Origin of the sequence: Paenibacillus sp. FSL R5-0713 (assembly GCF_037973325.1) — a bacterium.
GTDB lineage: Bacteria > Bacillota > Bacilli > Paenibacillales > Paenibacillaceae > Paenibacillus.
Genome location: NZ_CP150229.1, coordinates 5,478,791 through 5,709,476 on the forward strand (window position 1 = coordinate 5,478,791; position 230,686 = coordinate 5,709,476).

At 45.3% G+C, this 230,686-nt stretch carries 207 protein-coding genes, 15 tRNA genes, 2 rRNA genes, 1 riboswitch and 1 other annotated feature (2 of these 226 cut by a window edge); of the genes, 48 read left to right on the forward strand and 176 right to left on the reverse strand.

Annotated features, from left to right (window positions below):
- Positions 1-636 carry the 3' end of an RNA polymerase sigma factor gene (locus tag MKZ12_RS24355; RefSeq protein WP_339257213.1) on the forward strand. 1,011 nt of this gene lie to the left of the window's left edge, so only the last 636 of its 1,647 coding nucleotides appear in the window; its start codon lies beyond the left edge, outside the window; the stop codon is at positions 634-636.
- A 277-nt stretch (positions 637-913) separates the two neighbouring features.
- Here MKZ12_RS24355 and MKZ12_RS24360 read toward each other — a convergent pair whose 3' ends face one another.
- Together MKZ12_RS24360 and MKZ12_RS24365 are read right to left on the reverse strand one after the other, a co-directional pair.
- Positions 914-1,423 (reverse strand): helix-turn-helix domain-containing protein, encoded by a 510-nt coding sequence (locus MKZ12_RS24360; RefSeq protein WP_339257215.1) that lies wholly within the window; start codon positions 1,421-1,423, stop codon positions 914-916.
- Positions 1,424-1,818: 395 nt separating this feature from the next.
- Complete coding sequence (locus MKZ12_RS24365; protein ID WP_339257217.1) at positions 1,819-2,487, reverse strand: cyanophycinase; 669 nt, start codon at positions 2,485-2,487, stop codon at positions 1,819-1,821.
- A 561-nt stretch (positions 2,488-3,048) separates the two neighbouring features.
- Between MKZ12_RS24365 and MKZ12_RS24370 the strand changes: the two genes are divergently transcribed.
- From MKZ12_RS24370 to MKZ12_RS24380, 3 genes are all read left to right on the forward strand, one after another.
- Positions 3,049-3,855, forward strand: a complete 807-nt coding sequence (locus MKZ12_RS24370) for a hypothetical protein (protein ID WP_339257219.1) — start codon at positions 3,049-3,051, stop codon at positions 3,853-3,855.
- Positions 3,856-4,082: 227 nt separating this feature from the next.
- Positions 4,083-5,471: an N-acetylmuramoyl-L-alanine amidase family protein gene (locus MKZ12_RS24375; RefSeq protein WP_339257221.1), complete on the forward strand. Its 1,389-nt coding sequence runs from the start codon at positions 4,083-4,085 to the stop codon at positions 5,469-5,471.
- Between the two features lie 31 nt (positions 5,472-5,502).
- Entirely contained in the window at positions 5,503-6,048 is a 546-nt protein-coding gene (locus MKZ12_RS24380) for a GerMN domain-containing protein (RefSeq protein ID WP_339257223.1), read from the forward strand.
- A 120-nt stretch (positions 6,049-6,168) separates the two neighbouring features.
- Here the strand turns inward: MKZ12_RS24380 and MKZ12_RS24385 are convergent, their stop codons facing one another.
- Both MKZ12_RS24385 and MKZ12_RS24390 read right to left on the reverse strand, forming a co-directional pair.
- Complete coding sequence (locus MKZ12_RS24385; protein ID WP_253440624.1) at positions 6,169-7,704, reverse strand: helicase DnaB; 1,536 nt, start codon at positions 7,702-7,704, stop codon at positions 6,169-6,171.
- A gap of 385 nt (positions 7,705-8,089) precedes the next feature.
- Complete coding sequence (locus MKZ12_RS24390) at positions 8,090-8,383, reverse strand: YuiB family protein (RefSeq protein WP_339237474.1); 294 nt, start codon at positions 8,381-8,383, stop codon at positions 8,090-8,092.
- 268 nt (positions 8,384-8,651) lie between these two features.
- Between MKZ12_RS24390 and hemQ the strand changes: the two genes are divergently transcribed.
- Positions 8,652-9,398, forward strand: a complete 747-nt coding sequence (gene hemQ / locus MKZ12_RS24395) for a hydrogen peroxide-dependent heme synthase (protein WP_062837936.1) — start codon at positions 8,652-8,654, stop codon at positions 9,396-9,398.
- 292 nt (positions 9,399-9,690) lie between these two features.
- Here hemQ and MKZ12_RS24400 read toward each other — a convergent pair whose 3' ends face one another.
- Positions 9,691-9,945 (reverse strand): hypothetical protein, encoded by a 255-nt coding sequence (locus MKZ12_RS24400; RefSeq protein ID WP_339257225.1) that lies wholly within the window; start codon positions 9,943-9,945, stop codon positions 9,691-9,693.
- Positions 9,942-11,135 carry an NAD(P)/FAD-dependent oxidoreductase gene (locus MKZ12_RS24405; RefSeq protein ID WP_036605766.1) on the reverse strand — a complete coding sequence of 398 codons (1,194 nt, stop codon included), beginning with the start codon at positions 11,133-11,135 and terminating at the stop codon, positions 9,942-9,944. Before MKZ12_RS24405 ends, MKZ12_RS24400 begins: the two co-directional genes overlap by 4 nt.
- 539 nt (positions 11,136-11,674) lie before the next feature.
- Here MKZ12_RS24405 and MKZ12_RS24410 point away from each other — a divergent pair.
- Both MKZ12_RS24410 and MKZ12_RS24415 read left to right on the forward strand, forming a co-directional pair.
- Positions 11,675-12,676: an NAD(P)/FAD-dependent oxidoreductase gene (locus MKZ12_RS24410; protein WP_339237477.1), complete on the forward strand. Its 1,002-nt coding sequence runs from the start codon at positions 11,675-11,677 to the stop codon at positions 12,674-12,676.
- A 76-nt stretch (positions 12,677-12,752) separates the two neighbouring features.
- Positions 12,753-13,004 (forward strand): hypothetical protein, encoded by a 252-nt coding sequence (locus tag MKZ12_RS24415; RefSeq protein ID WP_339237478.1) that lies wholly within the window; start codon positions 12,753-12,755, stop codon positions 13,002-13,004.
- A 21-nt stretch (positions 13,005-13,025) separates the two neighbouring features.
- Here the strand turns inward: MKZ12_RS24415 and MKZ12_RS24420 are convergent, their stop codons facing one another.
- Together MKZ12_RS24420 and MKZ12_RS24425 are read right to left on the reverse strand one after the other, a co-directional pair.
- Positions 13,026-13,169, reverse strand: coding sequence for a sporulation histidine kinase inhibitor Sda (locus MKZ12_RS24420; protein WP_017692430.1), 144 nt, complete (start codon positions 13,167-13,169; stop codon positions 13,026-13,028).
- A 356-nt stretch (positions 13,170-13,525) separates the two neighbouring features.
- The gene (locus MKZ12_RS24425; protein ID WP_339257227.1) at positions 13,526-14,185 is read right to left on the reverse strand and encodes a YheC/YheD family protein; all 660 of its coding nucleotides are present in this window, start codon (positions 14,183-14,185) and stop codon (positions 13,526-13,528) included.
- A 237-nt stretch (positions 14,186-14,422) separates the two neighbouring features.
- Here MKZ12_RS24425 and MKZ12_RS24430 point away from each other — a divergent pair, with 237 nt between their 5' ends.
- Positions 14,423-14,677, forward strand: coding sequence for a hypothetical protein (locus MKZ12_RS24430; RefSeq protein WP_062837940.1), 255 nt, complete (start codon positions 14,423-14,425; stop codon positions 14,675-14,677).
- 26 nt (positions 14,678-14,703) lie between these two features.
- The gene (locus MKZ12_RS24435) at positions 14,704-16,233 is read left to right on the forward strand and encodes a Ppx/GppA phosphatase family protein (protein WP_339237483.1); all 1,530 of its coding nucleotides are present in this window, start codon (positions 14,704-14,706) and stop codon (positions 16,231-16,233) included.
- Here the strand turns inward: MKZ12_RS24435 and ppk1 are convergent.
- On the reverse strand, positions 16,193-18,274 hold the full coding sequence (gene ppk1 / locus MKZ12_RS24440) for a polyphosphate kinase 1 (protein WP_339237486.1): 2,082 nt from the start codon (positions 18,272-18,274) through the stop codon (positions 16,193-16,195). The two genes, MKZ12_RS24435 and ppk1, sit on opposite strands and share 41 nt — an antisense overlap.
- Positions 18,275-18,522: 248 nt before the next feature.
- Between ppk1 and MKZ12_RS24445 the strand changes: the two genes are divergently transcribed.
- The 3 genes from MKZ12_RS24445 (at position 18,523) to MKZ12_RS24455 (ending at position 21,242) form a co-directional block, all read left to right on the forward strand.
- Positions 18,523-18,750 carry a hypothetical protein gene (locus MKZ12_RS24445; RefSeq protein WP_017692425.1) on the forward strand — a complete coding sequence of 76 codons (228 nt, stop codon included), beginning with the start codon at positions 18,523-18,525 and terminating at the stop codon, positions 18,748-18,750.
- A 383-nt stretch (positions 18,751-19,133) separates the two neighbouring features.
- The gene (locus MKZ12_RS24450) at positions 19,134-20,147 is read left to right on the forward strand and encodes a glycosyl hydrolase 53 family protein (RefSeq protein ID WP_339261515.1); all 1,014 of its coding nucleotides are present in this window, start codon (positions 19,134-19,136) and stop codon (positions 20,145-20,147) included.
- Positions 20,148-20,786: 639 nt separating this feature from the next.
- Complete coding sequence (locus MKZ12_RS24455; RefSeq protein WP_339257229.1) at positions 20,787-21,242, forward strand: hypothetical protein; 456 nt, start codon at positions 20,787-20,789, stop codon at positions 21,240-21,242.
- A 330-nt stretch (positions 21,243-21,572) separates the two neighbouring features.
- Here MKZ12_RS24455 and MKZ12_RS24460 read toward each other — a convergent pair whose 3' ends face one another.
- From MKZ12_RS24460 to MKZ12_RS24505, 10 genes are all read right to left on the reverse strand, one after another.
- Positions 21,573-22,850 (reverse strand): MFS transporter, encoded by a 1,278-nt coding sequence (locus MKZ12_RS24460; protein ID WP_339237492.1) that lies wholly within the window; start codon positions 22,848-22,850, stop codon positions 21,573-21,575.
- Between the two features lie 76 nt (positions 22,851-22,926).
- Entirely contained in the window at positions 22,927-23,379 is a 453-nt protein-coding gene (locus tag MKZ12_RS24465; protein WP_339237494.1) for an NUDIX domain-containing protein, read from the reverse strand.
- 225 nt (positions 23,380-23,604) lie between these two features.
- Positions 23,605-24,483 (reverse strand): EamA family transporter RarD, encoded by an 879-nt coding sequence (rarD, locus tag MKZ12_RS24470; RefSeq protein ID WP_339257231.1) that lies wholly within the window; start codon positions 24,481-24,483, stop codon positions 23,605-23,607.
- Between the two features lie 149 nt (positions 24,484-24,632).
- Complete coding sequence (locus tag MKZ12_RS24475; RefSeq protein WP_339257233.1) at positions 24,633-25,211, reverse strand: hypothetical protein; 579 nt, start codon at positions 25,209-25,211, stop codon at positions 24,633-24,635.
- Positions 25,212-25,383: 172 nt separating this feature from the next.
- Positions 25,384-26,268, reverse strand: coding sequence for an effector binding domain-containing protein (locus tag MKZ12_RS24480; RefSeq protein WP_339257235.1), 885 nt, complete (start codon positions 26,266-26,268; stop codon positions 25,384-25,386).
- Between the two features lie 171 nt (positions 26,269-26,439).
- Complete coding sequence (locus MKZ12_RS24485) at positions 26,440-26,979, reverse strand: 2'-5' RNA ligase family protein (protein WP_339257237.1); 540 nt, start codon at positions 26,977-26,979, stop codon at positions 26,440-26,442.
- 137 nt (positions 26,980-27,116) lie between these two features.
- On the reverse strand, positions 27,117-27,518 hold the full coding sequence (locus tag MKZ12_RS24490) for a peptidase M56 BlaR1 (RefSeq protein ID WP_339237510.1): 402 nt from the start codon (positions 27,516-27,518) through the stop codon (positions 27,117-27,119).
- A 255-nt stretch (positions 27,519-27,773) separates the two neighbouring features.
- On the reverse strand, positions 27,774-28,415 hold the full coding sequence (locus tag MKZ12_RS24495; protein WP_339257238.1) for an NAD(P)-dependent oxidoreductase: 642 nt from the start codon (positions 28,413-28,415) through the stop codon (positions 27,774-27,776).
- 424 nt (positions 28,416-28,839) lie between these two features.
- Entirely contained in the window at positions 28,840-32,628 is a 3,789-nt protein-coding gene (locus tag MKZ12_RS24500; RefSeq protein WP_339257240.1) for a carbohydrate binding domain-containing protein, read from the reverse strand.
- A gap of 491 nt (positions 32,629-33,119) precedes the next feature.
- Complete coding sequence (locus MKZ12_RS24505) at positions 33,120-33,476, reverse strand: iron-sulfur cluster assembly accessory protein (RefSeq protein ID WP_062837974.1); 357 nt, start codon at positions 33,474-33,476, stop codon at positions 33,120-33,122.
- 445 nt (positions 33,477-33,921) lie between these two features.
- On the opposite strand from MKZ12_RS24505, the gene mqnE reads away from it, so the two are divergent.
- Entirely contained in the window at positions 33,922-35,028 is a 1,107-nt protein-coding gene (mqnE, locus tag MKZ12_RS24510; protein ID WP_091020813.1) for an aminofutalosine synthase MqnE, read from the forward strand.
- A 229-nt stretch (positions 35,029-35,257) separates the two neighbouring features.
- Positions 35,258-36,319 (forward strand): NAD(P)/FAD-dependent oxidoreductase, encoded by a 1,062-nt coding sequence (locus MKZ12_RS24515; protein WP_253440680.1) that lies wholly within the window; start codon positions 35,258-35,260, stop codon positions 36,317-36,319.
- Here the strand turns inward: MKZ12_RS24515 and MKZ12_RS24520 are convergent.
- Positions 36,316-36,570 (reverse strand): YuzB family protein, encoded by a 255-nt coding sequence (locus MKZ12_RS24520; RefSeq protein WP_036605750.1) that lies wholly within the window; start codon positions 36,568-36,570, stop codon positions 36,316-36,318. The two genes, MKZ12_RS24515 and MKZ12_RS24520, sit on opposite strands and share 4 nt — an antisense overlap.
- 80 nt (positions 36,571-36,650) lie before the next feature.
- On the opposite strand from MKZ12_RS24520, the gene MKZ12_RS24525 reads away from it, so the two are divergent.
- Complete coding sequence (locus MKZ12_RS24525) at positions 36,651-36,896, forward strand: NifU family protein (RefSeq protein WP_062837977.1); 246 nt, start codon at positions 36,651-36,653, stop codon at positions 36,894-36,896.
- 145 nt (positions 36,897-37,041) lie between these two features.
- Here the strand turns inward: MKZ12_RS24525 and MKZ12_RS24530 are convergent, their stop codons facing one another.
- Positions 37,042-37,821, reverse strand: a complete 780-nt coding sequence (locus MKZ12_RS24530; RefSeq protein ID WP_339237523.1) for an SDR family oxidoreductase — start codon at positions 37,819-37,821, stop codon at positions 37,042-37,044.
- A gap of 173 nt (positions 37,822-37,994) precedes the next feature.
- Between MKZ12_RS24530 and MKZ12_RS24535 the strand changes: the two genes are divergently transcribed.
- Positions 37,995-38,993: a DUF2167 domain-containing protein gene (locus tag MKZ12_RS24535; protein ID WP_339257242.1), complete on the forward strand. Its 999-nt coding sequence runs from the start codon at positions 37,995-37,997 to the stop codon at positions 38,991-38,993.
- A gap of 190 nt (positions 38,994-39,183) precedes the next feature.
- Here MKZ12_RS24535 and MKZ12_RS24540 read toward each other — a convergent pair whose 3' ends face one another.
- The 6 genes from MKZ12_RS24540 to MKZ12_RS24565 form a co-directional block, all read right to left on the reverse strand.
- Positions 39,184-40,023 (reverse strand): MetQ/NlpA family ABC transporter substrate-binding protein, encoded by an 840-nt coding sequence (locus tag MKZ12_RS24540; protein ID WP_339257244.1) that lies wholly within the window; start codon positions 40,021-40,023, stop codon positions 39,184-39,186.
- Positions 40,024-40,098: 75 nt separating this feature from the next.
- Entirely contained in the window at positions 40,099-40,758 is a 660-nt protein-coding gene (locus tag MKZ12_RS24545; RefSeq protein WP_339257245.1) for a methionine ABC transporter permease, read from the reverse strand.
- Positions 40,759-41,793, reverse strand: a complete 1,035-nt coding sequence (locus MKZ12_RS24550; protein ID WP_339257247.1) for a methionine ABC transporter ATP-binding protein — start codon at positions 41,791-41,793, stop codon at positions 40,759-40,761.
- A gap of 125 nt (positions 41,794-41,918) precedes the next feature.
- Positions 41,919-42,060, reverse strand: a riboswitch (SAM riboswitch).
- Positions 42,061-42,197: 137 nt separating this feature from the next.
- The gene (locus tag MKZ12_RS24555; protein ID WP_339237532.1) at positions 42,198-42,914 is read right to left on the reverse strand and encodes a Cthe_2314 family HEPN domain-containing protein; all 717 of its coding nucleotides are present in this window, start codon (positions 42,912-42,914) and stop codon (positions 42,198-42,200) included.
- A 189-nt stretch (positions 42,915-43,103) separates the two neighbouring features.
- Positions 43,104-44,042, reverse strand: coding sequence for a heme A synthase (locus MKZ12_RS24560; RefSeq protein ID WP_339237535.1), 939 nt, complete (start codon positions 44,040-44,042; stop codon positions 43,104-43,106).
- A gap of 396 nt (positions 44,043-44,438) precedes the next feature.
- A complete protein-coding gene (locus tag MKZ12_RS24565; RefSeq protein WP_017692403.1) occupies positions 44,439-44,783 on the reverse strand; it encodes a thioredoxin family protein in 345 nt (114 codons plus the stop codon).
- 142 nt (positions 44,784-44,925) lie between these two features.
- On the opposite strand from MKZ12_RS24565, the gene MKZ12_RS24570 reads away from it, so the two are divergent.
- Positions 44,926-46,212, forward strand: coding sequence for a DUF2515 family protein (locus MKZ12_RS24570; protein WP_339257248.1), 1,287 nt, complete (start codon positions 44,926-44,928; stop codon positions 46,210-46,212).
- Positions 46,213-46,434: 222 nt separating this feature from the next.
- Here the strand turns inward: MKZ12_RS24570 and MKZ12_RS24575 are convergent, their stop codons facing one another.
- The 11 genes from MKZ12_RS24575 to MKZ12_RS24625 all read right to left on the reverse strand — a co-directional run bounded on the left by MKZ12_RS24575 (position 46,435) and on the right by MKZ12_RS24625 (position 60,376).
- Positions 46,435-48,063 carry a polysaccharide biosynthesis protein gene (locus MKZ12_RS24575; protein ID WP_339257250.1) on the reverse strand — a complete coding sequence of 543 codons (1,629 nt, stop codon included), beginning with the start codon at positions 48,061-48,063 and terminating at the stop codon, positions 46,435-46,437.
- Between the two features lie 61 nt (positions 48,064-48,124).
- A complete protein-coding gene (locus MKZ12_RS24580; protein WP_047841365.1) occupies positions 48,125-48,565 on the reverse strand; it encodes a DUF456 domain-containing protein in 441 nt (146 codons plus the stop codon).
- Positions 48,566-48,619: 54 nt separating this feature from the next.
- Positions 48,620-49,369 carry a Cof-type HAD-IIB family hydrolase gene (locus tag MKZ12_RS24585; RefSeq protein WP_339257252.1) on the reverse strand — a complete coding sequence of 250 codons (750 nt, stop codon included), beginning with the start codon at positions 49,367-49,369 and terminating at the stop codon, positions 48,620-48,622.
- Between the two features lie 1,002 nt (positions 49,370-50,371).
- Entirely contained in the window at positions 50,372-51,244 is an 873-nt protein-coding gene (locus MKZ12_RS24590) for a metal ABC transporter permease (protein ID WP_339257253.1), read from the reverse strand.
- The gene (locus MKZ12_RS24595; protein ID WP_339237544.1) at positions 51,244-52,203 is read right to left on the reverse strand and encodes a metal ABC transporter permease; all 960 of its coding nucleotides are present in this window, start codon (positions 52,201-52,203) and stop codon (positions 51,244-51,246) included. The genes MKZ12_RS24590 and MKZ12_RS24595 overlap by 1 nt, the downstream gene beginning before the upstream one ends.
- 3 nt (positions 52,204-52,206) lie before the next feature.
- Positions 52,207-53,028 (reverse strand): metal ABC transporter ATP-binding protein, encoded by an 822-nt coding sequence (locus MKZ12_RS24600; RefSeq protein ID WP_253440698.1) that lies wholly within the window; start codon positions 53,026-53,028, stop codon positions 52,207-52,209.
- A 31-nt stretch (positions 53,029-53,059) separates the two neighbouring features.
- Complete coding sequence (locus MKZ12_RS24605; RefSeq protein ID WP_339261517.1) at positions 53,060-54,004, reverse strand: zinc ABC transporter substrate-binding protein; 945 nt, start codon at positions 54,002-54,004, stop codon at positions 53,060-53,062.
- A 237-nt stretch (positions 54,005-54,241) separates the two neighbouring features.
- Positions 54,242-56,191, reverse strand: coding sequence for a penicillin-binding protein 2 (locus MKZ12_RS24610; RefSeq protein WP_339257254.1), 1,950 nt, complete (start codon positions 56,189-56,191; stop codon positions 54,242-54,244).
- A gap of 396 nt (positions 56,192-56,587) precedes the next feature.
- Positions 56,588-58,624: a penicillin-binding transpeptidase domain-containing protein gene (locus MKZ12_RS24615; RefSeq protein WP_339257255.1), complete on the reverse strand. Its 2,037-nt coding sequence runs from the start codon at positions 58,622-58,624 to the stop codon at positions 56,588-56,590.
- A gap of 105 nt (positions 58,625-58,729) precedes the next feature.
- Positions 58,730-59,875: a transglutaminase domain-containing protein gene (locus MKZ12_RS24620; RefSeq protein ID WP_339257257.1), complete on the reverse strand. Its 1,146-nt coding sequence runs from the start codon at positions 59,873-59,875 to the stop codon at positions 58,730-58,732.
- Positions 59,876-59,893: 18 nt separating this feature from the next.
- Positions 59,894-60,376 carry an ATPase gene (locus MKZ12_RS24625; RefSeq protein WP_339237556.1) on the reverse strand — a complete coding sequence of 161 codons (483 nt, stop codon included), beginning with the start codon at positions 60,374-60,376 and terminating at the stop codon, positions 59,894-59,896.
- 188 nt (positions 60,377-60,564) lie between these two features.
- Between MKZ12_RS24625 and MKZ12_RS24630 the strand changes: the two genes are divergently transcribed.
- Together MKZ12_RS24630 and MKZ12_RS24635 are read left to right on the forward strand one after the other, a co-directional pair.
- The gene (locus MKZ12_RS24630; protein ID WP_339257259.1) at positions 60,565-61,740 is read left to right on the forward strand and encodes an MFS transporter; all 1,176 of its coding nucleotides are present in this window, start codon (positions 60,565-60,567) and stop codon (positions 61,738-61,740) included.
- Between the two features lie 521 nt (positions 61,741-62,261).
- Positions 62,262-62,609, forward strand: a complete 348-nt coding sequence (locus MKZ12_RS24635) for a toprim domain-containing protein (protein WP_192135859.1) — start codon at positions 62,262-62,264, stop codon at positions 62,607-62,609.
- A 68-nt stretch (positions 62,610-62,677) separates the two neighbouring features.
- On the opposite strand, the gene MKZ12_RS24640 is transcribed toward MKZ12_RS24635, so the two are convergent.
- Positions 62,678-63,289: an SCO family protein gene (locus tag MKZ12_RS24640; protein WP_339237563.1), complete on the reverse strand. Its 612-nt coding sequence runs from the start codon at positions 63,287-63,289 to the stop codon at positions 62,678-62,680.
- A gap of 423 nt (positions 63,290-63,712) precedes the next feature.
- On the opposite strand from MKZ12_RS24640, the gene MKZ12_RS24645 reads away from it, so the two are divergent.
- Positions 63,713-64,693: a metal-dependent hydrolase gene (locus MKZ12_RS24645; RefSeq protein ID WP_339237566.1), complete on the forward strand. Its 981-nt coding sequence runs from the start codon at positions 63,713-63,715 to the stop codon at positions 64,691-64,693.
- A gap of 114 nt (positions 64,694-64,807) precedes the next feature.
- Here MKZ12_RS24645 and MKZ12_RS24650 read toward each other — a convergent pair whose 3' ends face one another.
- Positions 64,808-65,026, reverse strand: coding sequence for an alpha/beta-type small acid-soluble spore protein (locus tag MKZ12_RS24650; RefSeq protein WP_024634589.1), 219 nt, complete (start codon positions 65,024-65,026; stop codon positions 64,808-64,810).
- 120 nt (positions 65,027-65,146) lie between these two features.
- On the opposite strand from MKZ12_RS24650, the gene MKZ12_RS24655 reads away from it, so the two are divergent.
- The gene (locus MKZ12_RS24655) at positions 65,147-65,347 is read left to right on the forward strand and encodes a hypothetical protein (protein WP_253440716.1); all 201 of its coding nucleotides are present in this window, start codon (positions 65,147-65,149) and stop codon (positions 65,345-65,347) included.
- A gap of 115 nt (positions 65,348-65,462) precedes the next feature.
- On the opposite strand, the gene trpS is transcribed toward MKZ12_RS24655, so the two are convergent.
- A complete protein-coding gene (trpS, locus tag MKZ12_RS24660; protein ID WP_339257261.1) occupies positions 65,463-66,455 on the reverse strand; it encodes a tryptophan--tRNA ligase in 993 nt (330 codons plus the stop codon).
- A 74-nt stretch (positions 66,456-66,529) separates the two neighbouring features.
- Positions 66,530-66,797 (reverse strand) — a binding site (T-box leader).
- Between the two features lie 244 nt (positions 66,798-67,041).
- Between trpS and MKZ12_RS24665 the strand changes: the two genes are divergently transcribed.
- Both MKZ12_RS24665 and MKZ12_RS24670 read left to right on the forward strand, forming a co-directional pair.
- Positions 67,042-68,016, forward strand: a complete 975-nt coding sequence (locus tag MKZ12_RS24665; protein WP_339237574.1) for an aldose 1-epimerase — start codon at positions 67,042-67,044, stop codon at positions 68,014-68,016.
- A 177-nt stretch (positions 68,017-68,193) separates the two neighbouring features.
- Positions 68,194-68,427 (forward strand): alpha/beta-type small acid-soluble spore protein, encoded by a 234-nt coding sequence (locus MKZ12_RS24670; RefSeq protein ID WP_105601328.1) that lies wholly within the window; start codon positions 68,194-68,196, stop codon positions 68,425-68,427.
- Between the two features lie 78 nt (positions 68,428-68,505).
- Here MKZ12_RS24670 and MKZ12_RS24675 read toward each other — a convergent pair whose 3' ends face one another.
- On the reverse strand, positions 68,506-68,919 hold the full coding sequence (locus MKZ12_RS24675) for an O-methyltransferase (protein ID WP_339243206.1): 414 nt from the start codon (positions 68,917-68,919) through the stop codon (positions 68,506-68,508).
- A 284-nt stretch (positions 68,920-69,203) separates the two neighbouring features.
- Positions 69,204-71,003: a M3 family oligoendopeptidase gene (locus MKZ12_RS24680; protein WP_339257263.1), complete on the reverse strand. Its 1,800-nt coding sequence runs from the start codon at positions 71,001-71,003 to the stop codon at positions 69,204-69,206.
- 118 nt (positions 71,004-71,121) lie between these two features.
- On the opposite strand from MKZ12_RS24680, the gene MKZ12_RS24685 reads away from it, so the two are divergent.
- Together MKZ12_RS24685 and MKZ12_RS24690 are read left to right on the forward strand one after the other, a co-directional pair.
- Complete coding sequence (locus MKZ12_RS24685; protein ID WP_017692379.1) at positions 71,122-71,292, forward strand: YycC family protein; 171 nt, start codon at positions 71,122-71,124, stop codon at positions 71,290-71,292.
- Entirely contained in the window at positions 71,289-71,522 is a 234-nt protein-coding gene (locus MKZ12_RS24690; RefSeq protein WP_110002373.1) for a hypothetical protein, read from the forward strand. Before MKZ12_RS24685 ends, MKZ12_RS24690 begins: the two co-directional genes overlap by 4 nt.
- Positions 71,523-71,534: 12 nt before the next feature.
- Here the strand turns inward: MKZ12_RS24690 and MKZ12_RS24695 are convergent, their stop codons facing one another.
- The 3 genes from MKZ12_RS24695 to MKZ12_RS24705 form a co-directional block, all read right to left on the reverse strand.
- Positions 71,535-72,266: a DUF2225 domain-containing protein gene (locus MKZ12_RS24695; RefSeq protein WP_339237587.1), complete on the reverse strand. Its 732-nt coding sequence runs from the start codon at positions 72,264-72,266 to the stop codon at positions 71,535-71,537.
- 43 nt (positions 72,267-72,309) lie between these two features.
- Positions 72,310-72,687 (reverse strand): globin, encoded by a 378-nt coding sequence (locus MKZ12_RS24700; protein WP_036605723.1) that lies wholly within the window; start codon positions 72,685-72,687, stop codon positions 72,310-72,312.
- 244 nt (positions 72,688-72,931) lie between these two features.
- A complete protein-coding gene (locus tag MKZ12_RS24705) occupies positions 72,932-73,096 on the reverse strand; it encodes a hypothetical protein (RefSeq protein ID WP_253440723.1) in 165 nt (54 codons plus the stop codon).
- Between the two features lie 152 nt (positions 73,097-73,248).
- Here MKZ12_RS24705 and ylbJ point away from each other — a divergent pair, with 152 nt between their 5' ends.
- Positions 73,249-74,502 (forward strand): sporulation integral membrane protein YlbJ, encoded by a 1,254-nt coding sequence (gene ylbJ / locus MKZ12_RS24710; protein ID WP_339237590.1) that lies wholly within the window; start codon positions 73,249-73,251, stop codon positions 74,500-74,502.
- Positions 74,503-74,606: 104 nt separating this feature from the next.
- On the forward strand, positions 74,607-75,410 hold the full coding sequence (locus tag MKZ12_RS24715; RefSeq protein WP_036673293.1) for an NAD kinase: 804 nt from the start codon (positions 74,607-74,609) through the stop codon (positions 75,408-75,410).
- 28 nt (positions 75,411-75,438) lie between these two features.
- Here the strand turns inward: MKZ12_RS24715 and MKZ12_RS24720 are convergent, their stop codons facing one another.
- The gene (locus MKZ12_RS24720) at positions 75,439-75,858 is read right to left on the reverse strand and encodes a YutD family protein (RefSeq protein ID WP_339257266.1); all 420 of its coding nucleotides are present in this window, start codon (positions 75,856-75,858) and stop codon (positions 75,439-75,441) included.
- A gap of 14 nt (positions 75,859-75,872) precedes the next feature.
- Positions 75,873-76,772: a lipoyl synthase gene (lipA, locus tag MKZ12_RS24725; RefSeq protein ID WP_253440726.1), complete on the reverse strand. Its 900-nt coding sequence runs from the start codon at positions 76,770-76,772 to the stop codon at positions 75,873-75,875.
- Between the two features lie 241 nt (positions 76,773-77,013).
- On the opposite strand from lipA, the gene MKZ12_RS24730 reads away from it, so the two are divergent.
- Positions 77,014-78,084: a M23 family metallopeptidase gene (locus MKZ12_RS24730; RefSeq protein ID WP_339237596.1), complete on the forward strand. Its 1,071-nt coding sequence runs from the start codon at positions 77,014-77,016 to the stop codon at positions 78,082-78,084.
- 126 nt (positions 78,085-78,210) lie between these two features.
- Here the strand turns inward: MKZ12_RS24730 and yunB are convergent, their stop codons facing one another.
- The 4 genes from yunB to zwf (MKZ12_RS24750) all read right to left on the reverse strand — a co-directional run bounded on the left by yunB (position 78,211) and on the right by zwf (MKZ12_RS24750) (position 82,969).
- Positions 78,211-79,092, reverse strand: coding sequence for a sporulation protein YunB (yunB, locus tag MKZ12_RS24735; RefSeq protein ID WP_339257267.1), 882 nt, complete (start codon positions 79,090-79,092; stop codon positions 78,211-78,213).
- Between the two features lie 269 nt (positions 79,093-79,361).
- Positions 79,362-80,006: a fructose-6-phosphate aldolase gene (fsa, locus tag MKZ12_RS24740; RefSeq protein WP_036605718.1), complete on the reverse strand. Its 645-nt coding sequence runs from the start codon at positions 80,004-80,006 to the stop codon at positions 79,362-79,364.
- 86 nt (positions 80,007-80,092) lie between these two features.
- Positions 80,093-80,986 (reverse strand): phosphogluconate dehydrogenase (NAD(+)-dependent, decarboxylating), encoded by an 894-nt coding sequence (gene gnd, locus MKZ12_RS24745; protein WP_339257269.1) that lies wholly within the window; start codon positions 80,984-80,986, stop codon positions 80,093-80,095.
- 528 nt (positions 80,987-81,514) lie between these two features.
- A complete protein-coding gene (gene zwf / locus MKZ12_RS24750; protein WP_339257271.1) occupies positions 81,515-82,969 on the reverse strand; it encodes a glucose-6-phosphate dehydrogenase in 1,455 nt (484 codons plus the stop codon).
- Positions 82,970-83,384: 415 nt separating this feature from the next.
- Between zwf (MKZ12_RS24750) and MKZ12_RS24755 the strand changes: the two genes are divergently transcribed.
- Entirely contained in the window at positions 83,385-83,705 is a 321-nt protein-coding gene (locus MKZ12_RS24755; protein ID WP_036605715.1) for a helix-turn-helix domain-containing protein, read from the forward strand.
- An 814-nt stretch (positions 83,706-84,519) separates the two neighbouring features.
- Here the strand turns inward: MKZ12_RS24755 and MKZ12_RS24760 are convergent.
- From MKZ12_RS24760 to MKZ12_RS24965, 42 genes are all read right to left on the reverse strand, one after another.
- Positions 84,520-84,795, reverse strand: coding sequence for a hypothetical protein (locus tag MKZ12_RS24760; RefSeq protein WP_076210997.1), 276 nt, complete (start codon positions 84,793-84,795; stop codon positions 84,520-84,522).
- Between the two features lie 31 nt (positions 84,796-84,826).
- Positions 84,827-86,128 (reverse strand): hypothetical protein, encoded by a 1,302-nt coding sequence (locus tag MKZ12_RS24765; RefSeq protein ID WP_339257273.1) that lies wholly within the window; start codon positions 86,126-86,128, stop codon positions 84,827-84,829.
- 83 nt (positions 86,129-86,211) lie between these two features.
- On the reverse strand, positions 86,212-86,493 hold the full coding sequence (locus MKZ12_RS24770) for a hypothetical protein (protein WP_339257275.1): 282 nt from the start codon (positions 86,491-86,493) through the stop codon (positions 86,212-86,214).
- 164 nt (positions 86,494-86,657) lie between these two features.
- On the reverse strand, positions 86,658-89,375 hold the full coding sequence (locus tag MKZ12_RS24775; RefSeq protein WP_339257277.1) for a DUF5704 domain-containing protein: 2,718 nt from the start codon (positions 89,373-89,375) through the stop codon (positions 86,658-86,660).
- A gap of 789 nt (positions 89,376-90,164) precedes the next feature.
- A complete protein-coding gene (locus tag MKZ12_RS24780; protein ID WP_339257278.1) occupies positions 90,165-91,469 on the reverse strand; it encodes an S-layer homology domain-containing protein in 1,305 nt (434 codons plus the stop codon).
- Between the two features lie 449 nt (positions 91,470-91,918).
- Positions 91,919-92,131: a hypothetical protein gene (locus MKZ12_RS24785; protein WP_339257279.1), complete on the reverse strand. Its 213-nt coding sequence runs from the start codon at positions 92,129-92,131 to the stop codon at positions 91,919-91,921.
- Between the two features lie 185 nt (positions 92,132-92,316).
- Positions 92,317-95,124, reverse strand: a complete 2,808-nt coding sequence (locus MKZ12_RS24790) for a DUF5704 domain-containing protein (RefSeq protein ID WP_339257281.1) — start codon at positions 95,122-95,124, stop codon at positions 92,317-92,319.
- Positions 95,125-95,829: 705 nt separating this feature from the next.
- Positions 95,830-97,128, reverse strand: a complete 1,299-nt coding sequence (locus MKZ12_RS24795; RefSeq protein ID WP_339257282.1) for an S-layer homology domain-containing protein — start codon at positions 97,126-97,128, stop codon at positions 95,830-95,832.
- Between the two features lie 647 nt (positions 97,129-97,775).
- Positions 97,776-99,026: an S-layer homology domain-containing protein gene (locus tag MKZ12_RS24800; protein WP_339257283.1), complete on the reverse strand. Its 1,251-nt coding sequence runs from the start codon at positions 99,024-99,026 to the stop codon at positions 97,776-97,778.
- Between the two features lie 396 nt (positions 99,027-99,422).
- Positions 99,423-100,658: an S-layer homology domain-containing protein gene (locus MKZ12_RS24805; protein ID WP_339257285.1), complete on the reverse strand. Its 1,236-nt coding sequence runs from the start codon at positions 100,656-100,658 to the stop codon at positions 99,423-99,425.
- A gap of 444 nt (positions 100,659-101,102) precedes the next feature.
- Positions 101,103-101,969, reverse strand: coding sequence for an SMI1/KNR4 family protein (locus MKZ12_RS24810; RefSeq protein WP_339257287.1), 867 nt, complete (start codon positions 101,967-101,969; stop codon positions 101,103-101,105).
- Positions 101,966-106,798, reverse strand: coding sequence for an RHS repeat-associated core domain-containing protein (locus MKZ12_RS24815; protein WP_339257289.1), 4,833 nt, complete (start codon positions 106,796-106,798; stop codon positions 101,966-101,968). The genes MKZ12_RS24810 and MKZ12_RS24815 overlap by 4 nt, the downstream gene beginning before the upstream one ends.
- A 188-nt stretch (positions 106,799-106,986) precedes the next feature.
- Entirely contained in the window at positions 106,987-110,481 is a 3,495-nt protein-coding gene (locus MKZ12_RS24820; RefSeq protein WP_339257291.1) for a DUF5704 domain-containing protein, read from the reverse strand.
- A 5-nt stretch (positions 110,482-110,486) separates the two neighbouring features.
- The gene (locus MKZ12_RS24825; protein WP_339257293.1) at positions 110,487-111,737 is read right to left on the reverse strand and encodes an S-layer homology domain-containing protein; all 1,251 of its coding nucleotides are present in this window, start codon (positions 111,735-111,737) and stop codon (positions 110,487-110,489) included.
- Between the two features lie 551 nt (positions 111,738-112,288).
- The gene (locus MKZ12_RS24830) at positions 112,289-112,426 is read right to left on the reverse strand and encodes a hypothetical protein (RefSeq protein WP_339257295.1); all 138 of its coding nucleotides are present in this window, start codon (positions 112,424-112,426) and stop codon (positions 112,289-112,291) included.
- A gap of 169 nt (positions 112,427-112,595) precedes the next feature.
- Entirely contained in the window at positions 112,596-112,904 is a 309-nt protein-coding gene (locus MKZ12_RS24835) for a DUF6809 family protein (RefSeq protein WP_339257297.1), read from the reverse strand.
- Between the two features lie 139 nt (positions 112,905-113,043).
- Positions 113,044-113,223: a CopG family transcriptional regulator gene (locus MKZ12_RS24840; protein ID WP_339257299.1), complete on the reverse strand. Its 180-nt coding sequence runs from the start codon at positions 113,221-113,223 to the stop codon at positions 113,044-113,046.
- A 520-nt stretch (positions 113,224-113,743) separates the two neighbouring features.
- A complete protein-coding gene (locus MKZ12_RS24845) occupies positions 113,744-114,262 on the reverse strand; it encodes a SecY-interacting protein Syd (RefSeq protein WP_339261519.1) in 519 nt (172 codons plus the stop codon).
- Between the two features lie 384 nt (positions 114,263-114,646).
- The gene (locus MKZ12_RS24850; protein WP_339257301.1) at positions 114,647-114,898 is read right to left on the reverse strand and encodes a hypothetical protein; all 252 of its coding nucleotides are present in this window, start codon (positions 114,896-114,898) and stop codon (positions 114,647-114,649) included.
- 332 nt (positions 114,899-115,230) lie between these two features.
- Positions 115,231-115,788 carry a hypothetical protein gene (locus MKZ12_RS24855; RefSeq protein ID WP_339257303.1) on the reverse strand — a complete coding sequence of 186 codons (558 nt, stop codon included), beginning with the start codon at positions 115,786-115,788 and terminating at the stop codon, positions 115,231-115,233.
- 2 nt (positions 115,789-115,790) lie between these two features.
- Complete coding sequence (locus MKZ12_RS24860; protein WP_339257305.1) at positions 115,791-120,593, reverse strand: RHS repeat-associated core domain-containing protein; 4,803 nt, start codon at positions 120,591-120,593, stop codon at positions 115,791-115,793.
- A gap of 12 nt (positions 120,594-120,605) precedes the next feature.
- Positions 120,606-120,965 (reverse strand): WXG100 family type VII secretion target, encoded by a 360-nt coding sequence (locus tag MKZ12_RS24865; protein ID WP_145153643.1) that lies wholly within the window; start codon positions 120,963-120,965, stop codon positions 120,606-120,608.
- A 12-nt stretch (positions 120,966-120,977) separates the two neighbouring features.
- On the reverse strand, positions 120,978-121,253 hold the full coding sequence (locus tag MKZ12_RS24870; protein ID WP_150364197.1) for a WXG100 family type VII secretion target: 276 nt from the start codon (positions 121,251-121,253) through the stop codon (positions 120,978-120,980).
- The gene (locus MKZ12_RS24875) at positions 121,254-122,063 is read right to left on the reverse strand and encodes a hypothetical protein (RefSeq protein WP_339257309.1); all 810 of its coding nucleotides are present in this window, start codon (positions 122,061-122,063) and stop codon (positions 121,254-121,256) included.
- Positions 122,064-122,084: 21 nt separating this feature from the next.
- The gene (locus MKZ12_RS24880) at positions 122,085-123,443 is read right to left on the reverse strand and encodes a hypothetical protein (protein ID WP_339257311.1); all 1,359 of its coding nucleotides are present in this window, start codon (positions 123,441-123,443) and stop codon (positions 122,085-122,087) included.
- Between the two features lie 38 nt (positions 123,444-123,481).
- The gene (locus tag MKZ12_RS24885; protein WP_076210973.1) at positions 123,482-123,763 is read right to left on the reverse strand and encodes an EsaB/YukD family protein; all 282 of its coding nucleotides are present in this window, start codon (positions 123,761-123,763) and stop codon (positions 123,482-123,484) included.
- Between the two features lie 18 nt (positions 123,764-123,781).
- Positions 123,782-124,531: a vWA domain-containing protein gene (locus MKZ12_RS24890; protein WP_145153652.1), complete on the reverse strand. Its 750-nt coding sequence runs from the start codon at positions 124,529-124,531 to the stop codon at positions 123,782-123,784.
- 74 nt (positions 124,532-124,605) lie between these two features.
- Positions 124,606-124,875: a WXG100 family type VII secretion target gene (locus MKZ12_RS24895; RefSeq protein ID WP_017692347.1), complete on the reverse strand. Its 270-nt coding sequence runs from the start codon at positions 124,873-124,875 to the stop codon at positions 124,606-124,608.
- Positions 124,876-125,003: 128 nt separating this feature from the next.
- Entirely contained in the window at positions 125,004-129,008 is a 4,005-nt protein-coding gene (gene essC, locus MKZ12_RS24900) for a type VII secretion protein EssC (RefSeq protein ID WP_339257314.1), read from the reverse strand.
- 31 nt (positions 129,009-129,039) lie between these two features.
- The gene (locus MKZ12_RS24905) at positions 129,040-130,023 is read right to left on the reverse strand and encodes a hypothetical protein (protein WP_339257316.1); all 984 of its coding nucleotides are present in this window, start codon (positions 130,021-130,023) and stop codon (positions 129,040-129,042) included.
- Complete coding sequence (locus MKZ12_RS24910) at positions 130,010-130,558, reverse strand: hypothetical protein (RefSeq protein ID WP_339257318.1); 549 nt, start codon at positions 130,556-130,558, stop codon at positions 130,010-130,012. Before MKZ12_RS24910 ends, MKZ12_RS24905 begins: the two co-directional genes overlap by 14 nt.
- Positions 130,559-130,571: 13 nt before the next feature.
- Positions 130,572-130,952: a hypothetical protein gene (locus MKZ12_RS24915; RefSeq protein WP_339257320.1), complete on the reverse strand. Its 381-nt coding sequence runs from the start codon at positions 130,950-130,952 to the stop codon at positions 130,572-130,574.
- A gap of 33 nt (positions 130,953-130,985) precedes the next feature.
- A complete protein-coding gene (locus MKZ12_RS24920; RefSeq protein ID WP_339257322.1) occupies positions 130,986-131,480 on the reverse strand; it encodes an ABC transporter permease in 495 nt (164 codons plus the stop codon).
- 38 nt (positions 131,481-131,518) lie between these two features.
- Positions 131,519-132,004 (reverse strand): ABC transporter permease, encoded by a 486-nt coding sequence (locus MKZ12_RS24925; protein WP_339257324.1) that lies wholly within the window; start codon positions 132,002-132,004, stop codon positions 131,519-131,521.
- A gap of 18 nt (positions 132,005-132,022) precedes the next feature.
- Complete coding sequence (locus MKZ12_RS24930; RefSeq protein WP_339257326.1) at positions 132,023-134,095, reverse strand: hypothetical protein; 2,073 nt, start codon at positions 134,093-134,095, stop codon at positions 132,023-132,025.
- Positions 134,092-135,999 carry an ATPase, T2SS/T4P/T4SS family gene (locus tag MKZ12_RS24935; RefSeq protein ID WP_339257328.1) on the reverse strand — a complete coding sequence of 636 codons (1,908 nt, stop codon included), beginning with the start codon at positions 135,997-135,999 and terminating at the stop codon, positions 134,092-134,094. Before MKZ12_RS24935 ends, MKZ12_RS24930 begins: the two co-directional genes overlap by 4 nt.
- A gap of 1 nt (position 136,000) precedes the next feature.
- Positions 136,001-136,840 (reverse strand): hypothetical protein, encoded by an 840-nt coding sequence (locus MKZ12_RS24940; RefSeq protein ID WP_339257330.1) that lies wholly within the window; start codon positions 136,838-136,840, stop codon positions 136,001-136,003.
- Between the two features lies 1 nt (position 136,841).
- The gene (locus MKZ12_RS24945) at positions 136,842-137,525 is read right to left on the reverse strand and encodes a hypothetical protein (RefSeq protein ID WP_339257332.1); all 684 of its coding nucleotides are present in this window, start codon (positions 137,523-137,525) and stop codon (positions 136,842-136,844) included.
- Positions 137,526-137,539: 14 nt separating this feature from the next.
- Positions 137,540-138,574 (reverse strand): SAF domain-containing protein, encoded by a 1,035-nt coding sequence (locus MKZ12_RS24950; protein WP_339257334.1) that lies wholly within the window; start codon positions 138,572-138,574, stop codon positions 137,540-137,542.
- A 32-nt stretch (positions 138,575-138,606) separates the two neighbouring features.
- Entirely contained in the window at positions 138,607-139,866 is a 1,260-nt protein-coding gene (locus MKZ12_RS24955; RefSeq protein ID WP_339257336.1) for a hypothetical protein, read from the reverse strand.
- A gap of 14 nt (positions 139,867-139,880) precedes the next feature.
- A complete protein-coding gene (locus tag MKZ12_RS24960; protein ID WP_339257338.1) occupies positions 139,881-140,945 on the reverse strand; it encodes a hypothetical protein in 1,065 nt (354 codons plus the stop codon).
- A 478-nt stretch (positions 140,946-141,423) separates the two neighbouring features.
- Positions 141,424-142,581: a Gfo/Idh/MocA family oxidoreductase gene (locus MKZ12_RS24965; RefSeq protein WP_339257340.1), complete on the reverse strand. Its 1,158-nt coding sequence runs from the start codon at positions 142,579-142,581 to the stop codon at positions 141,424-141,426.
- 107 nt (positions 142,582-142,688) lie between these two features.
- Here MKZ12_RS24965 and MKZ12_RS24970 point away from each other — a divergent pair, with 107 nt between their 5' ends.
- Entirely contained in the window at positions 142,689-143,567 is an 879-nt protein-coding gene (locus MKZ12_RS24970) for an AraC family transcriptional regulator (protein ID WP_339257342.1), read from the forward strand.
- 72 nt (positions 143,568-143,639) lie between these two features.
- On the opposite strand, the gene MKZ12_RS24975 is transcribed toward MKZ12_RS24970, so the two are convergent.
- Both MKZ12_RS24975 and MKZ12_RS24980 read right to left on the reverse strand, forming a co-directional pair.
- On the reverse strand, positions 143,640-144,389 hold the full coding sequence (locus MKZ12_RS24975) for a DUF3600 domain-containing protein (RefSeq protein ID WP_339257344.1): 750 nt from the start codon (positions 144,387-144,389) through the stop codon (positions 143,640-143,642).
- Positions 144,376-144,963 (reverse strand): sigma-70 family RNA polymerase sigma factor, encoded by a 588-nt coding sequence (locus MKZ12_RS24980; protein WP_339257346.1) that lies wholly within the window; start codon positions 144,961-144,963, stop codon positions 144,376-144,378. The genes MKZ12_RS24975 and MKZ12_RS24980 overlap by 14 nt, the downstream gene beginning before the upstream one ends.
- 699 nt (positions 144,964-145,662) lie before the next feature.
- Between MKZ12_RS24980 and MKZ12_RS24985 the strand changes: the two genes are divergently transcribed.
- From MKZ12_RS24985 to MKZ12_RS25005, 5 genes are all read left to right on the forward strand, one after another.
- On the forward strand, positions 145,663-146,166 hold the full coding sequence (locus tag MKZ12_RS24985) for a DedA family protein (RefSeq protein WP_339257348.1): 504 nt from the start codon (positions 145,663-145,665) through the stop codon (positions 146,164-146,166).
- 45 nt (positions 146,167-146,211) lie between these two features.
- Positions 146,212-146,778 (forward strand): methyltransferase domain-containing protein, encoded by a 567-nt coding sequence (locus MKZ12_RS24990; protein ID WP_339237617.1) that lies wholly within the window; start codon positions 146,212-146,214, stop codon positions 146,776-146,778.
- 89 nt (positions 146,779-146,867) lie between these two features.
- Positions 146,868-147,548, forward strand: coding sequence for a response regulator transcription factor (locus MKZ12_RS24995; RefSeq protein ID WP_339237618.1), 681 nt, complete (start codon positions 146,868-146,870; stop codon positions 147,546-147,548).
- Positions 147,541-148,647, forward strand: coding sequence for a HAMP domain-containing sensor histidine kinase (locus MKZ12_RS25000; protein WP_339257350.1), 1,107 nt, complete (start codon positions 147,541-147,543; stop codon positions 148,645-148,647). Before MKZ12_RS24995 ends, MKZ12_RS25000 begins: the two co-directional genes overlap by 8 nt.
- 35 nt (positions 148,648-148,682) lie before the next feature.
- The gene (locus tag MKZ12_RS25005; protein WP_339257352.1) at positions 148,683-149,282 is read left to right on the forward strand and encodes a methyltransferase domain-containing protein; all 600 of its coding nucleotides are present in this window, start codon (positions 148,683-148,685) and stop codon (positions 149,280-149,282) included.
- 56 nt (positions 149,283-149,338) lie between these two features.
- Here MKZ12_RS25005 and MKZ12_RS25010 read toward each other — a convergent pair whose 3' ends face one another.
- From MKZ12_RS25010 to MKZ12_RS25045, 8 genes are all read right to left on the reverse strand, one after another.
- A complete protein-coding gene (locus tag MKZ12_RS25010) occupies positions 149,339-149,731 on the reverse strand; it encodes a hypothetical protein (RefSeq protein ID WP_339257354.1) in 393 nt (130 codons plus the stop codon).
- A 24-nt stretch (positions 149,732-149,755) separates the two neighbouring features.
- On the reverse strand, positions 149,756-150,538 hold the full coding sequence (locus MKZ12_RS25015; protein ID WP_339257356.1) for an SDR family oxidoreductase: 783 nt from the start codon (positions 150,536-150,538) through the stop codon (positions 149,756-149,758).
- 92 nt (positions 150,539-150,630) lie between these two features.
- Positions 150,631-151,209: a TetR/AcrR family transcriptional regulator gene (locus MKZ12_RS25020; RefSeq protein ID WP_339257358.1), complete on the reverse strand. Its 579-nt coding sequence runs from the start codon at positions 151,207-151,209 to the stop codon at positions 150,631-150,633.
- A gap of 61 nt (positions 151,210-151,270) precedes the next feature.
- Positions 151,271-152,269, reverse strand: a complete 999-nt coding sequence (locus MKZ12_RS25025; protein WP_339257360.1) for an NADP-dependent oxidoreductase — start codon at positions 152,267-152,269, stop codon at positions 151,271-151,273.
- A gap of 79 nt (positions 152,270-152,348) precedes the next feature.
- Positions 152,349-153,434, reverse strand: coding sequence for an alkene reductase (locus tag MKZ12_RS25030; protein ID WP_339257362.1), 1,086 nt, complete (start codon positions 153,432-153,434; stop codon positions 152,349-152,351).
- 59 nt (positions 153,435-153,493) lie between these two features.
- Positions 153,494-154,252, reverse strand: a complete 759-nt coding sequence (locus MKZ12_RS25035; protein WP_339257363.1) for an SDR family NAD(P)-dependent oxidoreductase — start codon at positions 154,250-154,252, stop codon at positions 153,494-153,496.
- Positions 154,253-154,517: 265 nt separating this feature from the next.
- Positions 154,518-155,306 carry an RNA methyltransferase gene (locus MKZ12_RS25040; RefSeq protein ID WP_339257365.1) on the reverse strand — a complete coding sequence of 263 codons (789 nt, stop codon included), beginning with the start codon at positions 155,304-155,306 and terminating at the stop codon, positions 154,518-154,520.
- Between the two features lie 26 nt (positions 155,307-155,332).
- Complete coding sequence (locus MKZ12_RS25045; RefSeq protein WP_339243208.1) at positions 155,333-156,034, reverse strand: TrkA family potassium uptake protein; 702 nt, start codon at positions 156,032-156,034, stop codon at positions 155,333-155,335.
- 128 nt (positions 156,035-156,162) lie between these two features.
- On the opposite strand from MKZ12_RS25045, the gene sspI reads away from it, so the two are divergent.
- Entirely contained in the window at positions 156,163-156,396 is a 234-nt protein-coding gene (gene sspI, locus MKZ12_RS25050; RefSeq protein ID WP_036673259.1) for a small acid-soluble spore protein SspI, read from the forward strand.
- Between the two features lie 231 nt (positions 156,397-156,627).
- Here the strand turns inward: sspI and MKZ12_RS25055 are convergent, their stop codons facing one another.
- From MKZ12_RS25055 to MKZ12_RS25110, 12 genes are all read right to left on the reverse strand, one after another.
- A complete protein-coding gene (locus tag MKZ12_RS25055; protein ID WP_339257367.1) occupies positions 156,628-158,211 on the reverse strand; it encodes a peptide chain release factor 3 in 1,584 nt (527 codons plus the stop codon).
- 357 nt (positions 158,212-158,568) lie between these two features.
- Positions 158,569-158,967 carry a DoxX family protein gene (locus MKZ12_RS25060; protein ID WP_024634146.1) on the reverse strand — a complete coding sequence of 133 codons (399 nt, stop codon included), beginning with the start codon at positions 158,965-158,967 and terminating at the stop codon, positions 158,569-158,571.
- A gap of 354 nt (positions 158,968-159,321) precedes the next feature.
- Positions 159,322-160,872 carry a glucose-6-phosphate dehydrogenase gene (zwf, locus tag MKZ12_RS25065; protein WP_339237642.1) on the reverse strand — a complete coding sequence of 517 codons (1,551 nt, stop codon included), beginning with the start codon at positions 160,870-160,872 and terminating at the stop codon, positions 159,322-159,324.
- 215 nt (positions 160,873-161,087) lie between these two features.
- The gene (locus tag MKZ12_RS25070) at positions 161,088-161,837 is read right to left on the reverse strand and encodes a YwmB family TATA-box binding protein (RefSeq protein ID WP_339257369.1); all 750 of its coding nucleotides are present in this window, start codon (positions 161,835-161,837) and stop codon (positions 161,088-161,090) included.
- A gap of 405 nt (positions 161,838-162,242) precedes the next feature.
- Complete coding sequence (locus MKZ12_RS25075) at positions 162,243-162,911, reverse strand: response regulator transcription factor (protein WP_091020933.1); 669 nt, start codon at positions 162,909-162,911, stop codon at positions 162,243-162,245.
- On the reverse strand, positions 162,853-163,968 hold the full coding sequence (locus tag MKZ12_RS25080) for a sensor histidine kinase (RefSeq protein WP_339237647.1): 1,116 nt from the start codon (positions 163,966-163,968) through the stop codon (positions 162,853-162,855). Before MKZ12_RS25080 ends, MKZ12_RS25075 begins: the two co-directional genes overlap by 59 nt.
- Before the next feature lie 31 nt (positions 163,969-163,999).
- The gene (gene liaF / locus MKZ12_RS25085) at positions 164,000-164,647 is read right to left on the reverse strand and encodes a cell wall-active antibiotics response protein LiaF (protein ID WP_339237649.1); all 648 of its coding nucleotides are present in this window, start codon (positions 164,645-164,647) and stop codon (positions 164,000-164,002) included.
- 150 nt (positions 164,648-164,797) lie between these two features.
- Entirely contained in the window at positions 164,798-165,505 is a 708-nt protein-coding gene (locus tag MKZ12_RS25090) for a PspA/IM30 family protein (protein WP_339237651.1), read from the reverse strand.
- Position 165,506: 1 nt separating this feature from the next.
- On the reverse strand, positions 165,507-166,010 hold the full coding sequence (locus MKZ12_RS25095) for a PspC domain-containing protein (RefSeq protein ID WP_278298326.1): 504 nt from the start codon (positions 166,008-166,010) through the stop codon (positions 165,507-165,509).
- A gap of 17 nt (positions 166,011-166,027) precedes the next feature.
- Positions 166,028-166,261, reverse strand: coding sequence for a PspC domain-containing protein (locus tag MKZ12_RS25100; RefSeq protein WP_091020938.1), 234 nt, complete (start codon positions 166,259-166,261; stop codon positions 166,028-166,030).
- Between the two features lie 4 nt (positions 166,262-166,265).
- Positions 166,266-166,937: a PspA/IM30 family protein gene (locus MKZ12_RS25105; RefSeq protein WP_105601364.1), complete on the reverse strand. Its 672-nt coding sequence runs from the start codon at positions 166,935-166,937 to the stop codon at positions 166,266-166,268.
- Positions 166,938-166,972: 35 nt separating this feature from the next.
- On the reverse strand, positions 166,973-167,281 hold the full coding sequence (locus tag MKZ12_RS25110) for a hypothetical protein (protein WP_339237657.1): 309 nt from the start codon (positions 167,279-167,281) through the stop codon (positions 166,973-166,975).
- Positions 167,282-167,839: 558 nt separating this feature from the next.
- On the opposite strand from MKZ12_RS25110, the gene MKZ12_RS25115 reads away from it, so the two are divergent.
- Complete coding sequence (locus MKZ12_RS25115; protein ID WP_339257373.1) at positions 167,840-170,230, forward strand: helix-turn-helix domain-containing protein; 2,391 nt, start codon at positions 167,840-167,842, stop codon at positions 170,228-170,230.
- A gap of 359 nt (positions 170,231-170,589) precedes the next feature.
- On the opposite strand, the gene MKZ12_RS25120 is transcribed toward MKZ12_RS25115, so the two are convergent.
- The 19 genes from MKZ12_RS25120 to MKZ12_RS25210 form a co-directional block, all read right to left on the reverse strand.
- A complete protein-coding gene (locus tag MKZ12_RS25120) occupies positions 170,590-171,516 on the reverse strand; it encodes a methyltransferase domain-containing protein (protein ID WP_339257374.1) in 927 nt (308 codons plus the stop codon).
- Positions 171,517-171,680: 164 nt separating this feature from the next.
- A tRNA-Leu gene (locus tag MKZ12_RS25125) sits at positions 171,681-171,759 on the reverse strand.
- A gap of 6 nt (positions 171,760-171,765) precedes the next feature.
- Positions 171,766-171,839, reverse strand: a tRNA-Cys gene (locus tag MKZ12_RS25130).
- A 6-nt stretch (positions 171,840-171,845) separates the two neighbouring features.
- Positions 171,846-171,920, reverse strand: a tRNA-Gly gene (locus MKZ12_RS25135).
- Between the two features lie 4 nt (positions 171,921-171,924).
- A tRNA-Gln gene (locus MKZ12_RS25140) sits at positions 171,925-171,999 on the reverse strand.
- A 22-nt stretch (positions 172,000-172,021) separates the two neighbouring features.
- Positions 172,022-172,094 (reverse strand) — tRNA-His (locus MKZ12_RS25145).
- 30 nt (positions 172,095-172,124) lie between these two features.
- Positions 172,125-172,198, reverse strand: a tRNA-Trp gene (locus MKZ12_RS25150).
- Positions 172,199-172,204: 6 nt separating this feature from the next.
- Positions 172,205-172,290, reverse strand: a tRNA-Tyr gene (locus MKZ12_RS25155).
- A 9-nt stretch (positions 172,291-172,299) separates the two neighbouring features.
- Positions 172,300-172,375: transfer RNA gene (locus MKZ12_RS25160), tRNA-Thr, on the reverse strand.
- A 20-nt stretch (positions 172,376-172,395) separates the two neighbouring features.
- A tRNA-Phe gene (locus MKZ12_RS25165) sits at positions 172,396-172,471 on the reverse strand.
- A gap of 95 nt (positions 172,472-172,566) precedes the next feature.
- A tRNA-Asp gene (locus MKZ12_RS25170) sits at positions 172,567-172,644 on the reverse strand.
- Positions 172,645-172,669: 25 nt separating this feature from the next.
- Positions 172,670-172,743 (reverse strand) — tRNA-Met (locus MKZ12_RS25175).
- Positions 172,744-172,761: 18 nt separating this feature from the next.
- Positions 172,762-172,837 (reverse strand) — tRNA-Val (locus tag MKZ12_RS25180).
- A 67-nt stretch (positions 172,838-172,904) separates the two neighbouring features.
- Positions 172,905-172,976 (reverse strand) — tRNA-Glu (locus MKZ12_RS25185).
- Between the two features lie 9 nt (positions 172,977-172,985).
- Positions 172,986-173,077: transfer RNA gene (locus tag MKZ12_RS25190), tRNA-Ser, on the reverse strand.
- Positions 173,078-173,080: 3 nt separating this feature from the next.
- Positions 173,081-173,156 (reverse strand) — tRNA-Asn (locus tag MKZ12_RS25195).
- A gap of 66 nt (positions 173,157-173,222) precedes the next feature.
- Positions 173,223-176,148: ribosomal RNA gene (locus MKZ12_RS25200) — 23S ribosomal RNA — on the reverse strand.
- 312 nt (positions 176,149-176,460) lie between these two features.
- Positions 176,461-178,012, reverse strand: a 16S ribosomal RNA gene (locus MKZ12_RS25205).
- The 16S and 23S rRNA genes sit together here with 15 tRNA genes alongside, the layout of an rRNA operon.
- A 456-nt stretch (positions 178,013-178,468) precedes the next feature.
- On the reverse strand, positions 178,469-179,347 hold the full coding sequence (locus tag MKZ12_RS25210) for a nucleotidyltransferase-like protein (RefSeq protein WP_339257376.1): 879 nt from the start codon (positions 179,345-179,347) through the stop codon (positions 178,469-178,471).
- A gap of 122 nt (positions 179,348-179,469) precedes the next feature.
- Here MKZ12_RS25210 and MKZ12_RS25215 point away from each other — a divergent pair, with 122 nt between their 5' ends.
- The gene (locus MKZ12_RS25215) at positions 179,470-179,850 is read left to right on the forward strand and encodes a DUF2614 family zinc ribbon-containing protein (RefSeq protein ID WP_339257378.1); all 381 of its coding nucleotides are present in this window, start codon (positions 179,470-179,472) and stop codon (positions 179,848-179,850) included.
- 269 nt (positions 179,851-180,119) lie between these two features.
- Here MKZ12_RS25215 and MKZ12_RS25220 read toward each other — a convergent pair whose 3' ends face one another.
- The 17 genes from MKZ12_RS25220 to MKZ12_RS25300 all read right to left on the reverse strand — a co-directional run bounded on the left by MKZ12_RS25220 (position 180,120) and on the right by MKZ12_RS25300 (position 193,937).
- A complete protein-coding gene (locus MKZ12_RS25220; RefSeq protein ID WP_339257380.1) occupies positions 180,120-181,850 on the reverse strand; it encodes a glycosyl hydrolase family 18 protein in 1,731 nt (576 codons plus the stop codon).
- 141 nt (positions 181,851-181,991) lie between these two features.
- Complete coding sequence (gene perR, locus MKZ12_RS25225) at positions 181,992-182,414, reverse strand: peroxide-responsive transcriptional repressor PerR (RefSeq protein ID WP_026081471.1); 423 nt, start codon at positions 182,412-182,414, stop codon at positions 181,992-181,994.
- 167 nt (positions 182,415-182,581) lie between these two features.
- On the reverse strand, positions 182,582-183,991 hold the full coding sequence (locus tag MKZ12_RS25230) for a DUF4097 family beta strand repeat-containing protein (RefSeq protein WP_339257382.1): 1,410 nt from the start codon (positions 183,989-183,991) through the stop codon (positions 182,582-182,584).
- A gap of 26 nt (positions 183,992-184,017) precedes the next feature.
- Positions 184,018-184,611, reverse strand: coding sequence for a hypothetical protein (locus MKZ12_RS25235; protein ID WP_339237670.1), 594 nt, complete (start codon positions 184,609-184,611; stop codon positions 184,018-184,020).
- Between the two features lie 147 nt (positions 184,612-184,758).
- Positions 184,759-185,469 (reverse strand): MgtC/SapB family protein, encoded by a 711-nt coding sequence (locus MKZ12_RS25240; RefSeq protein ID WP_339237672.1) that lies wholly within the window; start codon positions 185,467-185,469, stop codon positions 184,759-184,761.
- A 32-nt stretch (positions 185,470-185,501) separates the two neighbouring features.
- Complete coding sequence (locus MKZ12_RS25245; RefSeq protein WP_339237674.1) at positions 185,502-185,966, reverse strand: GNAT family N-acetyltransferase; 465 nt, start codon at positions 185,964-185,966, stop codon at positions 185,502-185,504.
- 96 nt (positions 185,967-186,062) lie between these two features.
- Complete coding sequence (gatB, locus tag MKZ12_RS25250; protein ID WP_339257384.1) at positions 186,063-187,502, reverse strand: Asp-tRNA(Asn)/Glu-tRNA(Gln) amidotransferase subunit GatB; 1,440 nt, start codon at positions 187,500-187,502, stop codon at positions 186,063-186,065.
- Positions 187,503-187,528: 26 nt separating this feature from the next.
- On the reverse strand, positions 187,529-188,986 hold the full coding sequence (gatA, locus tag MKZ12_RS25255; RefSeq protein ID WP_339257386.1) for an Asp-tRNA(Asn)/Glu-tRNA(Gln) amidotransferase subunit GatA: 1,458 nt from the start codon (positions 188,984-188,986) through the stop codon (positions 187,529-187,531).
- A gap of 27 nt (positions 188,987-189,013) precedes the next feature.
- Entirely contained in the window at positions 189,014-189,301 is a 288-nt protein-coding gene (gatC, locus tag MKZ12_RS25260; protein WP_036607033.1) for an Asp-tRNA(Asn)/Glu-tRNA(Gln) amidotransferase subunit GatC, read from the reverse strand.
- A 206-nt stretch (positions 189,302-189,507) separates the two neighbouring features.
- The gene (locus MKZ12_RS25265) at positions 189,508-189,891 is read right to left on the reverse strand and encodes a hypothetical protein (protein WP_024631336.1); all 384 of its coding nucleotides are present in this window, start codon (positions 189,889-189,891) and stop codon (positions 189,508-189,510) included.
- A 218-nt stretch (positions 189,892-190,109) separates the two neighbouring features.
- On the reverse strand, positions 190,110-190,343 hold the full coding sequence (locus MKZ12_RS25270) for a sigmaY antisigma factor component (RefSeq protein WP_339237677.1): 234 nt from the start codon (positions 190,341-190,343) through the stop codon (positions 190,110-190,112).
- Entirely contained in the window at positions 190,336-190,671 is a 336-nt protein-coding gene (locus tag MKZ12_RS25275) for a YxlC family protein (protein ID WP_339237679.1), read from the reverse strand. Before MKZ12_RS25275 ends, MKZ12_RS25270 begins: the two co-directional genes overlap by 8 nt.
- Positions 190,672-190,673: 2 nt before the next feature.
- The gene (sigY, locus tag MKZ12_RS25280; protein WP_339257388.1) at positions 190,674-191,210 is read right to left on the reverse strand and encodes an RNA polymerase sigma factor SigY; all 537 of its coding nucleotides are present in this window, start codon (positions 191,208-191,210) and stop codon (positions 190,674-190,676) included.
- 98 nt (positions 191,211-191,308) lie between these two features.
- Positions 191,309-191,554: a hypothetical protein gene (locus tag MKZ12_RS25285; RefSeq protein WP_339257390.1), complete on the reverse strand. Its 246-nt coding sequence runs from the start codon at positions 191,552-191,554 to the stop codon at positions 191,309-191,311.
- Between the two features lie 557 nt (positions 191,555-192,111).
- The gene (locus MKZ12_RS25290) at positions 192,112-192,744 is read right to left on the reverse strand and encodes an MBL fold metallo-hydrolase (protein WP_036607016.1); all 633 of its coding nucleotides are present in this window, start codon (positions 192,742-192,744) and stop codon (positions 192,112-192,114) included.
- A 6-nt stretch (positions 192,745-192,750) separates the two neighbouring features.
- Complete coding sequence (locus MKZ12_RS25295) at positions 192,751-193,320, reverse strand: thioredoxin family protein (RefSeq protein ID WP_339237689.1); 570 nt, start codon at positions 193,318-193,320, stop codon at positions 192,751-192,753.
- A 2-nt stretch (positions 193,321-193,322) separates the two neighbouring features.
- Entirely contained in the window at positions 193,323-193,937 is a 615-nt protein-coding gene (locus MKZ12_RS25300) for a DedA family protein (protein ID WP_339257392.1), read from the reverse strand.
- Between the two features lie 160 nt (positions 193,938-194,097).
- Between MKZ12_RS25300 and MKZ12_RS25305 the strand changes: the two genes are divergently transcribed.
- The gene (locus MKZ12_RS25305; RefSeq protein ID WP_339257394.1) at positions 194,098-194,445 is read left to right on the forward strand and encodes a dehydrogenase; all 348 of its coding nucleotides are present in this window, start codon (positions 194,098-194,100) and stop codon (positions 194,443-194,445) included.
- Between the two features lie 656 nt (positions 194,446-195,101).
- Here the strand turns inward: MKZ12_RS25305 and MKZ12_RS25310 are convergent.
- The 5 genes from MKZ12_RS25310 to yyaC all read right to left on the reverse strand — a co-directional run bounded on the left by MKZ12_RS25310 (position 195,102) and on the right by yyaC (position 201,641).
- Positions 195,102-197,720, reverse strand: coding sequence for an O-antigen ligase family protein (locus tag MKZ12_RS25310; protein ID WP_339257396.1), 2,619 nt, complete (start codon positions 197,718-197,720; stop codon positions 195,102-195,104).
- Positions 197,721-197,911: 191 nt separating this feature from the next.
- A complete protein-coding gene (locus MKZ12_RS25315) occupies positions 197,912-199,159 on the reverse strand; it encodes an SAM-dependent methyltransferase (protein WP_339257398.1) in 1,248 nt (415 codons plus the stop codon).
- A gap of 97 nt (positions 199,160-199,256) precedes the next feature.
- Positions 199,257-199,961, reverse strand: coding sequence for a DUF6483 family protein (locus tag MKZ12_RS25320; RefSeq protein ID WP_339237701.1), 705 nt, complete (start codon positions 199,959-199,961; stop codon positions 199,257-199,259).
- Between the two features lie 270 nt (positions 199,962-200,231).
- Positions 200,232-201,023 carry an alpha/beta hydrolase gene (locus MKZ12_RS25325; RefSeq protein WP_339257400.1) on the reverse strand — a complete coding sequence of 264 codons (792 nt, stop codon included), beginning with the start codon at positions 201,021-201,023 and terminating at the stop codon, positions 200,232-200,234.
- Positions 201,024-201,083: 60 nt separating this feature from the next.
- Complete coding sequence (yyaC, locus tag MKZ12_RS25330; protein ID WP_339237705.1) at positions 201,084-201,641, reverse strand: spore protease YyaC; 558 nt, start codon at positions 201,639-201,641, stop codon at positions 201,084-201,086.
- Positions 201,642-201,799: 158 nt separating this feature from the next.
- On the opposite strand from yyaC, the gene MKZ12_RS25335 reads away from it, so the two are divergent.
- On the forward strand, positions 201,800-202,024 hold the full coding sequence (locus tag MKZ12_RS25335) for a DUF1128 domain-containing protein (protein ID WP_253440906.1): 225 nt from the start codon (positions 201,800-201,802) through the stop codon (positions 202,022-202,024).
- A 106-nt stretch (positions 202,025-202,130) separates the two neighbouring features.
- Here the strand turns inward: MKZ12_RS25335 and MKZ12_RS25340 are convergent, their stop codons facing one another.
- Positions 202,131-202,856, reverse strand: coding sequence for a pirin family protein (locus tag MKZ12_RS25340; protein ID WP_339237711.1), 726 nt, complete (start codon positions 202,854-202,856; stop codon positions 202,131-202,133).
- Positions 202,857-202,995: 139 nt separating this feature from the next.
- On the reverse strand, positions 202,996-204,015 hold the full coding sequence (locus tag MKZ12_RS25345) for an asparaginase (RefSeq protein WP_339237714.1): 1,020 nt from the start codon (positions 204,013-204,015) through the stop codon (positions 202,996-202,998).
- Between the two features lie 175 nt (positions 204,016-204,190).
- Here MKZ12_RS25345 and MKZ12_RS25350 point away from each other — a divergent pair, with 175 nt between their 5' ends.
- From MKZ12_RS25350 to MKZ12_RS25365, 4 genes are all read left to right on the forward strand, one after another.
- Entirely contained in the window at positions 204,191-204,892 is a 702-nt protein-coding gene (locus MKZ12_RS25350; protein ID WP_339257402.1) for a phosphatase PAP2 family protein, read from the forward strand.
- A 134-nt stretch (positions 204,893-205,026) separates the two neighbouring features.
- Positions 205,027-205,284: a GlsB/YeaQ/YmgE family stress response membrane protein gene (locus MKZ12_RS25355; RefSeq protein WP_017692278.1), complete on the forward strand. Its 258-nt coding sequence runs from the start codon at positions 205,027-205,029 to the stop codon at positions 205,282-205,284.
- 64 nt (positions 205,285-205,348) lie between these two features.
- Positions 205,349-205,756, forward strand: a complete 408-nt coding sequence (locus MKZ12_RS25360; RefSeq protein WP_074096444.1) for a YtxH domain-containing protein — start codon at positions 205,349-205,351, stop codon at positions 205,754-205,756.
- Positions 205,757-205,838: 82 nt separating this feature from the next.
- Positions 205,839-206,204: a DUF5665 domain-containing protein gene (locus MKZ12_RS25365; RefSeq protein ID WP_339257403.1), complete on the forward strand. Its 366-nt coding sequence runs from the start codon at positions 205,839-205,841 to the stop codon at positions 206,202-206,204.
- Positions 206,205-206,224: 20 nt separating this feature from the next.
- Here the strand turns inward: MKZ12_RS25365 and MKZ12_RS25370 are convergent, their stop codons facing one another.
- The 11 genes from MKZ12_RS25370 to MKZ12_RS25420 form a co-directional block, all read right to left on the reverse strand.
- Positions 206,225-207,256, reverse strand: coding sequence for a magnesium transporter CorA family protein (locus MKZ12_RS25370; protein ID WP_339237719.1), 1,032 nt, complete (start codon positions 207,254-207,256; stop codon positions 206,225-206,227).
- 133 nt (positions 207,257-207,389) lie between these two features.
- The gene (locus tag MKZ12_RS25375; protein WP_047841571.1) at positions 207,390-208,163 is read right to left on the reverse strand and encodes a sigma-70 family RNA polymerase sigma factor; all 774 of its coding nucleotides are present in this window, start codon (positions 208,161-208,163) and stop codon (positions 207,390-207,392) included.
- Positions 208,160-208,612, reverse strand: coding sequence for an anti-sigma B factor RsbW (gene rsbW / locus MKZ12_RS25380; RefSeq protein WP_339237721.1), 453 nt, complete (start codon positions 208,610-208,612; stop codon positions 208,160-208,162). Before rsbW ends, MKZ12_RS25375 begins: the two co-directional genes overlap by 4 nt.
- Before the next feature lie 18 nt (positions 208,613-208,630).
- Positions 208,631-208,969 (reverse strand): STAS domain-containing protein, encoded by a 339-nt coding sequence (locus MKZ12_RS25385; RefSeq protein ID WP_036606989.1) that lies wholly within the window; start codon positions 208,967-208,969, stop codon positions 208,631-208,633.
- Between the two features lie 86 nt (positions 208,970-209,055).
- Complete coding sequence (locus tag MKZ12_RS25390; protein ID WP_339257405.1) at positions 209,056-210,732, reverse strand: response regulator; 1,677 nt, start codon at positions 210,730-210,732, stop codon at positions 209,056-209,058.
- A 16-nt stretch (positions 210,733-210,748) separates the two neighbouring features.
- Positions 210,749-211,621, reverse strand: coding sequence for a protein-glutamate O-methyltransferase CheR (locus MKZ12_RS25395; protein WP_017692270.1), 873 nt, complete (start codon positions 211,619-211,621; stop codon positions 210,749-210,751).
- Between the two features lie 86 nt (positions 211,622-211,707).
- Entirely contained in the window at positions 211,708-215,433 is a 3,726-nt protein-coding gene (locus MKZ12_RS25400) for a response regulator (protein WP_339257407.1), read from the reverse strand.
- A complete protein-coding gene (locus MKZ12_RS25405; protein ID WP_339257408.1) occupies positions 215,430-216,599 on the reverse strand; it encodes a fused response regulator/phosphatase in 1,170 nt (389 codons plus the stop codon). Before MKZ12_RS25405 ends, MKZ12_RS25400 begins: the two co-directional genes overlap by 4 nt.
- A gap of 350 nt (positions 216,600-216,949) precedes the next feature.
- A complete protein-coding gene (locus tag MKZ12_RS25410; protein WP_124118114.1) occupies positions 216,950-217,294 on the reverse strand; it encodes a general stress protein in 345 nt (114 codons plus the stop codon).
- 94 nt (positions 217,295-217,388) lie between these two features.
- Entirely contained in the window at positions 217,389-217,922 is a 534-nt protein-coding gene (locus tag MKZ12_RS25415; protein ID WP_339237732.1) for a hypothetical protein, read from the reverse strand.
- 68 nt (positions 217,923-217,990) lie between these two features.
- Positions 217,991-218,500: a DUF948 domain-containing protein gene (locus MKZ12_RS25420; RefSeq protein ID WP_339257411.1), complete on the reverse strand. Its 510-nt coding sequence runs from the start codon at positions 218,498-218,500 to the stop codon at positions 217,991-217,993.
- 219 nt (positions 218,501-218,719) lie between these two features.
- On the opposite strand from MKZ12_RS25420, the gene MKZ12_RS25425 reads away from it, so the two are divergent.
- Both MKZ12_RS25425 and MKZ12_RS25430 read left to right on the forward strand, forming a co-directional pair.
- Positions 218,720-218,884 (forward strand): DUF1328 domain-containing protein, encoded by a 165-nt coding sequence (locus MKZ12_RS25425; protein WP_017692264.1) that lies wholly within the window; start codon positions 218,720-218,722, stop codon positions 218,882-218,884.
- Positions 218,885-219,257: 373 nt separating this feature from the next.
- Complete coding sequence (locus MKZ12_RS25430; protein WP_339237736.1) at positions 219,258-219,767, forward strand: hypothetical protein; 510 nt, start codon at positions 219,258-219,260, stop codon at positions 219,765-219,767.
- Positions 219,768-219,858: 91 nt separating this feature from the next.
- Here MKZ12_RS25430 and MKZ12_RS25435 read toward each other — a convergent pair whose 3' ends face one another.
- Complete coding sequence (locus tag MKZ12_RS25435; protein ID WP_339237738.1) at positions 219,859-220,746, reverse strand: cation diffusion facilitator family transporter; 888 nt, start codon at positions 220,744-220,746, stop codon at positions 219,859-219,861.
- Positions 220,747-221,035: 289 nt separating this feature from the next.
- Between MKZ12_RS25435 and MKZ12_RS25440 the strand changes: the two genes are divergently transcribed.
- Positions 221,036-221,224, forward strand: a complete 189-nt coding sequence (locus tag MKZ12_RS25440; protein ID WP_017692261.1) for a hypothetical protein — start codon at positions 221,036-221,038, stop codon at positions 221,222-221,224.
- Between the two features lie 115 nt (positions 221,225-221,339).
- On the opposite strand, the gene MKZ12_RS25445 is transcribed toward MKZ12_RS25440, so the two are convergent.
- The 5 genes from MKZ12_RS25445 to MKZ12_RS25465 form a co-directional block, all read right to left on the reverse strand.
- Entirely contained in the window at positions 221,340-222,965 is a 1,626-nt protein-coding gene (locus MKZ12_RS25445; protein WP_091038559.1) for an ATP-binding cassette domain-containing protein, read from the reverse strand.
- Between the two features lie 215 nt (positions 222,966-223,180).
- The gene (locus MKZ12_RS25450) at positions 223,181-224,230 is read right to left on the reverse strand and encodes an MBL fold metallo-hydrolase (protein ID WP_339257413.1); all 1,050 of its coding nucleotides are present in this window, start codon (positions 224,228-224,230) and stop codon (positions 223,181-223,183) included.
- Positions 224,231-224,507: 277 nt separating this feature from the next.
- Positions 224,508-225,542, reverse strand: a complete 1,035-nt coding sequence (locus MKZ12_RS25455) for a cytochrome d ubiquinol oxidase subunit II (protein WP_339257415.1) — start codon at positions 225,540-225,542, stop codon at positions 224,508-224,510.
- Positions 225,539-226,885, reverse strand: a complete 1,347-nt coding sequence (locus tag MKZ12_RS25460) for a cytochrome ubiquinol oxidase subunit I (protein ID WP_339237746.1) — start codon at positions 226,883-226,885, stop codon at positions 225,539-225,541. Before MKZ12_RS25460 ends, MKZ12_RS25455 begins: the two co-directional genes overlap by 4 nt.
- A gap of 384 nt (positions 226,886-227,269) precedes the next feature.
- Positions 227,270-230,116 (reverse strand): ATP-binding protein, encoded by a 2,847-nt coding sequence (locus tag MKZ12_RS25465; RefSeq protein ID WP_339257417.1) that lies wholly within the window; start codon positions 230,114-230,116, stop codon positions 227,270-227,272.
- A gap of 345 nt (positions 230,117-230,461) precedes the next feature.
- Here MKZ12_RS25465 and MKZ12_RS25470 point away from each other — a divergent pair, with 345 nt between their 5' ends.
- Positions 230,462-230,686, forward strand: partial view of a response regulator transcription factor gene (locus MKZ12_RS25470; protein ID WP_339237750.1) — the beginning only. It continues 474 nt past the right edge of the window; the window shows 225 of its 699 coding nt (coding positions 1-225); it begins with the start codon at positions 230,462-230,464; the stop codon falls past the right edge of the window.

Below are 230,686 nucleotides of genomic sequence, written 5' to 3' on the forward strand. Positions count from 1 at the left end.
TTCGATGCGGTCGCACCAATGCGAAAGGACGGAGGTCAATATATTGCCTATGCGGCGTTAAATCGGAGCCACTATGCCGATCCGGGTTTTGATATGAGTAGTTACGTCACCTTCGGTCCGTCGCTTCGCTACGTCGAAGACTCTCCTTTATACTTGTGGCAATTCAATACGTACTGGAGCGACCGCCAGATGGATTGGCGATTCCTGGAATATCGGAATGTCGAGATTTGTCATGCGTTCCAACAAGGGGAACTGCCCGACAACGAAGAGAACGCTGAGCAATATTCGTTCCTGCTGGAGAAGGGGTACATCCGCAAGACGAAGGGGGGATACAAGTTCAATGCGGTTTGGATGGACTCTCCGCAAACGTTGGATCGGTTGAACAAAGCAATGCCGGATTTGTCCGCTCTGTATGCGCCTGCTGTCGGCAAGCTCTACGACAAAATGCTCAACCTGTTCCTGCAAAATCAGCCGAAGCATTTGGAGCCGCAGCTTGCTTACATGGTGAGAGGCAACACCGGCGGAGGCCGGCTGGTCGCTTATATTTTGAAGCATTTGATCGATAATGGGAAGCTGAAACCGCCGTTGCCGCACCAGCAGAAGACGATTTCAACCTGGATGGGACCGGTCAAGTAAGTCGGTTCGGAGGTGTATACGAAGAATAGTCGTTCCCGGGCAGTGGCCATTTTTACACAAAACGCTGTCTGTCCAACGAAGTGATCAGGACATCTCTATTTCACTAGGCCCCCTCCTGAACGTATGGAAATGATTAAAAACTACCCATGGCGCATGTGCGTCATGGGTAGTTTTTAATCGCAATCGTATCAGCCAGAGTTCTCCTCTACCTTACGATTTTTTATCTTTCTTGTTGTCATTGAGCTAACGTTTCCCGTTGATTAAGAAGAGTCAAACTTTATGGTTCTGTATTTTCAGTACCTTCAGAAAAAAGAAAAGTTACCTCTAAATCATTATCGCCTCTAATTTCATCTATAGTTTTTGAAATCATATGGGAGTACCTCTGATATAACCAGTCTGTGGCAAACGGATCTTGACCTGAAATAATGAGAGTGTTGTCAATTTGAATTGCTGTAGTACTTGTAAACCACCTATCAAAGCTTGGCTGAGAGATTTGGTCTTTTATTTTTTCTAGAACTGATTTCCAAAGGTCATCCTTGTTATTAAGTATATTCGTTTTACTTGTATGAGCATCATTCTCTTCTGGAGTTAGGAAATAATCGACTGTATTATTAAATATCTTAGCTAATCGAACTAATATATCAATATCAGGTAAACTTACACCTCTCTCCCACTTTGAAACAGCCTGATGACTAACTTTTAAAACCTCACCAAGTTGTGTTTGCGTCATGGATAACTCTTTACGGTTTCTTGCTATAATCTCCCCGACCCGCTTAATATTTATCATTGGTTCACCTCCTAAAATGAATAGTAATTCAGGAACTTATTTATGTATATCAAATTGTGGTTGAAAAATACTCTTCAAATTGCAACTTATAGTTTCATTAAACTAGCCTGCCCGTTAGCTTAATGAGGAACTCATCATCCTAACATAATTTTCGTCTTCTCTACTTTCTGTAAAGGTATACCAATAAGGATCGTAGCACTTGTGCAACCATCCCTATTGTCAGTCCGTTAGTTGAAATAAGCAATTGATCCCTTTGATACCCTGCTGACTATAAGTCCTAGGGATATTAAGATTGCATCTTTTTACAAACAGTATTCCAATTATAGAAAGGAGACCTGTCTTGATTTTATACATCAAAAGGAATCACTTATGTAACTCACAGCCACTCTCCCTAATTAGAGCGTCTCAACCAACTTCTGAATCTTGGAGTGGGAAATTAAATATACAGGACCTATTATTTCTATTTTGCCGTCCTTTACACGTATAGCACTCTCCTGTAATCCCGCATAAACATCAATATCCTCGGACAAGGGGAGCAGGTAGCCTTGAACCAGCGCATCGTAGTCGAGTCTGGCATGAGATTCGTAGGCAAAATGTCCAAAGCCTATACCATCATAAATTGTATTTGTTTCAACCTTATGGCCAGCGTTTTTCGAGGATAACCATTTTGCAGCCATGTTTAACGCACCAGCGCTGGCACCAATGATAACGGCATGGCTGTTCTTAATCGCATTCGATAATTCATAATCCAACAAAAAATCGTTCTGCAATACAGGATCTCCACCGCATAAAAAAATGACAGAAGCGTTCTGAATGAATCGCTGAGCATCTTCTTTCTGCATGCGGTAATCAATGAAATGATATTCATCAAAAATAATGTTAGCCTGATTCAACCAAGTCCATTCAGTAATCTCATCCATGTTAATTGGCTCATCTTTATAACCTGACGGATCAGCACTAATCATAACAAGCGATTTTCTGTCTTGTATATCCTCCTGCAAACAATGGACCAGTTTCTCTGGGAAAAAATGATTAAACCAACTTAAATAGTAATGAGTTTTCAAACTTAATACCTCCATATGTATTTTTACATTCATCCATTCTTAACTCGCTCCCATCAACAGACCGGTCTTCATTCCTAATAACCCCTGCCATATCAAATCTCAATCTTTCAAACTTCCCAATCAACTCTTCTGTAATCCTCTTTTTATATGCAGTATACAAAATAATCCAATTTATTAATAGAGTACATTTACCATAGCTATAATCACGTTAAAAAAACCGGTCCTTCCCCCGGGCAACATACACTTTTGTATGAGTTACTTACTTATAAATTCCACCATCTTCTGATGCAATTCCTTCTCAGAACATTGAAAGGTACATTAAAGTCTTGAGGGTTACGTTACGGATCAATGTGTTTAAAAACGAAACTAAGAACCGTTCATCGTTACTAATCAGCCGTTTTAAAACCTCACTTCAAATCATCTCTAAAATTTCATAACTTTACAAATTAATGATGATAAGCAAAGATTGTAGTAGTCTACGAGCCATTTGTTTTCATCTGTCACAACGATCTGGAGGGAATCACATCAGGTAACCGCCTCCCCACTTAAGGAGTGATAATCATGAAATACACCCATGCTTTATTATCAAGCATCATTGTTTTAGGTAGCTTAGGCACGTTATCCACTGCACCAATTTCATTTCATGATTCTGATAAAGTAGCACACATTGCTGCTAAAACAACTTCTGTGAACGCTCCGACATACCAGAATATACCTAAGTTCAAAAAAACGATAGCCTCAAACAAAATGGTCTGGAAAGGTGACAACACCACTATAACTGCAAGTACTGTAGAGCAGGATGCTGCTGCCGACTTTGAGCACAACATGATTGACACGATCACAGTTGCTCATGGTAAAGAAAAACACATCCTACATACGGATGACTTTGGAGTGAAATTAATCGATATCACAAGTGTTGCTGAATCTCCATCTAAATGCTGGATTGCTATCCGAGCAGAGAAAAGTGCCGGCAGCAATCTTATTCTTGTGAACGTTAAAACAGGAAAGTACATTATCTTAAACGAACGTCTTGAAAACGCAGGTAAACAAGATGTCGAAACCATTACATCTTATAATTGGTCACCAAAAGAAGAAATCATTGCATTTGCTTATGGAAATACGGAGAAGAGCATTTTAGCCATATACGATACAAAGAAAGACCGTTTAGTTCATCTCCCTCGGGCTACCAACTATATTAGCACCGGTTTAATTTTATGGCATAAGGACGGAAAAAGTATGGATTACATTAGTGAGTATCCTTCAGATCAATGGATTCTTTTCAGATACGATACCACAAGCAAAAAAGTTAAACCTGTAAAAAAAATGACTCGGAAAGAATCTCAGCAGTGGTTTAAATTAGATAAATAACATCATTATTTAACTTTCCTTCCTTTACCCCCTACCTACTGACAACAGTTCTCTTGTCCATATTTTGTAGTAAACCGATTTTCTTTACGACTTTTATGTCGTTTTTAACGTTCATATTAGTGAACAGAATATTATAGTAAATTTGGGTTTTCATCAAAGAAACAGGAGGTGATTGGTTTTTCCCCGTTAGAAGTCTAGTACTACGCAAATTAAAACCGAGGTGTAAAATGAAGAAATCTATCATCCTGTTACTATTCAGTACGCTGCTACTCATGCTAATTCCCATGCACACCCATGCAGCTACGAATCAAACTAAAATTATTTTAGATGGCCAGGAGCTAGTTTTACCTCATGATATTGAAGTCGTTAATGTACGAAACAATATTATGATTCCGATTCGAGTAGTCGCTGAGAATTTAAAATTCAACGTGAAGTGGGACCAAAAGACACAAAATGTAAATATCGAACAAGCTTCCAATGCAATTTCCTTGACCGTTGGGAAGGATCAAGCTACAGTCCAGAACAACACCGTCCAACTTAATATCGCTCCACAAATGATCAAGAATACGGTTGTTGTTCCCCTACGTTTTGTTAGTGAAGAGATGGGTCTGAGAGTGGGCTGGAATAACAAAGACAAGATTGTTACGCTAACCAGCAATAATGTATCACAACCAGCTTCACCCTCTCATGAAAATGATGCAGGCACTAACCTGGTTCATGATATAACGTATGCCAATAATCAACTCGTCGTCTCATTGGACCGTGAAGTTGCTCCAGTCATATCTACACTTAAAAATCCCGAACGGATTATTTTGGATTTCCCATCCACCAATTTCGGAAATATGGGACAGGTCCCCTCTGGAGGATCCATGGGAAGACTGGATGTTAACGAATTCCCAAGTGTTACTGATATACGTTATTCTCTTTTCAAAAATGATCCTCCTCAGGTTCGAATCGTAATCGAATTAAACAATATAAATTCGGTGAATTACACACAACAGACAATCGCCGGCAAATTTATCCTTGATCTAAGTATGGCTAATGAACCTGCACCTGCAACTCCTGTGAACAGCGGCAAAAAAATCGTCGTTATTGATCCGGGACATGGAGGAAGTGATCCAGGTACAATAAGTTACACCAAGAAACCCGAGAAACATTTTGCCCTTGCTTTAGGGCTAAAAGTGCAGGCTCTTTTGGAAAAGGAACCTGACATAGAACTAATAATGACTCGGGAAACAGATATCTACCCTACACGACCGGAACGTGTCAAACTTGCCAACGATCTCAACGCAGATGTGTTTGTATCTATACACGGTAACAGCGTCCCTGCTGCTCCTCAGATATCGGGAACGGAAACGTATTATTACCAACGGGAGAGCAGTAAAGCACTAGCGACCCTCATTCATAAAAATCTGATCGATGCCTTGGGATTTAAAGATCGTGGTGTTAAGAACGGAAACTACCAGGTGATCCGAGAAACTACAATGTCTGCCGTTCTTCTAGAAATCGGATTCTTAAGCAACCAGATGGAAGAAGAGGCCATGATGTCAGAAAGCAATCAAAATAAAGCAGCACAGGCCATTGTGGATGGGATAAAAGAGTATTTGAAGCTATAGGGCAGTGAATAATTCAAGAGGATGTGCTTCTATGAAAAAAAGAATCTATGTGGCTATCGCAATATGTGCAATAAGCATACTAGCGATAGGGTGCGGTAGCAAACCTACTTCTACTGGTCCAGTGCAGGGTTCCGATCCTGTAAATACGACACCAGCGCCAACAGCTAACCCAAGCGAAGAAAATGGAGAATCTCAAGAAATTGAGGTTTTTTACGCAGATGATCAATTATTACAAGTAGAGCAACGTAAGAAGGAAATTACATTCAAAGATGACTCCGAAAAATACAGTAAGACTTATGCAGCACTTCAAAGTAGTGATCAAACCGAACTAATTCCATTGTGGAGAAATATTGAACTGCTTTCTGCTACTTTTGATCAAGGGAAATTAACGCTGGATGTGCATATTCCGGATGAAGCAAGATTAGGGTCTGGCGGAGAACTCTTAGCGATCGATGCTTTGAAAGGAACCTTTTTTCAGTTTGATGAAGTAACCCGTATTGATTTGCTTGTTGATGGAGATGCAACTGACAGTTTAATGGGTCATGCAGAATTAGAACATCCACTAACTCGTGAATAGATCCATCCGATGGAACATACAAAGCATGATTTAAAAATAAGAGCCATTCGCATCAATACATTGCGAATGGCTCTTATTCCTTCGGTGAACGTGGACTTGCACTTCTTCTTGGTCAGGGAGTTATGAAGTTCCTTTTTGTTTACTCGCCTGCATCTGCTGGGCAAATCTCATCATCTCTTCGAACTCTTCCTCAGATACGGCATCCCCATCGTTGCTTATGTCTTGTACAATCGGAATTTCGGGCTTAGCTTTGGTTCCTTTGCCGTATGTACGGGTACGGGTTCCAGCTGCACCAGCAGCCTGTTTGCCTTTGACCTTGGCCTGATCACGAATATATTGCACAGCTTTCTCATATGAGTTCACCTGTTTGAGCAACATGTTGGAGGCAATCGCCTCAACGAAGTTACGGTTAATCCGCTGCTCTCCACCAGATACAAGTAATGCCATCAGATAATGAATCAATACATTGATGACTTCACCAGGCAACTTGTAGCTCAGATCAATTTTCTCAAATATATCAATCAGATTGTCCGGTACTGCACCTGGGAAGAACGTCTGCAACAGGCGGGTATACGGCTCGTTACGCAACATCATATTGTATTGATGAATATCACACTTCGTCATGAATTGCGGGGGTACTTCGACGTAATATTCCATCTGTACCCCATGCTCAACAGGTGGTTCACCGGAGTCTTCTTTCCGCTCTGGCTCCTCCATATGCTGCCTCAGTGCCACAACCTTGGCTGCCTGTACAGTCTGTTGCTCATGGCGCTTCTTCGTCTGTCTGAACTGCATGCTCGCTTTATGCTGAAGATCATCCAGAATCAGCTGGCCCTGTGGAGTGAAGATATCATCTTCATCCAACAGACGGCATACATCCTGCACACTAAGATTGAACTTGTTCACTACGTAATTCACAATGCCCAGTTGTTCATGATCGAACCGCAACTGCTCTACATGACGGCGATTGACCGACTCGCGCGGGAAACGCAAAATAATGTCTGCATAGTTCAAACTGTTTTCTTCCGCTGCATCGTTCGTGCCTGTCCGCTGGGCCGTCGTTGATACTTCCGACAATGCTTGCTCCAACTCGTAATCAATCACATGGGTATTCAATTCAAATATATCGTAAAAGGGAACAGAAATATTCTCTTTGTTGGCTGCCGGATAAGGCGCGTCCCCATTTTCCACTGCCGAGAACCCGGAACGCAGAGAAAGGACGGCGAATTTGCCTATCTTGTCACGAAGCAGCAGTGTCAAATGCTGTGTCCGGAAAAACTCTGCCGGAGAGAGCGGCGGTTGCAGCTCATATTCGTAGATGTAATCATCATTCTCCGGTATATATAGCCGTGAAGTCTGAAGTAGTCCCACCGCTTCAAGCTTGGATGCCTGCTCTACCAGATATTTACGCCCTTTCTCGCTTGGCTCCAGGCCAAGCGTCATGAACAGCCTCCGTTGCTGCTCCAGCGGCGAATAACCGACCTGTTCACCGGGAAGATGCTGAAACAACAGCCGATACAAGCCAACCGCAAAAGCACCTACCATGGGCTGATATGCTCCTGTAAGCATACGGTCATCCAGGGCGCTAAGTCCAAACTCCCTGTATACGCAGTAGCGATGATGTTCAGTATAATGGTGCAGATTCTTCATGCGCATAGCCTGATCTCCTTCTCCCCAAATGTGTGTTTATCTATTCTATCATAAATGTCTGATCCTCAAATGTTCAAAAACAGGTAAAAAGAGGGCCTGTTCTCGCTCCGTTTCGTCCTAGGTCGACATCATTCACGTTTTCGCCGAATTCAGCAAATTTCTAAAATAAAAATGTCGAGTGCCGCTAGAATACTATAAAAGCTGTAGCCGCAGAATACAAGGGATTCTCTAAAGAGAATGTTCTCCAAATGTATATGAAGTACAAGTGTACAATAAACCTTCTGATATAAGTGAACAGCAAAAAAGCCTTCCCTTTGTACTCGTAAGCGTTTACGACAAAGACAAGACTTTTACGCGATTACAGTGGCATGTGTTACCTCGTTCCAACAATCTAAAACATTTTGTACCCACCCAAACGTAACTTCTGGATCGTCCAGCCACTGATTACCGCACCAGCCAGTCCAGCGATGCCCGTCATATAGTCCACAAGTTGGAAAGAACTCAGATGTGACATCAGAGACGACGAATGATCCCATAGAGAGTATACAACAACAGGCAGAATTACAATGATGAACAGATAGGAAGGAAACCAGGTGGTCTTCATCAGCATGTTCAGAATGAAACCGATACCAAACATCATAACGAAAAATAATACCATTAATACCAACACAGGTATAAATTGCATCGGGCGACATTCACCTCTTCTTTCACACTTTCGGGTTTCACTTCTGGATAGTAGTTAGTGTACCGCAAAAAATGTGGCGAAGCAACGAACTTTCTGGACAAATTTCCCTATATTTATGTACTGTTCATTTGCCCTTCTCCTTCATGTTGGGATACAATGTAAACGATAAAGCACTCACCCGTCCCTTATAGTGCGTGTTCAAAAAGTAAACTTTTGAACAACCTCTTATAGGGATTTGGAAATATACCTTGCAGGAGGAACACAACCAATGAACGAAGCAGCATCAACACTGGAGGGCTGGTATGCCCTGCATGATTTTCGCTCGATTAACTGGGCCGCCTGGAAAGCAGCAGATGATGAAGAACGTGCTGTAGCACTGGACGAGCTTCAGGAATTCTGGAAAGAATGGAAAGAAGTCGAGGACTCATCTAAAGGAAGTACCGTTGTATATACGGTTGTAGGTCAAAAAGCCGATCTCGTCATGATGCACCTGCGTGAAACGCTGGAAGATCTGAAGGCTGTTGAGAACGCGTTTAACAAAACGATGTTTGCCCAGTACACAACGAAGTCTTATTCTTACGTCAGTGTAGTGGAACTGAGCAACTACCTTGGCAAAGAAGGCGAAGACCCGATGCAGAATCCGGAGATTATCGCCCGTCTGAAACCTGTTCTGCCACAGCGGCAATACATCTGCTTCTATCCGATGAACAAAAAACGTGAGCTGAATGACAACTGGTACATGCTGTCCATGGACGAGCGTCGTACGATGATGCGCAGTCACGGCATGATTGGCCGCAGCTATGCGGGTAAAGTAAAACAGATTATTACCGGCTCTGTCGGTTTCGACGATTGGGAATGGGGCGTAACGCTGTTTGCAGATGATGCGCTTCAGTTCAAGAAACTCGTCTATGAGATGCGTTTCGATGAAGTTAGCGCCCGTTATGGCGAATTCGGTTCGTTCTATGTGGGAAGTCTGTTGAACGAAGGAACTTTAGAAGACATGCTTAAGCTGTAAAATAGTACACCGCACAAAAAGCACCGCGACATCTCCTGTAAAGGATATTGTCAGCGGTGCTTTATTATCTATGAATATTCTACTACCTCAAGCTTGATTTAGATCTATATTGTTTGAACTATTTATTTACACAAAAACGGAAAGGAAAGAAAAAACCTGAAAAAGCGAAGCGTTCGCCTAAAAGCTTTCTGAAAGAAAGCTGCATCGGAAGCATACGCTATCACCGGATTTTCCCTTTAACAAAAGGGAATCAAAAAAATCTGGGGATAACAGTGATTGAAAGGTTATGGCTCTAATCCTCGTCCTCTTCATCAACAGCTTTCAGTGATTCGAGGAATTCGGCAGTGGCCCGGTCACGGTCACGACCTTTCTCCTTAAGCCGCTCAATCGCGGGCATAATGAGAGTATCCACTTCTTTCTGCACGATGTAGGCCAGATCATATTGATCCTGTTCCTCCAGATAACCACCGACCTGCATCAGGGCGTTGTACCGATCCAGTTCGTCACGCGTCAATAACCCCCGGACCTGAACACTGCAATGTCTCATCCAAAAAACCGCCCTTTCTTCAGGACTAGCGGAATACCACCAATGATGAACAGATAACGCAGATCAACCAGCTTCTTCAACTGAGCCGCTTTCCAACCCTTGTACTTCTTGCCGCCTACAACAGCAATCGCTTCACCTTTACCCAATGAAGCAACCGTACCTTTGCTCGTAAATACAAAAGGCTGTGGCTGTTTCTTGCGAATGGATGCCACGACGTTCTTCGCGCAATTCACACCCTGCTGCATCGCAATCTGGGCTGTTGGCGGGTAAGGCCGTCCTTCCGCGTTGAACACAAGTGAATTATCACCAATCACATAAACATGCTCATGTCCCGGGGCACGCAGATAGTCATCCACTTTTACCCGGCCACGCATCACTTCAAGACCGGCCTGTTCCAGCAGTGAGTTACCACGAATACCACCGGTCCACACCACTGTGGCAGCATCGAGCTTTTCACCCTCACCCACAATAACCCCATCGGGGAGACACTGTTTGATTGGAACACCAATTTTGAAGGTAACGCCCTTCTTCTTCAGCACGTTCATCGCATGTTCTACCAGTTCCGGGTCAAATCCAGGCAAGGCCGAAGGCGCTGCCTCTACATTATAGATATGCACATGTTTAGGATTCACGTCGAACTCCTTGCACAGCTGTGGAATACGATCTGCAAGTTCAGCTACGAATTCAACGCCACTGAAACCTGCTCCACCTACAACAAAACGAATACGATTTCGTTTGTTATCGTTTTTGTACATCGCAAATTGATATTCGATGTGTTCTCGGATCAGTCTAACCGAGTTAATGCTGCGGATTGTCATGGCGTGATCGAGCATACCCGGAATACCGAAGGTCTCAGGCTCACCGCCTAGTCCAATAATCAGATAATCATAGGATAACGTGCCGTCCTCCAGAATAATCTTCCGATCCTGCAGTCGAATCTCCTTGACAGAAGATTTAACCAGATCAATCTTGAACTCATCAATCAGCTTCGAAATAGGGACTCTTGCATGCTCAATGGTATCCGTGCCGGCTGCCGGCATATGTAGATGTGTAGTAATATAATGATAATCATGCCGGTTCACCAATGTGACGTCGGCCTCGTTATAGTTCAATTCCTTCTGCAGCCGCTGGGCTGTCAGAATCCCGCCATAGCCCGCGCCGAGGATGACGATTTTGGGAATACTGCTCATGTCTATACCCCTTCCGGTTTCACTTGCATCAGCCCAATCTTGGTTGAGATGCAAAATGCACATACTTACAAATATTGATGAGGTCTTGCCCATTATGACGACAAATGTTAACTTCGCGAATTTATTTAAACGTTTGCATCAATTTCATAGCTCATTCCATTGATTCGTTTGCACGCAAGTTAGCGATTCAAGTTGTGAAATTAACCACAAGATTCTACAAAACACGGGATCTGTGCTCATATTACATATTGACTCTAAATTAGACAAAAAAACACATAGTACAGGTCAAGGATATCTGTATTTGTAGCAAAGATCAAGGTTTTTTTTGTTATTTTTCATAACCTTTCATTTCCAATTTCATCCTATTCTCATCTGATCTTCATCAATTATTCTCAGATTCGTGATACAGCTAACTTTGCAACCCTGAATACACCGTTTATAATAGGAAAGACAGTTCAGCACCCATGCCGGTTATGATCCGTAGCCTGCACATTTTTCCTGTTAACTACCTATTAAAATATGAAAGGTGTTGTTGATTCTTGACTGCACAGAATTCCAGTCATGATATGACTGATTTACTTATTATCGGTGGAGGCCCTGCGGGTCTGTTCGCCGCATTTTACGGTGGGATGCGTCAGGCATCCGTTACACTGGTTGAAAGTATGCCACAGCTTGGCGGACAACTTGCCGCTCTTTACCCGGAGAAATACATCTATGATGTCGCCGGATTCCCGAAAGTTACAGCTCAGGAACTGGTGAATAACCTGGTTGAGCAAATGAGTCATTTTAACCCGAACATCCGCCTTGAAGAAAAGGTTGTATCAGTGGAGAAAAAGGATGAGCAACATTTCATCGTGAAGACGGATGAGAATGAATATCATGCCAAAGCTGTCATTATTACAGCTGGTGTAGGTGCATTCGAACCACGTCGCCTGGAGCTTGAAGGTGCTGCCAAGTTCGAGAAGAGCAACCTGCACTACTTTATCAGTGATCTGAATGCCTTCGCGGGCAAAAAAGTACTGATCAGTGGCGGCGGTGACTCCGCGGTAGACTGGGCACTCATGCTCGAACCCATCGCTGAGCAAGTGACGCTGATCCACCGCCGGGACAAGTTCCGTGCGCATGAGCACAGTGTCGAAAATCTGATGAATTCCAAGGTGAATGTCGTTACACCGACCGAAATCACGGAACTTCATGGGGATGACACCATTACCAAGGTAACCCTTGCCCATGTAAAAACCAAAGAAACTCAGGAAATTGAAGTGGATGACGTAATTGTTAACTTCGGATTTGTCTCTTCTCTCGGACCCATTGCCGAGTGGGGCATCGAAATTGACAGCAACTCCATCGTTGTGGATTCCCGCATGGAAACATCCATTCCAGGGATCTTCGCTGCCGGGGATATCACCACATACCCGGGTAAATTGAAGCTGATCGCTGTCGGATTTGGCGAAGCTCCAACAGCCGTCAACAATGCGAAAGTATACTTCGATCCAGACGCCAAGTTGTCCCCAGGACACAGCAGTAACATGAAACGCTAGTTTCGCTGAATGAACATATATTGATACAAAAAAGGGTATCTTACTCCTGAATGAATCCAGATCAGGAGGGATACCCTTGTCTTATATATGCCCGCTGTGTAACGGTCTGGTTGTACCGGAGCAGGCTTGCCCCCACTGCCTTCAGGGACTGTTAGAATGCGGCAAATTGGACGACTACACCGGACCATACAGCCCCTACGTATTCCAATCTTCCTCTGACACGGCAGACGAAGTCGAAAACGTTTGCAATCATGTGTTGTACTGTCCACATTGTCAGACGAGCACGCCATGGCCTGTCTCACTATGGGACTTGTCCGGAAACCTGTAACATTGCCTGCAATGAGGATCTCTAGTGAAGAATGGCAGATACGTCGGTACCCAGTTTGCGCTTATGGATTTCTGCCAACAGCAGTGCGATGAAATCTCGTTCGAGATTCAACTCAATCGCTTTATGGTAGGAATCCAACAACATCTCATCGGATAACATAGCCATTTCCCGCCACAACCTTTCCTTTTTTTTCCTCAAAACTATCATATCAGAGTTTCATATAGAGAACAAGCGTTCTTGTTATCCACAACGTTATGTGGAAATCCTGTGCATAGTTTGTTGATAAATGGAAAAAATGTAGAGTAATCAACGTGTATAGTGTGGACAATATTTATGCACAGGCCTGTTGTACTACGGTAAGAACGTTTATCTGCGTATTTTTATTTGGAATAAATTCATAGTTTCAAGACTTGTTGCGAGTAAATTACCCGGTAATGTAAAATTTCAAACCTTTTTCATACTGTTTTCTTCTATATATTATCGGTTTTTCTTGGATTTTCTTGAGCTTTCCCATTCATTTTCTATTGGGGTCTGGTATTCACTTCCAGAATCCAGATCTTGCCTGAATAATCCAGTCCATAATCGAATCCAAGCTGACCAACACCAGGGAACTGACGTTCCATAATGTATGTGCATGTCAGTGTAAGTGAACGCATCTCCCTGCGTTTGTGTCGACCAGATATATGGGGCAGGGATAAACTGAGAGCTTGCCTTCCTGATAACATGGTGCCACCCTTGCTCAGATTCGTTACACAAAGTCCGGGACGAGCGAGTCGTCCAACCAAGGAACGGAATACCCAGCCTCGGTCTGTTTTAACAACTTTGACTCTGTAATCAACAGGTCTCCCTTGAATCGTTGCCAGATGAATGCCTTGCTGGATCAAGTACCTGCGTCTAGCCTTTACACGCACCAGAGAGCGATACATCTGGCTGAAACTGGCGAAAGAACGTGTCGTTTTCATATGGGTGTATCGATAAGCCCCACCGCTCGCCGATACCCGAATAACACCATAACCTCCGCCACCTACAATAGGTTTGACGTACACCATTCCATAACGACTGAGCATGTGCAGCAGATTCCCTGAGTTGAACGCCTTGGTCTGTGGAATATGGACAGCAGCTACAGGGTATTTCATCAGTGCCGCTGTCTTCCGCCACTTGCTTGCAAGCTGTCTCGACATGGGTTGATCTCCTTCCCTAGAACAATAGTCCTTCCTTATACATACTCAACAGTAGCCTTGCTTTCTTGGATGTCTGTCCACGGCAGGGGCCCCTTTTCCATGAAACTTGTCCCAGGGTGATGGCGGAAACGGGAACAAGCGCCCGGTTTGCTTTTCAAACAAGTCAATCTGTCGTATGCTACTAAGGAACGGCTTGGAAGGGCTTAAATACGAGGATCTAAGGAGCGTTTAGAACAAATGGAAGCATTTTTCAAATCACTTTATGGCGTAGCCTATTTTGCAATGTCGATCGTTCTGGTAGCCGTTACGGTACTTCTCTTTGTCACAGGTATTCGACTGTTTATTCAAAAGCGCAATCGCGGCTTTGCCGTGAGTTGTCTTATATTTGCCTGTTTCATCGTCTTTATCATTGTTGTTATGTTAACCACGCCCTTCTCTGCCACACCGCCGGGTTCACCGGAAGCCATGGCTGCCCTTCTTCACTTCGGGTAGTTGAACCTCTGTAGAAGGAGATGCTTATGACACGTACTAATGAAACCATAGGAATTATTGATATCGGCTCGAACTCCATTCGTCTGGTTATCTATGAACTGGATCAGGATGCAGCCTATCGCATCATTCATGAAGACAAATACGCTGCTCGTCTGAGCAGCGTTGTTGAGTCGGATGGCACCATCCTTCGCCATTCTCTGGATAAAGCCATCACCATCTTGCGTCAATTCAAAGCGACCTGTGAAGCGTATCAGACCAAACTAATCCGTGCAGCAGCTACGGCAGCCATTCGTAATGCAAGCAATGTCCTGCAGATTATCGAATGGCTGGAGACAGAGACGGGGCTTACCATCGAATGTGTATCCGGAGATCGGGAGGCCTATTACGGTTTCCTTGGTGTTACTCAGTCCATTGATCTGGCAGACGGGTTCGTCGTAGATATTGGAGGCGGCAGTACGGAGATCACAGTCTTTCGGGATCGGAAGAGGTTAAATAGCATTTCCCTCCCCATTGGTGCAGTGAATTCACATGCCCGTTATGGGGGGGAAGATCAGTGGACCGAGGAGAATGTGAATGCGCTGTGCAATGAAGTCATTCAAGCTCTCCGTGGACAGGATTGGATTCATGAGCATCCTGGTCTGCCACTCATCGGACTTGGCGGCACGATGCGTACACTCGCCAAAGTGGAGCAGAAGCGTACCCAGTACTCGCTGCCTGTCACCCATCATTATGAGATCAGCGAGCAAGCAATGGAGAACATCGCTCGCTCCCTGCCACATCTCACTTCGGCACAGCGCAAAAAGGTGCCAGGGCTCGCTAAAGATCGCGCAGACATCATCGTGCCCGGCGTATTGATCCTGCGAACCGTCTTCCAGTTAATACAGGGAGATCGTTATGTGGTTAGTGGTGCAGGTCTGCGAGACGGGTTGCTGCGTGATTACTTGGCTGGAGGTCAGCCGGTCGTTCCGGACGCGCTGAAGGACAGCATCCGTAATTTTATCCATTTTGGTCCGCCTATTCCAGAGAAACGTCTGCAACGGATTCATCAGGATGCGGTTACCCTGTATACTGCACTAGAAGGTACTGCTCCTGATGAGGCAGATGCCCGAATCCTGTATGCGTCCTCCATGCTGCACATGGCAGGCAAGCAGATTAACTATTTCCGTTATGCGCAGCACTCGGCTTATTGGATTATGAATGCAAGCATCTATGGACTTTCCCACCGAGAGACGATCCTTAGTGCCAGTGCGGCCGATTATCATCCCAAAAAAAGAACGCCCCAGCTGCTTAATAAGCACCGGGACATTCTGAAAAACTCGGATGAGCGACATGCTCATCGTATAGGCTCTTTGCTGCGTGTAGCCGAAGCGATTAATCGATCCGAGAGCATCGCTGCGATTCAAGCAACCAAAGAAAACGGCTCGCTGCAGGTGCAGTTCACCTGTACAGCAGAGCCGTTACTGGAACTTGATGGTCTCGAAGAGGCCGTCAAGGATCTGAAGGAAGCCTGGGGAATTACGTTATCGTACTCCATTCAGCAGGTTTCCAAGGGATAATTCCCATAGCCTCCGTCTGACTTCTCAGCGGGGGCTTTTCATTTTTTACAAATACATAATTGCCACCAGGCATAAGCTCTCTGGCTTTGACATTATCATTAAGGGACAGATTAAGAATATCGACCAGCATCTTCTTCAGCTCTGGATCGAAAACGGGACACATCAGTTCAATTCTTCGATTGAGGTTACGTGTCATCCAGTCTGCACTGGAGATGAATACATCCGGGTTGCCGCTATTTTCAAAATAAAACAACCGTGAATGCTCCAGAAAACGATCCACAATGCTAATGACCCGAATATTCTCACTGAGCCCCTCGACCCCTGGACGCAGACAACATACGCCACGTACGATCAGATCAATCTGCACACCGGCCTGAGAAGCCTCGTACAACTCATCAATCATATCCTGATGGGATAAGGAATTGATCTTGGCTATGATTCTGGAAGGTTTGCCTTTCAGCGCGTGTTCCGTTTCTCGACGAATCAGTGAGAACAGCTCATCCTTCATACCATCTGGAGCTACACGGAACGCTTGCAATGCCTTCGGACCGGAATATCCGGTAATCTCATTGAACAACTCGGAGGCATCTTCCCCAATAATCGGATTGGAGGTGAACAGACCTACGTCCGTATACACTTTGGCTGTACTCTCATTGTAATTACCGGTTCCTACATGAACATATCGTCTCAACCCCTGCTGTTCCCGGCGTACGACAAGAATGATTTTGGCATGTGTCTTGAGTCCAACCAGCCCATAAACCACGTGACAACCGGCTTTCTCCAGCTTACGCGCCCAAGCAATGTTACGCTCCTCATCAAACCGGGCTTTCAGTTCCACTACCACCGTAACCTGCTTACCACTCTCAGCCGCAAGTGCAAGTGCCGGAATAAGGCGTGAATCGCCATTGACCCGATATAATGTCATCTTGATGGCCAGCACTCTTGGATCTTCCGAAGCCTCCAATATAAAATCAGTGACCGGTTCAAACGATTCATACGGATGATGCACCAGTACATCGCGTTTGCGCAGCAGCTCAAAATGACTTTCTCTTGGCAGAAACTCCGGTGGATAGACTGGCTTTACCGGACTGTATTTCAGATGTGAGAAACTTTCCAGACTGTCCACGAATCCAGCCAGAAAACTCAGATCGAGTGGTCCATCAATCTCGTACACCGGGTCTTGGATTTCGAATTCCTCCTGCAATTCCAATAAAGCATCCGGACGAAAATCTTTGCAGACCTCCAGTCGAACAGGAGCACCTCTGCGTCTGCGCCGTAATTCTTTTTCAATCGCTTCAAGCAGATCTTCCGCTTCCTCTTCATTAATGAACAGATCCGCATTGCGGGTCACCCGGAATTCCTGTGCAGCAAGCGAGATATAACCGCTGAAGAGTGTATGAATATGATGTTTGATGAGGTCTTCAATCAGGATGAACGTTTTCTTTTTGCTATTCGCCCGAATGGGAGCCTGCACTACCCGCGGAAGATTGGAAGGTACCTGGACAATGGCCATAAACGGCTCGCCCTCTTGCTCCCCTTCCTTCTGCAGCATTACGGACAGATAGACCGACTTGTTGTGCACCAATGGGAACGGACGACTCTGGTCAATCGCCATCGGTGTGAGTACCGGGAAAATAATATCATGAAAGTACTGGTCCATTGCGCGCTGTTGTGTCACATTAAGATCTGTATATTCCTGAATGTTTACGCCTTTCTTGGCGAGTAGACGAATGAGTTCACGATACGTTTTATATTGTTCGGCGACCATGCCCCCGGTTCGTTTGATCAATCTGCGGTACAATCCCGAAGGCGTGTATCCTGTAAAATCCTTTTGCGTGAATCCGGCCTTGATCTTCTCTTTCGTCTCTGCCACCCTTACACTGACGAACTCGTCCAGATTACTAGCGACAATACCGAGAAATCTCATGCGTTCCAGCAGAGGCGTTGTTGGATCCTGGGCCTCCTGAAGTACGCGCCGATTAAATTCAACCCAACTCAAATCACGATTAACGTAGTTACCTGTTTTGACGTCTCTATGCATGTATGGCCTCCGAATGTGTTGCATATCTATTCTTCGTTAGAAGTTCTCCTATAATTGTACTATTCGTAATCAACATCAAGCGTCAGCGCAGTGTAAACGCTACGTAAAATTTATGTAAATGATACCTCATGGCCGCAACTTTTTCCATCCCTTTACAAAGGTCAATAGACAGAGTAAAGTGAAGTACAGTGTGATTTGGTCCGGTTGCTAGTTCTCATTCCAAATATATCTGATTAAAGGAGCATATAATGAAATCCAACAAACCTAGAACGTTACAAAAAAATATAGAGTTTTTCACGGCGGCACTATCGCAATGTATGGTAAGCGCATGGCAGGAAGACCCGGCTGGCGTCTATTGTGAGGTCGGTTGTGGCATTGTAGAGCGGATCAGTGAAGACAGTGTACGCATCCGAAACAATGACGGAACGAAGAGTCATTATGCACGAGATATCACGATGTTCCAGACTGAAAAATAATTTTGCATAAATACGTAAAAAAGACTAGCTTTCCGAAACAAGGTGTTGTATACTCTTGCCACAAGGAAAGGAGGTGCGTCAACATTTCTAATCACATGTTGAACGTGTCCCTTACCCGATCCACTAGCTCAAATTAAATGAGTCTGGTGGAGGCGCGGGATACGGATCAATGTTTCAAAAAGCGCCACGGGTAAAAAAGCCGTCTTCGGACGGCTTTTTGTTTTGTCTTTTTCTGTAGAGAGGTTGAGAAAACACCCAAAATATTGGAAATAGACCCTTTAGCAGTTTAAACCAGGATGGCTATAATGAAGATGCAACTCAACCCAAATCCGAGGAGGCATCTTGTAATGTTCAAAAATGTAAGGGGTTTCAAGACATCCATCATGTTGGCTTTTGTTTTGTTATTCACCTCCATCCTGTTACCCGCAGGTCAGCATGCCAGCGCAGCACCAAGTTTCGCCAAAGGAGCAGACATCAGTTGGGTTCCAGGCATGGAAGCCCAAGGCTACAAATGGAAAGATAAAAACGGGGTACAGCGCGACATCATTGATATTTTGAAAAACGACTATCAAATCAACTCCGTTCGCATTCGAGTATTCGTTAATCCGTCAAATGATTATGGGAACGGTTACATGAATAAGGATCGTGCAGCTGCACTCGCACAACGTGCCAAGAATGCTGGCATGAGCGTAATGCTCACTCTGCACTACAGTGACTCTTGGGCAGACCCTGGTCAACAAACCAAACCTGCCGCATGGAAAAATTACACATTCCAACAGCTCATGGATGCGGTATGGAACCACACTCGTGATGTCATGACGGCGATGCAAAGCAAAGGCGTTACCCCGGACTGGGTACAGATCGGGAATGAAACAAGCAACGGCATGTTATGGGAAGATGGCAAAGCATCCACCAACATGAAAAACTATGCGTGGCTGGTAAACACAGGCCATAACGCAGTGAAATCCCTGAGCAGTGGCACCAAAACCATTGTGCATCTGGCAGGTGGAGATGATAACGCCCTCTATGTATGGAATATTGGTGGTCTGATTAATAACGGAGCCAACTTTGACATGATCGCCATGTCCCTCTATCCTTCCGCTTCCGGCTGGAACACCGCTGTGACCAATACGGTAAACAATGCCAAAGATCTGATCAACCGTTATGGCAAAGAGATCATCATTTCTGAAATTGGCATGGACAATAACCAGGCTGCGGCTGGTAAAAGTTTTGTTGCTGCGATGAAAAACCAAATTCGCAATCTGCCGAATGGCAAAGGTAAAGGTGTATTCTACTGGGAGCCTCAGGCTACACCAGGATACAACGGCGGCTATGGCAAAGGCGCATGGCAGTCCAACATGATGCCAACGGCGGTCATGGAAGGATTCATTGACTAGAACACGGAGAGGTTAGAAGTTTGGATGCGAGCAGTGGTGGCGTTCCGGTGGCGGATCGTTCTTATGATCGCTGTTATCCCCAGATTTTATGAATTCCCTTATTAGGGGAAAATCCGGGGATAAAGGCGACCGCTTCGCTTCTTCAGAATCGATTCCGCCCCCTCCACTACGTTGCTGCTCCTTGAGAAACTTCTAAAACCGTGTGTAGTCAAGTTATTAAGTAGTAAGTTAAAACAAGGGCTGAAGGCGCTAATCCCGGTGGAAGTGGCGCCTTTTTTTGATGAAGGGCGTTAAGGGGGCAGCGTGGTGGGCGTTCCGGAGTCGGATCGTTCTTATGATCGCTGTTGTATCCTAATTTCTTAAACAACTCTTTATAAGTTGAAATTAGGATACAAAGGCGCAGTGTATGCTTACGATGTAGCTTTCTTGCAGAAAGCTTTTAGCTTCGCTTCTTCAGACTCGATTCCTCCCCCTCCACTACGTTGTGCTTCTATGAGGCACTTCTAGAGCGTGTTGCGGTCAATCGAGAGGTGCACTACTCGGGCTGGAGACTGATGTTCTTTTAGCTTACATATGAATATAATAAGTTTATTGAGACAACACATAGGATCAACTTCTTATTGGAGCGGGGGAAAATGGATGAGTTTTTTAAAAGGGATGGGGCAGTTGGCTGGGGAAGTTACCGGGAAAGTATTGGGCGGCAGTGTGCGGGTTGTGGGTGAACTTGCAGGAAGTCCTTTTATCAAAGAAATCGGGAACGGCGTAGAGAAAGCTACGATCAATACAGGAAAAACCGTTGGGCAACTGGCTAGCGGGACATATGATCTGGCCAGTGGTGCAATTCGAAAAGACGATACCGCCATAGACGCAGGGCTTGCCGATATTGGAGGTGCCGTAACCACTACTGCAAAAGGTGTAGCGATATCAGCCAAGTATGTATATAACAGTGGTAAAGATGTTGTTGTGGGCATGAAAGAGGAAGATAAGGACAGAGTCAAGCTTGGTGCCAAGAATCTTTTAGCTGCTGCTGCGGTAACAACACTCGCTGTCGGTGTCATTGATGCAGTTGATGGGCCTGAAGGTATAGATACGTAGGAATCCGGAGTCTGTGGTTTCCACGGATATCAGCTAAACCTTTCTTACTGGCCCCGAGATATAAGCGGCATACCAGCCGCTGTCTTAAATACGACCATGGCCCACCGTTTAGAAACAAAAAAGCATATTGTTTGGCTACATACTAAAAAGCTGATTCCAAATATCAATATCTTAGAATCAGCTTTTTACGACATTCCGTATTATTCTCGAAAATTCATACATGTCGAATCCGCTGGACCTGGATTCCATTTATCAAATAATCTCATAATTCATACTAGTTACTTATTTATAAAATTTCGTTTATAGAAAAGTTTTATCTAATCCCCTCAACTAATCCACCGTAGCTTCAGAAGTGGCCTTGTGCCGAAAAGCCTGGTAATTCAGCAACCCCACAACGATGGCTAATATAGTCAATCCGGACGCAAACAGGTAGAGGTTCACAATGCCTATATATTCGGCGAGCACAGCCATACCGAGCAAGGAAATGCAAAATATCAAATGCATAAGAGATGCCTGGGCAGACAATACCTTGGGCAGCAAATGTTTGGTCACTCCACTCTGAATCAAGGCACGGCGATTAATCATGGAAAGCTCTGCGAACGGCCCCATCAGCATAACGAATATGAGAGCAATGAAAGGCTCTGTATTCAGTGCATAAAATGCAGTCAGTACGCCATAACCGGCCATACCGATCATCATCACGGCGAAATAACGGTTGCCAATCCTTCGTGCCAAAGCAATCACCAGCAAGCCTCCAGCTATGGTTCCAGCAAAATAAGCAGCATTGATGAATCCCCACCATTGCTCCCCTTGTCCCAGTGCGACTTGAACAAAAGCCAAGGTAAAGGCACCTACCCAGATTGAACCGCCAAGCATATCGATCATATCCATAAACGTAAGCACTCGTAGACGAGGAACATTCCATATTATTTTCCAGCCTTCGGTTAAGGTATGCCACCTGCTTGTTTTAAGTATAGGCAAGACATCAGAAGATATGTGCAACTCCTTTGCTCCAGTTTGCTTCTCCGTTGGTTCATAGACCCCAAGCGTAAATGCCGCAGCCAAACCATAAATAACTGCTGTTAACAGTAGCGTCGGGCTAGCCCCAATCAAGGCGACCACAACACCGCTTAGACCCCAACCTGCAAACTGTACAACCTGATCACTGACACTCATAAGTCCGTTCGCCTTAAGAAGACCTTGCTCGTGTGTCACGAGACGTGGAATAAGGGCATTCCGAGCCGGCGTTGTCCAGCCGTCGAGAAAGGACATGACAAATACAAGTGAAAATACGAACACCAGGGATGCTGCCTCTCCGGTGAGCTTCAAATAAATAGCCAGCCAAGCGAACAGCAGAAATTGCCCTGTTTGTGACAGCAGAAGAAGCCTCGACAACTTGAAACGTTGAATCAGCAAAGGGGCAATCAGACTGCTGAGCATCTGTGCCCCGCTGCGCATCAGCGGCAAAAGTGCCGCTGATATAAGCGAATCGGTCCGGTTAAGCACCATTACCGTAAGTGCCATAATATATAGTACATCGGCTGCATTCGCAGCCGTTTGCGTGGTCCAGAGGAAATAGAAAGGACGCGTTAAATAGGATGATTTCATGAACAATCGCCCACCGTTTCATAGCAAGTAAAGAAACAAAATTACAGTCTATCGAAAACCATTTCTATAAGCCATGTTACAGCTGGTCGTGGAATAGATTTAAGGAATATTCTTTTTGGGAGACTACATGTTCCATAATTTGTCGCATGACTCCCGGATCTCGTAACTTTAGCAAGTTCGGATTCAACAAATCCTCAGGAGCTACCCACATCGAATCCATGATCTCCGTTGTATCTAATCGAAGAGAACTACCAACAATTGTACCCTTGAAGTGGAATAAAACAACTTGACGATTGGTACTGCTAATAAAATTGTAAACCCCTGTAGTAGCTGTAAGTCTAACATCAAAACCTGTTTCTTCCTTGACTTCTCTTCGTGCTGCTTCCAAAATATCTTCACCATGTTCGACTCTACCTGAAGGGAAATTCCATGTATGTCTAACCGATTCCTTGTTTTCCTTAATTATAAGTATCTTATCGTTATGTATTATAGAAACACTCACAACCATTACAATCCCGTTTTGTGTCATTAGTTCGGACCCCCATAGCTGAAAATAGTCACTGCATCAATTAGAACATACGTTCCTTTTTTTGTAAATAAATAATTCATATCTCATTACACTGAGCTGCACTAAACCAAAGCACAAAAGCAGCCGACCTCATTGATCGACCGCCTTCTTGTGTGTTCGAATTCCTTTCCATCCTTTGGAGTGAACGCCATTAGAACTTCATATGTTACAAGGATAGCTACGCCTTCAGCTTACCTTAGCAAGTCGCGTGGCACGCATCGATGCGGTTGCATATACGATAAGCGCAATCCAGATGAGAGCGAAACCAACGAGCAGAACTGGCGAGACCGTTTCCTTGAACACGAACACGCTCAGGATCAGCATGATGGTCGGCCCAATATACTGTACAAATCCGAGTGTGGACAACGACATCCGAGCTGCCGCCCGTGCAAAGAACAACAGCGGCAGCGCCGTCACCACGCCGGCTAGAAGTAATTCGATGAACATGGGTGCAGGCAGCGTCCATGCCGTTGCTTTTCCCACTATGGCCAAGTAGATCCAGTAACCGAGTGCGATGGGCAGAACTACAGCGGTCTCCGAAAATAAGCCCACAGAAGCGTCTTGCTTGATCTTCTTCTTCGCCAGACCGTACAAGCCGAACGACACAGCCAGCGAGATCGCAACCCATGGGAAACGCCCGTAGTCGATGGCAATGATAAGCACCGCGACACCAGCGATGGCAATCGCAAGCCATTGTCCACGGTTTGGCTTTTCATGAAGGAAGACAACCGCCAGAAGCACGTTCAGTAACGGGTTCAAATAATAGCCCAGACTTGTCTCAACCACATGACCGTTGTTAACTGCCCAGATGAAGATCAGCCAGTTAATAGCAATTAGCAGCCCACTCGCGGTAAGGGACAGTAGGGTCGAACGACTGGTCAGAATGCGCTTCATATCACCCCAACGACGTTGGACGGCAACGAAAATTCCCATAAAGACAAATGACCAGACGACCCTGTGCGATAAAATCTCACCTGCCGGTACATTTTCAAACAACTTCCAATACAGCGGGAGAACCCCCCACATGATATACGCAATGATTGCGTTGATTAATCCACTATTCATAACGTTTTCCCCTCTTATTACTCTGATGTCTCAACGGATTATACGCCTCAATCCTCGTTTTAGTAAAGGGGTAATAGGTCCTGCTGGAAGACACGCTCACGTTCAACAGATTATTTTTTAAGCAAAATTTTCACTTTAATACAGCGAGATTATACTTGGCCATTTTTCTTTCTTACAATTATAAAGAGAATAAAAATCGCCACTAATACGACTATACCTACGATATACATATCCATATCTCGCTCAAACATAAACCACATTTTGTGTTCCAAGTTTACTGGTTGTTTGGGTGGATATCCTTCCCCGAATAGTTCAGTTGCTTGATCAACATTGTTCATTTCGATGGTCGAACTGCACGGACTACTGCTTAACTCGCCATTCGCCTCACTAAAGTAGATTAAGTATTTGTTGCCTTCCTTGAAATCAACCCCCCAAGTATAGTTCGTCACGATCATTAATTGAGAGTCAACTTCAGTATTCCAACTCCTCTCAGCTTCCACTAAAATATATCTGAATTTCTCTTTTGTGCCCGTAAACCCTTCTTGCTTTAAGTCCACCTTTATTTGCTTTACTTCTCCATAAACAGCACCCGTATTTCTTTCTAACTCTTCTTGGGGACTTCCCGATTCGGCACATGACAAAGCGTTAATATCCTGTACATTAGAACCAAAAAACACGGTAGAGATTAAAAACATCAACGTGATTATACGTAGCTTCAGTTTTTCCACCTTCTTCTAATGACGTTTTTTGTGCATCTTTATTGACCTGTTTAACAGGAGAAATGTTGCATCTTCTTTTGCCGTTAGGTGGATCAACAAAGAAGCAACCAATCGGACAGAGTTGGTCGCTCCACTTTTCTTTATTAAGTTACCATTCAAGAATAATCTAAAAGAAATAAAACTAAGATATTTTTCTTACAGCAAACCATAGCTCAACAAAATTCAGTCCATCTTTAATTCCGGTAATTTCAAATTCCATTCCGTCGACCTGTTCATATCCAGTAGTAGGAAGCCATTCGGAAAAGAAGCGTCTATATAAAGTTTCAATGGTTTCATCGAATTTATCCCATGTAAAGGGATCAGATGAAAAGATCGCCCACGTGTGTGCTGGTATCGTTATATTTGTGTAACCATCGGCTTTACTTGTTTCACCTTTAAATGCACACAACATGTATGGGAAAGTATCCTCCCCAGTTTTTTTGTAGCTACATACGGCATGCACTTTATGATAATTCGAATCCAAAGAGTTCGGTAGATTACCGGCAGTTGCAGCAAGTCTTTCAACCTCACCGTTTTCGTGGCTTTGTTTCCATAGTTCTGCCGGTGTTTCTGCACCATTTAATTGAAACACTTTCTCGATTCCAAATATTTCGAAAGATTCTTTTGTTTCGATACGATAGTTCATCGGCTCTTCCCCTTTAATTGAAATAAGGAAGGAAAGCCGAGGATAGGCTTTGAGGGCAATGCCTTCTTCACGAGCCATCGCTGGATTAACACCATGCAACGATTGAAAAGCTCTTGCGAATGATACCGGTGATTCATATCCATACTTTAAGGCAATGTCGACAACTCTCCTGTCACTATTCTGCAATTCAATTGCAGCCAGAGTCAGCCGTCTTCTTCGTATATATTCCGCAAGTGAGACATTGGTAATGAACGAGAACATTCTCTGAAACTGATGTGAAGAACAATACGCACACTGAGCAATTTCCTTCAATTCGATCTCACCAACTAAGTTCATTTCAATATAATCCAATGCCCGATTCATCCTCATAAGCCAATCCATGTCATCCCTCCTCTCGATAAAAGTATAGTTTCATCAGGTTTTCGTATCGCAACTATTTGTGCGCAATTAAGTTTCCTATCCGTCGAAGTATATATGTTGTAAATATTCTTTCCTCCGTTAGCTTGGACTTTTAGGTACCATGCCGCTAATGTTCCTGTTAATTGAATCACTTTACTTTTCAGTTCCCAATTGGATGTCTTCAAATGGTACGTATTTATTTGGATCAACTTCTTTATATACGCGTACATATTTGACATCAAAGGTTGGAAAAGGAGCCAATTCTTTAATTGTTAGGAGCTTCATTTCTTCAATCTGCGTCTCGCTCAACCCCCAATAGATTTGCCCCAAGGTTAAATGAGGATGATATTTATCCATTTCAAAGTAACGGTCTATAAGTTCTTGTGATGGAGAAATCACTTTTACCAACTTTCGATGTAACTCAATGACCTTGCTCGTTTCAACACTAAGAAATGTGACAGCATTTCCGAATGATCCTGGTTCTGATAAGGATAATTGAAAACTTGGCATTAAAGAGCATGTCTGTCTCACGCTTTCTAACCAATGAAGATCAACGGTAAGACCACCCTGCGCTTTTACAGTGATATGAGGCTCGACTACATCATTAAGACGATTACTTGACCAACGATTACGAAATGCCACAATCTTTTCTTTATAATCATCTGGAGGGGTAATTCCAATGAAGTATTTCATATTACCGTCACATCCTTTAGGTAACTAAATAAATCTTAAAATCAAAAAGCAGTCGACCCTTTTGATCAACTGCCGAATGGTGTTCATTTCATTAACGTTTCAGGATAAAGCTACATTTGATCCTATTTTGGTTACGTTCACTCTCCTCCAACATGAAACACACCAATGACGGTTTCACCATCCTTGTCATACAGTGGGATATCATAACCATCTGGTGATCTGTTGTTTTGCATTTCGATAGCTTCTTCAGGTGTATTAGGTAGCTCGCCTTCCATGTCTTTTTTCAGCAGGTATCCTTCTGTACCATCCACACCAAAAGCCAAGATCAAATCAGGTTCAGTTTCAGGAGATGTCGCATATACGGCAGAACCATATGTCTGTCCGTTCTGATTTTTTGGATAAAAAGAAGTGATGTGCATTTGATTCAACGTATTTTTAACATTTGCATACTGGGGTAACCCTAACCCTGAACCACTTGATACACTCATCATAAAAACCGCAATCATCAATAGTATAATTCCTTTAGAATACATCTTCACAACTGTTCACTCCCTTATACTTTTAGGCTCGCAGAAATTCTGATTAAGAAAAAGTAGTCCTCCATATAATCGAATTTAAATACCATATTTAGAATAATATAACACAGATTCAAAGGAATAGTCGGAAGTTGAACGATAATCCTCTAACCTGTCTAACTTTATCAGAACATCCCTCTTCGATAACGTAAAAAAACGGACACCGATCTGTGTTAGATCAGTGTCCGTTTGTATGTTCCATAAGATAATTTAAAAGTGTTACTTCGCTTCGCCAACAACAGTAAAGCGCTCGTTTTTGTGTTGTGGATTCTCGATCTCATCCACCAAAGCAATCGCATAGTCAGCATAGCTGATGTAGCTGTTTCCTTCACTGTTCACGAGAATAACGTCGTTACCTGCTTGATATTTGCCTGTGCGTACACCTTCTGGATTAAAGAATCCGGCCGGGCTCAGGAATGTCCATTGGATACCTGAGGATGCTTGCAGATCCAGCAAGTTTTGGCCTTGGTTCGTTGCAGTTGCTTTGTAAGCATCAGGGAATCCAGGGGATTCAAAAACACGCAATGTTTTGGACTCGTCTGTGAACAGGCTTCCAGCTCCACCCACGACGATCAAACGAGTGTTTGGGGCATCCTTCAGGATGTTGATCAACGCTTGTCCTACTTCCACATGCAGGTTCTCTTTCCCTGCTGGAGCACCAAATGCATTTACAACCACATCAAACGCTTTAAGATCTTCAGCTGTAAGATCGAATACATCTTTCTCCAGCGTATTCAGGCTTTTATCTTCCAGTTTGGATGCATTACGAACGATTGCCGTCACTTTATGCCCTCTGTCTGCTGCTTCTTTCAAAATCACACTTCCTGCTTTGCCTGTTGCACCAATGATTGCAATGTTCATCGTAATCTCTCCTTTAAATTATCAATATTGTTTATGTTTGAACTTCATATTGTAACTATAGTTGTTACAACTAAACTTGTCAACCCGTATTCTTTTCTCTCTTTCAAACCTCGTAAAATGAAAAGATTTGTAGTTGGATTTCTATCTTTTATCGTCCTTCAATCCGAATTAGAAAGGCCCTGTCCATCCATAGATGTACAAGGCCTCCTAACTATAAAATGTATCAGCAATAGGCTATCGATGTAGCATGACTAGGTGGTTCGTTACACATCATATTGCTTAGATTTTATGCATCCATGAATATTTTTACGTCATACGATTAGTTGTTCCCTTTGTAAAGACAGTCCATTCGCTCCAATAGATAGGAAAGCTGATGGGTTCTCAATAAGATTCGTACTCGTTGCATTTCCAGGTATTCCTGGAGTTATAACACACCTGCATTGTATGTGCTTACCCCGAGAGGAAAGAGATAGTTCCTTCCCGCATTGTTATCCCATATACCGCTACCGTTGTTAAATACCGCTTCTAGTCCCGTAGCAGTTCCTACATCAATGGTAATTTTGTTATATCCGGTGAGCTCGGATGCCGGAATGGCAACGCCTGGCGGTGTCGTCCAATTCCCTCCTGCAGGGCGGTAATGAATATTGGGTTGGGCAAACCCCTGCTTGTAGTAGATGGTTACACTGTTACTTTTCGGAGCATCATCGGTCGTTACGCTTAGCTCAGCACTTGCATCCGATTTGTTCTGTGCTGCATCAAAGGCCCTAACTGTATAAACATAACTCGTTGATGCCTTCAGGCTATTATCCGTATATGCAGTTGTCGTACTCGTGCCGATCTTCACACCATCACGCAACACTTCATACCCGGTTACGCCTACATGATCGGTTGACGGATTCCAAGCCAATGTTACACGATCAGCCGCTTGTGCAGTCACGGTCAAACCGGTTGGTACGCTTGGAGGTGTTATATCCACGTGAGGCGCTCCTTGTGTAATGACTCCGGAATTATAGGTGCTAACCCCTAATGGAAACTGATAATTTTTTCCTCCATTATTATCCCATGTGCCACTACCATTGTTAAACACAGCCTCCAGCCCCGTCGCTGTACCCACATTGACTGTCATCTTGGTGTATCCGGGCATCTCGGCTGCCATCATTTTCACACCCGGAGCAGTCGTCCATGTCCCCCCTGTTGGACGATAGTGAATATACGGGTTCGGATAGCCCAGTTTATAATATATCGTTACCGCATTACCTTCTTTGGTACGTACCGAAAGAGCCACACTAGCAGGTGAAACGTTGCCTGCTGCATCTATCGCTTTAACCGTATATACGTATTCTGTTGCCGGTGCAAGGGACTCATCCGTATAGTTTAGTTTGGTTGATTCCCCTACTTTTGAACCGTCTCGATAGATTTCATATTTTGCTACTCCGTAATTATCCTCGCTGGCTGACCAGTCAATTGTCACAGCGGATGAGGTAGCATTCTGTACAGCTACATTTGCAGGCGCTGTTGGCGGCTCTGTATCTGCTGCCAACGTTTGGATCTGTACAGTTGAACTGGCGGAAGAGACATTATTCGCCTTGTCTCTCGCCTTTATACTGTATGCATATGATTTCTTAGGCTCAAGACCGATATCCGTATATTCTGTTGTCAGCGAACTTCCAACTTTGACCCCATCCCGATAAATATCATAGCCCTCAACACCCACATTATCAGTGGATGCTTCCCATTGCAGTGTAATGCTGCGATCTGTCACACGTTTTGCATTGACTTCTGTTGGCACTGAAGGCGGTGTCCGATCGACCACCAGGAACGGATGTGTGCCCTGGATTGTTCCATTCGCATCTTCCACAATTTTGCCCGATGTGTCTTTTTTATATTTTCCCATACCCACATATACCGTCTGTATCTCACTGCGCGTAACATTGCCTTTCGCATCGACAGCTTCAATATAATAATCGACCAGTTGATCCTGGAAATCGTTGAAATACGTGTAATACATATCCCCGATCTCCTGAGCAGGTACACGCTTAAACATATCTGTGCTGCTTGGCTGCCAGGCCACACCGTTCATATCCGATTTAAGATCACGTTTCGTCATCGGATATTCTTGCCAGCTACTCACTTTCGTCGGATCGATGTTGGATACCCCTTTGGCCTTGAGCCCAGCAGGATCGTACACACGGAAGGTGTTGTCCTTGGCATCTGCCAGCTTATCCCGATGTGTCCGTACCTTCACCTTAATATCATTCACACCGTTAACATCATAAGCATAGGTATAAATACCGAACGTATTGTCAAAATAATGAAGTGTCCACCCTTCTGCCTTGCTGACATTGGCGCTTCCAGGATTATATGGATAACGCTGCGGCCACCATATCGATGGTCCGGTACGGTCCTTCGCGAGTTGACTACTTACATAAGGCTTGGAAAAGAAGAGCGACTGATTGAAAGATAACGTCGGCTTTACCCCATCATCCACATTTTCATCATAATAACCAAACCCGGAATCCAGTGCAGGCAGGAGGAAATACCAGCTTAACTCTGCCGGGTTCGCACCTCCCTTATAATTATTAGCAGGATCTCCTTTTACCGGGTAAGCCATCATCCAAGGATTAAGCTGATTGCCCTCATAAGTGATCTCACGGTCTAGTGCCGTCGTTGGCTTCCAATGGTTCGGATTGCTGTCCAGCCAAATCTGTTCAGCTGTCTTGGCATAATTCAGTGCAGCTTGCTCAAGCGCAAAATTACGCTCCAGATAATGGTATCCATATTCAAACGATACGGTCATCCCTTCCTGTACACCATCCAAATTTTTCTTCGGCTCCAGATTAAGGCCTGTAGCCTTGTTGAACGCTTCAAACTGCCCTTTCCAGATTCCAAATGGAAGACGCCAATGATACCATGTCGGATCTGATGAGGAGTCCCGCGTATCGATCCACGAACCGTCTTGAACATGCACTACATCGTCGGCTTTTGGTGTGTTAGTCCGCAAGTATTCATTGATACTCTCTCCCTTCACACCCGGCTGAGCATAAGTCACATTTCCCGCATTGCGCCAAGTATCCTCTGATCCTGCACGTCCTGAAGAATTATCCCCATCATGAGCAATCACGAAGAACTGCTTCTGATCAACCATTCCTTCAAAAGGCTTCAGCGCATCTGCCTTGACTGAACCCTGATACCCTTCTTCCCACGACTCTGCCTGGGCCACAGGGATACCAACAATCTTTTTCTCAGCACCAGTTTCAGGATTCACATGACGCACCCAATGAGGCGTAGAAGCAAATGGATATTTGTTATGAACCACCTGTTTCTCATTGAACATGGGAGAAGATACCCACGAACCCACATTGCTCGTATTCTGCAAATCCGCTCGGTTTGGCGGTGACACCATCGTATCTTTGCCCGGATCGTTCAGTAGCGGATAGTCCTGGAGAGTTCGCGAAAAATGATTATTTCCAATTACGGACCACTCAATGCCGAGTTGATCCAAGACCGGGATAATCCGTTCCGAGAAACCCAGCTCGGTGGGGAAAAAACCTTTGGACGATTTAAAGCTGTCTCCCAGAAAAAAAGGTTGTGCCAGCACAGCATTCTGGTAGATCAAATCCTTTAGCAAATATTCATTGCCAGCCAATGGCCCCATGGAATGGTGTCCGGAGAAGTGAATGAGATCCATCGTCCGTTCTCCATTCGTTGTTTTGAGGTTATTGTAAGCATTCTTCCATGGCGCACCCCAATCTTTATTTTTGTAACCGTTTACATTATTGGTATACATAAAACTGTTCACATTGTTCAATACCGAACCTGACATGGTTACCTGCATCCCTGCAGCAGGGTGATTGTTCCTCAGGTCACCAGCAACTTGCCACGGCCAGTTCAGATAAGCACCTGTCTTTGCATGGTGACTATAATACGCCACGAGATCATCATGTGGCATAGGCGCTCCCCCGGGTAAAAAGTATGGATATCCTGCCGGTGGGTTATTTTTCAGATCGATGACTTGCCCATCATATGTGTAGCGGATTGGGGATCCCACAGGTGCAGAAGCATACTTGGATGTGTCGTAGTAGGCCCAGAAATTGGGCATATGGTTATGATACACATGAGAAGCCGAAATTTCGGCATAAGCCGCTGTATTTTGGGTAGAAATAATAATCGATAATACCAACAGGAATGCGCCGAGCTTGCGCTTAAGATCCATGTTCTTCCTCCCTTATTTGCTCCCCTATGGGAAACAAGAATTCTCGTTATTTGCCTAAGCTCTCTAACCCATTTAACGTTTTAGCATGTTCTGGAATCAAGACACTTTTTAATTCGTATCTCTACAACTCCTCCTCCTTCCCTCTACCCTGTTGTTTCGTGTTCTTCTGTGCTGTTTAAATTTGGTGACTTTTTGTGCAAACGTTTGTACAAAAGGGGATATCCTAGAGATTTTCTTAGAAGACCCGAACTGTAAAACCGCTTTTTTAGCATGAATACTGTGCCCTTATTATTGCAAACGTTTGCACAAATAATATACTTGCTATTGGAACATAATGTCAATACTGAAGAAACGTGATTTTATACCCTCTATATCTTGGAATCGGTAAGTTAGAGAACTCAGCTCCCCCTGCCATAATGTCAAAAAAAAACACAATCCCAAGCGAATGTCCTTCGCTGGAACTGTGCCTTATCATTGCAATCAATTTTATATTAACAATCCTTATCCGGCACACCCGCATCTTCCTTCGTACGGAAAGAAGATCCACAGCCACAAGTGGCTACCGCGTTCGGATTATGAATGGTGAACCCGCCCGTCATACCGGATTCTTCAAAATCAATTTCAAGTCCATTCAGATATTTCAGGTTTTCCTTCTCGACTACAACCTTCATGTTCTGAATATCCATATACAGGTCCTCATCGGACTCTTTATCATCAAAGCCCATGGCGTACGAAAATCCGGTGCAACCGCCCGGTGCTACGCCAAGACGCAGGAACATACCAGGTGTCTCTTGCTGTGCAAGCATCTCTTTCAATCTGTCAGCAGCCGTTTCGCTGATGTTAATCATGCCAGGTCACTCTCCTTTTCATTAACTCTTCTTTAAATTATACTCCACCCCGTCAAGGGTCTCAAGTCATGTTTGCCTCTTTCCGCGTTCCCCCTGTACTCCTTTTTCTTCCCAGTGTATTGAACCCCCGGGACACGAGGTTTATAATGAATAGGTGGTCGCACTGAAATGTCGTTATTTTGTCATGACTTATTCAGACGATGGTCATAATTGGAGTTGTAATTTTTTTCACATTTCGAGACTGCAACGCAGTCCCCAATGCATATATGAGTCAACAGACTCCATTTTTTGAAAAAATTTAGCTTTCATATGCAGCACACGCTGCACCGGGTAAATATGAGTTAGTCCAACTAAGAAGGCGGCAGTTGACCGCATCTTTTCTATGTAGTTCTGTATGCAGATCCTACACACGACTCAAATCCGGTTAAGAACAGGAGGAAACAATATGTCTACATTGGTAACACCGTTCACAGACAAAAGAATGGCTGAAATCGTCGAGAAAGTGCAGAACGGCGTAAGGCTGAGCGTAGAAGACGGCGTATATCTGTATGAAACAGATGATCTGCTGACTTTGGGCCAGCTGGCCAATGAGGCCAACCTGCGGAAGAATGGCAAGAAAGTATATTTCATCGAGAACATGAGTCTTTACTTTACGAACGTATGCGAAGCCCACTGCGCTTTTTGTAATTTCCGCAAAGACCAGGGTGAAGAAGGCTCTTATACATTATCCGGTCAGGAAATGATCGATTATGTGGAACAGCATATTCATCCGGGCGTACGTGAGTTCCATATCGTAGGCGGACATAACAACCATGTTCCTTTTCAATATTATGTCGATTCCCTGCGCGCTTTAAACGAGAAATATCCGGATGTTACACTGAAAGCTTACACGGCAGCCGAGATTGATTTCTTCACCCGGATTAGCGGACTCAGCATCAGAGAAGTTCTGCAAGAGCTGCAAAAAGCAGGTCTGAAAACATTGACTGGTGGCGGCGCTGAGATTCTGTCCGATGAATATCGCAAAAAAATGCGTGTGGACAAAGCCAACGTGGACCGTTATCTTGAGGTGCACCGCACAGCTCATGAGCTCGGCATGCGTACACATACGACGATGTTGTATGGATCGATCGAATCCTATGAGGATCGCGTTAACCATATGGTGCAGATTCGTGAATTGCAAGACGAGACCAACGGATTTATGGTCTTTATCCCTCTTTCCATGCAGCCAAAAAGTAAAAACGCGAGCATTATGCGTCGTAACTCGGCTTATGAGGATCTCAAAACAATTGCGATTAGCCGTCTGATGCTAGATAACATCGATCATATCAAAGCATACTTCATTAACATCGGCCCACAGCTGACTCAAGTCGCTCTTGGTTTCGGTGCTTCGGATGCACACGGTACGATCGTTCGGGAACGGATTAGTCATGCGGCAGGTGCACTCACACCTGAAGGCCTTACACGTAAAGAGCTTATATGGCTCATTAAGGGTGCAGGACGTATTCCGGTAGAACGTGATACGTTCTACAATGAAATTCAAGTGTACGAATAAGATATAAATACAATCAATATTGCACCCGCACCACTCCAGAACGCAGCTTTCATGATAGGGAGACGTTTGAATTCGAGTGGTGCAAACTGCTGAATAATATCTTTAATTTTCAATGCCTACTTTTCAACTAATCAAATCCTAACAAAAGGAGCAGCTATGTTTTTTGCATAGCTGCTCCACAGTTTACAGCCCCATTTCAGTGGGACTGATGCAGAAAGGAAGCCGAGTCATGAAAAATTTTGTCATTCTTGGAGGCGGTTATGGCGGCCTCACCATCATCAAGGAACTTCTGGAAGGTAAGATTCCATCCGATACACAGATTATTTTGGTGGACCGCAGCCCCTTTCAGGGATTAAAGACCGAATATTACGCACTCGCAGCAGGAACCGTATCCGATTATGACCTGCGTATCCAATTTCCAGTGAACGATAAAGTCACTTACCGTTATGGAGAAGTTACTTCAATTGACCTGGAACAGCGTCAGATTGAATTTGAAGGCCAAGACCCGCTTGAATACGATAAACTTGTTATTGGACTGGGTTGTACAGACCGGTTCCACAACACACCAGGCGCTGAAGACTACAGCTGTACCATTCAGAGCTTTAGCAAAACACGCGAGACTTACCTGCGTCTTAATGAAGTCAAAGCCTATGGCAATGTGCATATTGTAGGCGGCGGATTAAGTGGTGTCGAGATGGCAGCCGAACTTCGTGAGAGCAGACCGGATCTGAACATCAGCATTCTGGATCGTGGTGAACGTGTATTATCCGCTTTCCCGCAACGTCTGTCCGTGTATGTACATGAATGGTTTAACGAACATCAGGTAGAGACACGTGGACATATCGCCATTTCGCGTGTTGAGCCCAATGCCATCTATAACCGGGATGAACAGATTCTAACGGATGCTGTCGTCTGGACGGCAGGCATTCAGCCTGTAAAAGTGGTACAGGATCTGGACGTGACCAAAGACCCTCAAGGTCGTGTCGTCCTGAATGAATACTACCAAATCCCGGAATATACCGATGTATATGTGGTTGGTGACTGTGCCAGTGTACCTTATGCACCTAGCGGTCAAGCTGCGGAAGTACAGGGTGAGCAGATCGCCCATATTCAGCATGCCCTCTGGAAAGGCGAAAAGCCCAATCCACATCCACTCAAGCTTCGTGGCACACTGGGTGCACTCGGCAAGAAGTCCGGGTTTGGGCTAATGGGCAAAACGTCCATGATGGGACGTGTACCTCGTATTTTGAAAAGTGGTGTGCTCTGGATGTCCAAGCGCCATCTCGGTTAGTCGAGATCGAGCTCATCCCAGACATCGGCTTCGGCAATTTTGGCCAGAATGGCGTTATATAGATCTTCCACTTTGTCCGTGATGACTACTTCACCATTCACCAGTGCAAATGGAGTCATAGAACATTGGCCACAGTTGGTAAGGCAGCCGTATTCAATCACGTCATAGTCTGGATTTTCTTCCAGTTGATCCATGACTTCATCTGTGCCAAAATGCATATTGTTGGCACAAAATTCAATAATCGGTCTCATGTAGGTTCACCTGCTTTGTTTGACCATTTTAATTTATGGCCATTTGTAATATAATATAATAAGGAAAGGAGTTGAAAAATATGAGCGAAAACGCACAAGACACCATGTATGATGAGGTATCTGATGTTCTTGACAAGCTTCGTCCGTTCCTGCAACGCGATGGCGGTGACGTGGAACTGGTTGACGTGGAAGACGGCATCATTAAGCTGAAACTGGTCGGTGCCTGCGGCAGTTGCCCAAGCTCCACCATTACCTTAAAAGCCGGGATTGAACGTGCCCTTCTCGAAGAAGTTGAAGGTGTACAAGAAGTCGTACAAGTATTCTAATCAATCCTTCACGAAATAAACCTCAAGAGCCTTTCGCTTCGCATGAAGCGGAGGGCTCTTTTTTTGTGCGCATATTCAGCCTGTCCATTTCAACTGTCCCCTAGACCAGCACCAACGTCTTCAACGTCCAGTCCTATAACTCACCTTAAGTATCCTCACGCTGTATGGTCGGACGAATCGGATCAAGCCCTCCAGATACATCCATAATGTTACCTGTTATAAAATCGGAATGATCAAGGCATAGATACGTAATCACTCGCGCGATATCTTCACCGCTGCCAGGACGTCCTCTTGGCGTTTCCTCGTCGGTGATACCCGCCATTTCATCAATCGTTTTCTCTTTGTTGGCACCGCGAATATCTCCCGGGCATACCATGTTGACCGTAATTCCATAAGGAGCTTCCTCAACGGCGAGTGTCTTTGTAAAAGAGACCAGACCTACCTTGGCAGCCGCATATACGGCGCGATGTGGCCAAGATCTCGCTTCTCCAGCATGACTGAAGCCAAAATGGATAATACGTCCCCATTGCTTGCGTCTCATCTCTGGCAATACACGCTGATCCAGCAACATCGGTCCCAGCAGATTTCCCTGCACGAGCATCTGGACCTCGGCTTCAGAATAATCCGCAAATAATCGTCGTTCACGGACAAATGGACCCGCGTTATTCACCAAAATATCAATGCTGCCCAGGTTGTCTTCCACCTGTTCAACCAATGAAGAGATATCTTCTACCTTCGATATATCTGCCTGGATAGCAATGCACCGCACACCCTTGGCTGTAATCTGAGCCCTTAAAGCCTCAGCTTCTGCTCTGCTGTGTACATAGTTGAGGGCAATATGACACCCCTGATCTGCCAGACTGAGGGCCGTCATTTTACCAAGACCTTTGGCACTTCCCGTTATGAGGGCAATCTTTCCCTTCACGTTCATCCCCCTCTTCAAAGAGCAGTCACTATCCAGTATAAAAGATTTATCGTCCTCCTACAACTCGCTTATCCACAAGGGATTATCCACCTTTAATTCCAAATATATCTTGATCGGAATCGAATACCTATGGTACTGTCGAGGATATAACCCGAAAGGACCTCTACTTGAATATGAAGAACAAACGATGGATATCATTTCTTACACTTTTAATGGTGAGTGTATTCACAGTCTCTAGTGCTTCACAGATATCAGCAGAAAGTGAGACGTATCAATCACCCGATGAGTATGATTGGATTATTGGCCCTGCATCTGTAACGCTCGATGGCAAAGCCACACTGAAAGTCCCTGAAAGTCATTCCTTTCTGGATAAGGCCAATACCCAACGCTCAATACTTAACAGCGGTGGAAAGCCTAACGGGAATGAAATCGGAAGCCTAACCAGCAATAGTGAATACGGCTCGTGGTATGTTGTATTTGAATACGTGAAGACAGGTCATATTCATGATGATGATCAAAATTTGAATGGCGAAGAACTGTTAAGCAGTTATATCCGAGGCACAGAAGAAGAGAACAGAGAGCTCGATCCCGAATACAGAACGTACATAACAGGTTGGGAAATTGAACCGGCATACGATAAGACCAAACATCAGTTGGTCTACTCCCTAGGTTTCAAGAATGCTGATCAGCAAGCCATGGTGAATTACAATGTAAAACTCCTGACACGCGAAGGGTACATCACAGCCATTCTGGTTATCGATACGGCCAACTTTCAACAGAGCCGCCAGGCATTCGAGGAAACCGTCCTTAATCAACTTCACATCAATGCAGGACATACCTACGAGGAATATAATGCATCGACTGACAAAACTTCGACCATAGGGCTCAACAGCCTTCTGATGGGGGGAATCGGGTATACGGCTTCCCAAAAATTTAGCGCTCTTCTTTTGCTCAAAAAAGGATGGGCCTTAATCTTGGTTGTCGTTCTTGGACTAATCGGCTGGATCAGATACAAAATCAAAAGTTCACACGGAGATGAAGAAAAACTCTCTCCCTCCGAGCGGACGTACCTGCAAGAAGCAGATGAACAGCAGCATGCTGATCAGAATGAATTATCCTACTACCGCCAATCTGGACATCACTCCAATGCTGATACATCAGAGAAACTTTGACCTATGTTGTGACTTATGTTGATCCATGCTTCAGCACAGACTTGGGGAGTGGCTGTTCAAAAATTGCACCTCGCTACAAGCGCTAATAAGCAAAAAGAGGATGTCCTTCCGTCATATTCATGACTTATGGGACATCCTCTTCTTATCAGCTCACGTCAACTCATACATTCAACTCATACATATCGTTAAATTATTCAGTTGCAGGTTCAACTGCACCTTTATAACGCTCTTTGATAAATGTTTTCACTTCTTCGGAGTGCAGGGCAGCAGCCAGTTTCTGAATTGCATCTGAATCCTTGTTGTCCTCACGAGAAACGAGAATGTTCGCGTACGGGTTACCTTGCAGATCTTCGATCAGCAAGGCATCATTTGCCGGATTCAGGTTGGCTTCAAGCGCATAGTTGGCGTTGATGAATACCAGATCCGCTTCATCCAATTGACGAGGCATCATGGCTGCATCCAGCTCGATGATATCCAGGTTCTTCGGATTGGCTGTGATATCCTGAATCGTAGATGTGATATCTGTATTATCTTTCAGCGTAATAATGCCTTCCTTAGCGAGCAACAACAGTGCACGTCCACCATTGGATGGGTCATTTGGAATGGCTACTTTTGCGCCGTCAGCCAATTCATCCAAAGACTTAATCTTTTTGGAGTATCCGCCAAAAGGTTCAACATGAACAGGAGTTACAGCAACGAGGTTGAATCCACGTTCTTTATTCTCTGTGTCCAGGTAAGGCTGATGCTGGAAGAAGTTTGCATCCAATTTTTTATCAGCAAGTTGCTGGTTGGGTTGTACATAATCATTGAACGTAACGACTTGCAAACGAATGCCTTGTGCTTCCAGTTCAGGCTTGATGCTCTCCAGAATCTCAGCGTGTGGTGTAGGTGAAGCTCCAACTTTCAATTCAACCGTGCGTGGTGCACCTGCTGAATTGTCTGCACCGCTATCGGCATCCTTGTTGTTCCCGCAAGCTGCGAGAACTGCAATCAACATAAGACTAAGTAGAGCGAATGACCATTTTTTCATGTGTAAAACCCCTTCTCTAATCATTTTTTTCATGTGGCGTTCGAATAAATGCCTAGCCATCATGTTATCTATGTGTTATTTCCTGGTGAAAAATGTAACCAAGCGATCTCCAGCCATCTGGAGAATTTGCACGAGAATAATCATCGACACCACGGATATGATCATGATTTCATTTTGATAACGGAAATATCCGTAGTTGATTGCCAGCGTTCCCAGTCCACCACCACCAACCATGCCCGCCATCGCCGTATAGGAGACAAGCGTAACGATGGTAATGGTTATCCCAGCAACCAGACCAGGTAACGCCTCAGGCAGTAATACCCGTCTAACAATCTGTCCGGTCGATGCCCCCATTGACTGCGCCGCTTCAATTACACCACGGTCAACTTCTCGCAACGTTGTCTCCACCAATCGAGCAAAGTAAGGCGCTGCTGAAATAACCAAAGGAGGTATGACGCCAAGAACCCCCGTAGCTGTACCGACGAGTATACGAGTGAATGGAATAAGAGCAACAATCAATATGATAAATGGGACCGAGCGCAAAATATTAACAACCAGGGATAGTAAAGTGTACACCGTCCGTGACTTGATCGAAGCAGATCGGGCTGTCATAAACAGCAGAACTCCGAGTGGTAAACCAAAGATAACGGTGAATAGGCCTGATACACCCAAAATTTGCAGTGTCTCTATGGAAGCTTTACCAACCTCTTCCCAACGTACGGTTGAAAAATCCATCTAACGTAGCACCTCCACATCAAGTCCCTCAGCGGTTAATTCGGATATCGTCCGATCAATCGCATTAGAATCACCTTCGAACCGAACGGTCAGCTGACCATAAGGAACCTGTTTAATCGTAGCAATTGTCCCTTGCAGGATGGCAAAATCCACACCCGTCTTGCGAACCGTCCTGGACAAAATCGCTTCATACGTTTTGTTCCCCAGAAAGGATATCTTCACAAGTTTCGAAGCAACACCTGCCTGCAATTCAATGCCTGCCTTTGCCAGAGCGGTCTCTTCCAGAGCCAGTCCAGCTTCATGGTCACGCATCATGAAGTCTCGCGTAATCGCATGCTGCGGCTTCAGGAACACTTCGGTTACAGGTCCCTGTTCCACAATGCCACCTTGATGAATGACAGCCACCTTATCACAGATGTTCTGAATGACATGCATCTCATGTGTAATCAGCACAATGGTAAGGTTGTACTTTTCGTTAATGTCGAGCAATAACTTCAGAATTGAATTTGTCGTCTGCGGATCAAGCGCTGAAGTAGCCTCATCACAAAGAAGTACATTCGGATCACTCGCAAGTGCTCTCGCAATCCCCACACGTTGTTTCTGTCCACCTGATAATTGAGCTGGATATTTGTTGCTATGGTTCTCCAGACCAACGAGATTGAGCATTTCCTTCACTTTGCGATCAATGGCATCCTTGGGTGTATTCACAAGCTTTAGTGGAAAAGCCACATTATCATATACCGTTGCAGAGGATAACAGATTGAAGTGTTGGAAAATCATCCCGATCTTGCGTCTCTGTTGCTGCAATTCGGTTTTGCTCAGTTCAGTCAGATTGATCCCGTCAACCCATACTTCACCCTCCGTAGGCCGCTCCAGCAAATTAATACAGCGAATCAGTGTACTTTTACCCGCTCCGGAATGGCCAATAACGCCGTAGATTTCACCCTTTTGGATGTTCAAATTCAGCTCGGATAACGCTGTTGTCGACTTTTTTCCTTTGCCGTACGTTTTGGTTAATCCTTTTAATTCAATCAATCGCACTTGCCCCTTTCCAACCACCTACATGTATCTTTACCCGATCTAAAGGAAAACTCCCCTTAAAGTACAAAAAAGAGCCCTTTGCAGAAACAAAGAGGGCTCTTCACGTGAAAGAATATACCTTCTCATCTGCCAAAATCGTGCCTTGCACCATTTTGTAGGAATTAGCACCTAACATCTATAACGAATGATACATGTATCATGTCATTACAAATCGGTTGCCGGGCTTCATCGGGCCTGTCCCTCCGCCGCTCTCGATAAGAAATATGTTATTGTAGGATTTTATAAGTTCATGTAGTTCATGCTTTATAATGTGAATGTAAATTTTGAGATGATCTGTTCATTCTTTGTCATTGCAACACTCTAATTGAAACTCAGTATATTCCAAGTATTCCGATTTGTCAAAGGGAATTATTTCTTTGCCATATTTTATTGATATAACGATAAGAGGCTGTTAACGTTTCACAGACCATATCCACGCCCTGACGCATTTCCTGCACATGCTGATTCAGATCCTCCAGCTTCACCTTACCTTGCAAGGTCTGGTGTAACTGCCACAGGTCATCGTGCATTTCCGAGTTCATGTAATGAATTTCCATATTACGTCGTTTGCGCAGCTTGCTCATCGGCTCCCGATATGAGTCCTTGATCTGAATTAATTTCAATGCAAGATCATGATGCTCCCTCGCAAAATCGAACTGCCTTAACACCGTAAAATAAGAAAAATGCGCTTTTGTATTTGAAGTATTCAGCTGGAATATTTCATTCAATACGGTCCCGACTTTATCCAAAATGGCAAAGCAGCGGATGAAGCCATCTTTGTAGAAATACACATATCGGGCATACTCAGCTTTTTCAGTCGGCGTCATGTCGTCCGTTGAGCCTGCAACGACCTTTTTGCGAAAATGAGCTGCAGCGAAGCTGCTTTGCTCCAGTTCATCCAGTGAGGAGATGAGTCCCTGAGTCCACACATACAGTTTCCGATAGTCATGCGTGGGATCATGATCCACATGCATTTGCCGCTGAAAGAGCTCAAGTGTATGCGCCATGGAGTCCATCGCTTCCTTCAATTTACCTTCGTTTATACGCGGTTTTTCCCCCAACAACGTTCGCAGCATATTTAACCTCCTCTTTTCCGAATCAACATTTCATCACCGTAACACTTCATCCATTCCGTAATTGCTGCTTGCCATAGGTTGCCCTGATCCCCCTGACATCAAACAAAGTCCACCTGTCCAAAGATGTACATCACTGGATGGTGGACTTTCATATTAGGCCGAGTACCTTCAAGAGAACTGTATCTGTATCTAGAACCGATTAACCGGTCGATGCAGCTTGTACACCAGGAAACTCATATACGTTAAAACTCCGAACAATATGGCGATATCCAGCATATGAGCGAGAGCTACGAACATATATACTTCCGGGCGGTTCATTGTCACCATCATGAAAATACCAATCACGACTTGCATCAGGATGAGAACAACGGATACCACGCCAAGGGTACGCATTTCCTTGTTGTCCGGATGATTACGGTAAGCGAAATGACCCAGAATTGCAATAACAATGACGAGCGACGCTGCTGCTGCACGGTGAGCAAAAGCAACCGCTACCCCTCCTGAGAGCTCAGGGATGATCTGCCCGTTACAGAGCGGAAATCCGGAACATCCGCCAGCAGAATTCGTGTGGCTCACAAATGCACCCGTGTATACCACGAGATATGTGTAAATGGTGGAGAACCAGACCAGATTCCTGAATTTTTTGCTCACCCGAGGGTATTTATTCAGGCGCTCCAATCCGCCATCTTTTGCCTCCTGCCTTATGCCCAGCGCCATCATCAGGGAACTAGCAAAAGCAATCAGTGCAAAGCCGAAATGCAGTGCCATAACTGCTGAAGATTGGGAGAAGACGACGGCAAAAGCCCCCATGATCCCCTGCACGATAACAAATACCAGGGTTAAGAAAGAGAACAATTGCAGGTCACGACGTGACTTGCCAAACAGCAGAAAAGCAACAAACGAGGCAATGGACAACAATCCAGCCAGTGCGCTTACAGCGCGATGGGAATATTCAATAAGTGAAGCCACAGTATGTGCCGGAACGAGTTTCCCGTTACATAAAGGCCATTCCGTTCCGCAGCCAAGGCCCGATTCCGTTTTGGTTACGATGCCTCCACCAAAAGTGGCCAGAAACATGACAAGACAGGTTAATACGGTTAACCATTTAAATAAAGTTAAGTGTTTCAATTTTTTCTCACCCGCTGTTGGTTTAAGATGGCGAAGAATATCCTTCGCTTGTTTCGATACTTTGACACTTATTTCACAACTAAATTCATTATACCGGATAAAATGTTCATTGACGTCCGCGCTTTGTGACAAAATGTTAACGTCTGATGAAATAATGACCCATAGGTCACTGGGGATATGTACATCAAATTTCTAACATAGAAACATGTCGAACACACAAACGCCATTTCCCTATTTCAAGAGAAATGGCGTTTCATCTAGTATACCCTTTTACAACATGAACCTGTCATACTTTTATATAAGTTCAATGAAACATTTACACAATAACAGCGATCAAAAGGTTATTCTGTCATCGGAGTGTTTGTCTAAATATTCATCATTTGAACGTATATAACATTATTTATGGATCGTGTTGTACACTTCAACTGCGCGATCCAGGAACTGCTCAATCTCTTCTCTCGACTTGCGCAGCTTGTTCACGTACCGTACGAGTTCGCGCCCATCTGTATACGCCACAAAGCTCGGAATGCCAAGAATATTCTGCTCTTCACTAACCGTTCCAACCTGATCCACGTCGACCTCAATCAAAGTCAGTTCACGTGCATATTTCTCTTCAACCTCAGGCATAAACGGATCGATGTATTTGCAGTCACCACACCAGTCTGCCTTGAATACGGCAATCGTCAAACGTGGGGATTGGATGGCTACATCAAAAGCCGGTTTGGAAGTAATCTGTTCCATTCGGTTCATCTCCCTTTCTGTACCTTGTCTTATCCTAAGTGAAGCAAATTGGCGAGTGGAAGTCAAATAATCAGCGCATACTTAGAATAAACCACATGGTCTGTGAATTTAAACCCAGAACATCATGAAAGGATGTCACATCATGACTTCCACCAGAACCGATTCTTCCAGCGAACAGCATCACGGATCCCTCTTGCAGATGGTCCGTTCCATTCCGGGTGCTGCCCGGGAAATCTGGCGTGGCAAACAGGCTGCATGGCAAGCCTCAGCACAGCTTCGTCACCCATTGCGTAACATCGAGTGGGATACCGATACGGCAGCTGCCCTACAGTCTGAGGTAGAGCGTCTGTTACCTGCCAGCAGCAAGTCTTTTGCACGCGCGGACCAGGTTCAAAGCGCACTCGTCTGTGAAGAAGATTGCATCATTCTGGAAGAGATCAAGACACTGACCCAGGAGCATAACCGGAGTAATATCACCCGCACGTCAGCCTATCTGGAATGTTATGAGCAATACCCTGAACTGCATTGGGCTCTGCTGGCCCATATGGTCTCTCGCAACGGCGGATATCACATGACAGATCTTCAGAGTGACTTAATGCATAATCTGCAGAATCAGAGCGATCGCGAGCATATGTATCGGCTGCTGGAGCGATGCAATGCACTCATTTTCCAGGATGCATATCCCCAGCTACAGCTGTATATGAACAGTCGCCGGATTGGACGAAGCTGTTTCCATCTCTTGTCACACTTTCACGTATCTGCGTTTATGACGCCGTTTTGGGAACGCTTTTGGCTGGAACGGTGCAGTTCACTGCTTAGTGTGGCATTAATTATTAATGAGCAGAATTATATCGAGAGCCGGGTCGTGCAGCATCCTTATTTTCAAAAAGAAGTACTCTCCAAACCTGCATTCCATCTGCATAATTTGGCGGGGCTTAATCATATCGTCTTTCCTCTTGGTCGGGGAGCAGGCCTCGCGGGACGCGTCATTGAACATTTTGGCAAGTTGGATGAGCGGATCATGTTTGGCAAAGGCCTATATGCTCTGTTGTTTGGGGTGGAGCAAGTCCACACACAAGTGTTGGCGTTCGCACGTTCGGTTCCCCATCGTGGCTCACGGGCCGAATATTGGCCTGGCCTGTTTACCCATCGTGAAGAAGAGGCAGGTGATCATACATTATACGCGCAAGCGCTACTTGATGAAGAATGGCTTCCAGAAGGGCAACGATTATATAGTCCGGAACTGCTATCCGTATGGGGCGACACGCCTTATGAACCGATTACCAGACAAGACTGGCTTCAGACTCGGGATTGTCTCGGTTATCTAACAGCACCGCGCCGGCCATGGCTGTTTGAGATGAGTCACGAACATCGGTATGGCATGTTGAAAACAGCACTGGCTCATGATGCGAAAGCCATCACACACTAATGCTAAAGATCATATGGAACAGGTAAAGCCGGATGATGTGAATTTCCCAATGTACCGCTAATTCTCGCTTGCTGGGCTAATATTCAACGCAGTCACGCAGCTCGCCTTTGCGATACAAAAAGCCCTGTCCGCTGAACAGCAGACAGAGCTTTTATCCATGAACTTTTATCATTTATCCGATGTTCACAACATATTGGAGCTTGAATGATGCTCCTTGTATTGTTAACCTCTTTGCCCGGCTCCACGTTGAAGACGCATAAGTGGACGGAGAATTTTTTGCAGAATACGGGGGTAACTGCCCAGCTCGTCCTTGCGCAATACACGCAGCACAACCATGAGAACCAGATACACCACCACAACAAGCACACCAACCACAAGGCAGGTAAGCAAGAAGGATACACGCGCTGGCAGGAACAGTCCAAAGATCATATTTCCTATCCAGTTCGTTGCAAATCCTACACCTGCTGCAAGCAACACTGTAATGATAAAACCTTTCCAACGATCTCCCATGATGGAGAAATCAACGATTTTGCGAAGGACCCGCAGATTCAGGTACGTGATGACCAGGAAACAAAGGGCCGTTGCAATAATGATGCCGTAAATGCCAAAGATCGGCGCCAGAATCAGACTTGCGATCAGTTTGACTACAACACCTGCTGCCACACTAATCATCGTAATCCGCGGTTTCCCTACACCAAGCAAAATGGAATTGGTGGTCATCATCGTAATCTGGAAAATGGTACCGAATGTCAGCAAGGCAATAATCGGCGTTCCATCCAGATTGGTAAACAGCAATCCGTTGACCGAATACGCTGCCGCACAAAGTGCAATGACAATCGGCATACCTGTTAGAATCGAAATACGCATCGCAAGTGTAACCTGACTCTTCAGATGCGCTTCATCCTTGCGGGCAAATGCTGCCGAGATAACAGGCACCAACGATTGACTTAAAGCGATCGCCAGAATCGGAGGGATACCCGCAATACTTTGGGCCTTAGCTCCCAAGATCGCAAGAACGCCTGTCGCTTCTTCGAGTCCAATCTGGCCACTGAGCAGCGGAACCACAAGGGATGAATCGATGAAGTTAATGGCTGGAACTGCAAGTGAGGACAGCACAATGGGAATAGACAGCTTGAAGATATCGCTGTAGATACCTCGCATCGGTAGCTGCTTTGCAGGCTCGTAATTCAATTGGGCCGCACGGTCGCTACGACGCAGCTTCAAGGTGAAGTACAGCATGACACCAAAGGCACCCACACTTCCTAATACCCCACCAAATGAGGCACCCGCAGCAATCGTTTGATCATCATAATTCCATTGCAGCATGACATAAGCCACGATAATGGCTGTACCTACACGGGCGAACTGTTCCACAATCTGCGAAATGCCACCCGCTGTCATGTTCCCTCTTCCCTGGAAATATCCACGCATCATTGCAATGGCCGGGAACAGCAGCAAGGCTGGAGCCAAGGCGCGAATGGCGCTGACCGATGCCGGTACTTTGGAGACATACGTGGCATAATAAGGTGCAGCGAACCACAATAAAGCAGACATGACTACCCCGGCGACAGCCGCAAAGATCAGGGCTGCACGGTAGATCTGTTGGGCTTCACCCGCGCGTCCGAGTGCATAGCGTTCCGATACCATTTTGCTAAGTGTACTCGGTATGCCCGCCGTTGCTACAGTTAACAGCATTAAATATACCGTATTGGAGATGGTAAACGATGCGTTACCGACATCTCCGAGGATATGCTCCAGTGGCACCCGTTGAACCAACCCGAGTACTCTCGCGATTAGCGCAGCGGCTGCCAGAATGAGCGTACCCCTAATGAATGTTTCTTTCTTAGACAAACGAATTCCCCTTCTTTCCTCCACACCGGACGTGCATCCCGTTGAAGCTAATCCTGAACGTTTAGGCGAATCTTACCACCCAGATAATAAAGAGAACAATCATGACGATTTGCAAAATAATTTTCATCACAGTACTCGTAAATAGTCCCACGACGGAACCAAATCCAACTTTCGATGCTTTGGAAGGTGAAGACCCACCGATCAATTCCCCAATAAAAGCACCGATAAATGGTCCCAACACCAGTCCGAATGCCGGAATGACAAATGGGCCAATGATAACACCAATGGTACTCAGCGTGGTCGATAACTTGGAGCCACCGAACTTCTTCACACCCCATGCGCTGACGACATAATCAGCCACAAACAACACAACCACAATCAGAATCTGGATGATCCAGAACCATACACCGAACGGATCAAAACTGAAGAACCAGCCGTAGACCAGAAACGCGAAGAAAATCGCTACAGCACCAGGCAGTATGGGATATACCGTTCCAGCCATCCCCACTGCAAACAGCAGCACAATTAAAATCCAGGCAACGGTTGCGAGCAAAGGTTACTCCCCCTTCAAAATATGTTCACGAATCACTTCGACGATGCCGTCTTCATTATTACTCGCTACGATCAGATCAGCCGCTTCCTTCACCTGCTCTTGCGCATTACCCATAGCTACACCCAAACCTACCGCCTCAATGACAGCCAGATCGTTCAAGCTGTCTCCGACAGCAACAACTTCGGACATCTCGATGCCCAGCAGCTTGCAGACTTCCGCTACACCACTAGCTTTGGATATACCTGCAGGGTTGATCTCAATATTAACGGGTGAGGAATTCGTCATTTGCAGACCACCCATTTGTTGCAGTTCCATCATGATCTGGTGACGAACTTCATCCACTTCGATATTGAAGCCGAATTTCAACCATTCCAGACCTTCAATATTGTCCGTCCAACGGTCACGATTGAACAGCTCTTCCACGGAGTATGCCCAGTACCAGCTGTTATATTTCTCACCGATCTCCTGCATTCTGCGAATCAATGCCGGGTCCATCAGATGACGCATATGCAGATCATGCGGAGCTTTCCAGACCTCACTGCCGTTAACGGTGACCATCGGTGTCTCCAGCCCAAGTTGCACCGCATAAGGCATCGCGTGGAATACCGCTCTTCCCGTGGATAGGCACACATGCACACCCCGACGAATCGCAATCTGAATCCACTTGGCGGTCTCCTGCGTAATTTCATGATTATCATTAAGCAATGTTCCATCCATATCCAATGCAAGCAATTTGTATTTCAGTTCACTCATACAGTAGTTCCTCCTAGGTTGTCTCTCTCTCCAAGTTGAACTCATGGATATCCATTCAGGCACTAAACGGGCAGAAAACCTTTCGAGTCGTAGTATCTTTGTTTTAGAATTACCTTTTTCTTTAGTGTATTAAGATTATACGAGGTAACCGTTACGTGTACGGATCGTCTTCCGATCGCTTTGTCTCCAAATTTTCTAGATTCTCTCTTCTTAAGGGTTAGAAATTCGGAGACAGCGTATGCTTTCGAAGCAGCTTTCTTGCAGAAAGCTTTCAGGCGCACGCTATCGCTTCTTCAGATTGATTCCGCCCCCTTCACTACATCACCTTTGTATTTAGAGCTCATAGCACCTACCATCAAGAAGGAAATTCATAAACAAATTTCCCTTCTCTAGATCCTTTCTGCCATCTCAGTTCCACATTGGTTCTCCAGTTCAACTTGAAGGTTCTCTTTATCTATTGGTAAACATTCTTTCACAACAAGATCGCCCGGCACCCGTAAAAACGGACGCTCCGGACGTCACAGCTAACGACATTTTACCACAGATCATCTGTATGCAACAAAATAACCCGTAATCGGCAGGATGACGCTACAATATCATTTTATATTGTATATCTTATATGGGTTGCCCTTGTAAAAGTCATACGTCCAGACACGTAGAAAGGGACTGTCTCAGAAGGAACGCCGCCTCGCTCCAAGTGCTAACGAACCTACCGCACCTTAAAAGGCGCATCATCAACGGTTGCAAGATTTAACGAACCTCACTAACGCTATTTCGTCATAACAGGGCTTCCCAACCTATAAAAACCAGTAAATCGACGAAATAGCTTCTCTATAGTTCGTTAGTTCTCAGATCTGGGCAAATGGGAGCGAATAGCGTGTATCAGGTTCATTAAAACAAAATAACACTAAATGAGGATGTCCCTCGTCATATTCATGACTTATGGGACACCCTCATTGTTATAATTTTGTTTATTCATTTATAATTCACTTTAAACTTTAATTACCGTGCTGCGAATTTGCGACGAGCGTAACGGAATACGATGCCATGTTTCGGGGACAGCAGCAGTGCGAGAACAAACAAAATCCCAGCTACTGCCACCATGCAGCCCGCGATGGAAGCATCCAGGGCGTATGCCATGATGTAACCTCCAACCGAGGAAGCTGCTCCGATCAAGACGGCATACAGAATCATTTTGCCCAGACGATCTGTGAGCAGGTACGCCGTCGCCGCAGGTACAATCAGCATGCCCACCACGAGAATTGAACCCACACTTTCAAATGAAGCTACGGATGTCATGGAAACGAGTCCCATGAGCAGATAGTGGAACAGCACTACTGGAATGCCACAGGCAGCAGCCAGCGCCGGATCGAAGGCACATAGCTTGAACTGTTTGTAGAACATCCCAATGACGACGAGGATAACGAGTAACGTGATACCAAGCATCCAGACTGCCCTCGGCCCCACATCTGTGCCCCCAAGGGTTAGCGTATCCCACTGCACATAAGCGATCTCGCCGAACAAGACACAGTCTAGATCCAGATCGATGTGCTGAGCGTTTAGACTAATCAGAATGACGCCTACTGCGAAGAGTGCTGTGAACACAATTCCGATGGAGGCATCTGACGAGAGTCCACCCGCCTGCAAACTCTGTATGAAGAATACCGTCAGTAGACCAAACACGGTGGCACCGAGCAGCATCCATAACGAATCTCTGGAACCGCTCCACAGGAAAGCAATCGCAATACCAGGGAGAACCGCATGACTGATCGCATCACCGACCAGAGCCATTCGCCGCAGGATCAGAAAACAACCGAGGATGGCGCAGGCAGAAGAAACCAGTACGGCCGTCAAGATAATCCAAAACGTTGCCATTACATCTCCCCCCGTTCCTGCTGATTCCGCTGTGTGGCGAGAGTCTGAAGTGTAGCCCGCTCTTCACGCATATATGCGGACTTCGCCTGAATACTGCGTAACCGCCTGGCTAATAATCCACGACGCGGTGCGAGCAAGGCTGATCCGGCAAACAACACCGTAGCCGCAAGAACAGTTACAGGACCTGTTGGGAGATTAGGTACAAGTGTGCTGAAGATAGTTCCTGTTGCTCCGCTCAATGCACCAAATATGCCTGCCAACACCACCATCAGTGCGAGTGAGTCGGTCCAGCAACGTGCCGCTGCTGCCGGAGTTACCAGCAAGGCTGCAACAAGCACCACACCAACCGCCTGAATCCCGGCCACCACCGCGATTACCGTCAAGAGCAGAATAAGCTGCTCCAACATGGCAACTGGCAGTCCCATACCTCGTGCAAATCCCGGGTCAAAACTCACCAGTTTGAATTCCTTGAACCAGGCCAGACAGGCAATCAGCAATACGAGACATACACCACCCATGACATACACATCCGTCATGACCATAGATGCCGCCTGCCCAAACAAATATTTATCAAGTCCGCTTTGACTTCCGCTCGCTCCATGCTGGATGCGCGTCAGCATCACTACACCAATCCCGAAAAATACGGTCAACACAATGCCCATCGCCGCATCCTGTTTGATCCGGGAGTAGCGTGTAATCCACGAAATTCCGAAGGTAGCAACGATACCGGCCACCAGAGCACCGAACAGGAATAATCCTACAGACTTCGTTTCCGTTAACATAAATGCAATACAGATCCCAGGCAGAGCAGCATGAGCAAGGGTGTCCCCCATCAGACTCTGCTTACGAAGGAAGGTGAAGGAGCCAATAATTCCACTGCTGAATCCAAGCAGCAGACAGCCAAGCAATATCCAACGGGTATTGGGGTCGGACAAGATGGCAATGATCCAGTTCCACATGTACTACACCTGGCCTTTCTCCGTCCGGCTTCCGATCATGGCAATCCGGCCTCCGTACGTCTCTTGCAGTGTATCTGGTACAAATACTTCACTTGTCGGTCCGCCAGCCACCAGTCGTCCATTGAGCAGCAGCACATGGTCGAAGTATTCCTCGACTGTCGCCAGATCATGGTGAACGACCAGTACCGTCTTGCCTTGTTTCTTCAACTGTTCCAATAGGGAAATGATCGCTTTCTCCGTGGTGGCATCCACACCTGCAAACGGCTCATCCATGAAATACAGATCTGCGTCTTGCACGAGTGCCCGCGCCAGAAAGACACGTTGCTGCTGTCCACCCGACAGCTGGCTGATCTGCCGGTACATGTAATCGCCCATGCCGACTTGTTCCAGGCAGTGTGCTGCCAGGTCCCGCTCCTTTTTCCCCGGACGACGGAACCAGCCCAGATGACCATACCGTCCCATCATGACTACATCGAGTGCATGCGTAGGGAAATCCCAGTCGACCGATTCCCGTTGGGGTACATAACCGATGCGACGACGTTGTTCCCGGTACGATTGTCCGAAGATCCGTACCTCACCATGCATCTTCGGTACCAGTCCCAGAACGGCTTTGATCAGGGTTGATTTCCCTGCACCATTCGGTCCGAGTATTCCGATGAGCTGTCCTTCCGGGATATCGAAGGATACACTGCTAAGCACCGGCTTTTTGTGATAGGCCACGGCCAGATCCCTCACACTAAGAGGAGCCGACGTAGGCAGCGTTCCCTGCAAGTGGCTGTTGTTCAGATTCGTAGGAGTTTGTTCCGATAAAGTTGTATCATTCATAATCCTGTAACTCCTCTCTTCATAGGATTCATTATTTCAGGGCTTCTACAATCGTCTCAACATTGTGGCGAATCATACCGATGTATGTGCCTTCTTCCGTTCCTTCAGCCCCCATGGCATCCGAGAACAGTTCTCCACCAATGTTCACTGTATGCCCTTTTTGAGCTGCTCCGGCAATAATGGCTTCCATCGCTTTGGCAGGCACACTTGATTCAACAAAAACGGCTTTGATATGGTTATCCACGAGATAATCCCTCAGTTCGCTAACATCTTTTGCACCGTATTCGGCTGCTGTACTAATGCCCTGAAGCCCCATCACTTTCATGCCATAAGCTTGACCGAAATACCCAAATGCATCATGTGCCGTGACCAATACCCGGCTTGCTTCCGGAATCTCCAGAATCTTCTCACGTACCTCGGCATCCAGATCTTTGAGCTTCGCCAGGTATGCCTCTGCCTGAGCCTTGTATTCTTCCGCATGATCCGGGTCCGCCTCCACGAGTGTATCGCGTACAGCTTCTGTCGCATGCATCCAGTGGCTGACGTTAAACCAGACGTGTGGGTCATATTCGGTGCCGCCTGTATCTTTGCCTGAGTGTAACTCCTCGACTGGAATGGTCTCTGTAACGGCTGTAACCAGCTTGCTTGAGGACATTTTCTCCAAAATGTCTGTCATTTTGCCTTCGAGATGCAGTCCATTATAAAAAATGACTTTTGCTTGTTCCAGCTTGCGAATATCACCTTGGGATGCCTTGTACAAGTGGGGGTCGACGCCCGGGCCCATGAGCCCGGTAACCTCAACATATGCTCCGCCTACCTCACGTGCTACGTCAGCGATCATGCCCGTTGTAGCGGTCACTTGCAGCTTGCCGCTGCTGCCAGTCTCTGCACCACTTGAACATGCTGAAAGTACGACAACCAGCACCAGAGCCGCTAGCGTGATGAACCCCCTCTGAATACTCCTCATTTTCACCATTAACAATTCAACCGTCCCCTTTCCCTCTCCTAAAAGTATTGTCCTTATCTAATTTTGTTGTACAAGGTATTAAGTTTTAATCAAGACTAATAATGTTTCCCTTGTGCAAATTTTATCCGAAGCCAAAAAAAAAGGCAAGGGATTATTTCCCCTGCCTGTCCAAATGTACATTTAATTCACTTCATGAACCGTTTGGTTACGATGTTAAAAGAGCTAATTCCCGCGATATTCTTTGCGTTACTCTTGGTCTTTTGCTTCGTCTTTTTTCCCTTTTGGCGTTCCGTCAAGACCATATACTTCATCATATGCATCGAAGATTTTTCGTGCAATCGGCGAGGCACTGACTGACCCGAACCCACCTTCCGGTACAACAACAGCTACAGCAAGCTTTGGATTATCTCGTGGTGCAAAGGCGATAAATACACCATTCTCTTTTTTGTTCGGTCCGGTCCCCTGCTCTGATGTTCCTGTTTTCCGTGCATAATCGTATGGGAAACCGTCAAATGAACTTACTTTAGTAACCATACCTTTATGAACTTCATTCCAGTGCGCATCGGCAAAATCAACTTTATTGAGCACTTTAGGTTTGATTTCCTTCACTACATTGCCATCCGCATCACGGATTTCCTTCACCAAGTGAGGCTCCATCCGTTTGCCTTTATTGGCAAGCATCGTCGTGTATTGTGCGAGTTGCATGGTGGTGTACTTCGCTTGCTGTCCAAAGGAGGCAAAAGCCAAACGTGTTAGAGCTGATTCGTCTTCATTATTATATTCTAGCCTACCCAGAAATTCATTAGGCAGATCTACACCAGTGGACACACCCAAGCCAAATTCCTTCATGTGTTTGTCCCAGATATCAATTCCTTTATCCGAGCCATATTTGCTTAACAAACGTTTACCTACCATATCGATCATAAACGCATTGGAGGATTTCTCGATCGCTCTTCTCGCCGTAATAGAACCATTATAAGCAGAATGCGAGTTCTTTACTTGTCGTCCATCTTTCCCCAGAATGGCATATCCCTGATCATGATAGGTCTGTCCTGCTGTAAATAATCCCTCTTTTAATCCAATCAGCACACTTAGCGGTTTGATTACCGATCCAAGAAGTACTACGGATTCCGCACGACTAGGCTTGGCATCATTCGGTGGGAACGACTCGGTGGTTCCGTTTCGAAACACATACTTGATTTTGTCATAATCCCAATCGTTCGGATCATAATCCGGCATACTCGCCATCGCTACCACATTTCCCGTATCCACTTCCATGGCTACTGCATATCCCGTAATTGCCTTCGGGAGTCTGCGCAGTTCGTCCGTTATCGCCTCTTGGGCGGCCATCTGAATTTCCTTGTTGATGGTGGAAACCAGACTGTAACCTTTCTCCGGTGGAGTCTGTAGCATCGTTCCATCCGGCAGATTACGTGCGTCAATATCAATGGACTGATATCCGCTTCGTCCACGGAGTTCTTCCTGATATTGCAGCTCGAGCCCATCAAAGCCAACCTTCTCCTCCTCATGGTACACAAGACCAGGATCACGTTGGTTACTTGCCCCCTCGCGGATGGCTTTATATTTGGCAATGGAATCCGGTGCCCGTTTAAACTCTCGTGTGTAACCCACAATCTGAACTGCTACACCATCCGGGTCATATTTCCGTATGTTTTCTTCCAGCACCATAACGCCCGGATACTCCGCTTTTTTCTCCATGAAAAAGGCAATTTCTTTGGTCGATAGATCAGACTTCACCAGCCTCGGCACATATCCAAACGTTTTCTGGTAGTCCAGATCCAATCGTTTGATGATTTCTTCCGCGTCCGGCTGCTCTTTGTCTCCTGGATTAAACTGCTTAAACACAGCCGCCAGATCATGAGCCAGTTCCTCTGCTTCCTGTCTACGTTCATCATTCCGATAATCCTCATATAACAGCACATACAGGGACTGTACAGGTTCGGAATAAGCGAGCGCGACTTCCCCTGTCGCATCATAGATGGGACCGCGAACAGGTGCAAGTGGAATATCTTTGGTATTACGACTCGTTTCCATATACGTCAGTTCAGGACCCTCCACAAACTGCACAAAGGCTAATCTGAAAATAAGGATACTGAATATGACAAATGCCGCGAAAAAAAACAGATTCAGCCTTGCGGTGGAAGGCTTGTTGACGGGTGTATCTTCCTCAGTCATGGGTTTCTTCCTCAATCGGTTAAACATGTTTTAAGCCTCTCCCGTTCCTCTATAAAAATAAAATATTTAATCTGTCTTGTGAACGTGTTCAATCCCCTATTTAATCCTATCTCATACAAGTCTACCAAAGGTTTGCTGTCACGTCTTTCAATTTTTGGTTACATTTTCGTAAACAGAAACGTACACTACCCAATCTATTGATTTCAATGTAAACACTGACATATCAACGTTTGTCCCCTTCTCCCGATCGCGTTTACCCTTCCCTTATATAAACGTGGTACAGCTCATATGGTTACATATTAATGCAACTAAATAGTTCACTCTTACGATCCATTCTCATTGTAAAAACAAAAAAGAGGACCCACGAAGGGTCCTCTCTGTAACCAATGCCTCACATCACTGTGTGCCTGATTCCGATTCTGAATCTTTATTTTTGTCCTTTTTCGGTACACCATCAAGACCGAATTCCTCGTCATAGGCATCGAAGATCGCACGTGCAACCGGAGCCGCACTGCTCGAACCAAAGCCCCCTTCGGGGATAACCACAGCGACAGCAAGCTTCGGATTATTACGTGGTGCATAGGCGATAAATACCCCGTTATCCACCAGTTTACCGCCGACGAGTTGCGTCGATGTACCTGTTTTTCTGGCAAAATCATACGGGAAGCCACTAAATGCCGAAACTTCGGTGGCCATGCCTCGTTGCACCTCGTTCCAGTAGGCGTCGTTAAAATCTACCGTGCTGAGTACCTTCGGTTTAACTTTCTCAACCACATTGCCTTCCGAATCCCGGAACTCGTTAACCAATTGCGGTTCCATCCGTTTTCCTTTGTTCGCAAGCATCGTGGTGTACTGTGCCAACTGCATGGTTGTATATTTTCCTTGCTGACCAAAGGAGGCATACACAAGTTTAGTGAGGGAGCTCTCTTCACTTCGGATATACTCCAAATAACCAGGATATTCATTCGGCAGATCAACTTCCGTCTTCACGCCAAGCCCAAACTGCTTCATGTATTTATCCCATACGTTGATACCATCTGCACCATACTGCGAATACAGCTTCTTTCCGATCTCGTCGATCATGAACACGTTCGAGGAATGACGAATCGCATCATGCGGACGCATCGCACCGTACACATGCCCTGATGAGTTCTGCACTCTACGGTTGTCTCCACCAAAGGTCGTTGAACCTCTATCCTGATAAACGGTATTGGTCGTAAAGAAACCCTCTTTCAAACCAATCAATACACTCAGCGGTTTGATCGTGGAACCGAGCAAGACTACAGACTCAGCCCGCTTGCCTGTATCATCTGGCGGGAAGCCTCGGATCGTACCATTTTGATAGATATATTTTATTTTATCGTAATCTTCATTGCTTATACCGCCAGTTCTCCATACGTTAGTATCATAATCCGGCATACTGGCCGCAGAAACAATTTTCCCAGTATCCACTTCCATAGCAACCGCAAAGCCTGTTTTGGCGTTCGGGTGTAATTTACCCGACACTGGGTTCCGATGAAGCCAACTCAACTGATCCAGAATGGCCTGTTCTGTTTTCACCTGAACGTTCTTGTTAATGCTGGAAATCAGGTCGTAACCTTTCTCCGGCGGGGTAGAACCAGCCACACCTTCAGGCAAGTTACGCAAATCCACATCAACGGATGTATATCCGCTTTTGCCGCGGAGAGCATCCTGATATTGCAGCTCAAGTCCATCAAAGCCTACAAATTCATTTTCCGTATACACCAGGCCCGGGTCCGTTTGCGTTTTGTTGGCCTCGTCCACTTCTTTGTATTTATTCAAAGTTTTCGAACTTTTAAATTTCTTCAGATAACCGATCGTCTGAACTGCTACCGTATCCGGATCATAGAACCGTACACTCTCCTCGACGATCTGAATACCTTTGAACTCGTCCTTGTGCTGAAGGAAATAAGCGACTTCTCCCTCGGACAGATCACTCTTGATCAGGCGTGGCATAAAACCGTTCGCTTTGCGGGAGTTCAAGTCCATCTCTTCAATGATCTGTTCCACTGTAAGTGACTCTGAATCCTTCGATTTGTACTGTTCAAACACATCATGCAATCGGGTTGCAATATCCTGTACTTCCCCTATGTTAGGACTCGGTTTCCCATCAACATCCCCATAATTCTTATACAGCGTCAGGTATAGAGACTGAATGGGCTTGGAGTAAGCCAATTTCACCTCACCAGTAGAATCATAGATCGTACCTCTCACAGGAGGAAGCGGTACATCCTTGGTAATGTTACTTGCTTCTTCCTGACTGAGTTCAGGCCCTTCGACAAATTGCAAAAAGGCCAAACGTACAATAATAACGCTAAAAATAACAAAGGAAGCGAAGAAAAATACGTTCATTCGGTAACTGAATCGCCGTTTGTCTGTAAGTTCATCCTTCTCATTGGAATGCTTTTTCATCCATCCTACCTCTTTCATGACTTGATGCATACCGCTCAAACTGATTCTTTCCGGCATGATAACCTGGCAACGTCGTCATATTCCGGACCCATGTCCGTAGTAATGTTAAGCTGATTGATCCTTCAGATGGGTGTCGGCAAAATTCGGAGGATTGAACCAGTCTCCACTGATCGCCCATGTCGGGTCAAGCGGGACCCAGCTCTCGGAATCGCTCAAATACACTTCATTCCATGCATGCGGACCGTATCCGCCCTGACCGTTATACCCAAGTCCTGTAACCACTTTGACTTCAAGCCCTTGTGAACGGGCCATAACAGCATAGAGACGGGCATAATCAATACATACACCTTTGCGTGTATCAAATGTATTCTGCGGATTCTGTTCATGCCATATGCCCTTTTGTTCATAGTCATCCACTTTACCATAGTCATACTGAATACGTGAACCTACCCAGTCGTATAACGCTCTTGCTTTGGCTTCATCTGTCGATTGGCTTTTGACAATTTCTTTCGCGGCAGATTCAATATCCGTCGGAATATTGTGGTCAATGACTTCATATTTGCGTTGCAGGATGCCGCCCAGTTCCTTCTGCACAGCCTGCGTGAATACGGGCAGCTTGTCCTTGATAAACGTACCAGACAACGGTTCAATTACCGATTTGGCCCCTTGCATATAGATTGGAGATGCCTCCACATATCGGCTGAACATGCTCCCGGGGTAAAGACTGACAATCATGAACAAGACCGCAATGACAATCATTCCACGGACGGAGCCTATGATGGTGCCAATGATTGCACCCGCCAGCCGACTAAGCATACCTTTCGGCGCACTTTCCTCGGCTGACCCCTGCCTGCTGCTGAAAATAAATGAAGAGAGCAATCCGAGAACCAATCGGATGAGTCCATAACTCAGTACAAATAATACAGCGAACCGCATCAGTGGAAAATCTGCGATCGCCGTAACCAACGTATAATACATCTGTTCCCACCGGTTCAACTCACGGTTAGGCATGGCTGAAGCATACTCAGACAACCACTGCTGTACATATGGTGCAAGCCATAACGTTAAACCGATCGATAACAGAATACCAATAACCGCCATAATGCCATCCATCAGGAACCCAAAGAGTCTGCCTGCTGAACGAGAAGCCCCTCTGGACCAACCCTGCAATAAAGAAGCAGCCAAAATCAGCAGCAGCATAATCGTGATGCCATTCAATTCCTTCAGGCTGTCCAGCCAATTCTGCAGCACGTACCGATTCCCCCTTTACTACGATGCTGGTGCTGTTTTGTTCTCCTGTGCCTGTTCGACAAACGTACGGATCGTTTCATTGTCGAGTTTCCATTCGCCAAGTGAAATGCCGCGGAAGGTCACATCGACTTTATCCGATTGTGTTCTGCCTTTAATCTCCACATTGGGACTTGTGATAGTGAACGCTCCATCCTGTCCTTTGACGTATGTCGCTTTGGAAGCTTCCTTAAGCATCATGCTGGTTGCTTCTTTCTTCAATGTGTCCATCGTACTGGATTGCACGTCTGTCACTGTTTGTTTGATCTGATCAATGGAGATGCCACTGTATATCAGTAGAGCCGCAATAATGATGATGGCAATCAACCATTTCAATACGGTTTTGACCACATTCAGAACAAAGAACAATATGATCAATGCAACCACGATCACCAACCAGTTCTGCATCAAAAACTCTTTGATTACTTCTATGTTCATGATTACACCTTCCGTATTAGAATTCATTTGTAACACTCCCGAATATTATACATGATTTCCGAAGCTGCTGTCAGCTAAGCCCTCCCCCTTGAAAATAAACGGTCTAAGTTCGTCCCGCCAGGCGTACAAGTAGTACCATAAGGTTCTGCTGGCGAACGGGAACACGTTCAAGACCTGTAATTTGCACATGCATCGCTTAACAAGGAGGGGCTTATGTGAAAACGGCCATCTGGCTATACCTGTTTTTGTTCCTTGCTGTATTTGATCTGCACGCCCAGTATCCCATTCTGACCCCTTTTGCCATCTCGCTGGGAGCTGCCCCTACTTTCATTGGCTGGATGATGGGTATCTATTCCTTAACGCATCTTCCTGGCAATCTCATTGCCGGAACACAAATCGATAAACATGGCAGTCGCCGCTACATTGTATTCAGTCTGCTTGGGGCAGGAGTCATCCTGCTCCTGCAAGCCTATGTCCATACCCCTTGGCAACTGCTGGCACTGCGTTCCATCAGCGGTTTTGTGCTGGCATTCCTGTCTCCTGCATGTCTCGCCCTGCTTGCCCAGTTATCCAGTGATCCGGTGAAGCAGGGGAAGTATATGTCAGGACACGGGGTAGTACATACCCTCGCGTCTGTGGTATCTCCCGCAGCCGGGGCGATCATTGTGGGTTCCATGGGATTCTCTGCTACATTCTCAGGCTTAGGTTACTTGCTCATTCTCACAGGTGTGATTGCTTTCATGACCATGCCTCGTGGCATCGTCAAGCAGCATGAGAGAGTGACTGAACCTGCCAAACCTAACGTTTCACCAGTAGATGCCAAAAGTGCATTCCTTCCGGTGTCCTGGCGCTATTTTGCCCTGCCTCTGGTTATTGCTTGTGCTCAAGGGATTCTCTTCTTCGAGCTGCCCCTGCGGGGAGGAGGGCAATCGTCCATCATGTCTACCGGGTTGTTATTTTCCATTATCAGTATTGGAGCGCTCTTCACACTGAGCATGTTATTTCTTAACCGGTATTCCCCCAAGCTGCGTCTGGTTGCGGGTGTGCTGCTGATGTCCTTGTGCTTTTTTGCAATGGCCGCCATTCCGCAAATTCCGTTGTCTACCGTATTATTTGTACTCGGAATGTCCAAAGGCATTATCTTTCCTGCTATGGCTACCCTATTTATCCGTCTGAGCGGTGGAAGCAGGTTAGGCCGCATTTTCTCGCTGCAATCCATCGCCACTTCCATCGGTTCATTTATCGGCCCCATCACGGCTGGGCAACTCCGTGTCGGTTTATCACCCTATTTCATCGCCTTTGTTTTGTTAATGATAGGTATGCTGCTGCTTCCATACTATACATCCAGACGCGAAGCTTCCCTCGCCGATCCGAAAAGTATATTCAATTAAATTTCGATCAGTCTCTCTCTCCTTACGTTATGACAGCAGTTAGGCCTGTATTTTCATTAGCTTTGCATCATTCCCCCATTTACAGCTAAACTATATAAAATGGACTAACGTTTTACACACGAACGGAACGGCCTAAAAGGCATAAGCGCTGTCTTCAAGATTTCAACTTTTTCTTAAATATCATCATTAGGTATGGACGATCATTGGAAGTAGTGAAGGGGACGGAATCGATTTTGAAGAAGCGGTAGCGTTCGCCTTTGTCTCCACATTTCAACCTACAAAAAATCAATCAGAAATTTGGAGACAACAGCGATCGAAGAAACGATCCGTAACCGTAACGGCCACTATTGATCAGATTTATTTCCTGATGTAAATGAAAAAGAATTTAGAAATCCAAGGTGCTCCTGTCCGCGTGGTGAACAGTGTAAAGAAAAGGTGTCCATTTTATATAATCCGTCGATTTTCGCTGTAACATTTCCCGGGGAATGTCGACATAAGCTCTCGAACAAGAGGTGAATATCATGCCTATTCATGTCATTGTGGAAGGTAAGAATGATCGAAGTAAACTGAAACGTCTGGTTGGACCCGAAATCAACATTTTATGCACGTTTGGAACGCTTAATTCACTTAAGCTGGAGACATTGCGTAAACAAGTCGGGTATGATGAAGTTTATTTATTTATGGATAATGACAGTTCCGGCAAAAAAATTAGAGGTGTGCTTCGGGATGCATTCCCGGATGCAGTACAGATGTATACACGACGAGGATATGCGGGTGTGGAAGGAACACCTGATGAGTATATCATTGCCCAGCTGGAGAAAGCCGGGTTAGAGACATACATCCAATACCCTGAACATCCTTCCTTTTAAAAGAAATGCCAAAAGGCTGCCTTAGGTTGATATCCAACCTGAAGGCAGCCTTTACAGTTATCCAGTGATTATTCCTTGATCAGATTGCGAATATCCTCGGCAATGACAGCAGGTACAACGTCCTCTGTATTAAACGCATTATATACCTTGCGCAGCTGGTTATTCTGATCCACCAAGCCAATCATATTCATATGGGCAAAATCGTCCTTATTCTCGCCTTCAATCAGGATCTGGAATGAATCCCTGGCGAACTGTTTTGTTTTGTCCATATCCCCTCGCAAGAAGTACCATCCGGAATAATCCGCATGGAAGCGATCCGCAAACGTCTTAATCTTCTCTCTCGTATCGACTTTCGGGTCGAATGAAATGGATACAAACGAGACATCTTTACCGAAGGTGTCGTCCTCTTTCAACAGATCCTGCACTTGGGATAACGTGAACGTCGTAATAGGGCAGACATCCGGACAACTGGTGAAATAAAAGTAGAACAAACGGACTTTCCCTTGAGTATCCTCCAGTGATACCGTACTGCCATCTACATTTTCCATGGAAAAGGATTGGATCTCGCGAATCTCGGGTAATTTCTCCTTACTGACAAATAATGTGCCCCACATCAGATACACAACCATAATCAGTGCGAGCCCGAGTAGTATCCAGGTCCATATGTACTTTTTCAGCATCTTCCTCGTCCCTTCTGTATCTTCTCTTATGAATACGCATACATAAGTAAATCCAAAATCACAATTGTTTCGCTTCATCCATCTACTGTGACATATGTACTCCAAGAAACCTACTTTTTATGAGATTCTATATTATTGTAACGGTTTGTCGTAACAATGCCCATACATATTTATTGAACAAGCTGACCTCGTATACTCTGATGAAATTTCTCTCTGTTTCCGATATAAAGTTTATCATAAGAAATGCCAAAATAGTTTGACAAACTACGTACATTTATTGGGTATGGACCAAGTTATTATCATAACTTTGAAATTAGGGATGTTTTGCATCCGGACAGACGGATATTATACACTATATATGGGTATCACCTAGATAGAGAAGTAATATGCCTTAGAACGATACACCACACAAAGGAGACGTTTATGGATACCTCTACACATTTTGTCATGGGGATTGGTCTAGCTGGTCTGGCTTATGTTGATCCTGTTGTCGCAACGAGTCCAATGCTTGCAGCTGCGGTAATGGTTGGCACGATTGCTGGCTCCCAGGCCCCTGACATCGATACTGCGTTACGTCTCAAAAGCAACTCACTTTACATTCGGAATCATCGGGGCTTGTCACACTCTCTGCCATTTCTCCTGTTATGGGTTCTGCTCATCACCGGCGTCATTGCCCTGATATTCCCTGGTGTCCCCATTGGACACGTTGCCATCTGGACCGCTGTAGCCGTAGGCTTTCACGTATTCACCGATCTGTTCAACACCTATGGAACCCAAGCCGCCCGGCCTTTTACGGAACGCTGGATCGCCTGGAACATCATTCATATTTTTGATCCGTTTCTATTCACTACGCATGTCGTAGCTATCCTGTTATGGGCCTTTGATCTGATCGCCCCTGCACCACTCTTCGTTACGCTGTATAGTTTGACCGGTATATATTATATATGGCGAACGATTGCTCGTGCACAAGCGGTCAGAAAAGTCAGACGTTTAGATAATAGCCCAGAACAGGCTAAATACATCGTCATTCCAACGATATCCTGGAATCGCTGGCATGTGGTTAAACGAGTCGAGGACGGCAGTTATGTGATCGGCAAAATGGATGGTTCTAATCTGGTATGGAGTCTGCACGCCTCGTCTTCTACTCATGCGGCCGTTGCTGCTTCACGCAAATCACCGGAAGTCAGTGCTTTCCTCTACTTCACCTCTTATGCGGTGGCAGAAGTGGAAGAACTGCCTGCCGGTTACAAGGTCCGCTGGGCAGATGTACGTTATCGACACCGAAAACAATATCCATTTGTCGCTGTAATTGTGATGGACCGGAATTTTGAAACGATTGATACGTATGTAGGCTGGTTAAGCGATGAGAAGATGGATAAAAAACTTTTATCCGCACGCCCTTGACGAAGTGAGCATGGCAAGGCACAATCAATTATAGGAACTGATACGCGAGAAAGCCCGGAGCGTTTCCGCCCCGGGCTTTCTGTTTATTCTTTTATTGCTGTTGGTTAAGATAAATTATTTGCCAGACCCAGCCAGAGACTGCTCAGCGATTTGTACCAGACGTTTGGTGATATATCCACCCAAAGATCCTGTTTCACGGGAAGTGTAGTTACCATAGTAACCATCTTGCGGGATAGTTACACCTAGTTCCTGTGCAGCCTCCATTTTCAATTGTTGCAATGCAGAATTTGCTTGAGGTACCACCAAGTTGTTAGAACGAGATCCTTGAGCCATATTTATAATCTCCCTTCAATCTGTGTCTGTAATGTCATTGCAAGCTTGCAAGATTATTATGGCTCGTAGGCTTCAGGTTATACGGAATTTTACTAAATTTGTAGATGGAGGTTTTTCCCAATGAGCAAAGGTTTATCCTTATGGTTCGCATTTTCATCCATTATCTTGTTAACGGTTACAGCAATCACAATCTCTTACTCCGGTTGGCTTGCTACGCTCTTGTTCGTCCTGTCCATTGCCAACATTGGCTGGGGCTTTGTCATTCGTGCCAAAAAAGAACGGCAGGAAGTTCGCTCGGCTACTTCAGAGCCCACTTCTTGAGCAGGTCATATTCTAACGCAAGTTTGAACGTATAAATAAAGAGGAGCCCTTAATAGGACTCCTCTTTATTTATGTTAACTATTCATTTCTTTAACTATAATTTTGTTCAGCAGCACTACAGTTTACGTCTAGGAACAAACCCCATACGTTCTTTCACTGCATTCAACGTTTGAGAAGCAACTTCTTCTGCACGACGAGCTGACGTCTCCAGAACATCGGCCAATTCGCCAGACTCGCGAATCTCATTATATCGTTGTTGCAGCGGTTCGATAACAGACACAACCACTTCAGCCAGTTCTTTTTTGAACGGACCGTACATCTTGCCTTCATAACGCTCAGCTACTTCCTTAAGCGTCATACCCGCACATTCCGCGTAGATACTCATCAGGTTACTAACTTCCGGTTTGTTTGCCGGATCATAGACGACTTCACGTCCCGAATCTGTAGTGGCACGGCTGATCTTTTTGCGAATGACATCCGGCGGATCCAGCAAGGCAATATAGCTGCCGGCATTAGGATTACTTTTACTCATCTTCGAAGAGGCATCATCAAGTGACATTACCCGTGCACCTACCTGTGGGATATACGGATCTGGAATGGTGAAGTACTCCCCATAACGGTGGTTAAAACGCCCAGCCAGATCACGTGTCAGCTCCAGATGCTGCTTCTGGTCTTCACCTACTGGTACAAGATCAGCATTGTATAACAAAATATCAGCCGCCATTAATGATGGATACACGAACAGTCCGGCACCAACGGAATCTTTACCGGATGATTTATCCTTAAACTGAGTCATACGTTCAAGCTCACCCATGGAGGTCAGCGTCGTCATCAACCAGCCCAATTCGGCGTGCTGCGGTACATGGGATTGCAGAAATACGTTAGATTTCGAAGGATCAATACCTGCTGCAAGAAACAGCGCAGCTACCGCTTCCGATTGTTCACGCAATGCTGCTGGCTCTTGAGCCACGGTAATGGCATGAAGATCTACCACCATGAAATGACATTGATAGTCATGCTGGAGTTTTACAAAATTTTTGATTGCACCAATATAGTTGCCCAATGTGAGCTTACCACTTGGTTGAATACCTGAAAGTACTGTTTTCATTGCACATAACGCCTCCCTGATTGTATATAAAAAGCTCCTGCCATTCTCTGCGAACGCAAAAAGGCCCCACATCCGCAAGGGACGTGAGACCGTGGTGCCACCCTTATTCGCTTTTCTTCCATTGCCCCTGACCCTCAATCAAGTCAAGCTGAAGAAACGCCTTCATTGTTCCGTAACGTGGATTATACGGCAGACTCTAGTGAGGCAAGCCCGCCTCTGGCTTAACCTGTTCAAATCCACACTCAAGGGTCCATTCAGTAAAGAGTTCACACCGGTTCGCATCAACCACCGGCTTTCTGAAGAGAATTCTCTTGGCCTACTTATCCCTGTCATCGATTTATATCATTCAATTTGAATACGTACCTTTAGAGTTCCATCTTAATGCGCACAGGCGCGAATGTCAAAATGAGTTGAACTTTTTTACCCGAGACACCGAAATCTGTTATGATGGAATTGCTTATTAACATGCCTGCTTCACAAGAAGCAGCGCAGGAAATAGCTGGCATGTACACAATGACACGCCTGCAGCAGTCCAATCATTACAACTGCTCGCAGACAGATTTCAAGTGGGAAAAGGAGCATCGATATGAAACAAGTGACCAAAGGCCAATGGAATGGTTACGACACGTATATCCTACATAGCCGTGAATTGGAAATCACCCTGCTGCCACGTCTTGGAAATAACATTATTTCTATTCGGGATTTAGTGCAGGACAGGGATATCGTCCGCCGTCCGGATGAAGACGATCTTGCCTTTTATCTGCAGAAGCCGTACCATTTTGGCGTTCCTCTCCTGATTCCACCAGGACGCATTCATCGGGGACAATTCGAATATGAAGGTGTCCGTTACCAGTTCGATCAGAACACGGCAAATGACAACCATATTCACGGTCTCCACCGTACCCAATCCTGGTGTGTCAGTGATATCGAGGAAGATGAAGACGGATGTGCAATTACGACCGAATTATTGACTGAAAATGAAGAACACTGGATGGCTCAATTCCCGATTCCTCTGAAACTTGAGATGACGTTCAGTCTGCAAAACGCTGTATTTAGCCAGCGTCTGCGAGTCACCAATCTGAGCTCAACGCCTGCTCCTTTTGGGATGGGCTATCATACATGGTTTTTGTTAGACGGCAAACCTGCCGATTGGACACTGCAACTTCCTGTTTCCGGAATATACGGTCAGAATGAAGAACAACTACCAACAGGTGAGCTGGAATCCCTGGGTGAATGGTCTGCTCTTAACGAAGGCATCAACTTGCAGGGACGTAACTGGGATACGCTGTTGAAAGCTACCGAAGGTGAACCGGCTGCGGCTTACTTACGGAGGCAAGATGGATATACGCTGAAATATTCAGCAGATGAAACATTTTTCAAACACTGGGTTCTCTTCACCAAAGGGGAATCCGATCAGTTTTTGTGCATTGAACCGTACACTTGGCTTCCGGATGCACCTAATTTGGATTTATCGGATGAACAGACGGGATTGATTCGCCTGGAACCGGAACAGCCTGTTGAGCTATTTACACGTATTGAGGTTATACCTCCTACAGACTAAGTGAGCTGATCAACATATATTTCGATACCATGTACAACTTGCCGACCCACATTGGGTCGGCTTTTTTATGTGATCCGCGCACCAATAATTAACCATATATTTCCTTACGCCATATCATGTATATTTCCTTATTCTCTAACCATACTAACATCACCAACCCATAAGGAGGTGACACATATGTACGGAGGTCAAAACCAAGGTAGCGGTAGCCGCTCCAACAACCTGGTCGTTCCCCAAGCAACTGCAGCATTGCAACAATTGAAAATGGAAGCTGCACAAGAGCTGGGTGTAACTATTCCACAAGATGGTTACTACGGTAACTATACTTCCCGTGAGACAGGTTCTCTGGGTGGATACATCACTAAACGTCTGGTGCAAATCGCTGAGCAGCAATTATCGGGTCGTTCGTAAGCTCGTAATTATTGCTTGAGCTAAGCAGAATCCAAAAGCGGCCTTCTTCGGAAGTGCCGCTTTCTCTTGTGTAACGAATTATGAGGTCGACTCCATATCAGAATCCTTGTATGTATTGGTTCTAGGGTAACGAATCATGAGACTCGCCATATTGTAATTGGACTCCATTGTTGCATCTACCAGAATCATACCTTGTCTTACTGTGAAGTCGTACGATATTTCGCCATGTGTCCAATTGCGTTTGAATTTCAAAGTTTCCAGTGCCATCGCCCGGAAAGAAGTTCTCTGGGTTTCGTTTAGTCCCTTCTCTTCCAAATCCATCTGCCCATCCCGTCCAGTTATCGGATTATGTCGAATACCGAACTTCCCAATTACGTTGTTTCGTATTTGCACAAAAACTACTCCTGAATCTAACCCTGACAACTCATGATCAAGCTCTTTAAATACTAAATCTAACTGACGTGCTAATGAAAGCTGGTCGATTTTCATAATAACACTCCTCCTACATGCTTATAGTCCTATGTAACAAGGACTTACGGCTCATTATATGACATCATTTGCGCATGTTCAACAAACAACGGCAAACTTGGGTATTTTTAACTATAAATTGCGCAATTAATTGCCATTCCCCTTCCTTAAAGTGAGTTTTTTCGTTCATTTGCGACAAAATATTTGAGAATCAAAAATAAGGATTCTGTACAAAAAAAGGCTGCAATCCTGTGTTTGTTAACACGGAATTGCAGCCTTTCATATATATTCAACCTATTACATTCAACCTATTTTTGGGGTGCTGTCATCTGCAAAAACTGCTCAATATCGGCAATAACCAAGTCCGCAGCATTTTGCCAGAATTCCGGTTGTGTCAGGTCTGTACCCAGATGTTTCTGAGCAAGTTCTTCGACCGTCATACGCCCTGTATCTCGTAACAAATCATCATATTTATCTGCAAATGCTGTGCCTTCTTGCTGTGCTCTCGCATAGATTCCCGCACTGAACATGTACCCAAACGTGTATGGGAAGTTATAGAATGGCACACCTGTCAGATAGAAATGCAGCTTGGATGCCCAGAAATGTGGATGATCTGATGCAAGTACACCACAGAACGCTTCCTGCTGAGCATCCACCATTAATTGGGATAGTTCATCCGCGTTAACCAGGCCTTTTTTGCGTTGTTCATAGAAACGATTCTCAAACAGGAACCGGGCATGGATATTCATAAAGAAAGCCACACTTCGCTGTATCTTGTCTTCCAACAAAGCCAGCTTCTCTTGCTCATCTGTTGCCGCCTGCACAAGGGCATCTGCTACAATCAATTCAGCAAACGTGGACGCTGTCTCAGCCACATTCATCGCGTAACGTTGATTCAATGCAGGCAACTCTTCCATAATGTGTTGATGATATCCATGACCAAGTTCATGCGCAAGAGTCGACACATTAGACGGTGTCCCGGAGAAGGTCATGAAAATTCGGGTTGCTTTGCTACGTGGCAAAGATGTACAGAATCCTCCCGGACGCTTGCCGGGGCGGTCTTCAGCTTCAATCCAGCGTTTCTCAAAAGCCATCTCTGCAAACGAGGAGAGCTTAGGACTGAACTTGGCAAACTGTTCAACGATATTGATAGCTGCCTCATCGTAAGTGATTTTGCCACTCGACTTACCTACAGGGGCGTCTACATCGCTCCAACTGAGCTTGTCTACCCCGAGCAGTTCTGCCTTGCGCTCCAGATATTGAACAAGTGCAGGTTTGGCACCATTAATTACATCCCACATCGTATCCAGTGTCTGACGGGACATCCGGTTGATGGCCAGAGGTTCCTTGAGGATATCATGCCAGCCACGTTTCTCATATAACTTCAGACGGAATCCCGCGAGGTGGTTCAGTGTGTCTGCGCAGAAATCTTCGACATCCGTCCAAGCCTGTTCCCAGTTTGCAAATACCGTCTCGCGTACATTCCGATCACTATCGCTCAGCTTGTTGGCAGCTTGCCCTGCCGACAGCATGACCGTTTCCCCATTTTGCTCAAATGGAATGTTCACCTTGCTGACAATCGTGTTATAGAATTTGCCCCAACCATGGTAACCATCCACACCCAGATCCAGTGCAAGACCTTCAAGTTCCGGCGACAGCTTCTCACGAGCCAACGTGCGACTCTCGTTCAGTACAAATGCAAGCGGCTGAATATCCTCCCGAGCAATCCAGGCGTCCCACACCGAATCTGACGTCTGACTGAGTGTATTATCGAACTTCGATTTGCTGCCGTTCAGCATCGCAGCAATAGAACTGATGGCCCCCTGAAGCTGGGTTGCCTTCTTGTCCTTCTGGTTTTGCGATGAGAGGCAGGATACAAACGCAGAACCTTCTGATATGCGGACATAACAGCTTTGCAGCAGTTCCAAAATGGGATCAAAAGCTGCCGTCTCTTCTAATGAAGTCGGTGCAGGTGTTTCGTTCAATAGTTGTTGCAGTTTACGTACATCCTCTTCCAGTTCAATCAGATACGCAGCGAATGTCTCGGAGGAAGAACCTCCACTAAAAATGGACTCCAGATCCCATACGGGGTGTAATGGCGTTTTCATTTAATAAGGCACCTCTCTCTATAAATTGGATGGTTAGGATTGAATTAAAAACTGGTTTTCTGTTCACTGTATCTCTATACTAGAGAAATACTTATAGTAACTTTCAGGAGGTAAACGTATGAAACCTTTACAAGTATCGGCTGATACAGCCGTCAAATTAGCAGAATCCTTGGGCGTACCTTTGGAACATCTGATGCACATGCCCCAACATATCCTAATGCAGAAGATTGCGGAACTCGCCAAACAAGAAGCCTCCAAACCTTCCGCACCAGAAGGCGAACAAGAATGATTCCCTTTGAGAACAGCTGGCCTTACGATATTGTGATGGGAGACATCTATGTACAGCAATGTCCCTACTGTCACGCAAACAACGTGCTGCTCCCCCTCAAACCGAAAGAGCTTGTGCGCATCCGCGAAGGCAAAAAGAAATTACTCGTCTTTCCCTGCTGTAATACCAGCATGACCGTGATCGACAATGACAGTGACTATTTGTTATCCAGCCGTCCTGTCCGTAACTAATGTAAGATCAATCTAGAGGGGGCTGCGCTTCGCAGCCTCTTTGTCTGCTTCAAGCATCTCTTCAGGCAGCTCCATCTTACCGGAGATCATCTGTTCACGCAGCACGGCCCATTGTTCCCTTGAAGCACGAATCATGGCCGCATCGGTGATCCGCTTGTCATGAATGACCTTGCTGAACCATTGCACTGCTTCATTAAACCGTCCTACCCTGCGGTTCAATTCCCCGAGCAAATACAACAGTTTGGCTTCATTGCCACCCGTTCCCTCCCGTTCGAACACCTTCACATAAGCTTCAAGGCTAAATTCGAGAAAGCGATGTTCCTGTGCATGGTCCTCCATATAACGATACAACCAAGCTATATGATGTAACAGACCAGCGACGACACGGTCTTTCTCCTGGATAACCTGTGCGCACAGCAAGGCAAGCTTGTACGTAGCCAGCGCCTGGTCCAGTGTCCGAGCTCCGCTATAGTCACGTTTTACCCAGCGATTACCGATCTGTTCCTTAAAAGCCTTGCGTTGAGCATCATTCAAATGCTCCGTTGCGTTCTCCGTGGAAGCAAACCCGCACTGTGGACAGATGCGAACCACATAAAAATCCGGATTCTCCAGCTTGTAGTAAGCACAAAAATCTGAATCTGTCCGGTAGGGCCTTTTCAAACTCGGTCTTACCCGTGAAGTGTCATACTCGGTTTCGCAATAATGACAAGTCACTTTCACCTTATATAGCGGCTCTAATTCCAATCTATTCCATCCCTCTCCCGTACGCTTATAATCATATTCGGAACTACGGTGTATTCACAAAATGATGTGCAGGCCCGGATAAACGCTGCAGGATAAACGAGTGCAAAGGCTCCTCCACACCGATCTGTGTTAAGGCTTGATCCATGCATGCAAGCCAAGCCTCAGCCCGTTCAACGGTCACTTCAAAATGCATATGACGGGCACGCATCATCGGATGTCCGAACGCCTCGGAAAAAAGCCCTGGTCCTCCAAAAAACTGAGACAAAAACATATACTGCTTGTCGATAACCGGCTGAATATCTTCCGGGAAAAGCGGAGCCAGTTGCTCGTTCTGCTGAACGATTGGATAGAAGGCCTCAACCAGTGCGCGAACACCTTTCTCACCGCCAAGATTGTCATAAATACTCAAACTGGGATTCATTCGTCTGATTCCCCTTTCTGATGTCGAATTTTGCCATATATTACACGTTCCGTGAACATTGTGAAAACAGTAACAATATCCAGGCCACAGAAGCCTTTATCTCCATTCTATCAAAAAAAACCAAAAAGTCCTATATAACATGAAATCATCAGGACGCCTCCCCTGCCATCTGTATATAGAACCTTCTTCGGAACCTAACACAAAAAAAGCGCCAACCACATAGGTTGGCGCACTAGATATTCCATTAATAACTCCGCCAGTCCTCTTCCTCAGAGCGTACTAGCGAGGCACGTATCACATATACAAAAGCACAGACCAGGATTCCGGTGACAAGACTCATGATCATCACTCCATCCGATTTGAATTCCACCTTGGAGACAATTAGGTGACGTTCAGGCGTTTTTCTCATTTTAGCACACATCACTCAAAAACACAGCCACTTTTGCAAGCGCTTTCTACGTATAATTTTGTACTGTTTGTCCACTTTTTTTCATATATTGATGGCAATAGCATCACAGATTTCCGCACACCGACCATTCCAAAAGTAAAGGAGAAGAATTCATGGCTGCTTCACAACGACTCACCCATGTCCTGGTCACACTCGCTCTCCTGATCCTTTGTGTGTTAATGGTCTTGTATCCAGCGGAAACCTGGCATGCAGGTGTACGCGGACTGTCCATCTGGTGGGACGTATTGTTTCCCTCCCTTTTTCCTTTTTTGGTGCTGTCCGAGCTGCTGCTCGGCTTTGGCATTGTTCATTTTCTGGGTACCTTGCTGAATCCACTGATGCGTCCATTGTTTCGTGTTCCCGGAAGCGGTGGTTTTGTATTTGCCGTGAGCTGTGCATCCGGTTATCCTACAGGGGCGAAACTGACCGCACAGTTATGGGAACAAAAGCTGGTTACCCGGGAAGAAGGAGAACGGCTCGTTGCCTTCACCACATCCTCCGATCCAATCTTCATGATTGGAGCCGTATCGGTTGGGTTCTTCCATAATGTCGCCATTGCTCCGCTATTGGTTGCAAGTCATTACGCTGCAGCTTTTCTGGTGGGTATGCTCATGCGTTTTCACGGGGGTACAGCGAAAGGCTCACAGCCAGACATCTCTTCTGCATCTCCATCGGAGCAAATACCTAGAAACAGACTGGTCCGGGCCATCTATGCAATGCATGAGGCAAGAAAGGCTGACGGACGGGTATTCGGTGAACTGCTGCGCCACGCCGTCTCCTCATCCCTTCGCCTTATTATTATCGTAGGAGGACTGGTTGTATTCTTCTCGGTCATAATGGAGTTGCTTGTACAGACCGGTTGGCTTGGCGGATTATACGGCATAACCGAGCAACTGCTTAGATATAGCGGACTTCCTCCATCCTTATCTCCTAGCTTGGTCGGGGGGCTATTTGAAGTCACACTGGGGGCCAAAGAGGCCGGAGGTGTCAGCACTTCCATTCCACTGATATATAAAGTGGCGGCAGCAGCCTTTGTTCTCTCCTGGGGCGGATTATCCGTCCATGCACAGATTATGAGTATTCTTAGCAACACCCCCATGAGATATGGTCCCTTTTTATTTGCCAGAGCGATTCATGCGCTAATCGCACCTGTGCTGGTCCTGCTATTGTGGACCCCCATGATGGGGCGTTCCGCTTCACCCGTTCTCATGGAGCCTGGTGTAATCCCATCGTTATCGACGTATACACCGGACTGGGGACTGATCGTCCTGACGGGGGTCATTGTTTTTGCGAGTATCATTATGTTGTTGTTATTGCTTACGATATTAAGTTATATCTTCAAGCCAAGACGACATGTCAAAAAATAAGTCGCTCATTCATCTATATTTAACTGAATATGCTTCCAAACGTTGTGTTCTTCCGCGGAATTGATTATCATCGGTAGTATAATGACCACAAAGGAGCTTTCATCTTGAGATACTATGTTCAAGACCGCGGAGACCAGTTATCGATTGATCTCAGTCAGCAGTTTCATGCGCTGGCGAAGGAAGAAGGGTTCAAGCTGGATGCAGAATCGCCGGAGATTGTCATCTCCATCGGGGGCGATGGTACGATGCTGCAGGCATTTCACAATTTCATCGACCGTATTCCGGATATTGCTTTTGTTGGGGTTCATACAGGCCATCTCGGCTTTTATGCCGATTGGAAGAAGGAAGAATTACGGGAATTAGTCAGGCTGATGAGTGGCAAGGGAGATCCGGAGCGTCTCAAACCACGCATTGTCCAATATCCGCTGTTGGAGCTTGAGATTCGGAAAAAGTCGGGGAATTCCTCTTACATCGCTCTTAATGAATTTACGTTAAAAGGTGTAGACGGTACCGTCGTGGCCCAGGTCGATATTAACGACGTGACATTCGAGATGTTCCGTGGCGATGGAATCTGTGTATCCACGCCTTCAGGCAGCACGGCATACAACAAGGCCCTTGGCGGTGCAATGGTTCATCCGACCATCGAGGCTATTCAGATTGCGGAGATTGCTTCAATTAATAACCGGGTCTATCGGACACTTGGTTCACCGGTTATTTTGCCCAAGCACCATCATTGTGATATTTTCTCCCGCAAGGATCAGCGGTTATTGATGACGATTGATCATGTGAATGTGATGGTGGAGGATCTGATATCCGTCCGTTGTCAGGTATCCAGTCACAAGGTCAGTTTCGCGCGTTTCCGTCCTTATCCATTCTGGAACCGGGTTCGCACGGCATTTCTTGACTAAAATAAAGACACCAAAAAAGCGGTCCTTCTCAGGAACCGCTTTTTGCTTTGGCTTGAGGCTGATCTTTGCTCTTCTGGAGCACAAAATACGCACAACCAAAGTTACAATATTCATTGATATAGTCCACCATACTGGCGATCGTGGAATCCTTCGTCGCTTTCGGATGGTTATCACGGTAAAAACCTTTTAATCTTAACTGGCTATAACCCCAGTCTCCGATAATATAATCATAACGCTCCAGCACCTCACTGTAACGATCACGGAAGACCTCTGGATTCCAACCCTCTTTGTGGTTCTGGACGATTTCATAGTTTTTGCCGCCGATCTGTACAATGACCGGTTCTTTGGGCTTTTCTTCAACCGATTCAACAACAGATTCTTGAACTGGCTCCTGGATCTGCTCCTGGAGTTGGTCCTGAATCTGTTCTGTGCTTTTTTCTTCTTCCAATCCGGTATCCTCCATCACGCGTGTGTTGCCGCCTGTTCAGCATGTTTGGTGGCCGATTTCACCTGTTCATGCGCATGGTAGGAGCTGCGTACCATCGGGCCGGACTCGACGTGGCTGAACCCACGTTTTAATCCTTCCTGTTTCAATGCAGCGAACTCCTCTGGCGGATAATACTTTTCAACATACAGATGTTTCTCGGATGGCTGCAAATATTGACCAATCGTCATAATATCACAGTCTACCGCACGAAGATCATCCATGGTTGATAAAATTTCATTATATTCCTCACCTACACCAAGCATAATGCTTGATTTCGTTGGGATGTTAGGTTGCATTTCTTTGGCACGAGCAAGCAATTCCAGTGAACGTTTATATTTTGCCTTGGCACGCACTTTGTCTGACAACCGCTCAACCGTCTCAATATTGTGATTCAGAATGTCCGGTTTGGCATCCATTACAATCTGCAAAGATTCCCGATCGCCCAGAAAGTCTGGAATGAGCACTTCAACGCTGCACAATGGCAACCGCCGCCGTACGGCCTTAACTGTCTCTGCAAAAATTGTAGCTCCTCCATCCTTCAGATCATCACGGGCTACACTTGTAATGACGCAGTGTTGCAGATTCATCTGCTCTGCTGCTTCCGCCACACGTTCTGGTTCCTGCAAATCAAGCTCCGTTGGCAAGCCTGTATTCACCGCGCAAAAACGGCATGCCCTTGTGCAAATATCGCCCAATATCATAAAAGTGGCCGTTCGATTGGCCCAGCATTCATAAATATTCGGACACCGCGCTTCCTCACATACCGTATGCAGCGTTTTGGAACGCATCATCGTTTTCATTTCCTGATAGTTATCGCCGGTTGTCAATTTGATCCGAATCCAATCCGGCTTCGGTTCTTTAACACGTTTTGCCAATGCATAAACCTTCTTTCTAACTGAAGTTAGGCTGTTGCTCGGAACATATTATACCATGAAAGCGTTGGAAAAACCCCCATTTGTCACATCTTGTGCATTCATGCCCGATATGGACAATTTGGTTCATTCGATTCATCCCAAGTGCTTACATGGATAAAACGAGAACTTTTGAAGAACGCTAACCTTTAGCTTGGTTCATCGGGTACCTTGTATCATTCTATTGGAAAGGGGCTGCTTCCCAGTGCAACAACGCTTGACCTCCAGGCATACGTACCGATTTTGGATCAAAACCTTACTTGCAGGTACGCTGCTTCTCCCATGTTTATCTGTTGACGTCTACAGTGAACCTGTCGGGGCTACTCCGAAACCACAGGCCACCGAGTTAAAACCCGCAGAAATTTTCGCTGCACGTCGCCATTTATATGAGACCATCGGTCAGATGACTCAGATTCCCTGGTATAGGCTAGCCGCAATTGATCAGTATGAACGAACAATTACTCGCGCACATCCAAAGGATCGCAAGCATCCGGAGCGGCTTACAGGTATTTTCATGACTCCTCCGGCCTGGAGAGGATGGCTAAATCCTGATGAGACGGATCAACATCCGGAATCCATTCTTTTTTTCAAAGGATATGGACGTGACGGTTCAGGAGACGGTATAGCGGATGCTAACAATGATCAGGATGTGCTGTACAGCATGGCTTCGGTCATTCAGGGTTACGGAAACAAGCAAGAGGACTTCAACATCGCCCTGTGGGAATATTATCACAACTCCCGTGCTGTGCAACGGATACAGCAATTCGCGAAGTTATATGAGCATTTTGACAATCTGGATCTGTTTGGACACGCCTTCCCGGTTCCGCTCGGAACCAATTACTCCTATCGCAGCACCTGGGGGACAAAACGAAGCTGGGGCGGTTATCGCATTCATGAGGGAACGGATATCTTCGCTCCACATGGTCTGCCAGTGCGTAGCACCTGTTATGGGGTCGTGGAGATTAAAGGCTGGAATCCGTTTGGAGGCTGGCGCATCGGTATCCGGGATTTGAACAATCATTATCACTATTACGCCCATCTCTCGGGTTTTGACAAAAGTGCACGCATCGGTGAAGTTGTTATTCCAGGTCAGGTTGTGGGTTGGGTCGGCAGTTCGGGTTACGGTAAACCTGGGACACAGGGCAAATTCCCTCCACATCTGCACTATGGGATCTACCGTGACAGTGGACTGCACGAATGGTCGTTCGACCCTTATCCACAGCTGAAACATTGGGAACAGGAAGAACGCAAACAGAAGAATAAGAAAAGCAAGTGAGACGAGCATATGTCAATATAAGCATTTCCGCTCGGAGTACGATGAACATTCGAAATAGGGGCCTCTTCAATAGAGGCCCCTTTTCTCATTTTGTACTTAAAGTCTTTTACTAAAAATTAGTCTGTATTACGGGTGCGCGCTCTTGTTAGACTGTACGCCCCCATTCACATCAGGCAGATCATCCGGTTCAAATTGTTCAAGTTCGTTCCCTTGCAAAGGGTCTGACGGTGTCTGTTGCTGGTTCTGGCTAGGGGGATTCGCAGTCACTCCATTACCGCTTGATACACCCGTATGGCCTGGTGGCAGCGCAATAGCTGGGGCATTACTTCCGTTACTGCCTACAGGCTTGCCCTGATTATCGTAATAATACATCGGCACATCCCCGACAACCAGAAGGTATGAGATCGGGATTTCCGTATCGACCGTTTCGGGCTCCATGTCGAAGGGCACCACGACGGCGACCTCAGCAATGATGTGAATGTACACTTCCACCAAAATCATGTTAATCCCCGCATTTTGCTGACGGGTGTTGAGGTCCACTTTGACAGCGCCTTGGGGCTCAATACGAACCGGTATACTCGGGCCAAATGAAGCCATCACCGGACTTCCCAGCGCCTGCCCCAGCGGGATTTTTTCTTTTAACATGTGTACATTCTGCAGCGTGGATTGCACAATATTCATTGTACTTGCGGTGATTCGCATATGCTCATTGTAGTTCAGCATGAAACCGGACACTTTCCCGGCGGTATCCGTCTTCCAGTCAATCAATCCTTCGTTGGTTTTGCCATCTGCAACCTGTGCTGTAATCGCCTTGTTGATCGCTTCGGTCGCAATCTGCTTCACTCTGATCTTGGCCAAGTGCATGATGGGGGGCTTCATTTTCTTATCTACATAAGCAAAGCCCTGCATCAAACAAAACGCAGTGACCAATAAAATGATCAACCACATTTTGCGCTTGCCGCTTGGCGGCTTACGGCGTTTCCGGCTTCGCCATTTTCTTCTCATCATCGAAGTGTCCCTCCCCTGCGGGATGAGCTATAGGCTATAGTTAACCTTATGCACCGTTGTCCTGAAAAAGAAGGACAGTACGTGGACACTGGACCAGAAAGTAACAACGACATTAATGAGACAAGTACTGTAATTCTTATTGGCTAAATCTAACCGGAAATCGGAAACTACGTAAACCGAGTTAAAAAAAACCTTTCGCCCGCAGATTCCTCTGCAAAGCGAAAGGTTTTATGTTCAGACCGCCCAAAGACTTGGGCACTGGTAGCCATTTATTTCGGTACAGATTCCCAGTCTTTCAGGAAACGTTCAATCCCGCTGTCCGTCAGTGGGTGCTTCCAAAGTGTCGGCAGAAGCGAACCTGGAATGGTGGCAATGTGCGCACCGGAAAGGGCTGCATCTTCGACGTGTTTGATATTGCGAATGCTTGCTGCGATAATCTCGGAAGGCAGATCATACATGTCCAGAATAAGACGCAGATCACGAATCAGTTTCATGCCATCCACCGCAATATCATCCAGACGCCCAACGAATGGACTGATGTAGGTTGCACCAGCTTTCGCTGCCATCAGGCCCTGTGCTGCGGAGAAGATCAGCGTGACATTGGTTTTAATCCCTTTTTGCGTTAACTCATGACAAGCATACAGCCCATCTTCGGTCATCGGCAGTTTAATAACTACATTCGGTGCCCATTCTGCAATTTCATAAGCTTCCTTCAACATATCCTCGGCTTTGAGACCGATAACTTCAGCACTGACCGGGCCTTTAACAACGCCACAGATCTCCTGAATGACTTCTTTAAATACGCGACCTTCTTTGGCAATCAAAGACGGGTTAGTCGTGACTCCATCCACCAGACCCAGACGCTCGATCCGTTTGATTTCTTCCACATTCCCTGTATCCAAGAAAAATTTCATGATATGTTCCCTCCACTTGATGAATTCGTAAACACGATATAAGTTATTACCCGATGTCCATCATATGTTAACAGTTATATATAAAATTATTTTTTCTCTACAGCGTGACCGCCAAATTCATTACGCAATGCCGCTACCACTTTACCTGTAAATGTGTCTGTCTCCAGGGAACGATAACGCATCAGCAAGGACAAAGCGATTACCGGTGTAGCGGTTTGAAGGTCAAATGCCGTTTCTACCGTCCAACGTCCTTCACCGGAAGAGTGCATTACGCCTTTAATTTCATCGAGGTTTGCATCTTTGGAGAAGGCACGTTCTGTCAGCTCCATCAACCAAGAGCGGATAACAGAACCGTTGTTCCATACGCGTGCTACTTGTTCGAAGTCGAAATCAAATCCACTTTTCTCCAATACGTCAAAACCTTCACCGATGGATGCCATCATACCGTACTCGATACCATTGTGGACCATTTTCAGGAAGTGGCCGCTGCCCGCTTTACCAGCATACAGGTAGCCGTTCTCTACGGAAGTATCTTTGAATGCCGGCTCAACGATAGCCCAAGCTTCAGGGTCTCCACCGATCATATAACATGCCCCATTACGTGCGCCTTCCATACCGCCAGATGTACCTGCATCCATGTAGTGAATGCCTTTGGTTTTCATCTCTTCGTAGCGACGGATGGATTCTTTGTAGTGGGAGTTACCCGCTTCAATAATGATGTCTCCTTTGGACAACAACGGGCTAACTTCAGCCAATACAGCATCTACCACGTTGTGAGGAACCATGATCCACAATACACGTGGGGATTCGAGCGAAGCCACCATCTCTGCGTATGAAGATACACCTGTAGCGCCGTATTCTTTCATTTCATTTACTGCTTCAGCGTTCAGGTCAAAAGCAACCACTTCATGGTTGTGATCAATCAAGTTTCTGCCCAGGTTCAATCCCATTTTTCCTAATCCGATTAGTCCAAGTTTCATTTTAAAATCCTCCTGTTATGAACAATGTTTAAATTTCATCTTTGTTGCAGAGCGCCAGACTACATTCCCGTTTCGCAGCAATCGTTCCGGTTACGGATCGTTCTTTCGATCGCTGTTGTATCTAAATTTCTTTTCATCAAGCTTTAAATTGATGAAATTTGGATACAAAGGCGAACGCTTTGCTTCTACAGAATCGATTCCGTCCCCTACACTACGTCGCTACTTAGGCAAAAAAATCCAGTGCGTCCGCTAATCTATATTTAAAAATTTTCACGGCCTTCCGGTCACATAACCGGAAGGGCTTATGCAAAATTGGAACGGTATAATTCATATAAATACTTCATATATATCAGCATTTTGCTTCATCAATCAGTTCGCTCCAAGCACAAACGCTCTAGGCGCATAGAAGCTTGTCGTTCTACATCATGCTAACTTGGAAGACGTATTTGGATTGTGCAAAATGTATGTCCATCCGTGAGCTGAGCGGATTATACCGCCCCTATCTCTGTGCTCACTTCTTCGTTTCACTTACCACCAACGGTAACCGTCTGCTGCTGTCAGGCGATCTGCTGACTCTGGTCCATGCGAACCTGCACTGTACGTATCCAGTGGCACGCTGCCGGCTTCGAATGCTTCTTGAATCGGTTGAACCCACTGCCATGCCAGCTCCACTTCGTTCCAGTGAGCGAAGAAGGTGGAATCACCACGCATAGCGTCAAAGATCAGATTCTCATACGCTTCAGGGATGTTACGTTTGCCGGAGTTGAAGGTCATATGCATCGGCTCCACTTCACCATGGTTCAATGGATTCTTCGCATTTAATTGAAGGGAAATACTTTCTCCCGGGCCAATTTCAATCGTAAGCAGATTAGGTTCCGTTGTGTTCTCGGATTCATGACCTGTTTTGAGTGGCGATTTGAATTCAACAACGATTCTCGTGGATTTCTCAGCCAGGCGTTTACCTGTACGGATATAAAATGGAACCTCGCTCCAGAATGGATCATCGATCCACAATCTTGCGGCAACATAGGTCTCGTTCTGAGATCCGGCAGGAATGCCAGGCTCGTCCAGATATCCAACTACCGATGTGCCTTGCAGCTCGCCTGCTGCATATTGCGCTCGAACAACTTCAGAGGCAATATTTTCTTTCGTCAAAGGACGAAGTGCTTCAGCAATTTTTTGCTTTTTGAATTGAATTTCTTCCGGTGTGCAACGTTTTGGCAGATGCAAACCAATCATCATCAGCAACTGGAGCATATGGTTTTGGAACATGTCACGAAGCGCACCACTTTGGTCGTAATACGCGGCACGTTCTTCAACGCCCACCGTCTCACTTGCCGTGATTTGTACATTGGCAATATAACGGTTGGACCACAACGCCTGAATTACCGGATTCGCATAGGTGAGCGTCTCAATATTTTGAACCATCGGTTTCCCAAGGAAATGGTCAATGCGATAGATCTCTTCTTCCGCAAAGGTATTGCTCAATTTCTCGTTCAGATCACGAGCCGATTGCAGATCGTGTCCGAAAGGTTTTTCAATAATCAGTTTCTTCCAGCCTTTGGTGTTACCCAAGCCACTTTCTTGAATATTCAATGCGATCGGCTCAAAGAATTCCGGTGCCACCGACATGTAGAACATGCGATTTTCGGGAATGTTAAGCTCTTGTTCACGCTGTTGAACGAGTTCCAACAATTTGGTGTAATCTTCAAGCTTCGTATTATTTAAAGAACAATAACGGAAAGCGCCAATGAAATCACGAACCTGAGATGCTTCTTCAGGGGTCTGACGAGAGAATTCATGAAGTGACTTTTCTACATTTGCCTGAAAGTCCGCATCCGACAATTCACGCCGTCCCAATCCGATAACGGAGAAGGATTTCGGCATTTTCTGATCCATGTACAAGTTATATAATGCAGGGTAAATCTTACGTTTGGCTAAATCGCCTGTTGCCCCGAACAGGACAAATGTCATTGCATCCATTGGAGTGCCTCCTGTGATCTGTGCAGTATAGTATATGATGTTGCAAAATGTTCAAATCCAAGCATGACAAAAGACGGAATAAGTGGGTGTCGTCCCCGCCTTGCCTCCGTTTATATAACACACCTGAATTTAACCATGGAACATTCCTTCTCTCCACAACCTGTATTTAGGTTATAAATTGTAACCTTTTGAATTAACGTTACCCATATTACACCTGTCGTCACAATTCGTCAATAATCGTGTCGAAACTGTGAACTCCAGTGTTTATAGGCTTTTTATTTGATGATAACGCTTTATGTGGTAAGATTAATAACAATTGGTATGTGACATTTTACACATATGGCCTGTGGACAAGTGGGTTACAATAAGTATACTAATGATATTACAGGCAATACTAAATCAAAGGAGTACAATCATGAGCGATGATGAGAATGCCAAGCAAATATGCACAAAAGTGGAACAATCTTATCAGATCATTGGTCGAAAATGGGTAGCCCTCATTATTCATGCATTGATGGAGGAGCCCAAACGCTTCAGTGAGATTCACGCTTATATCCCTGACTTGAGCAAACGTGTGTTAAATGAGCGAATGAAGGAATTGGAGGAAGAAGGACTTGTGGTTCGCCATGTGGTCACTGAACGTCCAGTTCGGACTGAATATATGTTGTCACGAAAAGGCACGGAACTGGGGAGAGCACTAAGCGCTGTGGAACGTTGGGCTGATAAGTGGCTATAACCTTTTGAGAAATCCATATTGTTTATATAACTTGAAGTTCCTGATGTGCAATCCCGGAGGTGGAGTATCGCATTTAGCAACTAGCTAGTGCAATCCGCATCCGGGATTTTTTTAATTCAAACGGTGAATACTAATTATATATTGGTACGTAATAACGCTATTTTTTCGCAATCCAAATTCAAGCTTACTGCTCCGTTCAAATTGTTGCTGATACTGCAGTGGGGTTGTTCCCGTAGATTGGCGAAATAACTGGGAGAATATGAGCCATTCGGAAACCCGGCACGTCTGCCAATGTCCTCCACCGAAAGTATTGTTGTTTCAAGGAGAAAATGGGCTTTTTTCAACCTTCCGACTGCAATGTAGTTCGTAATGTTGCTACCTGTCTCTTGATGAAAAATGCAGGAAGTATACGAATTGGACAGGTTAATATCTGCCGCTATCTGGTCCAATCTGATCTCATATCTGAAATGCTCTTCAACCCATAGCATCATCTTCTCCGAGTGTCTCAGATGACGTGAATCCGCTAGATGCGAAAGCGCTTCATCTGCTCCCTCTTTCTGTTGATTATCGTCAAAGGGATTATTATCTGAAAGCGTTCTCGAAGATAATTGGATGAAGGCACCGGGTTATTGATTTTTGGAGTTGTAGAAGCAACAAACGTAGCAAAAAAATGCCACCTCACTATTACGTGAGGTGGCATTTTTAGATATTCATAATAATAATTTATTATTTTGGATTAGATTAATATTTTAAGCTTTAGTCAATTTATTAAAAAAAACTGATTTTTATGTAAAATTAAAATCTCAATACACAATCAATAACTTCCGTCTGCATCCTTTATTCTCTTAATCGCATCTAACATTTCCTGTTTTTGTTTAAGGAGTAACTGTGTCCGATTATCCAACTGATGGAAGAATACTTCCACCTTGATTCGAAGTTTATCTGCTGATTGTCCCTTCCAGGTGTTCAACTTCCCATACAATACACGTGCTTCTCTCTCGTTTTCTCTCAATTCGCTAAGGATAAGATCCAACTCTTGTTCTGCCTGTAATAACTGATCCAAATCCATAGCTATACTGCTTCCACTCATTTACATCTTCCTGCCTTTCTGCACATGTTCGTTAAGTTAATGTTCCACTATCGGCCTGGATAAATAGATCTGCCTTGTTCTGGATATAATCTACAAGATCCGATGTATGTTCCAGATGCCATTCATCTAACTGCTTAATACTCATCTGAAGATCCCATACAATCGGCACAAGCCGTTGACTGTAACTGCTCTCGGTGTACTCAAAAAAGTTCCGTTGGATTCGCTCAAAGGTACGGCTCATATCCTGTGCTTGGCGACTCCATTTCCCCGCGATCTCCTTCAGTTCCTCTGGCGTTACCTCGATGGTTCCTGCCGAGTACCCACCTACAACGTTAACCACCGACTTGAAACCTTTGGAGAGGGTATCCCACGCTTCACGTGCATGATCCAGGATGTTATGATCCGAAGGTTTTCGCGGTGAGTAACTCACTCGTTCTCCCGTAATTTCATCATACAAGGTATTATCGATATACCCTTCGTCATCGAAATTGTAATGTTTCATATCGTGATATCCAGGACCACCCAGTGTATCCTTTACTTTGTCCACAGCACCGTAACCGGCATTAAAATCGTCATAATTTTGATCAATTACGAGAGTTGAACCCACGTGCCTCTCATATCCTCCGAGCATACCACTTGCAATGAAATCCCCAGGATGAATGAAGTTAGTTACCTGATGATCGAAAGCACCTTCTTCTGCTTTCCTACGCATTTCTGGTGTTAACGATGCCACGACAGTAGGCGCACTAAACGTGACTGCGTCCAGTCCTGTATACACCGCTGCATATTGTGCATTTGCCCCGCCTAATGAGTGCCCCGTAAGTGTAAAGTCTGCATCGGGATACTTACTTTGCATCTCTTTCACGTAATCTTCTGCTTCGTACAACTGATTATCGGGTCCGAACTCTTTATCTATACTTTTGCCCGTATCCCCAAACAAGTTATTGAGCCAAGTGATCCCTAAAGCATCTTCGGTAGCTTGAACACCCTCTCTCCAAGATTCAGGCCACGGATAGTATTCTCTAGCAACCGTAGCTCCCACTTCAGGAAGACCTATATTTAGAACATCCGCTTTTAAATCAGGAGCTTTTCTATCCCAAGTGCTGGAGCCTTCCGTTCCTCGGAAAGCAATGACCGCTTGTTTCGTATCAGGATTATAAAAAGTTACCGCATCCATACCCGATGAATTATGTTTCTGGTCTAGCACTTCCCATCCAGGGAGTATTCTAATTTCTTCTCCTGTTACATAATCACTATAAGCTGCTTCAGACATTTTCTGATAAACCTGATCCGTTAGCTCTATTTTGTTTTTTCCACTATTATCCTTACTCATTCTTAAAGCCGACCTCCAAATAGAATAGAGTCATAGACACTTCCCCTTACTCTTAACACCCCTAACATAAACAAAAAAATAAATCAGTTATAGGGGTCGAATCCCCGTTTGTTAAGCATATTATGAAATTCTTTGCTGAACGAGAGTAATTCCGCTTCATTTGATTCATAATTTACCGAGACATTAAAATGCTGATCTTTATGTCCTGTTACATAACCATAAATTGTCACGCGAGCCATAGCCATTTTAGGGAGCATCTGTCTCCTTGTAATGGTCACCTCCAAATTATAAGAGTCTTTTAAAAATTGGATAGCAACTGCTTCCGAGCGGTCTATAATTTCTTGATCCTGATCTTCTTTATTCACTCCTGAACACCCTCCTAATATCCCAAAGATTATTGTAGCAAGTACGACACTCTTAATTATCCGGGACATGACCATCCCTCACTTTATCGTTGTATTATTGCGAAGCAGATCGAAGAATGCTCAATAAATAGCTTTCTTCGATCATTCCACTATTTAATATTACCTTAATGCGGTACCTGTGCACTGAAATCATCGCGGCTAGAGCGATCTGCATGGTAGAAGACCACGTCTCCGTCCCGCAACGTAAAGCTGTTTCCGTAGCTATCCTCGACCTCACGCTGGAATCCTTCCAGTAACCATTGATTCATCAGCGGAGCATGGATATATTGCAGATGCGGTGCCGCCAGATTTCCCTCCCGAATAGACTCGAAGTTGAAGTTCACGACGATATACCCATCCTTCAAGAAGATTGGCGATTTAGCATCCAGTCCCCCATGCCTACGTCCATACTCCGCCAGGTTCGTTCCCGCTTGCACCACATAGGGCTCGGCGGGCAGACTGTATTCCCCGTACCACTGTTGAATGGCTGCATTCGCACGCAGGACATCGGCACTGGCGGTCGTTGGAATATTTGTTTTCGGACCAATAAATGTTCGCAACTGCTCTGGCATCAAGAGTAGGCTGTATCCGCCTACCGGCGTTTTCATTTTCGTGAATTTGTCTCGGTAATACTCCTGATATGCTCGTTCACTCATCATCCCCGGGTGAATTTCACCATATCGGTTGTATTTGTACGTCGCTGTATCTCGTAGTTGCTCGGACGGGACTTGACGTAGCCGATCATTCAGAATCACGAATCGCTTCACTTGATCTTCTGTCGAACCGATGCGAATAAAGTTACGCTGGTTGGTGGAGTAATACAGATCCACGGGCACACGTGTACTGCCATCCTTACTCACAAAATCAAAGGTTGGCGTGAGACGAATGCCGTCTCGTGGGCCGAACATGTTGCCTTTCGTTTTAAAATCAAACTTGAAGTGATATCCCGTTTTCACCGCCACATTCTGATACCCTTGCAATGGGTGACTGCCTGGGCGAATCGGGACGGTAAACTGGGGTTTGTTCCCCCGCTTGTCTCCGTCGATATCCTGCGTGCCGGTCCAGTAACTGATCCAGGTCGGCGCCAGGCTATTTTTGAAACGGCGGAAGACCAGCTCCCAGTTATAATCGGCGATATCCGTAATCTCAAAGTCGTATAGTCGCCCAATCACCTCCACAGATACTTCGTCCGAAGCGGCGTGGTAGTACAGGTCTGTGTTGGCATCGGGCTGGGCGTCGATCTCTGGCTCGGTACTAAAATGCGACGGGGCATTTTCAGCGATATTGCGGAATTGCACCTGGTAGTCTCCCTCATCTACCCACACGGGTAGATAGAAGGTGGTATCCAGTACCGGTACTTGGATGTCGATCCACGTGTTTCGCGGATAAAATTGCGTTCGGTCGGCACTGTAGACGTCAAATGGAAACCGGACTTGTTTGATTCGATAATATTTAGCGTAATCTCGATCGCCATATCCCGGGTAGGTCCCCGCATCCAGATGTTGTCCGCTGGTCGGGATGCGAACCGTGAATGGTCGCTCCAAAATGAGCGCAGACCGGTTCATGTTCGGCACCGTTTTCTGGTTATGTGGCTGATCATCCGAGACAAGCGAGTAGTTCACGACTGGGGTATGGACGGTGACGGTGTTGATTGGATCGACAGAGAACGTTTTTCCTCCACTGCCTCCCAAGGTGATTGGATGGAGGGCATATTGGATTTCTCCTGTGGACTCCGTATCCGCTTTATTCAAGAGTGTCCGGGGAATCAACAACCGATCTTCATACAACACCTGCTCCCCGGTATTTTTATACGAGCCAATCTTCGTTGGTGCCGGGATTTGCGTCGGATCCGGTCCATTTTCAACGACGGTGCTGCCATCCATGACGTTTGTCGTCGAACCCTCCCAGGTAAAGTCCAATGCATCATTTTTCACATCGGGTGGCCCCGTTTGACCTTCTGCCATACCTTTCAGCAGTTCAGTATCATCCGGTACTTCTAGTGGTTCATATCCATCGCTTGCCAGCACTTCAGGTACATAGCTGATTTCTCCTGTTTCCTGCGGCATGACATGAATCTCCACGTCTTCGTCATGCTCCATCTCCAGGTCTGGTGGGGTATATCCTTGAGGATACAGCGTAATTCGACTTCCATCCGGGAGAGCATAATTCTCCATCTTGGCCTGCTCAATCGAATACAGTTCGACGTTATTGATCTTCCAGTAGCTATAGTTTCGGTCAAAGCTGAACCTGTACGTGACGTCGACCGTATCCGAATCCTCGGTATCGGGTTGGGGGATAGTCGTGCCATCCGGTCCCGGTAGATCAGGCTGCTCCACCTTCCAGGTCCGGGCATACGTAAGTTCCGCGGTACAATCATAGGTAATCGTGCCTTGTTGTTTGCCAAAGGTATGCTGAAACAGATAATTCATCGCCCACGTATTGGCATACAGGTGCTCCGAAGTCGGTATCCCGCGTGTCGCATCAAAATGAATGCCGTTGGTTGGGTCATCCGCCAGAATATGCCCCTGGGCCCCCGGGTCCATAAACGCAGTTTCGGGCGCGGCTACCTCATTCGGTGGATTGATGGTATATGTACAGCCAGCGACTCCCCCTGGTGGGGCTGCCCCATCACCCACCGTGACTTTTAGGTAAGCTATAAGATCGTATTGATATGAATCGTCGCTTTTCCAACGTACAGAAATTGTAGCGGTTCCCGGGCTTACGCCTTTAATCTTTCCACTGGAATTAACATCCACTATGCTTTGCTGATCCGATTTCCAGACCACGCCAGAACGAGTGGAAATATCTATCCAATTTCCGTAATCAGTATCTCCAGAGTTCATCGTAGCAACTTCTCCTTTAAGAGAAGCCTCTTCATTTATAGCTAATCGTTGGGTTCCCGTGATACGAATTTTCTTTTGCTCAACAAGTTTTCCTCGCCATGTGATATCAAGGGGTGTATGATACAGTGTTTTATGCTTAGGTTTAGGTTCGTGATCTGTATTTTCTCCATATTTATCGTTATACTCAGCTTTATATAGCTCTGAATTTAGTCTTCCCGTTTTCGATACTATCTTCACTCCTGTTTTTGATGAAGTTAATTGAAGACTTTTAATAACAGACTTTATACCTTGTAATTCAGTTGATTGAACCTTTGCAATATGAGGATTAATAATTTTACTTTGAATTACTGAATTACCATATTGATCAGTGTACGTATTAGGGAGGTACTCAGACTTACCAGACATCTCAATTTGATCCGGTACTTCGGTTACTACTGGGGCAGGGTCAGCTCTTGTACCTTGATTATCAGCTACTATCCTACCATTAGAAGCTTCAGCTACCCAATCTCCGTTATCTACTTGGAACCAATAAACCCCAGGAGTAGCTTGTTTAGTTCCTTCAACAATATTCACTACTTTTTGATATCCAGTTGGTCCATCTGGTGAAGCTACGGGCTTGGGTAAGAGATTAAAATCTGCTTGATCCTCAGCATCAGAACTTACAGCAACAACCCTCTGGCTCTCAGCATCAGCTGCGAATACGGTGCCAGGTTGAAATACTAATATCCAGCAGCAGAATAATATACTAACTTTATACATACCTTTCATTAGGCTCACCAAATTATCTCCTTAAAACTTTATAGGCAAATGAAAAGAAGCTATATCTTCACCAATCACAATGGTTTTGCCATTGCTTCCTGCGGGCCCTCCATGTTTTCTATTCAACATAGTCATCATCCAAAATTTTCTTGTTACTCCTTTTTTAAAAAATCCTGATGTGATAAAATCTCGTTCAGGTAGATTTACTATTCCATATTTTCCAACTGTTCCACTACTAAAATTATTACCAGGTGTTAATTTATCAGCAATAGCCTGACTAAATGTAAGATTTTTTAAATTATCGCCACTAGGAGTAACAGATAATTCAATAAAAACAGTATAATAATCATTCAGAACAGGGTACGAATAGTCCTTATCTATAAACATTTTTCCATACAAGTTATTTATATCTGTTTTGGAAAGTGCATCCACAACAATCATCTGGTGTAAAGTCGCTACTCCGAGATTATTACGCAGTTGGACTGGTTTCTCTTTAACCTTATCGAAACTATTAACGATGTTTGTTCCAGCTTTTAAACCGTATACATATGGCGTAGCAGAAGTCAGATTCGTTCCTGTCAGACCTACCTCCCGCATTTCATTCAGATCGCTATATGAAGTCGCCTTACTCTCCTGCACCTGTTCGTAACGTGACAAAATAACTGCTGCCTCTGCTCGTGTCGTTGTTTTCCCCGGACCAAACGTACCGTCTGGGTACCCGCCCATTAATCCAGTTCCCAATACCACCGACACATAGGGATAGGCTGCTTTTTTCAAGCCCCCCTTGTAGAACTCAGCTACAGGCACCAACGTATTTTCTGTATCCTTCAGCGCTTGCTTGTAATCTTCATTTTGCGCTGCAAGTCCTGAGCTGAGCCACTTTGCCATCTCCTCTCGCGTCAAAGCCGTGCCTGGCTTAAACCCATTCGGATAATCCGAAGCCTTCAGAAAACCAAAGGATACCGCACGATTAACTTCTGCCTCACTCCAATGTCCCGTCAAATCCTGAAACACATTAGCTTGCTCCGTTTCCGGCGTCCCTTTAGCCACTCGGGCTAGCAATGCCGCAAATTCCGCACGTGTTACTGTCGCTCCAGGCTTAAATGTACCGTCACTATATCCTTTGAAATAACCTTTTGCTACTGCTGCATCGATGGACGCTTTCGCCCAATGGCTTGTAGGCACATCTTTGAATGAGGCAACGGCTGCTTGACTAGTGTTTCCGGTGAAAGGGAACATTCCAAATACTAATGCACCGCTTAATATGAGTTGTGTTACTTTTTTCAAATCGTTCACGCTCCATTTTTGATTTTTCTGTGGCTGTGGAATCTTCATGCCTATGTACCTTTTTCTTAAATCTACATTATTACCTTTATATTTTATTTTCATCTAATTTCAATAGATATTAAGACTTGTTATCACCTCACTAATATAGGCATTCTTTAAAAAACTCTTTCACTTTATGCCTAGGTCTTACCTCTCCTAAAAATTAATCAAAAATGACATTTATAAGAATATTTTACCACTATACGTTTTGGAAATATAGGTATAATGAATTATTAGTTCATTCATAACACCTAAGAAGATTCTAATAAATACTAAAATCAAACCAAAAACTTGAGTGGAATTTTCATTTAATTTTTCAAATCTTACTTCGGTCATACGTTAGACGGGTCCCATTTCCAATAGCATAGATGTAGCTCGTACTCCCGTATTCCAGCTATAGCACTATGTAACGAGATAACTTAATTAATAGCAAAAAATGATAATTTGAATATTTATATTTATAATCGTAGAGTTACAATTGATTGCTCAATGCCCTCTGAAATTACTTCAAATGATTTTCGTTCGAAATCCTCAAGTCTGACTAAGCCATTCTGGTTATCAGCTACAACAATAAGCCCGTTACCCTCTATCCCTATAGGAATGTGCTTGAGTTTGTTCCCGTGTTTGTGCTTGTATCCCACAAGGTCAGATAGGCTGACTTCCAATTTCATGGCTGTTCCTCTTTTCTATGTACAATCGCGTTGCAATTCATTTTTTTAGATGGATACTTCTTACTTTGCTCATCATTCTAAATAAATGCGGTACACCAAAAGGCATACCGCATTCGGGTCTACAACTTTCTCTTTAAAGTACGACCTGGACTATATCCTGCTATTTCTCATTTCTATATCTGAAACTAATGCGGTACCTGTGCACTGAAATCATCGCGGCTAGAGCGATCTGCATGGTAAAAGACCACGTCTCCGTCCCGCAACGTCAAGCTGTTTCCGTAGCTATCCTCTACCTTACGTTGGAATCCTTCTAGCAACCATTGATTCATCAGCGGGGCATGGATATATTGCAGATGCGGTGCCGCCAGATTCCCCTCCCGAATGGACTCGAAGTTGAAGTTCACGACGATATACCCATCTTTCAGGAAGATCGGCGATTTAGCATCCAATCCGCCATGCGTACGTCCATACTCCGCCAGGTTTGTTCCCGCCTGCACTACATAGGGCTCGGCGGGTAGACTGTATTCCCCGTACCATTGTTGAATGGCTGCATTCGCACGCAGGACATCGGCACTGGCGGTCGTTGGAATATTCGTTTTCGGACCAATAAATGTCCGCAACTGTTCTGGCATCAAGAGCAGGCTATACCCACCTACGGGTGTTTTCATTTTCGTGAACTTGTCTCGATAGTACTCTTGGTACGCTCGTTCACTCATCATCCCCGGGTGGATTTCACCATATCGGTTGTATTTGTACGTCGCTGTATCTCGTAGTTGTTCGGACGGAACTTGACGTAGCCGATCATTCAGAATCACGAATCGCTTCACTTGATCTTCTGTCGAACCGATGCGAATAAAGTTCCGTTGGTTGGTGGAGTAGTACAGATCCACCGGCACGCGTGTACTTCCATCCTTACTCACAAAATCAAAGGTTGGGGTGAGACGAATGCCGTCTCGTGGGCCAAACATGTTGCCTTTCGTTTTAAAATCAAACTTGAAGTGATATCCCGTTTTCACTGCCACATTCTGATACCCTTGCAATGGGTGACTGCCGGGGCGAATCGGGACGGTAAACTGGGGTTTGTTCCCCCGCTTGTCCCCATCGATATCCTGCGTGCCGGTCCAGTAACTGATCCAGGTCGGCGCCAGGCTATTTTTGAAACGGCGGAAGACCAGCTCCCAGTTATAATCGGCGATATCCGTAATCTCAAAGTCGTATAGTCGCCCAATCACCTCCACAGATACTTCGTCCGAAGCGGCGTGGTAGTACAGGTCTGTGTTGGCATCGGGCTGGGCGTCGATCTCTGGCTCGGTACTAAAATGCGACGGAGCATTTTCAGCGATATTCCGGAATTGCACCTGATAGTCTCCTTCATCCACCCACACGGGCAGATAGAAGGTCGTATCCAGTATCGGTACCTGGATGTCGATCCACGTGTTTCGTGGATAAAATTGCGCTCGGTCAGCACTGTACACGTCAAATGGAAAACGGACTTGTTTGATTCGATAATATTTAGCATAATCCCGATCGCCATAACCCGGATAGGACCCCGCATCCAGATGTTGTCCGCTGGTCGGGATGCGAACCGTGAATGGTCGCTCCAAAATGAGCGCCGACCGGTTCATGTTCGGCACCGTTTTCTGGTTATGCGGCTGATCATCCGATACGAGCGAGTAGTTCACGACTGGGGTATGGACGGTGACGGTGTTGATCGGATCGATTGGAAAGGTTTTTCCTCCACTACCTCCCAAGGTCATGGGATAGAGCGCATACTGAATTTCCCCTGTGGAGTCCGTATCCGCTTTATTCAAGAGTGTCCGGGGAATCAACAACCGATCTTCATAGAGCACCTGCTCCCCGGTATTTTTATACGATCCAATCTTCGTGGGTGCTGGAATTTGCGTCGGGTCTGGTCCGTTCTCAACGACAGTGCTGCCATCCATGACGTTTGTCGTCGAACCCTCCCAGGTAAAGTCCAATGCATCATTTTTCACATCGGGTGGCCCCGTTTGGCCCTCAGCCATGCCTTTCAGTAATCCTTCATCGTTCGGGATCGGTAGAGGGGCATAACCAGAGCTCGCCAGTACATCCGGAACGTAGCTAATTTCCCCTGTTTCTTGCGGCATGACATGAATCTCCACGTCTTCGTCATGCTCCATCTCCATGTCGGGTGGTGTGTACCCCTGAGGCCAGAGTGTAATTCGACTTCCATCCGGGAGAGCATAATTCTCCATCTTCGCCTGTTCGATCGAATACAGTTCGACGTTATTGATTTTCCAATAGCTATAGTTTCGGTCAAAGCTGAACCTGTACGTCACATCGACCGTATCCGAATCCTCGGTATCGGGTTGTGGGATAGACGTACCATTTGGTCCCGGCAGGTTAGGCTGCTTCACTTTCCAAGTACGGGCATATGTAAGTTCCGCGGTACAATCATAGGTAATCGTGCCTTGCTGTTTGCCAAAGGTATGCTGGAACAGATAATTCATCGCCCACGTATTGGCATACATATGCTCCGAGGTCGGTATCCCGCGCGTCGTATCAAAATGAATGCCGTTGGTTGGGTCATCCGCCAGAATATGCCCCTGGGCCCCCGGGTCCATAAATGAAGTTTGTGGTGAGGCTACTTCATTCGGTGGATTAATGGTATATGTACAACCTGCCGTTCCACCCGGCTCTTGCTGTACCGGGCCATCTCCTACGGTCACGTTTAAGTATGCAATGAGGTCGTATTGGTATGGATCGCCACTTTGCCATCGAACGGAGATTTTTGCCGTCCCTGGGCTTATACCTTTGATCTTTCCACTTGGGTTAACCTCTACAACACTACTTTGGTCTGATTTCCAGACCACGCCAGAACGAGTGGAAATATCTATCCAATTTCCGTAACCAGTATCTCCAGAGTTCATCGTAGCAACCTCTCCTTTAAGAGAAGCCTCTTCATTTATTGCCAATCGCTGGGTTCCCGTGATACGAATTTTTTTCTGTTCCACTATCTTTCCACGCCAAGTCACATCTAAAGGAGTTGGATACATCGCTTCATTTTTTGGATCACCGCTTTGATTCTTTGCAAATTCCCTATTATGAGCCCATTTATATAGTGTTGGGTCATCAGCTTTTCTACCTGTTTCTGACGTTATAATTACAGCTCTTTTTAATGAATCTAAACTTAATTCAGTTATTAAAGACTCTACCCCCTGAGCTTCTGTAGAGACTACTTTTGATATATGCGTATCTGCTACTCTTGCGGGAAGTACCGGATCCCCATACTGATCTGTATAACCATCGGGTAGATATTCAATTTTAAACAACTCTATCTTATCATTGACTGCTTTAGCCGCTGGGGCGGGATCGGCTCTTGTCCCACGATTTGTTGTCTCTACCACCTGTCTATTTGTCCTTGCAACCCAATCTCCGTTATCCTTCTGAGTCCAATATACTCCGGGTCTAGATTTCTTTGACCCTTCAACAACGTTAGTTACCTTCTGATATCCAGTTGGTCCTATTGGAGAGGCTTTAGGTTTCGGAAGAAGATTAATATCAGCTTTATCCTCTTCATCGGGGCTTACAGCAACAATTTGCTGATATTCCGCACTCGAAGCAGTTATTGCGTTTGGTTGAGATGTAATACTGCCAATAAGTACTATCAAGATCATTTTAATTATGAATTTAATTTTAGCCACCTCTGTGTCTCCTCATCAGTTTGGAAGATGAAAAGAAGCTACATCTTTGCCTATCACTATAGTACCTCCGTTACTACCGCTCGGCCCTCCAGAGATTCTGTTTATTCTCGCTAACATCCAAAATCTTTTTGTAACTCCTTTTTTAAAAACACCATCTTTAACATATTCTTTTTCTGGTAAGTTTTTAATTCCGTAACTCTCCACTGTACCACTGGAAAAACTATATCCACTTGTTAGACTGTTACCCGTTGAGTTCAAAAATGCTAGTGTATTTAAATTATCCCCATTCGGCGTAACTGTTGCTTCTACAAAAACGTCATAGTAATTTTCTCTTACAGGAGAAGTGTATGCCTTGTCAATAAACATCTTACCGTATAAATTCTTTACATTTGTTTTGGAATACGCATCAGCAACAATCATACGATGGATTGTCATCGTACCCAAATTATTACGCAATTTGAATGGCTTTTCGGTTATTCTATCAAAACTGGCTACGATATCCGTTCCATACATCTTTCCGTAAACGTAAGGCGTAGCAGAAGTCAGATTCGTTCCTGTTAGGCCTACTTCCCGCATTTCATTCAGATCTCTGTAAGAATCGGCCTTACTTTCCTGAACCTGTTCGTAACGGGATAAAATAACTGCAGCCTCTGCTCGTGTGGTCGTTTTCCCCGGACCAAACGTACCGTCTGGGTACCCGCCCATCAATCCAGTTCCCAATACCACCGACACATAAGGATATAATGCTTTCTTCAAGCCACCCTTGTAATATTCTGCCACAGGCACTAGCGTGTTCTCTGTATCCTTCAACGCTTGCTTGTAATCCTCATGCTGAGCTGCAAGTCCTGAGCTGAGCCACTTCGCCATTTCCTCGCGTGTCAACGCCGTGCCTGGCTTAAATCCATTCGGATAATCCGATGACTTCAGAAAACCAAAGGATACCGCACGATTAACTTCTGCCTCACTCCAGTGCCCTGTCAAATCCTTAAACACATTATTTTTCTCCATTTCCGGCGTCCCTTTAGCCACTCGCGCCAGCAATGCTGCAAATTCTGCACGTGTTACTGTCGCCCCAGGCTTAAATGTACCGTCACTATATCCTTTGAAATAACCTTTTGCTACTGCTGCATCGATGGACGCTTTCGCCCAATGGCTTGTAGGCACATCTTTGAATGAGGCAACGGCTGCTTGACTAGTGTTTCCGGTGAAAGGGAACATTCCAAATACCAATGCACCGCTTAATATAAGTTGTGTTACTTTTTTCAAATCGTTCACGCTCCATTTTTGATTTTTCTGTGGCTGTGGAATCTTCATGCCTATGTATCTTTTTTCTTGAAACTACTATTTTGCTATTACTAAATATATAGGACTTATTTAAATAAAATAGTTCACTAAGCAATATATCCCATTCTAGTTCCGTGAATATTTTACCATAACACGATGCCTATTCATAGGTATTAAGACTTACTTATCCTTGTATAAATACCCCTGAATGCATAAAGCATGCCCCACTTAACACACTTAATAAATCTATCCCCGAGATTGCGTTTCTCCTCATAACTCCTCAATAGATCTGATAGAAATAATTTTAAAGATATTTCTATGTTCAATCCCAATCCATATTGATGAAGTTACTTTATAGCTCTTGCTAACGTCTGCACTTCTTCTTTTCCCTTCTAACTCCATTATCTCTAAAATATTTACTAATTTTAAAATAACAAAGTTATTAATTCCCAACATCTCTCAGCAATTCATCGCTACAAGAAAAGTAGCCAGTTTCATTCTCACTGGCTACACCTTCTCAAATATATTACATCTGGTAGGCTTTTGACTGTTAGTTATAGATAATTTATCTAATTTTTTTCTTAAGAAAAAAAATTCTATTTACACGGTTGAAAATTATGCCAAATTTATCTTCTTGAGAAATTGGTACCTATGTCACTTCTTATTCTCCTTATCAGTTACATGGGAAAACCAAAAGAAGCCATGTCTTTCCCTACCATAATATAGCCACCATCGCTACCAATTGGTCCCCCTGGGGCTCTGTTTAATCTTGCTAACATCCAAAATCTTTTGGTAATCCCTTTTTTAAAGACACCATCTTTAACATATTCTTTTTCTGGCAAATTAGGAATACCATAACTTTCTACTGTACCACTAGAGAAACTATATCCGCTTGTTAAACTATTACCGGTTAAGTTCAGAAAAGCTAGTGTATTTAGATTATCCCCATTCGGCGTCACGGTTGCTTCTACAAAAACGTCATAGTAATTTTCCCTTACTGGATGAGTGTATTCCTTATCAATAAACATTTTACCGTATACATTTTTTATGTCTGTTTTGGTATGTGCATCTGCTACAACCATGCGGTGTATCGTCATCGTTCCCATGTTATTACGTAATTTAAATGGTTTTTCAGTTATTCTATCAAAACTATTTACAATATTTGTCCCATACATCTTGCTGTATACATAAGGTGTTGCAGAAATCAGATTTGTTCCTGTCAGACCTACCTCGCGCATTTCATTCAGATCTCTATACGAAGTTGCCTTACTTTCCTGCACCTGTTCGTAACGTGATAAAATAACTGCAGCCTCAGCACGTGTGGTTGTTTTCCCCGGACCAAACGTACCGTCTGGGTACCCGCCCATCAATCCAGTTCCTAATACCACCGACACATAAGGATAGGCTGCTTTCTTCAACCCGCCCTTGTAATATTCTGCCACAGGCACCAACGTTTTCTCTGTATCCTTCAGCGCTTGCTTGAAATCCTCATGCTGAGCTGCAAGTCCTGAGCTGAGCCACTTGGCCATTTCCTCTCGCGTCAAGGCCATTCCTGGCTTAAACCCATTCGGATAATCCAATGACTTCAAAAAACCAAAGGATACCGCACGATTAACTTCTTCCTCACTCCAATGTCCCGACAAATCCTGAAACACATTAGCCTGTTCTTTTTCCGGCATCCCTTTAGCCACTCGGGCCAGCAAGACTGCAAATTCCGCACGTGTTACTGTCGCTCCGGGCTTAAATGTACCATCGCTATATCCTTTGAAATAACCTTTTGCTACCGCTGCATCAATGGATGCTTTTGCCCAATGGGTCGTAGGGACATCTTTGAATGAGACAACGGCTGCTTGACTCGTGTTTCCGGTGAAAGGGAAGATTCCAAATACTAATGCACCGCTTAATATGAGTTGTGTTACTTTTTTCAAATCGTTCACGCTCCATTTTTATCTTTTCTTTCTTGATCTCTTGATACTTATGTACTTTTTTAAGTCTAGATATTGAGACTTGTCTATCACCTCGATAATGTGGTTATATTCGTTTTTTTAGACCCTCGTTAGTTTCAAAATGTCATCCTATGCCTAGGACATCTATAACCTAAGATCAAATCAACCATAAACCTTCTATCAAACGCATTCCCATTGATATCTTCCAGAGAAGCTGGAGGGTAAAGCAGTAGCAATCAATTTTTCAAGATTACTTGGATAACCTTTGTTGAAATGGTAAATCACTAGCTCTCGCTAAACCATGGGGGTAAATTCCCATTAATACAGTCATAACTAAGATAATATGCATAATTTTATATTTCATAAATCGCCTTTCACTCATCTCCCATAAACACTCACACTTGAACCATCATCTGTTTTAAACCTTGCCACAAGTCCTTTGTAGTTCTTGTCGTACCACTTACCAATCCATAACCGCACTCCGTTGTTCGATGAATAATTCGAAAAAAAGTTCTCAGCGTTTGAAAACGGTAGAGTTTTATATCCGAATTGCCTTGTTATGTCTTGATCTAGCCTTTGACCAAAGAACGAGTTCGCTAAGCCACCTCTATAGTCATCCAGATTAAATCCTTTTTTGCTTGGATAAATTGTTATTTCTTGAAAAACGGCAACAATATTTTTTCTTTTTGCAGTAGACTGATACCAATCTTTTTCCGATTCGGAAATAAAGAACGGGGCATATACTCCCCTCTTATTATTCCATTCTGTAGGGTCAACAGCTATGGTCCGATGGAGAACTAAACTCCCACTTTTATTGCTAAATGTCACTTTCTTCTCGCTTGCATCTGAAAAATCACGACCAGTTGTAAATTCAAATGGAGTAATTTCTTTAAAATTAGATTTCGCTACCCCGACAGATCTGATCTCATTTAGTGCTTCGAACGACGATGCCTTCTTACCTTCCATATTGGCTATTCTCAATAGAATTACCGAAGCTTCTGCACGCGTGGTTGTTTTACTTAAACCGAAAGAGTGATCTGGAAATCCTGTCATTATACCGGTACCCATCGCTACCGCTATATAAGGTGCTTTACTTTGAGAGATCCCTGGAGAGAATGCTTCTTTTACAGGAATTAAAGATGTCTTGGTATCCTCCAGAGCTTGTTCGAAGTCTTTGTCAGCAGCTGCTAATCCGGAACTAATCCACTTGGCCATCTCTTCACGAGTAATTATCGCACTCGGCTTAAAACCGTTTGGATAATCCTTTACGTTAATAAATCCAAGAGATACTGCACGGTTCACTTCTGTTTCACTCCAGTGACCGGTCAAATCCTTAAATACATTACCTTGCCCCGTCTCTGGAGTCCCTTTCGCGACTCGGGCCAGCAATGCTGCAAATTCTGCCCGCGTCACTGTTGCTCCAGGCTTAAACGTGCCATCACTAAATCCTTTGAAGTAGCCTTTTTCTACAGCTGCATCGATGGATGCTTTCGCCCAATGGCTTGTAGACACATCTTTAAATGAGGTAACTGCTGCTTGACTGGTGTTTCCGGTGAAAGGGAACATTCCAATTACCAATGCACCGCTTAATATGAGTTGTGTTACTTTTTTCAATTCTTTCACACTCCAATTTGTTTTTTCTGTGGAACCTTGATTTCTATGTACTTTTTTCTTGAATTTGCTTTTTATTATTATCAAATATATAGGACTTATTTAAATAAAATAGTTCACTAAGCAATATATCCCATTCTATTTACATGAATATTTTACCATAATGCGTTGTCTACTCATAGGTATTAAGACTTATTTCTCCTTGTATAAATACTCCTGTATCCACATAACAGTTTAATAAAATAAAACCTTGAACGCTTAAATCAGCACTCAAGGTTTTATTACGTATATTAACAGTAATTTAGATGCAGGCGATTCATTTATAATAGTTTACAATTAGAACAAGCTTATAGTTAATGCACGTCTACTAATTCCTCTTAAATATTTTCGTTAATTTGACTTACCAAACAGATTTGCAATTTTATCTATTTCGTATCGGAGTATTAATCAGAATTTTTTGATCATTTTTTTTAAATTCTTTATAAAAACTCGGAAATTCAATCCAACATTATAAATAAATTCCTCATCAAATTCTTCATTTGCATCCCAGTAGAATATACCACCATTTCCACTGATTTTTAACAAGATCTTCCCTCCTTCAGCAACTTCTCCGATAACTATAAATTTTTTTGGTATTTCTCCTTCATATTCGACTAAATTCCAATGTGCTAAATCGTATCTTTTATTTTGGTGAATTCCATAAAATGCTTCTAAAGGAATTGCTTCATTTAATTCTTCTACAATAACGAGACTCAAATGTACAATTGGGGTACCACCATTATACTGACTGAGGAAAACTCTATAATCTTCTGGTAACCTAAAACCCATCTCAATCTCCAATTTACTTATCATTTGTTCCGTAGCTTTTTCATAATCTTGTTTTAAATTTATTGAAGGATTCAATTCTATAGTTTTTAAATATTCCTCATATTCCTTTATGAAAAGAATTTTTTCATCGTCTGCAAGTTTATACGGACTAAACAACCATGATATATATTCGAATCGTCTACTTTTCGTCATTTCATCCCACTGAAACGGCTTATTTTTAATCATTATTGATAGAGATCTGGACCAGATCCATTCTTTTTTTTTCTCTAACCACTTCTTCCAACTTTCTATTTTATAGGGGTCTGTTTCAGACTGTAGACGCACTAAAGTATCAAGTAAACGTGAAGCTAACTCAGCTGAAATAGGACTCGCATTCATTCGCGAATCTGAAGAGGTCAAACTGAATTTACTTTCCATTATTAAACTGTTAAGCATAAGTAGCTCGGATTCTTTAACAATTGTCATCCCATGTTCTGAGTCATTCATTTGAAGTCATTCTCCTTTACTGTAAAATCAGCATGTTTTCCATTCTTAATAGAACCATTAAATATTAATTCATTATCCTGCGTTTCAACACCTATCCTATCATAAAAATCATTTTTCACTTTTACTTCTACTCTATGTGTGATAACTACGTCCGGTCTTTGACCAGCAAACAATACAGCATTAGCGTCTTTTGAAGGAACTTTCTGATCTGTAAGATAAACTTTACCATTTTTCGCACGAATAACTCCTGTATCTGAGATAGTCTTAGCTCCCATCTCGTCAGTATAATGATACAATGTATTGTCACCATCACCGCGGAGCATGCTTCCTTTGTTATCTCCAGCTGTCGGTTTATCTAAGAATTGACGATCGCCTTTAGTTTCCCACTTGCTTAACCCCAGCGGATCGAAATAATTCACCGGGTTCCCGTTCACATACGCATACCGGTTAAACGTCTGCCCATCCTGAATGTCTCCGCGAATTACGTCCCGGTTCAGGAACCGCTTCAGCTTCGGATCATAATACCGTGCTCGCATGTAATACAATCCGTTGGCATCCGTCATAACCCCATCTCGACCATTATACGCAAATGGCTGCTGGGTTACTCCTTCATGCTGCTCCAGTTCACCGTATAAACCATACGTATAGCGGTCTGTCACCCGGTTTTGTTCATCCGTCAGCAACGTCGTACTACCGCGCAGATCGTAGTGGTAACTCAGATACTTTCCATCGGCATCTTCGCGTCCAATTAGCCCCAGACCATAGATGTAACGGGATTTCACATGCCCTTCCCCGTCCATCTCCATCAACACCCGGCTCAGTTCATGTGCATCGTCGATCACATAGCGGGTCACTTGCCCTCGCTGCGCGAGTTCAATCCGGTCTCCCTGCGGGTTGTAGCGATATTTCAGTTTCCCTGCCTTCACCAGACGGTTTCGGGCATCGTATTCGTAGGCCGAAGCGGTGTTACCATCCGTTGCATACAGCAGATTTCCGTTGGCATCGATCTCCACGGGATAGTCTCCTACCCGCTGAAGCCGGTTATCCCAAGTGTAGTGCAGATGCTGCGTGGGTGAAGTACTCGTGAATCCCGTTTCACATGTCCCTACTTGTTCGGTTGTCAGGTTTCCGGATGGGTCATACGTGTAGTGTACAACACGACCTGGTTCGGCGCCACTGCGTAGGCGCTTCAAGGTATCATACGTGTACTGTTTGTTTTCTTCCTTCAGCAGCAAGCCGCTGGGGCTGTATGCGTACTTGAATTGCTGTAAACGAATGCCTTGTCCGCTCGTATCCGTCAGGCGAGTCAGTTGGCCTGCGGCATCGTATTCCCGTTGCTCCTGACTGCCGTTCGGGCGCCGGGTGTCGATGAGCTTCCCGCTTGCATCATAGCGGTACCGGGTCAGGCGACCGTTCCAGTCCTTCACTTCAGCCAGCTCACCCGTGGCTTGGTAGCGATACTGCACCACTTTGCCATCCGGATAGGTCAGTGCCGTCATCCGTCCTGCCGCATCATACGCATATTGCAGGAGATGACCAAACCCATCGGTTCGGGTGAGCAAGCGTCCTGCCGCATCGTAGGTTCGTTCCTCATGCTGCTCGGCTTCGAGCACACGGGTCACCTGTCCATCGGGCGTGTAGGTCAGCACGATTTCGCCCGCTTCATCCGTGGCACGGATCAGGCGGCCCGCGGCATCATACGTGTACCGGGTTTCCTGTCCCTTGGCATCCAGCTTGGCACTTAGCCAGCCGCGTTCATCATACGTATACGCCGTCCGTGCACCTGCCGCATTTGTTTCCTGCAGCAAGCGACCACTGCGGTCATAGGTTAGACGGGTCTCGTTTCCACTGGCATCGGTGTAGCTCGTATTCCGATCTTCCCCATCCCATGTCTGGCGATAGGTCACTTCATCTGCGCCTTCGCCCTGAATCACTTCGGTCAGGCGGTGTGCGGCATCGTAGCGATAATGGCGGGTATGCCCATCCGCGTCAGTATCTTCGACGCGTTGATGGAGAGCATTGAACCGCAGCCGCGTCATGTGACCGAGTCCATCCTGCCATGCCACGGGGCGTCCTGCGCCATCATAGGTCAGTTGCTGGACCGTCCGACCTTCGCCATCGATGACGGAGATGAGGCGACCTGCACCATCATAGTGATACCGCGTAACATGTCCTAACGCATCGGTCACAGTCTGCAATCGACCTGCGGCGTCATAGGATAACTGCGTGGCTTCACCGAGTGCATTCGTTTCGGCAATCAGGCGATTTTCGGCATCATAGATATATTGCCGGGTGTGACCAAGCGCATCGGTGATGGTCGCCACTTCCCCGTTCGGCGTATACGTATACTGCATGGAGGCTCCAGACGGACGCGTCTCCCGAGTGCGCTGCCCACTGGCATCATACATGGTCTGCCACGTTAGGCCCAGCGGATCGGTGATGGACGTCAGGCGATCTGCACCATCGTAGCTCCGGCGACTCACGCTTCCCGCGGCATTCTTCAGTTCGACCAGTCGGCCTGCTTCATCCCAGCCCACCTGTAAACGTCGACCTTCCGGATCGAGCGTATGCTGCAGTTCGCCTGTCTCGCTGTAGGCATAGGTCCAGATGGCTCCCGTGAAGTCCTGGTACGTGGCGGTTTGTCCAGTTTCGGTGTAGGTCCACTTCGCTGTACTGCCATCTGGACGGGTCACTTCGGTCAGTCGTTGTTGTTCATCGTACTGGTAGGTGGTTACGCCACCTTCGGCATCCGTTTCACGCGCGACTTGATGGTGCACGGTATAATGATATTCCGTTTCATGACCCAGTGGGTCAATTTCCCGGATCAGATGTCCTTCTTCATCGTAGATATGCGTCGTCGTTTCACCCAATGGGTTGGTGACACTGGCCATCTGCCCTTGTGGCGTGTAGGTATATCGAGTAATCCCACCATCTTCAGCATGTACTTCGAGGAGCTGCAAGGCATCATCATGTACGAGTGTTCGTGTCTGACCCAGCCGATTGGTCACGGTAGTCCACGTCTGACCCGGATGGCTCTCGGTATCATACGCCATCCGCCCTGCTGCACCGGATGGATCGGTTTGCGCAATGATTCGGTGTTTCTCGTCGTAGGTATTGGTAAACTGAACAACGCCGGCTTCGCTCAGCGACATCAGACGCCCTTCGCCGTCATGGGTCATTTCCGTGATCGTACCGTCCGGTTCAGTTAGACGCACCAAGAATCCTGCGTTATCATAGCCAAATGTGACTTCACGCAAGGCATCTCTGACCGCGGCAAGGTTTCCTTCCGCGGTGTAGTCCAGTGTCAGCGCACGTCCCGTGACCCGGTCCTGCAACTGCTGGAGTTTTCCTTCTTCATCATAGACCAGATCAAGTGACAATCCGTCCTTGTTGGTGTGACGAAGCAGTACGCCATTGAGATCGAATTGGTACATCTCGCGCGGACTACGGGCTGTATAGAGCCACCCCTGCTCGGTGTAGGTCAGCTCGTCAAGGTTCACATCCAGGTCATCACTGCGATAAAGGCCGTCCCCTTGGTGTGTAAATCGGTTTTTCCGTCCCGGTGTCCAGCAGACATCCACGATGGGTTGGAATGCATTGCTAGCTTCGGCTTCGGTCTGGGAATTCTTCGGAGTGATGTCCAACCGCAGACCATATTGATGTGTCCAAGCCGGGCCTAACTCTCCCCGCTGCAACAGTCCCGAATGGTAGATCAGGGTGAAGGGCCAGTCGGCTGCCCCGTGCAGCGTCAGCAGACGGTGATTCATAAACTGATGACCGGTCGCTGCGTGAATCGGGTCCTCCACTTTACTTTCCGCATGTGATTTTTGAGGATTCTGCGTTTCGGTAGTTCGCCCTGTAGAGGGTTGATGTGGCGAAGAATTAACATCCTTCGACTTGGGCGCCCCTGGTACCTCTGCCCCTTTCGGAGCGTTACCTCCAGGTGTCTTCTTTATCATCGAAGCGGCCGCTGCAGAGCCCGTCCCCGCGGCTGTTCCTGCTGCAGCCGCTGCTTTCTCGGCATCGGTGAGTCCTGTATCGTGACGTGTGGACCCGGTATCGCTTGGCGCATCGTCTGCTTTGCCCGTTGGTTTGTTACTGGTCATCGGCGCGTCACCTGTATCCCTGGAGCCTGCGGGGGCTTCGCCTGCCTTGGTCGACTTCGGCGTCGCTCCGGCCATATCCTCCCCGGCTTCTCGGGTCGAGTTCCCGGGCACGCCCGCCTTGTTGGTGCTCGTTGGCACGGCGTCAATCGCTTCATCCGCGTTGCGACCGACGGTTTTTGCTGCATCTGCAGCGTCATCCGCATGTTTCACGGTTTTTCCCGTCAGTTCCAGCGCCTCATCCGCATACTTGAAGAGGGAAGCGGCCTTATTCGCCCCTTTCCCGAGCGGCCCCAGCACGGAAAGACCCCGTTCATACCATGCGAGCTTCTCTCCCGTGAGTAGATCCCGACCCGTAATGGCCTCGATGATCCCTTTCACATTGCCGACGACAGGCAAGAAATCCAGCACGGTTCCCAATGCAAAGGTGAGGAAGCTCGCCAGCTTCCCCCAATTGAATTTTTTGCCCTCACGATCCGCTTGTTCATACTCTTCCCGTTTGCGTCGGGTCAACTCCGACAACAGTTCCAGCTTGCTTTGCAAGCCGTCCAGTTCCCGCATCAGGTGGGTGAATGTGCTTTGTACCCCACCTTGGCTGAGGGTTTTATAGCTTAGGCTGTTCATGGACCGATTCAGGTCCGCACGCAGATCCCCCATCTCATCCGCGGCTCCGTTCAGACTTTTTGAGGTCCGCTTCAGGTCAGATAGGCTGACTTCCAATTTCATGGCTGTTCCTCTTTTCTATGTACAATGGCGTTGCAATTCATTTTTAAATTGATACTTCGCACTTTACTTTGCTCATCGTTCTAAATAAATGCGGTATACCGTAAGGCATACCGCAAATGAGTCTACAGTGTTCTCTTTAAAATACGACCTAGACTATATCCCACTATTTCTCACTTCTATATCTGAAACTAATGCGGTACCTGTGCACTGAAATCATCCCGGCTGGAGCGATCCGCATGGTAAAAGACCACGTCTCCGTCCCGCAACGTAAAGCTGTTTCCGTAGCTATCCTCTACCTTACGTTGGAATCCTTCTAGCAACCATTGATTCATCAGCGGTGCATGGATATATTGCAGATGCGGTGCCGCGAGATTTCCCTCTCGAATGGACTCAAAGTTGAAGTTAACCACGATATACCCATCCTTCAGGAAGATTGGCGATTTAGCATCCAATCCGCCATGCGTACGTCCATACTCCGCCAAGTTCGTTCCCGCTTGCACCACATAGGGTTCGGCGGGTAGACTGTATTCCCCGTACCATTGTTGAATGGCTGCATTCGCACGGAGGACATCGGCGCTGGCGGTCGTGGGAATATTCGTTTTCGGACCGATAAACGTTCGCAACTGTTCTGGCATCAAGAGTAGGCTGTATCGGCCTACGGGCGTTTTCATTTTCGTGAACTTGTCTCGATAGTACTCTTGGTACGCTCGTTCACTCATCATCCCTGGATGGATTTCACCATATCGGTTGTATTTGTACGTCGCTGTATCTCGTAGTTGCTCGGACGGCACTTGACGTAACCGATCGTTTAAAATCACGAATCGCTTCACTTGATCTTCTGTCGAACCGATGCGAATAAAGTTCCGCTGATTGGTGGAGTAATACAGATCAACAGGCACACGCATATTGCCATCCTTACTCACAAAATCAAAGGTTGGCGTGAGACGAATGCCGTCTCGTGGGCCAAACATGTTGCCTTTCGTTTTAAAATCAAACTTGAAGTGATATCCCGTCTTCACCGCCACATTCTGATACCCTTTCAGGGGGTGACTGCCCGGGCGAATCGGGACGGTAAACTGGGGTTTGTTCCCCCGCTTGTCTCCATCGATATCCTGCGTGCCGGTCCAGTAACTGATCCAGGTCGGCGCAAGACTATTTTTGAAACGGCGGAAGACAAGCACCCAGTTATAGTCCGCGATATCGGTAATCTCAAAGTCATATAGTCGCCCAATGACCTCCACAGATACTTCGTCCGAAGCCGCGTGGTAGTACAGATCTGTGTTGGCATCGGGCTGGGCGTCAATCTCCGGCTCGGTACTAAAATGCGATGGGGCATTTTCAGCGATATTCCGGAATTCCACCTGGTAGTCTCCTTCATCCACCCACACGGGCAGATAGAAGGTCGTATCCAGCACCGGGACCTGAACATCGATCCACGTATTTCGTGGATAAAATTGCGTTTGGTCGGCACTATACACATCAAAAGGAAACCGCACTTGTTTGATCCGATAATATTTGGCGTAATCCCGATCGCCATATCCCGGGTAGGACCCCGCATCCAGATGTTGTCCGCTGGTCGGGATGCGAACCGTGAACGGTCGCTCCAAAATGAGCGCAGACCGGTTCATGTTCGGCACCGTTTTCTGGTTATGCGGCTGATCATCCGAAACGAGCGAGTAGTTCACGACTGGGGTATGGACGGTGACGGGGTTAATCGGATCGACTGGAAAGGTTTTTCCTCCACTACCTCCCAAGGTGGTTGGATGGAGGGCATATTGGATTTTCCCTGTGGACTCCGTATCCGCTTTATTCAAGAGTGTCCGGGGAATCAACAGCTGATCTTCATACAGCACCTGCTCCCCGGTATTTTTATACGAGCCGATCTTCGTTGGTGCCGGGATTTGCGTCGGATCCGGTCCGTTTTCAACGACGGTGCTACCATCCATGACGTTGGTCGTCGAACCCTCCCAGGTAAAGTCCAATGCATCATTTTTCACATCGGGTGGACCCGTTTGACCCTCGGCCATGCCTTTTAATAATCCCTCATCATTCGGAACGGGTAAGGGTGTATACCCAGAACTCGCCAACACCTCGGGAACGTAGCTGATCTCACCCGTCTCCTGCGGCATGACATGAATCTCCACATCTTCGTCATGTTCCATCTCTAGCTCCGGCGGTGTATATCCCTGAGGCCAGAGTGTAATTCGACTTCCATCCGGGAGAGCATAGTTTTCCATTTCAGCCTGCTCAATCGAATACAGTTCGACGTTATTGATGTTCCAATAGCTATAGTTTCGGTCAAAGCTGAACGTGTACTTCACATCAACCGTATCCGAATCCTCGGTATCGGGTTGCGGGATAGACGTACCATTCGGTCCTGGCAGGTTAGGCTGCTTCACTTTCCAGGTCCGGGCATATGTAAGTTCCGCGGTACAATCATAGGTTATGGTACCTTGCTGTTTTCCAAAGGTATGCTGGAACAAATAGTTCATCGCCCACGTATTGGCATACAAGTGCTCCGAAGTCGGGATCCCGCGCGTGGCATCAAAATGAATTCCATTCGTTGGATCATCCGCCAGAATATGCCCTTGGGCACCTGGTTCCATAAATGCAGTTTGTGGTGAGGCTACTTCATTGGGTGGATTGATGGTATATGTACAGCCTGCGACTCCCCCTGGTGGGGCTGTCCCATCACCCACCGTGACTTTTAAGTAAGCTATAAGATCGTATTTATATGAATCGTCGCTTTTCCAACGAACAGAAATTGTAGCGGTTCCCGGGCTTACCCCTTTAATCTTTCCACTTGGGTTCACCTCAACGATACCTTCCTGATCTGATTTCCATTCCACACCCGAACGAGTGGAGATATCTACCCAGTTTCCAAATTGCTTAGCTCCATGACTCATCGTAGCCACTTCACCTTTGAGATTGGCTTCTTCATCTATGGCTAATCGTTGGGTTCCCGTAAGACGAATTTTCTTTTGCTCAGTCCACTTGCCTCTCCATGTAATAGTCAGAGGAGTAAGATATAATGTACTATGTTTCATTTGCCCTTGGTTGTTCTTGCCATAATCATCAGTATACTGGGCTTCGTACAAACTTGAACTCTTTTTTCCCGTATCTGATATTAACGTCAAAGCTGTTTGGGATTCATCAAGTATCAAATTAGTAATTAACGATTTTTGCCCTTGAACTCCTGTTGTTTCAGCTTTAACGATATGAGGGTTGGGCACAGTTTCCCGAGAAACTTTTGTTCCGAATTTATCTCGATATTCATCTGGTACGTATGCTGAGTTTCCTGCCATTTGAATTTGATCTCTTACTTCTGAGACAATTGGAGCTGGGATCCCATTATAGATGACATTTGATGCTTTCACGTCTCCAAATGAGGACTCTGCAATCCACTCCAAACTGTCAATTTGATACCAATATACACCAGGATTTGCCTGTTTTATTCCTTCAAAAATTCTTACGACCTTTTGGTAACCTGTTGGCCCCTTTGGTAGTGCTACAGGATCATCCAATTTAATTAATTCCATATTATCTTCCGCATCTGGACTCACAACCACCACTTTTTGGTTGGTTTGACCATTGGCCGCGTTAGCGAAACTTCCATTAATCAGAATTAACATAGCAACGATACTAACAATAATAAAAAATACATACACTCTCGTTTTCTTCATTCGAATCATCTCAGTGGAAGGCTAAAGGAGGCGCTAGTTTTTTTATCAACGGTGAAAGACTTCCATGTTTCACTTAATGACCCATCTGTTGTTCGTTTTAAAAGAAATTGCATCCAAAATGTTCTTGGAGTTTCCTTCTTGAAGAAACCCGAATTTACATACTCTTCTACAGGTAGATTGATTATTCCAAAAGTTTCTACTTTTCCGCTTTTAAAGTTACTTACCGTTGTAAAAATACCAGCTACCGCTTGGTGGAATGCCAAATTTCTTAGATTGTCCCCAGTAGGTATCACAGTTACTTCCAAAAAGACATCATAATATTCGTTATTCATAAAACCATAGTCTTGGTCTATAAACATCCTACCATAAAGATTTCGAATATCCGTCTTAGAATATGCATCGGCTACAATCATCCGATGCGGGATCAGGGTGCCTAAATTATTACGTAATTTAACCGTTTTACCGACAATTCGGTCAAAACTTGCAATCGTACCGTCTTCGTTTTTCAGATAAACATACGGCGTAGCAGAAGTCAGATTCGTTCCTGTCAGACCTACCTCCCGCATTTCATTCAGATCGCTATACGACGTTGCCTTACTTTCCTGCACCTGTTCGTAACGTGATAAAATTACAGCCGCCTCTGCTCGTGTGGTTGTTTTCCCTGGACCAAACGTGCCGTCTGGGTACCCGCCCATTAATCCAGTTCCCAATACTACCGAAACATAGGGATAGGCTGCTTTCTTCAACCCACCCTTGTAATATTCTGCCACAGGCACCAGCGTATTCTCTGTATCCTTCAACGCTTGCTTGTAATCTTCATCCTGAGCTGCAAGTCCTGAGCTGAGCCACTTCGCCATTTCCTCTCGTGTCAACGCCGTGCCTGGCTTAAACCCATTCGGATAATCCGAAGATTTCAGAAAACCAAAGGATACCGCACGATTAACTTCTGCCTCACTCCAGTGCCCTGTCAAATCCTTAAACACATTAGTTTGCTCCGTTTCCGGCGTCCCTTTAGCCACTCGGGCTAGCAATGCTGCAAATTCCGCACGTGTTACTGTCGCTCCAGGCTTAAATGTACCGTCACTATATCCTTTGAAATAACCTTTTGCTACCGCTGCATCGATAGATGCTTTCGCCCAATGGCTCGTAGGTACATCTTTAAATGAGGCAACGGCTGCTTGACTGGTGTTTCCGGTGAAAGGAAACATTCCAATTACCAATGCACCGCTTAATATGAGTTGTGTTACTTTTTTCAAATCGTTCACGCTCCATTTTTTTTTCTGTGGAACCTCCATGCCTATGTACCTTTTTCCTTGAATCTACTTTTTTGCTATCATCAAATATATAGGACTTATTTAAATAAAATAGTTCACTAAGCAATATATCCCATTCTATTTCCATGAATATTTTACCATAACACATTGCCTATTCAGAGGTATTAAGACTTATTCAGCCTTGTAAATACCCCTGATCCACATATAATGCTTCCTAGCTTTCTAGCATTTTTTTTAAATATATCTCCATGAGAATGCATTATCTCTGTGGTTAAACTGGTCATATATCATATAGAAAAATACTACTGTGAAAACGATGGGGGTATCAGGGGAGCACCCCTGACAAGCGAATTTGGGAGACCAAATACAGTGCTTGCCACAACACAAGAGAATCTTTTTGTGTTGCTTTTGACATTTACCAGCCGAGAAAAAAGAGAAGCGAACAAGCAGCATCTTGCCTTCAACGTTACCCAACTTGCCGTTAGATGGGCTGAAGGCTACTGCTACATTCACTTCTCATAATTAATATTCATCTAATCACGGTACATCATCATTTCTCTGGCAATCGCCTGAGCATAGGTCTTATCTTGGAAATGAACCGTAAGCTGTTCTTCCATGTCATTTTGTTGCTTTAGATGCTCTCTACTGTACTCCTTGGCAAATTGCTTCATATCACCTTGAATGACAAGCTCCGCAAATGCATAGGATTCAATTTCCTACATCCATCTTAAACAGGGACGCGCCGCTGGATGCATTTCTATTGAATTCCCAATTTCATAGCAAGGATAGCGGTAAATGATTCCATCCGAATCCACAACCGTCAAAATATCATTATTATCGTCATAATGGCATGCCCAAAGTTGCATCAGGAACCAACGCCTCCTTGTTGCCCATTACCTCAATAAGCAGGTGCGCTCCAAGCCTGAGCCCATGTAGAAAGGCAGCTTCCACATGCATACTATCTGCGCTGTCACACAGATCGAAATATTCTTCTAACTCACGAAATACTTCCTCTCCTAATCTTTCACGCCATTGCTCCGTCTGCGCAGCCACTTGTCTGCTTATTGAACAGTATTCTGGTTGAGATGGAACAATCACCCCATCGGGGTTAATTTGTCCGCGGTACAGGGCTTCCAATATGGTTTTCATATTCATCCTCCCATTTATTATCATCGCATCGCTTGAATGAGATTCCTGCACATGGTAGGATATTTATGCAGTCTGCTTATTAAAGCGGTTGCGGGATAGGAAGTGGCATTGTTCTTCGTCGGACGCGCCGCTTCCTTCTTTATTTTTGGAGCTCGTCATACACCTTTTCAATCCCTTTGCGAATAACATCGGAACGGGTCGTTTGGAGCTTTTCGGTGCAAGCATCCAACTTGCTTAAAACCTCTTGATCTGCACGTACTCGAATCAATTCACTTTTGGGATTATCAGACGGTGGACGCCCCATCTTTTTGGACGACATTGCTTCACCCCACTTTTTCGTGTCCACAACAAGTATATTAATGTAGCAACAAAAAGTCAACGTAAATAACCTGCCGATAAACAGCTTTTTCTCGGCAGGTTATTTATTATAGAACATGAAACTGCTGTCTTATGTTGCTGCAAGCACTGAATTTGGATATCCAAATTAAATTGTTAGGGAGTTTGCCCCTAATACCCTGTCATATGAATACCAATTTTCTAGAGAAAATAAAGTTTTAAATTGGCAATTGAGATTCACCTCACAAATCGGCAGCATTCATTAAATAATTATAAGACTGACGATGGGCAGGTAGAGGGATAGCATAAGAGTAGGACATCCCCTTTATCTGAAAATTTTGGTCTTGGTAAACACAATTTCTCCAACAAGCCTGGATGTCCTTCTTCTGTCTGCCTATTCGATAAAAGGTCTAACGATTTGACTTAATTCCATTTGTCCGAAAGTACGTTTTTTACAAGACTCAAGTAACTTAATTAAGAGCAAACAATGATAATTTGAATATTTATTTTTGTAATCGTAGAGTTACAATTAATTGCTCAATGCCCTCTGAAATTACTTCAAATGATTTTCGTTCGAAATCCTCAAGTTTGACTAACCCATTCTGATTATCAACCACAACAATAAGCCCGTTACCCTCTATCCCTATAGGAATGTGCTCGAGTTTGTTATCGTGGTTGTGCTCGTATCCCACAAGTAAGTTGAAGTAAGATTCTATATCTGTTGTTTGCTGTACAGACTCTAGTTTTATATAATGGTCAGTAATAAAACCATCTAAATCTGCAAACCAATACGAATTGAAATACTCAATGACAGATACATGCATTCTAATGCCTAATTTTTCTTCTAGTGAGCTAAAATCATAAATTTCTTTTTTTTCGACAGGTCTCCAAGAGATATAATCATCCTCGTCAACTTTTCCATAATAAATAAGAGATTCTACGTCTTTATCAAATGGTGTTTTAAATAAAAAATCTAATCTTCCTTCAGCGAGGGACTTCCTTAATAAAAAATATTGATTCATCGCTTTTTTTATGGACACATATATCACCCTTTACTTATTTAAGAGTCTTTCTAGCATTTCAGCATATTTGCTATCACTACCCCAAGCTAAAGCGTTTTCCTCTCCCTCACTATCGCCACAGGGTAATCTAAAGTTACGAGTAAAATTGAATAAAACGTAAGAAAGCGAACATAACAAAAAACAGGTCAATCATGGTGATCTCTTACCATAATCAACCTGTTCGTTATTTAGGTTTATAAAATTAAAGCTTCTTATGTGCGTACAACCGAAAAGGGATGGTGTATTTGTGTTATTGGGTGGATGATAAGTTCATACGGCACTGGGTAGCCCCACCAATGAAAAAAACCTTGAAAGGCACGAAGTTAATCAAAATTTTCATTAAGATTAAGATTCAAATGTAGTTCTATCGGGGAAATGTCCATTTTCCCTAATGAAACAAACTGATAACCTTTGTGCTGCTCTATCGAAATAAAATTTTGTTAAAAAGTTCGGGTCAGGAATCGGGTCTAATTCGGCAAACTTCCTCGTTATTTTATTTAATTCAATTCTCCCCATAACAATCTCATTCGGACCAAATTTATAAACAACCTTTTCCTCATCTTCCATTTCCTTAAGTAACAAAACGAATGAAGCCAATATATGTCGCCTCCTTATTATGGATTCCACGGACGACCTGATTCTAAAGTTTTATCTTGTGTCTCTTTTATTCGTATTGAGTATTCATTTAATATATAATCCATTTATCACCATTTAAACTGTTCGAAGACACGCTTTAAATAAATTTAAGTTTACTTCATAATAATGTTAAGAGGTAGAGTCAGTTTCCATCTAAACGAAGTTTTGCGAATGTTTTGCTCATTCCAATCACTCGCTGTGCCAATACTTAATCATATGAAGTAAACGTAGGGGCACGTTTTTTTGAGAGTGTCCCCTACGTTTATGGATGTCCCTATACCAAGTTGATAATCCTAATTCGGAGATGGATCCCATACATTGTCTTGATAAGGCCATTCCCATAAATCTATATATAAACCTGTTTCCTTTATTTGATTTATTGCATCCTCACAGATTATTGAACTTCCTATATCCATATAATAATCATAGGTGAAATTCAGGAAGAACTCATTTCCGCATCTCAGTTGACAAGTAATATCTTCTCTCATACCCAATCTAACAATATGCTCAATTTGTTTACCTGAAAGAATAGCTCCATCTACTAGAGAATAATATAAACTTATTATTTCTGCAGAATAACATTCCGGATATTTCAGTGTATGTCCCAGGAAGAGCTCTTCTTTTAGTTTATTTATTAAATAAATCTCCAATTCATGAACCTGGATACTGCTAGTATAGATTTTCACCGCTTCAACATACTTATCTTCAGTAAATAAGTAATCCTCTGCTGTAAATTCTTTCCCCTCATAATACTGACCTATATCAATTATTGAGGTCCATGTAGGTATTTTTGATTTTTTCTCTTCCCCCTTTTTTATGGGAGGATATTTTCTAACTTGCCAATAATCCATTTTCAATCTCCAATACGATTTAAATTTTTGTCATAAGTCCCTGATCTAGTCTCTCTACTCATCAAGTCCTCTATCGTTTTAGCAACTTTCCATACACCACCATTATCAGTACTTCCTGTACTCTGCCTTGGAATATCTCTTGTTATATATACGCCCTTTTCTTTTGAATAGAAGACTGCTGCTTTTGCTCTGCCCCCAGTAGTTTTTTCAAAACCTAGAATATTGGCTGCAACTTCTGCTTCCTTATCAGTACGATAAGGTCCATTCGGTGGAGTTGTTTTTGCAGAAGGTGTCCAATCTCCTGTTTTATTATTGTAATCATTTGTTCTTTGAGCTTTACGCTCGTAGTATCCACCGTAGGGATCGGCAGTCTCACACTTCATCAACCCTAACGGATCAATATAACTCACCGGGTTCCCGTTCACATACGCATATCGGTTAAACGTCTGTCCGTCCTGAATCTCCCCGCGGATGACGTCCCGATTCAGGAAACGCTTCAGCTTCGGATCATAGTACCGCGCTCGCATGTAATACAGTCCGTTCGCATCGGTCATAACCCCATCTCGACCATTATACGCAAATGGCTGCTGGGTTACTCCTTCATGCTGCTCCAGTTCACCGTATAAACCATACGTATAGCGGTCTGTCACCCGGTTTTGTTCATCCGTCAGCAACGTCGTACTACCGCGCAGATCGTAGTGGTAACTCAGATACTTTCCATCGGCATCTTCGCGTCCAATTAGCCCCAGACCATAGATGTAACGGGATTTCACATGCCCTTCCCCGTCCATCTCCATCAACACCCGGCTCAGTTCATGTGCATCGTCGATCACATAGCGGGTCACTTGCCCTCGCTGCGCGAGTTCAATCCGGTCTCCCTGCGGGTTGTACCGATACTTCAGCTTGCCTGCCTTTACCAGACGATTTCGAGCATCGTATTCGTAGGCCGAAGCGGTGCTGCCATCGGTCGCGTACAGCAGATTTCCGTTGGCATCGATCTCGACGGGATAGTCTCCTACCCGCTGAAGCCGGTTATCCCAGGTATAGTGCAGATGCTGCGTTGGCGAAATGCTCGTGAATTCCGTTTCAGATGTCCCTACTTGTTCGGTTGTCAGGTTCCCGGATGGGTCATACGTGTAGTGTACAACACGGCCTGGCTGGGCGCCACTACGCAGGCGCTTCAAGGTATCATACGTGTACTGTTTGTTTTCTTCCTTCAGCAGCAAGCCGCTGGGGCTGTATGCGTACTTGAATTGCTGTAAACGAATGCCTTGTCCGCTCGTATCCGTCAGGCGAGTCAGTTGGCCTGCGGCATCGTATTCCCGTTGCTCCTGACTGCCGTTCGGGCGCCGGGTGTCGATGAGCTTCCCGCTTGCATCATAGCGGTACCGGGTCAGGCGACCGTTCCAGTCCTTCACTTCAGCCAGCTCACCCGTGGCTTGGTAGCGATACTGCACCACTTTGCCATCCGGATAGGTCAGTGCCGTCATCCGTCCTGCCGCATCATACGCATATTGCAGGAGATGACCAAACCCATCGGTTCGGGTGAGCAAGCGTCCTGCCGCATCGTAGGTTCGTTCCTCATGCTGCTCGGCTTCGAGCACACGGGTCACCTGTCCATCGGGCGTGTAGGTCAGCACGATTTCGCCCGCTTCATCCGTGGCACGGATCAGGCGGCCCGCGGCATCATACGTGTACCGGGTTTCCTGTCCCTTGGCATCCAGCTTGGCACTTAGCCAGCCGCGTTCATCATACGTATACGCCGTCCGTGCACCTGCCGCATTTGTTTCCTGCAGCAAGCGACCACTGCGGTCATAGGTTAGACGGGTCTCGTTTCCACTGGCATCGGTGTAGCTCGTATTCCGATCTTCCCCATCCCATGTCTGGCGATAGGTCACTTCATCTGCGCCTTCGCCCTGAATCACTTCGGTCAGGCGGTGTGCGGCATCGTAGCGATAATGGCGGGTATGCCCATCCGCGTCAGTATCTTCGACGCGTTGATGGAGAGCATTGAACCGCAGCCGCGTCATGTGACCGAGTCCATCCTGCCATGCCACGGGGCGTCCTGCGCCATCATAGGTCAGTTGCTGGACCGTCCGACCTTCGCCATCGATGACGGAGATGAGGCGACCTGCACCATCATAGTGATACCGCGTAACATGTCCTAACGCATCGGTCACAGTCTGCAATCGACCTGCGGCGTCATAGGATAACTGCGTGGCTTCACCGAGTGCATTCGTTTCGGCAATCAGGCGATTTTCGGCATCATAGATATATTGCCGGGTGTGACCAAGCGCATCGGTGATGGTCGCCACTTCCCCGTTCGGCGTATACGTATACTGCATGGAGGCTCCAGACGGACGCGTCTCCCGAGTGCGCTGCCCACTGGCATCATACATGGTCTGCCACGTTAGGCCCAGCGGATCGGTGATGGACGTCAGGCGATCTGCACCATCGTAGCTCCGGCGACTCACGCTTCCCGCGGCATTCTTCAGTTCGACCAGTCGGCCTGCTTCATCCCAGCCCACCTGTAAACGTCGACCTTCCGGATCGAGCGTATGCTGCAGTTCGCCTGTCTCGCTGTAGGCATAGGTCCAGATGGCTCCCGTGAAGTCCTGGTACGTGGCGGTTTGTCCAGTTTCGGTGTAGGTCCACTTCGCTGTACTGCCATCTGGACGGGTCACTTCGGTCAGTCGTTGTTGTTCATCGTACTGGTAGGTGGTTACGCCACCTTCGGCATCCGTTTCACGCGCGACTTGGTGGTGCACAGTGTAGTGATATTCCGTTTCATGACCCAGTGGGTCGATTTCACGGATCAGATGTCCCTCTTCATCGTAGACATACGTCGTCGTTTCGCCCAGTGGGTTGGTGACACTGGCCATCTGTCCCTGCGCCGTGAAGGTATAACGAGTCATACCGCCATCTTCGGCATGCACTTCGAGGAGCTGCAAGGCATCATCATGCACGAGGGTGCGTGTCTGCCCCAACCGATTGGTCACGGTAGTCCATGTCTGACCCGGGTAACTCTCGGTATCATAGTGGAAGTAGAATTTGCTTCCTGCCGCATCCGTCTGTTCGACAATTCGGTAAGAAGCATCAAAGGTGTTCCTGAACTGGAGAATGCCGCTCTCCGTCAGGGAGACCAAGCGTCCAGCCTCATCCGAGACCAAGTCGGTCACTACACCACCCGGCTCGATGACCCGAACTAGTACACCCTCCGGGTTATATTCAAATGTTACGCGACGCAAGGCATCTTTTACTTCTTTCAATTCGCCTGTAGCAGTATAGTCCAGATGCAGAGATCGCTGGGTTGCCCGATCGGTTAGGGTCGTCAGGCGTCCCGCTGTCTGATAAGACATGTCCAGGGTTAGGCCACTGGATTGCGTGTGACTGAGCAGTTGTCCTTCTTCAGTAAATCGATAGATCTCACGCGTCTCACGCGTTGTCAGTTTCCAACCCTCATCTTCCCGTTCGAGCACATCCCAATACACATCGAGATCTGAACTTCGATAGGTTCCATCGGCTTGATGGATGAACGAGTTGTGACGTCCTGCTGTCCAATAGACGTCAACGGCAGGCGCGTGCTCAGTTGAATCTTGGATTGAAGAATGAACATGCAATCGCAGTCCATATTGGTGCGTCCAGGCAGGTCCCAGTTCCCCTCGTTGCAGTAGCCCTGAGTGGTAGATCAAGGTCAAGGGCCAATCGGTTGCCCCATGCAGCGTCAGGATATCATGGTTCATAAACTGATAACCGGTAGCCGCATGAATCGGATCACCTGGACAGCTTTCTTTGTTGGATTTGGTTACATTCTGCGTTTCGGTGGTTCGCCCCGTAGAGGGAGATTGCGACGAAGTTTCGATATCCTTCGACTTGGGCGCCCCTGGTGCCTCTGCCCCTTTCGGAGCGTTACCTCCGGGTGTCTTCTTTATCATCGAAGCGGCCGCTGCAGAGCCCGTTCCTGCCGCCGTTCCTGCTGCGGCAGCTGCTTTCTCGGCATCGGTGAGTCCCGTATCGTGACGTGTGGACCCGGTATCGCTTGGCGCATCGTCTGCTTTGCCCGTTGGTTTGTTACTGGTCATCGGCGCGTCACCTGTATCCCTGGAGCCTGCGGGGGCTTCGCCTGCCTTGGTCGACTTCGGCGTAGCTCCGGCCATATCCTCCCCGGCTTCTCGGGTCGAGTTCCCGGGCACTCCCGCCTTGTTCGGGCTGGTCGGGATCGCATCGATCGCATCATCGGCGTTGCGACCGACGGTTTTGGCCGCATCTGCAGCATCATCCGCATGCTTCACGGTTTTTCCCGTCAGTTCCAGCGCCTCATCCGCATACTTGAAGAGGGAAGCGGCCTTATTCGCCCCTTTCCCCAGCGGCCCCAGCACGGAGAGTCCTCGTTCGTACCATGCGAGCTTTTCTCCGGTGAGTAGATCCCGGCCCGTAATGGCCTCAATAATGCCTTTGACGTTACCAACGACAGGCAAGAAATCCAGCACCGTTCCCAATGCAAAGGTGAGGAAGCTCGCCAGCTTCCCCCAATTGAATTTTTTGCCCTCACGATCCGCTTGTTCATACTCTTCCCGTTTGCGTCGGGTCAACTCCGACAACAGTTCCAGCTTGCTTTGCAAGCCGTCCAGTTCCCGCATCAGGTGGGTGAATGTGCTTTGTACCCCACCTTGGCTGAGGGTTTTATAGCTTAGGCTGTTCATGGACCGATTCAGGTCCGCACGCAGATCCCCCATCTCATCCGCGGCTCCGTTCAGACTTTTTGAGGTCCGCTTCAGGTCGGATAGGCTGACTTCCAATTTCACATTGCTTCCCCCTTATTTCTTCTTCGCAGCAGCAGCGGCTGCCGCTGCGGCCGCTCGTTGTCTTTCGCGCTCCTGACGCTCACGTTCCTGGCGTTCTCTCTCTCTGCGCTCTTCTTCAAGATCTTCCTGCATGAACTGATTGGCTAACGCTTCCAGTCGTCGTGCGAATTGTTCCATTTCATCCGCAGTCTGTCTCATCCGTTGAGTTGTGTCCCTGAAATCATCCATAAAGTGTTGATACACTCTACCCTTCCAGATCATGGACTGTACATTACTATTAATACTGGAGCGTTCATTCTCCAGCTTGTTGCTGTTGCTGCGTAATTTGGAGGCAATGCTCCGCAGTTTACCGACGTCAGGCCGAATTGGCATATGTACATCTCCTTACTTTATTGAATCTGCCTTACTGAATCTCTCGGAAATGGCTTTAAGCTCGTCCCCTACATCCTTCAGTACAGTTGATACACTTTCCAGCTGGACATGGGCATCTTTGTAAGAGGAATAGAAACGCTCTTGGGATTTCCCCTCCCATTCCCCGGTAATTCCATCGATCAATGACTTCAACTCTCTGGACAAAGCTATACTTTCCTGACTGCTGGCCAGAAATCGGGTAGCAATCTCCTTAATACGTTCAGGTTCAATTTTGATACGGTCTGCCATTTATTTGACCCCTTTCCCATCCAGTTTTTCGATTTGATCCGCAAATCGTAATAACGCTTTTTTCAATATCGCCGGCTTGTATGGCTGGAATTGAAGCGTACCCTCCGTCAATTCAACCGCTAGATACAGCTTGTCTCCCCATTGCGCATAGTGATAATCCTCCTGATGCCACATCAGTCCATGCCTCTTCATAAACATCATGGAACCTGAACGTTCCCCATTACTAAAGATGTCTAAGGCAAGCTCTGCCTGTTCTTCGGTATACCCTGCTTGAACTAGTCTATTATGCTGGTCCACTTCGCTAAGTTGATTCCATTGTTCCCAAGTGCAATCTTTGATGACAACCTTTTTGGCTGCACTTTTATATTGAAGTGTCAGTGGAAAGAACCCTTTCATAGCTTCTAACGTTAACTGGGCATCTGCCACAGGAACAAGGACAATGCCTCCTGATTCATCTACTGTTTGTTCAACAACGATTCGAGGAGTGAAATAATAGTGACCTGCGTATTTCCCAGTGCCTTCGATCTTCTTACTCACATGCATCACATCAGCACTGCCGCATGCAGCAATGCAATAGGCGAGCATTTCATTCATATCATAGCCAGCCCCCTCTTGCTTCGGAACCAGATATCCTTTCTCTACAAATGTCTTTTCAATCACTTTATATTCCGCTTCCAATTCATTAGCCAGATACCCGCGATAAGGATCATCAAAGTTAGCTATATGACGGACTCCTACCAACTGAGTCAAGAAGAAAAATTCTTCAGGAGAGAGTTGGAATGACCACTCTTCCGTTAATTCATTTTCCAAGATAAAGCACTCCTTCAATCACTATTTAAATAGACCAATAACATAAATAATTAGTGCAAAAACCAGCGCACCCACTGAAGCACCTATTACATAGATCCACATACGGTCATAGGTGGACTGTTTATTCTGTTGGATCAGTTGATTCCAGCCTTTTTTTACGAGGGTCTGCTTAGGTTCAGGGTTAAAGACCGTCTGATCTATGCCCTCTTGCACCTGCTCCATGGCAATGGAGAGTTCAACATGAAATGGAGAACGATCGTTAAATTGCTCAATCAGCTTGCCATATTCCCAGAAGGCCGATGTCAGATTCCCCTGACGTTCCAATTGACGGGCGTGTGCCAATTGATTCTCTTGGGCATGACTCAAAGCATTAACAGCATACTCACTCGGCAAGTGATTAGATTCATCTACTGGTTGCTCCAACTCTATTATTATTTCAGATGTTGAAACCGCCTCTTGCTCCACGAATTGCTTCGCTGAAGCCAGTGCAATCTGCCACTCGCCAAAGGTTGGGCATTGCTGTAGTTGCTCTGCATTCCACAATCGGTCCAGCAACGCTGCTACTTCAGGGCCATACTGCTGCTCAAGTGTCGCTTGAAGAAGTACATAGCGCTCACTTTGTTGCTGGATTTCTTGTGGATCGAAATAACTATCTCCCCACGCTTGTTTACATATGTCTGTACTCGACCAAGCCAGCATCTCGGCAAGCAGGATTCCACCAGCAAATCGATCCGCAAGAGGACTCCAGTCCCCATACTCTCTAAGGAAAGTTGCGGTATATCCCGTTGCACCCTCTGGCAAATTATCGGGTTCCTCCAATTGCTTGGCGTACATTCCTTCCACATCAACTAATTCAACAGACATGTCCTCCGCCTCTTGATTAGGGCCCACGATCAGCAGATTAGAAGCTGACAAGTCGGCATGGGCTATGCCAGCTTGCTCCAATACAGCCATGGTAGATACCAAAACCATTGCCAATTTCATTGATTGCTCGCGAGATAGTGCTTCTCGGCCAAGCATTAATTCACTCCATGTCACACCATCAATCCATGGCATATGTGCACCGTAAAGTAACTCGGGATAATGTCCGAGCAACTCCATATCTTCTATCGGATTCAATATCGTTCGTGACCATACGCTAAGTCCTGAGTGGACTGTGAGATCTGCCATGAGCTCTGTTAACTTCATGACAGAGGGCTGCCGGAAGGCTGGACGGAACACCTTCAAGGCGCTGTTTTCTCCCGAGCTGTTAATAAGCTTGTATACTGTGCCTTCCCTGCCCTCCTGACCATAAGGCATGCCTTCGAATTGAGGGTGCTGGACCAGTCTGTAAACTTCGTTTCTGATTCGTAGTTCTGTATTTATATCAGGTGGAAACACAATTCTTGCTCCCCTTTGCACAAAAAAATGATTCGAAATTATATTGTTGAGAAGGAGTTAACCTGCTCAATGCGCAGATAGCTTCCATCCATTGCTTTTACATCCTCCAGAGACTGCTGAAGGTCCATGCTATTCCACTCGCTTCCATCACTGCTAAGATAGTAGCGATAGTTGGATGCTTGAAACGTAAGGGCCATACCTTCATTTAATCCTTTGAGCATGGGTTCAAGTAATTCATGCAGAGGTATCGTATTAGGTAGCTCTATATCTGTCTTTTTACCAGTAGCATCAATAATTAAGGTCAATAATGTTCGATCCATATGTTCTCCTCCTTATGGTTACATCGGGGTAGAAGCAGACATCTGCAGCCCTAATGAAATTAGGTCTTTACTTGTACCAGGCAGCATCATAAGTGCACCCTTCTGAATCGAATATCCGGATTCCATCATCATTTCGCGATAGCTTTCGGGTACAACCGAAGACATTCGTTTTAATTTCTCCGAATAAGGGTCCACCACGAAGGAATCCGGCATCATACCTTTCCATGCTCGTGTATCGCGAATCCGGCTAGTGGAAGCATCCTCTGTAATAAAAATATTTTCGACCAGCACTTGTCCATCAGGGACAGACATGGTTTTGATCCGTTCAACAATCGGTTCAGGATCTTCCCCTGTGTATATACCATCTGTCATATGACAGATCAGAGGGGCAGGGCAGTGCTCCATGTTACGAAGTTCAGACTGAATAATCTTCTCCGCTTGTTTGAATGCCTTCGCCGTGTCTGTGAATCGTTTCGGATATAGCGGTGGCAGACTTCCACGATTAGCGATACGATCAATTGATTTAACACCATCTAGTAGATCGTAGACTTCATCGCTGTAGGCAAGAATCGCAATCCGATAACGAGGAGACACTTTTGATCCTTTGGTTGATCGGTAGACGATCTGGCGAATAATCGTCTGAAGTCCCTCGTTAACGATATCCATCCTCCGTTGTCCCTCAAGCTCAAGCGTCATGGAGCCACTTATATCAATTAAATAGATTAGTAGAGCGGGGGTGCTTCCCGTCGCATGTACTGAATAACTCATAAGAATTACCTCACATTTTCATACTCTGGATATAGAAAAAGCCAGGTAAGTTTACCTGGCTTCTTATGTAACGACTACTGTTGGTCTGCTTGTCTGAAACGATCTGCAATGGATTTCAATTCTGTACCTACTGCACGAAGCATTTCAACGTAAACTGTCATGTTCTTTTTATCGGATTCGTATCTATTATAAAATCCTTGGGAGGTCATACCTTCCCATCCTCCTTGCAAGGATTGCATCAAGGAGTTCAACTGTTGAGCCAGTTGCTCACTTTCTTGCGCTCCTTGGTCAAACTTCGATGCAGCGTTATCCATCTCTTCAGGTGTAATCTGAATCTTTGCCATCCTTATCTTCCCCTTTATACCATTTTTATAAAATTTACCCATTAACTATTGTATACAAAGAACTAGTGAATTACCAAACATTTTTTGGGAAAAAAGACTCATTTATGAGTCTTTTTTCCTTTAATAACTTAATTTACGACAAGAACTGCGTTTCTATTTATTTCCTCTACTTGTTCTTCTACTTGTGCAACTCCATTGGCAAATGCATGTACTGCTTTCACACTTACAAATTTCCGCTTAATATAGTAACCTTCTCCATCCGGCAGTACTCGACTACCTGAGACAAAAGGAACTTTAATATTAAACAGCTCAGTATCTGTAGATTCAGCCGTACCCAACAACCAACCGATCTGACCAGATTTAATCTCTTTCATCCACTCATCATAATTACGGTTAATGGCATTGGCTTGCCCAGAAACGATAATATAGACACCGTGCTCTCGTCCGTTTCGGGTGATGTATTCCAGATGACCTGTGATCGTTCTGGAGATACGCTTAGCCAGGAAATCGACATCATCCATCATTAGAACCATCTTCGGAGCGAATTCATCTGGATCAGCAACTCTCTCTTCCAGTTTCGTACGTAGATTCTCGATCATTTCTTCCATCGTTGCCTCATTGGTTGCAAATGCCACCGTATGATTTAATTCCTTCAGTGCTCCTAACCCTTGAGGCGTGCGTCTAAAGTCGCATAGATACAGTTCAAGTTCATCCGGCGAATACTTCATTGCTGATATCAATCCTATTGTGACGAGCAATGACGTTTTACCAGATTCCATTCTTCCGGCAACTATGAAATATGGACCATCCGCTTCCATATCCCATCCCAACATTCTCAAACTATCAATGCTCATATGAACGGGTAGCGTAGGAACAGACACAATATTAATATCTTTCAACACTTCTGGAATAGCAATGACCTCAGGTAATACTCGAATGGACTCTGGTTTAGCAGTCGTACAAGCAGCATCAAGTTCTGCAAACTGTTCACGCAATAACTTGGCACGTGAAGACTCATTCACCGCATTGATGGATAACGCCGTTTGGAATTCATATGGAGGGATTGCTCCCTTCACAAAGGCCCTTCCTTCCGGCAACTGTGTTGGTGCTTTGGTCAACCTTCCTACGGCATAGTTATAGTCCCCTGCATCCGCAAGCATATATGAGACAACATTTGGGAAGTTACTGCGGATTCGTTCCAACATATCGGAGATCCGATTGATCGTTGCCACAAAATAAATGCCAAGTCCTGGACCTTCGCGTAACAGAGGATCCAACTTCTCATGGAGCTTCTCGAACTGTCCTCGGAAACTAACATAGCTATCGATAATAACAAGTATGGCCGGCAGCGTATTTCCCGTTTCGGAACAGTAAGACAATCGGGATTTTACTCCTGTTTCAGCAAACAGCGTTTTACGCTTACTAATGGTCTCTTCCAGATAATTGAACAATCGGTTCATCTTCTCTTCCTGATCATCCTGAATGACATCCGCTACATGAGGCAATAGAGTATAATCCTTCAGCATTCTTCCGAAATCGAGCGCATAGATATTCACATCATTAGGTGTCGTCTCCGTTGCCAGTGAATAGAGCAAGGTCTGGATAAATGTTGTTTTTCCCGTACCTGGCATGCCATATATTAGCCAATGTCCTGATTCCAGATCGATCCGAAGTGGAAATTGTCTTTGGTTTACTACATCATCAATAAGTCCAACCTGTGGATTCAAAATTTTACCTGGTTCACTTGAACTAACAGCTAGATCTTCCAAGGTCAGATGATTAGGTAGCGGCTCCAGCCAAGGACCTGGTAGACGCTGAATACCTTCGCGTTCTGCTTTCATCGCGATATGCTCAATAAGAACGTTTAATTGTTTTTTACTGAGTGTCTTTTCTTCGGAAGGTTTTGTTTCCTGAATCAATTCCAGCTGGTCTCTTAACTTGGTCTTGCGGCCATCCAATTCATAAGCATACATATTGCGATCAGATTGCGTAATACTTTGATCTGGTCGATAGGGAGCACCGCTCCATGCAAATTGAACGGATTCAAATACTTCATTACTGCCGACCTGTAGAAAACCACGACCCGGGTTTGTAATATGAGCAGCATCCGGAATGCGGATCATCTCCCGACTATCACTTTCGTCCTGAACCCGAAGGCAAACTTTATAACGGGAGTTACTCCAGATTTTATCATCTACAACGCCGCCTGGTTTCTGGGTTGCCAAGAGCAGATGCACACCCAATGTCCGACCAATAGCCGCAATGGAAACGAGTTCACTCATGAACTCTGGTTGGTCTTTTTTCAGTTGTGCAAACTCATCGATGACAATGAATAGATGCGGGAGAGGATCCCGATCTTTCCACTCTGTAAGATAATATTCGTCAATATGCTGTACATTACCAGCAGCAATGAATAACCGCTGTCTTCGTTTAAGCTCGGCTTTGAGGGAAACCTTAGAACGTTCGATTAACCCTTCTTCTTCCAGATTGGTTACTGTAGCAATAACGTGAGGCAATTCCTGGAACGTGTTGGACATGCCCCCACCCTTATAGTCAATCAGCATAAACGCCATATCATGGGGATGATATTCAACCGCAAGTGATGCAATAATGGATTGAATAACTTCACTTTTACCTGAACCGGTCGTCCCTGCCATGAGTCCGTGAGGACCATGCCCTTTACGTTCGATCTTGTCATGAAGGTTCAGAAGAACCGGCTTTTTCCCACCTCTAACACCCACAGGGAAAGGAAGGGTATTGGGATAACGTGACTTCTGCCAATTGTTTTCTACATGAAACTCTTCAATATTCTGTATTCCAAATAGTTCAAACAACGTCAGAACATTGACAATCTCATCCGCAGAATTCCGCTTGATCCGATAAGGAGCAATCTGACGTGCAAATTGATCTGCTTGTTCCAGTGTCATTTGATCTGATTTGAAGGGTTGTACAAATGGAATTTCATCCTTTGGCTTGGCATAGGTAGCGTCGCCAGCAGAACCACCCGTTACATTCGTTGAACGCATGACGCCTTCAGCCGAATGCAAATCAATAACAAGTTCACATTCCTTCGGAAGAACGTCCTTGCTCGGTGCAAGTACGATGCTGCAGACGCCTATGACCTCTGAGCTCTTCATCATCAAAGGAAGAATAGGCTCATGCTCCAGCATCTCAATGAACGGCAGGAAACACACGTAAAAAGGAAGTGCTTTCTCCCCCTTGTTCAACCATTGGCGACGCTGTAACATCGTAAATAATTGCTCCATCAATTGAGGCTGATACCCTCGTTCTTCGAAAAGATATCTACCCGAACGGGTGTCGTTCCACACATGCGGAATCCATCTCATCCAGTCCCAATTTTCTCGCTGTATCTTATTCATAAATACGGCCATTTTAAGCTCGTCAGGTGCATGATGTGCTGCAAGTTGGGTCACAACAGTACGACAGAACATATTCAGTTCTTCTTCGTCACCAACAAGTCCGATAATGCGATATTTACTCAAGTCCAACAGGGCGGGAGCATTCGTAATTGTAGTGAATTTCTCCGTCATTTCCCTCGCTTTTTCAAGCATCGGATCCTTCTCTACTCCATTTTGCTTAGGTACCGTAATGTCAAAGTTACTTGGCACGGTTCCAATGCCGACGCGAACTTTCAAGAAGTCGAAATCTTGTGGAATTCGCTCCCAAACCGAAGAGCTTCTATCCTTCACCATATTGATACAAAATTGCGGATCCAAATGGGTTTGGTGCCAGTTCAGGATCAATTCGTTTTTCCAGTTCTGCAGCGTTTCCCTGTTCTCATTAATATGATTGTCGTATAAACGCTCACGATCTTTGATTTTCTTGCGATGCTTTGCTTTATTCTGGAAATGAACCAGTACAGGTACAAAATATGAAACGACCATCATGCAGAGGGAAATCATCTGTACGGTTACGAATTGCCCATTCCCCCGACTCTGGTAAAAAGTCATCATTGCCGCTCCACCTGCAACTGTAACCATAATGGGAACCATAATCGAGATAATGTTCAGTTGTGGTGGTTGAGGAAGTGAAGGCGGGGAGAAAATTTCCACTTCCTCTCCCGAGGTTTCCTTAATAATCCTAGGCGATCTCTTATAAAAAAAATGGGACATGCTCAGTCTGCCTCCTCTACAATGTATTTTTTTAGCGATTCATGCAGCCCTTCGGATAATACCCTGCTGCTGCTGCATCTCTTTCACTTGAGAAGGTCTCTTCTTCCCGATAACCATAAGAACATGTACTAGGGTAATAGTATTTAATACCGGTTGTCAGATCGACAGCGCCTTTAATCTCTGTTTTCTTGACCAGTCGCCCTCCACCAAGAGCATAGTTGTTATAGAATTGATCACCTATCGGAATTCCTTGGATAAATGCCATAATTCCAATGTCATCGATGGAGTTGATCCATTCTTCCTGTGAAATTTGTGGAAGGCTAAAGGTATAATGGACTCCGTACCGAGTCGCGTACTCATTATGTTTGTTTATATAATAAGCCAGATCCTGTTGAATACTTTTAACGATGACACTTTTTCGCATCGCTTCAAAATTGGCTGCATTGTCTAATAAAGGAATGTTGGTTGTGCCCTCCAAATCTTCACGGAACCCTTCAACCCAAGCCTTTGCGTAAGAATCATACGCATATACATAACTGTCCAACGTGAAATTAATACTGTTTCCTCTGTCGTCCGAGTATGAATATGGTTTCTTCGGTCTCCACATATGCTTGAATAACCTCTCGCTATTGGCATCCCTGTACTCATCCACTGCGTACAGGTCATAGCCATCGTAATCAATGACGGCAACTGCTGGAATATATCCGGCCAGAGCCCCCTGTCTAACAGGATCATTGACAACATCAAAATTCAAATAGAGTGTGCGAAAGAAAGTGTCCAGCGCTCTCTCTTTATTTGCAAAGAAGAATTTTCTCGACTGATAACCCGCCTCATATTCTTGGAGTACATTCATATTAAGCATCTGAGAAGCATCCTGGACTGCAGTATGCAGTGAAGCTGAATATTGATCCGATAAGGCCTGAGCTGTTTTTTGGTCTCCTGTTCGAAAATCCATGACTAGATAGAAAGGGACAAAGATACAGATAAACAATATCGCCAGATTAGTAATCTTCATTGATTACCATTCCCCCGTAAGGAACATAGACCTTAACGTTGCCATCCGTAATGCCTCCAGTAAAAACATCACTAAGAATTGTAGCCATGGTGCGATTCACATTTTTCACTTTCACGGTGAAGAAGTCACCTACCGCCATGACATATCTGCGATCGATATCAGATGCTGGACTATTGGGAAACAATCTCTGCATAATTTCCTGATTATAATGACCATCAAAGTAGGTCGTGAAACTATCACGGAAAGTAGCCGGATTAGCCGGATCAGTATATTCCGGATTGTATTTCTTGTGTAAATGTTCCATTTGGATGTCATACTGATTACCCGTAGCTCCGAGCTTTTGGTTAAACTCCAGATACATCTCAGGAGTGATATATCCCTTGGTTCTAGCGGAATCCACGAATGTAGTCACAGCTGAGTGGATAACGATCTGAGACAAGTCATCCTGTCTTTGAGCCTGTTGGTACAACGGATACAAGAATAACAACACGATGGCAATGAAAATGCCTAATATTTTGGAGAAAGAGTTTTCCACACTAGCTCACCCTTTATGTAAAAACAATGGTTTGTACTTTGCCTTGACTGTCTCGAATATATGAAACAACATAGGTTCGATTGAGATCGACTCCTGATACATCAATACTTTCAATATCATCTGAACTATAGAAGTATTTATTAACTACACGAATATTGGCGTCCAAGGTTTTCATTTGTCTTATGCTTTGAAGAACCTCTGCACCCGTGTAGGTAATTTGCTCCGTAGTTTCAAGACTTGTGAACAACCTTCGCTCTTCATTCACTGCGGATTTATGCGTAACATTTACTGCCGCATCCTGAGACTGAATGCCTCCAAGAGCGAACATGCAAGCGATAATTACGATGCTGATCTCAGCCGCAACTAATATGAACTTTTCAACTGTTTCGCTCATTGGAGACCTCCTTGTGACTTAAATCAGAACTCTCTAATTTTGTTGCACAAATTTAATAGCTCTAATCATATTATTGCCATCTCGCACTATACTAGATATAAATTTCCCACTTGGATTAATATATTGGGGACTCGCCTGATTCTCAGCATCCACTAAACTTGTCTTTTTATCTTCATCAATATTCATAGATGTTACTACACCACTTTCAACCCCAAAAGTATTACCATAATAGTTACCTACGGTGTCACCCCCAGCTCTCTGTTTCCCCGTTATAACTTGTATACCGAACTGCTCCTGATTCATATATTGCCGTATCGCATTCAACACCTGACTCCCTGACAACGTAGTATTGCTATACGTCTGATACTCCGTGTCTGACAGTTGTGTTGTTATCGCGGCCATCTTTGTCTGTCCCTGTTTTGCTGCATCCTGCGATGAAATCGTAATAATAACTACAATCGTAATCAACATAATGGTTAGGAATATACCCGCCGCTACCCTTATACCGACGCCTGTATTCTCTTCCAACGTACTCCATCCTCTCTTTTGTTTATTTCAGATAAAAACTATTCCTGTTCAAAAATTATTCCACGAATCATATTGTTCTTATCTCTGACGATAGAAGATTTGAACTTTCCACTAGGGTTAATGTATGCATCTTCGGATTGTTTTTCAGCATTAGTTAAAGAAGTATTTTTGGATATTTTTGAAACCTCCCCACTAGCGTCAAAAGTATTTCCATAAAATACCCCCTTCTTTTTATCGTCATCACTAGACAACCTCTGTTTCCCAGTAATAACCTGAACACCGAATTGCTCCTGATTCATATATTGCCGCACTGCATTCAGCACCTGGCTACCTGACAAAGTGGTATTACTATAAGTCTGGTACTCTGTATCCGACAACTGCGTCGTAATCGCAGCCATTTTCGTCTGTCCCTGCTTTGCTGCATCCTGAGAGGAAATCGTAATAATAACTACAATTGTAATCAACATGATGGTGAGGAATATACCGGCTGCGACCCGTATTCCGACGCCTGTATTTTCTTCCATGAAAAAATCAATCCCCTCTTAAATGGTTTGTAATTGTGTTGATATATCACTTAGTTGTTTGAATGACATGTAGAGGAATGGGAAGACCAGATATAGTGCAATCAGCAGTGCACCTGGTGTCCAACCAAATAACTTGCCATACGATGTTTTCTTTCGAATTAAACGCTCCAAACGCTCTTTCTTCTGCTCAGCATAGTACTCTTGTTCCATCTCCAGATCGTCAAACGCTTCACGTAACGAAAGCTTATCTACCGCCTGCATTAGACGCTTCACGATTCTACCAAATGAATCGAACGGTGCATCCGATTTCAGCATTTTCAAGGCTTCCTCTGCACCACTATCATAATTGAGCAAACATTTTTGCAGTGATGGTCTGAAAATGATACTGTATCGTTCCATCCACTCAAGTACAGTCTCCACAGAGATCCGTTCAAATTCACACAGAATCGAGATAAGTACATGGAACTGGTCCACTTCATTTTGCATTTCCAATGCGCGTAATCGACGTTGAAATTGTAGAATCCATATGGTGATGTAATACCCTGTAACTCCAAAGCCTATAGCAATAAGGAGTTCCCACCATTTCAGATACTCATTGTTTACAACGGTTACTTTACCGATAATTCGATTGACGGTATTATTCATAGCCACGTCTGTTAATGGCTCATTTGAATGAGTTTCTATAGATTGAACAACCTGTTCTCGCGTCAAATCTTTATTTGTCCGAAGATCTTCGATTATCTGGTTGTCCATTGTCGTTACCTGATTTGCACGCTCCAATTCATCCGCATTCATATATCCAAGAATGTTCGTTGCTTCTGACGTCGGTTTGCTGAATATATGATGTACGCTGTTGTAATGTAAGAACACTGAGAAAACAATTACACCAATAAACGCGGAGACAGAGATAACGATTCGGTGGATATACAACCACTCCAATGTTAGATGAGAGTTTGCCTCTTTGAGGAGCATGTTGGTTCGATGATGCTTCCTCGTATTTTGAGACGGGACCAATCGATCCACGATCCACTTGACCCAAGACCATGAATATGCTTTCTTCTCCCACTCTTTCCGCGGACCTTTAGCTACATATTTGGCTTCATCATTCTCCGATAATTTGCGAATTAGCAAGTAACAGATTACAGCTGAAGCGTATATGAACATTCGAACTAGAAAACCAATTCTGCTGTCATAGAACTCTGTCGTAATTGGAAAATAGTTTTCCGCCCAACGCTGCAATGGAAACGACAGCAGGATTGGAATAAGTGCAAGTAAGGTCAGCCCGCCTAATTTGTAACGTAATTTTTGTCTTCTCATCAGATCATATCTGATCTCTTGCACGAATTTATTAATGGCATTCAGATACATGGAGCCCTTTTGAACGTTGCGGTCACCGTACTCCATAATGAGATGAGAGACTCCAGAAAATACTTTTAAATAACGGTTAGGCGCTACTGCATAGTATTTTTCCAACTCTCGAGCAGGATCCTTTGATGTCAATACTTCGTGAATCCTCTCCGTCTGGAGTTTGATGTCATGTGGTGAAGATTGTGCAGCCTGATATAAGGCCTCATCAACCATCCGCACTTCCTGATAATGATGACGATCATCCTCAAGAACGTTCGAGAACTGTTTTAACAGACGGTCTTCAACCCGGTTCACAAAAATATCGATGCATAATTCGTTTATAACGATGGCTGCCAACGCTCCAAAGAATAATGCCAGCCAACTTTTGCTGATTATTGCCAGTACGATCAGTCCAATAATGATAGATCCTAGCGTCAAATAGGTAATTCGCATCGTTTCTTTACGTAATGAGTACTCATCGTAGGTGTTGATCGCAGTCAGACGTTTACGGATCTTCAGAATCTGTGACTTGACGATCGGAACCTTGATCAGTTGATGATATGATTTCTGGTAAAACACCAACAATTGTCGTGGTGTTTTTCCTGTTACATTTTTAGAAGAAGGCCATACATTCTCACGATTCTTCTTCCGCTTGCGATCTTTGAGAATAAGATAAAGAAGTATTCCGCCCGAAATAAGCAGTGCACCACCGGCAATGGCAAAAATCCATATCCACTTATTCATTGAGCCTGCCCCCAGTGCGCATTCAGAAACTGACCGAAGTTCTCACGATCTTCCTCGTTCATGTTAAACAACATTTTTTCGATTTTTTCAGGAGAAATTGGAGACACTGCAACGTATTCACCATTACGGTATTCAATAATATTTCGTGCATTCCATACTCTTCCACTATTTCTTCTGTACACTTCTCTTTGAAGATTGACCAAAGCGTCCAACTTGCTCTCAATAGAATCACCTTTAGATAACACTTCTTCATGCTCCAACGTATCCGATTCAAATCGAACAGGTGTAATCTCTGTGATTCGCTCAATATAACGTTTACCGTTCATTTCCTTACGCATGTGAACGTCCCATTGCACCGCATTTGCCACCTGCTCTTCTGCGATGCGTTCATTTTGAAACACACCGGTTTTGAGCAAAGAGTTCCGCAAAGACCATACCAATTCACGTGCAGAGGTCGCATGATGTGTAAAGATTGTAAACAGACTTGCTACCTGCGACATCTGAATCATCCAAGCTGCCACGGGGTCCGTAGCGACCTCCCCCAGAATGTTTACGGAACCGTCCGTTTTCTTCTGAAGATCTAGTCCAGCTTGTCCAGCAATGTTCTCGGTTTCTCGTAATGCTAGTGAGTTACGTTGTGGATATAGCCTTCTTAAATGCAGCTCAAATGTCATCTCTTGAATCCTCAAAGTTAACGTTGCGTATATGTATTTAACTGAGGCCATGACCAAAGATGTCTTTCCTGAACCCTGAGGTCCAGTAAATGCAGTAACCTGCGCACCTTTCATCAGGTACTTAATCATATCTCTAGCTAATTCAGCATTTACGGCATCTTTGGATGAGATCAGATGATCTAATTTCATATTAGGTAGATCAAACTTCCTAACGAAAAACGCCCAACTCTCTGCAAACGGTGGCCGAACAACCACGACCCTGGATCCATCTTTCATTTCATTGACTTTAAAACCGTTCGTCTCCGTTAGTTGACCTGGATTGTCATACTTATAGATGTTCTGACATACCCTTTTCAACTCTAAGTCGGTTTCGAAGCTTAAAAATGATAAATGTATAGATTTACCTCGAAAGAAAATCCATACGCTCTGGTACCCTGGATACTTATATTGCTTCATTCCTTGCAGTAATGAAATCTCATCTTCCACAATCTGCATATTGGTAGGAACACCAGATACCCCACCAGATACGCCATCAATGGACATATCACGAATTTCGTCAATAACGCCAAACCCTTTATAATGCTGGTATACACGCTGCACAACGATAGCTAACTTGTCATCAAACTCCAAACCACCACGTGCTTCTTTGACAAAAATGGAGTCAATCTCATCACCCGTAATTACATATGAATCTACCGTTCCATCTTCGATAACTTTTTTCGGTTGATCCAATTGATACTTATCGATTAACTTGGATAGACCTTGAAATCCGTGCTTCTTTTTATACAAATGAAGCAAAATATCAAATTTATCTTGTTGTGTTAATTGATCTTCATCCTCAAAAGGAATGATTCTATCGATATTATCATCGTTAAATCCATAATTACGTTCTAAAAGATCAGATATAAATTGCTTAAGATAAATCTTCTCCTGTATATCACCTGAAGTCGCATTTTTCATGGCACTTCTTAGCTCAGCTACAACTCCCAGACGACGATTATATTCCTCGCTTGTCATTCCCATATCCAACAAGTTACTGTTTACGTACTCATTAATCATGGTTTTAACGTATTCAAGAAGATAATCAAATTGGAATCGTTCTTCATTTTCATTTTTCTGACGTGTTCCAACCTGACCAGGCTTTCTGTTCAGCTTCAAGAATAAATACGCAATTAAAACAGCTACAATCAAAACAATTGCGAGGAAATTAATGGTGAAATTCAGTCCCATCTTAATTCCCTCTTTCAATTCGCTTCAGTTTGGTGTTAATACCAATCTCATGCAGTATTGTTTTTGCAGCACGGCCAACTTCCTGTATGAAATAATGATTTTCATGACTACTGCCAACAAATCGATTTCTAGCAAAGAAGCCTTTAATATCACCATCGTTTAAATGATCTTTGAAGCTTGTATTATAGGGAATCGTCAATATAGGAGCTTTGAGCTTGTACTTATTAGCTATATTTTTGATCTTATATTTTGACATAGGATCATACTGCGTCATAAGAAGCAGATGAGGCTTCTCATCAAGTACCTCTGGCCAATGCTTCCTTTGATTGTCAAAATATTTTTCTAGTACACTTATATTTTGATTCACACAGATAACCACCAAATCTGCATCACTAATCAGGCTGTTAGAGACCTCGTTATCCTGCCCACTTCTAGCATCCAAAAGTGAAATGCCATAGTATTCTGCTGCCATACGAAATACCATATTCACAGCTTCGATCGAACCCTTTTGTGGTCGATTAAGACGTTCACTTCCCCAAAGAAGGTCCAAACGATTGCGCTCTACCATTAGCGTATAATTTTTAACACTATTACGTTCAAGCTTACTGCTCTTCGCAACACGTTCTAATGAGTCAAGTCCCAATCCACCAATGGCAAAAAATTGCCGATTATATTGATTAATTGTTTTATTGAAAAACCGCTCCATATCGCCGTCCGTCCGCTGCGGCTGAGATACTAAAGTTCTCACATCATACTCCAACCCGATAAATGCAGCCAAAGCAGCGGTTGCACTGGTTACGCCTAATCCATGCTGCATACCCCACAATGCAATTTTACCCATGTTAATTACTCCTTTCAGCCCGCTTCCATAGTGCGTTAACTTTTGACGTTTCCAAACCAAGGATGAACTCTATCGCCTGTTTAATGACTAGCTTGTATGAACTGGACATACGTTTGACCATGACTGTATTTTTATATTGATTAATAATCTTCAGTGTCTGATCACGTTCATCAGGATAATAAACAAGACTTTCTTTCCACGATAAAGGTAGTTCATCCAGCAGACTATCCATATATTTTTCGTCCAGATGATTACTAACCTCATAAATAACTTTTGTTACAGGAAGGTTAATAGAAGATAACTTTTCCCCCTGGAAGTACGCGCGAATAAGGTTAACGTTTTTCTGAATAACAGGATTCTCATAGGAAGTCAAAACATAAACAAAATCCACTTCTGGCCAATTGACCAATGAAGCCTCGTCATTGCAATCTATGAGTACAAAATCATATTTCTGGTCTTCCAGATTATGCATCAGGTTCTCATACGAATGAACATCTTCCATCACATCAAATTGATCATGAGTGTTCATCTTGAGAGATTGATCAATTTTAGGGAATACGAACTCGTAATCCTTATTTTGCGTTGCATCTACAAGCAGAACCCGATGATCCATCGACAACAATTTACCAAGGTACATCATAAAATCCGTTTTATCATAATGGCCAATAACAAGTATTTGCTTCATCTCGGTCTCCTTATTTACTGTGCAGGTTCACGTGTATTGCTATCTTTGAACATACCACCTGAGTCTGAAGTTGCATTTGGTGCATTCCCAGTATTATTTTGCTGATTCATGTCCGTGGAGTTCTCATTCATAAGAGAGTTATCTTGCTGAGATGTTGGTGTGTTTCCTTGTCCTTCTGTCTCAGTAATGTACTCCCTTGAGTTCATCTCCGTCGTATTACGTCCACTGATATACTTTTGTCTGTCTTCATCACTCATGGACTGAAGATCCTGTTCTAATTTCGCTCTTACTTGTCGTTCGAGAGCCGTTGTTGCCAATCCAACAATATTAGGATTAGATTCAATGAGATCCAATACTTTAGGATTAGATGGATAGTTGATGATTGCACCATCCTGCATGTACGGATCTACATAACTTAATGCATAGATAGAGGCATCATTGATGTAAGCATCTACAATAGCACTTGACATCGTCAAAATTTCTTTTTCATTCATTTTGTACCATATTGTTCCATTATTTAAATCTTCTACTTTTTTCTTAGAAAGTACTATGTAATCCTGACCTGTTGCGAAGCGAATCCGAACATCTACAAATTCATCTTTTCTCAACTTTAAAGGAAGCTGTACTAGACTAAACTCTTGGTTTCTAAGGTCTTTCGGTGTTATTCCATCTTCGAACAACATTGGCGAGGTAATGATAGAGTTTTTCTGAAGATCAATCTTAATTCGCTTGCCTACAACTTCTGCTTGCTCTACTGTATTCTGAGGCACAGTACTAACCGGTACAACTAGAGAACTCACGTCATCTTCTGTTATTAAATCCCCGGCCTTATGATTGTCATTCAGTACGATTACTTTCATCTTATCTTCATTCAACTTCTTCTGTGCATCTTGAAGCTGCTGCTCAATCTGAAGTGTTCGCTCAACATATCTTCCTTGAATATAGTCAATAATAAAATAGCCAGCGATAACACAAACAAATAAAATGATTGCTCCTCCAATGGAAGCGGACAGAAGCAACTGCTTCTGCCTAAAACGAATCTTAGACATAACGAACTCCTCTCAATCCAACATGATTAAACTTAGTTATTCACGACCAATAATATTATCAAAACAATAATAATAACGATGCACAGTCCAAGGACACCATACAATAACGCTTTTGAAGATATCTTCTTAGAGTCCCCCATGTAGCTTTTCATCAACTTGTTTAATACCGAGTCTGTATCTCCTTGGTGTTTATAAGGATCAGCATGTGGAGGAATTCGATATACGAGATTCCCTGGAAGATCTTTTCGAATATCTTGGATACTGAGATTTTCAACAAATGGTACACAATAAACCCAATTAGACTGATCCATTTTTTTATGTAAATCTCTAAATCTTCTAATCTTTCCTTGTCGCCACTCGCTACCTGCACCGATCACAATATTTACACTCGCTCTGTAGAACTCTTTACTCCAGTCACTTTCTTCAAAGCTCCCGATATCCAAAATTAAGTAGTCATGTCCTGCTGTAATCAGATGGTTAATATCCAATTTGTTATTATTCTTGTAATACTCCACGCCCTCTATAGAGAAGTGAATGTTATTGCTTTTGAAATCCTGTGTTCCTTCATATGCGTTCTCAATACTTGTAAAGTCACTTGAACTATTTGCCTCTACTAAACCTACTGAGTAGCCTTTACGTTTTAAATAATTTGCAATTAATATACTCTGATGAGTTGATCCGACTTTGGATTCAACACCCATAACTGCAACTAAAATGGTTCCGATGATCCGATCTTTAAGAATGATTCTTTCTTGAATCGGCACATCTGGAAGTTCCAAATCCATGACATCTGATGAGTCAAAACTGCCAGCAGAGGTTAATTTCGCTGTATAACGATAAATGCGATCCTTTATCTTTTCAAGATCAGAATCTGTGGATTCCCAATCCTCTTGTCCATTCCCAGTTATTTCACCTTGATTTGGCAATAAATTGCGCAGTGCTGGAATAATGGACTTTGGCTTCGTTCCTGGCGAGGTTGTAACAACATTGATTCCCATGTCTGCCAATTCATGAACGATTCCGTCATCCTCATAACGATCAAGAGCAATGACAATAATTCGAGTATTCGATCGCACTGTTCGATATTGACTAATGCCACGTAGAAAAGTGTTTGAATCGGTGCAATCTAAATCAGTTATAAAGGCATTAATGTTAATTCTAGCTACTGCTTCGCAAAATTCGATAAACTGACCACTCTCAAAGCGACCTACTTTTTCAAAACTAACATCTGTATTCCCTATGGCTTCATGGACTAGCGTAGAAGCTTTACTGGAAATGATAACCGCATTCACTATGTTTGCCCCCATTAATCCGCTAAAATTTTACTTTGGTCTAGATCAAAGATTCTATTAAGTCCACTTTGCTTCGTTCGAACAGCACCTTCTTTCGCCTCACGGATGTGATCGTCCAGAGTAAATTCAGGCTTAGTGTCAATGTAACCGATAAGTACAGTACTTGAGGCTTCAACATCAATTTTCATCCTAATGGAGTTAGCCAGCTCTGCTAATGGTAAATTAGAACTTGTTATAAGAGCTACAATGACATCACTTTGGTAACGTCCAGCAAATCCATTACCTTCCAAAGCCCTTCCCACGGCTCTTCCCGCTCTCTTAAAGGACTCTTCCTCCGAGATGTGAGTTGAATTCTGAATTTCTATGTATAATACCCCTACTGTTTTCCCTTTGGATAAAGCTTGATTAGCTTGATGAATAAAATGTTTTTGCGTGAACAAACCTGTTACTTCATCTCGTGTTGATGTGTATGTCGCAGCTTGCATAACACCAATAATCTTTTCAAAGATCATTGTGAATACTATGAAACTAGCAAAAACACTCAAAACCAAACTAAGTTCTGCCAATAGTTCATAACCTGTAAATGCACCTGATAGATGCAACAATAGTTGCATTGCAAAAAGGATCGTAACCATAAAATACTGTGGGTTTAACCCGACCTCCGGGAAAATCTTAATGAGTGTGTACAATGTTACACCTACCACAGAGAGAAATACTAAAAAGGAACTCATCTGTACGGGTAAAAATAAAGACATTGCCGCAGTAATCAAAGTGACTGCAGTTCCGCCTAAATGCACATAAAGTTTGTCTGTTCGCTTGTTGTAGTAAAGCCGAAATATCCCGATTTGAGCAATTACCATTCCAGCTGCGTAAAGTGATAAGAAAAACATATATGCAGACATAAGCTTGTGAGGCATCAGAACCATACCCGCATTTGCAAATAACATTAAAGAAAAAGCTCCCAGAAATTTTAAATATGTTGGGTTTCGCCACTTCCTGTACATCAAAAGTCCAATGATAAATAAAACAATATTAATAGACAACATAGAACCGATTGTTAACTCTCCAAAATCTCCCATGTAGTACCTCCAATCCATTTTCTTAAAAATTATGTAATTATATGAATTTCATAATTCCAATTTCATAATCATTTTTCCCATTTCAAACATAATCAAATTCTTATCTAATTTGGTTCTTAGTACCTAATATTTGGATAAATAAGTAACAGCAAATTAAATAATAGACTTATTTCAGCAATTTTACAACATTTTTTTGTTATTTATGACCAATTGTGCCTAAGAATATAGTCCTTTATTTTCACAATAGTCCTAGACATTATTTAGTTCACATTCGAAATTCCCTTTTTCATTTCCAATTAAATTGAGAGGTACTTTGAAAAAAGGAATTTTCAAAGTATGTATCGAACAAAAAAAACTGTTAGATCAATTGATCTAACAGCATTTTCTTGGATATTTAACCCACTTGTTCTATAGTTTTTCATATTGCTCTTATCGCAAAATAAATGATTAAATAGTCTAAAAATACTAGTAATTTGCATTACAAATCCATCTTGCTACCCAGCGTAATACTCGAATCCTCGAAGTTCTCCACCGTCGTCTTTTTTTCATAAAAGTGTACAGCATGTTGCATAATTCCTTCTCTTGTGTAAAATGCGTCTTCCGCCCCTAGTGGAAAAACAACCTTTTCTCCCGTACTAGCCGATTTGTAGATGCCTACAATCAGTTCAAGTGTATTCCGACCACTGTGACCATCCACCAGAAGGGGTGATCCTGTCTCAATCGCGTTTAAAACATTCTCCACTTGCCCAGCGTGACCGACATGAGTCACATCCGGCAATTCGTCAACAAGCTTCTGAATCTGTTGTTCCAACTCTCGATTGGGTTCCGGAAATCCGTTATTCCGTGCGGTAGAAGCAACCACTTTCCAAGGTGCCGATACACGGGCTTCTTTCCCCTGAAAAATTAACTGCTGTTCCTCTCCGTGATGTACGACGGAACTGGTAATCATGCCAAGCGCCCCTTCCTGAAAGCGCAGCATCGCCATGGATATATCCTCAACTTCGGCATTGTCATGTGCCGTATTCGCCATCATGGCCTGCAATTCCACCGGAGGTCCCATCATCCATAACATCGCATCAATATGATGTACCGCATGATTAAGGGTACAGCCTCCGCCTTCTTTTTCCCATGTCCCGCGCCACCACAGATCATAGTAATTGTGGCCCCGCCACCAGAATGAATCAACCTGCACATGTACAATAGGCCCCATCCGTTTACTGTCCAGCACACCTTTTAACTTCATCATCGGTGTCGTAAATCGATTCTGTGCTACTACGGATAGTAACTTGCCACTTTCTTGCGCTACTTTCAGCATCAGATCCGCTTCCTCCAGGGAAGAAGCCATCGGTTTTTCGACCAATGCATGTGCACCTGCTTGCATGAAATCACACGCAATTGAAGCATGCGTATACGGCGGCGTACAGACGGATACCAGATCAATATTTTGCGCAAATAGCTCTGTGTAATCCGTAAAAGCTTGTGCTCCTTCCAGTCCATATTCGTTAATTCTCTTCTGTGCCTTATCCACGTACATGTCCACCACCGCAATAATGTGACATCGCTCAGGGAATGCCAAATATGCTGAGATATGCGCTCCACTAATTGCTCCTGCTCCGATAATCGCCACTCTTAACATCGTTATATACCTCCCTTGTTCCCTTCACAATACACAATAATAAAGCGCTTTTATGTGTTCATCTTGTGGTAAAATATAACTATCTTGCGCATGATAGGGAGGTATTCATGATGTCCATCATTCTGGGAAACCAATTTGATCTGGCCTGTCGTCGTCTTACATCTAACACTACGTTTCGCGAAGTGTTCCATGCTCATTCCCAGATGGAAATAACCTATATCCACGAAGGTTACGGGCAGTTAATAACCGAAGGTCAGGTTTTTTCCCTTGAACCCGGTATGCTTTTGATTTTTCGACCTTTTCAATTGCACCACTTTCAGATTCAAATATCCAGTCAACAGCCTTTCATCAGAAACGTGCTTATGTTTGAACTCGAAATATTAAAGACACATTGGTCGCATTTTATGACGACTCAGCGTTTCATACATGACCTGCTAGGAGAGCAATCTCCGATTCAGCCGATCCGACTTCCTGCCACTTCCCCACTCATTCTACGAATGGAACAATTTGATAAGACCTATCCAGAACTAATGCCTCATGAAGCCGTGGAGGATACTTGTCTCTTTATACTTGATTCACTTACGCAACTTCGTTACTTATGGAAAGATGTTGTCATTCAAGATCTAAAGGCACATTCTGCATCCAGTTCAGTAATGCTTCATCCTCATGCCGAAGCCATCATGCAGTGGATTGAACAGCATTACCACGAGCCTTTTCGTTTGGATCATATCGCAGATACACTTCACTTATCCCCCTATCATCTATCTCATGTATTCAAAAAAGCGACTGGCACCACAATCGTTGCTTATGCCCAAGCTACCCGCATTCGTCATGCGTGTGTGCTGCTCACCCGTTCCTCACTCACCGTTCCCGAAATCGGTCACCGTGTTGGTATGACGAGTCCGTCTTACTTTTGTAAAGTATTCCGTTCCGTCATAGGGTCCACACCGCATCAATATCGGCTGAAGGTACAAGGGAGGAAGTAATGGATACAGCAACAAGAAAGAAGCGAAAAAATTCACCTTCGCCTCTTCTCCTGTTTTCACAGTTCACCTGACTCAACGCACATCGAGCCCCAATCGTTTTAAATAGGGTATTAGACGTCTCTCAAGCTGCCTCAATTCATCCTTTTGCTCCGCTGACAATCGTTCCTCATGTATACTTCCATCCTTATCCATCACCATAACTTTGTATTTCCTCATCTGATCATAGTCCGACTTGAACTCACGATATTGTTCCTTGGTAAATGTCTCCTCTGCCCGTTCCAACTGTTCTGTCCAAAATTGCTGCTCATCCATCAGTTTTTTGGAGGACTCCACACTCACAGCTTCCAGCTTCTCAAAAAACGGTTCCAACTCAGCTACAAGAAGGTTATATCGTTCCTGCTCCACTGTACTCCACTGCTCTGGATGCATGTTTCCCTTAGAATCAGCAAGATTTACCGCCATTTGCCCCATTTGTTTCAGCAAGTCCATATATTGAACAAATTCTTCTTCACTGAAATGCGCCTTGGCCGTCTGCAGCTTCGCTTCCAACCTCATGTAATTCTCAGCTGTTCCGCCCATAGCAGCGATATTTTCCTGTGAACCATATAATTCGTCTGCGAGATAGGTGTACCCTGCATAGGCTCCGGTAGGAATAATGAGTACAACAGCCAATAGCCCAGTGACCAGCCATCTTTTTCGATTTCTTCTAATGTGAAAATCACTTCGAATACCATCCAACATTTTATGTTTAATTCTCGCAGGAACGGACCACTCTTTAGTCTCTTCCTGGTAGGCTGTTCGCAACTCTTCATCGATTCTCATGCAGATTCTCCACCTTTCCCCGTAACCTTGGATTCATCTTCTCTTTTTGTCTCAACTTCGCCAGCGCCGCATGTATGCGCGATTTCACGGTTCCAAGCGGAATCTCCAATATGCCAGCAATCTCCTCTTGCGTGTATTCATTTAAATAATGAAGTGTGGTCACCTGCTGCAGCTTGTACGGCAAACGACGTACCTGTTCCAGCAGAGGACGATTTGCCAGTTTGTTGACCAGATCAGTGGAAAAATCATATTCCAATCCCACGTCAGATTTTTCGATTCGCTTGCCAAACCGAAACTGCATCAACCTTTTGCGTCGATAACTCTGGACATGTCGCATCGTCACACCCATTAACCAGGGACGAAACGCACGCTCCGCATCATATCGCGCCAATGATCGATACGCCTGAATGTAGATCTCTTGGACCACATCCTCCGCGTCAGACTCGTCCTTGATGAGAAATCGTACAGTCCGATATACACCCCTCACTGTTTTCTCATATAATTCTCCGTATGCTTCTTCATGCCCCGCACGTATTAACGTTACAAGTTTTATGTACTCATCTTGCTCACTCATTATCCATCCCCTTCCTCCTTACACTATATATTGGCATGCCAGCATCATATCGTTCGATTTATTTATGGAATGAGTAGGTATGGTTGAATCTGATACAAAAGGGTCCTCTGGTGTTTATCATGATATAATATATCTAATTTTGATATAATTGGAGGTTCTACATCTGGGTTATAAGAACACCTTTGGGATTTTGGTTATCTTCGTTTTCCTTCTTTTTCTTTTCAAAAGCGAATGTAGGAGTAAATTAGCAGGGGGGGCACAATTGTAATGAATTTTTTTGGCAAATTGTACTCAGAATATTTACTGATCCCACGACCTCTACGTTTATTGTTTCTGTGGGCATGGATTGTTTTATTTTTTGTTGCTGGTGCCAAATTCAGATGGTTCTACTTCCTACAATAATCTGCCGAAAAGTCTGTTCTCATCGGAAATAAAAAAAGCTGAGTCGTCATTTTGACGTCTCGGCTCTTCATTATGTCTTCCGTTCATATCACTCAAGGCACAATAGATCGTATATCACAGCATATGAATATATCTACCTGTTCAAGTCTTGCCAATTAATTGGCAAGGCTTTTTTCTAATGTACGTCGTTGTTTGGCTTTACTTATGTATTCTTTAGATTTTCTTCAGATTTATACTCATTAATTCCTTAGTTTTTTTCATTATGCTTGCAATATCAACAAGAGAGGAGGCAAAACAATGATCAGTAATACGATCTTAGAGCTGCTTCATCAGTATGGATATCTGATTTTTTATTTTGCCTTCTCATTAGGGCCTTTCGGCATTCCCATTCCGAATGAGATCACAATTATTAGTGGTGCCATTTTAGGCCACACCGGAGTTATCAACTCATGGATCACATACTTCTGTATTTTATCAGGACTACTAACGGCCATTACCTTTGCTTATTTTGCAGGGAGATTATTTGGAACCAAGATAAAACCCAAATTTCAACATCATAAACACTTCGTCAAGGCCGAACTGATTCTGAATAAGAGTGGCCAATGGGCGATGTGCATCGGTTTGTTCATTCCAATTGTGCGATATGTTCTCCCTTTGCTTATTGGAATGAGCGGTGTGCATTATCGAAAATTTGCTCTCATCTCATATTCCAGTGCTTTGTTATGGACCTTAACGTATTTTACAGCGGGAATCTACTTCGGCGGTCCTATTTTATCCACGCTTCAATTATTACATCTCTAACTGGTTTTGCTAACACACCATCACATATACGGAGGAACCACACACATGAATTCCAATCAACCACTATTATTTCTGAAAAGCTTTCTTCAAAGCCCCAAACATGTTGGCAGCATCATTCCCAGTTCCCGGTTTCTCGCCAACAAAATGGTGAATCAAGCCTCTTGGCTGGAGGCAAAAGCAGTTGCCGAACTCGGATCGGGTACAGGGCCGATCACTCGTTATATTCAACAACAGGTGCAGGACTCCACCAAAGTCCTATTGTTTGAGATGAACGACACAATGAGGAATAATCTTCAGACAGCATACCCGGAGTTCTCCTGTTATCCAGACGCCGCTCGATTGGTAGAATCCATAATTCAAGAGGGCGTTCAGCAATTGGATTACATCTTTAGCGGGTTGCCCTTCTTCAACTTTGAGCCTGAATTAAGAAATACGTTGGTAGAGCAGATCCATAAGGCACTCAAACCCGGAGGATTTTTCATCGCCTTTCAATATTCACTTCAAATGAAAAAATTATTATCCGAACACTTTATCATCGAAAAAATAGAATTAGTGCCTTTGAATATCCCACCTGCATTCGTTTATGTCTGTCGCAAAAAGGAAACAATTTAAACATTCCTGACTATCGTTTACACTGATGTTATCCTCTTGATAAGAAATTAAAATGTTATTTAGATTAGAGCAAAAAGGAGTGTTGAATCATGAGTACCATTCTTGTTGTTGATGATGAACCCGATATCCGTGATGTCATTCATGTCTATTTACGTAACGAAGGATATCAGGTCATTGAAGCAGCCAACGGCGAAGAAGCGCTAAATATTATCAATACAACATCAGTCCAACTCGTCATATTAGATGTTATGATGCCCATTATGGACGGAATCAAAGCCTGCTTCAAAATAAGAGAAGTATCAACCACTCCGATCATTATGTTATCTGCCAAGGAAGAAGACATTGATAAAATTACAGGCCTGACTACCGGGGCCGACGATTACATGGTCAAACCCTTTAATCCATTAGAATTACTGGCTCGTGTTAAAGCTCAGCTCCGACGTCAAACATTGATCGGGAAACCGGAATCGAGTTCACTGATCCTCATTAAGGACCTTGTCATTGATACAAGCAAGCATTCAGTAAAGTTAAAAGAGAATGACATTTCACTAACCCCTCTGGAGTTCTCCATTCTGGTGTTACTTGCGAGTCATCCCGGACAAGTATTCAGCTCCGAGAAGATTTACGAAACCGTATGGAAAGAACCTTACGGGTATTCGGATAATACGGTGATGGTTCATATTCGCAATCTGCGAGAAAAGCTGGAATTGACTCCACGAGAACCTCAGTATATTAAAACGGTATGGGGAGTAGGTTATAAAATTGATTAAACGATTACAGCAATCCAAACAAACGAAAAAAATACAGATCCATATCCTCAATCGAATGGTGATCAGTTTTGTAATTTCAATTGTCGGATCAGTGATTATCAATAATATCCTTATTACGATTGTGGCAAAAATCAGTGAAGGTTTGGAGTGGAATTGGATTCTCAACTACTTCCCTTATATTCTGACACCTATATTTATCTTAATTTTTACGCTTACTTTTTTGGGTTCCACACGAAAAATTGTAAGAGACATCATTTCACTGGAGCAAGGGCTTCATATCATATCTGAAGGTAATTTAAACTACAGGGTTCCTGTAGTTCGAGAAGATGAACTGGGCCGGGTTGCTTCCAACATTAATCATATGACTGAACAGTTGCAGATACAGATGAGCAGGGAGCGCGAGTTGGAAAAATCCAAGATGGACATGATCACAGGCATCTCACATGACCTGCGTACACCGCTTACCAGCATAATTGGTTATATTGAACTTCTCAAATCAGAATCTTTTCAAGACAAAGCTGAGTATGACCGCTTCATTCAAAACACCTATAACAAAGCAACGCATTTGAAGAAGTTACTCGATGATCTATTTGAATACACACGTCTTAACGCAGTGAACACCCAATTGGATTTAAAAAAGGTTGACCTATGTCAGCTATTGGATCAATTGTTGTTTGAATTCGAGCCTTTAGCTCAGGAGAATGGGGTTCATATTGAGAAAAAACTCGGTGACGCTCCAATCATGGTCTCCCTGGATAGTGATAAAATTGCACGAGCCATCGACAATCTTCTCATGAATGCATTGAAGTATTCCTTTAAACCAGGTACGATTCATGTTCGAATGAGTATGCGGCATAATCACGTTACCATTGAAGTAGAGAATAAAGGCATGCCCCTAACGATAGAACAAAAAAACAGACTGTTTGATCGCTTTTATAAAGTGGATTATTCGAGGAATAGCGAAGGCATTCAATCAGGATCGGGTCTGGGTCTTTCTATTGCGAGGAACATTGCGGAGTTACACCAGGGGACTTTAACACTACAACATACACTTAACGTATTCGTCTTCCAGCTAAGCTTGCCTTCCAACATCAAGTGAACCATTCAATGAATTCAACCATGGAGGATACCACAATGAAAACACCCGAACCATTTCTTTTCCTACAAGGATTTCTGAGGAATCCCAAACGAGTAGGCAGTGTCCTGCCCAGTTCCAAATTTCTAGCTCGTAAAATCGTGCAATCTGTACGATGGGATGAGGTTAGAAGCATTGCTGAGCTGGGGCCAGGAACAGGCGCTGTTACACGTCTCATGAGAGCACATTTACCGCAATCTGCAACTGTGTTTTTATTTGAAAGAGACCCCAAAATGAGAAGTAATCTAAAGAGAACATATCCTGAATTCATGTTTCATTCGAATGCATCCTATCTATTGAAAAGAATCAATCAAGAACATGTGCAACAATTGGATAGTATCATTTGCGGACTACCCTTTTTTAATTTCTCCAGAGAAATGAGACAAAATATCCTGTCACAGATCCATACAGCGCTGCGACCTGGAGGCATATTAGTTTTGTACCAGTACTCACTTCATATGAAGAAACGTTTAGCTAAGTTATTTGAGATCGAGAAAATTCAATTTGGACCCCTCAGCTTCCCGCCTGCTTTTGTGTATGTTTGTCGTAAAAGACAAGATGAAGGAGCCAGTAAAACAAGCGAATTGGAGGAAAGCTGATTGTTTTATTACTACAGAACTCAATCGAATTATGCAAATGATGTTTTGTTACCTTCTCATTTTACGGTTGCAAGCCAATGATATGCCTCATCTATGTCATGAAACTCTTGAGATGGATTGGATATATCCATTCCTGAGAGCATTCGGTTTGCACTCGATTTAGCTATTGCTTTATGGGGAACAAGCAGTGCTGAATACTTTAGTCCTGCTTCGAGTGATCTCAGATACCACTCTTTTGCAACCCATTCTTGGTCATCTGGCGAAATAACGGCCAAGTGACGGCTATCGTATAACGCCTTATTCGAGCGTTTTAGCACCGCTAACTCCAACAATTTATTTAGCGGTGTACGATAATGTTCACCTTGTGCAAAGCTCTTCCATTGCAAAACAGCTACCTTATTTTCCTCATTCCATGAAACGGTTGCTTGGGGGGAATCATAAAAGATCAAATCGACCAGCTCCTTTTTAGATGTTTAATGTCCTGTCTTATCCTGTGAGGATCTAATCATGCGAGTCATCATCTTACGCGGCAACAACCGCGGCATAAACGCGATGAATCGGTTCCGAGCACCAGGCATAATTAACGTCTTGCCACGCAAGAAACCTTGGTACCCTTCTTCAGCCACCTGCCCCGCTTCCATGATAGGGCCCTGCAGCATCTTCGAGACACCCATACCCGAACGATCAACAAAGCCGGTGGATGTCAGGCCTGGACACAGTGCCGTTACCGTAACACCCGTTCCGCTTACTTCATTCTCCAAAGCTTCGGTGAACGATAACACGTATGCCTTTGTTGCATAATATACCGACATCATCGGTCCAGGGAAAAAGCCTACCAACGAAGCCACATTCATCACACCGCCGTGGCCACGTTGGATCATATCCGGTAAGAACAGCTTGGTCATGATGGTTAAAGCCTTGATATTCACGTCAATCATATTGACTTCCTGTTCCAGTTCCGTTTCCATAAACGTCCCGAACAGACCGAAGCCTGCATTGTTGACAAGATAATCAACAACAATCCCCTTTTCCTTCAGCTCATGATAAATCTCCTGTGGTACCCCAGGTGCTGCCACATCTTTGGCGATAACCGTCGCCTGAATGCCATACTTTTTCTGATACTCCTGAGCTAGATCCTGTATCTTACCCTCGCTTCGTGCTACCAGCACAATATGATGTCCACCTTTGGCAAATCGATCTGCTAACTCTTTACCGATCCCACCTGAGACCCCTGTGATGAGAACTGTCTTTCTCATGTCGTTACCTGCCTCTCTTTTCTTTTCTATAACATATGTTCATCTGAAACACCCATATTAGAACGAACATTCTTTAAAAGGCAGAAAAAAGACTACCTTAGTATGAGATCCATAGATAGCGTCCCTATACGAAGAAGTTTTTCCTCGGTTATTGAAGTCTTGGCCATCACCCTTAGCCCAACGCCTACATTATGCAAATATTCCGCCAATAGCTCGGCGTTGTACTCCATTGTGAATTCACCTTCTTGCTGTCCCCACACAATCATGTCCTTGATGAGTTTCTCCGTATTTGCAAACATCTCCGTCGATCGGTTGTTCATGTCGTCATCGCGTGCCGCCAATTCTACCGTCGAATTGACAATCAAGCAGCCTGATGAAGGATGCTCCTCTTCATGAATTAAAGAGGAAAATATAAACTGAAGTGCTTCCGTTGCCGTTGTAGAACGCTTCACACCTGCTACAAGGGCGGAGCTGATTTTGTGATCATACAGATCTACTGCCTTCAGAAACAAAGTATGTTTATCACCAAATGTGTCATACAAGCTTTTGCGATGAATTCCCATATGATGGACCAGATCCGTCATAGACGTCTTTTCATAACCTTGTTTCCAAAAAAGTCTCATCGCTTTATCCAGAACAACAGACTCTTCGAACTCTTTGCTTCTCGCCATTGGCTTTCCTCCTGTTCAGAAGACGAACATTGAATAGCATGAGCATCATCTTAACGAGCCTTTAAAAGGTAACAATGACTTTACCCTGGGAGTGACCCGTGGATACTTTAATCAATGCCTTTTCAATATCATCAAACGAATACGTGGAATCGATCGAAGGCTTAATGTCTTCCTTTTCTACAAGAGCTGTAATCTCTTGCAATTGAACCCCACTGGAGTGCACAAATAAAAAACGATATTCATTTTGGTTCTTACGCGCTAACGAATCCAGGCGTGCACCCACAAGACCAAACAAAGCTCTTTTCCACAACGGGAATTGACTGTCTACTGCAAAGCGATAATTGGGTCCCGCTTTCAAAGAAACTAATTTACCCTGTGGTTTCAAAATGCTCAATTCAGCTTTGATCTCGTCAGCACCCAAAGTGTCAATGACATAATCGATGTCGGACAGGATGTCAGCATAATGCTCCGTCTTATAATTAATGAATTGATCTGCTCCAATGGATAGAGTACGTGCTCTTCCCCTCTCACTGCCACTTGTGATAACCGTTAATCCCATAGACTTGGCAATCGGGATAGCCATCGCACCGAAACCACCAGTTCCTCCAGGTATAAACAGCTTTTTATTCGGTTCAGCTCGAAGTACATCATGCAATGCTTGATAAGCGGTCAGGGCAGTAAGAGGTACTGCAGCAGCTTCAATAAAGGACAAATTCTCCGGCATCATGGACAAAGCATCTTCATGCACGGCTGCATATTCAGCAAAAGCACCAATTTTATTCAGAGGTAACCTTGTGTAGACCGAATCGCCCACTTTAAAATTCAAAACATCATCACCAACAGCTTCAATGACACCTGATAATTCATTACCTAAAGTTAAAGGTAAGTTATAGTCGGCGATCATCCGAACACTGCCATTCATATTCAAGATATCCAGCGGATTTACACCCGCAGCTTTTACTCTGACAAGGACCTCATGGCTCTGAATCTGAGGTATCTCGATATCATTGATTTTCACTTGGATTTTTTTGGAGTACTTCTGAATCTGAGCTGCTCTCATCAGTTATCCTCTTCCTTTGCTTATAGACTAGGTACATGGCGCACAATGTTCAGTTGTACGCCATGTTCCATGGTTTGTGCTAGTGTTGCCCCTCTTGTGACTCCAATTCATCCAACGTAGGATAATCCGTGTACCCTTTACTTCCTGAACCAAAGAAGGTTGCAGGATCTGCTTCATTCAGTGATGCGCCTTGTTGAAGACGTTCCACCAAATCCGGATTGGCCAAAGACCATACACCAACCGGTACCAGATCAGCCAGACCTCGATCTAGATCTGCACTGAGATCTTCTAACGTTCTTCCGGCCCGGTTGACCAACAATGGATTTTGCCAAATTGAACGAATGTCCTGGAGCAGTTCTTCATTTCCAAGATGCATAACATGAAGGTACACCAAGTCCAATTGGGCTAATTCTTTGGCAAGATAACGATAAAGTTCAGGACCTTGTTCCCCATCCTGAATTCCGCCAAGAGGTGTTCCTGGAGAGATTCGGAAGCCGGTACGTTCTGCTCCAATTTCTTCGACAACAGCTTTCGCTACTTCAATTGCAAACCGAGCACGATTTTCTATAGATCCCCCATACTCATCTGTCCGCGTATTTGAATTCTCTCCGAAGAACTGATTGATCAAATATCCATTGGCTCCATGAATTTCGACGCCATCCGCCCCTGCTTCGATCGCTGCGACTGCTGCCTTACGGAAATCGGCGATGGTCGTTTGAATATCCTCCTGACTCAATTCCCGGGGAACGGGGATATCCTGCATCCCTGTAGCCGTAAACATTTCTACACCCGGTGCGATGGCAGATGGAGCAACCGGTTGGCGATGATGCGGGGTATTGTCTGGATGTGACATGCGACCCGCATGCATTAATTGGATGTATACATATCCGCCAGCTTCATGCACCGCATCCGTTACCTTTTTCCATCCATCAATATGCTTGTCGGTATAGATGCCAGGTGACCACAAGTACCCCTGTCCATCATCCGAGGGTTGTGTACCTTCCGTAATCAGGAGTCCCATGGTCGCACGCTGAGCATAATAAAGTGCAGCCAACTCTCCAGGTGTACCATCTTCTTGCGCCCGACTGCGTGTCATGGGTGCCATCGCTAGTCTATGAGGCAATTCCATGTTGCCAATCTTTGTTTTACTCCATATCTTTTCCAATGGGATGTACTCCTCTTCTTATTTGAGATTTGGTTAAAAGATGCATGGATGCTTCTGAATTAACTTAGTTCTGAGATCACTGGGTACATCGGAGCCGTCAGTTGGAAATCATAGTTCTGGTCTACAATCCCCACAACCACATCGTTGCGATCATACAGATCTAGCATGAAGCCCGCCATTTCTTTAGCTGTATGGTATTTGGACATATTGGCTTTGTAATCAAATCCTTCAGCATCGATTGATTTTTGTACAAACTCTGTTTCCGTGATCGCTGGTGCAAGCACCTTCGCTTTCAGTTTTGCACCTTTCAGTTCCAGTTCTTTGGCAAGACCTTCGGTGAAGGCACTAACGTAGTATTTCGATGCAGAGTAAGCAACACTGCCTACAGCAATGGCATATCCAAGTGCGGATGAGACGTTAATCAATTGAGTACCTTCGACATTCGCATAATCTCGTACATACAGTGTAGATAGGATGGTCAACGATTCGATGTTAACACGCAGCATGGTTTCTACTTTATCCAGATTCTGTTCAGCAACGAACGAACCTTCTCCAAGCCCAGCATTATTAATCCAAGTCTCGATTTCATATTCCTTCAAATCGTTATACAGTGCGTAAGCCTCTGCCGTAACAGACAGGTCACTTGTGTGAACAATAACACTCACTTTAGGATTGATACTCTGAATGGTGGATTTAAGCTCTTCCAACTTATCCAATCTTCTAGCTACCAAAATCAAGTTTTTCCCTCGTGCTGCAAACGCCAATGCCGTCTCATATCCAATCCCTGAACTTGCTCCTGTGATTACGGTATATTTCATCTTATTCTCTCCCTCGTATTCTTTAGATTAGTATGATTCCAGTTTCGAGAACGATCATTCTCAAACGTGTAAAAAAACAGTTAGATCTAACTTGCTGTTAGCATATCATTTCTAGAACGAACAGTAAAGAATTAATTTTTATAAAGAAGATGCTTGGAACGAACTTAAATAAGAATAAAAAAAGACTGGAAATTGGATTGCATCAATCTCCAATCCGTATCCAGCCTCTTGTACGTTCAGCTCATCAAGATATTTCCTTTACTACCTACACCATCCGCTGCCTCATCGCCTCAAACAACAAAATCGTTGCCGCCATTGCCGCGTTAAGCGACTCTGCCTGCCCCTGCATCGGAATCGTAATCGCATCATCCACCAAGCGTGCCGTAGCATCCGAGATGCCTTTGCCTTCGTTGCCAATCACAAGCCATACCGATTGCGTAAAATCATAACTATAGCAAGAATGCTCTGCCTGCAAAGAAGTACTTACCAGCTTCACACCCGCAGCCTTCGCTTCGGGAAGCAAGGACTCCAACTGGCCCTCCACAATAGGCAAATGAAACAATGATCCCATCGTCGAACGAATCGTCTTCGGGTTATATACATCCGCACAGCCTGCGCCAAGTACGACACCCGCTGCTCCAGCTGCATCCGCACTCCGAATAATCGTCCCCACATTTCCTGGGTCCTGCACCCCATCCAGTACCACAACAAGCCCGCGCGCTCCATCAATGAGGCTTTCCAGTGGCTCACTGCCTTTACGCACAATGGCGAATACAGGCTGCGGTGTCATCGTATCCGTACATTTGGCGATAACCGCAGGAGATACACTAACCCATTCTACACGATGTAGCGGGTTCTCAAGCCCGGCCAGTTCGCTAGGTACGCCTTGCTCTCCGTCGTACACAATACACTCCAGATCTGCTCCGGCGCGCAACGCTTCCTGTACCAGATGAATGCCTTCAATGATATATTTATGTTGACGGGTACGATGCTTTTTCTCCAGCAGCTGTGCCCATTCTTTTACACGTGTATTTTGCGGTGATACAATATCCATCTTTCCATCCTTCCCATCTGCATCCATCACTTCGGATATGCAAGCTCCATTTTCGTCAAATGATCCTTGTGACCCACAATGACCAGCACATCACCAGCTTCAATCCGGTCCTCCGCGTACGGCGAGATGTTCATCGAGTTCCCACTACGAATCGCCATGACGTTGCATCCAAAACGTGCACGGATGTTTAATTCCATCAGGTTTTTGCCGATCATTTGCTCGGAAGCTCTCATCTCCAGAATACTGTAATCCTCAGATAACTCAATATAATCCAGTATGTTAGGCGAGGTCAGATGATGGGCTACGCGTAATCCCATATCCCGCTCAGGATAGATGACCTTGTCTGCTCCAATCTTCTGCAGCACCTTACCATGAAGCTCATTTTGAGCTTTTACGATTAGGACCGGTACACCCATATCTTTCAATATCAGGGTTGTCAGAATACTCGCCTGAATATCTTCACCAATTGCCACAACGACAACGTCGAAATTCCGTATGCCCAGCGCACGCAGCGCTTCTTCATCTGTTGAATCTGCCGATACCGCATGAGTCACCACATTGGACATTTCCTGTGTCCGCTGCTCGTCCGCATCAATTGCCAGCACGTCGAATCCCATACCGCTCAGTGCATTGGCAACACTTGATCCGAACCGTCCCATGCCAATTACGGCATACTGTTTCTTGGCCATTAGGGTCTTAACCTCCCGCTGCACTTCAGCATAACGCATCATTACGGATACCCATGCTAACGTAAATAATCCTTCGTAGTATACCACAAAGCCCGATAAACTTGAATGCGCTCGCGCTTCCTAGGGAACAGTATTAGAGCAGCCGAATATACGAGGAGGGAATTGCGATGCCCATTACATTAAGCCTGCGTGAAGCGATTGTTCATAAAGTTCATGACAAGAGTGATGATCAGCTCCGGGAGATGATTGAAGGTTCAGTAGATGGACCGGAAGCTGCATTACCTGGACTTGGCGCCATTTTCGAGATGATCTGGAAGAACACAGAACCTGCCAAGCAGGAAGAACTCATTCAAATCGCGCAGGAGCATCTGCACACCATTCCCGTTCAACCGCTTCGCTAATCGAAGCATTGAAGGGTAGGGTAACCATCAAACCGTTTGTTCAGTCTGCAAAAGAAAGCTTTCCCTTATTCGGCTGGATCATACCCGCCTCGAAGTAAGGTGTATAGCAATAGATCCCTCCGCCAATCGGCGGAGGGATCTTATTTTGTACAAGTGTTACCTCATGATGGCAGCTTGTTACATCCAACCAACCCTTCAATGATTAGCCGGATTACGTCTGTCTGCTTGCACTTAAGGTGCAGTCTCCAAGAACTTGGCTGTAGGATTTTTATCCATAGCCGTTCTCATGGCGTACTCATTTTCGAAGAGCACGACATAATTTCCTTTTTTATCTTTTACAAGCGCAGAGTTGATCCGGAATTTGCTTGCGTCCAGATTCTCGTCCACGATCCAGCGAGCGAACTGATAAGGCATGCGCTGCAATTGCACGTCTACCCCATACTCGCCTTTCATCCGGTATTCAAATACCTCGAACTGCAGTTGACCAATTACGCCGAGAATCGTCTCGTCGAAACTTGCCGTCTGGAACACCTGAATGGTTCCTTCCTCCGTCAACTGGTCAATCCCTTTTTGGTACTGTTTATGTTTCAATGCATTTTTCACAGTAACTTTGGCGAAAATCTCCGGTGAGAAAGTTGGCAATTCTTCAAAAACAACTTCGCTACCTTGGCTCAATGAATCGCCAATCCGGAAGATACCCGGATCGAACAAACCGATAATATCTCCAGCATATGCCTCTTCCACAATATCCCGGTCTTGTGCCAGGAATTGCTGTGGCTGTGATAACTTGATCTCTTTACCTACACGAGTATGTTTCACACTCATTCCACGTTGGAACTTGCCTGATACAATACGCAGGAACGCAATACGATCCCGATGTGCCGGGTTCATGTTCGCTTGAATCTTGAATACATACCCGCTGAATTTCTCATTCGTTGGCTGGATTTCTCCTGCCGTACTGCGACGTGGTTCAGGCTTCGGTGCCAGTTCCAGGAAGTTCTCCAGGAAGGTCTGCACACCAAAATTGTTAATCGCACTACCGAAGAAAATAGGCGTCAATTCGCCGCGTTGAACTTTCTCCATATCAAACGGATCTCCCGCAACATCCAAAAGCTCCAGATCCTGAATTAATTGATCATGCAGATATTCCCCTGCCATCTCACGGATAATTGGATCTGTATAACCGTTTACTTTCTGAACTTTAATTACCGAGTGATCGTCCCCTTGGAACAATTCCACCTGATTTTTCATCCGGTCATAGACACCGCACAGCTCGCGACCTGTACCAATAGGCCAGTTCATCGGAACCGAACGAATACCCAGTACATTTTCAAGTTCTTCCATCAGATCAAATGGACTTTTACCCTCACGATCGAGTTTGTTGATAAACGTAAAGATTGGAATACCACGCTTCGCACACACCTGGAACAACTTGATCGTTTGTGCCTCGACACCTTTTGCCACGTCAATCAACATCACCGCGCTATCGGCAGCCGTCAGTGTACGATACGTATCTTCACTGAAATCCTGGTGACCCGGTGTATCCAGAATGTTGACGCGATGATCCAGATAATCAAATTGCATTACGGAAGAGGTAACCGAGATCCCCCGTTGTTTCTCAATTTCCATCCAGTCACTTGTTGCGTGTTTGCTGGCTTTCCGAGCTTTTACCGTTCCGGCAAGGCGAATCGCGCCCCCGAACAGCAACAATTTCTCGGTTAATGTCGTTTTACCCGCATCCGGGTGAGAGATAATGGCAAACGTCCGGCGTTTGTCCACTTCCTGTTGAAGAATATCATTTGCAGCTTTGCTCATAGGTTTAATCCCTTTCGTCCGTTCATTCACGTTAATCCGGCATGGCCGGTCCATCATTCAATCTTTATGCAATCCGGCGAGGCCGGTTGATTGTACACTGGTCATTTTGCATATGAGGTATTCATACACTAGATTAATTTTACACATTTACAATGGAGTTCATCCTCCTCAAAATCTGTGCTTTCATCGTTACCGTGAACTGCTTCTTAACCCAACTCTCCTATTGTACCATAATCTGTACCGAAAATAACCGATTACTACCGCAGATTCTTCTCTTTTCAATTGCAAAAAAAAGCACCCTTCAGCCATAATCATGGCATCCAGGCACTCCTCATTTATTTCATGTTATTGTGTTTTTTAGAAAATCAATGCATCCAGCGCGTATTGTCCGCCACCTGTCAGGGCCAGCGCTACACCAATTACCAGAATCGCGAGATTATATTCGAATCCGTTCTGCGTGGACCAGTAACCGTTCGCACCATGGACTTTCACAATCGCAATGACCATCGTCAATGCAATCAGAATACCGCCTACCGGTGTAAGCAGACCCAGAGCAAGCAGCAAACCGCCACCGAATTCCGCGAGTCCAGCCAGTAAAGCCACCAATGCACCTGGCTTCATGCCCATCGACTCAAACCAGCCGCCTGTACCCTTGATTCCGTAACCTCCGAACCAACCAAACAGCTTTTGAGCCCCGTGCGCCATGAACGACAATCCAATCACCAAACGAATCAATAACAACCCTACATCCAACATCATTTTCTTTTTCCTCCATTCGATATATACAAAATAGTATTCTCAGATTAAAGATATTATGCACATTTTTTCATGATTCTCTGTGACGCAAACCCCTTCAACTGGTTTACATTTTATCTCATGAATGATCACTTATCCGAAACGTTGGCCCGGATGAAGTTTGTCATTGGCGTAACTCTTTAACTCATGTGTTGAGTATAAGTTACATACTTACTTTTTGTCAATAACTTAATTTAAATTACTTATTTCCTTTTGATGGATGCCTTCCTTTTCCCCGCTAAAAAGCCTGAGTACACCGCATAATTTGCGATACCCAGGCTCAGTCATGTTGTCTATGCTGTTAATGTCCTTACCCTACCCATTTACTTGCCAGATCACGCTGTCCTCATCCTGACCATTCACCGGCCACCAGTGGAATCCGTCCTGCTCCAGCAGCTTGTCTGTCGCTTCTGGTCCCCAGGTTCCAGCAGGGTACGTATGAAGCTCTCCCTGATTCTGTCCCCAGGCTGCTGCGATCCGATCCACAAAAGACCAGGCTGTCGCCACTTCATCCCAACGGGTAAAGTACGTAGAATCCCCTTCTGCCGCATCGTGCAGCAGACGTTCATACGCTTCAGGCGAGTTGATTCCAATCATGCAGCTCTGGCAGAAATCCATCGCGAGCGGCTGAATCTCGGAATCCGAGCCTGGTTTTTTGGCGTTGATCTTGATATATATGCCTTCCATCGGATTCACCCGAATCACGAGCAGATTCGGTTCCAATTTATACTTTTTCCCAAGATACACGTTGTTCGGCATCGACTTGAACTCTACTACGATCTCGGTCGTTTTCACCGGAAGACGCTTGCCTGTCCGAATGTAGAATGGAACACCCGCCCAGCGGAAATTATCCACGAATACACGTGCTGCAAAATAAGTCTCCGTATTCGACTGCGGATCAACCTTGTCTTCCTGACGATACCCCGGAAGCTGCTTGCCACGGTACTCACCTTCGGCATACTGTGCCCGCACAACGTTGTTGCTGACTTCCTCATCCGAAGTAAAGGCACGCAATGAGCGCAATACCTTCACCTTCTCATCCCGAATGTCTTCCGGGAATAGGCGACTCGGCGGTTCCATCGCAATCATCGTTAACATCTGAAGCATATGATTCTGCCCCATATCACGCAGTGCACCAGAGTGATCATAATAACCGCCACGTTCTTCCACGCCTACTGTCTCACCGAGCGTAATCTGAACGTTGGCAATATGTTTGTTATTCCAGAGCGGTTCAAAAAAAGCATTTCCGAACCGAATGACTTCGATATTTTGCACCATTTCCTTGCCCAGATAATGATCAATCCGGTAGATTTCCTCTTCACGGAATACCTCACGAATCTGCTCATTCAGATGTTCAGCCGATTGCAGATCATAACCAAATGGTTTTTCGATCACCAAACGGTTCCAACCCCGACTTTCCAGCATACCGCCGTCCCGCAAACTGTACGAGACACTGCCAAACAGCTCAGGTGCCAGTGCCAGATAGAACAGCCGGTTCCCCGGCGTGTTAAACTTCGATTCCAGATGCTCCGTTTGCGCACGCAGCTCTTTGAATCCGTCCACATTATTGATATCCAGTGCTTTGTATTCAAAATGATCGACAAAAGCGTTCCACTCATCAGGTTCCCCCGCCGGATAGCGGCAGAACTCTTTAATGGATTCATAGATGTCTTCCCGGAATTCTTCTGGGGACCTCGGACGACGTGCTACGCCAATAACCGCAAAGTCATCGGCAAGCTTGCCTTCACGGTAAAGACTGTAGATAGCCGGAAACAGCTTCCGGCGGGCCAAATCACCCGTTGCTCCAAAAATGAAAAATACTGCACCTGGTGTCTGTACTTCATCTTGCGATTGTTTTTCAACCATGGGCTCCTCTTTCTTCCGGGAAGATAACCTATATGCTCTCCCCGAGCTATGTAATGGTGTTATATATGCACGACATACAACCGTCAATTACCAGCAAGTTCCTTCTTGGATGTGATGCCATTTTAGCATATCAACTGAACGGATGCACTATTTCCAACTGATTTTTCTAGTAAAGATTCTCACTTCACTGTCTGAATAACTAGAAAATTCCAGCCTCAATACTCAATCGTAATCACCGGAAACCCCACTGTAATTCGATTGTGCATCTCATCACCAATCTGGTGAACTGCGAGCTGCATATTCAACATATGCGATCCACTCCTAATTGACAATGGCAGATCAGCCGCCTCATAAGAGACACTTGCGCTGGCTACATCCGTATAACGTTCAACGGAAACGAGATCCACATTTTTGGACAGGTCTTTCTCGATCAGTGCCAACTGTTGATTCGCATCTCGTTGAATAACAGTAGCTGCCGTACCTTGTACAGAAATATTCCAGCTTGCCTTCATCCCTGAGTCTACAAGCAGCTGACCGATCTGTTCATGTGCTGTCATGAATGTGTTCCGATCCGTGTGCGCATCCCCTGACAGTTGTACGATGGCGTAATAACCGTTGTCTCCTGACTCAACGACATTGACCAGTACACCTGCTTCTCCAGTAGCTTCATTGACAACCCCCTCACTGCGATACACACTATGGCCCGTCTGGCGAACCCGTACTGGTTGTTCCAGCCCCAAGTGATTAGCCAATAATACTGCCTGCGCTTGTGCATCTCCCCGGCCTTCTCCTTGCCATTTAATAACCAGACGATCCACATTATCAATCACGCTGTCAGCAGTATAGATTAACTGTTCCAGTTGGGCTGCTTGGGATTCGTTCTTCTCTGCATATACCTGTGTCACACTGATAAGAATAATGATAGCCATTGCCAATATACCTGCTGTCATCCAACGATTTAACATTTGAATCCCCCGTTCCTTCTTGCATTCTATGAATCTATCAACAGCATGCCCCTTTCCCACATCAGCTATACTTCGTCCAAACACATCAAAAAAAGCCCCACCCACCACTTACATGGCAGATCAGAGCTTTCCATTCAAACTTTTCTATCTAAATTGAACTCATCAATTTACACTAGCCACTCCGATGACAGAACCCCCTTCCAATCGCTGTTATCCCCAGATTTTTTGATTCCATTTATAAATATTAAATCCGGGGATAAAGGCAATTGTATGCTTTCGAAGTAGCTTTCTTTCAGAAAGCTTTTGCTTCGCTTCTTCAGGTTCTTTCTGTCCTCTTATCTATTACTTCCGTACATTACTGCACGGTTCTTTGGCTTAATTATGTGATTGCATATATTCTTGTTATTACTCTGCAAGTCCGTTTTTATAAGCATAGATCGCGGCCTGTGTACGGTCGTCTACGCCCAATTTGGCCAGTAAATTCGTGACGTGAAACTTGACTGTCTTAATGCCGATGATCAGGTCATCAGCGATGTCCTGATTCGACTTGCCTTTGGCCAGCAACCGGAGCACATCCATCTCACGGTCCGTCAATTCATCATGCAAAGGAGCTGCTGCCTGTGGCTGTCGGAATCGATTCATCATTTTGGAAGCCACCTGTGACTCCAGAACGGATTGCCCGCGTGCTGCTGCGCGAATTGCATCTGCCACTTCATTGGCTCTTGATGTTTTTAACAGATAACTGAATGCGCCTGCTTCAATGACAGGATACATTTTTTCATCATCCAGGTAACTCGTCAAGACGATGACTTTGCACTCCGGATACATTTTAAGTACCTGACGTGTAGCCTCGATGCCATCCATGCCTTCCATCACCAGGTCCATCAGAACAACATCAGGCTTATATTCCTGCGCAAGCCGAATACCTTCTTCTCCACTGCCTGCTTCACCAACAACTTCAATTCCATCTTCGGTATCCAGTACCGCTGCCAGACCAATACGTACCATCTCATGATCATCCACGAGCAATACTTTGATCGACGTTTCCGTCTCCGTTTCGACTTCCGGTTCCATTGACATGTTCTTCCTCGCTTTCATCGTTCATCAAAGGTATCGTAATCTCAATCCGCGTTCCCTTACCAGGCGCTGTTACAAATTGTATGGCTCCACCAATCTCCGTAACACGTTCACGCATGTTAGCCAGACCGTAGGAGGCTTGTTTATTCTCATCCAGATCAAAGCCTTGCCCATCATCACGAATCAGTACCCGAATCGCATCTGTGCGGCGCTGGAGCCGTATCTCCATTTTTTCCGCTTTTGCATGCCGTAACGTATTGGACATAGCCTCCTGAACGATCCGAAACAGATGATTCTCGATGCCTTTGATGAGATCGATGTCTTCATCTATTTCGAGCACAATATCCATGGGGACTTTCGTTTTCAGTTCCATCACCAGATCACGCAGACCTTGTTCGAGTTGTTTGCCCTCCAGATAGACTGGCCGCAGATGTAACAATAACGCACGCATCTCGGATTGTGCTACCGAAGCCATCTCTTCAATCAAAGCCACCTGGCGCTGAGCACGTTCAAAATCCTTCTCCATCTTCCGTCCAACGGCCGTTGCTGTCATAGATATCGCGAACAATTGCTGCGATACCGCATCATGCAGTTCCCGTGCCAGTCGCTGCCGCTCTTCCACAATAGCCGTAATTCTGGCTTGTTCAGCAAGCTGTGCATTATGAGTAGACAATCGCTGGAGCGAAGATACCTGATCTTCCCACTTTTTTCCGATTCGTCCGAGTTGCTCACTTAAACGGCCCACATCATCATCGCCCAGATCAGGTACAGTGCGTGATAGAGAGCCCTTCTCCCACAGTAGAAGAGTTTCCCGCAGTAGTTCTAGCCGACGTTTAACCCGATAACTCTGATAGAACCCAAAGACCGCTCCAATCCCAATCAGAAGCAGCAATAAGGCAAGACCCGATTGAATCAGATGACTCCAGCCTTTAAACGGAGCAAGATAACCATATGTATACAATACATACAAAATAACAGCAAGGACAATGAAAACCAGGAGGATCCCTTCACCCATACTTCGGGTTACCATGTCGGTATGTCGTTTTGTCTTCATCGGGGTCTCCTCCTTCTCTTCATCTATTTTACTACGGATTACTTATGCTTAGGTCGCCAACAATATAAGAAATAACAAATTTTGCTTTATGTTCACTGGATTCATAACCAGGAGTTCTCCATACTAATTTGTTCATCATGCCGCTATCTTGTTCACCATGAAGATTAATTCGGCCGAAAAGAACCGATGCTTCAATCTCAACACCATAATCTTCTGGCAGCGTAAGGCGAACATTCCCCATAACGCCTTGCAGCAACACGATTGTTTGTTTCTCCTCCGGAATCGAAAGAGACAGATCGGCGTTAACTTCACCCATGGCGTGCCACAGACTCATACTCCGTAACGTCCAGGATGATTGATCCCAGTAGTACCGGGCCATGAAATTTTGTTTTTTCATAACTGCTTCGTCCAGATGAATCTTTTTGTTCTTTGAATAAAAATAAGCTAAAGAAGCCAGTACAATCAAAAATACAATCATTAAATTATCCAGCAATAACAGTGCCGCACCAATGCCAAGATACCGATAACCTTTCCGAGTATCTCCTTTGCGGACCTGAAGCATTCCAACCGTTAACAGAATTAGTGCGGCAGCGGTCAGCAAGTTAATATTCTGATTTAATAACATCATTGTGCCAATAATAATAATGACAACTGCTAGCCATTTACTCTTCTTATTCATCCCCGCCGCACCTCCTCTGTAAGTTTATCTTTCTTTATTCAACGGAAAAGCCATACCAGGCAATGAAGTCCTGTATGGCTTAACTTTTGTTCTACCAACCGTACATTATACACGATTTATAGAATATCATATTGTCCACGGGGCGAACAGTTATTCTTTTGAAGTTCCGTTCGCTTCATTCTTGGAACCACTGCCCATTTTGTTTTTGAGGGCTTGTAATTGCTGATCCACTTTGAACTGTTTTTCCACATCTACAGGGTTCGTGTACGTGGATGATGTGTTGCGATAAGGTGCACGAGCTACGTCCGCTTCAGCTTCCAGCTGCATGATTTTCTCTTCCATGCGGTGGAATCCTAGTGATGCGCCACCACTTTCAATGGAATGCAGGCTGTTAATGGAAGACATTTGTTTTTTGGCTTTTGCCATTTGTGCACGGGATACGAGTTCATTACGTTTGTTACGCATTTTGTAGAACTCATCTTTCATATCATGCAACTGTTGCAACAGGTCTTTTGCTTGTGCTTCGGACTGTGCATGCAGTTCATTGTACTCCGTAATTTTTTGATCAAAGTAGATTTTCTCTTCAAGCAATTTGCGTGCCACTTCTTCCTGACCGTTGGCCAGAGCAGCTTCTGCTTGGGACTCACGTTGTACCGAAGTACGCTCTGCTTCGTCCAGACGTTGTTTCATGCGACGCTCATTCGCCATTTGTTTGGCAACTGTTACCTCTGCCTCATGAATCTCAGCCTCCATATCACGCAAGTACTGGTTCAACATTACAATCGGGTCCTCTACCTTATCCAACATATCATTTACCGATGCTTTCGTCATATCCTTAATCCGTTTAAATACTCCCATTTTACTTTTCTCCCTTCTCGTAACGAGATAATTTTTGGCGAAGCTCTTCAACTTCTTTTTTCAGTGCTTTTTTCTCGATATCTTTCATCATGGAATCAAGTTCACTTTCTTGTGGTGCACCTGCTCCGTAGGCATTGTTGTCATAAGAACGCGGACCGGATTGAGGTCTGCTGTTGTATCCAGGGCCGGGACCGAAGTTACCAGGACCTTGTTGATTGTGATTATTTTGAAAAGGACCTCTTGGCGGCTGATGATCATAGTTGTTGTATCCTCTGCCAGGACCAGGGCCCGGGCCGTAACCATACGGATCATAAGGCGGATACGGTTCCTTTGGCACCACCAGTGCTGCAATAAAGTATATTAACAACGACGTGCCGCCAGTTACGAAGATACTGATGACGAAGATGATACGCAGCAGGGTGGAATCCATTCCAATACTTTCGGAAATTCCGCCGCACAAGCCGGTTAACATCCGGTCACGCGTTGAGCGGTATAATTTGCTCATTTTCTTGCTCCTTTCGTTTACTTGTATCCTCTTACGTTGGGATCATAAGCATATGGATCAACGTGGTTGGATTCCTTTGGTACCACCAATGCAGCGATGAAGTAGATCAACAATGAAGTACCTCCCGTAGCAAAAATACTGATGAAGAAAATGATACGCAGCAGCGTGGTGCTCAATCCGAGATTTTCAGAAATGCCGCCGATCAAACCTGTTAGCATTCGATTACGCGCCGAGCGGTATAATTTATTCATGTGACTACTCCTTTCTGTCATTGTTCAATTTCTGTCTTAGGCGCTCCAGTTCCTTATCCAGTGTGGAGGATGACATGTTGCCAGTTACTCCTGAACCATCTTGGCCCATTCGCCGGATATCCCGGAGACTTTGTGCTTCATATTCGAGATCAGAGACTTGGTCATCCAGTCGGTTAAACATACGGGGTACATTCTGACCGTTGTGATTGCCTCTCTGGTTCATACGTTGTTGTAACTGAATCGTCTGCATACGAGCGTAGTAATATTGGCGTTTGCTGTATACATTCTGATATTCAACTTTGAGCTGGTCGATCTGTTCATCTAGCTCCTGTAATGCCGCATAACTTTGTGCATACAATTCATTGTACTGTTCCATTTTTTCCTCGTGGAGAATTTTCTCCTGCAAGGCCAGCTTAGCGAGATGCTCTTCTCCTGCTTTTAGAGCCATGGACGCTTGTTCTTCCCGTTTGTTCACCATACCTGCTGCCTGATCGGCTTGTTGTTTCATTTGTCTGGTATGACTTGCATATTGATGACGAAGTTTCTCGGCTTCACCGATGTCTTGGCGGGTCGAGACCAGGAACTGATCAATCAGTTTGACTGGATCCTGACTTTGCTCCAAATGTTCGTTTAGATTGGCTACGGTAATATCCCGCATTCGACGAAATACACTCATTATGTTCTGTCCCTCCTTTTCATAATCGTGAAAGCTTAGTACCGGCGATGACGACCGCGGTTATTGCTTAGCATTGAGATACCGAAGATGATTAACCCGATCGCGATGATCGGTCCGATCAACCATGCCAGTTTTCCCATCAGTGAGATGATACCGATGATAAGAACGATCCATCCGAGCATCACATTTCCTCGCTTGACTCCGTAGTACCCCAGTGCAATCATCAGGACCGGAATCAGATAACCCATTAAGTGTCCAAGAAGTGGAGTTAACTTTCCGAAGAGGAGTAGTGCACCCAGTGCAATCAATACAATCGCCCAGCCATTTCCCTTATTCAATCTCATAATTGTTGTTCACCGCCCTTTCCATTCATTCATTTTAATGTGTTGAGTCATTTGTTCGTTTGTTTCTTGTTTTTTTGTTTCCGTGTTTCTTGTTTAACCTTATGTCCTTATTCTAGGGGAATTTGAGACTTTTCAAAACAGACCGTGGACGGTTTTTCATCCTAGACTCAGGTCGGGGATCTAGTTGGACCTTCGACTGTCCCTATATAAGACCAACGTTCCGCCCATGCTGAACAGCACTCAGGATACCTTCTATATCTCCGTATTCAGGCTACCTTTTACCCGAAATGAACCTGTAGAGAGAATGATGTCCATGTTTCTATTTACGTTCTCACTGCTATTTCGTTTCTTATGATTCCGTTTAGAAGAGTCGGACCAAGCCGTTCCTATAGTCTTTTCTGCAAGATCATCCATCAGCAATCTCTTAACTCTGTTTCTATGCCTCTTTAAAAAATTACTTTTTTATCCAAATAAACAAATTTTAGATTGTTCTACATGTAAGCGTTTACTAAAATAGAAAGTGTTACTATTACTTATGTCAGGAGTGGAACTGGAACTGTGCGACCAATCAGCTATCTCCACAAAATGATTATCTTCGGAATCCTGTTAAGCACCCTGCCCATTTTATTAACGGGAATTGCTGCATTTATCTATTCATCGAACCAATCTGAACTGCATCGTACGCAGGCCAACAGACAGTTGCTGGAACAAATGCAAGCCAACGTAGAGCACAAACTCGCTACAGTCAGTTATATGCTTGATCAGGCCGTCCGCTCTCCAGTAACTCTCAGGTCCCTGTCTGCTTCTTCTTCACTACAAGGGGAAGGACCTTTACTTGCCGACAAGCTGCAGAGCGAGTTTCAACATATGAGGTCATGGGAACCTCTGCTGGATATTAGCCTGGTGAACCAATCTCAGAATTGGCTTATTGATCACGCCGGATTATATCGTAATACGGGTTTTCCACTCGCTCTTCCCATGAAGGAATTGATATCGGATACGCTAACCTCTGGGTGGCAGCTCTCCCCGTCATCGGTGTTCAGTAATGACGAGCGTTCACCCGGTACAGGCTGTATTTATCATATTGCCCTTGCGAGAACTATTCCGAATCTGAATACGTCTTCCGATGCTGCCCTCATAGCGGGAATTCCTGCATGCTCTTTGCAAAATACATTTGGAGAAGTCTCCTTAGGCAATACTGCCTCAGGACTGATCATTTTGAATCGAGAACAACGTATCTTGGTCCATCCCGATCCTGTATACATTGGACAACCGTTGTCTGCCATTGGATTACAGGATCGAGATACCGAAGCCAACATAGCCAAACTATCACCTATTCCATTTTCAACAGGCTTTGAAAAACGAGAAGTTAAGATCGCGGGTACACCTTATTCCCTGACGTATAGCCCTACTACCTTAAAAGGATGGACTTATGTCCTAATCTCACCTACGAACGTTCTGACACAAGAATATATCGATATTGGATTACACACTTTGTATATCAGTCTCTTCCTGCTTTTACTTTCATTATTGCTTGCCTGGCTCGGTTCCAAACGAATGCTTGTACCGATTCGGAAGCTCTTAACCCAACTTGGTGACAACAGGCTGTCCAAAGACGGAGGCACCTTCACTCAGCAACCAACTGAGCTGTCTGACGAGTTCGAACAGATTAGAGCAGGTGTGTCAGAATTATCTGCATCTCGCTCCCAACTGGAGAACACACTCAATAAGCATCTTTTACAGATTCGCACTCATCTTATGATGAATCTGTTCCAGGATAAAATCTCTGTTCATACTCTTCATGACACCATGCATGAATATGGCTTCACGCGTCAGCTTCGGGAATGGCAACAAATTGCTGTTATCACACTACAGGCCGATCTCGTTAATCATACAAAATATAGTGCTAATGATCGTGACCTCCTGTTATTCGCTATTCAAAATATATTAGAGGAAACGGTGGTGCATGACCAACAATTGCTTCCCATTGTTATGGAACAAACGGTAGTCACGGTGATTGGCACTGTTGAAGAGGATCAATTTGTTTTTTCACAGCAGCTATATGTATTAACAGACCAGTTACAACACCAAATTAATAAAATTCTAGCTCTTCAAGTTAGCATAGGCTTCAGCCAGCCGCATAACTCCTTATACCACATTCCTCAGGCTTATTTAGAGGCAATGGAGGCACTGAAGCATCGGATGAAGCTGGGCCCAGGTATTATCTTTCAGTATGAGAACATTGATCATTATGCTCCCACTTGCTCCATGACCTACCCAGAATCATTGGAATATTCGTTGATCCAAGCTATTCAAAGTGCGGATGAAGTCCAGGCACCTACTCTTCTGCAACAACTTCTTGAAGTGATCTTTGGTATGGAGTGTTCCCCAGAAGAATATCAGGTGGCTCTTACGAGGCTGCTCACGCATATTTTGCAGATGACTCAGGATTCCGGCATACGTCTCGGGCAGATCTCACAAGGCCGTGGATCGATGTTTCATGAACTTCATCGTTTGCAGTACGCTGCTGAAGTTGAGGAATGGTTTAACCATCAAGTCATCTTGCCCGTCATTCAGGTTTTTAAAGCGAGACAGGTTGCCCAATATCAGCATATATCAGAGAAAATGATTGCCATGATTCATCAAGATTATGATAAGGATCTGACGCTTGAGCAGTGTGCCTTGAAGCTTCACTACAATGCCAACTACTTAAGTAGTGTTTTTCGTAAAGAGACAGGCTGTTCATTTAGTGAATATTTAACCAAGTACCGATTTAACATCGCTAAAAAATGGCTGGACGAAAGTGATCTAACCGTTAAAGATATCGCAGCACGACTTAGGTACAACAATCCGCAAAATTTCATTCGGTCATTTCGTAAATGGGAAGGAATCACCCCCGGTCAGTATCGTGAGCGTAAGCAGAATGCAGAACTATGCAGTAGGAAGTAAACTACGTGTTTCGTTTCGTGTTTCGTGTCTCGTGTCGAGTTTCAGGCTTAGTTTTTACCGTGGTCTCGATATTGGATTTAAGTATTCCTTTAGCCCATATGCAGTTCATTGATTAAGCTTTATAGGCTCAAGGAATCGAGGACTTGGATCAATGCACTTTAAGTTTTAATGAAATTAAAAAAAAGAGAGAGCAACGATCCTGCTCTCTCTTGTAATAACTTACCTTCAAACTTCATCTGTTTCACATATACATCTTCTTGTGTGCCAGCGTGAGGCTTCCTAGCGTCATCTCAGACGTTAGACCACGTTGTTTCTCCCGATTGCTGATTCTCCTTGTACACATAACAAGCCTATACGATTTATCGCTTATCCTTAATATGAACTGTTTTCATGTTTGGCTGTTCAAGTTGGATCAGAATCTTCCCGAACCTTGCTCCACGTGAGAAGGTCACCGTACGATCCTTGTATGTATCTTGGATGTATTTCTCAGCCAGACTAAGAGAATCTTCATCCGATGGTAACTCATACGTATTAAGCAATTCTGGCAGCTTGTCGATAATCTCTTCCACTGGTACTTCAAATGAGTTAACTTCTCTCGTAATGATCATAGTGTATGAATAACCTTTTAAATACAGTAACTGTTGAATATATCCCATATCACCAGCCTTGTATGTAGAAGTTACCCCCAGTACATCCTTAAGTTCATCCATTAATGTGTGTTCCTTCTGTCCAGCCATAGTGCTTATATACACATACTTCCGGGCACAGTTGATTGCCTGCTCGATCGTTTCCCAATCTGACATTGCCGGACACATGGATGCAAATGCAAAGTCATATTTCTTCTCCCAGCCTTTATCCTGAATGGAGATTTCCTCATACCGTTCTTTAACGATTTCGATATTAGATTCAAGAGCTGTAGGTATCGTCTCTTTCATCAGGGAGACAAGCAACTCAGATGGTTCAACTGCAGTCACAATTGCTCCCTTTTCTGCAAAAGGAATGGTGAATATGCCCGAAGCAGCTCCAATGTCCAAAATGGATAATCCCTCGAACTCCACACCTTGATTCTCAATCCAATTCATAATACGCTCAGAACGTTGCTTCCCTTCTTCAGAGAACGACTGTACATGATAATCCCTAGCCCATCGTTCAAATGCTTCTTCTGTATTAAATGGGGCGCTTTTCTTTTTATATTTTGGACTTCTCGGACGATTTTTCCATGCCTCTTCCCATACAGAAAGATTAAATAACAGATCGGTATCCGATACATTTTTTTCATTATTCACTTTGCTTCACTCCCTCTAAATTAAAGACTTTACTTATCTACAATATACTGAATATAATCATACGTCAATGTTTATTAAAGTCCAATATTCTTTACTGTACAAAAATCTGCATAAAATAAAATAGCCCTACACATTGCATAAGCAACATGTAGGGCTATTCAATATACCGGCGAGAGGACTCGAACCTCCACGGTTTCCCACTCGATTTTGAGTCGAGCGCGTCTGCCATTCCGCCACGCCGGCATATACTGGAGGCGCCACCCAGATTCGAACTGGGGATAAAGCTTTTGCAGAGCTGTGCCTTACCACTTGGCTATGGCGCCATATTTTGGAGCGGACGACGGGAATCGAACCCGCGACCCTCGCCTTGGCAAGGCGATGCTCTACCGCTGAGCCACGTCCGCATAATGGCTGGGGATATAGGATTTGAACCTATGCATGACGGAGTCAAAGTCCGTTGCCTTACCGCTTGGCTAATCCCCAATAAAAAATGAAAAAACAAAGGGGCGATCGAGGGGAATTGAACCCCCGAATGCCGGATCCACAAACCGGTGCGTTAACCACTTCGCCACGATCGCCACAAAAGGTTAAATTTCTTAAAAGTTAATTGGCAGGGGCAGCAGGAATTGAACCCACACCAACGGTTTTGGAGACCGTTGTTCTACCTTTAAACTATGCCCCTAAAAACTGGTGGAGGATGATGGATTCGAACCACCGAACCCGTACGGGAGCAGATTTACAGTCTGATGCGTTTGGCCACTTCGCTAATCCTCCAGGATTACATGGTGCCGGCGAGAGGACTTGAACCCCCAACCTACTGATTACAAGTCAGTTGCTCTACCAGTTGAGCTACACCGGCATATTAAATTGTTTTGAAAATGGTGGCTCGGGACGGAATCGAACCGCCGACACGAGGATTTTCAGTCCTCTGCTCTACCGACTGAGCTACCGAGCCATAATAAAGTCTAATCTTAATTCCTTACACTTTATATAGGGCATCAGTGCCATACAGCAGATGTAGTGAACAGTTTGCCTCATGTAAAGATTAAATGGCGGAACCGACGGGATTCGAACCCGCGATCTCCTGCGTGACAGGCAGGCATGTTAGGCCAACTACACCACGGTTCCATAGTACTTTCACAAGGAAAGTTAATTGCGGGGGCAGGATTTGAACCTGCGGCCTTCGGGTTATGAGCCCGACGAGCTACCGGGCTGCTCCACCCCGCGTCGTTATAAAATATAATATGGTGGAGGCTGAGGGGATCGAACCCCCGACCCTCTGCTTGTAAGGCAGATGCTCTCCCAGCTGAGCTAAGCCTCCGAACAACACATTTATGATCATATCACAATCTTGTTGTAAAAATCAACTTCTTTTTTTGAAGTTAATATGACCCGTAGGGGATTCGAACCCCTGTTACCTCCGTGAAAGGGAGGTGTCTTAACCCCTTGACCAACGGGCCTTGTTATTATGGCGGAGAGAGAGGGATTCGAACCCTCGAGACGCTTGTGACGCCTACACGATTTCCAATCGTGCTCCTTCGGCCAGCTCGGACACCTCTCCATATGGCTCCCCGAACAGGGCTCGAACCTGTGACAACTCGATTAACAGTCGAGTGCTCTACCAACTGAGCTATCAGGGAATATGCTTCAGAGATCGTTCTCTGAAAACTAGATTCGAAACGAAACATGCGAATTACAACTTGCTATTGGATAAGCCCTCGACCGATTAGTACTGGTCAGCTCCATGCATTGCTGCACTTCCACCCCCAGCCTATCTACCTCGTCGTCTTCAAGGGGTCTTACATACTGGGAAATCTCATCTTGAGGGGGGCTTCACGCTTAGATGCTTTCAGCGTTTATCCCGTCCGTACATAGCTACCCAGCGGTGCTCCTGGCGGAACAACTGGTACACCAGCGGTACGTCCATCCCGGTCCTCTCGTACTAAGGACAGCTCCTCTCAAATTTCCTACGCCCACGACAGATAGGGACCGAACTGTCTCACGACGTTCTGAACCCAGCTCGCGTACCGCTTTAATGGGCGAACAGCCCAACCCTTGGGACCTACTTCAGCCCCAGGATGCGATGAGCCGACATCGAGGTGCCAAACCTCCCCGTCGATGTGGACTCTTGGGGGAGATAAGCCTGTTATCCCCAGGGTAGCTTTTATCCGTTGAGCGATGGCCCTTCCATGCGGTACCACCGGATCACTAAGCCCGACTTTCGTCCCTGCTCGACTTGTAGGTCTCGCAGTCAAGCTCCCTTATGCCTTTGCACTCTTCGAATGATTTCCAACCATTCTGAGGGAACCTTTGGGCGCCTCCGTTACTCTTTAGGAGGCGACCGCCCCAGTCAAACTGCCCACCTGACACTGTCCCCGCACCGGATTACGGTACCAGGTTAGAACCTAGATACGATCAGGGTGGTATCCCAACGTTGCCTCCACGCAAGCTGGCGCTCACGCTTCAAAGGCTCCCACCTATCCTGTACAGATCGTACCCAAATTCAATATCAAGCTGCAGTAAAGCTCCATGGGGTCTTTCCGTCTTGTCGCGGGTAACCTGCATCTTCACAGGTATTAAAATTTCACCGGATCTCTCGTTGAGACAGCGCCCAAGTCGTTACGCCATTCGTGCGGGTCAGAATTTACCTGACAAGGAATTTCGCTACCTTAGGACCGTTATAGTTACGGCCGCCGTTTACTGGGGCTTCGGTTCACAGCTTCGGATTGCTCCTAACCACTCCCCTTAACCTTCCAGCACCGGGCAGGCGTCAGCCCGTATACTTCGCCTTACGGCTTCGCACAGACCTGTGTTTTTGCTAAACAGTCGCTTGGGCCTTTTCACTGCGGCCCCCTCGTGCTATTCACACTACCGGGGCACCCCTTCTCCCGAAGTTACGGGGTCATTTTGCCGAGTTCCTTAACGAGAGTTCTTCCGCGCGCCTTAGAATACTCTTCTCGCCTACCTGTGTCGGTTTGCGGTACGGGCACCTTCACCTGGCTAGAGGCTTTTCTTGGCAGTGTGAGATCATGACCTTCGCTACTACAATTTTCGCTCCCCATCACAGCTCAGCCTTAATGATGTGCGGATTTGCCTACACATCAGCCTTACTGCTTAGACGGACATCCATCAGTCCGCGTCACTACCCTACTGCGTCCCCCCATTGCTCATAACGGCTTACGGTGGTACAGGAATTTCGACCTGTTGTCCTTCGACTACGCCTTTCGGCCTCGCCTTAGGTCCCGACTTACCCTGAGCGGACGAGCCTTCCTCAGGAACCCTTAGGCTTTCGGCGGATCAGATTCTCACTGATCTTTTCGTTACTCATACCGGCATTCTCACTTGTATAATGTCCAGCGCTCCTTACGGTACACCTTCAACCCTTATACAACGCTCCCCTACCCCTGATGCAAGCATCAAGCCATAGCTTCGGTGGTGTGTTTAGCCCCGTTACATTTTCGGCGCAGAGTCACTCGACCAGTGAGCTATTACGCACTCTTTCAATGGTGGCTGCTTCTAAGCCAACATCCTGGTTGTCTGTGCAACTCCACATCCTTTCCCACTTAACACACACTTGGGGACCTTAGCTGATGGTCTGGGCTGTTTCCCTTTTGACAATGGATCTTAGCACTCACTGTCTGACTCCCGGAAGTAAGTCTATGGCATTCGGAGTTTGACTGAGCTTGGTAACCCTTGCGGGCCCCGCACCCAATCAGTGCTCTACCTCCACGACTCTGTTTTCCGAGGCTAGCCCTAAAGCTATTTCGGGGAGAACCAGCTATCTCCGAGTTCGATTGGAATTTCTCCGCTACCCCCACCTCATCCCCGCACTTTTCAACGTGCGTGGGTTCGGGCCTCCAGTGCGTGTTACCGCACCTTCACCCTGGACAGGGGTAGATCACCCGGTTTCGGGTCTACGTCCACGTACTACATCGCCCTATTCAGACTCGCTTTCGCTGCGGCTCCGGCTCTTCACCTTAACCTTGCACGGGAACGTAACTCGCCGGTTCATTCTACAAAAGGCACGCCATCACCCCTAAAACGGGCTCTGACTTTTTGTAAGCACACGGTTTCAGGTTCTATTTCACTCCCCTTCCGGGGTGCTTTTCACCTTTCCCTCACGGTACTGCTTCACTATCGGTCGCTAGGAAGTATTTAGCCTTGGCAGATGGTCCTGCCGGATTCATACGGGGTTTCACGTGCCCCGCACTACTCGGGATCCGTCTCGGAGGGAACAGACTTTCAATTACAGGGCTTTTACCTTCTTTGGCGGGCCTTTCCAGACCTCTTCGCTTAACCGGTTCCTTTGTAACTCCATGTGAGACGTCCCACAACCCCAAAGAGCAAGCTCTCTGGTTTGGGCTTCTCCGCGTTCGCTCGCCGCTACTGACGGAATCACTATTGTTTTCTCTTCCTCAGGGTACTTAGATGTTTCAGTTCCCCTGGTATGCCTCTACACAACCTATGTATTCAGTTGTGAGTAACTGGAAATTACCCCAGCTGGGTTTCCCCATTCGGACACCCCCGGATCAAAGCTTGCTTACAGCTCCCCGAGGCAGTTTCGTTGTTCGCCACGTCCTTCATCGGCTCCTAGCGCCTAGGCATCCTCCGTGTGCTCTTAGTAGCTTAACCAAATTGCTCCGGTTTCGACTGCTCGCTTCCCTTGTTTTGGACTGCGTCCAAAGCCAAAAGTCGCTCCCACTCGATACCATCGCAACAGCAATTAACTACCGTTTTTATTGAAACTTGTTTAACACAAGTTCAGCTAAAAAGGAATGTTCTAATTCGCATTTGTTTCGTTTCGATATCTAGTTTTCAAAGAACAAGCTCCATACAAAAGCAAGCTGTTTGAGAGTTTGAGCTCTCAAAACTGAGCAACGAGTGAGTAGTTTGCAGCTAAGCTGCATATTTGAATGTTTCCGCTCGGGAAACGATTCTCCATAGAAAGGAGGTGATCCAGCCGCACCTTCCGATACGGCTACCTTGTTACGACTTCACCCCAATCATCTATCCCACCTTCGGCGGCTGGCTCCTTGCGGTTACCCCACCGACTTCGGGTGTTATAAACTCTCGTGGTGTGACGGGCGGTGTGTACAAGACCCGGGAACGTATTCACCGCGGCATGCTGATCCGCGATTACTAGCAATTCCGACTTCATGCAGGCGAGTTGCAGCCTGCAATCCGAACTGAGACCGGCTTTTTAGGATTCGTTCCACCTCGCGGCTTCACAGCCCGTTGTACCGGCCATTGTAGTACGTGTGTAGCCCAGGTCATAAGGGGCATGATGATTTGACGTCATCCCCACCTTCCTCCGGTTTGTCACCGGCAGTCACCTTAGAGTGCCCATCCGAAATGCTGGCAACTAAGATCAAGGGTTGCGCTCGTTGCGGGACTTAACCCAACATCTCACGACACGAGCTGACGACAACCATGCACCACCTGTCTCCTCTGTCCCGAAGGAAAGATACATCTCTGTACCGATCAGAGGGATGTCAAGACCTGGTAAGGTTCTTCGCGTTGCTTCGAATTAAACCACATACTCCACTGCTTGTGCGGGTCCCCGTCAATTCCTTTGAGTTTCAGTCTTGCGACCGTACTCCCCAGGCGGAGTGCTTAATGTGTTAACTTCGGCACCAAGGGTATCGAAACCCCTAACACCTAGCACTCATCGTTTACGGCGTGGACTACCAGGGTATCTAATCCTGTTTGCTCCCCACGCTTTCGCGCCTCAGCGTCAGTTACAGCCCAGAGAGTCGCCTTCGCCACTGGTGTTCCTCCACATATCTACGCATTTCACCGCTACACGTGGAATTCCACTCTCCTCTTCTGCACTCAAGTCACCCAGTTTCCAGTGCGATCCGGGGTTGAGCCCCGGGATTAAACACCAGACTTAAATGACCGCCTGCGCGCGCTTTACGCCCAATAATTCCGGACAACGCTTGCCCCCTACGTATTACCGCGGCTGCTGGCACGTAGTTAGCCGGGGCTTTCTTCTCAGGTACCGTCACCTTGAGAGCAGTTACTCTCCCAAGCGTTCTTCCCTGGCAACAGAGCTTTACGATCCGAAAACCTTCATCACTCACGCGGCATTGCTCCGTCAGGCTTTCGCCCATTGCGGAAGATTCCCTACTGCTGCCTCCCGTAGGAGTCTGGGCCGTGTCTCAGTCCCAGTGTGGCCGATCACCCTCTCAGGTCGGCTACGCATCGTCGCCTTGGTGAGCCGTTACCCCACCAACTAGCTAATGCGCCGCAGGCCCATCCCCAAGTGACAGATTGCTCCGTCTTTCCAGTTTCCTTCAGGCGAAGAAAACAACTATTCGGTATTAGCTACCGTTTCCGGTAGTTGTCCCAAACTTGAGGGCAGGTTGCCTACGTGTTACTCACCCGTCCGCCGCTAAGTCTCAAAGAAGCAAGCTTCTTCTCAACTCCGCTCGACTTGCATGTATTAGGCATGCCGCCAGCGTTCGTCCTGAGCCAGGATCAAACTCTCCAATAAAGTATTGAAAAGAGCGATAAGCTCATTTTGAATCTGACGAGATTAAAAATCTCAATTGTGCTCCAGTCGATTCAAGCCAAGGCTTGTTTCAAACTTTCGCGTTCATTCTGCAAGCAGAATGTTTACTCACTCGTTGTTCAGTTTTCAAAGATCAAACACGATTTGTTTCACTTCTTTTTCGTCTCAACCAAGTTTCGGCGGCGACTTAAATAATGTATCACATTTCGTTTGTTTTCGTCAAGAACTTTTTTAATTTCTTTTTTTGATGCGTTAGTTCTTCACTTTTCCTCTGAAGAATTTATCGTTTGTTGGCGATAATCTCGTTTGAGGAACGAAATATAATGTATCATATATCGTGAATCAGAGTCAACATTTTTTTATAAATTATTAAACAAACAAAAAAGGAAGGTTTCCCCTCCCTTATGCGATCAATTATTGCCAGACTTTTGAAGAAGGTTATGTCTCAATCCAATACCGAATTTCCCGACCCTCTCCTTCGATAGATGGCCACCCTGGCGATTCTTTTACTATAGAACGAAAGACCAACTTGCGTATAACCAGAGGTAGATCTTCTCGAACGAATCTTAACTGCGGATGATGAACAAGTTCATTGATGCTCCAAGGCTCCTTGCGACTTCTTAACACACGTAGCAGCAGCTCTGAGCATTCACTCATTTTGGACATTACCGAAAACTCACAGGCAAGCAGTACAAGCTCTACTCTCTGCTCCAGTGTCTCCGAGCTTACCGTAAGCTCTTGGTATAGTTTCCACAAAGCACGATCCAGATTCTGCACATGTGTCCAGACGGCATGATCCGGGTATATCCCCTGTTCAATCAATACAATTCTTGCCCAGTTGCCCAGAGCTTCTAATGCATTGTAGTAGGCATCTACAACATGACCTTCCTGGATATGACGTTTCGCCTCCACATACATCCTCAAGAAACTGGTGAATTCATGCAGGAGCTTCTGCTCACGTAATTCTGTACCAAAGGCAGACAGTTCTTGTCGCAAGTCGCTTAAGGCGCTGTCCTCTTCCCATATAATCTCACCTTCAATCAGACACTCGGTAAGATTATTGTGATTCCCGGTAACTATACTACTCTTTAATTCATGACGGCTTGCATAGATCATTTGATAACGAAGATCACCATATCTGTAATGTCCCACCGCCGATTTTAATTGATCATCATTATGAACAACAAGTACCAATAATTCGAAATCTTGAATTAGGGAGCCGTGGAATCGCTCTCCCGGGTGGGAATAAGCGATAGCCCCAACTGCCCCTGTCTCTTCCGACTGTTCGGACAAAAAAGCAAGGTTCTTTAATTCCACGATTCCCTCCATACATTTCATGGCAGATAAGCGCCAAGTCAGTTATAATGTAATTCTACATCCAGACTAAAGTTTCCTTCTTTTCCAGGTCCGATACTACTCATACGATAGGAGCATTTTTCATGATTTTTAAATCAGCAAAAATTAATGCTTTTCGCACTTGGGGATTACTACTGACCATGCTAGGGATGGGCCTAATGATACTGGGAACAGCAGGAATTGTTTTCTGGGGACATGCTGGCAAGGTATTCGCAGCTGTAGGACTTGTCATCGGATTGATCGCCATGATGGCCAGTCTAGCCATTTATTTCTGGGCGGGTATGCTCTCCACCAGCGCAGTACAAGTCGACTGTCCGGAATGCGGGAAGTTAACCAAAATGCTGGGCAAAACGGATCGATGTATGTTCTGTCATACCATCCTCACCCTGGATCCTAATAAGGCCAATATGACCAGTCAACAACTGAATGCGCCTTCCACAACAGTTCCCCCCACCGATGGTTAGCACGAAATGATCTCCAACCACTAAATGTCTTTGCCCTAATTTCATTGAAGAACAAAAAAAAGGCCCGGTATGTCTACCGGACCTTTTTGGACGTTTCTTATCAGTAAGTCCTTGTTGCTGTTATCAATAGCTAAGATATGAAATTAAGTTATGATTCCTTATAGCTATAAAATGCTAGATTACATGTAAGATGGTATCAAGCGAGAGCGCCTTCTGGCTTGGCAGAGAAGAACAGAGAAGCCATTCGTCGAACACCGAGCATGAGCCTATTATTTCTGGTAACCGGCCTGCTTCAATACCTCCCATGCAGAGGCGTTAGCAAAACTCCGATTCCATGCCGCTACTCCGCCCAGCTTCAAGGAAGCGATCAAATCCACGCGCGCCTGAAGGGACACTGCATCTTCGATCCATATTTTCTTGGTAGCTCCTTCTTCCTCATATTCCACATAGTTTTGTCCACTTGCCTGATCCAGTTCGGGTTTGAGTTTCTTTTCTTGGATCAGTTCCACGATGGTATTCATGCCTACTGCTTTGGAAGATACTTTAACCTCCCCTTGATCATTCTTCTCTTCCGTCCAGATTCTTGTATAGAGCGGAACCGCCATGATCAATTTGCTAGAAGGCACTTCATCCTCCTCAAGTATGCGTCTCATGGAAGCCTCAGTCCATGGGAGAGACGCTACCGACCCAGCCTTGGGACTGGCCGCCCAATGTTCATCATAAGCCATCACAATGACATAGTCTGCAAAAGAACCTAATGCACGGCGATCCAGAAAGGCGGACCACATTTCACTGTTCGATTTTGGTGTTACATCGATCGATAACATCAATCCATGTATGCGTGCCATCGCCTTGATCTCGCGCACAAACTGCGTAATATTCGGCCCGTCATCGGTATACACGTTCTCAAAGTCGATATTGATCCCATCCAATTGATACGTCTGTGCATACTCCAACATCTGCTCAATAATATGAGTACGTGTCTCGTAAGAAGCGACAGCTTCTTTGGTAACGTCCGGGTCAAAGCTGTTATCCATAAGTCCCCATACTTCCATACCCGAACGATGAGCCCAGTTCACATAAGCTTGGTTTCCCTTGCTTTTCACCGTGCCCTGTCCATCCGTAATGTGAAACCATGTGGGGCTGACCACATTCACACCAGGCATTTTACCGATAGAGCCTACATCAGGCTGACGGTTGTACACGGCTTCCCAAACCAGATTTACCGGTTTATTCTGCCACTTCTTCTCTGCTGCAGTCAGCGTATACTTGGGCGTGTCCACCCTCTTTTTCTCCGTGAGTGCAATATGATCATTATCTACATATCCGGCATATCCATTATCGAGTTGGACAAAACTCTGTTCATCACCTGTCTGCCATACACGTACCCTTGCATCCTTTTCCATATCGGCAATGATTGGTGAGGATTCTCCCCCACGTTTATATAACGGGACCGTCTTATCTGCTTTGGATGACAGCGTATCAATCTCTGCATATTGTATCGTGTCTCCTCCGCGCATCAGCAGTACAGCACCTGTTACCGAATCTTCCTGTATGGCGATGCCGTACACTTCCTTCAATGGTTTGAGCGGAATGTATGCTTCTCCATCCTTCACCTCAGGTTTTACCGTCATAGGATAATCTTTGTGATTAAGTTCTGCTTGTGTGCTGTCCTCTTTCATATGAAGAACTCGCTGAGGGGAGGCAATAATGATATCGCCTGACTCTGGTTCGTAACGTATGCCCGCATCAACTGCTTCTTGCAGCACCTTTACAGGCAACTTGAGTTGATCTCCTGTACCCAAGGCGTCTCCATCCATCAGTTGCCCATCTACAAAAATAGGCTGGCTTCTCCCTACCCAATCGGGGTCTTCATGGATCTGGTTCAACCATACATTTGTTATAAGCCAGTAAGCCCCTCCAGTGATCAGACAAGCCCCGAGAAAACCGGGCCAAAATGAACGTCGCTTCTGACGTGTATATCTGCTTTTTCTACCCAAACGTCTACCTCCGTTAATTATGCTGAATCATAAGGATGTGCGCATAAGTTGTTTTAAAAATGAATGTTTTGCATAAATGCTAAAAAAAAACGTGAAGAATCCATACTGAATTCTGCACGTTAATATTGTAATTCAACTCTCTTAATCCCTGCAACTTTTGCAAACGCCATACACTTCCAATCGGTGGCCGTGTACTTCAAATCCTGTACTAGACTCCGCCTGAAGCTCTACACTTTTCAGTGAAGGATAGCTAAAGTCTTCAATCTTGCCGCATTGATCACAGATAACATGATAATGATCCGTCACATTGGCATCGAAGCGGCTTGAATTATCTCCGTATGTCAATTCCCGGACCATGCCAGCTTCCAGAAACATCTTCAAATTGTTATATACCGTTGCCACGCTCATACTGGGAAATTGGGGTTCAAGGGCTCGGTAAATTTCATCGGCTGTCGGATGCCCCATGGATTCCATCAGATAGTTCAATATGGCATGACGCTGGGGTGTAATACGGACACCGGTCGTTTTCAGATGCTCCAACGCATGTTGGACACGTGTTGCCATAAAACCCACCGCCTTACCTTTCATTCTCTGGTGAAGAGTGATTAACTGTCTCCTCGCACAGAGTTGATTCCCGGCCATGAAGAACGACAATCCATCTTTCATGCCGTGTAATCTTGCCAGTGTATATTTATTGTACGGCGATTACAAGTTTATTGTCAACGCGGCAGTCAAGGAACCTCTGTAGAATCATCCTGGGAATTTGGTCCGTCCTCGGTAGTCTGTTCCAGATTTTCAGCCGTATCTTCAGAATCAGGTAGGACTGTTTCAAGCGTAGATACAGCCGGGTTCCGCTGAATGGTAAGATCGCTATTTCCTTCGATTTTCACCCTATACTCACCTTCGCCCAGCTGCCCTTCTATGGTTTTGTTCTGTACTTTGAAAGGCAGATCGGTACTTAGATCTCCATAACTGCTGGAACCCGCAAGACTGTAGTCTCCGCGATCAGGAAGTAATACGTTAATGGCTCCCACAGCACTGTACACATCCCAGTCTCCCCCGACTTTGGAAGATACGATGTTAATACTGCCATTAAGCGATTGAGCTTTGATACCCAGATTGGCTCCATCCAGCGTAATATTACCGTTACGTGTCTCTGCGGTGAATTCGCCTACGGAGTCTGCAATACTGATACTTCCCACTTGTGTGGTTAGATCGACATCACCGGATACCCCTCGAGCCTTCATGTCTCCACGGTTACTGTCCAGATCTACATTACCAATGGCGTTGGCTACAATGACATCTCCGTTCAAGGTTTTCCCTGAGATATCTCCAACAGCATTGGTAATCCGGATACGTCCGTTACCCGTTTCGGCCAGTATGGTACTAATCGCTTCCGGACGGTTTAATAATATGGCTCCATTGGAAGTTCGAATATCCAGATTAAAACGACGATCATCTGGGATTGTGATAGTAAGATTCATACGTGGCTGCGTTTTTTCATTATCTCCATACGTCTTGCCTGTAGCCTTGATATGAATGACTTTTGTACCATCGGTCTCTACAAAAGAGGCTGCTGCAACCGCCTTTGCCTGTACTTCCGTCGTCTGATCTACCCAGACAACCGTTCGTACCTCAATCTCCTCCGTATCACCCCGTTGCACCGAGATATCTCCGTTGACACCTTCGACTACAAGATCCGACGTATCCATGCGAACAGGTACACGAATCGTGCCCTTATCCTCCATATATCCTGCCGCTTGACTGTAGTCCATGGATGCCGCTCCGAGATTTAGACTTACTCTATTCCATAAGTGCATGTAGTGATCCTGCTCGGTGACGATAAATACGGAAGCCGCCAAAATCAGTGAGGCCAGAATGCCTTTGGCATCGGGTCTGAAACGTACTTTGACTTGTTCATCAGGATTGCTCAGCTTATTCGATTGCACTTTTTTCCTTCTGCGTGTCCAGAGGAACAGCACAATATATTCAACACCTAGAACAACGAGCAAAAATGGCCACCAGTCCACCATCTCATATACATAGTCAGTTCCCCACCGTTTATCCATAATCAACAGCACACCGACCGCTACGATTAAGGCGGCAGCCGTATAGCGGCCAACCCGGACTTTACGGTTCATCACGTTCCCCCCTTGTATCGTTTCGACTACAATTTTTTCTTGTTCAACATGACCCAGAACTCACGCCCAAACAGAAGCAAACCTCCTGCGATCATGAGAACCGCAAACGAATATCCGCCGTACATAGCAAGGATCTCTTGGAACCAGCGCGGTTTACGGAAAAACAGCACCATCAATGATCCTCCCACAATTAAAAGTAATCCAAACGATATTCCTCTCTCCCAGACCATCATTGCATCTCGTATAGAACGTTCGTTGGATAATGGCTTGTCCGCGGTTGCCTGGGTTACGGCTCTACGTCTGCGCATCATGACCCAATCCGCAGATTGCAGTACATCATATACATTGTAAAAGTAAATAACCGGGATACACAAAGCCAGCAGGATAAGCAGTGGCACATTGATCTGTATACCAATGGATGAGAAGTAAAGCACTGCTGACAAATCAAGCAAAACAAGCAGCATAAAGGTCAAACCTCTCATGTACAATCTCAGATAAATATGACCCAAGCCAGGTATAATGGCACTCAGTAATCCCGCAATAAACTTGTGAGTCCGATTCCTGATCGGTTTGCTCTGACCCGTGCTGTTCTTTCTGTTTGATTGACGTCTCCGTTTCATAACATACTCCTCTCTTCTGAACTGACCTTCCGCTCTTCATGCATTTGGTTAGATAGTACCCTAAAGAGCAAGGAGAGTAACTGGAAGAAATATGGATATGACCAAAAACCCTCCGGCACTACTGGCCTGGGGAGGGTTGTAATTCATTTATTCGACCGATACCTTGGTAACGTGTTCCCACTGTCTTAACTTGGATACCAATCCTACCGTTTTGAAATCATGTGGTACCTGAACATGTAACACAATCTCAATTTTACGTTCAACTGAAACCATCTCGGCATATGCCAGGTCTTGTTCATTCACGGTGATTTTACGAATTTTGATCTTCTCCTGTTCCATGCATGAGGACAGTTGCTCTAGAAAACCGGGTTCTGACAAAGTATGAAGTGTAACCACATGCAGTTTGTTCCCTCGTAAATACCTCAACTCTAACTTATTGAAGACCCATAGATTAAGCAATACCAGGACCGTTGATACGATGGAGGCGAAAAAGAATCCCGCACCTGCTGCAAGCCCAATGGCTGCAACAACCCAGATTGAAGCAGCTGTCGTCAGTCCGGTAATGGATTTACCAGTGAAGAGAATTGTTCCTGCTCCCAGGAATCCAACACCCGTAATTACAGCAGTGGCCAGACGTGCTGGATCGATCCTTACATTTAATTCATTAGCAAAATCTTTAAAACCATAAACAGACAACATCATAATTAATGCAGAACCAAGACATACCAGAATATGGGTACGCAAACCGGCCGCATGATTGGACCGTTCCCGCTCCAGGCCTACGAGCCCTCCAAGCAGCATAGCCAGCAATAATCGTAATAAAATGTGCCACTCATCAATGAACCAGGGATCGCCCAATGTCGGTATTCCTCCTCAAGTTGTTCATATTATTAAAGTTTATTCTTGTGAAAAGTCGTTAATTCCACTCCAGGTGCAATCTGTGTGACTTCCACGGGATGAAAACCAAATCTGGTGTACAGATTGACAGCGGGTTGATTCAGCGTTCCTGTGGAGACGATATAACGCGGAAGATCCGCATGCTGTTCCAACACGTACGTCATCAAAGATGCTGCGATTCCCTTGCGAAAGTGATCCGGGTGCACCATCATTCGTGTAATGGTCAGTGTATTCTCCTCTTCCTCCGCTACAGCGACAGCCCCGATAAGTTCTCCGTCATCATGGATACAGCCGTAAAAGCTCTCTCCACAATCCCGTAGTGTCTCCATTGTATCCATCAAAGGAGGAATCTCCTGAAATCCGATGATTTCGGCTTCCAATCGATAAGCCACATGTTGTAGTCTCCATAACTGCCCCAACATCTCCAGATCACTCAATGACAATGGTTGAATGTTCATATCCGATCCCCCGTCCGAAATACATTTGTATCTATCAATACCAAAAAGAGGCTGTCACAGGGACGAGCCTCTTTCTGTCCGGCCTCACCGGAAGGATTAGCGGTTCAGTACATCTGCAAGCAGTTGGTTGGCTAAAGCAGGATTCGCCTTGCCTTTACTTTCTTTCATAACCTGACCAACAAGGAAGCCAATGGCTTTTTGTTTACCGGCTTTATAGTCTTCTACGGATTGAGGGTTATTCGCTACAACCTGCTCAACGATGGCAAGAATGGCGCCTTCATCACTAATCTGCACAAGACCTTTCTCTTCAACGATCTGCTGTGGAAGCTTACCGCTCTCCAGCATTTCCTTGAATACGGTTTTGGCGATTTTGCTGTTAATGGTGCCCTTCTCCAGCAGTCCGATCATCTCGCCCAAACCTTGACCTGTCAGTGGAACCTGAGTCACCTCAAGATTGCTCGTATTCAGGTAACCCAGCAAGTCGCCCATAATCCAGTTGGATACGGATTTGGCATCCTTAGTGAATTTCAAACTATCTTCGAAAAGATCAGCGATAGCCTTGGAAGAAGTAATCACCTCTGCATCATAGCTAGGCAATCCGTAATCAGCTGTGTAACGAGCTTTACGTTCGTCTGGAAGCTCAGGTATGGTAGCCTTGATGCGCTCTTTCCAGGCTGCATCAATATGTAGCTTCACGAGATCCGGGTCCGGGAAATAACGGTAGTCATGCGCCTGTTCCTTACCACGCATCGACAGTGTTTTTCCTTGAGCTTCGTCCCAACGACGCGTCTCCTGAACCACTTCACCGCCATCGTCCAGAATTTCAGCCTGACGATATTGTTCATATTCGAGACCACGTTGAACACCACGGAAGGAGTTCATGTTTTTCAGCTCGGCTCTTGTTCCCAGCTTCTCCTGTCCATGTGGGCGCAAACTGATGTTGGCGTCACAACGCAGTGAACCTTCTTCCATCTTCACGTCCGATACATCACAGTACTGCATGATTGCGCGCAATTTTTCAAGATATGCACGTGCTTCTTCCGGAGAAGAAATCTCAGGTTCGGATACAATCTCCACCAGTGGAGTACCAACACGGTTGAAGTCTACCAATGACGCGTATCCGCCATCGACATGTGTAAGCTTCCCTGCATCTTCCTCCAAGTGAAGACGCGTGATGCCGATTCGTTTCGTCTCGCCGTTCACTTCGATATCAATCCAGCCGTTCTCACCGATCGGCTGATCAAATTGAGAGATTTGATAGGCTTTTGGTGAGTCAGGGTAAAAGTAGTTTTTACGGTCAAACTTGCTGACATCAGCAATCGTACAATTAAGAGCCATCGCTGCCTTCATGGCGTAGTCTACCGCCTGACGATTCAGTACAGGCAGTACGCCTGGATGTCCGAGACAGACCGGGCAGGTATGGGTGTTCGGCGGAGCTCCAAATGCTGTGGAGCAGCCACAGAAAATTTTGGAGTTCGTATGCAACTCCACGTGGACTTCAAGTCCAACGACCGTTTCATATTTAGATGCGGACATTTCTATATTCCTCCGTTCCGGGCAGTCTACAGCTGCGGACGCTGCTTGTGGAATTCTGTATTTTGTTCAAACGCATGCGCTACACGCAATACGGTTGTTTCATCAAAGGCTTTACCGATAATTTGCAGGCCGACAGGCAATCCATCCGAGAATCCACATGGAATACTAACGGCAGGTACACCAGCCAAGTTGACCGGAATCGTCAAAATATCGTTCAGATACATCGTAAGCGGATCATCCACCTGTGAACCGAGTTTGAACGCCGGAGTTGGCGCGGTTGGTCCGATAATCACATCATATTTGGCAAATACATTGTCGAAATCCTGTTTGATCAATGTACGTACTTTCTGTGCTTTCAGATAATAGGCATCATAGTAACCCGAGCTGAGTGCATACGTTCCAAGCATAATACGTCGTTTCACTTCGGGACCAAAGCCTTGACTACGGGACTGATGATACAGATCCAGCAGGTTATCCGGATTGTCTGCACGCACGCCATAACGCACGCCATCAAATCGAGCCAGGTTCGAAGAAGCCTCCGAAGATGCGAGCAGGTAATACGTAGCCACAGCATATTCGGTATGCGGCAGGGATACTTCTTCCCATGTTGCCCCAAGTCCTTCGAGAACTTTCAATGCAGACAGAACGGTCTCTTTTACTTGTGGATCGACGCCTTCACCGATGTATTCCTTCGGAACAGCAATACGAAGTCCTTTAACATCACCTGTCAGTCCGCTCAAATAATCCGGAATCTCCACTTTTGCAGATGTCGAATCTTTCGCGTCATAACCGGCAATGGCTTGCAATACATAAGCAGAATCTTCAACATTTTTCGTCAAAGGTCCAATCTGATCCAAGGATGAGGCAAATGCAACCAAACCAAAGCGGGAAACAAGTCCGTATGTCGGCTTCAATCCAACAACACCACAATACGAAGCAGGTTGTCTGATGGAGCCGCCTGTGTCTGATCCGAGCGTGAAGTATGCTTCTCCCGCAGCCACAGCTGCTGCAGAACCACCGCTGGAGCCTCCTGGAACACGATCAAGTGCCCATGGATTACGTACAGGGGAGAAACTTGAGTTCTCATTGGAGCCACCCATGGCGAATTCGTCCATGTTGAGTTTACCAATAGTCACGGTGTCCGCAGCTTTCAATCTTTCGACAACTGTTGCATCATACACCGGGTCGAAATTACGTAGAAATTGGCTGCCGCACGTCGTACGCAGTCCGTTCGTCACGATGTTATCCTTAATTCCTACAGGCAGGCCGAAAAGCAACCCCTTCTCCTCACCGCTAACCAGACGGTCATCCAGTTGACGTGCACGAGCGCGTGCTTGTTCTTCATCCAGTGCCAAATACGCCTTAACCTTATCGTCATGCGCACCAATATTCTGGTATGCCTGATCCACCAGATCGCTGACCGACAGCTCTTTGGCATGCAGCTTGTTATGTAACTCAGGCAACGATTGTTCAAATAAACTCACAGTGTTTGTCCTCCTTCCGGTTGTCCGTTATTCCATTACAGCAGGCACTTTAAACTGCCCGTCTTCTTCTTCCGGTGCATTGCGCATCACCTGTTCAATCGACAGGCTTTCTTTGGTCTCATCTTCACGCATGACATTGCTTACGTGCAGAACGTGAGTGGTGGGTTCGATGTCTTCCGTATCCAGCTCATTCAGCTTTTCTGCATATTTTAAAATCGCGTTCAGCTGACCTGTCAGGGTCTGTTCTTCTTCAGCAGTCAAGTTGAGTCGGGCCAGCTTGGCCACATGCTGAACGTCATTATTTGAAATACTCATTAGCGGATGCCTCCTTCATTCGTTCTGATTCCCGAAACGACCTGAAACGAATCGCTCGTTTAACGGGCTAAAGTCTCAAGATAACTTTTTTCATTATAGGTGAGATAGTTCGACAATTCAATGCAAATGACCTGACAGTCTTCATGGAAGCTAAAAACGAACTTATAAAATAAAAAAGAGCCGGCATCAGCCGACTCCTCAAAATTCTAAATCCATGCACGCAGATTAACCTGCTTTATAAAATCCGCCTGAGACATAACATCGTTCGCGGTTTCCTCTTCCTCTTCCACAGCTTGAAAATCTCCGTTCATCAAATGATGAAACAGCTTCTCATTGTGTGTCGCAAGGGCGTAATCTATCAACGCTTCTCGCTCGACCCGCTCAGCTTCCTGCTTCAGCAGAACCTCTTCCAGATCGACGTCGCCGGATGGAACAAAGAAGTTCCGATTCACCTGCGGCACTCGAAGCACGTAATCGAACGCATTGTCCGGATTCCGGTCATAAGCGATGATGAAACCATATTCCCCCACAGGAAGATTCTGCTCAAACGCATCCGCGACGATGACAACCTTCTCTCCTAATCGCAGCATCGTCTAACCTCCTGGTAGTCTATCTTAATATTTATTTGTATAGTCTACTAGAAAAGAATAACGATGTCTAGGAATACTAGAATTAAACAACATATTTGTGCAAAATCTTTTTCCTCTCTATTAATACGTGTTCAAAAAGAACAGTACACAGTACCGAAAAGATGGATAAAGCTAGAAATGGAGTAGCGATTTTTTCTAAATAACCTCTATTAAAACAATCATGTTTTCTTTGTGGATCCACCTGGCTTGCGTTGTGATCGAATCACGACAAACCAATATATGATGAGCGGTGTGGGAAATCCAGTGATCCCCCATAATCCCCATAACCAAGGGAAACGTCCACGTCTACGTGCGTCCTGAAAGATCCATGTGCCTTGAACCAAGAGAAAAATGCCAAGCAGTATAAGCCACAATGGAGAAATTTCATCCAATGAATAATGCATTTTATTCATGACGAACCTCCTTCCGGCGCCGTCCTGCCCAGATCACAACTAAAATCACGGCAACAACTGTACCAAAAGCTTGAATACCCAAATATAGAGCTGGAGCAGATACGAGGAATAATGCCCCGAACGTAATGGCTAGCAATCCCACCAACCAGAAACAGATCATCTCGATCCAATGGGCTCGGCGTCTGATCTGTCTTCGTTCTCTGACTTGGGCTTCAAGTGAACCTAATGAAGGTATGTTTGCCGGCTCAAACGCATCATCAAGTACTCTCATGTGTTGCTGCAATCGCTCTACAACCTCTTGTTCCTGTTCATCATCTGATCTGCTCATCCTTATTCCAGCTCCTTTCTTAACTGACGGAGACCGTAGGCTGTTCGTGACTTCACCGTTCCAGAGGGAATACCAAACATTTCGCCAATTTCGTCATATCCGTATCCATAATAATGCTTCAACAGTACTGCCACACGATGTTCAGGTGTCAGCCTTGTCATCGCATCCATGACATCTGTCCATTCTTCATTCCGACTCTCGAGCTGCCAGCGGAATCGACGTACAGCCTGATCACGGATAAGACTAAGCCAGCTCTGCTCTCTCTTCCTGCGTCTTGTCTTGTCGATATATATTCGGGTCGCAATGGTAATCATCCATGATGAAAAGGCAGACGTGCCATCATATCGATGGATATTCTCCATACAACGAACCATCGTATCCTGCACGGTCTCTTCCGCAAGATTCGCGTCCATTGTAACTTTGACAAGATACTTATACACAAACGTGTAGTTACGTTGTAACAAAGCTGCGAGTGCACTATCATCTCCCGATACCGCTCTGCGTACTTCTTCAAGTTCAGCTGCCTTGATCATGGTCATCACCTGCTTCCCGTTCAATCTGGAGTTAATACGACAGGCTCTGCGGAAACGTTCAATGAAATTTTAAAAAAAATCTAACCCGACAATTTCCCGGGCAATCAGACTTGATTCCGGTAATCTTGCAGCTTGTCGAACCACGGTTGCTTGTGGGCTCCATTTCTTAACACACGGCTTGTCCATATATTCTGCTCAGACTTCATCACTTCACCGGTCACGCTAGGGTTATGTATTAAAGTTCGCTTGGTACTAGTTTCTCTTTTCACACTTTCCAATATGCGACGGTTTTCATCCATAATCGAATACTCGACACGCTGTCCCAACGGGATAACTCTTATTTTCTCCACTTTGATATTCCCCACTCTCTCATGATCTATATAAGTTGAACTAAAGATTATTTACACTGACACTACGATGACAGAATAACCTTCCAATCGCTGTTATCCCCAGATTTTTTGATTCCCTCTCTTAAAGGGAAAATCCGGGGAAAGCGTATGCTTACGATGCAGCTTTCTTCCAGAAAGCTTTTAGGCGAACGCTTCGCTTTTTCAGGTTTTTTCTGTCCTTTCCGTTATCTTGTAAATAATTAGTTCAACTTATATACTGTTTTTTTAATTTGTATTTCTAAATCAATCTGTACTTGCTATTAGTCTCAAACTGGCTTTATGAAGCGCATCTTGCATCTCTGTGTAGCGTAAAAAAGGTTGCTAATTCTGTGATAAAAAGGTCTGAAAACAAAAAAAGAACGCAAACCGGGTATAGACCACAGTCTGCGTGCTTCGCGAGGTTGGGTGTTTCTTGGTAATGCTTCAGTTAGATGATGCCTTAACGCTTGTAACAACTAATTGCTATTCTAATGAAAAAGTTGTCACTTGTCCAGACTTTCTTCACATATCATGTCGGATTATCTTGCGGACACGTAAGGATTGTTCTGTTTCTCATAACCAATAGTCGTTTTGGGTCCATGTCCTGGATACACTTTAACCTCATCAGCAAAGGTATACAGCTTGTTCTGAATCGAATCAATCAGATCCCGTTCACGTCCTCCTGTGAGGTCCGTTCTGCCTACACCCATGCGGAACAGTACATCACCGGCAAAGAGATCGTTATCACAAAGCAAACTTACACTGCCTGGTGAATGTCCAGGTGTATGGAACACTTTAAACGTATGTCCAATCAGATTCAGCTTCTGCCCTTCATCCATGGCATATTCAGCAGGATCTGTCGAAAGTGGTGGTGTCGCCTGCGGCCAATTCAAAGATCCATTTAATTTGGGGGTCGTGAGCCAGTCACTCTCCAAGTCATGAAGATAAACGGGACAGCCCTTCAATTTACGGATCTCATCTACCCCGCCCATATGATCAAAGTGAGCATGTGTCAAGAGAATAGCTTCGATCTCCAAATCTTGAATCGCCTTAAGTAGCGGCCCTGGATTCATGCCCGGATCGATAATGACAGCTTTGCCCGGATCATCTCCTTGTAAGAGATACGCATTGGTCTGAAGCGGGCCGAGTGTAAACGTGCGAATGTTAAGCATATCGGCTTAGTAACCCGAAATCAGTTCACGCAGCTCACGGATAATGGCCGCATGTGACTCCGTTCCTTCCCCATAACGTTTACCAATCTCTTGACGCGCTACAGCCAAATTCTCTTGATAATCTGCTGCTTCACGATCTGGATTAAGGCGTTTGAATTCAACCATGACTTCCTGTACATGCTGCGGACGAGGTCCCCACTGACCAAGCACATGACCACCTGTATCTGCAAAAATAACGACTGGCACGGAACGGCCACCCATCGTCAGGAACTCATCCATCACTTCAGGATGGTGCTCCATAATCAGAACTTCAGTTGGGATTCCTGAGATTTCAAGCGCCTGGAATACAACCGGAATATTACGCACAACATCCCCGCACCAGTCAGCAGCCAGAATTAACACACGCAGGTCGTCGCGGTGGTTCAGGCTTTCAAAGAACTCACGATCCTCTTCGTTCGACCAAGTAAAGCTATCATAGTTGGCCTGGAATTCACTTTGGTTCTTGGTCATACTTTCGATAAATTCCTTCGGTGGCAGACCTTTACCGAATTTGTGAGACAAGTTGGGTTTACCCATGACTAGACACTTCCTTTCTTTTTGCGAGCATTCATCCATTTAATAAGTACATAAACGATCATAAGGGCGAGAGCGACAAGCAAAATAGGCATAACATATGGCGCCGCTTTCTCATCAATATGCTTCCATTGATCTCCAAGGATCATCCCTAAATATATAAACAATGCAGTCCAAGGTATAACAGCGAGTGTAGTAAGCAAAACGAATTTACCTACGTGCATTTTTGTGATGCCAGCCGGGATGGAGATGGCATGCCTTACCACTGGAACAAAACGCGCCGTGAAAATGACACCTGCACCATACTTGCGAAACCACTCCTCGGAATGGTCGATGTGTTTTTTCTGGATGAGTATGTATTTACCGAAGCGTTCCAGTACAGGTCTGCCGCCATAACGGCCAATCCAGTAAATAAATAACTGGGCAACCACACCGCCCACCGTACCAAAAATCATAGCACCGAAGAAGTTGATATTACCTTGTGAAACGAGAAACCCTCCATACGCCAGCACAATTTCGCTCGGAATAACTTCTAACATTAATCCAAGCATGATTCCAAAGTACCCGAGACTTTGAATCCAATCGAACAATTGGCCGACAAGGTTATGAATAAAGTCCATCTCAACCCTCTTTCTCCATCCTGATTGGCGGTGCCCCTCCGCACCATGGATGTTCGTCCCTATTTTATCACAGGCCTGTATACGTTGCTACTTCAAGAGGTTGGGATAGTGTCCCGTTCGCAGCACTCCGCATATGGTATGGGGAGAGGAGCGTGAGAAGATGTCACACAAGTCAATACCCGGTTCTCCGCCGGTCAAACATACGCACTCCGGTCAAAATCTTCCTTCCGCCAGGGGAATTCGCAGGGCATGCAGCAAGGAATTGTACCGGACAGCCAAAAGGCTAAAGGTATATGTCTCTCCCGAACGGATGAAGCAGGCGGAAGAATATTATTACAGTAAGGTGATTGCGAATCTGATCTGGATTGGGGAAAATCGCGACAACCGCAAGAAATTATGTGAGTGGTGGAACACGGATGTCAGTGCAGAAATTGCCGCGCTGTGGGAAGTAGAGGTTGAACCATTAAAAGATGCGTTTCAGCATGCATTTGGCGGATATCGCCTGTAGAAATGCAGGAATAAAAAACTTCTCTTATAGGTGGAGTCAGGAGATGTCTACTGGGTTAGGGGTACGGTTACGGTTGGAACGGAGCATGGAGCCAATGAACACCACGGAGTGTGAACAACCTTGGAGTATGAGCCTTAACAGGGAGTGCAACAAAGCTGAGAATATGAGCCTAATAGAGAGTGCGAACATAAATAGTGGGTTTGAACAACGCTGGGAGTTTGAACAACGCTTAGTGCATGAACAGGAACAGCGAGTGTGAACATAAACGATGCTGTGAAAAAAGCTGGCAGTATCTTTACATGTTCATGCTCATGCTTATGCTCAAGCCCACGAGCGGTAACCAATCTGAGGCGCCTTATTCAAGGATTTGAAACACTCTCAGAAATTTAAGGAATCTGAAACATGTTATATCGGAATTTTCGGCCTATTATAGGGTATCTGTCAGGGGAGTTGTGGAAATAACGTGTCTGAAGTTCTTTACAATTTAAAAGGAGCAGCTAAAGGCCAAATAAGACGTCCTGTGTTCCTTAGAGAAACGTATACCATCCCCGCGAGGCAGCCAGTTTAGATTTCAAAATTTACAGATTTTAGAGACTTTAGAGACGCTGACATCCATTGTTATATCGCTCGGGTCAGCGTCACTATTCACCAGTGAGTCAAGGGCTACGCTTGGTCAACTCTGGAGAAAATGGAGGAGAAGAAGCCCCCGCAAGCCTGCGCAGGTTCTCTCCATAGCCTGGAGCATGTTCTTCCAGTACAAAATGGCGATCATTGCGATCACCCCCTGCTTTCACTTCCTCAGCCAGCAGTTGATACCGTTCATACATCTGTACACCAGCGGCGGCAGTCTCTCGGGCTCGTTCTCTATATCCTGCCTTCCATTCCCGCCGCGCTGCCTGTTCCATCCAATACAAAGCGACGGATTGACCATTGCCATCATACCGGTTCAATGCTATCGCTTGTTCAAAATATGTTCCAGCCTGCTGCCCTTTGCCGAATTGGGCAGCCAATCGTCCCAATTCGATGTAACTCTGAGGCTGCATCGGGGAAAGGGACAAGCTGTTCAGAAGTAGTGATGTTGCTTCTTGCCCCGGGAGAGATCGTGCAAGCGTTATTATGATGTCGGTTCGATTCGGATTTGATTGAAAAGCAGCCATAAGATGCATCTTGTGTGCTGAAGTTCCCTCCGGTTCAGTCATCGCCTGACGGTACTGCAATTCTGCTACGGCGAAGCGGGAGGTCAGCCACATTGTTCCACCAAGCCAGAAAAGGATGATCATCACTGCGGATGCCCTTATTAACCGAGCAGTCACTCGCTGAAGTATATGAAAGAAGGTACGCATAGGGATAGTTGATTTGCTGAATTGAGTTGATAAATATCGGATAAGACGAGCTCTGGCTCTGGCTCTGAACTTGAATCTGGATCTGGATTCGGATATGGATTCAGATCTGAAAGGTGTGTATTCCGCAGTTCCACCCAATTGCTTGCCTTCCACTGCTTCGGTCTTCAATGCGGATGCCCATGAACCAAGCCAAATAAAGAGCATCCAGAATAAGGTGAAGCTCCAGTCGAAGTCCATCGCCCCATGCAGGCCAAAAACAAGCACGGCTGGCATAAGCTGCGGTGCAAAATAAAAGGTGCTTCGCAGGGTGAGGAGAAACCACCCTGCGACAAGCAGGATGCCGATCATGCCCGTGTCCAGGGCGAGATCAAGCAAGCCGTTGTGGACCTCGCCTCCGACATATGGCGAGGATTGAATGGCGCGGAACATGTTGCGCCATGTGTCTCCCCCGTGGCCAAGCCATGCGGCCTCGGTCCACAGCTGGAGGGCATCCCGCCACATCTGCAGGCGGGATACCCCCGTGCCGACACCTGCCGCTAGGCGATCGGCGGTGGAGGCCACGGCCATCAGTGCGGCGGTGGCTTCCGCCAGCACGATGGCCGTCAGGGCAGCGGCGCGCGGAGCCTTGGCGGCGCCGCTGTGCCATAGGCGGCACAGCAGCAGCGTGCCGAGCAGCGCAGCTGCCCATGCCCCGGCCAGTGCCAGCAGGCCGGGCACGGGTGCAGGCGCCAGCTGGGCAGCAGCCAGCTGGCGGTACAGCCAGGCCGCGCACGCTAGTGGCGCGGCCATGGCCAGCAGCAGCGGCAGGCGGGCACCGCGCCGCTGCACAGCAAAGGCGGCGACCGCGGCGCAGCCGGTCGCCAGCCAAGCGCCGCGCGACTCGCTCAGCAGGAGCGCGGCTTGCGCGGGCATGAGCGGCAGCACTGCCGCGATGAGTCGCCCGGCCGGCACAGGCCGGGCCAAGACTCGCGCGGCGGCCGACAGCCGCTCCAATGCGTACATGCCAACAAGGGCACCGTACGCATTAGGGTACTGCAATAATCCGCCGAGCCGTGCTCCGGCGGAGCTGATCTCGGGGTCAGCAGTCCGCATTACCCCGAAGGGCAGCGGCAATACTCCGCACACGGCAAGAATGCCGCTTAGCACAAGCAAGCCGCCGGCCATCTGCCAACCGCAAGCCAACCAACGCGCACCATCCGTGCGCGCAGCCAGTATTGCGGTGAGCAGCGTGAACAGCGCAAGCAGGCTCCAACGCAGCATTTCATCCATACTGCCCTGTCTACTCACCGAGCCTGTCCATGCGTGTAGCCCAAAACATGTCATCATCGCTAGCGGCAACAATACCCGCCAAATCTCCGGCAATCGAAATATTTTCTCAACCATTGGTTCCATGTTCCCCTGCCGCTGTACCAATGACATGGGTATCCGTTCACTCGCCTTCTGCGGACGAAAGACTGTAAGAAATAGCACTATCACAATCATAATCAAAGTGCTTCCTGCTGCGATCAGATTAACAGGGTACAGATCCACTGAATAATACAGTCCCCGACTCAGACATCCTGCGAGCAGCAAGACAATGGAGAGTATGCCCACTGACCAAGTCCATCCCGACCCTGAATAATGTTCACATCTCAAACTTCGAGAAGAACTGCCTGACCCCTCCGTTTGCATAACTCTATTTGTATGATATGTAGCATCTTTTTTATACATATCATCTTCGTTGTATGTATCTTCCCTATTATATGTACTGTCTCTACAGATCCTACTGCCTCTACCGTCCCTACTGCCCCCATTATCTATATCCCTGTTATCTACATATTCTTTATCATTTGCGTGGTGAATCCCCTCAAACGCCCGTTCCATAAGTTCCTCTCTCGCCGCATACCCTCGTTTATACCTTACAATTCCCTTATCTATCGCCCTATTCTTCATCCTTATCCACCCTCCTTCCTTCCAGCGCTCGATACGCATAACAAAAAGACAGAAGATCCCGATAAGGGGTCCTTCTGTCTGATACATAACTGACAGTTATGGTGTTGCCTGCTACAACGTATGTGCATAATATTGAAATTTACATTCAAGGACCCTAATTGCAGTATGTCCCTGGATTGGCATCGGCACACTTAGCAAATGTCACAATTCGTGGAATCCTGGACGGTTTCTTTGTTCGATTTTGATTTCCCAATAACCTGCTTGCCATCATCAGGGAGCAAATCCGAACAAGCCCGCTCCAAATATGGATCGGCATGAATGAAATCACGGAAAGCCGTATATTCGTTCCACATCTCTGACACTTCACCCGCCTGACCGCGAACAGCACGTATCAATATGTTTTTAGGTGTATTCTCCATATCGATGAATTCAAGTAATTGTGTCTTGTATCCCATTAGATCAAGCAATTTGGCACGAATTCCATCCGTAGCCAGTGCGGAGAAACGTTCCTTGAGGATGCCATGGGACAACAATGGATTCATCACGGAAGCCTCTACTTGGTCGAACAGTTCATGCTGACAGCAAGGAACAGACAGAATAACAGAAGCCCCCCATCGAACCGCTTTCTCCAAAGCAGCATCGGTAGCTGTATCACAGGCATGCAGTGTTACAACCATATCCACTTCATTCAATTCATCGTAGTCCGCGATGTCTCCAACCAGAAACTTCAGATCACCATAGTGCAATCGATTAGCTAGATCATTACAGTGTTCAATGACATCTGCCTTCAAGTCCAACCCAATAATTTGTAGTGAACGCCGTTGTTGTACAGACAGATAGTGATATAACGCAAAAGTCAGATAAGACTTGCCACAACCAAAATCAACAATGGTAAGTGGACGTCCCTCCGGCAGATGTGGAATGACATCCTGCACCATTTCGAGGAAACGGTTAATCTGTCTGAACTTGTCATACTTGCGGGCCAACACACGACCTTCTTCGTTCATAATGCCAAGTTCAACAAGGAACGATACGGGTACTCCCTCTTCCAATACATATTGCTTCTTGCGATTATGCGACAGATCCACCGCAGTTTTGGAAGCCGATTTAGTCAGAATCGATACTTTATATTTTTTGCTGATCAAAATTTGATAGTCTGCCTCAGTCGTACAGAGCAGGCCTTGACGAAACGTCTCTTCGCATAGCAAAGTCATACGCTCTGCCGCTTCAGCCGGAGTCAAATTCTCGTGCAGCACTTTGTTGTTATAATGAAATGCAAATTGATAATGCAGCTGATTCTTCAGTGTCACCGGCTTGACTTGCACTTTGGTATACGAGACATTGTCCCGTCTGCGCAGCTGGCTCCAGGTCGCTGTAATCAGCGAATTCTGTTCAAAGATGTCTTGTATAAGCTTTCGCAATGAATCCACGGGGTACATCTCACTTTCGGTTTGGTTTGGTCAACCGTTACCATACCACACTTCCGTTCCCTCTCCAAGTGAAGGCAGGTAACAAGCCTTGATGCACAATTCATATTTATGAGTTCATCTCTTGACGATTTAGTTCGGCTAACCCCTCTTCAACTTCGTTGCGCGGCAAACCGCCTTGCTCCAATTGTTCATCCGTGAGTTGGCTCAACCTTTTATAGAACGACTGTGCATCATCTTGGTAGCTTACAGGGAATTCCGGACCAAGCTGGAGCAACCTGTACCAACTGTTCTCTGCCTGGTCGTAATGTCCCTGTTGCTCACGATACAGGGCAAGCTGTCTTTCGGTCCGGGCAGGGAGCTCATATTCTTTGGTAAGTCCCAATACACCCTCCACCCGTTGCGGTGCATCTAATAACTGGGGATTAGCGCCATGATTCAATGCATACAGGTAAAAATGAAGTGATCTCATCAATCGGATGACAGCCTCATCCTCTGCGTCCATTCTCTCCTGATCCTCTATCCCTTCCACTTTGGCCTTCTCTTGATATATATAGGCTTCTTCTTCAATCAGCCTGGCGGCGTGCTGCAGATTGTCCACTTCAATCATCCCGCGAAAACGGAACATTTCAATAACATCCTCAGCTGGTAACGAGTTCAGCAAAGACAAGTTTAGCCCAAACTGCCTGCGCATCAGCTCATCCAGTTCAGACAATGCCTCGGTGTGCTTACGTTGCTGTTTGAGCGTGAACACTTTACCTATTGCTTCAGTCATTTCCTCCATCATGCGGAGCAGATAATCTTTTCTGAACATGCTGTATGCCCCCTCATCATTCGACCTTATCCATTCAATCGCTCTCCTAACGTCCTATTGTAGTTATTTTAATTCATGCCATGACAAAAAGCCAAAAACAAGACGCATGTCTTTACTCTGGCCATGGAAGTGACAAAAACCCCTGCTTATCCCAAAAAGGACGTTGCAGGGGTTCAAATGATATGGGAACCGATAATTCTCCAAAAGGAATCAACACTATTCAGGAACCCAACTATATTTTAATGAAATCAACATAAATCACTTCATTGATTACTTCGATAATCCAGACATAAATTGCTTAATGACCTGAATTAATTCTTCAGGAGCTTCATACATGCTCATATGACCCGCACCCGGGATAACAGCTTGCACGATATACGGCTTGTCACTTGTAAATGTACGTTCTGGCGGAATAACAGCATCCTTCTCTCCTGCTACCAGCAATACAGGTAAAGGAGTGGCGGATAGTACATCGCGGCGATCCGGGCGTTCACGCATAGCAAGAGCAGCACCAACAGCACCTTGAGGCGCGGTCTGGTAACCAATTTCCTTCACGCGTGTTACGTGCGTGGATAACGACTCAACATGTTCCGGTGCAAATAAGCCAGGAACCAGTCCATCTACAAAATTCACGATACCTTCCGTTTGGATGGTGGAGACGGCACGAAGGCGTTTCTCTTTGGCTTCTTCACTGTCCGGGTAGGCTGTGGAATGAATCAGGCCAAATGCATTCAAACGCTCAGGGTGACGTTGTGCGATCGAGAGCGCAATATATCCCCCCATCGAGTGTCCCAGAAGGACAGCCTTTTCCACGTTCAACTCGTCCATCAACTGTAATACATCGTTGCCCATCTGTTCGATGGTATAACTTCCTACAGGTGCATCTGTTTTCCCGTGTCCACGCAGATCAGGTACGATACAGCGATAGCTGCGTGCCAGTTCAGGTACGACCTCATCCCAATACGATGAACTGCCACAGTATCCGTGGAGCAAAATGAGTGCTTCTCCCTTACCTTGTTCGGCATAACAAATCGTCGTTCCATCACACATCACTTTTTCCATATGAATCCCTCTCTCTGCGCGAATTAAATAATTCAGGTTGTATATTATTAAGCCTACATCTCATGAATGAAACGTTTGTCTCCATTTCCATGCTTCAATTGCGGCGTCTGCAATCGTTCGGGACATCTCCATGACCGAGTGAAGCGAGGTCATCTGCAATATGGAATAAGGCCTTGGTCCATTGGCATTAACCACAGCTGCCAGACTGTATTGTCCGACAGGAGGGAGCTTCCCTCCAACCGATTGAGCTGGAATGAGTGGGTTGTTCGAGAGATAATATGTACCTACGGCATGCTTGGGACCCAGACACGCATCGATCGCTATGATGGCATGGTGTGCAGGAATGAGTGCTAATTTCCTCTCCAGCGTGTCTGCATCACAAGGGGAAGACAGCGTGCCTATCACGTTACCTATTCCATTCTCTTGCAGGATACTCCCTGTCAGCGGGCCCAGGGCATCCCCGGTGGAACGATCGGTTCCGATGCAGACAAACGTGATTTCATCTAGAGCGTGAAGTTTGAGGATATTTTCGAAAAATAAAATCAGATTCTCTGCAGGCACGCCTTTGCGGACTTCCCTTCCTTGATGGCGAACCATTTCTCGCTTATACGCTGCCAAGCTGTATTCCCTCCAGTACACTCTGTTTTCCATGAAAACCGGTTGTTGTATCAATCATTGTAACCGATGCTTGGTTTCCCCGCAAAAGCATTGGCCTGAGCACTTCCAATCATGATACAATAACAAGAGTTTCCGATACGGAAGGGATGAATTTAACGATGGATTTAACACAAGCAACAGCAGCCAATATGGAATATATGATTGAAGCGATCAAAACCAAACTGCGTATGGCAAGCGGTGCTGCCATGCAAGCTTCGTCATTCCCACTTGAGAAATATGAAGATCTGTTTGACCTGTATGAAATGATTTTGGGCAAGGAACATCTCAGTATCTCCGAAGTGGAAGCTGTCGCTTCTGAACTGGGTAAGCTTCGTAAATCCTAGTCCAAGCAAGTCAAAAAAAGGACCTGTCTTCCACATCAACGTGGCAACAGGTCCTTTTCGCCTATTTTTGTTTCAAGACTATCGTTATAGGAAGTACATCTGATCCTTAAGGCAGATCAACCAGAACAAATTCGGCAGGTTCACTGTCTGTACTCGTAATTTGCAGATCGCAGCTTTTACGAATTCGTGCAGCATCCCCCGGCTTCAGGCTGAAGTTACCATCCGAGCAAAGAATCTCCACATGTCCACTGATCAGGAAAAGATGTGTCCGTCGCTCTTCATGTTGCGGGTACATCAACTTCTTCCCAGACTCCAAATGGGACAGGTAACAGGTTACATCCTGGGAAATAGGCAATGCGCCTTCGGTTCCCTCGCCCCCTTGCCCGGATACAATCGGACATAAACGATTCAAAGGCTCCTGTGGCTCTATTTTCCGATTCGTATAGGATGGTTTCAGCATACGCTCCGATGGCAAAAACCACATCTGAAGAAATCGTACCGGTTCATCCGCTGACGGATTGGTCTCGGAATGTTCCACTCCCGTACCTGCACTCATCACCTGGACTGTACCCGGTTCAAGCAATTGTTCTGTTCCCATACTATCCGTATGTTTGAGTGTACCTGATATGACATAACTGACAAGCTCAAGATCATGATGTGGATGTTTCTTAAAGCCTTCTTGCGGCATCAGCGTGTTTTCATTATGAGCCAGCAGACAGCCAAAATGGGCGTTGCTCGGATCATCATAATCCGCAAAGGAAAAGCTGAATTCACTGTGTATCCAACCTCGATCCGACGTGTGCCTTTCTTCCGATGTCACCACTTTAATCATGTTCATCCACCTCCAGGGGTTTAGAGCTGCCACATTACTGCGGCAGTCCATGCGTGTATATGAATTGTTTAGATAAATACCAGTTGGTATGTCATCTTTACCCGGGGTCCGGCAACTCTAATCACGCCCCTTCTTAAGGTTATACGCTATCTTCAAGTGAGTGGAGAATGAACTCGCTATCTGCATGACCTACAAGGGTACCCTCATCATTACGGATGTCGGAAGGGAACACTTCAGCCAATCGTGCAAGGGTTCTCTCATTGGAATAACCGATCTGTTTCAGGATGGATTGGGTAATGAAGGCCCACTCTTCCTCGGAACCATCAAGTACCTTGAAGGTGATTCCCAATCGTTCTTTTTTCAGACCAAAACCGAATACCCCTTTGAATCCACCTTTTGCGACAATGTTATCGTCTTCCAGCAGTACTGAATCTACACGCTCTGTGCCCCCTACCATTAACGGATGTTCATTCATGGCTGATGTAATCGTCTCTACAGCTGTTCTTGTAGAAGGATCGGCGATAAGATCCGGACAAGCGAGCTTCAGATAGGCGTTCGACAATGCTGATAACGGCAAAGAAAATACCGGAAAGCCGCAGCCATCCGTCCCAAGCTTAATCTCTTTTTCCTCAATACCTGCCAGGTCGGCAAACGTTTCGAGAATTTCACGTTGTACGGGGTGATCCGGTTCAGCGTAACTGCCCAAATCAACCTGCTTCATCTGACTGTACCCCAGAATTCCCAGATGTTTTCCGGAGCAGTTATGCAAGATGCGGCGTTTCTCTCCTTGTCCACGTATCCATTGATTACGGCTTTCTTCATTAAGCGGGTAGCTTGGTGCACAGATCAGGCACTCTTCACCCAGTCCGATTTTACCGGATAACTGCTCCAGCACCCGAATGTGTTCCGGCTCCGAACGATGCGAAGAGGACATAATGGCAATCTCCTGTGCAGATAGGCCATAGTGACTGACGATCCCTGCCCGGATTCCTGGAATAGCTTGAAAAGGTTTGGCAGATGAGCGAGTGAACGCTCTAAAATGAGGGTCGCCAGCCGAGTATACGATTCGGCCATTCTCATCCGTAATACTTATGTGTCCGTAATGGGCGCATTCCATGACGCCTGCACGGTATTCTTTAATTAACAAGGCACTCTCCATGCGAGTTCTCTCCTTTGTGCTCCCGATTTCATCTCTGCTTTGCGTCACGACGCCGCATGGGATATCTTAAATAGTATAGTACAAAAGCGACGTTTTTACAGTTTTTTCGACATGCATTTCGGTTATAGCTTAATCATCTAAGTTCATGACTAACATAATGAAGGAGAAACTCACTATGCCACGCAAAATGTCTACACCATTCTTATCAGATTCGACCTCTGGCATGTCGTTACGCCCCCTCTTCAATTGGAGTTTGGCTGGTATGGCTATCAGTGCTTCGGTCGTATTCATCATGGCAGGTCTGGGTGCCTGGTTGGGCGATGATTCTATTATTCGTCTGGATGCTGAAATTCAGCAATTATTTTATCTGAATTCGGATTCACGTCTGTATCTATTGCCTTACACTGCATTCATAACCGCGCTGGGCTCATTCAAAATCTCTGCTGTAGCCGCAGGAGGTTTCGCCCTTCTTTTCTTCATACAACGCAGCCCAAGGTTTGTTATATATGGATATGCGATCACGGGAAGTTTTGCCATGATGTGGATCCTGAACACGTTATTGAAAGAATTTTTCAGACGAAGCAGACCTGAACTGGATCATCTGCTGGTCGTTCACGGGTACAGCTTTCCCAGCGGACATGCCATGATCTCCATGGGCTTCTACGGCATGCTCTTTGTAATCTGGGCCATCGAGCAACAGCGACACAACTCTTCTAGTATGTGGCTTCCTGTTCTATGCGGCATCATTTTTATTTTCTTGATTGGCCTGAGCCGCATCATGCTCGGCGTACATTATCCTACGGATGTATTTACGGGATTTGCCGCTGGATTGGCATGGATTCTCTGTATGATTAAAGGTATTAAACAAAGTCACTAAAGAAGGAATTCCTCTGATTTCCAGTTCATTCATCCTCATCTTTATTGTTTCACAGGGTTGCACGGCGTTTATATACGAAGTAAGCAAACGCGAACAGACAACATCCTACATCAAGTTTAAAGGAGGCGGTTGTTATGTGGGGCATTATTATCAGCATTGTGATGGCTGTCATCATCGGTTTGATCGGAGATGCACTTGCCGGTCACAACATGCCTGGAGGCATAATCGGTGCAATGATTGCCGGATTTGCCGGAGCCTGGCTGGGAGCACTTTTGCTTGGTAACTGGGGACCCGTTATCGGTAACTTTGCCATCATCCCTGCCATCATTGGTACAGCGCTCTTTGTTTTCTTGCTGGGGCTTGTGTCCAGACTGCTAAGACAGGCTGCCTGATTCGGGCAACAAGGTGTTCGTTGTTTCGTATTTGTTTCTTAATTTGAAGAAGGAGTGATTAGACATGAATAAAGCAGAAGAGCAATATCCTGTACAGACGGGTTCGACTTTCGCCAAAGGGATTTTCATCGGAGGTTTGCTGGGAGCGGCTGCGGCCCTACTCTTTGCGCCTAAACCAGGACGAGAATTGCGTGGTGACCTTTCCGAGAAAGTAGGCATGGTTACTGACCGCACGAAAGAAGTTGCAACGGTTGTAGGTGATAGAGCATCCGAACTGGCTAAAACGGTCTCATCCAAAACTTCCGACATTGCAAAAACAGTAAACCAAGGACGCAATGATGTCATGGAATCTGTGAGAAAAGCATCCGCGGATGTGGCTAACGAAGCATCCCGTGCATCTGAAGAAGTAGCTGCCGCTTCCGTAGAAGCGAAGGAAGATGCACGTAAAGAACTTAACTCGACTAGCCTGTAAGGTGATATAGATCGAGTGACCAATAGCCAGCTGCACTCCAGCTGGCTATTTTTTATCCAATGCGAGTTGAGGGGGAATAATTATGAGTAAAGTTACAATTAACGGTAATACTCCAATTACGGGGGGAACACCGGCACAGCAGTACGATACAAGCGATCATCCTTTTGAATTGCGACACGAGGTAAAGCGATTGAACACACGTCTGGACCAGATTGCGGACAGTCTGGAGAGAGCACAGATCAAAGATATTATTGAGAATTACAGTAGTCCCAAAAAGCGGATTATTACCAACTTCACAGCAGGTATGGCACGAGGGCTCGGTCTGACCGTAGGTACCTTTGTTGTTCTGGGTCTGCTCGCATTCATTCTCAGCCAATTCGTCAATATGCCGATTGTCGGTCAATATATTGCTGACTTACTTGGCTATATTGAAGATTACAAGAAATAAGGAGACTAACCGACCGCAAGCTATCCCTTACGTTTTTCCGTTTCTCCTTTTTTCTCAATCTCTTCAGCTGAAGGCTGTGAGGATTTCACTTTGAGCAGATCCCCTGTCCATCCTTTCATCATCAGCCATACGTACATGCCAATCATGCTTAGGATAATGGCAACAAGGACCAGAACAACTCCCCATGATTTATCGATAAAGGGCAGGTTCTCAAAGTTCATTCCCCATATCGCGCCGGCAGCCGTGGCGGGTATGAACACAGCTGTGACAATGGTCAGTGTTTTCATGATCTCATTCCCACGCACACCGGAGATCGCATTATCAATAGAGATTAATGTATCGATCTCTTTCTCGTAGTGTCTAAACAATCGTTCCATTCGCTCTACGCGATGTTGGAGCTGTTGGAAGTATCGATTTTCATTGATTTCATCAAGGTAAGCCTCATGTGAAGCGGCCATCAGTTCCGAGTAAGGGATGAACAGATTACTCCAATACAATAATTCAAATCGAGCGGCGAGAATCTGGTCCATCAAGGTGCGAGCATTGCGGGATTCCATCTTCCGTTCCAGATCACGCAGGTTCATCTCAAAATGATCCATTCCCACATGGTAGTAATGCAGTATAGCTCGAAAAAGTACAAACATCCCATCCCTGGCCTCGCTACATTGCTGTAACATATGAGCACGTTCATCCGTCTTCATAATCCCTCGTGTATTGTCATCCATATTCAAAGTAACCAGATGATTGCGATCGACGTAGAAAAACATCTGATTATCTTGACGTTGGTCATCTCTCTCATTCTTGATCGCATATAACAAGGAACCAAATATGACTGGCTCTGTACCGTTCACAAAACGGACGGACAAATAATTCGATTCCACTTCCGGAATTTTGTGAAGCCAATACTGCATGTCCGGAAATGCCTCTGTCAGTTCCTCCAATGCATCGTTCATGCTGTTGTTGTCGGGTGCAACCCAATCCCACCATTGCCAATGGTCCGAACAAGATAACTTGTCACGGCGACGTTCCAACTTGATTTGGTTCACAATCACTTTATCCACTCCTGCACTTATGTTCGTTCATTGCATACTTATCTTTTTTGATCCCAAAAAGGACACGTATGCATTCCAGTGCAATGACGTGTCCTTATTTATGCCGTACTCAACAACATTAGGGTTCCATTTTTCATAACATTGAAGCATTAGACATGATCTGTTTCAATTTCTCTGTAGCTCGCTTCTGAATACGAGATACGCTCATCTGTGAAACACCAAGCTTCTGGGCAATTGCCCGCTGAGATTGGCCATCCTGAAAGGCTAGAATAAGTACCTGCTGCTCTTGTTCCTTCAATTGTCCCAATGCCTGTTGCAAGTCCATCCGTTTTTCGACCGAATCATAGTCATTAACATCCGCACTGATCAGTTCACCTAATGTTGCTGCACTGTCATCCTGAGATAGAGGAGAATCCAGTGACACATAGTGATAACATTCCCGACCAGCCAGAACTTCAATCGTCTCTTCTGCAGTCAAATCAAGGTATTCAGCAATTTCGTTCACACCGGGTGAGCGCTCCAGCTTCACGGTTAACTCATCAATGGCATGTTGCACAAGTGCTCCCTTTTCCTTAATTCTCCGGGGCACCTGAATATACCAGGATTTGTCTCGCAAATAGTTCTTCATATGACCAATCATGCTTTTCATGGCATATGGTTCAAACGGAATACCCAGGTTGATATCGTATTGCTTAAGCAAACGAATCAAGGCCATCTGCCCGGTCTGATACAGATCTTCGTATAGATCGGGGCGATTCCGAGCAATTTTACCTGCTGCCATCTTAACCATCGGTTCATATTTACGGATGAGAACTGTTGCAATTTCATTATCTTGGGTCTGCTGGTATTCCCAGATCAAACCAATAGCTTCAGACATGGACTCTGGGGGAGTCACTTTTTCATTCATACTTTCTCCTCACTTCTTGCAAGACGTTTTACGAGTACTACTTTCGTACCTTTGCCCGTCTCACTTTCCACACTGACATCGTCCATCAAGGCTTGCATCAGGTAGAACCCGAGTCCGCCAATCTGTGCTTCTGTCAATTCTTTGTCGTGAAGACCAGCACGTGACACAGCAGGGTTCATGTTCTCGAAGCTTGCACCTTCGTCCTTGACAGTAATGGACAATGTATCGCCATCCACTTCGAATACAACTTCAACCATGCCGCCTTCGTGTGAGTAGGCATACAGTACAGAGTTGTTACAGGCCTCGGATACAGCAACTTTCATATCCTCAATGTCTTCATAAGAAAATCCCATTTTTGATGCTACTCCATAGAGATTGAGTCTAACAATATCAACGTAATCAGCTGTCGCCGGTAAATTAAGGGTGACTCTTTGAACTTCTGCATTCATTCCTTTTTCGATCCTTTCCTATTGGGAATTCTTCTGAGTGACAAAGAATTTGGCGATGCCCGTCATGTCAAAAAGTTTCTGAATTTGCGCAGGAACTTCCTGTACTTCGAAGCGAGCTTCCATTCCATGTCTTGCCTTCAAAACAGATAACAGGATACCAATCCCTGTACTATCGATATACTTCAGTTCTTTCATGTTGATCACGAGATCCTGTTCCTTGTTATCCACCAGCGGCTCCATTACCAAGCGGAAGTCAGGAGCAACCGACAAATCCAGTTCGCCAGTCAGATACACCGTGCACACGCCGTCCTGTGTTTCAGTTCTTGCATTGAATTTTTCATTTTTGTTTGTATTCATTAGACATCTCTCTCCTGATCAATGGTTTCCTTACCTAATAACCCAACTTCAGCACGAGTGAAACAAAAAGGAGTTTGGAAATTGTTTCAATTGGCCTGATTCATAGCAGAAGGGCCTGAATTTAGCCTTTGTCGTTGTTTCTGAAACTGGGATATTTTCTGTTTTACATTGCCCATTTTGACTGGTTTACTAATATAATCATCCATACCTGCAGCCATACAGCGTTGCTGAATACCTTCCATCACGTTCGCAGTCATAGCTATAATGACCGGCTGATCGGACGGGGGCAGGCTTTCTCGAATCCGCCGTGTACATTCCAAACCGTCCATAACAGGCATCTGCAGATCCATGAACACATAGTCATAGGGAGACGGGCTACCCTTCATCATATCGAGTGCGCTCTGCCCATCTTCAGCAATGTCTGAGAGCAACCCAAGTTTACCGAGCATAATCGACATCAACTTCTGATTAATCGGATGATCATCCACAATTAATACCGTTGGATATTTATTCTCATTCTTTACATCCGTTAGATTCTCTTCCCCACTCCTCTGGACCAGTTCAGTTTCGACATAGCGTTTTGCCTGAATGGTAAATACAAACGTCGCTCCCCGTTGCTCTGTTGTATCTAGATAGATCTGTCCACCCATCATTTCAACCAGAGTCTTGCAGATTGCCAATCCCAAGCCAGTTCCACCGTATTTACGTGTCATTGATGTATCCAGCTGGGAAAACGGCTGAAACAGGCGGTCAACTTTGTCTGAAGCGATACCTATCCCGGTGTCTTTAACAGCAAACTCCAATGCCAGGTGTCCATCCTTTTCTTCCTTAACAGACACGATCAGATACACTCCACCGTGATCAGTAAATTTAATCGCATTGGCAATAAGATTCAACAGAACCTGACGCAACCTTGCCATGTCTCCGTAAATTAATTCAGGAACAGAATCTTCCAGGAAATAATCCAGTTCCAGATTCTTTTTGCCTGTTTCAGCAGCGAATAATCCCAGCACTTCACGGATACAGGAGACGATTTCAAAAGGATGCTCTTCCAGTTCCATTTTGCCGGATTCCATTTTGGTGAAGTCGAGAATGTCGTTGATGACCGTGACGAGTGCATCCGCACTGCGACGAACGATGTCTGCGTATTCTTTCTGATCGTCCTTCAGTTCCGTCTCCATCAGCAGATCCACCATACCGATGACACCGTTCATCGGGGTACGAATCTCATGGCTCATCATCGCCAGGAATTCGGTCTTCGCATTCGCTGCAATCTCCGCTTCTTCCTTGGCCTGAATGAGTTGTTGATTCATCTTCTCCAATTCCTGTGTCTTCTGGTGAAGCAGCATCGTCTGAGTCTTCAGTCGTTTATTGGTGATAAACATCTCCACAAATCCCTCGATTTTGGATTTCAAAATCTGAGGAATAAATGGTTTAACCATGTAATCAATAGCCCCGGCTGAATATCCGGCAAACAAATGCTCCGCTTCTCTGCTATTCGCAGAGATGAATATAATCGGCACATCCTTGGACTTGTCCCGTGCCTTAATTAATTTTGCTGTCTCAATTCCGTCCATTCCAGGCATCTGCACATCGAGAACGATAACCGCAAATTCGTCTTTTAGCAGACAGCGGAGTGCCTCTTCTCCAGAAGTTGCCTTAACGAGTTTATATTGTTCCGATTCCAGAACTGCTTCAAGAGCAAGCAAGTTCTCAGGGCGGTCATCTACCAATAATATGTGGATTGGTTCATTGAGCCCCATGGCTAACCCTAACCCCCTATTTGATCTTCCGGTATATTTTTTCGGTCCGGTCTAACGGCTCATAGGTATCACTGAACTCTGTAAAATGTATCGATTCTTTCGACCCCAGAACCAGAATACCAAAGTGGCTCAAGCTCTCATGAAACAGCCCATGCACATGGTTCCGCAGTTCATCATTAAAATAAATCATAACATTTCGGCAAAAGATAACATTAAACTCGTTAAATGACCGGTCTGTTGCCAGATTATGCTCGGCGAAAATGATGTTCTTCCTTAAAAAAGGATGAAATATCACCGAATTGTATTTCGCTGTATAGTACTCGGAGAAGGCTCTGGTACCCCCTGCCTCCAAATAATTTGTAGTAAATAGTTTCATCTTCTCAATACCGTATACGCCTTCTTTGGCCTGTTGCAGAGAGCGATCATTCATATCCGTTGCGTAGATTCTCGCCTTGTCATACAGTCCTTCCTCATGCAACATGATGGCCATGGAATAGACTTCCTCTCCGGTAGAGCAACCCGCATGCCATATTCGGATATACGGGTAGGTTCTCAGGATAGGAATAATCTTTTCCCGAAACATTCGGAAAAGCGAAGGATCTCGAAACATTTCCGTTACAGGGATGGATAAGTTCTGTACAAAACGGTCAAACGCGGAACGGTCATGAAGAACGCGCTCCTGCAAGCCGGATATGCTCTTAACACCTTCAGCATGTGCATGATGCCAGATTCTTCGTTTCAGGGACGGCAGTGCATAGTTTCTAAAATCATATCCATATAAACGGTGCATGCCTTCCAACAGCAACTCAATCTCGATCAGCTCGCGCTCTTCATCTTGCGGCATACGGACCAAATCTGCCCCCGTCTCGGTAGGTTCCCACGGTGTCATAAATTCTCTCCACTTCTTCATTTGTTACTTGCGTATTCGTCGTATTGTCTTTCATTACCCAAACAATGAACATACGAATAATGAACTTACGAATACAGCCATACGCGCATTAAGGATAACAATTGATCTGTCTGGATCGGTTTTTTCACATAATCAGATGCTCCGGCCTCAATACATTTGCCGCGATCCTCTTTCATGGCTTTCGCCGTGAGCGCAATAATAGGCAACTTTTCAAACTGCGGGATCTGTCTGATTCGTGTCATCGCTTCATAACCATCCATTTCTGGCATCATCATATCCATCAGTACCAGATCAAATTCCGGATTTTTCTCTAAAATCTCCAGAGCCTCACGGCCATTTTCTGCAAATGTTACATCCATTCGATAGCCTTCAAGGACACTTGAAAGAGCAAATACATTACGGATATCGTCATCTACAAGCAATATCTTTTTGCCTTCAAACAACGTTTCCTTGTTGTGTAACTTCTGCAAGATGCGACGCTTGTCTTCCGGCAGATTGGCTTCAACCCGGTGCAGGAACAATGTGGTTTCGTCCAGCAGACGTTCCGGTGACTTCACATCCTTGATAATGATGGATTCCGCATATTTGCGCAGCTTCATTTCTTCCTTGGAATCCAGTTCTTTGCCTGTATAAATTATAATCGGCAGATCGTTCAGATATTCATCATCCCGAATCTGGTCGAGCAACTCAAAACCGGTCATATCCGTTAACATCAGATCCAGTACCATGCAGTCATAACGCTGGCTGTGTAATTCATTCAATGCCTCGCTACCTGTGGATACTGCCGTAATTGCAACATCGTCATGACCAATCAATTCAATAATGGCTTTACGCTGAATTTCATCATCTTCCACAATCAACAGTCGTTTCAACTGATTCTCGGTATAGGATTTGATATGCGAGAAAGCCTTATCCAGTGAATCCTTGCTTGAAGGTTTTTTCAGATACGCAATGGCGCCCATCATCAAACCTTGCTTCATATCATCAATGACTGAGATGACATGTACCGGGATGTGACGTGTTGCCGAACTGCTCTTCAGTTCACCCAGAATGGTCCAACCGTCCATAACAGGCAGTTGAATATCAAGGATGATGGCATCCGGCAGATACTGACGGGCCATGTCCAGACCTTTATCCCCTTGAAGGGCAACAAGTGCTTTGAATCCTCTTCCTCTCGCCATATCCATCAAAATATGTGCAAAGTTCACATCATCCTCAATGATAAGAAGGATTTTGTCACCTTCCATGAGATTCTCCCGATCATCTTCGATCTGCGTGACATCCGGAGTATGGCTAGGAGACAGATCTGTACCCACGCTTCGCTCTGGATCAGGAGATAGGATGGACTGATGACTTGAGAGCATGGTCCGTGTTTCGAAGGATTGTTCATAAAGCTCCTCTGAGGATACAGCTGCTTCTTTTGAAGCCCCTTCCTCCGCCAGTGCTTCCTCTTCATGATTATCCGGCAGGTACAAGGTAAAGCAGCTACCCTCGCCTTCGGAAGATTCCACCTGTATTGCGCCACCAAGCAAACGTGCCAGCTCCCTGCTAATGGACAATCCCAGGCCAGTTCCACCGTATTTGCGACTTGTGGTCCCATCTACCTGCTGGAATGCTTCAAAGATCAGATCCGTCTTGTCCGAAGGAATGCCAATGCCCGTATCTTTCACACTGAATCCGAGATATTCCTGATTGGTGTTCATATATCCCGGGAGTTCTTCCGGTTTCATCCGTCGTCCAATCAGACTAACCGAACCACGATTGGTAAACTTAAATGCGTTCGATAACAAGTTCCGCAAAATCTGTTTGACACGATGACTGTCTGTGTACACCCATTCCGGTAAGTCGCTGTCGAATTCGATGTTCAAGTTCAGCTCTTTTTTATTTGCCATCGGTCCAAAGTTTTGCTGAACAAAGCTGGTCAGCTCTTCCATTCGAACCGTCTCATAATTGATATCCATCTTACCAGCATCCACTTTGGACAGGTCCAGAATCTCATCAATCATCTTCAGCAGATCCGCACCCGACATGTAGATGGTTTGGGCATATTCCTGCTGTTTATCAGTCAGGTTTCCACCCTTGTTCTCCGACAATAGCTGAGACAAAATGAGCAGACTATTCAGTGGTGTACGAAGTTCATGTGACATATTCGCCAAAAATTCGGACTTATACTTGCTTGTCATCGACAGTTGCGTAGCTTGTTGTTCCAACTGTGTCTTCGTTTTCTCAATTTCGTCATTTTTCTCTTCAACTTCACGTACCTGCTCTTCAAGTGCCCGCGTTTTGGCAATAAGCTCCGTGTTGTAATGCTCCAGTTCTTCTTGCTGACGCTGCAACAATTCCTCCGAGCGTTTAAGTGCTTCTGTCTGCTCCTCCAGATTCTCATTGGAGCGACGCAGTTCTTCCTGTTGTGTCTGCAGTTCTTCCGATTGAACTTGTAGTTCCTCTGTAAGTGCCTGGGATTCACGAAGCAGTTCCTCAACACGTAAACGACGACGAACGTTGTTCAAAATAACACCCAAGTTCATGATCAGTTGGGCAAACAATTGTCTATGCTGTTCATTGAACCCTTCAAAGGAAGCCAGTTCAACAACACCAATCAGTTCATCTTCAAACACGACAGGATAGATCATGATACCTGCAGCACGTGTTGAACCTGAAGCTGATCCAATATGCACATAATCCTCTGGCGTATTCTCCAGAATAATAGGCGTCATATCCAGTGCGGCCTGACCAATCAGGCCTTCACCGATTCGGTACATTTCCTTTCCAACGTCTTCGTTCTCTTCGAATGCATATGCACCGTAACGTCTCAATTCGTCGGGATGTTTCTCCTCATCAATCAGATAGACGACCCCCAATTGAGCACCAAGGACCGGTGTGAACTCGCTGATAAACATTTGTGAGATTTGACGAATGGAGCCAATTCCACGAAGTAGCTCAGGAACTCTTGCGATGTTGGAGTTCATCCAGTTTTGATCCTGCTGAGCCTGTACGTAAGCCTTCTCGACTTCCAGTTTTTCTTCCAGATCACTGGACACATCTTTGAAAACACTGGCGATCTGACCAATTTCATCAGTGGATTTGACCTGAATACGCCGAATGGTACGGTAACGACCTTTACCGAAACTGGTAATCATCATGGATACCGTATTCAAACCTCGAGTGATGCTTGGCAGTACCCACATGATCACTCCCAGAGCAAGCAACAATCCCGCAATCATGATGCTTATCGTAATCTGCACCGCTCTTGTATAGGCAGCGTTAGCGCTCTTGATCTCGGCATCAATCTCTTGATCCTGGTATCGGGAGAGGGCATTCAAACTATCTACGGCTTCTTTCTGCACCGCGAGCCCTGTTGAATTGCGGTAGTTATTTGCATCTTCTGCCCTTCCTTGAGACATCAGGCTAATCTGTCTCGTGGCATAGTCTGTATACGCGCCCCATGCAGTATTCACACGATCCACCAACTGATGTTCAGGTGCACTGTCCGCACGGTTTCTTACCTCTGCGAGGTAACCATCCCCCCGATCTTTCATGTCTTTCAGGTCACCGTCCGCAGCAGCAGTCGAATTTTTGGGATTCAACAACAAGTTAGCCAGCACTTTAGCAATGTCATTAACCTCTCCGCGCGCTGCTGAAGTGAACCGTACTTTGAGATAACGTTCCTGATACATCTGATCAATCTGTTGATTACTGCTGTTTAGCCGTTCATAACTCACAAACGTGAGCACGATCAAAATAGCCATCAGAGCGGTAAATCCAACCAGCAGTTTATTTCTGATCTTCATTCAGTATCCGCTCCTTTTTCCAGCGTAATCCAGACCAGACACTTGTCATCATCACGTTCCTGTGATATCTCGTCGTCAAAAAACAGTGCCTGCATGGCATCTTCATTCCATTGATGTGAACCGCTCAGTTTTTCGACCAGGAATTCATGTTGTTCCTCCTGCCCACCCTGAACAGTTTCCAATAAGCCATCTGTATAAAGCGCAATATGTCCATCGCCCTGATAATGGATCGTTTGTGGCTCAATATCCATTTTGTCAAATAAACCAACAGGACAGCAGACGCTGTCAAAAGTAGTGACACTGCCGTCATCTTGGAAGAATAATGCAGGCGGATGTCCTGCGTTGACATAATCAATACGCTTCATCCGTGTATCCACAACCAGGTAAATTGCGGTGAAATAGTACTGTACCAATTGTTTCCCTAAATGGAGCTGATTGAAGCGACGGTTCAACTCCTGAATAACCTTCTCTGGATCGACGTAGGTGGTCACTGTATCTTTCAAGACAGAAGCGATAAACATCGTAAACAGGGATGAAGATATCCCATGTCCCATCATGTCGAGCAACAATACACCATAACGCCCTTCCCCAAGCGGATACCATGAATACAGGTCACCTGCAAGCTCAAAAGAAGGTTTATAGATGGCATGCACTTGGAACAACGGGTCCCTGATTGCCGGACTTAATACAGCATTTTGAACCATTGCTGCCAACTTGAGTTCATCCTGAATACGTTGATCTCGCTCTTTATGCCAATCCTTCTCCTGTTTCAAACGAAGTGCGAGTCGAATTCTGGCCATCAGTTCGACTTTATTAATCGGTTTGGTCACATAGTCAGATGCACCTGCATCCAATGCTTCGGCAAGTTTCTTGGAGTCTCCGATGGCAGTCACCATAATAATCGGTATATCCTTCAAATTTTCAAATTTTTGCACAATACTGCAGGCTTCGATACCGTCCATCTCGGGCATCATCATATCTAGCAAAATCAGGTCAATATCCGACGGTCTTGGACGAAGTTCGTTGCTTTCCTCCCCAATTCCCAACACTTCGAACATTTCCATGGCGGAACTGGCCGTTACAATGTCACGATAGTTCTCTTTTTTCAGAATTTCTCGAATGATAATGACATTCGTCGGATTGTCGTCAACAATAAGTATTCTCATTGATATCTCCTTATCTGTGGCGTCCGGGTTTGTCGATTCTTATTAGGTAAAAACGAACGTTAATTATACAAATTTTTCATACAAAACGGCAGTAGACATAATAATTCCTAGTATAACTATAATCGTAAAAACAAAAAAACTCTATCAGTAAATGGCACCATCACGGGTAATCTTCACCGCTTTTCGCCCTGTTTTTGCAGCGTCCTGATCCCGCTTCCAAACTTGCAAAAACATAGATAAGGAATGGGGAAAGCCCCATTCCTTATCTATGTTTTTGATTAAGCATTTTACCTAAGTGATTCAGAAGTTTGTCCATGTTCAGCAAACTTCAACTTGTACCGCTATATGGATCAATCTTTCTTTTTAGCAATGACGAGTACTTTACCTTTGTCCAACTCACTCTCGTAAAAGTCAGCTTCGGCTTCAGTAAAGCCCATCGAAACAATTTTGGCCCGGAGTTCATCACCGCGTGAGCGGAACAGATTCGCCATGGAATCAAATACGCCTTCTTCCTTTATGCCAATTTCTTTGGCATCTGCTGTATCGGCAATTCGATCTGTACGATCCTTCTCATGGGCGAGAACAAAGATATGATCAGCAAGGTATCCGGTAATCTGCAATTCTTTCACCGCTTCTACCGCTTGGACTCCGTTTTCTACCACTTTTGCATAAGCTTGCTCATTGGTTGAATTCATCGTTTCCACTCTCCTCTGATTTAATCTTCTGTATCGAGCTACTTAGTATATAACCATACAATTTGGAATTGAAACGATTTCGTATTAACCAATATCAGGATACGGTATCATCAAAAAGATCAATGCCATCAATCTGGCTAGAGCCTGACTTCATATATACCTTTAGCGCCTGATCTCCACGGAGAAATACTTCTCCGTCCTCGGCCACATAGTATGGTTTCCCAAGAGCATGATGGATCGCTTCAATCTTCATCTCGATCCTCTCTCCGTTTAACATGATGTGATCTTCAGATGCATCGATATGCACATATTGAATGACATCTGTATCTTCACACAAACCAACCTTCACATCCCGAAAGTGATATTCAGGACATCCCAGATAAGGATCTTCCTGTTTATACACCGCCTGGCCCTTCTTGGCCGACAAGTCATCTATGGTGTCATCCAAAGAAATGCCATTCAGAGTCCGAAAATGCTGGAAAGTCTCGGATCGATCAACAGCCAGAGTTACCTCTGACGCCTTCTCCTCCATTGCCGTCCATTGCATATCGTGAGCAGCGGGTACCGCTGCCGGTTGAACGGAAAAGGGAGAAATTACGCTAAACATCACAAGCAGTAGTTTCATCATGATTCTCACCCTTTCATCAGGTTCATCACCGCTCTGAAGGTTTCTTCATGGATTACAAAGCGATCATGTTATTTACGCATTCGTTGCCATACATTCGCGGCAACATCGACATACTTCATCCAGTTCTTCCCGCCCTTAGCATCACCATTATATGTAGCTTCATAGGATTGCAAGGTACGATCCGTTGATGTAGCAGGTGGTGCCGTTACATGAGACGGTTCAGCGTGCGTTTTATCTTCGGCATGGTTTCGTTTCGTCTGAAATCTGGCCATCAGCGTCGTGGAGACTTGTTTGGCTGCCGCCGTCACTTCATTCAATACTTCACCAAGATTCTCAACAGATTCCATCACAGGATCAATTTTTTTCATTTTGTGCTGGACATCCACCGTAATATCATTGGCGTGTCTTACCGTTTGCTTCACTTCATAACTAAGTTCATCAATGGTCTTCTGTACCTCCTGCAATGTCTGTGAGACATTGTCCAAGGAACCCTGAGCGGATTTCAAGGTACGAATTAAAAAGAAAACAAGGACTGCAAATGCCACTGCAATCAGGGCCACGCTAATTTGATAGATCATAGAAGAACCTCACTTTCCATATGTGCATCAGTTTGTTATTGCTATAGTTACCCGGCGTTTTCCCGGACGAAACAAAATTTCATGTTACTTCAAATATGCTCACGCTTGGAAAAAAAACCAATGTTTCAACTGGATAGCCCTCGGTTAAAGTTAGACTACACAGGGCGGTGAGGTGAACACAACTCACTCCACAATCAAGTAACGAAAGGATGAAACCTTATGTTGAAATGGTCTGTATTATTTCTAATTATTGCACTGGTAGCAGGTATTTTTGGATTCTTCGGTATTGTTGAAGCAGCTGCTTCAATCGCGAAAGTACTCTTCTTCATCTTTGTTGTACTGTTCGTCATCTCCCTCATTACGGGACGCAGCCGAATGCGATAAACTCAGCTCTAATTGGACTGAGTCATATTAACGAATACATACAAAAGCCGATCGTGCTACCAAGCCGATTGGCTTTTGTGCGTTTTTTAGACATAGGTCAACTTTTCTATATTATGTATTGCACTCCCTCCTGCTTTATTCCAAACTGCACTCCCATGAATTCCATAAAATTAGGACTTATTTGAGATAGCCAACCCGGTTTTATCCCACCGAAGTATGATATTTACAGGCTTGCTATATACCCACATATGCGCCAGTTGACACTGGAGAATGCAAGAAAATATTGTTATAATTTGTGATTCATAAGGTAGCTCGCTTGGTTACTTTTAACACAGGACAACAAATTACATACCTAACCGAGGAGGAAAAACAAATGAAAAAAATCGTAAGTTTTGCCGCTGCTTTAACGTTGATGGGTTCGATGGCTGCCGCTGCTGGTGCTGAGGAAGCGGTTACCGGAACGGTGACTCCCGAAAATGGAACAGAAGCTACAACAACGACAACAACTCCGGCTGTTGAAGTGAACAAACCTGCTGTAGACACCGTAGAAGGTACTGCTGAGACAGTAACCGGTACAACAACAGACACTACAGGTGCAACAGGTACTTCGACAACAACTGAAACTCCAGCTACAACTACAGATGATAAAATGTTTGAAGAGCCACTTGTAAAACCAGGCGATGAAGTTCTGGCACCTACAATGTTGCTGAACCTTCTGGAGCGCACTTGGTTCTATGATGCACCTAACGGTAAACCAATCGGTGCATTGAGCTCCCAAGTCATCGATACAACAGGTGAAGTGGTTGACGGATTCGACGGTGGCGAGTGGGTGCAAGTGTACACTTGGAAAGGCAAAGCGTGGATTCACGTTGCCATCCAGTAACATCGTATAATCGTTCTAACGATAAGTAAAGAGGACAGCCCGCACAATCGCGGCTGTCCTCTTTTGATTTTCCAGGATGTTCACTCCCTGTTCAAGGGTTCCCTGTGACTTCTTCAGTCTTTGGTTCAACATGTACATGTACATGCATGATGTTATGCGATCGCTTCAGACGCTCTTCCACTCTGTCACAGATTTGATGGCCTTCAATCAAGGTTAGGCCTCCATCCACTTCGATAACCACATCCACAAGTACATGACTTCCATGCACACGTGCCTTGACATCCTTGATTTTCTCAACACCGGGAACACGAGCTACGGAGGATCTGAGATCCGTCAGCTCTTTTTGATCAAATCCATCGGTAAGACGATGGGTAGAATCCCGAAAAATCTCCCAAGCCGTCTTGCAGATTAACAGACCTACAGCAATGGCAGCTACTTTATCCAACCACGGGAGTCCGAACTGCGCACCTATAATTCCCACGGCAGCGCCTATGCTGACCCAGGCATCCGAACGATTATCTTTTGCCGCGGCCATCAGGGCCTGACTATTAATCTGTTTAGCCAGACGGTGATTGTAACGATACACGCCTAACATCACCACAGCACAGACTACAGCCACAGCTGCCGCCCAGAGGTTTGGAGCAACAAAGGCTCCCTCATACCAGGAGCGAACCGCTTCAACCAATACTTGCAGCCCAACCATAGCCATAATAAATGAAGCCACCAAAGCAGCAACAGTCTCCGCTCTAAAATGACCATAGGCATGATCCGAATCAGGTGGTTTCTGGGAGATCCGAAGCCCGATCAATACAGCAACAGATGCCACAATATCCGTAAGGTTATTAAAACCATCGGCCAACAAGGCGCTGGAAGCAAATACATATCCACAGATCAGCTTAAAGGCGGACAAGACGAGATAGGCTACAATACTAACCCAAGCCCCTCGCTCCCCTTTTCGAATTTCTTCATAAGCGTTCAACCGGGCGACACTCCTTTAACGTTTCGTATTACGGTTTTTTCATGTTACCAAATGCGGAGCGTGTGGGTCTACAGAAACAGTGTTGCCAGGCTGCATTGCTGTAGGCAAGCCGAAACAAAGTTGCCAGACGGCAGGGCTGTAGTTAATGAGAAAGAATGTTGGCCTGGGTAAAACCAAAGGTTTTGAGCATTTTATCAGGTTGCCCTTGTGGGGCTTTTATAAAACGTATAAAATAGGTACATCCCGTCCAATCTGGACGGCTTACTGTAAGACCGGGAGGGAAATAACGATGAGCGAAAATAACGAACCGAAAAAGGTCAGTTTGCAGGATGCTATACGCCAAAAGCTGGCGCAAAAGAAAGAACAAGCAAATTCCGGTAACCAATCCAGCGCCTACTTTGAAGGCGGACCCAAAGCGATGAAGAGTCAAAACAACAAGAAGCCTAACAACCAACGTCGCCGTACTGGTGGATCTTAGGTCTTAAGGCCGCAGAGAAACCCATTAGATTTACAAAAAGAACCGCAAGCCCTCTTCACAGAGGCTTGCGGTTCTTTCGTGTTCCTATGAAAATGCGCCGTAGATGATGCTTCGTTTAAGCTTCTACCGGATACATTTTATTGCGCAGTTCTTTGATTTCATCACTTTCCAGATACTCGTCATAGCTCATTTGGCGATCAATGATGCCATTCGGCGTAATTTCGATAATCCGGTTAGCAATGGTTTGAATGAACTGATGGTCATGGGATGTGAACAGCATAGTGCCGTCAAAATCAATCATACCATTGTTCAGCGCTGTGATGGATTCGAGATCCAAGTGGTTCGTAGGCTCATCCAGAATCAATGCGTTAGCACCCGTCTGCATCATTTTCGCCAGCATACAGCGAACTTTCTCTCCCCCGGAGAGTACACTTGCCTTTTTCAGGGATTCCTCACCAGAGAACAGCATACGTCCCAAGAATCCACGCAGATACGTTTCATCCTGATCTTTGGAATATTGACGGAGCCAATCCACGAGCGTCATGTCTACACCATCAAAATATTTGGAGTTGTCTTTCGGAAAATAAGCTTGAGTTGTGGTTACACCCCAAGTGTATTCGCCGCTATCCAATTCCGTTTCACCCATCAGAATATCAAACAGTAGTGACTTGGCATTCCCGTTTGGTCCAACAAATGCAATTTTATCCCCTTTGTTCACGACAAAGCTGATATCATTCAGCATTTTTACACCATCAATGGATTTGCTGATGCGATCTACGGTCAACAATTGTTTACCGGCTTCACGCTCAGGCTTGAAGTTGATAAACGGATATTTACGGTTCGAAGGACGAAGGTCATCCAGCGTGATTTTGTCGAGTTGTTTCTTCCGGGAAGTTGCCTGTTTCGATTTCGAAGCATTCGCGGAGAAACGTTGAATAAAGGCTTGAAGCTCTTTAATCTTCTCTTCTTTTTTCTTGTTGGCATCACGTTGCAACGCAAGTGCCAATTGGCTGGACTCGTACCAGAAGTCATAGTTACCTACGTACAGCTGGATTTTACCAAAGTCGATATCCGCAATGTGTGTACATACTTTGTTCAGGAAGTGACGGTCATGGGATACCACAATAACAGTACCTTCATAGTCCATCAAGAAGTTCTCAAGCCATTGAATGGATTCGAGATCCAAGTGGTTGGTAGGCTCATCGAGCAACAGGTTGTTTGGACGACCAAACAATGCTTGTGCAAGCAGGACACGAACTTTTTCGTTACCACTTAGTTCATTCATTTTCTTATCGTGCATGTCACGGTCGATACCCAGACCGATCAGGAGTGCCGCTGCATCCGGCTCAGCATCCCAGCCATTAAGCTCTGCAAATTCACCTTCAAGCTCACCTGCACGCAGTCCGTCTTCTTCTGTGAAGTCTGCTTTGGCATACAGTGTATCTTTTTCTTTCATAATGGCATAGAGGCGACTATGGCCCATAATTACCGTTTCGAGAACCGGATACTCATCATATTCAAAGTGGTTTTGCTTCAAAACGGCCATACGTTCGCCCGGGGTGATGTGCACCTCTCCCGAGTTTGACTCAATTTCACCGGACAAAATTTTCAAAAATGTTGATTTGCCGGCTCCATTGGCGCCGATGAGGCCGTAACAGTTTCCTGGTGTGAATTTGATATTTACATCTTCAAAAAGTGCACGTTTTCCGTAGCGGAGCGTGATGCCGCTTGTACTGATCATTAAGCATACCATCCTTTATTGGTTAATCTGCATACTGCATGAATAGCAAGTTGCGTAAATCCTGGATTCAATATCCCGATGCCTATTCTGGCACCATATTATAACACAAAAAAGCGGCAAATTCGAAAATTGGCCGCTTTTTACTGATTAAAGACTTGGTAAAAATACTGTTCATGCGGGTATACCCCTACATTAACATATTTGGCTCCCTTTTGTTAGTCCTGTTTACCTTCTTCATGCCGAATGCGAAGCGTTTCGCCATGACCAAGCACCCGAATCCGCTCTTTACCAATGCCTAGCCGTTCACGTTCAACTTCCAGACGATCCAGTGCTTCCTTAGGCGTATCATCTGCCAGCTTGAATGTGCCGTAGTGCATGGGCACCATAAGCTGAGAGCCGGTTTCAACGAACCCCTGTAGTGCTTCTTCAGGTGTCACATGCTGAGAAGTCATGAACCATTCTGGATCGTAAGCACCGATGGGCATCAGGGTAATACCAATGTCAAAGCGCTCTCCAATCGTCTTGAAACCTTGGAAGTAACCTGTATCCCCTACAAAATACAACACAGGCGGGCCACCCGAATCTTTGGGTGATTTGTTCTTCCCTGATTCCGCCGTGGATGAATGATCCTGATCGCTCTTTGTTGCAGCACTTTCCGCTGCAGAGGTCGTCGCTAGATGATGCTGTTCCAACACATAACCGCCCCAGTGGGACGTATTGGTATCGAACAGCGTCCGGCGCGTCCAGTGCTGTGCAGGGACAAAGGTTATTTTGACTCCGCCGAGTGTAATATGTTCCCACCACTTCATCTCATGGCACCGATGGAAACCTTTGCGAATCATCTTGCGCTTCAGACCATCAGGTACGATCAGCAATGTCTTGGCGGTAATCAGCTTCCGTAGGGAAGCCAGATGCAGATGATCATAGTGGGAATGGGATATCAGAATGACATCCAATGGTGGAATATCCTGAATCGGAATCCCCGGGGCACCGAGTCTTCGTTGAAATCCCATTTTTTCGGCCCACACCGGGTCAGTCACGATGTTCAATCCATAATATTGAATGAAAAACGTGGAGTGACCAATCCAGGTAATACTCGTGTCCTCCCGATTGGCATGCAGATAATCCAGTTCAGGCGGGTGTTTGGGCACGGTGTAGGAGTAGTCCTTCACTTTATTGCGCCGCTGCTCCCTCCATTGCTTGAATTCCTTCAGCGTTTTGTCCGTACTTACATTATCAATGTTGTTATAACGGATTTTAGGCATGAAAGGGTCATCCTCCCTTCCTGATTTCTTAACAACAGATTACCCCAAACGGGAATGCACGTACCAGTTAATCAATCCTTCGGATTTTTGCATACGGCTAGATATATGAACAGAAAGACAATCGCAGCCATAATGATAAGTGGCGGGGCATACATAATCGTGAATGTCTCAAAAAAACTCAACCCGGTTATACCCGGTATCCCCGTGACACCCTCAGAAGATAGTGGATACAGCAAGGGAGTCATAAGTAGGAACATGTTCAGCAGCATGAACAGACTCATCCTTTCTTTTTACCAGAATTACCACGTACATAATTGGCATCGAACAGGAACAGCTTCATAATCAGCACAAGCGACGGAATCAGCACGAGCAGCCCCAGGCTGAACGCCGTAATCAGTGCAATCCCCATCGTACGATTAGTAAAGCTGTCATAGATATTAATGTAGGGATACAGGATATACGGAAGGTGGGATCGCCCGTAACCATACCAGGCAAAGGCAAACTGAAGCATGACAGCGATAAAACACCAGCCCAGATATTTGCGTTTCCACACCAGCGACACCGCAATGACAAAGCAGATAAACGAAGCAATGAACATCCATGAGATATTCACCATCTGCTCAAAATGTGCGGGATTCTGTTTGTTAATCTGCAGAAATGCCAGAAAACTCGCAAAAATGGTGGGCAAGCTCCACAGCAATGCATACTCTCGAAGCACCTCAAATGCCGGCTCATCCCCTGCCCGTTTTGCATAATAGGAAAGAAACATCGCCGAGATGTACAGCACACTGACCAGTGCAAGCAAAACAACCGACCAGGTATAGGGATTCGTCAAAAATTCACGCCAGCGAAAAAACACCTCTTCGCCCACCTGCTCAATGATTCCACCCTCGGATATCGCCAAAATGGTGGAGAATACCGCCGGAATAAGCAAGCCCGTCGCTCCGTACAATGCCATGTAGATCCGGCTGTTCTGCCCATGGTTGCCATAAGTATTGTAGGCGTAATACACCCCCCGGATGGCAAGCAGTACAATGGCCAAAGAACCCGGCACCAGCAAGGCAGTCCCATAGTAGAAGGCGCTGTCCGGATAAAACCCGACCAATCCGACCACAAAAAAGATCAGAAACACATTCGTCACTTCCCACACGGGAGACAGGTAGCGCTGAATGATGTTATGAATTTTGTTCTCGTGCCCGGTCAAAATGCTGTAAAAGCTGAAGAACCCAGCACCAAAATCAATTGAAGCGACAATCAGGTAACCGAACAAAAACGTCCACAATATCGCAATGCCTGCAATTTCGAAACTCAATGCACGATCCCTCCTTCAAGCCCCAGAGACGCCAGTTCCTTCTCTGCTTCCTTGTTGCGGAACAGCTTGCTGAGCACTCGAATGCACGAGAAACATAGAATCAGATACAGTAAAATAAACAACACCAGCATCCATCCTACCGAAGTCGACGTCGTGGCTGCTTCCGACACCTTCATATACCCGCGTAAAATCCAAGGCTGTCTGCCAACTTCAGCGAACATCCACCCCAGCTCGATAGCAATCATGGCCAGAGGACCCAGCAAGACAATGCCGAGCAACAGCCATTTGGGATATGGCTTGCGCCCTGGCAACCACCGACGCAGTACATATAACACAGGAATCATCAGGATGATCACTCCGGTTGTGACCTTCAGGTCGAACATATAATGAATGGACAGTGGTGGCCTCAGGTCCGCTGGATATTCTTCGAGACCTTTTACTTCCGTATCAGGACGATTCCCCGCCAAAATGCTGAGTGCATAAGGAATCTCAATGGCGTATTTTACTTCATTGTTCTCATCCAAAATGCCCCCATAGACAAGCGGTGCCTCTTTCATCGTCTTGAAATGCCATTCTGCGGCAGCCAGCTTCTCCGGCTGATATTTCGCCAGGAATTTGCCGGAAGAGTCCCCGATCATGACGGTGCTGATGGCAAAGACAAGCGCAGATACCGTCGTGAGTTTTAGTGCTTTTTTGTAATACACATGATCCCGTCCCCGAAGCAAACTGAAGGCGGCTATCCCCGCCAGGATACCTGCACTCAGAGTGTAAGATGAGGCGAGTACATGGGACACCTTGGTTGGTGTTGCCGGATTCAACATGGCAGCAATCGGATGAATGTCCTTCATGATGCCATTAATCAGGGTGAACCCCTGAGGCTGATTCATGAAGGAGTTCACCGTCGTAATGAAAATCGCAGAGGCAGATGAACCAAGAGCTACCGGAATCAACAACAGCATATGCGTGTATTTTTTTTTGAAACGATCCCATGTATAGAGGTAAATTCCCAGAAAGATCGCCTCGATAAAAAAGGCAAACGTCTCCATAAAAAGTGGCAGGGCAATGGCCTGACCTGCTACCCGCATAAACATCGGCCACAGCAGACTAAGCTGTAATCCGATCGAGGTGCCTGTAACGACACCAACGGCAACGGTGATGACAAAACCTCGTGCCCACCGACGTGCCAGCAAGGTGTAATGCATATCATTGGTTCGTAGTCCTCGCCACTCGGCCAAAGCAATCATAAGGGGAACGCCTACACCGATAGAGGCAAAAATAATGTGTACGAACAGGGTCAGACCGGTTAGTATCCGGCTGAGCAAAACAGGGTCCAGGGATGACATGGTTACACTCCTCTTTCACATAATCGTTATGTACGACAGCAGTTACTCTGCTTGAACGTGTATCTCAATAACTCATGATTCGGATGATGCTTTTCACAACGGCATACAGCACAACCACAGCGGCAACCAGACAGACGATGATGAGTGTTTTCTCTTGTTTACGGAACATATTCCTGCCGTCCTCCTTTTGCATGGGATGCAAATTATGGCTCTATAGACAGTTTGCAAAAGAAGTTGTTTTTTTATCCGGGAAAATTGAAAAACAAAAAAAGCCTTTCCCTTTATCACGCTTGCGCGCTCAAGGGCAAAGGCTCTATTCCTAGGAATCATAATTAAATATGGATCATTAAAAAGTGAGACACATCTCTTCATCCATCATTGCATTCAAACCAATACATCCTGCTTGGGCAGTCTTACCTTGAATGTACTTCCCTTGCCCGGTGCAGATATAAAGGTCAGCGTTCCCTTGTGATCCTCTACAATTTTACGGGAGATGTACAACCCGATTCCTGTTCCACCAATCTGCCGATGGTCCGAATTATCCACTCGATAAAATTTGTTGAATAACATGTCCTTCTCTTGCTCCGCAATCCCTATTCCATAATCACGGACATCAAGACATAGCCACTCCTCTTCTTCCCATAACGTAACATCGATGCGATCGGCTCCTGGAGAATACTTGACTGCGTTGCCCACCAGATTATGCAGAACCTGAACCATCCTGTTCTGGTCCGCGTAAGCAAAAAAGTCTCCATTAAACGTATGCACGTAGATTCGTTGGGCAGACTTCATATTCCACTGTTCAGCAACCCCTTCTACTAACTCAACCAGCGGTACATACGTCATATGGTAAGTCATGCCCTCATTATCGAGGCGCTGAATATCGAGTACATCATCGAGCAGACTGCTGAGCCGCTTGCCCTCGGAAGCGATCGTCTGCATGAATTCCTGCTGCTGAGCTGCTGGAAGGTCGTACATCATCATGAGTTCCACATACCCCATAATGGTGGCTACAGGCGTTCGAAGCTCATGAGATACCACGCTGATCAGTTCATTCTTCATCCGATCCAGCCGTTCTTCTCCCGTCCGGTCCCGGAAGACTAGCAGAAAGCCATGGTTTTTCCCCGGTACATCCATCTGCTTCATATATAACGAGAATACACTTTTCTCCGCATTGTTAAATATAAATTCAGTCTCAATAAATGCTGTTTCACCATCCAGAAATGCTTTGGTCTGTTCCAGCAGATTGAAATTATCCGTTAATACCATCGTATCAATCGCCTGCGCCAAATCTTCAATAGATCTGCCCAGAAAATCACCCAAACCAAACATCTCTTCGATCCTGCGGTTGACGATGGTTATGGTCCCTGATCGATCTGACATCACGAGCCCTTCCCGTACGGATTCAATAAATTGCTCACTGATATCTCGCTGTTCCTGAATGGCAATCTTTTCATTGAACAACTCCAGGTTCAGCTTCTCCAGCGCAAGAGCATGACGCACACGATCTTCTTCTGCTCTGGTCCGCTCCGTAATATCCTTGATAAACAGGTTATATAACGTCTCATTCTTGCCAAGCTGAATTTCTACAATTTTGTACTCAATCGGAAAGACGGAACCATCCCGGCGAATCCCTGAAATTTCATCTACGATCGTATATCTCTTACCTTCAACATAATCGAATCGCTCCAACAATTTCTTGATCTCGATGCAGCTTGCCCCCTGGAAAAGAGACGGTGCTTCCTTCTGTTGGATCACTTCTTCCCGACGTAACCCAAACATTCTTTCAGCCTCTGGATTAAACTCAACGATCTGTCCATTGGAGTCCACAGCGATAATGGCATCAATAGAGGATTCAATGATTGCACGTTTGACCTCTTCACTATTCTTGAGTTCCTTGGTGCGTTCTACGACCCTGTCCTCCAGCGTTAACTTGTCATGACGAATCTGTTCGAATTGTTCCAGCAGCACATCAGCCATTTTACGCAAATTACCAATCAGGATCTGTACTTCGGTTACATGGCTGGTGGGCCACTCCAGCTTCCCGTTTCGAAACAATATTCTCGGCAGAGAACCCGTCATTCTGGTCAGTCTTAACAGTGGGCTAACGACTTTTCTACTGAGAGGAGCCGCTACAATCATAGAAGCCACAATGATGATGAACAGGGATTGCAGCGTAGTCAGATATATCGATTCAATTCGGGGGTAATACTTGGACGAGTCAGTCACAATAAATACCCGATAAGGTGTTATATTCTTCATTTTTGCTTCGTAGATAAAGATGGCTTGTCTCCAATGATTCAATACATCGCTGTAATGGATATTAGCAGAACTTTTCAGCATGAGGTTATCCTTCGACTTCAGAATATTGAACCTGTCCATGTCCAGGTACCCACCAGGCTGAAGTGTATTTAAACCAGAAGCGATGACTGTATCATTCCGATCAAGCAGTATCACATTCACACCCAATAGATGATGATAACGCGCCATATTTTGTTCCATATTCTCGGATGTAACATACTCTTCATCAAGATCCTGTACAACCGCACTCGATGCGTATTTCATCTCACGTAATATGGCATCATTCATTTGACTCAACTGTCTTTGGCTATCGGCGGATAACAATACGAGCGAAACAAATACCACGAAGGCGACTACGTATTTAAACGCAATCCTTGTGAGTGGAATGGTTCCCGTGCGTTTTAATCTTTGCTCACCCATAGTGATCCAGAAATCCACCACAATACCTGCAATTAGAGCATTTACCATGCCAATCACGGCAATATACATATACTCATACTTCAAATCTTCTATATCCAAGCCCAACACATAATGTCCGCAATAGATAACCGGAAGTAACATCACTACCCAGAAGACAGCATTCGCCTTGATTAGGCTTCCGTTCTTCCAACGAATCTGCCAACCTAGCATCCAGAGCAATTCAATGAAATGCGCAATCATTACGGTTAAATTCCGTGGCTCGAAGCCGGCAATGATGTTATTCAACAGATGGATGACTGTAAAGGTGACCAATCCATAGATAGCCCCATGCAAACGAAGAGCAATGAGTACTGCTGCGCTGCCCACCATAATTTGCACACCATAGAATAACGTCAGTGGAAAAATAGTGCTTAGTGAGCCCAGCATAATTAGTATGCAGGTCCCAATCCAGGGAATCTGCAGCTTCGAGATCACCCAATCCAGCATCTGTATCTTCTTTATATGATCCATTAGCAGTTAACCTCATGAATCATTTTTTCTTCTGTTTTCAACAACAACGTTGGTTCCCCCTATAAACTTAAGCGGATACAATCTACATTTTTTCCCCTTAACTCGTTCTGATCTATTATACTGTAATTAGTAGTTGGTGTAGATTTGGGAAATTCTGAGTCATCGGCAACCTAATTGCATTCATGCTAAGATATTGAAGCTCAATAAAAAAAGTTTATTCCTTCTCTACATATACATCCTATATTTTGGAATACAAACATTAAAAAATTTGCAGCATTTATTCGCAATTCACCTTGTTTTTTTAGTAGTTTCTTAACATATTATTTTCACCAGGAGTGTGACCCTATGACGATCAAAGTACTTCTTATAGAGGATGAGAAAAATCTGGCCGACATGATTGCTTTCTTTCTGGAGGAGGAAGGATACATCACTGAACGGGTTCAACATGCCCGCGAGGCTCTTCAACTGTTTCCACAATTCCAGCCGGATATTGTTGTAACGGATCTCATGCTTCCTGAAATGGATGGAAATGATCTCGTAGAAGCCTTTCGCCAGCACTCCACTGTGCCT

Bases quoted from the DNA above. Each gene is read 5' to 3' on its own strand.
- zwf (WP_339237642.1), bottom strand. From the start codon at position 160,872: ATGGTTGAAAAACAATCGCAAGATGAAGTACAGACACCAGGTGCAGTA.
- MKZ12_RS25410 (WP_124118114.1), bottom strand. From the start codon at position 217,294: ATGAATTCAACCAATGAGCAAGCTTATGCAAAAGTGGTAGAAAACGGA.
- MKZ12_RS24995 (WP_339237618.1), top strand. From the start codon at position 146,868: ATGAGTACCATTCTTGTTGTTGATGATGAACCCGATATCCGTGATGTC.
- gatC (WP_036607033.1), bottom strand. From the start codon at position 189,301: ATGAGTATTTCAAATAATGACGTTCAGCATGTGGCCAAGCTGGCCCGA.
- MKZ12_RS25080 (WP_339237647.1), bottom strand. From the start codon at position 163,968: ATGAAGACAAAACGACATACCGACATGGTAACCCGAAGTATGGGTGAA.
- ylbJ (WP_339237590.1), top strand. From the start codon at position 73,249: ATGGCTGCTTCACAACGACTCACCCATGTCCTGGTCACACTCGCTCTC.
- MKZ12_RS25385 (WP_036606989.1), bottom strand. From the start codon at position 208,969: ATGAATACAAACAAAAATGAAAAATTCAATGCAAGAACTGAAACACAG.
- MKZ12_RS25040 (WP_339257365.1), bottom strand. From the start codon at position 155,306: ATGGATATTGTATCACCGCAAAATACACGTGTAAAAGAATGGGCACAG.
- MKZ12_RS25340 (WP_339237711.1), bottom strand. From the start codon at position 202,856: ATGATTAAAGTGGTGACATCGGAAGAAAGGCACACGTCGGATCGAGGT.
- MKZ12_RS24385 (WP_253440624.1), bottom strand. From the start codon at position 7,704: ATGCGCATGAAGAATCTGCACCATTATACTGAACATCATCGCTACTGC.
- gatB (WP_339257384.1), bottom strand. From the start codon at position 187,502: ATGTCCGCATCTAAATATGAAACGGTCGTTGGACTTGAAGTCCACGTG.
- MKZ12_RS24555 (WP_339237532.1), bottom strand. From the start codon at position 42,914: ATGCTGCGAACGTTGTTGGGGGAAAAACCGCGTATAAACGAAGGTAAA.
- MKZ12_RS25355 (WP_017692278.1), top strand. From the start codon at position 205,027: ATGTGGGGCATTATTATCAGCATTGTGATGGCTGTCATCATCGGTTTG.
- MKZ12_RS25075 (WP_091020933.1), bottom strand. From the start codon at position 162,911: ATGGAACCGGAAGTCGAAACGGAGACGGAAACGTCGATCAAAGTATTG.
- MKZ12_RS25425 (WP_017692264.1), top strand. From the start codon at position 218,720: ATGTTGAAATGGTCTGTATTATTTCTAATTATTGCACTGGTAGCAGGT.
- MKZ12_RS25325 (WP_339257400.1), bottom strand. From the start codon at position 201,023: ATGGAAAAAGTGATGTGTGATGGAACGACGATTTGTTATGCCGAACAA.
- MKZ12_RS25025 (WP_339257360.1), bottom strand. From the start codon at position 152,269: ATGAGAGCAGCTCAGATTCAGAAGTACTCCAAAAAAATCCAAGTGAAA.
- MKZ12_RS25305 (WP_339257394.1), top strand. From the start codon at position 194,098: ATGTCACACAAGTCAATACCCGGTTCTCCGCCGGTCAAACATACGCAC.
- MKZ12_RS24840 (WP_339257299.1), bottom strand. From the start codon at position 113,223: ATGTCGTCCAAAAAGATGGGGCGTCCACCGTCTGATAATCCCAAAAGT.
- MKZ12_RS24650 (WP_024634589.1), bottom strand. From the start codon at position 65,026: ATGGCTCAAGGATCTCGTTCTAACAACTTGGTGGTACCTCAAGCAAAT.
- MKZ12_RS25440 (WP_017692261.1), top strand. From the start codon at position 221,036: ATGAGCGAAAATAACGAACCGAAAAAGGTCAGTTTGCAGGATGCTATA.
- MKZ12_RS24535 (WP_339257242.1), top strand. From the start codon at position 37,995: ATGAAGAACAAACGATGGATATCATTTCTTACACTTTTAATGGTGAGT.
- MKZ12_RS24830 (WP_339257295.1), bottom strand. From the start codon at position 112,426: ATGAAGCAATTTGCCAAGGAGTACAGTAGAGAGCATCTAAAGCAACAA.
- MKZ12_RS24975 (WP_339257344.1), bottom strand. From the start codon at position 144,389: ATGAGAATCGATGAAGAGTTGCGAACAGCCTACCAGGAAGAGACTAAA.
- MKZ12_RS25275 (WP_339237679.1), bottom strand. From the start codon at position 190,671: ATGAGCAGATCAGATGATGAACAGGAACAAGAGGTTGTAGAGCGATTG.
- MKZ12_RS24670 (WP_105601328.1), top strand. From the start codon at position 68,194: ATGTACGGAGGTCAAAACCAAGGTAGCGGTAGCCGCTCCAACAACCTG.
- MKZ12_RS24485 (WP_339257237.1), bottom strand. From the start codon at position 26,979: ATGAAATACTTCATTGGAATTACCCCTCCAGATGATTATAAAGAAAAG.
- MKZ12_RS24815 (WP_339257289.1), bottom strand. From the start codon at position 106,798: ATGAAATTGGAAGTCAGCCTATCTGACCTGAAGCGGACCTCAAAAAGT.
- MKZ12_RS25420 (WP_339257411.1), bottom strand. From the start codon at position 218,500: ATGATCTATCAAATTAGCGTGGCCCTGATTGCAGTGGCATTTGCAGTC.
- MKZ12_RS24985 (WP_339257348.1), top strand. From the start codon at position 145,663: ATGATCAGTAATACGATCTTAGAGCTGCTTCATCAGTATGGATATCTG.
- MKZ12_RS24420 (WP_017692430.1), bottom strand. From the start codon at position 13,169: ATGGCTATGTTATCCGATGAGATGTTGTTGGATTCCTACCATAAAGCG.
- MKZ12_RS25365 (WP_339257403.1), top strand. From the start codon at position 205,839: ATGAGTAAAGTTACAATTAACGGTAATACTCCAATTACGGGGGGAACA.
- rarD (WP_339257231.1), bottom strand. From the start codon at position 24,483: ATGAATAGTGGATTAATCAACGCAATCATTGCGTATATCATGTGGGGG.
- MKZ12_RS24690 (WP_110002373.1), top strand. From the start codon at position 71,289: ATGATTCCCTTTGAGAACAGCTGGCCTTACGATATTGTGATGGGAGAC.
- MKZ12_RS24810 (WP_339257287.1), bottom strand. From the start codon at position 101,969: ATGAATGACTCAGAACATGGGATGACAATTGTTAAAGAATCCGAGCTA.
- MKZ12_RS25405 (WP_339257408.1), bottom strand. From the start codon at position 216,599: ATGAGAATACTTATTGTTGACGACAATCCGACGAATGTCATTATCATT.
- MKZ12_RS24925 (WP_339257324.1), bottom strand. From the start codon at position 132,004: ATGGAAGAAAATACAGGCGTCGGAATACGGGTCGCAGCCGGTATATTC.
- MKZ12_RS24795 (WP_339257282.1), bottom strand. From the start codon at position 97,128: ATGAAGATTCCACAGCCACAGAAAAATCAAAAATGGAGCGTGAACGAT.
- MKZ12_RS24940 (WP_339257330.1), bottom strand. From the start codon at position 136,840: ATGGGTAAAATTGCATTGTGGGGTATGCAGCATGGATTAGGCGTAACC.
- MKZ12_RS24595 (WP_339237544.1), bottom strand. From the start codon at position 52,203: ATGTGGAACTGGATCATTGCCATCTTGTCCGACCCCAATACCCGTTGG.
- essC (WP_339257314.1), bottom strand. From the start codon at position 129,008: ATGTCCCATTTTTTTTATAAGAGATCGCCTAGGATTATTAAGGAAACC.
- MKZ12_RS25310 (WP_339257396.1), bottom strand. From the start codon at position 197,720: ATGAAGAATAGGGCGATAGATAAGGGAATTGTAAGGTATAAACGAGGG.
- MKZ12_RS25245 (WP_339237674.1), bottom strand. From the start codon at position 185,966: ATGAACATTCAACCATTGTCATTGAGTGATCTGGAGATGTTGGGGCAG.
- MKZ12_RS24915 (WP_339257320.1), bottom strand. From the start codon at position 130,952: ATGAGCGAAACAGTTGAAAAGTTCATATTAGTTGCGGCTGAGATCAGC.
- MKZ12_RS24400 (WP_339257225.1), bottom strand. From the start codon at position 9,945: ATGAGACATTGCAGTGTTCAGGTCCGGGGGTTATTGACGCGTGACGAA.
- MKZ12_RS24870 (WP_150364197.1), bottom strand. From the start codon at position 121,253: ATGGCAGACCGTATCAAAATTGAACCTGAACGTATTAAGGAGATTGCT.
- MKZ12_RS24520 (WP_036605750.1), bottom strand. From the start codon at position 36,570: ATGAGACCGATTATTGAATTTTGTGCCAACAATATGCATTTTGGCACA.
- MKZ12_RS24765 (WP_339257273.1), bottom strand. From the start codon at position 86,128: ATGAGTAAGGATAATAGTGGAAAAAACAAAATAGAGCTAACGGATCAG.
- MKZ12_RS24780 (WP_339257278.1), bottom strand. From the start codon at position 91,469: ATGAAGATTCCACAGCCACAGAAAAATCAAAAATGGAGCGTGAACGAT.
- MKZ12_RS24525 (WP_062837977.1), top strand. From the start codon at position 36,651: ATGAGCGAAAACGCACAAGACACCATGTATGATGAGGTATCTGATGTT.
- MKZ12_RS24370 (WP_339257219.1), top strand. From the start codon at position 3,049: ATGAAATACACCCATGCTTTATTATCAAGCATCATTGTTTTAGGTAGC.
- MKZ12_RS24950 (WP_339257334.1), bottom strand. From the start codon at position 138,574: ATGTCTAAGATTCGTTTTAGGCAGAAGCAGTTGCTTCTGTCCGCTTCC.
- MKZ12_RS24460 (WP_339237492.1), bottom strand. From the start codon at position 22,850: ATGAAATCATCCTATTTAACGCGTCCTTTCTATTTCCTCTGGACCACG.
- MKZ12_RS24885 (WP_076210973.1), bottom strand. From the start codon at position 123,763: ATGGATCGAACATTATTGACCTTAATTATTGATGCTACTGGTAAAAAG.
- MKZ12_RS25090 (WP_339237651.1), bottom strand. From the start codon at position 165,505: ATGGGAGTATTTAAACGGATTAAGGATATGACGAAAGCATCGGTAAAT.
- MKZ12_RS24455 (WP_339257229.1), top strand. From the start codon at position 20,787: ATGAGTTTTTTAAAAGGGATGGGGCAGTTGGCTGGGGAAGTTACCGGG.
- MKZ12_RS24390 (WP_339237474.1), bottom strand. From the start codon at position 8,383: ATGCAATTTATACCTGTGTTGGTATTAATGGTATTATTTTTCGTTATG.
- MKZ12_RS24425 (WP_339257227.1), bottom strand. From the start codon at position 14,185: ATGTCGAGACAGCTTGCAAGCAAGTGGCGGAAGACAGCGGCACTGATG.
- MKZ12_RS24895 (WP_017692347.1), bottom strand. From the start codon at position 124,875: ATGGCAAAGATTCAGATTACACCTGAAGAGATGGATAACGCTGCATCG.
- perR (WP_026081471.1), bottom strand. From the start codon at position 182,414: ATGGCAACACGTGTCCAACATGCGTTGGAGCATCTGAAAACGACCGGT.
- MKZ12_RS24680 (WP_339257263.1), bottom strand. From the start codon at position 71,003: ATGAAAACGCCATTACACCCCGTATGGGATCTGGAGTCCATTTTTAGT.
- MKZ12_RS24635 (WP_192135859.1), top strand. From the start codon at position 62,262: ATGCCTATTCATGTCATTGTGGAAGGTAAGAATGATCGAAGTAAACTG.
- MKZ12_RS25320 (WP_339237701.1), bottom strand. From the start codon at position 199,961: ATGTTCAGAAAAGATTATCTGCTCCGCATGATGGAGGAAATGACTGAA.
- MKZ12_RS24930 (WP_339257326.1), bottom strand. From the start codon at position 134,095: ATGAATAAGTGGATATGGATTTTTGCCATTGCCGGTGGTGCACTGCTT.
- MKZ12_RS24655 (WP_253440716.1), top strand. From the start codon at position 65,147: ATGAGCAAAGGTTTATCCTTATGGTTCGCATTTTCATCCATTATCTTG.
- MKZ12_RS25110 (WP_339237657.1), bottom strand. From the start codon at position 167,281: ATGAGATTGAATAAGGGAAATGGCTGGGCGATTGTATTGATTGCACTG.
- MKZ12_RS25295 (WP_339237689.1), bottom strand. From the start codon at position 193,320: ATGGGTAAACCCAACTTGTCTCACAAATTCGGTAAAGGTCTGCCACCG.
- zwf (WP_339257271.1), bottom strand. From the start codon at position 82,969: ATGGATGCAATGACATTTGTCCTGTTCGGGGCAACAGGCGATTTAGCC.
- MKZ12_RS25265 (WP_024631336.1), bottom strand. From the start codon at position 189,891: ATGCTGCGATTAGGAGAGAAGGTTGTCATCGTCGCGGATGCGTTTGAG.
- MKZ12_RS25450 (WP_339257413.1), bottom strand. From the start codon at position 224,230: ATGCCTAAAATCCGTTATAACAACATTGATAATGTAAGTACGGACAAA.
- MKZ12_RS25390 (WP_339257405.1), bottom strand. From the start codon at position 210,732: ATGGGGCTCAATGAACCAATCCACATATTATTGGTAGATGACCGCCCT.
- yunB (WP_339257267.1), bottom strand. From the start codon at position 79,092: ATGATGAGAAGAAAATGGCGAAGCCGGAAACGCCGTAAGCCGCCAAGC.
- MKZ12_RS24565 (WP_017692403.1), bottom strand. From the start codon at position 44,783: ATGGAACAGATTACTTCCAAACCGGCTTTTGATGTAGCCATCCAATCC.
- MKZ12_RS24960 (WP_339257338.1), bottom strand. From the start codon at position 140,945: ATGGGAGATTTTGGAGAGTTAACAATCGGTTCTATGTTGTCTATTAAT.
- fsa (WP_036605718.1), bottom strand. From the start codon at position 80,006: ATGAAATTTTTCTTGGATACAGGGAATGTGGAAGAAATCAAACGGATC.
- MKZ12_RS25235 (WP_339237670.1), bottom strand. From the start codon at position 184,611: ATGAAACGGAGACGTCAATCAAACAGAAAGAACAGCACGGGTCAGAGC.
- MKZ12_RS24570 (WP_339257248.1), top strand. From the start codon at position 44,926: ATGACTTCCACCAGAACCGATTCTTCCAGCGAACAGCATCACGGATCC.
- MKZ12_RS25300 (WP_339257392.1), bottom strand. From the start codon at position 193,937: ATGGACTTTATTCATAACCTTGTCGGCCAATTGTTCGATTGGATTCAA.
- MKZ12_RS24845 (WP_339261519.1), bottom strand. From the start codon at position 114,262: ATGAATCAATATTTTTTATTAAGGAAGTCCCTCGCTGAAGGAAGATTA.
- MKZ12_RS25070 (WP_339257369.1), bottom strand. From the start codon at position 161,837: ATGTTAAATCGTTGGATGACAGCAGGTATATTGGCAATGGCTATCATT.
- MKZ12_RS24645 (WP_339237566.1), top strand. From the start codon at position 63,713: ATGGATACCTCTACACATTTTGTCATGGGGATTGGTCTAGCTGGTCTG.
- MKZ12_RS24705 (WP_253440723.1), bottom strand. From the start codon at position 73,096: ATGAGAAAAACGCCTGAACGTCACCTAATTGTCTCCAAGGTGGAATTC.
- MKZ12_RS25215 (WP_339257378.1), top strand. From the start codon at position 179,470: ATGATTTTTAAATCAGCAAAAATTAATGCTTTTCGCACTTGGGGATTA.
- MKZ12_RS25315 (WP_339257398.1), bottom strand. From the start codon at position 199,159: ATGTACCCCGTGGATTCATTGCGAAAGCTTATACAAGACATCTTTGAA.
- MKZ12_RS24610 (WP_339257254.1), bottom strand. From the start codon at position 56,191: ATGACTGAGGAAGATACACCCGTCAACAAGCCTTCCACCGCAAGGCTG.
- MKZ12_RS24970 (WP_339257342.1), top strand. From the start codon at position 142,689: ATGATGTCCATCATTCTGGGAAACCAATTTGATCTGGCCTGTCGTCGT.
- MKZ12_RS24980 (WP_339257346.1), bottom strand. From the start codon at position 144,963: ATGAGTGAGCAAGATGAGTACATAAAACTTGTAACGTTAATACGTGCG.
- MKZ12_RS24480 (WP_339257235.1), bottom strand. From the start codon at position 26,268: ATGGATTGGCTTATGAGGATGAATCGGGCATTGGATTATATTGAAATG.
- MKZ12_RS24775 (WP_339257277.1), bottom strand. From the start codon at position 89,375: ATGAACTCTGGAGATACTGATTACGGAAATTGGATAGATATTTCCACT.
- MKZ12_RS25460 (WP_339237746.1), bottom strand. From the start codon at position 226,885: ATGTCATCCCTGGACCCTGTTTTGCTCAGCCGGATACTAACCGGTCTG.
- MKZ12_RS24405 (WP_036605766.1), bottom strand. From the start codon at position 11,135: ATGAGCAGTATTCCCAAAATCGTCATCCTCGGCGCGGGCTATGGCGGG.
- MKZ12_RS24600 (WP_253440698.1), bottom strand. From the start codon at position 53,028: ATGAATGATACAACTTTATCGGAACAAACTCCTACGAATCTGAACAAC.
- MKZ12_RS25035 (WP_339257363.1), bottom strand. From the start codon at position 154,252: ATGAAATATACCGTAATCACAGGAGCAAGTTCAGGGATTGGATATGAG.
- rsbW (WP_339237721.1), bottom strand. From the start codon at position 208,612: ATGAATGCAGAAGTTCAAAGAGTCACCCTTAATTTACCGGCGACAGCT.
- MKZ12_RS25335 (WP_253440906.1), top strand. From the start codon at position 201,800: ATGGATTTAACACAAGCAACAGCAGCCAATATGGAATATATGATTGAA.
- MKZ12_RS25395 (WP_017692270.1), bottom strand. From the start codon at position 211,621: ATGACACCGTGGGAACCTACCGAGACGGGGGCAGATTTGGTCCGTATG.
- MKZ12_RS24450 (WP_339261515.1), top strand. From the start codon at position 19,134: ATGTTGGCTTTTGTTTTGTTATTCACCTCCATCCTGTTACCCGCAGGT.
- hemQ (WP_062837936.1), top strand. From the start codon at position 8,652: ATGAACGAAGCAGCATCAACACTGGAGGGCTGGTATGCCCTGCATGAT.
- MKZ12_RS24580 (WP_047841365.1), bottom strand. From the start codon at position 48,565: ATGGCTGGAACGGTATATCCCATACTGCCTGGTGCTGTAGCGATTTTC.
- MKZ12_RS25360 (WP_074096444.1), top strand. From the start codon at position 205,349: ATGAATAAAGCAGAAGAGCAATATCCTGTACAGACGGGTTCGACTTTC.
- MKZ12_RS24540 (WP_339257244.1), bottom strand. From the start codon at position 40,023: ATGAAAAAATGGTCATTCGCTCTACTTAGTCTTATGTTGATTGCAGTT.
- MKZ12_RS24590 (WP_339257253.1), bottom strand. From the start codon at position 51,244: ATGGCAACGTTTTGGATTATCTTGACGGCCGTACTGGTTTCTTCTGCC.
- MKZ12_RS24835 (WP_339257297.1), bottom strand. From the start codon at position 112,904: ATGAAAACCATATTGGAAGCCCTGTACCGCGGACAAATTAACCCCGAT.
- MKZ12_RS24755 (WP_036605715.1), top strand. From the start codon at position 83,385: ATGAGCGATGATGAGAATGCCAAGCAAATATGCACAAAAGTGGAACAA.
- MKZ12_RS24445 (WP_017692425.1), top strand. From the start codon at position 18,523: ATGAAATCCAACAAACCTAGAACGTTACAAAAAAATATAGAGTTTTTC.
- MKZ12_RS24865 (WP_145153643.1), bottom strand. From the start codon at position 120,965: ATGCCAATTCGGCCTGACGTCGGTAAACTGCGGAGCATTGCCTCCAAA.
- MKZ12_RS25020 (WP_339257358.1), bottom strand. From the start codon at position 151,209: ATGGCGAGAAGCAAAGAGTTCGAAGAGTCTGTTGTTCTGGATAAAGCG.
- MKZ12_RS25430 (WP_339237736.1), top strand. From the start codon at position 219,258: ATGAAAAAAATCGTAAGTTTTGCCGCTGCTTTAACGTTGATGGGTTCG.
- MKZ12_RS25445 (WP_091038559.1), bottom strand. From the start codon at position 222,965: ATGATCAGTACAAGCGGCATCACGCTCCGCTACGGAAAACGTGCACTT.
- MKZ12_RS24375 (WP_339257221.1), top strand. From the start codon at position 4,083: ATGAAGAAATCTATCATCCTGTTACTATTCAGTACGCTGCTACTCATG.
- trpS (WP_339257261.1), bottom strand. From the start codon at position 66,455: ATGAAAACAGTACTTTCAGGTATTCAACCAAGTGGTAAGCTCACATTG.
- MKZ12_RS24945 (WP_339257332.1), bottom strand. From the start codon at position 137,525: ATGAAGCAAATACTTGTTATTGGCCATTATGATAAAACGGATTTTATG.
- MKZ12_RS24585 (WP_339257252.1), bottom strand. From the start codon at position 49,369: ATGAGTGAACTGAAATACAAATTGCTTGCATTGGATATGGATGGAACA.
- MKZ12_RS25055 (WP_339257367.1), bottom strand. From the start codon at position 158,211: ATGAGCAAAGCTGCAAATGATATTCTTCAACAGGAAGTGGACAAACGC.
- MKZ12_RS24700 (WP_036605723.1), bottom strand. From the start codon at position 72,687: ATGAATCCCAGTTTGAGTATTTATGACAATCTTGGCGGTGAGAAAGGT.
- gnd (WP_339257269.1), bottom strand. From the start codon at position 80,986: ATGAAACTTGGACTAATCGGATTAGGAAAAATGGGATTGAACCTGGGC.
- MKZ12_RS25345 (WP_339237714.1), bottom strand. From the start codon at position 204,015: ATGGAGAGTGCCTTGTTAATTAAAGAATACCGTGCAGGCGTCATGGAA.
- MKZ12_RS25465 (WP_339257417.1), bottom strand. From the start codon at position 230,116: ATGGATCATATAAAGAAGATACAGATGCTGGATTGGGTGATCTCGAAG.
- MKZ12_RS25270 (WP_339237677.1), bottom strand. From the start codon at position 190,343: ATGAATAAAATGCATTATTCATTGGATGAAATTTCTCCATTGTGGCTT.
- MKZ12_RS24380 (WP_339257223.1), top strand. From the start codon at position 5,503: ATGAAAAAAAGAATCTATGTGGCTATCGCAATATGTGCAATAAGCATA.
- MKZ12_RS24905 (WP_339257316.1), bottom strand. From the start codon at position 130,023: ATGAAGATTACTAATCTGGCGATATTGTTTATCTGTATCTTTGTCCCT.
- sspI (WP_036673259.1), top strand. From the start codon at position 156,163: ATGCCCATTACATTAAGCCTGCGTGAAGCGATTGTTCATAAAGTTCAT.
- MKZ12_RS25045 (WP_339243208.1), bottom strand. From the start codon at position 156,034: ATGCGTTATGCTGAAGTGCAGCGGGAGGTTAAGACCCTAATGGCCAAG.
- sigY (WP_339257388.1), bottom strand. From the start codon at position 191,210: ATGACCATGATCAAGGCAGCTGAACTTGAAGAAGTACGCAGAGCGGTA.
- MKZ12_RS24760 (WP_076210997.1), bottom strand. From the start codon at position 84,795: ATGAGTGGAAGCAGTATAGCTATGGATTTGGATCAGTTATTACAGGCA.
- MKZ12_RS24435 (WP_339237483.1), top strand. From the start codon at position 14,704: ATGACACGTACTAATGAAACCATAGGAATTATTGATATCGGCTCGAAC.
- MKZ12_RS24935 (WP_339257328.1), bottom strand. From the start codon at position 135,999: ATGGGACTGAATTTCACCATTAATTTCCTCGCAATTGTTTTGATTGTA.
- MKZ12_RS24465 (WP_339237494.1), bottom strand. From the start codon at position 23,379: ATGACACAAAACGGGATTGTAATGGTTGTGAGTGTTTCTATAATACAT.
- MKZ12_RS24545 (WP_339257245.1), bottom strand. From the start codon at position 40,758: ATGGATTTTTCAACCGTACGTTGGGAAGAGGTTGGTAAAGCTTCCATA.
- MKZ12_RS25375 (WP_047841571.1), bottom strand. From the start codon at position 208,163: ATGAATGAAAAAGTGACTCCCCCAGAGTCCATGTCTGAAGCTATTGGT.
- MKZ12_RS24605 (WP_339261517.1), bottom strand. From the start codon at position 54,004: ATGGTGAAAATGAGGAGTATTCAGAGGGGGTTCATCACGCTAGCGGCT.
- MKZ12_RS24430 (WP_062837940.1), top strand. From the start codon at position 14,423: ATGGAAGCATTTTTCAAATCACTTTATGGCGTAGCCTATTTTGCAATG.
- MKZ12_RS24990 (WP_339237617.1), top strand. From the start codon at position 146,212: ATGAATTCCAATCAACCACTATTATTTCTGAAAAGCTTTCTTCAAAGC.
- MKZ12_RS24640 (WP_339237563.1), bottom strand. From the start codon at position 63,289: ATGCTGAAAAAGTACATATGGACCTGGATACTACTCGGGCTCGCACTG.
- MKZ12_RS25350 (WP_339257402.1), top strand. From the start codon at position 204,191: ATGCCACGCAAAATGTCTACACCATTCTTATCAGATTCGACCTCTGGC.
- MKZ12_RS24855 (WP_339257303.1), bottom strand. From the start codon at position 115,788: ATGGATTATTGGCAAGTTAGAAAATATCCTCCCATAAAAAAGGGGGAA.
- MKZ12_RS25005 (WP_339257352.1), top strand. From the start codon at position 148,683: ATGAAAACACCCGAACCATTTCTTTTCCTACAAGGATTTCTGAGGAAT.
- MKZ12_RS24965 (WP_339257340.1), bottom strand. From the start codon at position 142,581: ATGTTAAGAGTGGCGATTATCGGAGCAGGAGCAATTAGTGGAGCGCAT.
- liaF (WP_339237649.1), bottom strand. From the start codon at position 164,647: ATGAATAAGAAGAGTAAATGGCTAGCAGTTGTCATTATTATTATTGGC.
- MKZ12_RS24890 (WP_145153652.1), bottom strand. From the start codon at position 124,531: ATGAGTTATTCAGTACATGCGACGGGAAGCACCCCCGCTCTACTAATC.
- MKZ12_RS25400 (WP_339257407.1), bottom strand. From the start codon at position 215,433: ATGAAGATCAGAAATAAACTGCTGGTTGGATTTACCGCTCTGATGGCT.
- MKZ12_RS24685 (WP_017692379.1), top strand. From the start codon at position 71,122: ATGAAACCTTTACAAGTATCGGCTGATACAGCCGTCAAATTAGCAGAA.
- MKZ12_RS24360 (WP_339257215.1), bottom strand. From the start codon at position 1,423: ATGATAAATATTAAGCGGGTCGGGGAGATTATAGCAAGAAACCGTAAA.
- MKZ12_RS25105 (WP_105601364.1), bottom strand. From the start codon at position 166,937: ATGAGTGTATTTCGTCGAATGCGGGATATTACCGTAGCCAATCTAAAC.
- MKZ12_RS24820 (WP_339257291.1), bottom strand. From the start codon at position 110,481: ATGAAGAAAACGAGAGTGTATGTATTTTTTATTATTGTTAGTATCGTT.
- MKZ12_RS24615 (WP_339257255.1), bottom strand. From the start codon at position 58,624: ATGAAAAAGCATTCCAATGAGAAGGATGAACTTACAGACAAACGGCGA.
- MKZ12_RS24785 (WP_339257279.1), bottom strand. From the start codon at position 92,131: ATGAAATTGGAAGTCAGCCTATCTGACCTTGTGGGATACAAGCACAAA.
- ppk1 (WP_339237486.1), bottom strand. From the start codon at position 18,274: ATGCATAGAGACGTCAAAACAGGTAACTACGTTAATCGTGATTTGAGT.
- MKZ12_RS24515 (WP_253440680.1), top strand. From the start codon at position 35,258: ATGAAAAATTTTGTCATTCTTGGAGGCGGTTATGGCGGCCTCACCATC.
- MKZ12_RS24500 (WP_339257240.1), bottom strand. From the start codon at position 32,628: ATGGATCTTAAGCGCAAGCTCGGCGCATTCCTGTTGGTATTATCGATT.
- MKZ12_RS25100 (WP_091020938.1), bottom strand. From the start codon at position 166,261: ATGAATAAATTATACCGCTCGGCGCGTAATCGAATGCTAACAGGTTTG.
- MKZ12_RS24665 (WP_339237574.1), top strand. From the start codon at position 67,042: ATGAAACAAGTGACCAAAGGCCAATGGAATGGTTACGACACGTATATC.
- MKZ12_RS25290 (WP_036607016.1), bottom strand. From the start codon at position 192,744: ATGCTTAACATTCGCACGTTTACACTCGGCCCGCTTCAGACCAATGCG.
- MKZ12_RS24495 (WP_339257238.1), bottom strand. From the start codon at position 28,415: ATGAACATTGCAATCATTGGTGCAACAGGCAAAGCAGGAAGTGTGATT.
- MKZ12_RS24505 (WP_062837974.1), bottom strand. From the start codon at position 33,476: ATGATTAACATCAGCGAAACGGCTGCTGACAGATTGAAAGAGATGCTT.
- mqnE (WP_091020813.1), top strand. From the start codon at position 33,922: ATGTCTACATTGGTAACACCGTTCACAGACAAAAGAATGGCTGAAATC.
- MKZ12_RS25415 (WP_339237732.1), bottom strand. From the start codon at position 217,922: ATGATGAAACTACTGCTTGTGATGTTTAGCGTAATTTCTCCCTTTTCC.
- MKZ12_RS25230 (WP_339257382.1), bottom strand. From the start codon at position 183,991: ATGAACCGTAAAGTCCGGGTTGGCCGCTATACGGCTGCCGCCTTAATC.
- MKZ12_RS25095 (WP_278298326.1), bottom strand. From the start codon at position 166,010: ATGAGCAAATTATACCGCTCAACGCGTGACCGGATGTTAACCGGCTTG.
- MKZ12_RS24625 (WP_339237556.1), bottom strand. From the start codon at position 60,376: ATGAATTCTAATACGGAAGGTGTAATCATGAACATAGAAGTAATCAAA.
- MKZ12_RS25060 (WP_024634146.1), bottom strand. From the start codon at position 158,967: ATGTTGGATGTAGGGTTGTTATTGATTCGTTTGGTGATTGGATTGTCG.
- MKZ12_RS25015 (WP_339257356.1), bottom strand. From the start codon at position 150,538: ATGAGAAAGACAGTTCTCATCACAGGGGTCTCAGGTGGGATCGGTAAA.